Genomic DNA, 164,408 nt, shown 5'->3' on the forward strand with positions numbered 1-164,408 from the left:
ATTTTGATAAATCGATATCATAATTATTAGTTTTAAATTTTTCAAATTTTGCTGGGGCATTAATCATTTGAGTATTTAGTATTTATATATCCTTTTCCGGCTAAATATTGTATTTAAAAAGTCATTCAATTAATTGTTTCATTCCCTAAAGTTAGTTAGCATCTTTTTAAGAACTAAATTTACTAATTAATCTTTATTATCAATTGCTGCATGATCTTTTTTTGACGAAATTTACTAACCTTTCTATATTTCTGTTTCATAAATTATTTTTATTTAGTTTTAGTGTTTTTGCAAAAAAACTTTATAAATTTTTATCTGTTTTAAGAAACGGAAGTATAAATGGCTTTCTTTTTTTGCTTGTTATGAAACATATTTTAAGAAAGATGAATTTAACACAAAAAATAGTTCACAATTAAAATAATAAAAAAACCTTAAGCATAAGATCTTAAGGTTAAAATGATTAATTAATTTTTAATTAAGCTGGGAATCTTGATTTTTATTTAATTAACGGTGTTTTTTTAAATTGTAGAAAGTTTTGCTGCCTTCATATTTTGCTAGTGTTCCTAGTTCTTCTTCAATTGCTAATAAACGGTTGTATTTAGCAACACGATCAGTTCTTGATAATGAACCGGTTTTGATTTGTCCAGCATTAACAGCTACTGATAAATCAGCAATAAAAGTATCTTCTGATTCACCTGAACGATGTGAAACAACTGCTGTATATCCGGCTTTTTGCGCTAATTGAATTGTATCTAATGTTTCTGAAACTGATCCAATTTGGTTTAGTTTAATTAAAATTGAGTTAATTGAATTTTGGCTAATTGCTTCAGCTAAGATTTTAGCATTTGTTACAGTTAAGTCATCACCTACGATTTGGTGAGTTGCTCCAAATTTAGCTGTAAATTTATTAAATCCGACTCAATCTTGTTCTGCAAATCCATCTTCAACCGAAATAATTGGATATTTATCAAATAAGTGTCCATAATAAGTAACAAGTTCATCAGTTGTGAATTCTACTTTATCAGTTAAGTTTTCAAATCCTGGTTTTTTACTATCAATTGCAGCTTTTAATTTTTTAAATTTGTATAGTTTTGTTTCACTATTGTATAGCTCTGAAGCGGCAGCATCTAAAGCAATTGCCACAGCATTTTCACCTTCAGTTGCTGGGTTATATCCTGCAACTTTAATTGCTTCTACTAAAAAGTCAAGTGCTTCTTCGTGTGATTTTAAGTTTGGTGCAAATCCACCTTCATCACCAACTTGTGTTCCGTGTCCAGCTTTTTTCAATAATTTAGCTAAATTATGAAATACTTTGTTAGCACATTGTAATGCTTCACGCAATGATTTTGCTCCTAAAGGCATTACCATGAATTCTTGGAAATCAATTGTGTTTGAAGCGTGTTCTCCACCATTTATAACATTTAACATTGGTACAGGCAATTGGAAAGCGTTTGTTCCACCTAAATAACGGTATAGTGGTAAATCTAACTCATCAGCTGCTGCTTTAGCTACAGCTAATGAAACACCTAAAATAGCGTTAGCTCCTAATTTTTGCTTGAATTCTGTACCATCTAATTCTAACATTAATGTATCAATGTATTTTTGGTCAGTAACTTCTAATCCTTCAATTGAAGGGGCAATTTTATTGTTAACATTGTCAACTGCTGTCATAACCCCTTTACCACCGAACCAGTTATCCTCATAAGCTGTTCCGTTATCTCTTAATTCTAAAGCTTCACGAGTTCCAGTTGAAGCTCCAGAAGGAACGATAGCTGAACCAAATCCCCCTAGCTCAGTGAAAACTTCAACTTGAATTGTTGGATTCCCACGTGAATCTAATACTTCGCGTGCATGCACTCTTGTAATTGCTGACATTATTCTCCTTAAATCTAAATATATTTTATGTGTAATTTATTTTAACATTATTGGGGCAATTTAAAAAATTATTACTAAGTTTTTTTTAATAAAAAAACATAGTCATAAACTATGTTCTTTCGGTCATTTTCATGAAATGGCGCGCCCGGAAGGAGTCGAACCCTCAACCTTTTGGGCCGTAACCAAACACTCTGTCCAATTGAGCTACGAGCGCAAATATATGGAGGCGCCAACCGGACTCGAACCGGTAATCAGGGTGTTGCAGACCCATGCCTTGGCCATTTGGCTATGGCGCCTCATAAACTTATTTAAATAAATTAAACAATCATTTCAAAATGGTTTTTAACCATTATGCTTGCTAATTATACATTATCTTTGGAAAATTCTTTCAATAAAATTTTTCCAACACCACCAAAGTACTTGCTTGGACCAATTTCATCAGCAATTGCTTTGAAATCTTTATAAGCATTTTTAACTGCAATAACTTTGCCCATTTTTCCGATTGTTGAAGAATCATTCATGCTATCACCAATATGAATTGTTTCTGAAGGATTAAGGTTTAAGTATTTTTCAGCTACATAACTATTAGCAATACCTTTAGTGGCTTCATTATCAGTAATTTCAATTGCTCAAGCCCGTCCAATAATTTTAACAGAAGAATCAGGATAGTTGCACTCAATATATTTCGCTAGCGCTTTAATACGTTTTTTTGAAAAATCAATTACTAAAATTTTATTAACCTTATCAAAATTAATTTTTTCAAAATTAACACGTTGTGGTTTTAGATGCGAAAATAATGAAATAATTCAGGTTTTTCATGAACCACCAAAAATTTGTCCTGACGAATTAATTGCAAAAGCTGCTTTTTTAGCTACAACATCTTCAATAATTCCCCGCGCAGTATTAGCATTTATAAAAATATTTTTCAAAATCTTTAAGTTTTGATCAATGATAACTGAGCCATTTTGACAAACTGCATATTTAACACCAAGTTTTTTCATTAATTCTATTAAATTATTCGAAGCACTTCGCCCGGTAGAAAATACAATTGGATAATCAGAATTTAATCGCTGAATTACTTCTGTGTTTTTTTTGCCAATAACACAATGGTGTCATAAACCTTTATCAAGTAAAGTGCCATCAAGATCAATAAACGCTGCTTTAGGTTTTTTCATAATAGATCCTTTATTATATTACAAAACATTTTTTTAATTGTAATTTTTAGTTTTTAAGACAATGGTTTTTATTATATTTAATAAATTTTTGTTGTTTATGAATGTAAAGCTTTTATCTTTGCTTTAAATTTACAAATTTTAAAGCATAGCTAAGTTATTTTATAGTTTATAACTTAAATCTAATTTTTTATTTTTCAGAAATAATGTTTTTTATTATAAAAAGACATTATTTCAAAATTTTTTTTTCTAAAATTAGTGATTTTTGGCTATATATAAATGGAGGAAAAAATGAAAAATTTAAGTATTAAGATTTATAATATATGTGGTTTAGATTCCTAAAAATAATAAAAAAGCAAATAATCCTCACAAACTAACAAAAACACAAGCCAGCAAGTATTTAGCTAATTCTGAATTTATCAAATTTGAGCAAGTTACAAAAGAAATTGTTGATGGTAAAGAAAATGGTAAATATTGTGTTTATTATAAGGGGTATTCAGAAGTGAAAAAACCTAATCCACCAATCGATCCAAGACTTGATGAATTTTTAAAAATGTTGCTTAATTTAAATAAAGTAGTTCATGAAAGTATTGCTATGCAGAATAAACGCAATGCTGAGCAAGATCGCAAAGATGCCGAACGCGATAAACGTGAAGCTGAACGAGATAAAAAAGATGCCGAACGCGATAAAAAAATTGAACAAATTTTGCGTGATCAACAAAAAATTAAGGCAGATCAACAGCACATCAAAGAAAATCAAAAAGAAATCAAAACTATTTTAAAAGATCATGGTCAACGCATCAGCGCTTTAGAAGTAAATGTTAGCCAAATTAATAAAAGAATTGGTGTTTTAGAATCTTATCATCAAAATCCGCAAGATAAATAATTTATTTTTAGCAATTCCAAAATGATGTTTAGTAAAATACAATAAAAATTTATATGGAAAGCTATAGCTTAACTTCTAGCATTAAAAATTTTTAATGGCTTTTTTATTTAAAAGTCATTTTTTATTACTTTGAATTTCTTACTGCCAAAAATTTTTAGGTATTTCTAGCCCTAAAAAACTTTTTTCCAAAAAATTTTTTTACAAAATTAGTAATTTTTGGCTATATATAAATGTGAGACATAAAAATAAGTTTAAACACATGGGCATGGGGATTTTAGTAATGGTAATTGTAATTACCAGTCTTTTTTCATTTGCATTAAAAGATAATCATTATCAAAATGTTTCACAAATTACTGTTGAAATTAAAGGTGAAGTGTATTTTCCAGCTACATTTGTTGTTGACAAAACAACGACATTGGGGCAATTGCTTCAAAAAGTTAAACCTAAATTTGATGCAGACTTAAATCAGTTTAATAAAAATCAAAAATTTACAAATAACACAACTATTGTTATTCCTAAAAAAGACAATATTAACGCAACAGCAAAATTAACTGCATGAAAGGACTTACATACTTTAAATGATTTTACAAGTTTAAAAATCAGTAATAAGGTTGCTAAATTACTAGTGGAATTAAAAAATCAAAAAGGAAATCAAGTTACTTGAAATGATATTGAAAATACCAAGGGAATTGGCAAGACCATTTTCAAAAAATTACAAAATTTAATAACCCTTGATTACTAATTTTAATCTCCACAATTCACCTTCTACTAATTTTAAATCAGTTATTTATGATTTATGCAATTTGCATTGTTGTAATTACTAATTTTTTACTTTTAGTTAAAAATTGAAAATTAATTTTTCTTAATTGCTTAATAATTATAAGCATTTTGTTTTTGTGACATTTTTGATATATTAAGACACTTAGTGAATTCGAACTCAAAGGTGAATATGTAATTATTGATCGCTTTAATGGTGGGTTTGTAATTAAAAATAATGGTGAAAAAGTTTTTGTGAAATCTCAAGCTGAAATTTTATGAAATTCAGTTGTAAAAATTCAAGGTAAAGCAATTGCAACTAAACTTTTAAGCGATAATTGACAATGACAAAAATTTTTACAATCCAAAAATATTTATTATCAAATAAGCAAAAACACAAGTGTTACATTAATTAGTTCTATTCCAAATACAATTGACAAAATTGAAAATTATTTTCAAACGGGGTCAAAATATTATTTAAAATATTTACCACTAATTTTGTTAGGTAAACAGAATAACTTAACTATAGAAGCAGTTAGTTTAATTACATCAATTAATATTTTGCACCTTTTTGTATTTAGCGGCTTTCATGTTGGGCTAATTTTAAAATTTTTTCAATGATTTTTTAAAAAAATTTTAAGAATAGATAATTTTTGATATTTAGTTTTTTTCTTGCTATTTATGTTTTTATACCTTTATATCACAAATTTTCCGCTTTCAGCATTACGAGCTGTGGTGTTTCTTATTTTATGAGAAATTAATAAAAGATTTTATAAGCAGTATTTTTCGCGTCTTAGCATTTTAAGTTTTGTAGCTTTGTTAATGATATTGATTAATTTGAATGTTATTTTTAGTCAAAGCTTTATTTACGCTTTTGCAATTACATTTGCAATTTTTACAATTTTAAAAATTACAACTAAATCTCAAATTATAAAAAATATCACAATTTATTTAGCAGCTTTTATAACAGCTACAATAATTTCACTAGCAACAGGCAAAAATGTTAACTTAATGGGGATATTTTATGGGTGAATCTTTTTACCATTAATTATTTTTAGCTATGCTATTGCTTTTAGTTTATTTTGAGTAAAAGACTTATTAAATTATTACTTTTATTTTTTAAATTTTATATTCGAATTATTTGCTCAATGAAATATTTTTATCAACATTAAGTATTGAAGTTTTCAATATAAATTATTGGGTATTTATAGTTATGGAATTGTATTATATGGGATTATTTTTTACAAAACAAAACTTACCTGAATTGGTAAGTTAAGTATTTAGTATTTATAGTTTGAAATTTGCCCTAAAACTTTTTTATCTTTTAAATATTTTTTATAATTTTGTTCCGAGCGCAGAGTTCATAATAAAAATGGTAAATTTAGTTTGCTATAAATTGCTTTATTTTTATCGTAAATTTGAGTTCATGGGTGCAAGAATTGACAAACTTTTTGAATACGCTTGGAGTCGATTTTAGTAAATTGACGATGAGTTCAAAATAAAAATCCTAACTTCAACTCATTATCTAATTCATGCATTTTGGTTAGTGATTCAAAATTAAAAGATGAAAAAATGATTTTTGCTTTTGCTGTTGGAAATTTAGAAATTACTTGATAAATATTTTTTTCAATTCCTAGGTATTGCACAATATCAGTTTTAATTTCAACATTAATCACTGTAAACTTATCTAAAAACATTGTTAAAAATTCTTCCAGTGTTAGTAATTTTTGATGAGGAACTTCAATGTTAAAAAAAGCTCCATAATTTAAATTTTCAATTGTAGCAAATTTTGATTTAGCAATAGCATAATCTTTTAAAGTGGTTCGATCAGTTGTTTCATCATGAATTACTACTAATTCACCATCGATAGTTTGATGAACATCTAATTCTACCCCATCAAAACCAAATTGATAAGCTAATTCAAATGCTAAAGTTGTATTTTCTGGAGCGATAGCACTATAACCACGGTGAGCTAATAAAAGTTGTTTTTTAAGCATTATTCAAGTCCCTTCAACGGAAAAATCTTAAACCATATTTGTTATTTTCTTTTAATGTGACTATATAAACAGCTAAACCAGCTAGTCATCCCAATAAGGCAAATACCGAAGCCAATATTAAAATAATTTGGTAGCCAGTTTGTGAGGTACTAGTTCCACCATCAACTTCATATGCTTTTTGAATTGAAGCTGCAATTTGGTAAAATCAAGCATCGGGGCTAAAGGCAATTAATGAAATTAATGCACTAACAACTCCATATGAGTTTTTTGGACGGTCAATTTCTGCAGCTTGAGCATATCTTAGTGTCACCATTACTCAAGCTAAAGCTGAGGATAGCAAGAAGAAGAATGAGAAGAAAACAGTAACAGCCATTTTTCCAGCATCACTATAATTAGCAAATGAATTTGTACTAAAACCTAGTAACATTGTCATTACAATAGCTAAAATAATTCCCAATCCCAAAGTAATTAATAATAATAAAATAATAGATTTAAATTTATCAGCGAATCTACCTATATATTGCGAAATAACCATTCGCATTCCATATAATCTAATTCCTCCAAATATCAATAATGCAATTGTTGGTAATTTAATAATGTTGTTTAATGTTTGGCTTAAAAAGTAAGAAAACACTGATTGAAACATGTACATTCCCATAACAAATAAGGCAAGTGCTCAAACTTTTCAGTCTCGCATTACTTTTAATAACGTTTTAAATTCAACAGCATATTTTTCAGTTGTTTGTTTTTCTTTAACGAAAAACCAAATTCCTACAGCGGTAGCCATTAAAATAAAAGCAAAAAGATAAACATAACCAGTAAATGGTGCGTCATATGTAGCAACATTATTAGTTTTTATATAATTTACAGTAAATAATTTTACAAAAGTACCAATTCCAAAAACGAATATTAATCCTACAAGTCCATTAATAGAACCTTGCAATCCATAAGCGAATCCTTGATTTTCTTTATCTGTTTGTTGCGAAACAAGTTTTCATAAAGGTGTTCAGAATAGTGGTGTTGAAGTAATCCCTCATAATGCAAAAATCACATAATACTGGTAAAGTAAATTTTCGTAGGCCATTCCAGCACCTTTAAGTGCTAGCGTTCCAAACCACAAAGTAATTAACCCAGCACCAAAAACAGAGATAGACAACATTTTTCTTGAACTAAATTTATCAGCTAGTCATCCACCAGGAAGTTGAGTTAATAAAGTTACTCAACCGATGATAGCTGTAAACACAGACATATCAGATTCTTTAACGTGCAAAGAAGTGTGAATATTAGGAATCACACCTTTTAAATAATAAGGTGCAGCAATAACAAAAACATCAGCTATTGCCAAAAGTGCTAGGGCAATTAATCGCCATTTTCCAAGCGCTTTTAATTTATTAAAAAATTTCATATATTATTCCACCTTCTTAATACATAAATCTTGCTTGTCTTTCGGCTTGATAATTGCAATGGCGATATCACCAATAACAAATCCAAAAAACAAAATTCCTGAAATAACTGAGTACATAACCATGTCAACAAAATTTTCTTGCGCAAAGTTTGTTTGAGTTCAAATTAAAATTAAAATAAGCGGCAATACAGTGACACACAAAAATTTTACAATAGCTGAGATTCATTTTTTTAAGTAAATTCGATCAGCAGCTATAAATCATAAAAATAATGCAAGTAATAAATTAGTTGTATATTTATAAGTTGATTTAGATTTACACCAATAGTCATTTAGGATTGATTGTTTAATAATGCCTTGTTGTTGAAGAGATTTTGCCTTTTCTAATTCAGCTTTAATTTCTTCATCGTTAAAAATATATTTAGTTTTTTTCATAATTCCTCAATTAAAAAGTGATCAAACATCTAAAAAGAATGCAATATAAATTATACATAAAATATTTTAGTTTTCTTAAAACTACTTCTTAATTATTCACTTTAATTACAAAGTTTTTATTTTACTAAAAATTTTTAAATTACAAATTTACAAAGTTATGATTTGTTTAAACTTTTAGAAAAAATGCTTTAGAATTTATTTGATATGCAACAATTAATTGGGAAATTTTTTCGCTATATTTTTAAAAATGAAACTACCAGTTTTTATGTTGGTTTATTTAAAATTGAAAAAAATCTTCAACATGAAAATTATAAAGTTGAAAGTGAAGCAGAAATTACTGATAATTATATTAGCGTTAGTTCTAATAAAGCCTTTGAAATTGGTATCAAGTATCAAATTGTTGTTACACCTGATTTAAAATCAAAGTATAAAAATTCTTTTAAATTGCAGCACATTAATGATTTTGTAGAAAATGATACTAAAGGAATTATTAATTATTTATCATCTAAAAAATTTCCTGGTGTTGGCAAGACTTTAGCTGCAAAAATTGTTGATAAATTAGGATTAGAAACATTAGATATTATTAAAAATAATCCCAATGCTTTAGATGATGTTGAATTTAAGCTTAGTAACGAAAAGAAAGCTGTTTTAATTAAAGGTATTAGTTCTAATGATTTAGAAAATAAACTATTACAATTTTTTCAAGAAAAAAAATTGTCAATGACTCTATATCAAAAAATCATTAATACTTATGGCGCCAATGAATACTATAATAAGTTTCATACTTTTCCCTTTTTAATGTGACTAGAAAATCACGCTTTTGATTTTTATCAAGTTGATAACTTAGCAAAAGTTAATCAAATTAGTGATTTTGAACGCCGTAAATTTTTTGTTTTATATCAATTGATTAATCTCATGTGAGAAACGGGATCTACTAGAATTTTACTATTTAATTTATTTAAAAAAGTTAACAACTTTTTAATTCTCACAAAAGAAGAATTTGCAGAATATCTTAAAACTTTGATTGATGAAAATTTAGTGATATTGTATGATAAAAAATACATCACTAGTACCCAAATGTTTAATAAAGAAACATTTATCACTGATTTTTTAGATCAATTAAAACAAAAACATAGTAGTTTGACATTTGGTAAAATTGATAATTATTTTGACAGCGAACAACGCAAAGCGATTGAAAATGTTTTTACTAATAGTGTCAATATTATTACTGGTGCTCCAGGAACAGGTAAAACCGAAATTCTAAAAGCTATTTTGTTTGAACTAAGTAAAACGATTGAAACTAATAAAATTGTCGTCTTAGCCCCTACAGGGAGAGCTGCTTATCAGATTTGAGCTAAAACTAATTTTAAAACTCGAACAATTCATTCATTTTTAGGATGACAAAATGGCGCTTTTGAGTTAAATGCCAATAATCAAATTGATGTAAGCGTTTTAATTATCGATGAATTTTCAATGGTGGATATTAATTTATTTTATGATTTATTACAAGCTCTTAATTTTAAAGCTATTCAAAAAATTATTTTAATTGGTGATAAAAATCAAATTCCTTCGATTTCTGAAGGTTATTTATTAAATGATTTTATTAATGCCAAAAAATTTAATGTTAATTATTTAGAAAAAAATTACCGTCAATTACACGGATCTAACATTATTAGTGAGGCCTCATTAGTCAATCAAGGTTTAGTTCCTAGCTTAACACAAAAAGATTGTTATTTTGTACCAGCAAATCCATTGAATTTTTATCAAATTTTTGAAACTCATTTTAATTCATTGAGCTTACAATATTCAATTGAAGATTTGACAATTTTAGCACCAATGTATGATGGCATAACTGGGATTGATCAAATTAACATTTTTGTGCAAACCAAGTTATTTCAACATCGTAATGATGTTGAATCCTTTATTAATAATAATAAAAAATATTTTATTGGTGACAAAATTATTCAACTGGATAATAATTATGAAAACAATGTTTTTAATGGTGAAATCGGTTATATTGAAAGCGTTCATTATTTTAAGGAAAAAATTCAATTCATTATTGCTAAATTTATGGGTAATAAACTTGTGAAATATACTTTAGCGGAATGAAGCAAAAGTGTTACTCTTGGCTATGCAATTTCAATTCATAAGTTTCAAGGAAGTGAATCACTTGCTGTCATGATGATTATTTTTCAAAATCATAGTGTTTTGTTATCTAAAAAATTATTTTACACCGCCATGACACGAGCGCGTGAGCAGTTATTAATTATAGGTGAGACTGAAGCAATCGTTAAAGCAGTTCAAAGTGATCAAGACTCACAACGGCTAACCAATATTAATTACATTTGAAATAACTCATCAATAACTGATGTTGACTCTGAAGAATAAATTTTTTAATAGTTTTGCATAATTGCAAAACTATTTTATTTTTAAAGATATTTGCAATTATTAGCTAAATATATAAAAAACTCTTGTATTTTACAAGAGTTAGTTAATTATTAAAATAACTTAAATTAAAAATACTTTAATATTCTATTTGGTATTTTTCAAGCATTTTAAAGGCTTTAGCAATTTTCTTATCAGTAGCAGGAAAAAGTAGTTTTTCATTTTTGAATCTAAAAGCCTCAGGCGAAGAAACGTCCAATACAAAATAATCAGTGTTAGCTAAAATTAAGATCATCGGCCAATGAATAAACATACCATACATAAGTAATGTTAGACCTCCGTAAATTTGAATTTCTGTTAAAAGATGAATAAATTTTAAGTGATTAGCAGGAATGATTTTATGTTGCAATATTAAATATATCATACCAATAATAAAGCTTGTGCCACATATATATGCAACAACTCAAAGTGAATTTTTATATCTTCGTGAATTCCAAATTGAATATAAAACTAAAGCAAACTTGGTTTTTTCTTCTGTTGTTATTAATTTGAATCTTCGATTTTCTTGATTGGCATTCTCTTTTAAAATACCTTTTAAATGTTCAGCTTCAAAACTGCTTTGCTTTCAATAATCTACCATTCAAAAAAAATTAGTTCTTCTTTTATCTTGGCTATCTTCATAAAGATAAAAATCAGCTGATTTAATAATGTTTTCATATTCTTTTCTAGATTTAACTATTTTAGAGCTTATTAAATCATCAACTAATTCTTCTTAGTTTCGTAATGTTTCGAGACTGCTTTAAAAAGTAAAATTTCATAATCATGGTATTTTTTTTTCTTTTTTCAAAACATAATCAGCAAAAATATAAATAAGATAAAAAATGCAAAAAGTACAACATTAGTAATTATATTATTTATGTTAGCTCAATTATTATCATGCATTTTTCAAAAAAATAAATTTAGTGATACACAAAGAAAAATTGTTGTTAAAAAAAGACACAAAAATAAAACTGGTTTATGTCTAATAGATTTAATTTTAGAATACAAAAACATAAAAACTTTTTCTTGAGCTGTATCTTCAAATATATCATTTGAATCAGGTATTTTTTTAAAATTATCTGAAGTCATTTAATATCTTAACTATTCATTTCTTCAGGAAAGAATGTGTATAATCGAAGATACAGAAACAACAGTATCAAAAAGAGAAATTATAGAACCAATCGGTGAAGCTCAAGCTGTTGCAACAAGCGCTGCTCTTTTACCAACTAAATTAGATGCAAAAGAGGTTATTTTTACTGCTGATTTATTTACAACTTTTTCATAAATAAATTTTGTTAATTTTGGTATAGCAGTAAAACCTACATAATTTTTAAGTAGATTTGAACTTGTTTTAGCAGCAATTTTTTCAATAATTTTTTTTGTTATTGCTTCGATACCTTTTCCTCCTGCCATTCTTATTGCAGAAAAAGTTGATGTTAAATCAACTATTGTTAAAATATCAGCAACACCTAATTTTTTAAAACCTTTAGTTGTTTTTTGAATTTCACTCATAAATTCATTGTATGGCATTTTCAATAATTTTTCTATTATTTTTCATTCATCAGTTTCAAGAATTTCATTCAACTCATTTAATGTACTTTCTAATGAATATTGCATTTCAAAAGATTCATTTAAAAAATAAGTTGATATACCAGCTTGAACACCAGCTGCAATTGCACTTGGAATTGTTCCTCCAAAAGTTCAAAACGCTGCAGCCGTATAGGTTGCTGCAAGACCTCAAGCAGCAGCGGTTAACGTTGCACTAGCTATATTAAAACCCTTAACACTAGATAAATATTTTGAAATTGAATCTATAGATTTTCTTAGTTTTTCTATTTCTTTGCTTCATTTTTGGACTTTTTCTTCATATTCTTTTTTATCGCTAAAATTTTTATTACTTAATGATCTTGTTAATTTTATATTTTTATTAATACTTAAATTACTTTTTTGTCTATTAAAATTTCTAAAAGAGTTTTTTGGGATATGCTTTAAAATAGATTTTTTTTCATTTCTATTTTGCATGTCAAGAGTGTTATTTGCAATGTTAACAAATTCATTAGAGTAATTTTGATTAAAAATATTACTTAAAGAAAAATCGAAATTCTTTTCTTTGTTGCTATTTTGAATGTTTTCTAAATTTAATAATTCTTCTTTTAATTTTTTTATAATTTCAGGATCATTTGTAGATTTAATTAAATCATTTAATATTTTACTTTTTTCATAAAATAAAGCACTATCATTTAAGTTAAAAAACTTGTTAAAATTTTGCTTAAAGGTTTCTTTTTCTAAATCATTTTTAAAAACTTTTTCATTTAAAATTTCTACAATTTTATCATCAATATTATTATTTGAATTATTAATCATTGAAAATAAAAATTTTTCATCATTAAACAAATGATTTATTTTAACAAAAGCTTCTTTAATATTCTTTTCTTCATAACTTAATTCAAAGCTACTTTGTTGATTTATATTAATAATTTGCGTTGATTGCTGAATTGGCTGCAAAATTTAGTGAATCTCCCATATTGAAAAGAATGTTTTTATACTTCATTAATATCACCTACCTTTAATTTATCAATATTTTATTATTAAACTAAATAAAATAACAAACGTATTATAAAATATTTTTAAAAAAAGTATAAAAAAAACTCCATTAAGGAGCAACTGTAATAGTTATCTGAAAACTGAATAGTAGACTAATTAACGATCGGTAAAAATTAAGTTATATTGGTTTTGGTTTTGATAAGTTAAAAAATAAAAAATTAAAATTATAATAAAGTTCTATTAAAAAAATACAAATATTTTAAAAAACAAATAAAAAAAGGAGGTTTATTATTTTTGACTAGTAAGGTCAAAAAGAATTATGTTACGTAAATAACTGAAAAATAAATAATACAATTTATAAAACAAAAAAAGGAGTAAACATGTTTATAAAATTATAATGATTTATATAGTAATAATATTTTTTTAATAACTCAAAGTTGTAATAAATACAATCTTTGAAGCAATAGAAATTATTAAATCAATCAATTTATTAGTACTGGTTAGCTCAATGTATTACTACACTTACACACCCAGCCTATCGACCTCATCGTCTATAAGGAATTTCAAGGGAACATTCATCTTTGAGGAGGCTTCCCGCTTAGATGCTTTCAGCGGTTATCCTTTCCGTACTTAGCTACCCAGCTGTGCCATTGGCATGACAACTGGAGCACCAGTGGTACGTCCACTCTGGTCCTCTCGTACTAAGAGCAGCTCTCATCAATATTCCAACGCCCACACCAGATAGGGACCGAACTGTCTCACGACGTTCTGAACCCAGCTCGCGTACCGCTTTAATTGGCGAACAGCCAAACCCTTGGAACCGACTTCAGCTCCAGGATGCGATGAGCCGACATCGAGGTCCCAAACCTTCCCGTCGATGTGATCTCTTGGGGAAGATAAGGCTGTTATCCCCGGGGTAGCTTTTATCCGTTGAGCGACGGCCATTCCACAATGTACCGCCGGATCACTAAGTCCTGCTTTCGCACCTGCTCGACTTGTAGGTCTCGCAGTCAATCACACTTTTACCTTTGCGCTCTACATATGGTTTCTGACCATACTGAGTGTAACTTTGAGCGCCTCCGTTACTCTTTAGGAGGCGACCGCCCCAGTCAAACTACCCGTCACGCACTGTCCCCCTCCCGGATTACGGGAGCAGGTTAGAAATTCAAATTAACAAGGGTGGTATTTCAAGGTTGACTCCATGAAAACTAGCGTCTTCACTTCAAAGTCTCCCACCTATCCTACACATGTTAAGCCAAACTTCAATACGAAACTATAGTAAAGCTCCACGGGGTCTTTTCGTCTTGGTGCGGGTACCCAGCGTTTTCACTGGGACCATAATTTCACCGAGTCCAATGTTGAGACAGTGGGGAGATCATTGTGCCTTTCGTGCGGGTCAACAATTAATTGACAAGGAATTTCGCTACCTTAGGACCGTTATAGTTACGGCCGCCGTTCACCCGGGCTTCACTTAATTGCTTCGCAAATGCTAACAACCTCACTTAACCTTCGGGCACTGGGCAGGCATCACCCCCTATACATCGTTTTGCAACTTAGCAGAGAGCTGTGTTTTTGCTAAACAGTTGCCCCCCCCATTTTACTGTGACCTACTTATCTCTATCTTAAATAGCCTTAGTAGGTACCCCTTCTTGCGAACTTACGGGGTCATTTTGCAGAGTTCCTTAACATTGGTTTTCTCGCTCGCCTTAGAATACTCATCTTGGGAACGTGTGTCCGTTCTCGGTACGGGTCACTTTAAAATTAACGCTAGAAGCTTTTCTTGGAAGCATGAAATCATACAATTCGTTACTTGGTAAACCGTTCACTATGCATCATAACTTAGGGTTATGCCATACGGATTTGCCTATATGACCCCCTTATTACTTACCCCACAATCCAATAAGTGGTAGTATTATCCTTCTCCGTCACTCCATTGCTTTTAAAGCAAGTACAGGAATATTAACCTGTTATCCATCGACTACGCATTTCTGCCTCGCCTTAGGCCCCGACTAACCCTGGGTGGACGAACCTTCCCCAGGAAACCTTTCCCAATAGGCGTCAAAGATTCTCACTTTGAATCGTTACTCATGCCGGCATTCTCACTTCTAAACGCTCCACCAATCCTCACGATTTGGCTTCGTCGCAGATTAGAACGCTCCTCTAACGCGAAACTTTAAAAAGTTCCACCCGTAGCTTCGGTATTATGTTTAGTCCCGTTACATTATTGGCGCAAGGCTTCTTGACTAGTGAGCTATTACGCACTCTTTAAATGATGGCTGCTTCTAAGCCAACATCCTAGTTGTTTGTGAAGCCTCACAACCTTTCTCACTTAACATAATTTTGGGACCTTAGCTGACGATCTGGGTTGTTTCCCTCGCGAATACGGACGTTATCACCCATATTCCGACTGCATAATAATACACACTGGTATTCGGAGTTTGATTGTAGTCAGTACAGCTAGGCGCCGCCATTCCACATTCAGTGCTCTACCCCCAATGCTTAACATTACACGCTAGCCCTAAAGCTATTTCGAGGAGAACCAGCTATCTCCAGGTTCGATTGGAATTTCACCGCTATCCACAAGTCATCCGGGCACTTTTTAGCGTACTACGGTTCGACCCTCCACTTAGTTTTACCTAAGCTTCAGTCTGCTCATGGATAGATCACCTGGTTTCGGGTATACATCAACATACTTAAGCGCCCTATTAAGACTCGGTTTCCCTTCGGCTCCGCTTTTTTCCACTTAACCTCGCATGTTAACGTAACTCGCCGGCCCATACTGCAAGATGTACGCCATCACCCATTAACGGGCTCTGACTAATTGTAAGTATATGGTTTCAGAATCTATTTCACTCCCCTCCCGGGGTTCTTTTCACCTTTCCCTCACGGTACTAGTTCACTATCGGTGTCTGGTTAGTATTTAGCCTTACCGGGTGGTCCCGGCAGATTCAGACAGGGTTTCACGTGCCCCGCCCTACTCAGGATGCAGTCAAGAGATTTTGCCATTTCGCTTACAGGGGTTTCACCTTCTATGCCAGAGTTTCCCAACTCTTTCTGCTATAACAAAATTTTGTAACTCTATATAGACTGTCCTACAACCCCTTCTAATGAAGGTTTGGGCTTTTCCGCGTTCGCTCGCCGCTACTGACGGAATCATTATTTATTTTCTTTTCCTGTTGCTACTAAGATGTTTCAATTCACAACGTATATCCCTTACTTAACTATGTATTCATTAAGTAGTAGTTAGAGGTTAATCTAACTGGGTTTCCCCATTCGGAAATCCCTGTATCATAGCGTATTTCCAGCTCCACAAGGCTTATCGCAGGTAATCGCGTCCTTCATCGACTTCCAGACCCAAGGCATCCACCATATACTCTTACTTATTTAATAATAAGTAATCCTATTGTTCAAGATTTGTATCTATTAAGGTTTTGAGTTATCTATTTTAAAAATAATATTAAAATTATTTTTACTCGGTTGAAATCAAGACATTTTATAAATTTTTGGGTTTACAAACATATCATGATGTCGTTTCGTTAAAATATTCATGAAAAAATCATGGTTATTTCTACTATTCAGTTTTCAAAGAACTATTACAATTTTAGAGAGTATAGAACTCTCAAAACTGGATACAAAATATTGCTTGGCTTAAAGCACCATAATTAACCTTATTAATAAATATAATTTATTTAGTGACCAATAAGGATTTTTAAAGCCAGTAAGATAACTTAACTTAGTAAGTTATGTGATGTACTCCGTAGAAAGGAGGTGATCCATCCCCACGTTCTCGTAGGGATACCTTGTTACGACTTCACCCCAGTCATCAGTCCTGCCTTAGACAGTCGTCTCCGAAGTTAACTAACCGGCTTCGGGCATTACCAACTCCCATGGTGTGACGGGCGGTGTGTACAAGACCCGAGAACGTATTCACCGCAGCGTAGCTGATCTGCGATTACTAGCGAATCCGACTTCATGAAGTCGAGTTGCAGACTTCAATCCGAACTGAGATCGGTTTTTTGAGATTTGCTCCATGTCACCATATTGCGTCTCTTTGTACCGACCATTGTAGCACGTGTGTTGCCCCACTCGTAAGAGGCATGATGATTTGACGTCATCCCCACCTTCCTCCGGGTTAACCCGGCAGTCTCTCTAGAGTCCTCAGCATTACCTGTTAGTAACTAAAGACAAGGGTTGCGCTCGTTGCAGGACTTAACCTAACATCTCACGACACGAGCTGACGACAACCATGCACCATCTGTCACTGTGTTAACCTCCGCTATGTCTCCATAGCATTGCACAGGATGTCAAGAGTGGGTAAGGTTCTACGCGTATCTTCAAATTAAACCACATGCTCCTCCGCTTGTGCGGGTCCCCGTCAATTCCTTTAAGTTTCACTCTTGCGAGCATACTACTCAGGCGGATCATTTAACGCGTTAGCTGTCTCAGTGAGTTCCCCACCGAGTAATGATCATCGTTTACGGCGTGGACTACCAGGGTATCTAATCCTGTTTGCTCCCCACGCTTTCGTCCCTCAGTGTCAATATGCAACCAGTTAGCTGCCTTCGCCATTGGTGTTCTTCCTAATATCTACGCATTCCACCGCTTCACTAGGAATTCCACTAACCTCTTTGCAATTCTAGTCTATCAGTATCTAAAGCGAACCGGAGTTGAGCTCCGACCTTTGACTTTAGACTTAATAAACAACCTACGAACGCTTTACGCCCAATAATTCCGGATAACGCTTGCGACCTATGTATTACCGCGGCTGCTGGCACATAGTTAGCCATCGCTTTCTGATAAGGTACAGTCATGCTAGAATCATTTCCTATCCTAGTTTTTCTTCCCTTATAACAGCAGTTTACAACCCGAAGGCCGTCATCCTGCACGCTGTGTTGCTCCATCAAGCTTTCGCTCATTGTGGAAAATTCCCTACTGCTGCCTCCCGTAGGAGTCTGGGCCGTATCTCAGTCCCAGTGTGGCTGTTCAGTCTCTCAACCCAGCTAAACATCATCGCCTTGGTAGGCCATTACCCTACCAACAAGCTAATGTTCCGCACCCCCATTTTTAAGCGGGGCTTTGAGGCCCCTTTTGAAGCTCCTTCATGCGAAGGAACCACGTATTTGGTATTAGCACCTGTTTCCAGATGTTATCCCAATCTCAAAGGTAGGTTAGGTACGTGTTACTCACCCATTCGCCACTAGTTCTTTGGCAAGCCAAAGAACTCGTCCGACATGCATGTATTAGGCACACAGCCAGCGTTCATCCTGAGCCAGGATCAAACTCTTAAAAGTAATTGATAATTATGGTTTTTGTATCCAGTTTTGAAAGATCTATTAACAAGCACATTAACAAGTTTTTTGTGTTTCTTGTTTTAAAATAGTGCAAGAGATATTTTAACACATTTTTTAATTTTAGTCAAGTATTTTTTTAAAAAAGTTTTTTGAATTATTTTTTAAAGCAAGTGACTTGGGTCATTAAATGGTTTTGTAACTCGAACATTTTTAAGTGCTTTTGTTATTACTACTAAACAAGTTAGCGTTTAAAATACTATCATATTTTTTAACTAAGTCAAGTATTTTTTTAAAACTTTTGGAAATTCTTTTAGTTTTAATAAATACTTGACACTATTATAGTGGTTTAAAACAAAAGGGTTCGTTATTGCTTTTGTTAACCGCCAATCAAGTTAGTGTTTAAAATACTATCATATTTTTAATAAAGAGTCAAACATTTTTTAAAATTTTTTTCATTTCGGGTTTTAAAGCCTTATGAATAGTAATTTTGAGCTTCAAAAATAAAAAAAATTAGCTATTTAATGCTAATTTTGTCACGATAGATGTTAATTGTTTTGATTTTATTACCTCGTGGTGCAAGTGTTAAATGCACAGCATTAAATTGAGCGGGGTTATTAGAAGGTAAAAAAGCTACCATTGAGTTATAGCGCATTTTGCGATACACTTCATCATAGTTAGCGCCAATAGCGCTATCACAAGGACCGGTCATACCCACATCTGTAATAAAAGCAGTTCCGTTTGCTAAGATTCGTGCATCATTAGTTTGCACATGGGTGTGGGTTCCCAATACTGCCGTTACTTTTCCATCTAAATAAAGTGATAAAACATTTTTTTCACTTGTTGTTTCAGCATGGAAATCAACAAGGTGATAATCAGCCTCATCATTAGCAATAATGGCATCAATGGCATCAAAAAAAGAATTGGCATATTCTTCACCTCAGGGTGGTAATAGTTTATTAAAGATAATCCCCATTAAAGATGTAACCCGTAAACTAATGCCATTAATGTTAAAAACACGCGTCCCTTCGCCTTGGTATGAAGCATCGATGTTAGCTGGACGGATAATATCATTATTATTAATAAAAGTTTGAATTTCTTTTTTTGATCAAACGTGATTTCCGAAGGTGAAGGCATTAATTCCTGCTGCTTTTAAAGTTTGGTAATCTTTTCGATTCATACCTTTACGACCAGAAACATTTTCTGCTTGACAAATCACAAAATCAAAATCAGCCTTAGCTTTAATAATCGGTAAGTATTTTTCAACCGCAGCAATGCCGGATTCTCCAAATACATCGCCAATAAAAAGAATTCTTAATTTTTTGTTCATAATTACTTAGGATTATAGTACTTTTAAACTGCTTTTTAATAAATTTGTTAGGTTTTTTGTCTCATAATTTGTATTTTTGTGTTTTAAATAATTCTAATTTTAAAAGTAAAAAAATTTTAATTGATTTAATAACAAATTATTTAGTTAAAAATTAGCTTAATTTAATATAATAAGAAAAATTAAATTTAGGAGGCTTGCCCATGAAAATTGGATCAGAAAAAATTATTTTAAAAGCAATTGAAAAATATGACAATATTTTCATTTTTCACCATATCCGTCCTGATGGTGATTGCTTGGGTTCACAATTTGGTTTAAAAGAAATTATTGAATTGAATTTTCCTGACAAACAGGTTTTTGCTGTTGGTGATTCAAAAAATATTTTAAATTTTTTAGATTTTAAACATAATAACGATTTTACAACGCAAAATTTCCACAATTCACTAGGAATTGTAGTTGATGCTTCTAGTTCAAACCGGATTGAAATGAAAGAGTTAATTTTGGAGGAAAAATTAACTGCAATGGCGCGGATCGATCACCATCCTAATGATGCTAACATTAAGTATGATTACAATTGAATTGATTCATCATTTGTGGCAGCTGCGGAACAAATTGGTTATTTTGCTTGAAAAAATAAGTTAAAGTTAAATCAAAAAGCCCGAGAATATATTTATTTAGGAATTTATACTGATTCGGGTCGCTTTTTTTATAGCAACACTTCAAGTAGAACTTTTGAAGTGGCAGCTTTTCTAACTAAAGGTGGCGAATTAGATATTCAAAAAATTAACCGTTATTTAGCAGTTCGTACTAAACAAGAAATTGCTTTTAGTGGTAATGTTTTATCAAATTTCAAAGTTCAAGATGGAGTAATTTATTATCATGTAACTCAAAAAGTAATTGCTGAGCTTGGTTTATCATATGAACAAGCGGCAGGAGTAAATATTTTAGCTAATATAGAAAATTACCCAATTTGAATTTTCTTTATTGATCAAGGTGAAGGTGAGATTCGGGTAAGATTGCGCTCAAATGGTCCTAAAGTTAATCGAGTTGGACGTCTGTTTAATGGCGGGGGGCATGATATGGCATCAGGAGCAACTATTTATAGCAAGCGCGATATCAAAAAAGTCGTTAATGCTTGTGTAGCGTTATTGAAAGGAGAATTAGATGAAGCCAGATCCTAAAACAGAAGCAGCGGTGCAAGAAATTGCACAACTAATTCAACAACATGATCATATTGTTATTTTTCATCATATTCGCCCTGATGGTGATTGCCTTGGTTCCCAATTCGGGCTAGGTCAGTTGATTCGTGATAATTTTCCTAATAAAAAAATTATTTTAGTTGGTGATTCAAAACAAAGTTTTAGTTTTTTAAATTTTAAACATCATTCTCTACCTAGTGATGAATTTTTAGCATCAGCACTCGCAATTGTTGTTGATGCTAACTATAAAGATAGAATTGAAAAACGTGAGCTGTTAGATAAAAATTTATTTAAAACAGTTTTACGAATTGATCACCATCCTAATGATGATGATTTGGGACCTAACACTATTCGTTGAGTTGATGCTAGTTTCATTGCTGCGGCCGAACAAATTGCGGCATTTGCCTATTATTCAAAGTGAAATTTAACTGCTAAAGCAGCACAATACATGTATTTAGGAATTTATACTGATTCAGGTCGCTTTTTATATAATAATACAAGTGCACGAACATTTTATTTATCAGCTTTTTTAATTGAGCATGGTGTTAATATTGGTTATTTACATAATCGCTTAACCCAAAATTCATTTAATTCTTTAAAATACCAAGGATTTGTACTTAATAATTTTCAGCATCAAGATAAAGTAGTTTATTTTGCTATTGATTTAGAAACACAAAAACAGTTAGGATTAAGTCCTGCAGCAGCTGTTCGTCCTAATTACCTTGCTAATATTAGCGGGTTCCCAATTTGGGTATTCTTTAGTCAAGAGGCTGATTTGCGCTGAAGAGTTGAATATCGCTCAAACGGGCCTAGTGTTCGCAATGTCGCTATTAAACATGGGGGTGGTGGACATCTAATGGCTTCGGGATCAATTGCTAATAGCGAAGCTGAGTTTGCTCAAATTATTGCTGATTGCAATCAAGAGATTATTGCTTGAGAAACAGAACAAAATAAACGATAATAAATTGAAAGATTTTTAAATGTATTCCAAACTTTACCATTTAATAGGTAAAGTTTTTATTTATTATTTAAAATTAAAAATAAAAAAACAGACTTTTGCAAGCCTGTTAAATGATTAAATATTAACCTTTGAATGTTCCATCAATATTTTTAACTAAGTAATCAATTAGTTTTAATTTTTCATCATCGGTAGCCATTGTGTTTCCTGATTCAATTGGCATAAAGAATCCAATCTTTTCTTCAGGGATAATTGTCACATATTTAGTTAAGTCAGCATAATCGCTAGACACCAATCTTTCCCCCTTAGCACGGAAATACATGAAACCAAATGTGCTGTCTAAGCCCAGAAATGATGTAGTCATTTTAGTTTTAAAAGCATTTTTAATTGCATCTACTGCACCTGAACCAGGTTTTGCAGCATCTTTTGCAGTAGCTTCCTGAATTTTATAAAATAATTCTGCTACAGAGTGGTTAATATCAAATACTCTTCCTTTGTTATTGCTCACTTTTCAAAGTGATTTTTCCAATTCATTTATATTAACCGTTCCTCTAAAACCGGTAATTAATAAATCAAGTTCTGGTAAATCATTTAGTTTATTCAAAGTTAATTCATATGCAATTTCTTCTGATTCAACTTTGTAAGTCTCTTTGCCATAATTTCCATTTTTAACTAATTTAACTTTTAAAATAGCTTTTGTATCATCGGTAGCATCTACTTCTAAACTTATAGGAACATAATCAATATTTTCATCCTTATTAATTTTAAAGTATTTTTCAATTACAGCTTTTTTAGCTTTATCATCAGTTGCTGCTTTAAATAATTTAGCTAAATAATAAGGCCCTATAATAGTTTCTGGGAAAGAAGCTAATGATAAATCACTCTGAGTTGGTTTTGTTGTTTTATCAACAGCTTGGAAACCTTCTACCTTAACTCATCCATAATATGATAAATATTGGTTAGCTTTATTTTGAAATTGTAATTTTGCATACACTGTTCCCGTTTCATCATTAACAGTCACAATTGGATCTGTATCTTCACTACTTTTTCGCACTAATGATAAATCTCATTCATCAGCATTTTCGGCTAGGACAAAATTTAAAAAATCACCTAATAATTTTTCATTAGCAAATGTATAAGCCGGAATAGTTGCAATTGTTTTAGTTAAAAAATTATTTTTTAAATATAAATTATCTTTTGCAAGACCAATTTGTTTATATTTGCCTAATTTGTAATATACCGTAAATGGGAAAGAATCTCAATTTTGAAATTTATTATTTCCTGACTTGATTGTATTTTGTCTAGCATTGGTAACTCTATCATAATTCCAAATAATCATTGATAAAAATGTTGAAGGGTTGTATGGAGTAACCGTAAAATCAGCATCATATGCATATGAACCTAATAAAATATTATAATTATAGGCTTTAAAATAAGCATCTAAATTAGCATTTTTAGCTGTGTAATCTGTGCTACTACTTGGTTGAGTATAATTAGTTAATTGACCATCATCGGGACTAACCGGAATCATATAACTTCTTTCTGTATAGTTGCTTTGGCTATTATTTTTTTTATAACCTTTAGTAGCGATAGTTACGTGATCTGCAAAATTATTAATTTCACTTTCACTACCTTGAAATGCTAGATAACCATAAAAATCTTGTCATTGTTTTTGTGTTTTTAATGCAGTAAAATGACGTTCCATAATAACACCATAGTTATCACCGGTAAAATCTGCACCAACTACATTATTAACCTGCGGTTTCTGTCATGATAAGGCTGAAGTTTTAGTTAAAGGAATATATTCTTCATTAAATAACGTTGCATTAACATTTGTATTTAAATTAAATTCTTTAACACCAGCTTTTATTAAATCTGTGCTTGGGTCGGAAACTTTAACTAAACGCACTTCGTTTATTTCATTAACGGCAAAGTTTATTTTATCGTTATTAGCTAATTGCAAAATTACATCATAACTATTATCATCAGAAATTTTAGATAAATTGAATTGAATTGAGTTATTATCAGCTGGTGTTTCTCATTCTACATTTTCTTTTTTAGGTTTAATTCTTCATTGTAATCTTAGGTTTTCATTAAGTGGGAAATCATTCCCTAAATTTCTTAGCATAAATTTTAGTTGCGGTGATGTTAAAAAATTGCCTTCAACACCAGCGAATGTAACAATTCCCGGAACTTCGTATTTAAATGTAGTGTTAATTAATGAATATTTTGATAAATCATCCCTATCAGAATTTAACTCCCGGTATTTAGGCAATAATCTAATATGATAACTAACTCCCGGAACTAAATTCTCTGCAGTTGCAGTTGCTTTTTTAGCTGAAGCATCAAAATCGTTTAAATCAAATTCTAGCGTTTCACCATCAGTACCAATCGGTTTTAATGAAAGCTTCATTTCTTCAGGTTTATAAAATGTTGGTAAATCTGTAATTTCATATAAAAGTTTGCCATCGGTGTTGCTTACCAATTTAAAATCAGCTTCAAATTTAGTTTTTTCAATTCTTACATTTGATTCTAAAAATCTTCTAGATGATGTTGCTTTATCTAAAATGTTAAATTCATATTCTGAATCACTTTCAATTGGGAATACATTAGTTGAATTTCCTTCAGCTAGTGCAGATAAATCACCTTTTCATTGACTGCCTAGATGTCCATTCAAAACTAATTGCATATCAGAAATGTTTAAATTAGATTTAGGCGATGTAAAACCAGAAAAACGCGCTGCAGCATTATGATTTGAAATAATTACCTTATGCTTATTAATTCCTGTTGCGAAATCAACAACATGCGGAACTAGTGTAGTTGAAAAGTCAATAGTTTGTGAAACCACAGTTTCTTCATTATCATTATCAAAAACAAATATTGCTTGGTAATCAGTTCCATTTTCTAAATTAGTTAATTCTTGAATCACTGAATTTTGTGTTCCAAGATTAACTAATGTTTTTTTAACATTATTTGCTTCACCATTTTTTCAATATTTTAAATAAAAATTAATTGAAGTGTCATTATTTTTAAGATCGATAAGACTTGATAAATTTGAAATATTAATATTAGCTTTAGTATTTGAAGTGTTTAATGAGTTTAATTTTACTAAACTTTGAGCACCTAATGTATAAACAACTGATTGAAAATCAATGTCTCCTTCTTTCCCGCTTAGGGATAATTGAATTACATATGGTGTATTTTCTTTTAAACTGCCAATCTCACCTTTAAAATGGTATGACTGTTTATTGTCATCTAGTTCATTTTTTTCAGCGATTACAGCAATTCAAGATGTTTTTTCTGGTGCTTCACCATTTTCGCGATACTCCCAATACTTTAAATAAATTTTATTTTTATAATATTCTTCATTCAATGTTTCTGAAGCGAAATTAATTGAATTTTTTTGAGCAACAAAATTAACTTTAGGAATATTAAAAGTATTAAAAATTCCACTTGCTGAAACTGTTTTATAGTCTGAGTTTAAAATTTGATAACTATAGACAACTCTACGATCTAAATTTCCTAGTTTAAAATTTAATGAATTTTCATTATTTGTTTTTTCTAATGCAATAATTTGTGGATTAGGATTTGGTAAATTGGAATCTCAATATTTGATATAAAATTTTTCACCATTAAAATTTTCTAAATTAGAAATTTGAAAATTTACGGATTTATCTGAAAGCGGGACTACATTTGATAAAACTTGTTGGTTAATAGCTTCGCTGTTTTTTTGTCTAGAACTAGGTTGTGTTAAAAGGCTTGCTGAAATGACTCCAGCAATTCCCAAACTAAATACTCCGCCAGCAACCGCTGCATACTTTAATGTGTTTTTTCTTTTTTTATTTTCCATAATTTTTCACCATATCTACTAAAACTTTTTCTAAGTCGGCAATAGTTCCTTCAATCCCTTCACTAACAGGAGCATAAAATCCTTTAGTTGTAGTTTTATCAACTGATGTACTTCCACTACCTCCATTAGTAACTGGTTTTAATGGAGTTGTTCCCATTGGAGAAAAGAATAAAAATCCTAATTCTTTTAAATTACCAATCGGAAAATCTGTTGGGTTATTAATAATTTGGTTAGCTATTTTTTTAACTTCTGCATCATTTGATTCCGAATTTGCTGCGTCTTTAGCTACCGCTTCTTTCATCAGTGCTAAAAAGTCTGGGTATGTTAAATTAAGTGCATAACCTTTACCATTTTTTGTAGGTGCTGTATCAAATCCTGTAATGCCTGATTTTTCCATTGTTACACCTTGATTATCTTGGGTATAAGAGTTTCCATTAGGGAAACCTTTTGATAAAAATGGCAAGTTATTTAAATCATTTAATGGTACAGTAACTTGAACATTTGCTTTTTTAGGTTCGCCAGGTACTCCTCATTTGTAAAGTGTTTTAGTAATTTCTAAATTTAAAACTAATTGATCATATGCAATTCCAGCACCTTTTGGTTTAAAATCTACATTCGAATCTTTCAAAACTTTGAAATAAGTTTCGATTAATGTTTTTTTAGCATTTTCATCCGCTGATTCAGTAAATTCTTTAACAAATCTATAATTACCAATAGCTTGATCTGGGTATAAGCTGAAATTAATATCTTGACTAATAATTTCTGGATTAGATTTTTTCAATCCTTTTAACACAATGTAAAAAGAAAATTCTGTTCCAGTTCCAGAAGTTTTAGGCGTAGCTTGAACTTTCAACCCTAATTCTCCTGTTGCATCATTTGGTAAAATATCATCTTCAGAATTTACAGATAAATTATATATATTAAATTCTGCTCCATAATTTAATTGAAGAATTTTAGTTAAATAATCTTTTTTAGTTTTAAAAAATGCAGGAACAATTTGTGATAGTTCTTTTTTATAATCTCATTTTAAATAAAGATTATCTAGTGAAACTCCAGTTTCTTTAAATCTTTGAATTCTAAATTTAAACCCTTGAACAACTGCTTCTCAATCTTTAAATTTTCATCCAGAACCCATAAAACTAGATGGTTTTACCGGATTTGCTGATGAAAAAAAATTAGGTCCTACACCACCGATTTCAATACGTTTTTTTGCAGGACTATCATTTGCTACATCACCTTCTCTAATTAAATTTGCATGTTTTTCTATAAGATCATCACCTGGATAATCAGAGATATCTAGCGGTGAAAAAATATAAATTCTAGTTGGTCCATATTGTGAATCGCTAGTATTCATGTAATTTTGAAAACCATTTTTAATGTTATTTCCAAATGTTTGAGTATCTGCATCTCCATCATTACCAAAGGCTAAATATTCGTATAAATCAACTAATTTTTTCTTGGTATTAAAATTACGGTAACGTTGTCATGGTTCGTAACGTTGGACACCACCTAAATAATCATAGTTAACAATGTTGTCAACTTTCGGTCTTTGAAATTTTTCTTTTAAAACATTATTAATAAAATCTGTATCCGTTGTAACGCTTAAAACTTCCGCTGTAACAGAATTATTAAATTTAAATTCTGTATTACCTTTTTTGATTAAATTAACTTTACTTGAATCATCTTTATTAAATAAACGCACTTCATTAACTTCGCCTAGTCAGAATTCTTTAGTATTCCTTACAAAAGAAAAAGACTTTGCATCATTAGCTAACTCTGTATTATTCTCGATTTTAAAATTATGAGAATTTTTTTCATTAGGTTCTTCTCATTCGGTAGTGGGATCTTCCGGTTTTTTTCTTCATTGTAAAGTTAAATCTTGTCCAAAAGGAAATGAATCATCAATTTTTGATAATTCAAAAGTAAAGTTAGCATCACTTAAAAATTCTGTAGGTGCAGCTGCGTTATATCATGTTCCAAAATCAAAAGTTAAATATCCTTTTGTCTTAAATTCTGTTAATGATTCACCTAAAAAATTATATTGTTTATTTTGAACTAAACTGTAGTTAGGAAATACAGCAACCCCATATGATTGTAATGGTTCTAGATTATCAAAAGTAACATTTGCTGTTTTATTATCTTTATCAATTGTTGAAATAAATTTAAATTTAACTGGCTGATCACCAAATGTACCATCAGCTTTTTTATCATATAAGTAAGCTACCAATTCATTTTCTTTATAATCTGCAGGTAATTTTGTAAACTTCACTGTTGCTTGATTATGTGTTACTTCAGTATTTTCGATTGTTGCTGCCATTTCAACATTTTGATATGTAAAATTAACAGTTGCAATTTGTGGTTTTGCATAATCTTTATCACTTTTTTCAAATAAATTAAAATTATATTTTTTATTATGTTCTAAGCCTGATACAAAAAGACTAGAAATTCCAAAAACTAAATTTGGTAGCTCAAAAGTTTTAGCAGTTGCTAAAGCATCAGTAACTTTGGTATTTGCTTCGCCTTGCCAAAATACAACTTGCATTGTTTTAGGGTCAATTGATTGCTCGTGATTGTAAGGATTTAAAAAATCTGTAAATGAAACTATAACTTGAGTTCTTAAAGGTAAAAAATCATGTCCTTCTTTATCTAAAAAGATTTTTTGCAATCTAGGTTCAATGTTAGTTACAAAATCTAATCTTGTTGATAACACTTCTTCATCTGAAGAATCCTTATCAAAAATATAAATTTGATAAAGGTCACCTTTGTTTAAATCTTTTAAATCCAAAGTAATTTCATCTGCATTTTGTGGCAATGTTAAATCAACAGAAGTTGCTTTTGAATCTTTTGAAGAAATGTATTTAAAAGCAAATTTATCTTTTTCTCTTCCGAATTTATTGAAGAATTTTTGAATACTTGCTACTTTGATTTTTGCAGTTGTGGTATTTACTTCTAATAAACTCAATTCTAAATCATTTTCACCAGCGGTAAAAAATTCTTTTTGCTCCATTAATGGGACTTCATTATTATTAATTGAAATTGAAACTAAATACCCAGTTCCTGGGTTTAGATCAGCCATCTTAGCCTTAATATAATATTCATTTGGATTATTTTTAAAAGGCACAACTTCAGCTTTTTCTTTTCTAAAGCGGTTATCACCTTCTTTTGAAGCGGTCGCATAAGAAATGTAAATATCACTATCTTTTAAACGAGGATCTATTTTAGTTGATTCAAAAGAAATTTCAGTAGTTGTAGAAACTGCTTTAAAACTTGGATTACTATAAACGAAAAAATCTTTTATTTCTTGTAAAAGATTACCATTTGTATCCAAAACTCTTGCAGAATAATCTTTACCAGGTTGTAAATCAGGAATAACAGCTTTAACACTATTTAAAGCCCCGTCTACAGATGCTTTTATTGATTTTTTTGAATTTAAATTACCATTTTCCCAATATTCAACTATAACTTCTGAATTAGATGGATTAGGTAAAACTTGCGTTAAACTTAATACTAAATTATTGTTTTTTACCCAAAAATTTGAAGCAGTTTTAGTAACTACTTTAAACTCGTTTTCAGTGTTACTTTTAGATAAAAAATAGCTCAAAGGAGTAATTACAACGACCGCTAAAGCCGCTGCTCCACCCCCTAAAAATAACCATTTTTTTCGATTTTTTGGCTTTGATTCCATAAAACCTTCCTTTTATAATATTTAATTAGATTAGTAAAAACATTTAAATAGAATTTTACTAGTTATATATTTTAATACAAAAAAAAAAAAAAAAGAAAAACTAAACTTAAAGTATAGTCTTAAATTTAAGTTTAGTTTTTAAAATAATTTTAAAAAAATTTTATTTTTTTTAGCTAAATATTAATTTTTTTAAAAAACTTTAATGTTTTTTGTAAATTTTTGTAAATATTATAAAAATTTAATAGCTAAAATAAAATTAAAATTAAATATTAAAGTTTTTAAAAAAATAAAATAAAAAAGATCTAATTTATTTATGTTAAATTTTTAATTAAGATTAAATACATGAAATTTTTAGTTTTTTTTTTTTTTTTGATTAATTTTATAAGTTTTAATTTGTCCAACTAAATAAAGTATCAATTATCTTGACTTCATCTTCTTTGCTTAACATTGTATTATCATCAGCAGTCTTCATTAAGAAACTAATATTTTCATTTAAGAAAATATTGTCATTTTTTTTCAAGTCACTATAATTTGTAGTAACTAATTTTTCTACTTTAGCTCGGAAATAAACTACCAAAATTGTTGAGTCTAAACCATTAAATGAAGTAGTTAATTTTGTTTTAAAAGCGCTTTTAATTGCATCAATATTTTCTGTAGTTGAACATTTAGCATCCTTTGCTTTTTGCTTCTTAAATTATGTAAAATAATTTTCCATTGAGTCATTAATATCAAACATTCTAACTTTATTTTTTGTTAAATTTAATGTTATTTTATAAATTCCGATAAAGTTTTATCTGCCTTCATACTAGACTCTAATAAATCTACTTCAGGTAATAAAGCTAATTGTTTTAATTCAAATTTCATAACTTAATTCCTCTGATTTAACATTGTATTAAGTTTTATTGTCGATACCTTTTTAACTAATTTTAATTTAATAATAATTTAAGTTGTATCCGTTGTTTTTATTTCGAAACTAATTGGTTTAAAGTTAATATTTCTAGCTTTATTTAATTTAAGTATTTTTTAATTAATACTTTTTTAGCAACTTCATCAGAAGCATCTGAAAATAATTTTTCTAAATAATATTGTTTCATATTGGATATGTTTCAATTTTTAAATTTATTTAATGTGTTTGAAGATTACAGTTTTCATTTATTTTCAATATTATTATATGTATAATTCGCCATCGAAATAAATGTTGAAGAGTTATACGGAGTTACAGAAAATTCTGCATCATAAGTATATGATCCAAAAAATAATATTGTAATCATTTGTTCTAAAATGTGTGTCAATGTTTATTGATTTTGTTGCATAACCAGTAAAAGGGTTAATTTTTTAATTCAGCATTATTTGGATCTAATGAGATTAAATAATTTCTTTGGTTGTATAAATTTTTTGCATTTCCACTGGATTTATATCTTTAAGCTGTGACTGTTAAATGATTAATAAAACTATTGACATCATTTTCATTTGCTTCAAAAGCAAAATAAACAATAAAATCTTGTTATTGTTTTTCAGTTTTTAATCTTGTAAGATGACGTTCTAAAACTAAACCATTTTTATTAGCTATTTTTAGTTTTTAAAAGTTTTTTTGTTCATTTAATTTCAGTAGCAATAATTGCTTCTAAATCATATTTAGGGGAGTAATTAATAATTTTTTGAGCTTCTGAAATATCTGCCACTAGTTTTGAAGGATCGCCAGGGCGAGCAGCAGTGTAGGTAACATCCAATTTTTGTTTTAATACTTTTTCAAATGTTGCAATAACTTCTTGATTTGAATAACCAATTTGGCTGCCAATATTAATTTCGAAATTTTTATTTTGTTCATCTAACAAAATTTGTGCAGCATCAATATGAGCTGTAGCTAAATCACTAACGTGAACATAATCACGAATGCATGTTCCATCAGGTGTAGGATAATCATTTCCAAAAATATTAATAGACTCTTGGTTTAATGCTTTATAAGTAATAACTGGAATTAAGTGCTTTAGTGGCTTCCTTGAACTAAAAATAAAGCCATTTCTTGCTTTAATATCTGCACCAGCAACATTAAAATAACGCAAAATTGCATATTTCAAGCTATAAGCTTTTGAGCAATCGCGGATAATTTGTTCTGCAAATAATTTAGATCATCCATAAGGATTAATCGGTTGTAATGATGCAGTTATTGCAATTGCTTGATCATTTTTTGGTTCGCCATAAACCGCTGCAGTGGAAGAAAAAATAATATTTTTAACTTTAAATTTTTCCATAACTTTCAAAACTTGAAGCGGCCCCAAAACATTATTTTCATAATATTCTAAAGGTTGATTTACAGAATCGCCAACAAAAATGCTCGCTGCTAAATTTATTACAACGTCAATTTTGTTTTCACTAAAAATTTTTATCAATAAATCTAAATCTTGTGAATTTCCTTTATAAATTTTAATATTATTAAAAAAATCATGTTGATTTCCTGTTGAAAAATTATCTAAAATAATAATATTTTGTTTTTTATCTAAAAGTTGTAAAGCAATTTGGCTGCCAATATATCCAGCACCACCAATTAATAAATAAGTATTCATTTTATGATTTCTCCAAAAGATTTTCTATAATTTGATTTAATAATTTTTTAAAATTTGCATTTTTTAAGAATATTTTGATTAAATTTCTTGTATGTATTTCAATTCCACAAACAGCATTATTTTTTGTGAATAATTTATTGTTTTTTATTATATCAAATGCTAAGTTGGATAAATCAACAAAGTTTAAATAAAAAAACCTGCAATATTTAAATTGCAGGTTTTACACTTTGTTTTTAATCAACTGAATAGTTGTTAATATTAGTGATTAAATCATCTAAAATTTTAGCTTTTTCTTCAGGTGTTGTCATTGTATTATCATCACTTACTTTCATTAAAAAGCCAATGTTTTCACTTGGTAAAATAGTGTCATATTTGACTAAATCACTATGATTAATTGTTGCTATTTTTTCACCCTTAGCTCTAAAATAAACAAATCCTAATGTGTTATCTAAGCCATCGAATGAAGAATTTAATTTTGATTGAAAACTTGTTTTAATTGCTTCTATATTTGCTGTTCCGCCATCTTTAACATCTCGAGCTTTAGCCTCCTGAATTTTATAATACATTTCAGCCATTGATCAATTAATATCGAATATTCTACCTTTTGGTTTAGTTAATCCTAAAGTTATTTTCATCGAATCAGATAATGTTTTATCAGCTTTGGTATTTGTTGACAATAAATCTAAATCTGGTAATCCTGCTAATTGATTTAAGCTTATTTCATAGTCATAAATTTCTGATTCAGTACTAAATTCAGTATTTTTATTAATTCCTTTTTTAATTAGCTTTAATTTAAAAATAATTTTGCTATTATCAGTTGCATTAATTTCTGCACTAATAGGGACATAATCAATATTTTGAGCTTTATCTAATTTAAAGTATTTTTCTAATAAACTTTTTTTAGTTTCCGTAGTTGCCATATTAAAAATGGCTTCTAAGTAATAAGGACCAATAATCGCTTCTGGTAGCTTAGTAATAGTTAGCTCATCTTTTTTAGGTGCAACTTTGTCAACCACTTTGAAGTCACTAATCTTAACTCATCCATAGTATGATAAATAATTATTTTCATTATTTCTAAATCGTATTTTTGCAAAAACTTCACCTGTTGTATCATCTACAAAAACATTTTTAGTAGTTGCTAAGGGGTTTGATTCGAATAATGAAAGAGTTCAAGCGGAATTTTCAGAAGCAAAATTTATAAAGTCTTCTACTCTTTTTTCGTTATTAAAAGTGGAAGCAGGAATTTCAGATTTAGCTTTTAATAAAAAATTATTTGTTAAATAAAGATTGTCTTTAGCTAATCCAATTTGTTTATATTTTCCTAATTTATAATAAACAGTAAATGGAAAAGAATTTCAATTTTTAAATTTATTTGAAGTATCTAAAACTTCTAGTTTTCATGCTTTTTCACGATTATCATATGTATAACTCACCATAGAAATAAATGTTGATGGATTATAAGGTTCAACAGAAAAATCAGCATCATAAGCATATGAACCAAATAAAATATTGTAATTATTATTTATAAAATAATTATTAATGCTTGTTGATTTATCATCAGCATTATCTGCTATAGGAACAGCATAATTAGTTAGCTCAGCTGTTGATGGAATTGCTGATACTAAATAATTTTTGTGTGTATATTGATTTGTTGTATTCTCAATCGTGTAACCTTTAGCAGAAACTGTTAAATGATCAATAAAATTATTAACTTCAGCATCAGTTCCCGTAAAAGCTAAGTATCCTAAAAAATCTTGTCATTGTTTTTCGGTTTTTAAACCCAGAAAATGACGCTCCATGACTGCACCATAATTTGTCCCATCAAAACCGGAACCAACAACATTATTAATTAGCGGTTTCTGTCATTGCAATGTTGATGTTTTTGAAAAGGGAACATATTTTTCATTAAATAATTCTGCATTAACTTTTAAATCGAAATTAAATTCCTTTTCACCCGTTTTAATTAAATCAACATTAGGTTCGCTGACTTTGATTAATCTAACTTGATTAAATGTATTAACACCAAAATTAATTTTTTCATTATTCATTAGTTGTACAACGATTTCATAACTATCATCACTTGGTAATTCATTTAAGATAAATTCAACTGAATTAGTTTCATCAGCAATTTCTCAAGCTTCATCTAAATTATTAGGCTTAATTCTTCATTGCAATCTTAATTGCTCATTAACTGGGAAATCTCTCCCTAAATTTGTTAATTTAAATTTTAAATCAGGGTTTTCTAAAAAGTTGTTTTTAATCACTGATAAAGTTACAAAACCTTGTACTTCATATAGAAAAACGTCATTTTCTAAAGCATACTTGGTTAAATCGTCTTGATCAGAATTTAATTCTGAGTATTTTGGTAATAAGCGAATTTCATAGCTTGTGCCTTTAGCAAGGTTTTCCGCTTGAAATAAAGCTGTTTGATTTTCGGCATCAAAATCTGTTAACTCAAACTCATGAATAATGCCATCGCCGCCAATTGGCTTAAATACAATTTTCATTTCTTCGGGTTGATAAAATTTCGTTAGATTAGTAACCTTATATTTTAGAATATTATTTTCATCACTAATTTTTTCAAATTCAGCCTTAAACTCCTCAGAAGCAAAAGTTAGTTCTGGGTTTAAAAACTTTTTCGATGATGTCAATGTATCTGTAATGTTTACTGAATATTCTAATTTTGGCTTAATCTCAAAAATATTAATTGAGCTTCCAGCACTTAATGTGTTTAAAACTTTTTTGGTTTGTTCATTTTCTGAATCTACAACTAATAATTGCATATCATTAGTATTTAATGTTTTATGTGGTGATACAAAACCACCAAAACGAACTACGGCGTTTTTATTTGAAAGTAAAACTTTTCTATTTTCTCCATCAGCCAATATATTTGTAAATGATTCAGAAAATGGTGTAATATCAGTTGTGAAAGTTACTGTTGAGGAAGAAATTTTGTCTTCATTGTCTTGATTCATAACAAATACAGCTTGATATTCAGTCCCACTTTTTAAATTTAAAAGTTCTTCAATTAATGAGTTTCTTTCTTTTAACTGAAATTCATGAAATTGAACTTTTTCAGGTTGATTTTTTTCTCAATATTTAAGAAAAAAAGTTGCTGATGAATCAAGTTTACTAATATCTAAAAAAGTGGATAAATTAGAAACATTTAATTTAGCTGTGTTTATTGTTGAAGACAAGAAATTTAATTTCGCACCACTATCAGCACCCATTGTATAAATTAATGTTTGAAAATCGATATCTCCTTCTTTACCACTAAATGACAACTGGATTACATAAGGAGTATTTTCTTCTAAATTATTAATTATTCCTTTGAAATAATAAGATTGATTGACTTCATTTTCTTCATTTTTTTCAGCCACAACTTCTAATAAATTTGTTTGTTCTGGAGCGAAAATACCTGGTTGATATTTTCAATATTTTAAGAAAATTTTATTTGTATAAAATTCATTATTTAAAGAATCTGAAACAAAACTAATAGATTTTTTATCAGAAATAAATGTAATATCAGGAACATTAAATGTTCTAAAAGTCCCTTGATTTGCAATGGGTTTATTATTAGCATCTAAAATTTGGTAGTTATAAACAATTCGCGAATCTAGATTTCCCATTTTTAAAACTAAATTTTGCTCCGCTTGATCAACATTAAAATTTAAAAACTTGTAGTTAGGATTTGGTAAATTGGCTTCTCAATATTTTAAGGTTAATTTCTGATTAATTAATTTTTTTAAATTACTTAAATTAAATTGGACAGAATTATTAGAAACTGGAATCACGCTTGAATATATTTGGTATTCAACACTAGCACTAGATTTATTATTTTGCATCAAAAAATATGACCCAACAGCAGAAGCCCCTAATAAAATAATGCTAGTGCTTAGAGCTAAATATGTTAATTTTTTCTTTTTACTATTGTTTTCCATATTTTTTAATCATCTCCACTAATGTTTGTTCAATTATTTCTATAACTTCTGTTGCTCCTGTGGAAACTGGAGCGTAAAAACCTTTAAAATTTTGATTAAATACTTTATTTTCTTCACCTTGTGATGTAACTTTTACTAACGGTGTAGTTGCCATTGGCACAAAATATAAAAATCCTAGTTCTAAAATATTGCCAATTGGGAAACTTTCACTATTTAAAATGATTTGATATGCTAAATTTTTTGCTTCAGCATCATTAGAATTTTCAATTGCTGCATCTTTTGCAACCGCTTCCTGCATTAATGCTAAAAAATCAACATAAGTTAAATTAACTGCATAACCCTTACCATCTTTTGTAGGATTTTCTGCAAATCCTGAAATATTAGCTAAAGGAATTGCTACACCTTGGTTATCACCAGTAACTGAAGAACCGTTTGGAAAACCTTGTGACAGCACAGGTAATTGGTCTAAATAATCTAGACTTATACCAATTGCAACTTCTTTAACTAGCTCGGTTGATTCTCCTCAATTATGAGTTGTTTTTGTAATTTCAACATTAATAAATAATTTGTCATTTATTACTTCTGCATTTTTTACAGTATAGCTAACATTGGCATCTTTATGTACTTTAAAGTATTTTTCTAAAAAAGCCTTTTTAGCATCTGCATCAGTTAATTTATTTAATTGTTGTGCAAAGTAATATTTTCCAATTACTTGATCCGGATATAAATTAAAATTCACATCTTCAGCAATAATATTTTCATTACTTGCTTTTAATCCTTTTAACACAATAAAGAAGCTAAATGCTTGATCTCCAACCACCTTAGGGGTTGCATTTACTTTTAGACCTAATTCGCCTGTTAAATCATTTGGTAAAATGTCATCTTCAGAATTAACTGTTAAATTGTATTTAGCAGTAATAGAGCTAGGATAAGTTAAGTTTATAACCTCATTTAAATATTCCTTATTAGCTTTAAAAAATGTTGGAACAATTTCTGTAAGTTGATTTTTATAATCTCATTTTAAATAAATATTATCAAAAGTTAAACTTGTAGATTTTAATCTTTGAAATTTGAATTTAACAGCTAGTTTAATTGCATCCCAACTAGAAATTTTAAAACTTGAATTTATAAAATCGCTTGGTTTGATTGGTGCTTCAGATCCAAAAAGCCTAGGGCCATAGCCTCCAAATTCAATTGTTTTTGGAGTTGGAGAGGTTCAAGGGCGATCTAGTTTACCTTCAGATTCAATTTTTTCAGCTTTTTTAAATAATGTATCACCTTGATATTTATTAATATCCAAAGGTGTGAAAATAAATAGCTGATCAATGTTGTATGTTGTGCCTCCATTGATATAATTTTGAAAACCATTTTTAATATTATCAGCAAAAGTATTAATTGAATCTTCATCATTAGAATGCGTTAGGTATTCATATAAATCTACAAACGCCTTGCGATCTTCAAAACCACGGTAACGCTGCCAAACAGCATTAGCTAAATTGCTACCTTGGTAATCTTGATTAACGATATTTTCAACAGCTGGTTTTTGAAATTGATTTTTAAGTAAGTTAATTGTCTCAATATTTTTAGTTTCTGATAATAGGCGAGCAGTTAAGGAGTCATTAAAACTAAATTCATTATTTCCTAATTTAATTAAATTGACTTTTTGAGTGTCATTTTTATTAAAAATTCTGATTTGATTAATTTCGCCTAATCAAAATTCCTTATCTTTTCTATTAAAGCTAAAAGTTTTAGCATCATTAACTAAATTATCTTTATTAGTAATTTGGAATTCAAAAGAATTTTGGGCATCATTTTCATTTCAAGCAATATTTGGATCTGTTGGTTTTTTTCTCCACTGTAATATCAAATCTTGCCCAAAAGGAAAATCATCATCAATTTTTGATAATGTAAAGCTAAAAGTATCGCTGCTTAAAAAATTACTTGGGCTTGTAGGATTATATCAATCTCCTAAATCAAAAGTTAAATATCCTTTTGTTCTAAAAGTTGTAGTTTTGCCTTCTAAAAAATTATATTTTAGTTGTTTTATCGGTGAATAATTTGGTCAAACAGCAATTTTATAAGTTTGTAAAATATCTAAATTATTCAAAACAACTTTTGCAGTTTTATTAGTTTTATCTAGTTCAGAAATAAATGTTTTAAAATTTGGTGTTTCAGAATAAGAGCCATCGGGATTTTGCTTAAATAGCGCCAACTCTAATTCATTAGCTTCATATTCAACAGGAAAATTTGTTAAATTAATTTCAGCACTATTGTGAGTAATTTTTTCATTAGGAAAAATAACATCTAATTCAATGCTATTACTATCAAGTGATGTAGTTTTCATTTTAGGCGAGCTAAATAGTGTATCTTTAATGTCAAAAAGATTAAAATTATATGTTTTGCCTTTTTCTAATTCTGATGCAAAAACATTTGAAAAACCAAACACTAATTGCGGCAAAACAAAAGTTTTTATATTAACTGGATTGATAGCATCGATATTAGATTCACCTTCTCAAAGCGCTACTAACATTTGTGTTGGATCTAATGATTTGCTTCCATCATAATCATTAATAAAATCTGTAAATGAAACAATAACCTCGTTTTTAAGATTTAAATACTTGTGCCCTTTTGTAGCCAAATAAATTTCTTGTAATTTAGGAACTGAATTAGTAACAAAATCTACTTTTGACGAAACAACTTCTTCATCTTTAGTTTTTTGATCATAAATATAGGCATTATATAAATCACCTGAATTTAAATTATTTAAATCAATATTAATTCCATCTTCATCAAGTTTAGAAATAGAAATAGGTATTGCTGAAACAACGCCCGTTTTTGTGGAAATGTAACGCAACGTTAAGCTTTTAGGATCATCCTGATATTTATTTAAAAATTTTACAATATTAGAAATAAATAGTTTTACCGTGGTCTCTGATGCAGCTTTAACAACAAGCGATAAATTATCTTCCCCAATTGTAAAAATAGTTTTATATTTCATTAAAGGTGCATTATTATTTTCGATAAAAAAAGCAACTTCATAACCTGTGTCAGCCTTCAATCCAGTTAACTCAGTATCAATAATATATTCATCCTGATTTGTTGATGGATTTTTTACAGTTTTTAAATTAATAAGTTTTTTAATAAAAGGTGTATTTCCAGATTTACCAGTTTCTCGATAAGATGCATATATGGTAGGCATACCTAGCCGATAATCTAAATAAGTTGATTGCAAATTAATTGAATTAATTGTTGAACTAATTTTAAAAATTGGATTTTTATAAACAAAGAAATTACTGATCTCTTGTAAAATTTGTCCATTTGAATTTAAGAGCTGAGCTGAATAAGTTTGATTTGGATCTAAATTTTCAATTTTAGGATTCAAAATTCCAGTTAATTTTTCTTCTGGAGTTATTAGAATTGGAAGCGATTTTACAATTTGAGGATTTGTATTTGATCAATATTTTAAAGTCAAATCATCATTATTAATATTACTATAATTTTGTTCAAACTTTAAAACTAATGCATTATTTTCAACTCAAAAATTTTTAGCTTGTTTTGTTTTAAATTCTGGGTTACTTAGCTTAGTTTTGGATAAAAAATAAGCTAAAGGAGTAATTACTGAAATAGCTAAAACAAAACCCCCTGCTAAAACTAATCATTTCTTACCATTTTTTATTTTTTCTTTCTTTTCCATAAATTCCTTATAAATAAAATTTTTATAGCAATGTTATTTATTGTTAAATTAATTTTTCATAAAATAAAACAAAATTTTAAATATACTTTTAAAATTTTATAAACTAAATATTTTAAAATAAATACAACATTTAATAAATTTTTTGGGCTTAACAATCAAATTATAAATGTATAATCTTTTTTTTTTTTTTTTTGCAAAAAAAGATGATTAACAAATTTTAACAAATTTATTTTATTTTTAAGTTTTTTACTAGTTAAAATTCAAAATTATGACTAGAATAATTTTTAATAATTTTAAAGCTACTAAAGTTTTAATTTTTTATCAATTTTAAAAAATGTTATATATTCATTAAAAAAACTTTGAATTTTATTTTTTACCTAAATTTAAAAAAGCATTTTAAAATTTTTTTATTTAAAAAAATTTGTTGGATAATAAGTTTTTATTAGTAAAAATTTTAAAATGAAATTATTTAAAATTATTAAATTATATTCAAGTTATTAAATGTAAAAAATTAAAAATACATAGAATAATTAGCAAAAATGAATCTACTATTTTAGTTTTTTATAATTTAAAATTTTTGGGTTAAACTCTTTTACCTCACCTAATTTTAAATTCATCGAATTTAAGCTCAATTCACCTATTGCAATACGATGTAATTTAACAACCTCGTTATCAATATTAAAAATCATTTTTTTAACTTGATGATATTTACCTTCTGTAATTGTTAATAAAATTTCGTATTCATTAATCATTTCTACTTTTCCGCCGGTAATTAAAGTTTTTCCATAATCAATATAAAAAGCATTTTCTAAAAATGCTTTATTTGCTAGTTGAAAAGGTTTTAAAAGTGTAATGCGATAAGTTTTGCCTAACTGCTTTTTGTTGTGAGTTGCAAAATGAGTAAATTGCCCATCATTTGTTAGAAATATTAATCCGGTTGTATCCTTATCCAAACGGCCCACAATATGTAAATTTTGATATTGAGTTGGAATAAATTCCATAATAGTAGGGTGTAAATTATCTTTTAAAGCCGAAACACAGCCTGATGGTTTATGAAAAGCAAGGTAAATTAATTCTTGCTTTTTATTTTTGTTTTTGCTCATAATTTAAAATCACCTCTGCGGCTTTAGCAATCATAGCTCCATTATCAGTGGTGTATTGCATTATAGGAATTAAAGCATTTGGATGTTGTTGTAAAAACATTTCACGAATTGCTTTATTTGCAGAAACACCCCCTGCTAAAATAATGGTTTTAGGTTGGTAAACCTTAATAGCTAAATTTAATTTTTGTCGCAAATATTCTACAATTGTTGTTTGAAATGAATGTGCAATTTCTGCAGAATTAATTAGCTGTTGTTTTTGTTGCGAGTGGTTAATTAAATTAATTACTTGTGTTTTGATACCGCTAAATGACATATCTAGCAAATTTTGAGTTTTGGGAATTGAAAATCTCACATTTGAAACTATTTTTAAATTTTGAGCAAGTTGATCAATTGCCGGTCCTCCCGGGAAACCTAAATCTAATTTTCTAGCAACCTTATCATAAACTTCACCAACAGCATCATCTAATGTTTGCCCGATAATTTCAAAATTTAATGGGTTTTTTATAAAAATTAGTTGGCTGTGACCTCCCGACACTAACAAAGCTAAAGCTGGATAAGTAATTTCATTGTCAATTGCTACAGAAAATATATGACCATAAAGATGATTAATCGGTATTAATGGTTTATTAATAGCCATAGAAATCGCTGAGGCAAATAAATAGCCAATGTGCAGCGCACCAATTAAACCCGGTTCTTTTGTATATGCTACATAATCAATTTCTAAAAATTCTGGCAACGATTTAAATTCCTCTAAAATTATAGCAACGTTATTAACATGTTCTCGCGAAGCAATTTCCGGAATTGTCCCGCCATATTTAGCATGAATATTAATTTGGCTAAAAGTTGCCATTTTAATGACTTTACCATTTTTTAATAAGGCAACCGAAGAATCATCATGTGAAGTTTCAATACCTAAAATTACCATTATTTAGCAACTCCAATGTGTGGTTTTTTAATATAAATTGGTTCAAGTGCTAAAATATCATCAACCTTTGTAAATAAATTTGCAATTTTGATAAAATCTTTTTTTAGTTTTTCATAATTCAATTTCATAATTTGACTAGATTTCACAATTTTAATTTCTGAAATTAAAATTGAATTTTCAACTTCTGCCTGAAACATATCGCTACCACTAGCTTTAATATTAATCATTTTTGCTTGAGGATTTTGAAAAGCTAAAAGTAAAAATGTATTAGTAGTATAAATTGTAATTGGCAATAACTGTGCTAAGGTTCGCGCAAAAACTAACCCAATGCGACAACCAACGAAACTACCCGGCCCTAAATTTAGATAAATACTATCAATATCATTCATTGTTATGTTTTCGCTTGCTAATAATTCTGATAGAGCTAAAGGGATTGCTTCAACTTTTTGCTTTAAATTAATAAACAATTTATTGTTTAAAAAATTAAATTTTTGATCATATAACCCTAAAAACAAATCTTCACCTGTGCTATCAATAAATAATTTCATTTTAATGTACCTCAATTAAATAAGCTCTTTGATCTGCATTTAAAATTTTGATTTCAACCCTAAGATAATGGTTGAATTCTAATTCTAAATTTTCGGCTCATTCGATGATAACAACTTTGTCATCGAAATAATCTTCATATTCTGATAAATCACCTGTAATTTTGTAAGCATCAATGTGTACAAACTTATCATAAATTTTTATAATGTTAAAAGTGGGTGAATCAACTATTTTTTTCTCATTAAGTGCAATAGCAATTTGTTTTACTAAAGTAGTTTTTCCAGCTCCAATTTCACCATCCAATAGCAAAAAATGTTTTTTTTCTAAAAGTGGTAATAAATAATTAATTACTTCACTAAGATCTTTTTCTGAACAAACAATTTTTTTCATTTAAATTATTATACATAGATTTTAAATTTATTTTTTTGCCAAGCTATATTTATTTTAATTTTCTTTTATAATTTTAAATAACAATATAAAACAAATATAGGAGCAAAAATGGAAAGTTCTAAAAAAATTAAAGTTAAATTAATTAATTTGCAAACATTGAAATTTGAAATTTTAGAAACTGCAAAACCTGGTGATTATTTTGTAATTAATGATCACGAAAATAGCGAAGTAATTGAAAGTATCAACAATTTAATTAATCAAAAATATAATGCAAACATTGAAATTGAAACTAACAAAAAAATTGCACAAGTAAAATCACAGTATGAAGAAATAGTTAAAGTAAAATATCAAGAAGGTTTTAATCTTGCGAAAAATGAGCAAGAAAAAAATTTGGAAATTATGAAAAATAAGCTTGCAACTGCTGATGAAAATTTAAAAATTTCACTAGTAGCAAAGACAAATGAATTGCAACTGCAATTCGCTAATAAAGAAAAAGATTTAGCAAAAAAATTATGGGAAAAAAATAATGAAATTAATGATTTGAAAAAAGAGAAAGAAATTTTAGAAAAGTCATTAAATAATCAAGTAAAAATTAAAGAATTAGAATTTGAAAAAAAATTATTAGAGGTTAAGCAATTAGAAACTGAAAAACATCAAGCAAAAATTGATGAATTAACAAATGAAATCGAACAATTGAAACGTCTACGTTCAACTAATTCAAAAATAATGGGAGAAGATTTTGAAAAGTGAGTTGATGAAGAATATAATAATTCATTAGGTGTTTTAGATGATACAGCCTTTAATAAAATTACAATTAATAAAAATGGTCAAAAAGCTGATTTTTTATTCGAAGTTTTTGATACCTCCCAAAATGTAAAAAATACATTAGCTAAGGTTGTTGTTGAAGTTAAAACTCAAAGTCAAAATGGAACTAAAAAAAATAGTGATTTTTATGCTAAGCTACAAAAAGATAAGCAAAATGAAAATGCAGAATATGCACTCTTAATTAGTGAGTTAGAACCAAATGACAACTTTATAATTAAAAAAATTAATGAATATGAAAATATGTATTTAGTTAGACCTTCTTATTTCATAACTTTTTTATCGCTAGTGCGAACTTTAAGTTTGAAACGTAAAGAAATTATTAAAGCAAATTTAGAATTTTACAAAAAGCAAGATATTTTAAAACAATTTGAAATTTTTAAAGAAGATGCATTAAATAAAACAATTAATAGCTTAGAAAATAAAGTTGCCGATATCCAGAAACATAACATCAAAATTTTAGAAGCTACTCATAAAATTGATGACTTAACTCAAGATATTTTAACTAAAATTATTGAACGATTTAAAAATAAAATTAATAAACTTTCTATCACCAAAATTGCTAATAACATTGAAAAATTAGAAATGGATAATTAAAAAATAATCTCCACCGCTTTATTATGGAGATTATTTTGATTACTGATGGATAATAAAATTTTATCTAGTAACTAAAAAAACTTGTAATGACTATTATAAATATTTCAATATTATTCATTACATGATTTTTAAATATGATAATAGCGGCTATTGGCTTAATATTAATAAGTAAATTTAAACAATCCAATGTAAAACTTAAAAAAATTAAGCAATGTGTAGATAAAGTAGAAAAAAGAATTGAAACTATGTAAAAAAAAGTTAATATTTTATTTAAATTCTAAAATAAAACAACGCTTTTTAATAAAGGCGTTGTTTTATTTTAGAAGTTTTGACAATTAATTAATAAATATATAAATGTTAAAAAATATTTTTAAGTTTTCTACTGCTAAGTAAATAAAAAATAAATAATTAAAAAATATTAATAACCAAATTTAAAAAAGGAGATTTCATAAGAATTATTAAATTTATGATAAATAAAAATTAATTTTTAGTTACTTTTATTAAAATAATTAATATTAAAAATAATTAATCAATTTAATATTTTTTATCTTTAGATATTTCTAAGGTTTAAAATAATAGACTACATAATGAATTTTAAAATCAATTCTATGATTAAATAATTTTAGGTGCCACAAACTAAAAAAATAAAAAAAACGTTTATAACACCTAATATAATTTTAGCAAAAATAATTTTTAAAGTGAAATAAGATTTGGTTTTTGAAAAATATTTCAAAAAATTATATTTTTTATTAAAAAATGAAAATTTTTATTATTTTTTAATAATTTTTTATCAAAATAAACAATTTCTAGCTATATATTAAATGGAGGGGATGAAAATCATCTTCTCCGAAACAAACTAATGCGAAAGTTTTTATTCTCTTTTTTATCCTTTCTATATTCAACTTGTAATAAAAATAAAATATTTTTTTACAAAATTACTAATTTCTAGCTATATATTAAATGGAGAAGATGACAATCATCCTCTCCAAAATGGATTTATTATAACAAGAAAAATTTATTGGTATATTTTCCACTCCTTATATGAAAAATATTTAACAGCATATCAATTATAGACATGTAAAATTAGCGCTTTAAATTTATTAACTAAATTAATAATTTTTAGCAATAAATTATTTAAAGAAATTCAATCTACCCAAAATTATTTTCCATATCTAACATAAATTTTTATTCCTTGCATGAAGATCATGAGTTAAAAAAGTAATTTAAATATCATATTAAATTATATTTTAACTTTTTATTTTGAGCATTAATTTGACTCCTTTAAAATGCTAAAATAGTTAAAGTATTAACCCCTTTTATATTATAATCAAAATGATTTTTTGAGTATTCTACATATTTTTATATTTACCCTTATAAGTAATAAATTTTTTAAAAATATTTCCCCTAAATTTTTAAATAGATTTAATTTCTTGCTTACTTAAAATAATTTATAAAATTTATTTTCTTTATATTCTTTATTTCGCCTTTATTTACAAAATTTTGTAAGTAAAGGTTTTTTATTAAAATACAAATCAATTTCAATATAAAAAAATCTTGAACGTTAAAAAATCAAGATTTTTTATCTAATTATTTTGCATTTCAATCAAGCGAGGATTAGGGCGATATTGTCTTCCAACTTTTGCGAGTGCTTTGCCATTAATTACAACCGCATCAGCAGAAAAAGTATTTTGAATTTGTAAAATAAATTCCCCTACACCATATGCATCTACTGGTGTATTTTCAGTTTCGAAATATTTAATTTTTTCAGGATTAAATCCAGAAGAAACAATAATTCTTACATGCTCACCACCATTTTCATCTAAAGCTTTTCGTAAGTTTTTAATTTGGTTTGGTGTTACACCATATTCGTTGGCATTTGCTCCAAACATTTGATCCTGCAATGCTTTTGAAGTGTCAACCCGCACACCTTTTAAATCAGAACCAAAACGTTTTAGCACTTTTAACGAATCACTAATAACATCATTATGAAAATCTACAAGCGCAACCAAATCTTTATCTTTAGGAAATAGTTGTTGATAATATTCCATTACAGCAACCAAATCACCTTCAAAATTTTGAATTAGTGCATGAGGAATTGAACCAAAAACTACTTCTTCTCGTCCTCGTGCTCCAGCATTTGTGGAATGAGATTTCATACCAGCTAGTTCAACAGCGATTCCATCACGTTCTTGATTAGAATAATGATCCGAGCGATCACCCATAAAAATTACTTCTTTACCATTAGCAGCTTGTAAACAGCGATAAGCATTAGTTGCAATTGAAGTAGAACGAGCTAAAATACCATCAATAATACCTTCATAAATTCCAAATTCCTGATAAGGCCCTTGTAATTCCAATACTACTTCTAAAGCATTAATTTTTGAACCCTCAGGTAAATAACGAATAATATATTTAGAAGTGTCAGTTTGAGTTTTTAAAACTTCTAAAGCTTCATTCATCCCTCCTAAAATGGAATCATCATGACGTTGAAAAAATTGTAAAATAACTTCATTGTTTGGGTTGTACTCAGATACTATTTTTTGCGCTTTGAAAAAATAATTGGCTGCATAATATTTTATGTCTTTCATTTCTTAATAATTATTTTCCTTTAAATTAAATGCATATTAAATCTTATTGTTAAAAATTTTAATTTATTTTAAAAAAAACAAAAACAAAACACCCAATTTTAAGTGTTTTGTTATGCTAAATTAGTTATCGTATGAACCTTGTTTAATGTATCTAAAAATAGTGTGTTGTAACGTTTCTTTATTACCTTTGTGACGGTTTTTCCCATTTCCTTTTTCTTTACCATCATAGTAATAAATCATGTATAATAAGTCACCTTTTTTATAGGTATTTGGTTCTGGGTAAGTACAGTATCAACCACAGCTTCCTCGATCCCCAAATACATCTCTTGTTATATCTTCGCCAACAGTATCTTTAAACATACCGAATAAAGTACCTTCTACTGTTGAATTTGTTCTATTTCAGAAAAGATTTCTAGTTCCTTCACGTGAATAAGTTTCTCAAGCAAATCATAATCCAATTGCTACAAGTCGATAAATTGCTTTATAGTAGGGGTTATTTTTGTTAATGCCTCACCTATTTGAAGAATGATTTTGATTTCATTTGTCATATTGTTGTTTTAGTAATCTTGCTAACTTTTTCATTGCTTCTTGTGGATTAACTCCATCGCCAGTACTAAAACCATTCATAGTTTGAAGAGCGTTTCCTCAAGTTAATTTAGTTCGACTACGCACCGGACCCTTATTAATATTATTTAATGCTCCAAAAATCGGATAATCTGTAGCTGAAGCAGTTGCAATATTTTCAGGCAATGGAGAATATTGGAAAATAAAGTTAAATAGCAATCCAAATTGTTCCGCCGGAATATTTGTAAATGAAGTTCCAATGTGGTCAATAATTCCTAAAATATTTGAAAAGTCCATTAAGTTTGCATCAGCAATTGCTTTTGCTAATGCTTTTTGACCAGCTTCGGTTGTAAATGTTGATAATTTATGAGTTTGTAATGTTCCAAATAATGCATCTCTTGCTTTAGTTCAAATTTTAACATTTCCAATTGAGTATCTCAATCCATTTAAAACAGGAGTTAAAACATTAAAGAATTCTTGGCGTTTATTATCCGGAATTTGTAATTTTAATTTTGTAATTACTAATTCTCCAACAAATTTTGCAACTGCTGGCTCTGCCAGTAATTCCCTCATGATTCCGTCTATACTATTTTTAATCTTGTTAAGATTAGTTGTAGTTAGGAAAACATCAAAAAATTCAACTGCTGATAATTTTCCGGCATAAGCTTCTGGTCTTGAAAAAACATCATCAATAAAATCATTAATTAGTGTTTTTAGATGATTGCTTTTTTGCACAAAATCAAACATAGCGTTAACAAAATCTTGTGCTACAGTAGCGCTTGTTCCTAATGCTTCTGCAAGTTTAGAAGCCATCGGGCTTCCGAAGCTATTTTTAATATAACCCATAACCCCGGGTCTTAAAGCAACATTTTCAACAATCAGTTTTAATGCTTCTTTAACTTTTTGTCGATTTTTTCTAACGTTTTCAGGGATAGCTAATCCTGCTGGTTTAGCAAAATATTTAGAATTTAAAATTTTTGAAATAATTGTTAATGCTTTATTTTCAACATTTGTTGTTTCTGTAGTAGTTGTCTCATCTGTTGATATTGATTTAAATAATGATTGCAGGTTATTTACTGCAGCTTCTAATTCAGTTGTAGTAATATTACCTAAATAAGCTTCAACAAATTCAGAAATTTTTTCTGCAGTTAGTTCTTCAATTTCTAATAAATCCAATAAATTAATAAGTTGAATGTCAGCAGCAGCTAATTCTTCTTGTAACTTTGCAATTAGCTCTTCACCACTTAATTTACCATCAGCGATATCAGCGATATTTGTTTTGAAAAATTCTTTAATTTTTGCAGTTAGTTTTTTATAAATATCTAACTTTGTGATATTTCCTGTAATTATATTAACTAATCCATCTGATTTAGTTTTTTCTTGTGGTGTTAATGTGCGGCTATTAATTTGTAAAATTGATAAAATTGTTCTTTCTAATAAATTATTAAAATCAGTTTGAATTGTTGCTGAAGTTAAGAAATCATTAATAATTACTTCTAAATTATTAAATAAGTTATCAAAATTTTTGTCAGCGAATTTTTTGGCAAATTCACCTCAAGTTTTAACTATTTGATTATTAGAATAATCTTTTCTTCGATCAATGAAATTACTTGCAATCTCTTTTAATAATGTTTTTAATTTTTCATTTTTAAAAATTTGCTGTGGTAATTTATTAATAAATGTTTGATAATCACTTTCTAGTGATTTTAAAGTAGGTACTTTTTTAGTAATCACTTGTGCCAATCCATTTGTTAGTCCAGAAATTTTTTCACTAACTTTTTGGTGTAATTCAGAAGTTTGATCAAATAATTTATCTACAAATAAGTTAACAATAGCTTTAAATCGATTAATTTCTTTAGTTTCTAATTTTTCAGCTAAAGCATTTTGTAAAATTTTTAGTGATTTGATTGATAATGATTCATCAGTGCTACCATCACTAGTATCTGAAGCAAGATTCAAAATTGGATTTGGATTAATTTCAGCAATAATTCCGGTAATTAAATCAACTCAATCTTGATTTGTGAATTCTTCAAATTTTAAAAGAACAATAAAACGTCCAACAACTGGGAGTGTCGTATATTGATCGATAATTGCTTGAGCGTAGCCACCCATTGATTCATCATCTTCATCATCTTCAGAATTGCTTGTAGCTGGCGCACTAAATACCATTTTAATAAGTTCTTCACTTGATAGTACAAACATTATAATTTCTAACAATTCTTTATAAACAGTAATTCCATCAATATTGTTTCCTATTACATTTAATAATTTTTTAACAAGTGCTTTAGTATTTAAATTAATTTGATCATATGTTTTTTCAGGATTTATTTTTTCAAATAAGATTACTAAAATAAAATCTTGAATTTTTTCATTTTTAATTACATTAGCAATAAGTTGGTTAAGTTGCGATTTAAGAGCTGCTGCTTCATTTTCAAAAACTGTAGCTACAATACCCTCAACACTTGTAAATTCTTCAATATCAGCTGCTTTTTCAAGTAAAGCTTTTAATGCTATATCGATAACTTCAACAATTGTTTCATTAGTTATAACTTCTTCAACTAATGGATTAACAAATAGTTTCACTTTTTCGCTTGGTATAGATAGCAATTTGACTAATTGTGTTTCAAGTAAGTTTCCAAGTTTGTCAGTAATTAATTTTTTAATTTTTTGGTTTGCTAAAACATTAGTTAAACTTTGTTTAACAATTTCACGAGCTTTAATAACATTTTTAGCAACAGCATCTTCACGTAAAACATCGCTTTGTGCATTGAAAGTTTTAGATTTTAAAACTGCATTAAAAACAGAAATGACTTTTGTTACAGTTTCTGAGCCAGTAGTTTCTGTAGCTTCAGTTGCTAAACTGTCTGCAAGTGCTTGAACTTTTTCTAGCGATAAATGATCAATAGCAAACTCAATAACATTAACAAAATCTTCAACTTCTAAATTATTAAATTCAATTGTTTCTAAAGCTGTAGTAATAATTTCTGGTAACTCAAATTTAAGTTCACTAAATAATGAACCAAATTTCTTCAATACCGCTTCTTCACCAACCAATAATGAATCAGTGTTATCTTTTACAAAATTCAATAATTTAATTTTTGTAGTTTTAAAAATTGAAAAATCAGTTAAATGAGGAATAATTTTTTTCAAAAAACCTGTAAATTTTGCTTTTTCAATAGCATCAACATTAGCAGTTGCATCTTCGAAAATTTTATTGACAGCTAAATCAAAAACAATATTAACTGCTGTATCAGATAATTTTGGATTGTCTAATAATCCTTTCAATAATTTATCAAATGTATGACTAATTGTATCAACATTATTTTTAACTAGTAATTTTAATAATGATGTGAAATCTTTAGCTCCAACATATTTTGCTCGATTATTTAAAATATCATCTAAAAGCGCAAGTATAAACTCTTTAGTTTCATTTGAAGTAATTAATGAATTAATTGCCAATGAAATTAACAAGCGAATTTGTTGTTCATATTTATTAACGATTGGTGAATCAAATTTTGCTTTAACTAAAGCAATTGCATTTGCTGATAATTTATCAGAAGCTAATTTTAAAATCGCTTCCATAGAATCATTGGTTGTTAAATAATCTAATGTTACTGTAAATAATGTTTTAATTTTTTCGCGATTTTCAACACTAATATTGTTTTTTAGTAATAAGCCGTGAAATACTTGGAAAAAGTCAATTTCACTTCCTCCAAAAACATTTATTATTTTAGAAATGTCAATTCTTTTTAAAACAACTTTATAAACTTCAGTAATTTCTGCTGTTGAATATTTTGTATCTAAAATAATACTAAATAGCGCTTCTAAATCTGCTGAAGTATTAATTTGAAATAAATTAATTAAATCAAATTGACTAAAATTAATTGTGTTATATTTTGCATCATATAGCATTTCTTTTAAAAAATTCTGATTTGTAAAAGCGCTAATAAATTTGTTTTTAAAATTACTAAAAATTTTAGAACTTGGTAAATTAGCGATGAATTTTTCAGCAAAATCAGTTAGAGTTTTTAATTCAGCTTGATCAGTTACAGTGTTATCAAATTTTAACTCATCTTTTAAATAAATTTTTAAAACTTTGATTAAAGAATTCTTGTTTTCTGATTTTGCTAGCAGCTCATTTAACATTAATGTAATTTCAGTTGAAATAAAAGTTTGATTGTTATTGAAAAATAAACTAATCATTTGGAAAAAATCAGGTTGTTTACTATAAAGTCCGCGTGATGAAAATAAATCATCAACTAAATGATCAATAATTTTCTCTAATGATTTTAATTGTTTAATTTGATCAATCAAATTGTTAATTTCTTGATTAACAATTTGACTCTCAACGATATTAAAACGGTTAATTTTATCAATTTTAAAAATTGCATTTGCAATAGATTTTGGATTAAGAAAACTTACTAATGCTTGCTTTAAGAATTGCTTAATTTTTTCTGGGTGTTTGTTGTATTTTTCTGATCCTAAAAATTGTTTAAACAACGTAAAAATATTGTCGACATTTAAAGCATGTTTATAAATTAAATCAGCTACAATTTCACTTGTAATTTCTTGATTTAAGTTATCAATATCAGTTTGAATTCCTTTGAATACATTATCTAAATAGTCAGTTCCGACAAAAGTTTCAGCAATATCATAAAAGTTATTACCATCAGCATCTATTCCAGAAGCTGTTAAAAACTCAGTGAATTGACCATCCGATTGAATATTAAATGTTTTAAATATTTCTGCAATGCTATTAGCCATTGAAGATACCAAAGGTTTATTAGCGGTTACAAAATTACTAAATAACTTTCCTAACTTCCCTTCTTTTAAAGCGTTAATAACTGCAGGGTTTGCTTCAAGTGCAGACGTTAGAAATAGCTTTAAAGCCCCTTTTTCACCTAAAACAGAACTGACTAAATCAAGATTGGAATGATTTTCAAATTTAATTTGTTGTTTAAAAGAATCGTGATCTTTTTCAAAATATAAATAATCTCATTTTTCAACTAATTTTTGAGCTGTTCTAAAATTATGGTGTGCTGATTTTGAGTATTCTTCACCAAGTGAAATTTTTAACAAAATGTCTTGCGCCATTTTTTTGTATCCCTTGGCAGTTGGGTGAATATCAAAAACAACTTGAGCTAACTCCTTGGCATTAGCTTCTCAGTCATCTTGATCATATGTTTCTAGATAATTAAACCCAGCTTCAACAGCGGCTGCTTTAATAGTTGCATTTAATTTATTTAAAACAAAATCAGAAAAAGTTTGATTATTAGGTAATTTAACCATTTTGTTTATTGCTTTACTCAAACGCAACAACGGCATTGGGTAACCAACATAATTAATATTAGCAGTTGGATTTAATTGTTTTAACAATGTATTAAATTTAACTAAATTCACTTTTAGTTCTGTAATTAATTTTTCAAATTCATCAAGAATTTCTAAAGTTAAAGTTGTTTTTGTTTCATCAGTTAAATTATTGTTTGTTAATAAGTTATAGACTTTAATTCAAGGTAGTTGATAAATTACATCATTAGCACCTAATGATAATGTAATTAAATTTGCTTCTTGAACTTTTTGACGCACATTAGCTAAATCGCTAGCATCGGTTTTACCAAAATTTTTATATTGTGCAAAAATTCTACCCTTATAAAGGTTATTTTCATTTTTATCTAAATTAGATAGAAAATCTAAAAAACCTCCATCTTTATCAAATTCAAAGTTAGTTGATGTATCGCCTAATAAATAAAGTCAGTCTTTGACTCTAGTTCCAGATAATGCAAAGTTTTCAAAACTTTGTAGCATCCCTGGCTGTAATAATTCTTGAATCATTTCAGCTAAAAAAGCTGGGTAACTCAAGCCAGTAAGCTTATCACCATCTAATTTACCTGGTGATTCTGAGCCTAACTGGCTATTGAAGCCAGCTGTAATAGAATCTCCTAAGGCGATATAATTAATATTGCTAGATAACAAATTTTCACTAATGTTATTTTTTTGCTTAGTGTTAATTGCCTCTGCATCATTTAGTTTAAATGAAACTTGGTTATTTTCATTTTTGCTACCTTTATTATTCTGATTGGGAATAAAAGCGATTAAAGCTCCAACTGCACCAACAAGTGATCCTGCAGACAAAGTTTTAATAATGTTTCTGGTAGTTCTTTTCATATTAAATCCTTTCAAGAGGAATTTTTAATGCCACAAAACTATTGCTCACATTAATAATTAAACTTTCAAAAAATTATTTTTGTTTTTAAAATATCTTTGTTGTTTTCTAAATTATAAATCCCTTAACTAAGGTTGTGATAAAAAACATGTATCTAATTTTACCACTTTTAGCTTCAAAAAACAAATTAGCAACTGCTTTATTAGTTTTTTGAAAGTAAAAAATTACATCTTTAAAAACTTAAAATTTAACTTCTAATAGTTAAAAATGGAAAAACTTCTTTGATTATGCATCGCAGAAGTTTAGCCATTAAATTTGCTTCGGTTTTTCGTTAAGTTTGATTTTTTTGATTAACCCATTTTCAAGGTAAATTACCTTATTTGCTAATTCAGCAACTGAGGGATCATGTGAAACCATGACAATTGTTGTTTGATATTTTTTATTAATATATTGCAACAATCTTAAAACAATTTTAGATGTATTTTCATCTAACGCACCGGTTGGCTCGTCAGCAAAAATAATGTCAGAATTTTTGATTAATGCTCTTAAAATTGAAATCCGTTGTTGTTGTCCACCGGACATTTGCGACGGATATTTATTTTTAATTTCTTCAATTTCAAATTCTTTAAATAAATCATCAATATTCAATAATTTATTTTTATCTTTCTGTAAATAAGCTCCAGTTAAAACATTGTCATAACCACTTAAATTTTGAAATAAGTTATAACTTTGAAAAATAAAACTAACATGTTTACGCCGAAAATTAGTTAATTGCGAATCTGATTGGCAAGTTAAATTTTGGTTCACAACAACAACATCACCTTCAGAGGGGCGATCCAAACCAGACATTAAATTTAGTAATGTTGATTTACCTGAACCTGATTTACCAAATAAAACAACAAATTCACCTTTTTTAACTTCTAAATCAACCCCTTTTAAAACGGGTGTTGTAACATAACCTGAAAGGTAGTATTTAACCACTTCCTTAACTTCGATAATATTATCATTATGATTTACTAAACTACATCTCGCTTTGTTCTTAATCGGTTTTGACTCATTACGACGAAAACGCACTAAATCTTTTTTGCTCAAAACTACTGAAGCTGAAGTATCATCAATAACTTCTCCTTCGGTTTTAGCAAATGTTTTAGTTGCATTTGCTTCGTTTTTTTTGAACATTTTGTTAAATCAATCAGAAAAATTTATTTTCATGTTATTTTCCTTTCAGTAAGTGAACCGCTTTGATTTTGTTTAGTGAAATTCATGAGCCAATTGAGGTTACGGCAAAAATTACTAAAATGATTAAGATTGCAACAAGCACATGTCATCAAGCTACTACAAGCGGTACTACAATTGATGAAGTGGTGATTAAGAAAGAATTGAAGATGGCAATAAATCCAATTACTAATGGTGTTGCTAGTAAGGTTGCTAAAATTACAATTGGCGTATAAATTGAAAAGAATAAAATCAGTTTCTCGCGAGTTGTATAACCTAAAATTGAGAAGATGGCAATATTTCTTTCATTTTCTGCAATCATCATTGAAGAAATCATTACAAGGATAATCATCGAAATTATAAAGAAAATAGTAATTAAAGCTCAAGAAATAGTGTTAATTGTATCAGATATGCTACCAATAAAGTTAGCTTCAATATTTTTTGATAAAGTTGAGAAAGCGATTGGTACATAAGTGCTAGAACTATAAACATCTGTGTATCTAATTAAAGCATCGCGAATTGCCGCTGAGTATTTTGCAATATAGTCAGCATTACGCATATCAATTCGATTTAAGGAAATTTCTGGATCTAAGTTTAAAAATGCACGAATTTGATTTTGACTAATTCCATTTTTAGCCATTACTCCGTCATTAGCAAAAATTTCTTCAAAAAACTTAGCATTAGAATCAGCGCTATTAGTATTGGCATTGATGGATTCTCCGGAAATTCACATTCCGCTTGGAGCATATAGTCCCACACTTTCAATTAATTGAGTTGGTGTCTGATCTTTTGAAAGAATTCCATTAAACCTTTGATTTTCTGGTAATTTATCAATTCCAGTAATTTGATTAACTATACTTTGAGTTGTAATGTATTCTTCATTAATATAAGTGTTGTTAATGCCGATAACTTGGAATTTAACATTATTATTAACAACTGTATTTTTTACTTTGTCAATATAACGACTTAATTTATTAGTGATTTCTAAATCTAAAATTTGTCCAATTTCAATATTGTATTTTTTAGCTACAACTTGGTTAATTACAAGTGGGTAAATTTCATTTTCAATTTTAAATTCTTCCAAGGCTTGCATTAAATTTTGATCATCAGCAAAAATACCAATATATTTGTTTTTTGAACTGTACCCATCAATACTAATATTACGTTTATCAAATTTTGCTTCTGCATATGAGAATTTTTCGTTAGTTGCTTCATTAAATAACACACCGCCAAAAGCCACAAAGAAGTCATTAATTGGAATTGCTTTGTAACTATTAATTAAAAATTCACGATATTCATTTCTATATTTATCAGAATTAATTGTTGCAGCTGCATAGCTTAGTGCTTGATTATCCCAACGTTTAAAAACAAATTTGTCATTTTCAAGATCATAGTCAAAGAAATCTTTATATTGTCCATTTTCCTTAAGAACATATTCACCATTTTCTTCGGTTACACCTTGACTCAGCACCATTTGTTTTACTGCTGCTGCTGATAGTTTTAATACCCGTGCTTTTTGTGATTCAGGCATTGAATTTAAAACGATAGTTCATGGTGAAATTTTAATTCCTGCTCGAGCAATTAAAATATCAACCGATGATTTAGTAATAATATGTGGGTCATATTTTCCTGGGTTTCCATTTAAAAGTTTTGTGCTATCTGGATTTCCATTAATTGCTGCTCACCCAGGTTTAAAGTAATTACCTTTATAGTATTCTGATTCGGCTAACGTTCCTGTTGGTACATATAACATGTTTTGTAAAACATTTTTATTGTATGTTTCATATCCACCACCTTCATCTGTTGGTGTGGTTAAACTAATTTTGTAATTGTAATTTCTGTGTTCATATGTTTTATTAATTGAACGATCTAAAACTTTGTTAGAAGCAATTGAGAAAATCATTGCAAATGAAGTTAAAATCGTTGACATCATTAAAGCAATTAGCTTTCAAAAAGAATTAATTCCTAGAGCTGCCACAAATTTTGTTTTAATTCCCGTTTTCGAAAATGGTCTAGCAACTATTTGCGCAATTCTTCCTACGCTTAAATCAGCTAGACCCGACATTAATTGTGTTGGTTTATTACGCAACACTCATAACGAAGTCAAAATAATTATTAGTGATAATAAAATAAATGGCACAACAATAGTCATAATTAGTTGTCATCAACTAAATTCCATTGTTGGTGTTGGGATTGTTCAGTATGATGAAAAGACATTCATTAAATTTTGCTGCAAGAAGATTCCGGCAATATAACCTATTGTTGCCCCAATACCAGTTGCAAATAAGGCAAATAATGTTAATGATAACCCGATTTCTAAGGCACTATACCCTTGAGCAATCAAAATTCCTAAAACTTTCCCTCTTGAAGATATGTAACGTTTAGTTACAAATAGCACCGATAGTGAAATTAATAATCCTAAAATTATCATAATTCATAAATTAAAATTACTAATAGTGCTAATAATTCCATCAACAACACTAATTCTTAATGTTCTTTCAGGGTTCAAAGGATCTAACTCAGTCGTCAAATATGCTCTTTTATTAATATTTGATGAAAAGTTTTCTGATGAGTAATTATTAATTGCACTAACAAATTCTTGTGCTTTTTCAGAATTCTGTAACTTAACCAATAAATAATCTTTAACAGCATTTTCCCTAAAAGAACTTGTTGCTCGATCAAATCCTTGTTGATTAACAAATACTAAAGCTTGATTTTGGGTATCCACTTGAATGTTTTCTTCATCAATAACCGGATAAATATAATCTACTACAGAATCAAAACCAACAATTAAGAATTTGACTCCACTGATATCTAAAACATGTGATTGATCTACTGTTTTTAATAAGTTTTCAATTTCTAATGGGTTATTTGGAATCGCTCCTGTGTAAGGTGTTTTATTATTTTTATCCGCAAAGGAATGATTTACTTTTGTTAAATATGAGCGAGTATCATTTAAAACTATTAAGCTATTATTTTGAGCATAATCTAAAATTGATGAAACAGTTCCGAATAATAATTCGGTTAGGTTTAAATCAAATAAACTTAATGACTGACCATTTGCTAAATCGAAGTAATTTTCTTTAACTCAATTTAATCAGCCTAAATTTAAAACAAGATTTTCTTCTTCTTTAGAAATTGAAGAACGATCTAATAACTCATCACTAAATAGTGGTAATAATAAATCGGAAATCTCACCATGAGTTAAATTGCTAAAATCGGTAATTCTATTTTTAAAAATGAATGCTAAATTACCCGCTCCTTCAACATTACTATTATTTGGGTCAACCACAGTTCACATCAACACTTGTGGGTAAGATGGTGCTAAAGTAGTATTAGTAATCAATGGCGAAATTCCTAATAGTGAAAAAATGCTAAATAAATTTAGTGATTTTTTTGCTTTTTGGGCTAAAATAGCCACTTCTTTTTGATTAAATGCTGTATTTCCATTTTTAAAAGCATAATTAATAAATTGATTATTTAATTCATCAAATTTGTTTCCATTATGAATTGCAGAAGCAACTAAACCAAGGTAATAACTGGCAAATTGACGGTTAGTTTGTAATCATCTAGCTAATTTTTGTGTAGCTGAATTTTGATTCAAATAATTTCTTAACTGTTGCTGTGCAGCAATTAATAACTCTGATTTTAAGGCATTATTATCATTTAAATTTCATAATTCACTTGCAATGTCATTAATTAAAACTTCACCACGAGTAACTTTTAAATCTTCCGTTTGTGAATTTTGCAATATGTTAACACTAAACATGTTAGTTGTTAGCTTCTCATCATTTAAATAATTATAAAGTGCTGAATTTTGATTTAATAAATTAAATAGCCCACTTAAAACTTCTGATATTTCATAAGCTGATAACTCAGGATGTTGAGCTGCAAAGTCAAATCAAACTCCTAATGTGTTGATTACACCCTCGACATTGGCTGCAACACTATTATCTTTTCCAAATTGTGATTCTACTACAGATTTAAATATATTTAAAATTGGCTTTTTGGTATTTTCACTATTGTTCTTGAACTCTTGTAAAAAATCACCTAATGTTTTTTGACTTCTTCTATCTTCATTAATAGCATTTGATAAAAATTCATTAGATGTTAAATTATTTAAATAAGCCCAAGGTTTAACTTTAGCATAAGCTTGTTTGTATGCTGTTAGTCACTCAACCATTTGCTGAGCATAATTTTGTGCTGTAAGACTAATATTAGATGGAATATTTGTCAAAATAAAGTTTTTATCAGCGAAAGTTAAATAAACATTATTATTTAATTTTTCAATTAATGCATCAACATCAAACTCAAGTCCACCTTCTTTTTTAGCTCCTAATGATAACAAACTTGTCAATGAACCTAAATCAACTTTATCATTATCTTCTGCAGGAATTGTAAACAATAAGGCATTGCTCACTTTACCTGATAAGTTTAATAATTTAACTAAAAAGTCCTGAATTTTATTAAAGTTTCCACTTTCTGGATTAGACACAAATGATTTAATAATGCTTGCAATTAAATTTCTTTGTTTAATAACTCTAGAAGTAAAAGTAACCTCTTTAGTTAGACCTAATTCTGTTGTTTTTTTATCTTGGAAAGTAATATCTTCTAGACTCTTTGTCAAAGAATCAGCTAATTCATTAACATCCATTAATGAAATTATATTAGCAAAATTCTCAGTAACGTTTACATATGGATCTTGCCCTGGTAAAGCTCCATTTAATTTTCTGAAAAGATTTTTAACATTTTTTTCATCTTTTGCATTTGAATTTTTAGTTAATAAATCTGCTAGTGAATTTTCCAATTCAGGATTAAGCATTTTATTAAAATCGATTGATTTAACAATATCAGTTAAACCATTTTTAAAGTCTTCTGATCTAACACTCGAAAGTCCAAACACTAATATTTCAGCCAATGATAATGAATAATAATTTTGATTTATATCTTGTTTTTCTCATTTTTCTTGATATCAATTGTTAATTAATAAGAAAAATTTATTTGTATCAATTGAAGCAAATATTTTTTCTAAACCTTTAACAAATTGCGAAGGTCTTGTAACGTAATTAATAATTTGATCAAATGAAAATCCGGCACCTAAAAAGTTTGAAAAATCTAATTGCATTGTATTTTTCAATAGATTTAACAAACTATTAATTTGTTCTTTAAAATATTGTCTTTTACCTTCCTCGGTTCTTTCAATTTCTGTACCCGAAGCAGTTTTTCTAAAATTAATTTTTCGTTCAATGTTTCTTAAAAAATTAGAAAAAACATTGTTCATAAAATTTTCGCCATTTTCACGATTTAAATGATCAAAAGCCTGTAAAAGCATTCTTTGAACTTCTGCTGGGATAATTTTTCCAGTGCTAAAAACAGCTTGAAAATTATTAGCTTCTAATATTTTTTGAAAACCATTAAAAATTTTTATTAAATCTTCTTCTTTGAAAAATCCTTCTTTAACAATTGAAGAATTAACTCAATAATCTAAAATGTTTTGGAATAGTGAAGATAAATTATTATTTTCACTGATATCATTAACGATCGAAGCTTTTGGAACAACATATTCCATTGGTAAAAATAATCTATTACCTTCTTTTTGTAATCAAGAATCAGGGATTTTACCTGCAATTGTATATTGATTTTCAAGTAAAAATTTATCTAGTTGAGCCAAAGTAAGTTCTGTCAATTTTTCTGAACTATTTTTATTTGTAAAAGTATATACTTCCCATTGTGCGGCATCAACGCTTTTTTCAGTTGAATAAATAATTTTTTTCAAAATTAAGTAGCGATTATCTTTAAATGCTACAGCGTATTGTGTTGGTGCTTCATTTTTGTCAGCTAAAAGTAAAATTTTTTGTAAATTTAACTTTTCAGGTAAGTTTGAATTTGGTAAATAATATAAATAATTTGCATATTGCGTAGCCGGAATAAAATATTTTTTATTAGGTTCAAAATTATTAAAAATTTGCTCAATAATTTTAGCTGCATAGATTGGTTCAATAAAACTAAAATCAATGTCTACACCTTCAATAAACAATTTACTTTTAGCACTAGTTTGTTGTTCTTCAAACAGTTTTCCAACTTGTTGTTTTACACCTAAAATTTCACTATTTTCATTACCAGCATTAATAAAATGATAAACAATACTTGCATCAGGTGAATCAGAACCTGAAACATCAGTAGTATTTTTAAAAGCTTTAGTTGTTATAGTTTGTCTAATTCCAATTTTTTCTACACCATATTTTGGTTTTAAAACTTCTTCAATGATTTCGTTTTTAGCTAAAATAGATGCTTGCTTAGTTATTTCCGAAAATTTTTGATCTTTAATTTTATCATTTTTTAATTCTTCTAAAACATCTAAACTTTCAACTTGGGTATTAGTTAATTTTTCTAAACGTTGAATTGTTGTGTAATTAGTGCTATTTTTTAAAGCGATTTGCTTAGTTAAATCACTTAATTTTAGTGCTTGCTTAGTTTCAGTAACTGAATTATCAGATAAATTCTTTAAAGCTACCTTTTTCTCTCAATATGAAAAAGTTTGAAACTTAGCAAATTGGGCAGGATCATTTTCTTTTAAATTTTCAATGTATTTTCGAAATAATCCAGTTCAATTATTTTTAGTAGGATCAAAATTTAAATGATACTTGTGTTCAACAAAAAATTCAGTTCTAGCAACTTTTTTGGCTCAGTTTTTTGAAAAAATGTAAGTTGTGTTGTATTTAAAATTGAAAGAATCATTTACTTCTTTAGTAATTGTCGTTGTTAGACCTAAATTATTTATTGTTTTTGAAACTATAGTGGCAGAATCAAAAAGCTTAATTTTTCCGATTTGATTTTTTGATCAAACAGAATTATCATTTTGTTCTTTTGAAGTTAAAGTTCAAAATAAGGTTTTATTACTTGCTTTTGCAATATCCAAATAATAACGGTCAGGAAACTCTGGGTTGTTTTTACTAAAACCCATTAATGGAGCTAAATCTTGCGGTTTTATAATATAGAGTGAACCTTCTTTTTCTCAAGCAGAAGCTTTTGCCCCATTAAAAGTCGCTTCTTTAGTTATAACATTAATAGATAATGGTTGAATTTGAGTTAAATAATCATCTTCATTTTGTAAATTAAGACTAATACTACCTTTATTAACTCTGGCAACATCACCTAAAGAATAGTTACGATCTAATTTAACTATTTCTCCTGGCGCTAAACTAACTTGATATTTTTTGTTAATGTAACCACCTGAATGACCTTTTAAATATGTATCAAAACTAATCCCATCTGTTAAGTTGGGGCGGAAGTTGGCATTAGCTAAGTCAAAAATTGTTGACTTGTAATTATCATTATTAAAATTAGAATTTCTTGTATATTCTAAAAATAAGTCATTACTTTTAATGAAAACATTTTGCGCATTAGGTTGATTAATTCCTAATTCAGCTAGCGAAATGTATTCTTTGTTTTTCGGGATAACAAAGGACTCAACAATTTCAGTCGCTGCATCCTTAGGGTAGTATGTCCTTGCTTCAGGGTTATCAACGTTTTCTTCGTCAAAACCATTATTTTCGGCATTCCCTAATAAATTAACACTTAAATCAACCGTAGCATCTTGTAACACAGATTGATCTTTGTATTTTTGGAATTGTGAAGTATAGTTATTTCTAACACTTGAAAGAAGTGTAAAAACACCAGATGATAAAAAGACTAATAAAGCTAAACCAATCATTATTATCTTGTTTTTTGAAAGTGATTTAAAAACTTCTTTAAATAATCGAAACATATTTTCACCTCTATTCAAAAGAGTAATTTACAAATTTTACCTAATTTTTGGAAAAAAAGAAATTTAGCTTTTTCAGTTCTATGTTTTCATTTTAAAAAATAAACGTCAAAAATTATATTAAAGTTTTCTAAAAAGCAAAAATTTTTGAATTTGCAAAACATTAAAAATAGCAAACTTAGTGCTTAGCTAGCCATAAATTAATAAGGTTATGTATGATATAATAAGCCCATGCTTGTTAAAACATTTTTAGGTAATTTAAAAAAGTTTTTTCCGGAAAGTAAATTAAAATGGTTTACTTATTTTCGTTATTCAGTGCCGGTAATTTTTTCGGCATTTATTTTTGCATTAAATGGCTTTATTGACAATTTCATGGTAACACATATCCCTCAAGGTTTGGCTTCACTATCATACGCTAACTCATGAACCGCTATCGTTAATGGGGTAGTTGCTGGGATCGGGTTTGTATGTTATACCATTAGCGGACAATATATTGGTGCAAATGAACACCAAAAAGTTCGTCAAATTATGAAAATTAGAGTTTTTATGAGTTTTTTACTAACAATGGGGTTTGCTATTCCGGCCTTCATCTTTAGTAGAGAATTTATTGCCGCTTGACCTGATGCACCAACTTCACAAGACCCATCTAGTATAGCTGAATTCAATAAAACAATTGATCAAGGTGCTAAATATTTGTTTTATATTGTCATAACATGAATTATTTTGTCTTGAACAACACCATTAAGTTCATTATTAAATGAAACTAAAAACGGAAAATACGGATTATATTCTTCAATTATTTCATTAGTTGCCAACATCGTTGGAAATATTTTCTTTTTAAAAGTTTTAGGTATGGGGGTTGAAGGTGCTGCTTTTGCTTCGATTTTAGCACGGGTATTCGGAATTTTTGGGGATACTTATTTTGTTTGAAAAAAATGCCCAGAATATTTAATTAATCCTTTTTCAATTCATAAAGTAAAACTAGAAATTTGAAAAAATTTCTGAAAACGCTCATTCGGAGCCTTGCTAGCATTTTCACTAACATTACTAATTATTTTCAGAAATAGATTTTTTAATATTGCTTACCCTCAAGGAGCAATAGGCCAAACTGAATGAGCTATTAGTGCAGCATTAGTACTTGGTCTAACTGGAGCTATTGCTGAAATTTTTACAACAACATTTTTTGCAATTGGAACAAATGTAAATATTTTTGTGGGTCAAAATTTAGGAAAACGAAATTTTGATGAAGCTAAAAAAAATGCGAATGAATTAAAAGGTTTTCACTCGGTCATTGCTCTAATTTTTTCAATATTTTTAATAATTTTTATTGTGATTTTGCCATATTTAAATTATTTTGCTAGTTCAATTGGCCAAAATCTTGAGCCAATGGAGCGTCTTAAAGCTCAGCAATATTATATTTATGAATTACAAATGACACTTTTAATTGTTGTTATTATGAATCCTATTTGAATGTGATTTGTTACAACAGCTCGATTAATTTCATCAGGCGGAAAAACTAATATTGCCGCTGCAATGGAATTTGTTACAGAAATTTTAATGATTGGATGATTAGCGATTGTTTGTTTAGTTTTCGTTCCTACATTTAAAATTCCTATGAATCAAGCCTACATGTATTTCTTTTTGGGTGATTTATTAAAATTAGTTGTTTATGAAATTGTTTTTCTTAAAATTGATTGAGCTAGTCGCATCGATGATTATAAATCTAATAAAATTAAAATGAAAGATTATGATTAGTAATTTTGAACAAAATAATTACAAGTAGTAGAAAGGCAAAAATGCATGAGAGTTACAAAGGCTTTAGAATCCAAAAGTTAATTTCTGAAGCAGGAATCGTGTCGCGACGTGAAGCTGAAAAATTAATTTTAGAAAAAAAAGTTATGGTTAATGGCGAGGTAGCTCTTTTAGGGCAAAAAGCATCATTTAAAGATGAAATTTTAGTGGATGGAATTCCAATTTTGAGACAAGAGAAAGTTTATTATTTAATTAATAAACCAGAAAAAACTATTTGTACTAATAAAGATCCACAAAATCGTCAGTTAGTACTGAGTTTAATTAAAGATCCTCGTTTGTTACATACCGTAGGAAGATTAGACTATAACACTACCGGTACTTTGTTAGTTACTAATGATAATGAATTAACTTATCGTTTGACTCATCCTTCTTATGAAATCAAAAGAGTCTATCGCGCTCGTTTAAATGAACCTTTAACTGAACAAGAAATTCGTTTTTTAAATAGTAAAAATGTTGTAATTAATGACCAAAAATCATTACAAAAAGTTCAGCAGGTTGATAAAAAATCTTATGTAATTACTTTGCATGTTGGAACTTATCACCATGTAAAAAAATTATTTGAGCTTGTAGGAAAACGGGTGCAAGGTCTAACTCGATTAGAGTTTGCTGGTATTTCTCATGTTGGCAAATTAGCAAAAGGGCAGTATCGATCATTAAACCCCAAAGAAATTCGTTGACTTAAACAATTAACAAAAATGGAGCGTTAAAATGAAAAAAAATGTCATTTCTTGAGATCAATATTTTGCAGCTTTAACAAAATTAAGTGCTTTGAGAAGTAAAGACCCCAATACTCAAGTGGGCGCTTGCATTATTAATGATAAAAAGCGAATCATCGGTTTGGGATACAACGGAATGCCTAAAGGTAATGATGATGATTTTCCTTGAAATAAAGAAGGTAAAAATGTTGATATAAAATATTCCTATGTAATTCATGCAGAAATTAATGCCATTTTAAACTCAACTAATAATTTAGAAGGCACAATTTTATATACATCACTATTCCCTTGTGCTAACTGCGCTAAAACAATTGTCCAGTCAGGAATTAAAGAAGTTGTTTATTTAGATGATATTTATCACGATACCGAAGATGCCATGATTAGTAGGTTAATTTTAGATCGTTCCAAAGTGAAATATCGGCATGTGAAAAGTAAAAAATTAACTTTATAAATTTAATAATTAAAAAAGCGGAATCCAAACTAGATTCTGCTTTTTTAATTATTTTTGCGTAATTTCAATTTTTGGGATTGAATTTCGTTTGTTTTCTACCACCTTAAAAGTGAAATTTTGATAATTATGTTTAAAACTTAAAGTTAATTTTTTTTCAGTTTCAAAAGTTAACCATTCTCCAATTGTCATTTCAGGATTAGGTAGTTCAAAGTTAACAACTTGATTAATTTTATTGATTTTTACATCAGCATTGACTACAACTTGATTTAAATTAATTTGATAAATTTCTTCTTCTTCATCATTTTCATCATAAATATGACCAACTAATTTTTCAATTAAATCTTCCATAGTAACAATTCCAATTACTGTTCTAGAAGAAGTATTTTTAGTTACAAAAGCCATTTGAGACTTTTCGCTTCTTAAGCGATCTAAAACTTTACTTAATAAAATATTAGAAGAAATTGTCGGCACTTCAACAACATAATCTTCAACACTACCTTTTTTCATTTTTCAAACATTTTTTAATAATAAAATTCCAATAAAACGATTATTTTTCTTGACTGGTAAGCGCGAGTAACCGGTTTCTCAAAATACTTCTTTAACTTTTTTTAGATCTCAATCATATTCAACATAAAAAACGTTTTTTAATCTTGTAAAATGCTTTTGTAATTTTGTGGAATCAAAATCCAACGAATTTAAAGCTAAAACAGTTTCTTTTTTATCTAAAATACCTTCTTTGTAACCTAATTCAATAATTGAACGTAAATCTTGTTCCGTGTTAGTGATTTTAGGATTTTTTAAAAGTTTTGACATTGGGTATGTAAAAGGATAAAATAATCAATAAAAAAATTCCATTAAAATAACAACTTTTTTAATATATTGCACTGGGTATTTTCGGGCAAAAATTTTAGGCAACATTTCTCCAAAAATAACAATTAATGGTGTCATAACTACAACTGAAATAATAATATTTAAAGTTCCGTCAAATACGGTTTTAGATAATAAATATGATAATGATGTTGAAGCTGCAATATTAATTAAATTATTTCCTAATAAAATAGTTGATAAAGTTCTACCAAAATGATCATAGTGCTTTTTCACTAATTTAGTTGTAATTGAATTAGGTGTGAGCTTATTTTCTAAATCTACCCGATTAATTGAACTATAAGCCATTTCCAATGCTGAAAAAAATGCAGAAATGATAAAACATAAAATAATGACAATAATAATTATGATTGTGGAGAGGTCCATATCAATAAAATTTAAACTCCTTTAATTTTCTTTTTCAGTGAACAATCCCAATGAAGCATCGAAGTTCAAAGTAAAGCGTCCAGTTGCTCCATTTCGATGTTTTGCAATACTAACAATAACATCTTGTTTACCTTCTTGAGAATTTTTCTCTTTATCTTTATTATAATAATTTTCACGATAAAGAAAAAGAATAATATCGGCATCTTGCTCAATTGCTCCCGACTCTCTTAAGTCTGATAAAATCGGCATTTTATCTTCTCTGCTCTCGACTTTTCGCGACAACTGTGAAAGCGCTAAAACAGGGGCATTAATTTCACGAGCTAATTGCTTTAATGATCGAGAAATTTTAGAAACTTCTAATTGACGATTATCGCCGCTTGAATTTGAAATTGAAATTAGTTGTAAATAATCAATAGCAACAAGTTGGATATCACCATTTTGTTTTTGTAAACGTTTAACTTTTCAAATGATTTCTGATAGAGTGATTCCTGCTTGATCATCAATTAAAATTTTGTAATTTTGTAATTTTTCTTGTGATTTTTTAAGTCGCAAAAAACTTTCTTGAGTTAGTAATGATGGATTTTTAATCATTCGTCCATCAATTCCTGATAGTGAAGCTAAAATCCGTGATACTAATTGATGAGCCGGCATCTCTAATGAAAAAATCACAACAGTTCCTTTATTTTCTCTAGCGATATTTGTTGCTAAATTTAATGCTAATGCCGTTTTTCCCATTGAGGGACGAGCTGCTAAAATAATTAAATCACTTTTTTGTAGTCCTGAAGTGTAATTATCTAACGGCCTAATCGATGTTTTATATCCCGTTACAGTTTGGGGATTTAACCGCTTTTCAGCAATTTCTTGTAATAATTTTTTAGCAATATCATAAATATCTTCAAAATCTTTAAAAACTGTTTCTTTAGTGATTTCAACTAGTTTTGTTTCAAATAAGTCTAAAACTTCATCAGCTCCATCAACGGTTTGAATTTTGCGTTGCATTTCATTAATTAACTGTGCTGTTTTAGCTAATTTGTTATATTCTAACATTTCTTTAATTGAATTGGTCATGTTAGAAGATAAGGCGGCATGCGACTTTAATGATAGTAGTCTTGACACTCCTCCAATTTTAGCTAGTTGATTGTTCTTTTGCAAATAATGGGTTACTAAATTGTCATCAATTTTTTGATCACTTTCTTGAATTTGTTTTAAAACTTTAAAAATTTCACGATTATTTTCATTTACAAAAACATCTTCACTTAAAAGCGACATGTATAAATCAATTCCTGAATTACTTACTAACAAGTATCCAAGTACCGATTCTTCAATTTTTGCAATATCTTGTTGTTTATTTTTAGTCATTCTACTCCACTATTTGTTTCCAATTCACATATTTTATGAATTTAATTAATCTTCTTTAGTTACATGAACTTGAATTTTTGCCACAATATTTTTGTGCAATTTAATTTTAACTTCAGTAAAACCTAAAGAGGCAATATGCAAATGTTCCTCAATTGAATGTTTTGGTAATTTAAAACCTTTTTCTTCTAAAGCTTTTTGAATTTTTTTGCCAGTAATTGAATGGTGGATTACATTATTATGTTCTTTTAGAGTGAATTCTAAATTAACTTTTTCCAATTCCCCTTTTAATAACATTGCTTGTACTCTTTGTTCTTGCTCTTCTGCTTCTAATTTTGCCAGGTTTTTATGTAAAATTGCTAAGTTTTTTTCATTATATGGCACTGCCAATTTATTTTTAATTAAGTAATTTGATCCATATCCTGGCGAAACATCAATGATATCATTTACTTTTCCATCTTTACAATCTTTAATTATTATTACTTTCATTTTTCACACTCACTATTGCTTGTTTAATGTTTGTTATGAATTGATCTAATGATTCATTCTCTGAAATCACTGCAGCGGCACTAAAATGACCACCACCACCTAATGACTCAACAATAATTTGAACATTAGTCTCAATTCCCCGTGCTGACAATTTATAATTTTTCTTGTCATAACGAGCAACCACGAAGGCTGCTTTACGGTCTTTAATTCTTAGGATTTCATCAGCTGCAATTGATACCACATCTGGTGGTAATTCGTCATTAGTATAAGCTAAAAAAAATCCCGGTTTGACTTCGCTTAAGGTTGATAATAGTTTTCGAATTTGGCCTGAAACTTCTTCTGAAATTTTTAGTATATCAACCGATTCTTGCGCTTTGGCTCCCCACTCATATAGCAAAGCCGCAGCATTAAATGTTTTATTTGAAATTGATTTTTGAAATTGATTGGTGTCCATATAAATTCCATTTAATAACGTTTGAGCTACAAAAGAACTAATTTGACGTTTGACACTTGTGCGGCTAAACCGTAGAAATTCTGTAATAATTTCTGAAGCTGAAGAAGCTGAAGTGTCAATAAATTGATTTAGCAGCGGACAATAATCGGGTTGAACACTTACTCGATGATGATCAAAGATAAAAATATTGTCTGGATTAGCTTTATCAAAAGCATCAGGATTTTCTAATAATTGCGGGTTAGAAGTGTCGCATACAAAAATTAAAGTATTTTTATTAGTTAGTCGCGATGCAGTTTGAGGTTTAATAAAAAGTTTTTTGTCAACGTTTTCAAAATGGCTTTGAATAAAATTATAGGCTGTGTTATCAAAACTGATATTTTGAATAAAAACTTGCTTATTATAGGTTTGAAAAAATTTAGCAAGAGCATAAGAAGCTCCCAGTGCATCCAAATCCATATTTTTATGTCCATAAATAATAACTTTTTTCAAAGTCGGATCGGCAATTCGTTTCATAATCCGCTTGCTAACAGCACTAATTAAGGTACGACTAGAATTAGGTTGAATTTCAGTTCTAGCTCCGTATGAATGCATTTTTTCTTCATCAACAACCGTAATTTGATCACCACCACGGGATTGGCTATTTAACAACCCTTTTCGTGTTAGCTTAATTAACTCATTAATGTTCGAAGTACCATAAGCAAAGGCTCCTGATACAGTGATTTTTTGATTAAAAAGATCTATATCACCATAACTATTAATTTTGTTAAAAAAATCAAATTGTTCTTTTTTAAATTCTGTCAAAGTGCTTTCATTAGTAATTAATAAAAATTTACTATTGGCATATTGTCGATATGATAAATTGTATTTTTTAGATAATTTTTCAAATAAATTAATTAAAGCATTTTGAATTGAAAATAATTCTTCTTCAGCTAGGGTAATTTGTAATAGTGAAAAGTTATCGATTTCAATTTCTCCTAAAACGATGCGATCTTCATTGTATTGTTTAATTAATGAAAAACGAAAATTCAAATCTTTTAAAATAATAATTTTATGATCTAAATTAATTCTCACTTCATAAATATTATCGTTATCTTTATAAACATACAACAAACGTTTTTCCCGCACATTTTCACGAAAATCAAAATAATCTACAATAGCATTACCTAAAATTTTTGTTCCAAAGCGCTCTTTCACAAATGGCGAAATTCATAAAATTTTTCCAGTAGCTGAAAAATTTATTATTCCTAAACCATTTTTAGAAACTTCTTCTTCAATGTAATAGTTAATACCTTTTTCAATTTCAGCAACTTTTTTTAGATATTTTTTAACTCAAAAAAATAAAACTAGAAAAAAACACGCTAATAAAGAAAAAATAAGAATAAATAATATAACCGTTTCTAATTCTTTTCATTCTGTTAAAAAAAAGTGTTGGACAAGCCAAAGCACTAATAAAATTAAAAAAAGCGCAACAGAAAAGGCTGCTATAAAAAATAACTTTTTTCGTTTAATTTTCATGATGTAATTATTATACCAAAAGCATTTATCTAAAATTGATATTAACAAAATTATCTAAGCAAATAAAAACAAAAACCGTATCAAAGACACGATTTTTGTTTTAATTAAAAATGATTATTTTTTAATTCTATCTGCAACAAATGGTAAGAAAGCAACAAATCTAGCTCTTTTAATTGAAGTTGAAACTAATCTTTGGTGTCTAGCACATGTGCCTGTAATTCTTGAAGATAAAATTTTTCCGTGTAAGTTAATTAATTTGCTTAGTAAGTCAACATTTTTATAATCGATGTAATCCATTTTGTTTACACAAAAGTTACATGGTTTTTTACGAGAATTTTTTTTCTTAGTTTTTTTAACGAATTTCATTGGCGAATCTCCTTATATTAAATCATCAATTGATCAGTTTTCTTCATCGATGTCTATATCACTACTATTTTCGACAACTTTGGGGGCTGTAAAATCAGGAGTTGAAACTGATGCAAATGATTGTGGGGTAGTAGTTTCATTTGTTGAATTATTATAAAAGTTCATTTTTTGATTATTAGTTTGGTTATTTTTTGATCCTTCAAACTTTGTTTGTTTACGTTGTTCCTCAATTTGTCTTGACTCTAGCTTTTGGAATCGATCAACAGTTACATCAAAACCATTAACATACTCGCCGTTTTTATTTTGATAACGGTTAGCTGAAATGCTACCTTCAATTGCAACTAATGAACCTTTTGATAAATATTCTAGTGCAAATGTTGCATTATTTCTTCAAGCTACAATCGGAATAAAATCTGATACTTCAGTATTAGTGTTTGTATCAAAATCACGACGTACAGCCACAGTAAAACGTACATAAGGTACATTTGAACGGGTTAAAAATTTATTTGGATCTTGAACCAATCTACCAATCAAAACAACTTTATTCATAAAATGAATTACTCCTTAGTTTTAGTTTCTTCAGAAGTTGCTGCTGGAGCTGGTCTATTAGCTCTATGCTCGTTATCGTTTCTTCTGTTAAATGGTCTACGATTATTATTAAATGGTGCTCTTGGTTTGAATTTCTTAACTGTTACTTTACGGTTTAAACCTTTTTCAGAATCTAAATTAATTACTAATGTTCTTCAAATAGTTTTAGAAATGTTTGTTAAACGAACAAATTCTGCAACCAGTTTTTCTTCAGCATTTACTAATAGTAACAAGTAAGTAGCTGTTTTTGATTTGTTAATTTCATAAGCTAATTCTGTACGCTCTAACTTTTCAGCTGATACAATGCTATCAGCTCCAAAAGTATTTTTTGCTAAGTCTGTAGCAATTTCAGGATTTTCTCCTGGAGCAAGAATTAATAAAATTTCATATTTTGCCATCTTTATATTGGCTCCTTTCGGTCATCAGGATCTAACTTGTTATTTAGATCAAGGAGTTTTATGAAAATTTTTTAATAAACTCAAATGCTATTATATTATATTTTCTTAAAATTGTGATAAAATAGCATCTCTTAATTCAGCTATTTTGGTTTTTTTATTAGCTGAGACTCAATAAATCGGAGCAGCTAAATTTTCAAGCGCCTTTTTAGCTTTATAAAGTTGTGATTGTTTAGCCTTATCCACTTTAGTACCAACTAAAATAACTTTTCGATTTAGTGCTTGTAGGTAATAATACATTTCAAAATCAAATTCAGTTGGACCAATCACACTATCAAATAATAAAAATACTGTCGCAAGATTAGTTGATTCTATAAAATATTGTTCAATCATATCTAACATTTTTTGTTTTTGACTTTTAGACATTTTAGCATAGCCATAACCCGGTAAATCCACAACAATATTATGATAATCATCTGAAAAATAATTAATCAATTGCGTTCTTCCTGGTGTATTAGAAGTTTTGGCAATTTTGGTGTTAGCAAGGGCATTAATTAATGATGATTTACCAACATTAGAACGGCCAATAAAACATATTTCTTTACCTTCGTGTTGATACCAACTATTTTTATCTTGTGCTGATTTAATAAATTTTCACATGATAGCCTTCTTTCGAAATTTATTATAAAAAAATCCTAAACTAATAATTTAGGATTAATATTTTATCTTCTAATACTTAATAGCAGTTTTAGTAATTGCACAAATGTTAGAAATAAAACCATTCCATAAGCAAGTGCTGAATAATTAATTAATTTTCTATCATATTCATTAATTTCAGCATTTTCACCAATGATAACTCATCTTTCTTGCTCTTTTTGCAAACTATAAAATGTAAATCCTGCTAGTAAAATATAAAGCGCAATTCCTACAATAGCAATAAATAATATTAATCAATTTTGTAGCACAAAAATATTAATAATAATCATCACAATAAAAGCAGCTGATAAAATCGATATTAATGGTCATAATTTTCCGTAATTCACAATTCCAAGATATCCTAAAAATCCAGAAACTCCAATTGCAATTAATGGAATTGCAACCATGATTCCTAAAACTCAAATGCTACGATCTTGAAGTAAATATAAGGTAACTTGCATTCCCACAAATCAAGCATCCATCACTATGAAAACTGCATATAACAAAACCATAAATGCAAATGGAATTTTTAAATTCCTTGATTGTACTATTCAATAAATTACACTATGAAGTATGATAAATAAAATTCACATAATAATTTGTCAAGCAAATGATGTTTTAACTCCAAATGAAAAGATAATGAAATTAATATCATTTAAATTTAAATAAACAAATAATGATGACATTAATAACAAAATCCCTACACCAAAACCAAATCACATTAATGTTTTTGATAATAATTTTGTTTTTTGTTCTTTTTCAACAATCCCTAAATATCTTTGTCTATATGTCATAATGTTAAATATTATACCTTACCTTTTATTTTTTCTTCTTTAACAATTGTAATATGATATTCATCTAATTGTTTTGGATCCACCGGAGAAGGAGCTTGGGTCATTAAATTAACGCCTTTGGAATTAATCGGAAATGGAATCACATCACGAATTGAATCAGTATTTTGTAAAATCATTACAAGACGGTCAATTCCGAAAGCAATTCCACCATGCGGAGGTAATCCATAATTGAAAGTTTTTAGAAAAAAACCAAATTGTTGCTCCTGCTGCTCAAGTGTCATTCCGATAATACTAAACATTTTACGTTGAACATCTTTGTCAAAAATTCGGATTGAGCCACCACCTAACTCAAATCCATTAAGCACAAGATCATAAGCTTGGGCGCGCGCTAATTTAGGGTTTGCTTCATTTGGCGTATTTAAAAAACCATCTTGAAACATTGTAAATGGATGGTGTGCTGCAGCATATGAATTAGTTTCTGCATCATATTCATACATTGGTCAATCAACAATTCAAGCAAAACGAAATTCATCTGAATTAACAAGATTGAACATTTCTTTCATTTTTACTCTTAAAGCACCAAGTGAATTAGTCACTTCTTGATATTCGCCAGCAACAATAAATAGGGTTCCGGTTTGATAATTATGATTAGTAACATAGGTTTGAATTTTATCAAGATTAATGTCTTTAAAAGAATTTGCTATGACCTTGCCATTTTGAATTTCAACATTTAATAAACGATTTCCTTTATTTTTCTTAAATTCTTCTTCTAAAAGTTTTAGTTCTTTTTTAGAAACTTTTTGTTCTAAAAAAATAGTTTTAATGGTCGGGAAGTTAAATAAAAATTCTGCAGTGTTTTGTAAATCAGCTGTTGCTTCTGTTAAAAAATGTTGATGTCTTAAGTCCGGCTTATCAACTCCATATTTATCAATTGCTGTATCATAAGTAATTTTTTCAAATTCGCCAGTAATTGTTAAACCTAATTTGTTAAATAAATGGCGATACATTTGTTCTACAAGTGATTGAATTGTTTCTTGCTTTACAAATGACATTTCAATATCTAATTGGGTAAATTCATATTGACGATCTTTTCGTAAATCTTCATCCCGAAAAACGCGAGCAAATTGATAGTATTTTTCAAACCCTGAAGCCATTAAAATTTGTTTAAATAATTGTGGTGATTGAGGAAGAGCAAAAAAATGCCCTTTTTTTCGAGTTGTAACTAAAAAATCACGTGCTCCTTCAGGTGTTGAGCGTGACAAAATAGGAGTTTCAATATCAACAAAATCATATTGATTTAAAAATTCGCGTAAATATTGAAAAACTTTGTGTTTTAATAAAATATTAGCAGCAATTTTATGCCTTCTTAAATCTAAATAACGATATTCTAGGCGTAATTCTTCGCTCACATCGATTTCATCTTTAATTTCAAACGGTAAATTATCTGAGTTTGATAAAACTTGATAATCTGTAACAATTACTTCAATTTCACCAGTTGCAAGATTGGGGTTTTTATCTTTTCTAGCGACAACTTTACCAGTAACTTTTAAAACTGCCTCTTTATTAAAATCTGTTTTTGTATCGTTAAAGACAATTTGGGTAATGCCTCAACGGTCACGCAAATCCACAAAAGACATATTTTTAAATTTTCGAATATTTTTCACCCATCCATAGAGCGTTACTTCTTGATTTAAATTATGAATGGTTAATTCATTATTGTTAATTTTTTTCATTTTTAAGCCTTTTTAGTTCATTGTATAGTATTTGATTTTTTTTATTATTTTGATGTAATGTAAATGCTTCACGATAGTTTTTAGTGAAATCTTTGACTGTAAAAGCGGTTGGTGGTTGATCTTTTTCTCGGAAAATAATCATTGAAGCTAATTGCTCAGCATTTTTGAATGCTTGCTGAATTTTTTCTGGTTTTTTACCAAATTCCACTCGAAAGCCTTGTTGACGTAAATGTAATGCTAAAACACTATTAGCTTGCAATTCTGACTCATTAAAACTTGCAATATAAATATCGCATTGTTTTTGATTAAAATCCCGAAACTGTTTGATTTTTGGAAAAACTAATTCCATTAGCCGTTCTACACCTAAACCAAAACCAATTGCTGATTGTTCTAATTTACCTAATTCTTTAAAAAGGCTATTATAACGCCCACCACCTAAAATAGTTGATTGAGCTCCTAATGTTTGTGACGTATCAATAAATTCAAATACAATTTCATCATAATAATCTAGGCCTCGAACTAATGAATAATCCACTTCATATTTAATTTCATAAAGATCTAATAATTTTTGGAATTGCTCAAATGATTTTAACATTTCAGATGTTAAAAATTCTTTAATTTTTGGAGCAGCTTTAATAAAATCTTTATGCGCTTCTTTTTTATCATCTAAAATGCGCAACGGATTTTTTTCAAGACGTTTTACTGATAATTCTTCTAATTGATCAATATAAGCACTAAAATATTTTTTTAAGCTAGCTGTATATTGCGCCCGAATTGCAGCATCACCTAAATAATTAATTTTAATTTTATAATCAACAATTTTCAATCTTCTTAACAATTCGGTAGCTAATAAAATAACTTCTGCATTAGTATAAGGGTTAGAAATAGATAAATATTCGACTCCAGCTTGATAAAACTGACGCTGGCGCCCTTTTTGGGGTTGTTCATAACGAAAGGCAGGGTTAAAATAAAAATATTTTTGCATTAAAGCTGAATTGGCATAAAGCTTATTTTCTAAAATTGCCCGCACTACCGGGGCTGTTGCTTCTGGTTTTAAAGCTAGTTCTCGATCAGCTTTATCAGTGAAAATATACATTTCTTTATTAACAATTTCTGACAGCTCACCAGAACTACGCTTGAACAACTTAGCTTCTTCAAAAATAGGTGTTTCAATATAATGAAAATTGAAGTCCGTAGCGACTTCAAAAAAGATATTTTTAATAAAATTAAAAATTTGTGCATTTAAACCGTAAATGTCTTTTGTGCCTTTAGGTTTTTGAAACATAAAATCCTTCCATTCAAATGATTACACGTTGTAATCATTAATTCCGGTGAAAGTTTGTTCTTTGATTTTAGATTTGTTTCAGAAATTATCATTCATGCGCTTAGCTTTCATTTTATTACGTAATACTTCAAGGTGGTATCACACTTGTGGGGCAATAAATAATGATGAAAGAGTTCCAAAAACAATTCCAAATAATAGCGCAATATTGAAGTATAAATTAGTTGATTCTCTAAAAATTAATAACATGAAAACAGTAATTAATGTTGTTAATGAAGTGAATAGTGATCGTTTCATAATATCTTTGATCGCTGAATTCATGATTTCTTTAATTTCTTGTTTTGAAAGCACTTCATGATGTGAGTACTTTTTGATTGTGATTTCTTTAATTCGATCAAAAATAATAATAGTGTTATTAATTGAATACCCAACAATCGTCAAGGCGGCAGCTACAAAAATAGTTGAAAATTCAAATCTAAAAATTACAAATAAAGCAATCACAATAATTACGTCATGTAGCAAGGCTACAATAGCAGCAATTGAGAATGTTCATTTTAATACAATTAGGGTATATAAAATTACTAAAATAAATGAAATAGAAATTGCTAAAATTGCATTTTTAACTAAATTTTGAGCTTCTTCTGTTGAGATTGCATATGAATTTGTAGTTAAATAAGAACTTACGCCATTTTTCAAATTACTTTCTAAAGCTGTAATTTTATCAGTTAAATCCTGAGTTGTAACAACTGATACATTAAACAAAGTTTTTTCAGCATTAATAGGCAAGAAAGTGATTTGATTTGCGCCATTATCAATGCCGTTATTGATTAAAAATGTCTTAATTTCTTCGGCAGTTGCTAAATCTAACGGTTTAAATGAATTATTACTTGATTCAATTAAAATATTAGTTCCTCCAGAAAAATCAATTCCTCGAGCAAAACCAGCTCCAACATTACCAGCAAGAGCCGCAAAAATAATGAAGATAATGATACCAATACCAATAATTGTTAATGGCACAAGATTAAATCACTTAATATGTTTGACATAATTTGGCCGTTCAATAATTGGTATGTAACCCTGTTGAATTTTTTCAACATATTTTTTTTGAATTCCTAAAAGATACAACTTATTGTTAAAGAAACCAGTTTTAATTAATAATGTTGTAATCATTCTTGTGAACAATAGCGAAGCAACTAATGTAAAGATGATCGAAAGAATTAAAGTAATTGAAAAACCTTTAATGCTTTTTGTACCAAAATAAAAAAGTACAATCGCCACTAAAAATGTAGTGATGTTAGAGTTCAAAATAGTCGATACTGATAAACTATTAGCTTTGGTATTAGCTTTGAGTACATTCGAACCTTCATAAATTTCTTTTTTAAAACGTTCAAACATTAAAACATTTGCATCAACTGACATTCCAATTCCGATGATCAAAGGAGCGATAGATGATGGTGAATATTCTCCGCGTAAAACAGTAAAAAATAATAATGTTAAAAAAACATATAAAGCTAATGAGATTGTTGAAAGTGCTCCTAGCAATCCGTAATTTACAATTAAAAATAATGCAATGATGCTAAATGAAATAATTCCGGCAATCAAAGCTGAATTTAAAGCTTGCGATCCTAATGTTGCAGAAACAAAATTAGAACTTAGTAATTCTAATTTATACTCAGCTGAACCATAATCAATATTTAGTGCTAATTGTTTTGCTTCATCAGCTGAAAAATTCCCACCAATCACAAATGATGAGCCAGAAAGTGGTTCTCTAACAGAAGCTTGTGAAATTAAATAATCTTGTGCTTTAAAAACGCCTTCTTTTAAAACTGGCTCAAATTCTTTTTCTTCACCACCGACCATTTGTTTATATTTTGTTGCTTTTTCATTAACAAACATGAAATTATAAATGTTATAGTTAGCGTTTTTTCATTCATTTGGGTACTGTTCTTGTGCTATTTTAAGCAGTTCACGTAAATTTACCCACATTAAAATGACATTATTAGGTCTTTTTTGTGAAATATAAGATGTTGCTTTAGTTCATTCAACTTCAGCTTCTTTATCTTTTAAGCTCACTAATACTTCATTGGCATTGCCGCCAGAAGCGCTTGGGCGCGCTTGAGCGGAGTTTTGCTTTAGCGGAGGAGACCAAGAGACATCAGTTCTATCTAATGAACCATTTTCAACAAATACACCATTATAAAATAATGGGTTACCATTGATATCAGTAATACTTAATTCTGGTTTTTTAATGATTTCATCGATAAAAGCGTTTTTACCTTCTTCGTTTGAAACATTATTTTTAGAAATTAAAATTTTGCTATCGCCTTCAATTGAAACATTAGTACCATTTAAACCAGTACCTCCTGTTAAACGATCAGAAATTGCTTTTTCAACATTTCGAACTGTTTCATCACTAGCTTTTTGACCATCAAGGCTTTTAACTTGGATTAATGCTTCAACACCACCACCATATTCTACAGAGCGGTTAATGTTTTGTGAGACGTAACTTGTTGATCCTCACGCAATTCCAGCGATTGAAAAACTAATTGTAAGAATTAGGATAATAATGCGCTTTCAATTCGATAATTTAAAGAATTTTACAAACAAGTTTTTCATAAGTTAGTAAATTATACCATTAAGCAAAATTTTCAAAAATAGCATTTTTTTATTCTAAAAAATTAATGTTATTTAAATATTCAAGTGCTTTTTCAGTGATCATCCGTCCCCGAAAACTTTTTTCTAAAAAACCTAGTTTCAAAAGTTCGGGTTCAATAAATGTTTGAATGACTTCTTTTTTAAACATCAGCATTGAACTAATTGTTTCAAGTGAAATTCATTTTTGCTGAAAATGGCTAGCTAGGATTTTTAGATAAGAAATTTGTTGCTGATTTAATCCTTGCGCATAAATACCAATGCTTGATAATGTTTCTTCAAGAATAGCTTGATTAATTTGTTTTGTATTATGAAAAATCATAAAATCGCGAATCCTTTTTAAAATGTTGTTTACCTGGCGTGGAACTAATTGCGCTGCTTCAGCAATTGTTGTATAAAATGATTCTAGAATTAAAATATTTAATTTTTTAGAAGAGCTTTTGATAATTTCGATGATGTCAAATAAATTATACATTTCAAAATTAGCAATAAACCCAAATCGATCACGCAATGGTTTAGAAATTTTATAAATTTTGGTGGTTGCACCAATAATTGTAAATTTGGGTAACTTCATTCGAATAATTTTACTATCACCCTCAACTCCGAACGGAATGTCTACAACACCTTCTTCCATCGCTGAATAAAGCAGTTCTTCAACATTTTTATTAATAGCATGGATTTCATCAATAAACAATAGATCATACTCTTTTAAAGCAGCAAAAATTTGTAATAAATCAGCTTTCTTTTCAATCGAAGGCCCTTGAATAAATTTAATATTTAATCCACTTTCTTGAGCAATCAAGTTTGCTAATGTGGTTTTACCAAATCCTGGCGCTGCATTAAAAATGATGTGATCAATTTTTGTTTTGCGCTTTTTAGCTGATTGAATCATGGCAAATAATGTTTTTTTAATTTTATTTTGACCTATAAATTCTTGAAAATTTTTTGGTCTAAGTTCTAAGTTCTCGTGCATTTGAAATTACTTTAATGGCTGCTTCAACTAAAAAATCAATATTTTCATTGCTTAAATCAACATTATTTAAAGCAAAATCAATTTGCTTTTTCTTAAAACCTAAAAATTGTAAGGTTTTTTCTAAGTCATTAATAATATTATTAGATTTTACTACTGTTGTTAGTTCAGTTTTATTGACCAAGTCTTTATTTAATAATTTTTGATACTTTTCTGATAGAGAAAAGACAATCTGTTTAGCAGATTTAGCTGTGATATATTTTACTTTTGCAAGTTCACTAACATCGCCATTTGCAATTAAGTGAACAAGATGTTGAAAATCATGTTCTAAAATAGAAATGGCAGTTTTAGGGCCAATGCCACTAATTGATAATAAGTCTTCAAATAAAATTCTTTCTTTAAAAGAATTAAAACCATATAACTTATGTTGATACTCATTAATATGGTCATAAATATAAATTCTTCTTGTTTCGTCTTTTTGATAAGAACGATTATAAGGAATATAAATTAAATAACCTACTTGATTACAATCTAAAATAATGTAACTATTTGAAACATGAGAAATTTTTCCAATTTTATATACTGTCATATTTTTCCTCCATTTAATATATAGCTAGAAATGACTCATTTTCATAAAAAATTTTTGAAAAACATATTTTTTGTTACTAAAATAGAGTTTTTAAACTAAAAAATAGTTTAAAAAAGATTAAAAATAAATAATTATTAATTTAGCAAAATTAAAAATATAACAAGTAAAAGTTGTTATGTTTTTGTTCATTACAAGTAATTTAATAATTTTTTAAATATTTAAAAACATTGCTTAAATATTTTTAAAATAAAATAAAATTAGTGTTTATTCTTTGATGGATAGCAATAATTCTTCTAAAATATTTACTCATTTTTTAATTTGGACTTTCAGTTTTGATTCAAACAAAATTTTGCTGATCTCTAGTATTTTTTTTCATCATAAAAATTTTTGTTTTTTAATTATATAAAATTTTTAAATTTAATTTATTGAAAATTTTTCATGTAATAATTGAGTAAAATAAAAAAACAAGCAATGGTGCTTGTTTTTTTAGATTATCTTAAATAATTATTTGTTTTCAAATTCTTGGTAGTAATGGAAGTTAGAATCTTTACCTTTTTTCAAGATTAATAAAGTGTATTTTTTATTATTTTCTAGGCTAGGTAATTCAACACTTTCAAGTTTTTCAGGTTTATCAGTGACAGAAAAGTTAACAATCATTTCTTGACTAAATTCTTCATTACCAGCTGAGTCTGCATATTTTTGATAAATGGCAATATATTCTCCAGCTTCTCATCCAAGAACATTAAATTTCATTTTGCCATCAGTTTCCTTAGACATCTGAAGCGCTGGGGTTGTAGCTTTTCTGATTTCTAAATTATTAGTTACTTCGTTTGCTCATCTTCCAAAGTCTAGTTTATTGATTGCGAATCCTAAGTCTTTCTCTGATTGCTTAATTCCATGAGCTGTTGCAGTTGCTGCAAATGCTTCATATGAATTAAGCGAAGCTAAAGTCTCTCCCGCCACAACTGAACGTGATAAACTATTTGGATTTTGTGATATAGTAATCATTCCATTTAGCATTGATACAAATAAGGTAATGCTATTAAATTTATTTTCATCTTTTCAAACAAAATGTACATTAAATCCAGGTGCATTATTTGCTTCTGCATTAGCCACAAATACTTTTAAGTTTTCTCTTGTATATGTTGTAACTTTATTATTTGCTCCAGAAATAATGCTTAATGCTAATGAAGGGTTTTTCTCAGCATTTGTAATTATATCTTTGAAATCTTCTAATGAATAAATTGATAAATCATTTAATGAGTAAATCGATGATGATGTAATATCTCCAATAAACATTGGTTTTTGACCTACAAAAGCCTTGCCATTAATCATTTTAGCAACTTCAACCTCACTATAAGGAGTTAAGAACTCAGCACCTCAATCAGTTGTTCCTGAAGTTAAATCAACATCCATTCCGTATTTATCTAAAAGACTAAATGAACGAACATTTTTTTCTTCTTGTTTGTATGAATCAAGAACTAATTTATTGTCTCCGGTTCTAGCTCCTCTTGCTGAATTAGGATTGTAATATCTCATTCTTATTCCAGAAATTTGTAATCCTTTATTGAAGTTAAAGGCATCACTACGATTTAATTCAAAGAATGGAGCTCCAACTTCTTCTTCTGGTAAAGAACTTGAATTAGGGTTTGCTGTATCATAAACATTGTCAGTTGATGGATGGAATAATCCAGCAAAGTTTTTCAGTGTTTTTGTAATATCTTTTTGAGCTTTAGTTAATTTAGTCATAACTAGGCCATCTTTAACTCAAAATTCAAGGATAAAACTATAAATTGTTAAGTCAAATGTTTGTACTGCTAATCTTAATTGAAGTTTTTTAGTGCCATAAGTTGCAGTTTCTGCTCATCAACGTCTATTGATATTAGTATTAGTGTTAATTCACCCATTAAATAATGGTGATTTATCACCAGCTGAAAATTCAACTTGTTGAAGTGCTACTTTAAGCGGTTCTTTTCAAGCTTCTTCTTCACTAGGTCATCCAAATTCTTCTAGTGTTCCTAAAACAAATTCTTCATCTTTTTTGAAGTTTGTTTTAATTGTAGTGTAATGGTTTGAAACATTTTCTACAACTTCTGGCGCAGCTGCTAGAGTTGTTATATTTGTTTCCGGCAACAATTCAACTGATTGATTTTTATCATGAATATTTTCAATAAAAGCTTTAACTACATAATTTTTACTTGCATTTAAACCTTTTAATCTCACTACTTGACTTGCTAAATCACCAACTGTAACTTCGTTTTTAGACCATGTTATAGTTGAATTAGCTGTTGTTGGTGTATTTGGTAATTCTCTATATTGTACAGTTACTTTGTAGTTTTTTCATGAATTTAATTTTGATAAGTTGACTACAACTTCATTATTTGTGATTTTCCCTAATTTTGCTTCAGGGTTTTGGAATTTAGTTGTAAATGATCCTTCATCTAAAACTTTTGTACCAGCAGAATTTAATACTTTATATTGGTAGAAAGTATTTGGTTGCAATTCTCCAAATAATACTAAAAAGTCTTTTTTACCGGCTGTAGCATTTTCTTTGAATGAAGTCTGAGCTGCTGGCAATTTGTTACTAAAATCAAATTCTGTTCCAAATACAACAACAGCATCTTTAAAGTCATTTTCACTAATATCACTTAATACAATTGTTGCTGCTTTTGAATTAGTAAATAATGTTGGGCTAGTTGAAGCTGCTTTAAGAGTTGTAAAACTTGTAGAAGCGTCAGTTATAGCAACTTCAGTTTGTGTTGTACCATGCTCTAAAACTAATTTAACATGATATTCTTGTTCTGCACCTAAATCAGATAATGTTACATGTACATTACTAAATTGCTCACCTAATAGTGGATTTAATATATATTCTTTTTTATCAGAAGAGTAACCACTATCTTTAGCAAATACTAATTTTAATTTAGGATTTTCATAACCTTTTAATAATTCTCTGCTTACATTTTGCACTTCCAAAACAGCACTCTTAGTAGACACTAGTGATTTAGCGATTTTAACCTTAGCAGTTGTTGTTAAAGTTCCTTTATATTCTGTGCCACTAATTGTTAAAGAGTATCAATATTTTTTATTAGCTGTTAATTCAGAACCTGAGCTTAATTCAAGATTAACAAATTCATCTAGCTTTAGTGTTTTAGAATTAGTTGCTTTTGCAGATCCAGTATGTTCCGCATTATCATAAAAATTAATTGTTAAATTTTCCAAAGGATTTGTAGCACCTGTTGCTGGTGCTGTTAAACCAGATACTTTAACAGCAAATGAATTATTTGCATTTGCTACAAATTCTAGCTTAGCCTTTTCATCAGTGTTTGTATTTAATTTTTGTGCTGTTTGATAAATAACTTCATTAGTTGTTTTATCTAATAAAGTAAACCTATATGTTTGATTTGAGTCTAAATTGTTAACTTTAACACTTAATTTGTTCTCAACTGGATTGAAAACAACATCACTTGCTTTAGCTCAATATTTAAAATCAGGATGGATTTCAAATGCCGCTTCAGGTGTGTAAAGTAACTCTAATTTAGAGTGATCTTTTGTATAATTTCCTAAATTAGTGAATGTAAAATTAATTAAATTTTTAGCTGCTTCTTTATTAACTTGAGCTTCAAGAGTATATTTAACTCTAGTTTCATCTCCAAAATTAATCGCATTTTCAGCATTAGCTAAATAAACTTTTTCTATAAATCCGGCAATAATAGCCGATTCACTTGTAGGTTCTACAATTCCTTCACCAGCTCCGTTAAATGCTAATAAAGCATATTGGAAAAATGAATTATTTTTGTAATTAGCTAAATTAACATCAAATTTAACTGTTCCATCTTCTTTTACAAGACCAGTTGTTCTTAAAACCGGAGGAACAGCAACAGCAGTGCTAGTAGATGCTAGTGTTGCTTCGAAAAATCCCGATTTAGCTGTATCTCAATCTTGTTTTAATTTTGCATCTTCTAATGAAGAAACTGGACGAACAGCAAGCAATAAAACTGATCCTTCTAGTCCTTTTAGATTTTCAAAAGTCATTTTTGCATTACGTGCTGAAGTCCACTCTAATGAGTGATTTAATGATTTTTCTCCCGGAGTTGTAAAACTTTGATCACTTAAAATTAAAGTAGACAAGTTATCTAAAATTTTGTAAGTGTAATTGGTATTTGGTTTTAAATTTACTAAATCAAATTCAGCAATACCTTTACCATTTACTTTAGTTGCTTTGGTAAATTTAGTTGAACTTGTATCATCAGTTTCTCTATATTCAATTGTATATTCTTGATTTCATTTATCTCTTGATGTTCCCAATAAAACTCTTGCTGATGAATTTAATGATAATTTTTTAACAGCTGCTGAAGGATCAACTAAATTGTATTGTGTTTCTAAATCTAAAACTCTACTAAAATCTTTTGTAATATTTGGTGTTAGTGAATAAATTTCGCTAACAACTTGAACCGGAACTTCTAAGAAAGCATCAGTTAAATTCTTGTATGCTACTACATTTTCTGCATTTTTTTTCACTAAACTAATTGTGTAAGGAATGTTACCGAATACATTTTTAAGTTTAACCTCATGTTCATTACCTGAAACAGTAAATGGTGCAACTTCCAAGCGATCAACATAAGGAATATCACCACCTATAAAAGGATCGGTAGTTAGTTCAAGTGATAATTCTTGTCCTTGGAAACCATTTAAATTGGTAATTTTCAATACAGCTTCACCATCACCTGATGAAACGACTTCTAATTGAGGGTCTGAAGTAGTTCTAAATTGACCTGATTCAAGAACTTTTGTTGCTCCAAATTCCACAGTGTAAATTTCATATTTATAATCAGTATTTTTTTTCAAATCAGTTAAAGTTTCACTAATTAATGCTCCACTTTCTGTTGCTGGCATAGTAACTGCAATAATTTTAGGTAGTGTAACACTTTTGTTTTCTAAAATTTCATAATCAATTTGTTCAGTTCAATATTTAATATAAATGTAATTTGGTAGTAATCTATTTTCGGTAGCATTAACTTTTACATTATTAAATGATTTTAAAGTATCTGTGAATAAAAATTGTGCTTTTGTACCAAAAACATTTTTCTCAACTTTAACTTCGCTTGTTGTCTGGAAAAATCCATTTAATAATTCTAAATTGGGATTTCCTTCATTAACTAATTCTAATTTTCAATAATATTGAGTATCTTTTTCCAATCCAGTTAATGTTTCTTGGAAATCATTTGTTTTAAGATCTTCAATTTTTACAGTTGTAAAAGCATCACCTTTAACAGGGCGATAGCTTAATAAAAGATTTTGCTTTAAATATAAATTCCCACCAGTGAATTTTAAAGTTGCTACATTTTTTGAAACTTCAGAAGATAATGAAACATTACTTAATTGTTTTTGAGTTGTAAATGACCCAAAAAATAATGCTGATGTAGCGTTTTTAGCTTTAATTGTATAGTTGTAAAGTGTATTTGGTCTTAAACCTGATAATAATCGAGTGAAGTATGGAATTTGAACAATTCGGTTAGCTTGTTCACTTGGTAATGAAAATGTTGTATCTTCATAACTGAAAACATTTAATTCATATTCTAAGCCAACTAATGGTCCAAAGTTTTTAAATTCTAATAATACATTATTTGGTGAAACTGAAATTGGTGAAACTGAATAACTAAAATCATATGTGACATCAAATGTTTTTTTTGCTGTAGTTCCAAAAGCTACTAATTTATCATCAGCAAATGTTGCGGTACCAGTTGATGAGTCAACCAATTCTAATTGAAATTCATATGTTAATGTAGAAGAATCTTTAGGTGTAAAACTAACTTTCCCTTTGTTAGAAGTCACTGCATCAGAATTTGTTAAAACATCTGAATCAGAAGTTCATGTAGCATCTTTGTTAGGGGTTGCAATGCGATATCTTACTTTTAAGTATTTTCCATTAGCTGAATCTGGTAAATTTTCAAAACTAATTTCAAGTGGATTTGTTGTATTTAAATTAGGTGTTTGTAATGAACTATTACGTACAAAATATTCAGGTGTTTTTCCTGCTATTGTAGTAATAACTTGCGCTTGTGTTGATTGATAAACAACTGCTGTGGTGTCTGATTTTGTTGCAATTAATTGAAATGAATACTGTTTGTTATTAAATTTAAGTAAATTTTCCAATGAAACTGTTGTTGAAGATTTATTTAAAGCGTCTGAAAATGTAAGAGGAACAACAAATTTATCTAAATTTGCTCCAGAACCCAATTCTGTAAATGATAAAAATAATTTTACATTTTCATCATTAATAAAAGAATCTAAACGAGTAACTCTTAATGAACCGGGTTTTTCTTGTGAAGGTTGTGTAACATTAATCGCTGGTTTTAAATTAGTTTTAAACTCGCTAGCAAAAATTTCACTATCTAAATTGAAAACTTTAACAATATAATCAGTATTTTCTTTTAATGCTTTTTCACCTAATGAAACTGTTTGCATTCATTCAGTTGGTTTAACATTAGATACATAAGCAACTAATTGCCCTAATTTGTTATCACTATCATTAGTTTTTTCGTAAACATTAACAATTAAATTTTTTCCAATATATGGGGTTAAACCATATAAGTTAAAATTAGCAGTTGTAAAACTAGGAACAATATCAGCTCTAACTCCACCTAAATATGCAGCACGATAAATTGGGTGTTTTTCACCTAATTCTTTATCGATAGATCTTAATTCAGTAGTTTCAGTTTTTTTAGTTTCTTCAGCTTTGCCTTGTGATGCCAAAATTGAAAAAGCTATTATTCCCCCTATGGAAACAACAGAAGCTGCACCTGCCAATAAAAGTAATTTCTTATTAAATTTCATCTTCCCTCTTTTCAAACTACCAAAAACAATTTATTTTTCAATTTAAAACAAAATTTGAAACTTTGTAAATGAAAATTGTTAAAAATTTTGAAAATTTGTTGTCTTGTGTTGAATTTTAAATAATATAAAATCTTAGTTTATTTATTAAATAATTAAAATTATATACAAATTTAATTTTTTTATGTTATAAATGGCAATTCTTTTTTTAAATTTTTAGCTATAAATTTTAAAAAAATTTCCAAAAAATTGCAAAAAAAATTAAAATAATTTGCTTTAGTAGTTAGTTTAGTAAAAAAAATTATAACATTTTTAAACGTTATTTTTACATATATAAATTGTAATTACACTTATTTAAGTAATAGAATTGTAATAAATTTTTAGTTTTTTTATCTAAAAAAATAAACAAATAAAAATTAATAACAAAAAATTATTTTTTTATAATTAATTTTAGTTGCTTAATACCTTTAATTAATTTGTCTTTATCAATTTGAGAATTATGGTCGCCCGCAATTAATATATTAGAAATTTCGTCAATATTTTTGATTAGAAAATCAACAATTGCTTGATTAATTTGTTCAATTAAGCTAACTTGATCGTCAGGATTTTTAGATTTTAAAACATAAAAAGCTTTAATTTGATTAAAAATGATGTTTAAAAATTGTTTTTTTAATGTTGTTAAACTATCATTGTTATTTACAACATTGGCTAAAAAATTATTTTCAACAAGTAAATAGTTATAAAAATCTTTAATTTGGTTTAATGCTTCATTTTTTTTCATCACTAAATTTGTATTATTAGATGCAATTGGATTTACTAATAAATTATCATCTTTTAATTTTTTTAATATTTTTGCTACTAAACTTTGATTTACAAATACATAAGAAAAATATTTTTTAAGAAATTCCTCAGTTCATTCCTCGAATGCTAGTTGATTTATTTCTAAAACATTTAACGTTAATGCATATTGATTTTGAGAAATATCAAGATTTTTATTTTCAAATAATAGTGTGTGTAATATTTTTTTAGCAAAATCTTTATTTAGTTTATTGCTATAAAAGCTATTTCATAAAATAGGTGTTAAATCTTGCTGATTTGGTAAAAAATCTAAATATTTAAAAAAATTTAAAAACCCATCTCTAAATTCCGGGAATGTTGTAAAGTAATCAATTATAAATTCAAAAATATTTTCTAATTGTGATTGAAGAATTTCTGGGTCAGATTTTAATGAAATCAAAAATTTTCAAAACATTCCATAATTAGCTAATAAAGTTTCAAAAAGAACTGTTTTCATTTTATAAGTTGTTAAATGATATGTTTTTAAATAATTCTGATCAATATTTTTTTCAAAAGCAGCTAAAAATAAATCCAAATTAGGATCAGCAAAAATTTTATTTAAAAATAATTCAACTAAACTTTGTTCTTTAACTATATGCTTAAATAAAATATTAAATATTTTAGTTTCATTTGATGTTTCTGAATTGGTAAATATATCTTTAAAAAATGGTGTTAAATAATAAAAAAATGTTTTGTCTTGGCCAGGAACTTTATTTTTAAATAGCAATTCCATAAATTTTTTAATATTATTTTTGCGTGTAAATTGATGCAAAAAAGTTTTGGAAATAATTTTATATGTTATTTTTTGTACACCAGCAATTCCGTTTTTATCTAAATCTAGAGTATCGATATCTTCTTGAATTCCGGCAATAATATTTTCAAAAAGTGAGCTCTTGACAAATAAATTTCAAAAATAATGAACAATTTGTTGCGCTTCTGCTTCTGTTATTTGATAATATTCTACTATTTTTTCATTAAAGGATTTTTCACTCCCAGAAATAAATGAAGTAATAAAAACTTTTGAAAAATTGTTTGTAATTACTTCATTTTCCATAAAAAAATTCACTAAAATAGCGCCAATTGTTTTTTTATTATTAGCAATTGCTGCTTTAACTTTTGGATTTAATTCCAATTCTTCCTCTTGCCACAATTTAGGATTATTAGGATTTCCTAAAATTTCTTTTACTAACATTTCATTATTAGCAATATCTATAATTTGTTCAAAGGAATAACGGTCTTTTTTTCAATAATTTTCATCTCAAGTATGATTTAGCTCATATGATTGATTATATGTTCGAATATGGTTTGAATTAAAATTTTTATTATAGTTAGCAGCAATTTTTAATAAAATATCTTGTGCCATTTTTTTATAACCTTTAGCTGTAGGATGGATATCATAAAAAATTTTAGCTAATTTGTCACTATATTTATTTCAATTTTCTTCATCATAAGAAGCAACAAAATTATCTCCTGATAAACCAGCAGCTGTACTTACGGCTTTATTTAATCCGGATAGTAAAAGATCTGATACTGCTTTACCATCAACTGTATCTAAAAAATCATTCAAAACAGGAACAACCCGCAATAGCGGCATTGGATAACCTACATAAACAACCTGAGCTTGAGTATTGTACAAACGCAAGCGCATACTCAATCTAATTAAATCACTTCCAATTTCTAACCCTTTTCCGTATAGGTATTTTGTAAAAGCTTCAATTGCTTGCTTTTTTTCTTCGGAAGTTGTTGCTTTCAAAATTGGTTCTAAATATGGTTGTGATTGATATAAAATTTCTAAAAAATCATTAGCTCCTAAGGAAATTGTAATTAAATTAGCTTTTTTTAATTGCTGATGAAATTTTGCAAAATTAATTTCCTTTGTTGTGCTATCAAAAAATTTTTTTTGAAAATCTCCAGCCACAAAATTATTAGAATTTTTTTGATTTTCAATATCACGTTTTAAATAAGTTTGAAAATTTTTAGCTCCAATAAGAGTGTATTTGGGGTTTTTATCACCCAAAACGAATAATCAATCTTTAATTGTTGATCCTGTAATAGCATAATTTTCAAAACTATTTAAATTTTTGAATGGTAATTTTTGAATATAGTTGGCAATAAAAGCAGGATAGGACAAACCTTCTACTTGACCCTTTTCATTCAGCTCTCCTGGATAATCAAATCCCATTTCGGAATTAAACCCAGCTGTGATAGAATCCCCAAAAGCCAAATAATTAATATTTCCAGTTAAAATTTCTGGGTTTGCAGTTGGCATTAAATAGGAACAAGATGTTAACAAAAAACTTGCTGATATCGAACCAGTAAGTATTAATAATGTTTTTAATCTGCTTTTTTTAAGATTCATAGATTACCTGTATAAGTTCATTTTATTTAATAACAATGTATTTTCCAGGATTATTATTTTCTTGGTATCAATTAAATGACTCATCATCCAAAATTGTTTCTAAAACATTTTTTAAAACTCGCTCACCAATACCGGTGATAAAAATAACTCGATCTAGCTCGGGGTTATTTTTTAATTCAAATAAAGCATTTAAGATTGGTCCATAAGCTTCACTTTCATTTAAGCCATGAAGATCTACTTCAATGTAACCATAAAAATTCACAGTTACTTTGTTTCCTTTTGGCAATATTTACAAAAATACGTACCTCTTCCATTAACTTTAGTTTTTACAATTGGAGTTTGACAATCTCAACAAGGTTGGTTAACTTTAGTGTGAACTTTTAGAAAATTTTGAAATTGACCTTCTTGTTTATTTAATGAGGTATATGAGTTAATGCTACTTCCGCCTAATTGGGTTGAATGATCCAAAATGTTGGTTGCCGCATTTAATAATGCTTTTACTTCATCTAATGTTAAGTTTTTAGCAGGAGTTTGAGGATGAATTTTCACAGCAAACAATGTTTCATCAACATAAATATTTCCCAAACCTACTAAAATTGTTTGATCTAATAAAGTAGTTTTAATTGCACGATTTTTCTTTTGTAACAATGCATGAAAAGCAACTGGATCAGTTTCAGCTGGGATTTTAGCTAATTTATTTAATGGGTTAGTTGTTAGGTAATTAGCACTTGAACGAATATGAAAAGTTCCAAACATACGAGTGTCATTGTAATGTAAATTAGTACCATCGCTAAACTCAAAAATTACATGATCATGTGGTTTTCTAAAAGTGCGCTCATCATAAAAATTGTATTTCCCTTCCATTCTTAAATGAGAAATCATGATTTTGTCATTAGTTAAATGAAATACAATAAACTTACCTTCATTAGTAACTTTTAAAATTGTCTCATTTTTTAATACATCGCTAAATTCAGTTGGTGTAATTTCTTTAATTAAGCTATCACGCAAAACAATTACATCCGCAATTGTTTTGTTTAAAACAACTTTTGATAAAGCTTTAGTAACAACACGGACTTCTGGTAGTTCTGGCATAAACACTCACTCCTTTTATTTTTACCAATATATTATAATAAATTTTGTTAAACAAAAAACAGCAATTTTAGAAAAATTTTTTCTTAATTGCTATTTTTTTAAAATAACTATTGTTTAATAAGTTCTTTTGCTTTTGATAATTCTACTGTGAAAAATGAAGTGATCCCACGTTTTTGCATTGTTGCACCGAATAAATGATCGACTAATGACATTGTTCCATAACGGTGGGTAATTACTAAAAATTGTGTTAATGGTTTTAGTAATTGTAAAAATTCAGCATAACGAATGACATTAGCCTCATCAAGAGCAGCTTCAACTTCATCTAAAATACATAGCGGAATTGGTTTAGCTTTAATAATTGAAAATAATAAGGAAATAGCAATTAAGGCTTTTTCTCCACCTGAAAATAGCTTGATATTTTTAATTGATTTACCTGGGGGTTGGGCAAAGATTTCGATACCTGATTCTAAAATATCATTCGGGTTTTCAAAGAAAATCTGTGCATCACCACCACCAAACATTTTTTGAAATACATTTTTAAATTCTTCATTAACTTCTTCAACTGTTTTTCGCAATCTTTGCACAATGATTTTATCCATTTCCGCAATTGCTCCTAAAATTACATTTTTAGCCTCTTGTAACTCTTCTTGAGAAGTTTTTAAATCGTTATAACGTTCAGAAACTGCTTCATAATCCTTAATAGAATCAAGATTTACATTCCCTAAAGCTTCAATTTCTTTTTTTAGGGTGTCAACAATTTCCCGTGCTTCGTCAATCGAAAGCTTTAATTGATAGTTTTCTTGTGCATTTTCTAGTGTTAATTGATAATGTTCTGATAAACGTCTAAAAGCATTTTCAACAATAAATTCTGTTTTGTCTTTTTCTGAAGTTTTTTTACTTGAACTATCACTAATTTCCATAAATGTTTTTTGTAAATTGTTTTTTTCTAGCTCATAATCTCTAATTTCAGAATTAAAGTTATTGACTTGTTCACGTTTTGCTCTTAGTTCTACTTCTAGATCATTTTTAGAAGCTTCTAAATTAGATTCTTCTTGTAATGAAGAATTAATATTTTCAAAATTTAAAATCTCTTTATTCGATTCTTGGTATCTGATTTTTAAATTGTTGAAAGCATCAATAGTTACATTTTTACGTTCTTTTGTAGCGGCTAATGTTGAACGTAATTCCTGCATTAAAACAATTTTGGAATTTTTTTGATTTTCTAAATTTAATAGTTCTTGTTTAATGGCATTAATTGCTTGTTGTAATTCTGGTAATTGATTTTCAGCTGCAATAATTTTCTGATCAATTCCCAAAAAACTGTTATTTGCTTGAGATTTAGCTCCACCAGACATAACTCCACCAGCACGAATAATGTCACCTTCTAATGTTGTTATCATATAACGATTTTCCATTAATTTGGCAATACGATTGGCATTTTCAATTTGATCAGTAACTAAGATATTACCTAATAAAAATTTATTCAAAATAATAAATTCCGGTTTGGTTTTAACAAGATCGGATGCCACCCCAATAAAACCATTTTGATTTTTTAAAATTAATTGATGATTTTCATTTAAAATTTTTGGTTTAATAGATGCAAGCGGAATAAATGTAGCTTTACCACCATTATTTCTTTTTAAAAAATTAATAGCTTCAACTGCTGTTTCTGAATTAGCAACAACGACGTTTTGTAGTGTATTATTTAAAACACTTTCAATTGCAATGTGATGTTGTGGAGCAATTTCCAAAATGTCAGCTACTAGTCCTTTATAGCCTTTAAATAAGTTGGCATTTTTAACTATATTTTTTGTGCCTTTAAATAAATTGTTTTGTGATTCTTTAGATTCTTTCAAAAACATAATTTGCGAATTTAAATGATTAATTTTTGTATTTGCTGAATATTCTTTACTTTGTAAAATTGAAATTTCTTTTTTATATTCTTCAATTTCTTGATAGTAAATTCTTAATTTATCTTCAGTTTGTTTTTCATATTCACTAATACTTTGAATTTGAGTATGTAACTCTTCTAGTTGTGATTTGATAGCAGCTAATTTTTCTTCTTCTGTAACTTGAATTTCCCCGCTAATTAACATTTCACGACGCTGAGCAATTTTTGATTTATTAATTGCAATATTTTGTAGTTTTTTATTAATTTCTTCTAAATTTAAAGTAATGTTGCTAATTTCTTTTTCTAAATCACCACGAAAATTAATTTTTTGTTTTAAATTTAAATCAATGTTTTCAATCCGATTTTTAATATCATTTTTAGCTTCCTCTACGCCTTTTAGCTCTTCTGTTAAAGCCTCGAAAATTTTTCCATAGTAGTTTAAATCAGCAACTAGTAAACCGATTTCTACATTTTTTAATTGTTCAGATTTTTCTAAAAAAATTTTTGCTTTTGTAGCTTGTTTTTCAAGTGGTTTAACTTGTTTTTCAAGTTCAAATACAACTGCAGATACTTTTTCAAGTGCTTCATCTGTTTTCTGTAATTTTCTTAATGTTTCAATTTTACGGCTTTTATATTTTGAAGTACCAGCGGCTTCTTCAAAAATTGCTCGACGATCTTGCGCTGAAGATTCTGCAATCGAACTAATGGTTCCTTGCGAAATAATTGCTAGTGATGATTTAGAAATTCCTGACTCGATTGCAATTTCTTTAATATCACGAAAACGAGCTGGTTCATCATTAATAAAATATTCATTACTTCCTTTACCACGATGTAAAACACGTGAAATTGTAAATTTTTTATGCGGAATCGAAACAGCATTGTCAGAATTATCAAAAGTTAAAATAACTTCGGCTTTATCAAGCGGCTTCATCGATTTAGAACCTGCAAAAATGACATCTTCCATTGAATCACCTCGTAGTGCTTTGGAAGATTGTTCTCCCAAAACTCAACGAATTGCATCATTAATGTTCGATTTCCCAGAACCATTAGGCCCTACAATTCCGACAACACCACCATCAAAACTTAATGTAACTTTGTCAGCAAATGATTTAAAACCATGAGCTTCGATTTTTATTAACTTCAAAGCACTCTCCTTTAACTGTTATTATTAATAAATTTATTCATTGACTCTTGATAATAAATAAATTGCAGCAGTTTCTGCTCGTAAAATTCTTTTGCCTAATGAAATAACTTTGAAATTTTTGGATTTGGCTAATTCTATTTCATTTTCACTAAACCCACCTTCTGGACCTACTAAAAAAATTGTGTTAGTTGGAAAAGAAGTAATAATTGCTTCTGAATCGGCTTTTTCATGAGCAATAAATTTATGACCAATTTCAAAATTAATAACATTTTCAAATCTTTCTGGAGCTAAAATTTCCATTGCTTTATTCCGAAAAGATTGTTCTGCTGCTGCAATAGCTATTTGATTTCATCGTTCCATTTTTTTATCAATGCTTCCACTAATTTTGTGAACTACATGTTCTGATAACACAGGAATTAACTGAGTTGCTCCTAATTCGCAAGCTTTTTGAATTAGTCACTCAAAACGCTTAATATTAATTAATGATGCCGCAATAATAACTGAATGATTATACTCGTGATTTTGGCTCAATTGTTCAACAATTTTAGCATGATTATTTTCTAAAATACATTTATAAAATTGATTTTGATAAACACAAATAAAAAAATCTTGACCAACTCTTGCCACTTTTAAATGTTTTATAGTTTCGGAACTTAAAACAAAATAATCATCTTTTTTTTGTGAAACAAAAAACCGCATCATATATGACTCCTAGACTAAAATAGTATGTTTAAAATTATAACTTATTTTATTTTTAATAAGTTTGGATTTATATTTTAATAATTTGTTTTTTAATAAAAACAAATAAAATTGTTTGTATGGAAACTCGAAAGACTATTCGGAAACTAAATCACAAAGAAATAAATATTATTTTAGTTAAAGCTAAAAATACTAATTTAAAAATTTACAAACAATTAATTAATGTTGTAAATGAAAACTTTAAAGCTAAATTTATTTTTGTTGACTACCAAAATATTGCGACTGTTAAAAATTTAGAAGTGGATTTTTTAATTGCTCATTGAAGTTTAGAACTTGAAGATATTTTTAATTGGGATTTTTATTGACAAATGCACGGGCAAAATAAAGACTATTATTTTTTATGAATTAAAGATCACCAATCAGAAAATGATTTTAAGTTATTAAAAAATAGTGGCGATGACATAATCTATTATGATACTTCAGCAGCTTTTTTTAAATGAAAAGTAACATCGATTTTCCGTCGTAAATGAGATGAATTTTCAAAACAAAATACAGTTATTTATCGTGGACTTGTTATTGACTATGTTAAAGAGTTAGTTTATTTAAATGGCAAGCTAATTAAGTTATCAGAAAAAGAATATTTTGTTTTAAGTTTTTTAGTTAAAAATACTCAAAAAGTTTATATTAACAAAAAAGATTTATATAAAAAAATTTGGCAGACTCCTTATACTGATTTTTCAAGGAGTTTAGACCAAATTTTACATCGTTTGAAAAATAAAATAGGAGATGAATATTTTGATAAATCTAAGCGTGGAAAAATCAAAATTAAATAATTTATTTTTTACTTTTTAAATTTTTATAATGCATTTCTAGAACCTCATAATCTTGCTCAATTTTTTCATAAGCGTTTTGCAAAATAATAATTTCTTCTTTTAAAGCTTGATTTTGTTTTTGAATACCAACAAATTTTTGATTTACATAGTCCAAAAATTCATCAACTTCTAAAGCGTTATAGCCATTTAGCTCAAAATTAAATTTTTTATTAATGATTATGCTTGAAAAATCATTATCTTCTTTTTTCATTATTATCTCCTTGTGAAAAATGGTATAGCACAATGGCGGCTGCAGCAGCCACATTTAATGATTCAAAATTAATTGGAATATAAATCTTTTGATCTAGCAAAGGAATAATTTTAGCTTCAATCCCGTTGCCTTCATTACCAAAAATCACCATAAAAGGTTTATCAATTGTCTTGGGCATTTTTGCTAAATTTTGCGCTTTTAAGTCTAGCAATGTTCCTAATTTTAAATAATTGGAATTGGCCAGTAAAAATTCTTCAGTTGAGGCAATGTTAATGCAATTAATTCCAAAAATTGCTCCTTGAGAAGCTTGAATTGTTTTGGGATTATATATATCCACTCCTTCAACAACTACATCACTATAACCTAGCGCTTTAGCCGTTCTGATGATACTTCCTAAGTTACTAGGATCTTGTAAATTATTAAGTAAAACAACTTGATTACCTAAATTTTTAAATGGGACTTTTTTAACAATGGCAATCTGATCTTGTGGTGTTTGGTATTGGGATATTGTTTTTAAAATTTTTGTACTAATTAAAGTGCCTTGTTTATTGGGATTGGTTGTAAAAATTTCTACAATTAAATTTAAATTTTGTAATTCTGTGATTAAATGTTCACCCTCAACAATATATAAATCATATTTATTGCGATACTTTTTTTGTTGTAGTTTTTGCAGTAACTTAATTTTAGGGTTTTGCAAAGATTCAAGCATTATTGTTTAATGAAATCCTTACCTTTTTGTACTTCGTATTTTGATAAACCTTTAAAATTAAATTGTCGCGCAACTTCATAACCTACTAGCACAACTGTATTAGCTAAATTGAGTGATCGCGCTTCTGGAGACATCGGAATTCTTAAACATGTATCTAAAGATTTTTGTAAAATTTTTTTAGGTATCCCTGTCGATTCAGTTCCGAATAATAAGAATACATTTCCATCTGGATTTTGAGCTACATAATCAACATCACTATAAGTTTTTAAACCATAGCGGGTAATATAGTAAATTTTTTGTGATCCATATTTTTTTTCAAAAGATGCATAGTTTTCGTGGACTTCATGAGCGATGTCGGATAAGAATTTACCTGCAGCTGAACGTTTTAATCAATGGGGGTGTAAATCAAATGCTGTAGGCTTAATAATATGTAATTTAGCGTTTAAAGCAAAGCAGGTGCGAATAATGTTTCCCGTATTGGGGCAGATTTCTGGTTGGTATAAAACAATATTTAACATAACTATAGATTATATAACACAGTTTAGATTATTTAGCTAATAAAAAATCAAGCACGCGCTTGATTAAACAAATAAATTTTAAATTTAAATTATTTATAATATTGAGTTTTAATTCTACGTAATTGATCTAAAATTTTATCAACCAGATCATGGATTACCACTGACAAACTGTGATCAATTTTAGATTCAGCAAAAATAGAGTGTTTGCTGCCTTTAATAATAATTTTTGCACTTGATTTATATGAATTAGTTTTTTCGTAATAGACCACTTCTGTTTTCACTGGAGCTTCTAAGTTTGTAAACTTGAAGTCATGAACTTTATTCAAACGTTCTTGTAAATAGTGTTCTAGTTTGTGATCTTTTTCTAAATTTTTTCAACGGATTTCTAAGTGTACATTATTATCTGACATTTTACATCTCCTTGTTGTTAAATTTATATAAACAATTTTCATTGTCTATATAAATAATTATAAAACTTTAGTAGCAAGATGACAAATTTTTTTATTTTCTAATTTAATAACATTTTAAAAAAATGAGATATTAGTTTATTAAAATATTTACTTTTTTATTCTAGTTTATTTTTATGATTTTAAATTTTAATATTTTCTATTGGTGTATTGTTTGTCAATTGAAAAATATATTTATCATAATTCTTATATTCAATATTAGTATATTTTTTTAAATTGTCATCAATATTGTTGTATAAAAATTGAGAAGCAACAAAATATATTAATGAAGGAATATTTAAAAAGCCAAACAAATAAACTGCGACATTAAAATATAGTATTGTTTTTCAAATATTTAGCATAGCTAAATCATTAGAATTAACAAAAGTATTTGCTAAATCGGTATTTGAAAATACATAAGCAATATTACCCATTATTACTAAACTAGTTAATATTTTTACAAACAACAACTTTGGTGATAAAAATCCATTAGGAGTGCAATTTTTTATAACTAAATTTAAATTTTTGCTAGAAATTAGTTTAAATATTTTTAATAATTTAAAATATTGCAAAAATTCTTTGTTTTTTAAATGTTTTAAAATTACTTTATCTAATTTAATGTAATAAATAGCGTTTCAAGTAGTCATAAATAAAACAATTAAAGAAAAGCCAAAATCTAACCAAACTATTTGCAATGAATTATTTAACCTAGAAAAAATTATATAAACTAATGTAATAATTATTGAAATAAATAAATAAATAAAAGTAATTTAAATTTAAATTAAACCAATAAATTTTTTTATTTTTTTCCATATTTAATATTTTATATTAATTAATTATTAAAATACTAATTGCAATATATCAACTTTACATAAAAAATTATATTCACTTAATATATTAAGCTAATATTTTTATGTTTTTTTAGATTAGGGTTATACAAAAGCACAACGACCACTTTACTCGTTGTGCTTTATATTTTAATTTAGTAAAACCCAAAATAATTAATTCATAAAATTTATTTTAAAAAATTAAAAATTAATTATCTAAAATTATTTTTTATGCTTTTTTTTATTAAAAATTTTATTACCTAGACGGATGTAGTCGCTAACTAATGTGTCTAAATTTTTAAATGCAGTATTATACACTTGGCTATCATATAAATCTACACCTGCATCTTTTAATAATTCCACAGGTCATTTCCGTGATCCGGCTGATAAAAAGTTTTTAATGTAATTATCGATTGCTGATTTGCCATCTTGTTTATACTTTTGGAAAAATGCATTAGCAATAATATATCCCAAAGCATATTTGTACACATAAAAATTGTAATAATAATGCGGAATTGTAACTGCAATAATGTTTGCTTTTTTGTCTTTTGCTTTAGCTCGACTACGAATTTGTTTTTCACTCATATATTTAGCTTCTACAGCTTCATAAATCGCCTCTAAATCTTCAAAGTTTGATAATGGCACTTTTTTATCAAGCGCTTTATAAACTTGGTATTCATATTGAGCAAAAATAATTTGCCGCACAACTGTATTTTGGAAAGCGCGAATTGCTTCACCCAAAACAAAGAAACGTAATTCATCTGACTTACTATTTTTTAATAAGTAATCCGTTAGCATTAATTCATTAAAAATTGAAGCTATTTCTGCTAAGAAAATTGGATATGATGCCAATTCCTGAGGTTGTGTTTTATCAGAATAATATGAGTGCATTGAATGACCCATTTCATGAGCTAATGTACTAACTGATTCTAAGGTATAATCAAAATTCATTAAAATATATTTTTTATCAAGTCCATAACTTTGCCCAATTGAATAAGCTCCGCTACGTTTATTTGGAACATTAATATAATCAACTCAACGTTCAACAAAAGCTTTTTGCACTATATTTGAATATTCTTTACCCATCGGCTCTAAAGCTTTTGCCACTAATACTTGCGATTCTTCAACGGAATATCTATTTTTAATATTAACTAATTTTAATAATCTATCATATGCTTGCATTTTTTTATTAAATTTTAATTTAAAAAATTTCTTTTTAGCATCATTGAATTTATGAAATAAAAACATGTTTTTTTGAATATTTTCAAATAATATGTTTAGTAATTTTTCATCAACACGATCATTGTAAGTTAAGGCTTCAACTGCTGAATTATATTTTCTTAATTCTGCAGTAACTGATGTTTTTTTAAATTTTTGAATTAATAATTTTGCCAGTGATTGGCGGTGCTTGTATTGCGAAGCTAAATATTTTTTATGTGCATCTTTCCGTAACGCTTCATCTGGAGATTCTAATAGTACAAAATATGTTCCATCAGTAATTTTATGCTTTTTACCTTTTGAATCAATCGCATAACCATAATCAATTTCTGAGTCTGTTAAAATTGAAAAAATTGACTCAGGGTCAGCTTCAATATTTGATGTTTTTAAAACATATTCTTCAATTTCTGGCTTTAAATAGTGTTTTTGTGAAGCTAATTCTAATTCTAGGTTTTTTTTATAAATAGCAAACTCAGGTAATTTTAACCATTGTTTCACTTTTTTGCTATTTTTAAATAAACGAGTTGATTCATTTCCCATTTCTTTTGCTAATTCAGTTTCTAATTCTTCTAGTTTTGCTACCAATTGATTCATTTCTGTATCAACAATATTTGTATTTAATTTATTAGACACATAATTATGAAGTTTATTAGTAATTAATTCTAATTTTTCATTCTTTTTTAAAGCCGCTAAAAAAGCTTCGGATGAATCATATTTGGAATCTTTTATAACAATTAAATCACGATACATTTTTTCAGTTTTTTTAATTCAAAAATCAATATCTTTACCTTCTAAAAGATATTCTAAATCAAAGCGATATTGTTCAGGAATATCACTATATTTTTTATAAATTTTCATTTTCATGTCTTCTCCTTTAAAAACTATAATAATTATTTATCATTTTTATTTTTTAAAATTAAATTCATTGGTGTTCCTGTAAAATCAAATGCTTCACGAAACTGATTTTCAACATATCTTAAATAAGTAAAATGCGCATAATCTTTATTATTAACATATAAAAGGAATGTAGGAATCCTGGTATCTTCAGCTTGTTTAGCAAATGATATTTTAAATCTTTTACCTTTAAATGAAGGAGCGGGTTGCATCAATTGCATATCAATAATCAATTCATTTAAAAGTGACATTTTAATTTTTCTTGATAAGTTGGTACGAACTGTTGTAATCATATCTTGTAATTTATGCAGTTTTTCTGAGTTAATTGCTGAAATAAAAACAACTGGCGCTCAACTTAAAAATTTAAATTCTTTCTGTAATTTTTTAATGTAATTGTTAGCTGTATTAGTATCTTTGGAAATTAAATCTCACTTATTAATTACTAAAATTACTGGTTTTTTCTTTTCAAAAGTATAACCAGCTAAACGCAAGTCAAAATGACTTAACTCTCTTTCGGCATCAATCACAATTAATGATAAATCCGCTTCTTCTAGTGATTTCATAGCTCGATTTAAAGCATAATGATCAACTGATTCAATTAATTTAGATTTTTTATTAATTCCAGCTGTATCAATAATTTCATACTCTTCACCATTAATTTTTAAAAATGCTGAAACTGAATCTCGTGTTGTTCCTGCAATTGGCGAAACAATCGAACGCTCTTCTTTTAGTAATGAATTTAACAAAGTGGATTTACCAGCATTGGGGCGGCCAATAATTGCTAATTTAAATTTTTCAGATTTTGCTTTTTCGGAAAACTCTAAATTTGCAATAATAGCATCTAATAAATCTCCCACACCTTCACTATGAATTGCTGAAATTAAAAAAACATCTTCAATTCCTAAAGCATAAAATGCTGGATCAATTTGTTTATTACCGTCCATTTTATTAATAGCAACTAAAATTTTTTTGCCGCTTTTACGTAATAAATCCAAAATAAAGTAATCATCTTTAGATAAATCTTCTCGCCCATCAACTACAAATATGATTACATTAGCTTCTTCAATCGCAATTTGTGCTTGAATCCGAATTTGATCTTGAAAAAGGGCTTTTTCAGTTTCGATTCCACCAGTGTCAATTACATAAAAGGATTTTCCAGATCACTCAACTGTTTCATATAATCTATCTCTCGTTACTCCTGGCTCATCATGAATAATTGAAACTCTTTTTCCAACTAGACGATTAAATAAGGTTGATTTTCCAACATTTGGTTTTCCAACAATTGCAACAATATTTTTCATTTTACACTGCCTTTAACTTTACAAGTTTAATTATTTCTTTAAACACTTCTTCTTCACTTAAATTAGTTGAATCCACCAAATAAGCATCATCGGTTTTATGAAGCGGATTAATTTTGCGATTCATATCTTGAAAATCACGATGTTTAATTTCTGATAAAACAACATCATAATCTTGTTCTAAATTTAATAATTGATTTTGCTTCACACGCCGCATTGCTCGAATTTCTGGGGCTGCTCATAAAAAAATTTTAAGTTCAGCTTCAGGCATAACTACAAATGTGGTGTCTCGCCCATCCATGATGATTCCTTTATTATTTTCAGTAAATTTTTTTAAAATTTGTACTACCTTTTTACGAATATTTTGATATTGAGAAATTGTTGAAGAAGCGAGTGCAACTGTATCATTTCTTAAAAAATCAGTAACATTTTGACCATTAATAAAAAAGTGGTCATTAATATCAAATTCTAGTTTTGTTTCTAATACTAATTTTTCAATTGCGTGCTCATTTTTTAAATCAAGTTGATTTTCTAAAACTCATCAAGCAATTGCTCGATATAAAGAGCCGGTATTAACAAAATAATAATCTAAAGCTTTAGCAATTTTTTTAGCTACACTTGATTTACCAGCGCCTGAAGGACCATCAATTGCAATATTAATTTTTTTCATTTGCTTCCTCATTTTCTAAATTTAATTTTTGAATGAAATCATCTAAGTCATGCGAGGAAAAATCTAAATTTCTAAAGTGGCTAACATTAATTTGATCTTTTTGCGCAATTTTATTAATTTCTGTCAATAAAAATTCTAAATTGGAGACATTATAAATTATTGGTTCTAAATTCAAATTTTGTATATCAACATTATTTCAGCTAGTATCAGATGTCAGTTTTAAATTTTTGAAATCTTGTTCAATTAATGGAAAAGCTGCAAATAATTCTTGCAATTGTTTTTCCAAAAAGGGGGAAGAATTAATAATATGATTTTTATCTAAAAAATCACTTGTATTTTCTTTCCGATACTTTTCTCATTTTCTAACTCGCGTTTGCATTTAAACCAACACCTTTTTTAGTAAATTATATTGTTTTTAACATAAAATAAATTTAATTTTTTTCAAACCAATTTTCAATTGCTGCAACTAAAATTTTATTTGCAGATTGAGGATTTGCATTTCCTTTAGTTAATTTCATGATGCTTCCTAAGAAAAATTTAATAACTCTTTCTGGGCGTTGCTGATATTCATTTAATAGAGTTTGATTTTCATTAATTAAATTTGTTATTAATTCTTTTAAAACATTTTCATCAGAAACTTGCTCAATTTTATGTTTTTTAATTATTTCTTGAATTGATAACTGTTCTTCGATAATTAATTTCACTAATTGTTTTGCTTGTTTTTGAGAAATTTTTCCGGCATCTAATAATTCCAAAATTTCACTAATATGTTCTGGCGTAATAAAATTTTCGTTTAAATTAATTATATTTTGATTTACAAGCGGAATAATTTCAGCAAAAAAGAAATTAGCTGCTTTTGACTTATTTGCAAAAGTAATTTTTTCAAAATAATTATAATAATCGATATTGTTAATCAATGAATCAATATGAGCATGGTGAATATTATGCTCTTGATACTCTTTTTCTTTATCTCATGGTAAAACAGGCATTGCAATTGTCTCAAGAAATTCAGCATTTAGTTGCATGACCGGAATATTAGGTTCAGGAAAATAGCGATAACTAATTGCTGAGGTTTTTTCTCGCATAATTTTATTGGTTTGTGTTTGATCATCAAAACGCTTAGTTTGTTGTAATACTTTATCACCATTATCTAAAATTTGAGTTTGTGATGCGATTTCTAGTTCAATTGCTTTTTTTACATTATTAATAGAATTAATATTTTTAATTTCAACTTTAGTGCCTAAAATATCGCTGTTTTTAAGCTTTAATGAAATGTTAGCATCAGCTCTTAACGACCCTTCTTCTAACTTAGCATCTGAAATACCTAAGAATAATGCTAATTTTCTAATATTATCAACATACATTGCCGCTTCAGCAGCACTATGAATTACAGGGCGGGATACAATTTCAATCAGTGGTATACCGGCACGATTATAATTTAAAAAAGTACCTTCGGCATTATGGATTTGTTTTGCTGTGTCTTCTTCCAAATGAATTCTCTCAACAGCAATTTCAGTTAAATTATTGCCAACTTTAACTGGTAAAATTCCATTTTTACCAATTGGACGAAATTGTTGAGTAATTTGAAATCCTTTAGGTAAATCTGGGTAAAAGTAATGTTTTCGATCAAAGTGCAGTTCTGTATCAATCTCCATATTAAGTGCTTTTGCTAATTTAATAGCGCTAATTACGGCAGCGACATTAATTCTAGGCAAAGTTCCCGGATATCCTAAATCAATCGGATGAACATTTTCATTCGGTTTATCATCAAATGAATTTCGAGCAGGAGAAAACATTTTAGATTGAGTATTTAATTCAATGTGAATTTCTATTCCGATAACTACATCATATTTATTAGACATTTTCTCCTCCTAAAAATTTTTCAAATCAGAGAGCATAACTTAAAAGTTTTTCGTCTTCATAAATTTCTACATCTAAACTTAAATTAATAGGTAAATTATTAATTTGAGAATTTTTAATTCAAGGAATTGAAAGTGAAGGGTTACCAACTAAATTTGATCAAGTTAAAATATATTCTGTATAGCCATAATTAGTTTTTTCATCAAAAAGCGGTGCTACATCAGGGGTTGCTGGAATTACAACTAAATCATATTTTTTATGTAATTCTTCAGCATATTCTTTTAATAAACGCCGAACTTTTTGGGCTTTTAAGAAAAACTCATGTTGATTTTCTTCATTCAAAAAATAAGATCCCAAAATCAATCTTTTTTGTACCATTTTTCCAAAACCAGCACTTCTTGTATTTGTTAAAATTTCTTCTCAGTTTTTGCCATTTTGACGATTACCAAAAGGGATTCCTGTAATATTAGATAAATTTGAAGTTGCTTCAGAAAATGACACAATTTGATAAACAACCTTAACAGCTGTTAAAAGTTTGACATTAGGTTCAACAAGCGTTACTTCTACTCCAGCCTGCTCTAGGTTGTTTTTTAATTCAAAATATTTTTGATAAACAAAATCACTTAAATTAGTTTTAGCAAAATTTAGTAAAGCTACTTTTTGAGGCTTTACTAAATTTACATTATTAATTGCTACTGGAACAGTTGTTAAATCAGCAGCATCCACTCCAAAAGTAGCTTGACAAATTTTACTTAGATCGTTGATGTTGTGACTAAAAAAAGCTACAGTATCAAGCGAAGAAGCATAAGGAAACATTCCATAACGTGAAATCGCGCCATATGAAGGCTTAAACCCGACAACACCAACATATGAAGCCGGTAAACGAACTGAATCACCTGTATCTGAACCAATTGCAAAAGTTAAGTTTTTTGTTAACGTTGCTGCAGAACCTGATGAAGAGCCACCCACTTTTCTTGTTGGATCAAGTGGATTTTTTATTACACCTCAATAAGAAAAAATTCCTTCACCACCTAGCGCTAATTCATCACAATGATTTTTTCCAACCGCAATCGCTCCTGCTGCTAAAGCTTTTTGAACAACCGTAGCTGTATAACCTGGATTAAAATCTTTTAATGATAATGAAGAAGCCTGAGTTTGATCGGGGGTTGCAAATACATCTTTAATACTAAAAACAGCATTTTCTAATAATTTATTTTCAGTTTGCTGCGCTTTTAATCCTTGATTATAAACATAGGATACTGCATTATTGTTATCACTTTGAAATTCTTTTAGGGCAGCACTAAAATTCCCTAAATTTTTAATCATTGACAACCCTTTCTAGTATTATAAAATCTTCGGTTGAATTTTTACTATTTTTTAAAAGAACAGCTTTAGAAATATTTTCTTTTTGCTCAACAACATCAGCGCGTCAATTAGGTTGAATGGTTTTGCCAATTCTGAAAAGTGGTATTACATTTTCAGTATCAATTGCTTTTAAGTTTGCTAAACTTGCGATAATTTCATCATATTCTTCTTCTAATAAATCTCATGCCTCTGTAGTCATATCAATATGAATACTTTTGCCCACTTCTTGTAATTTTTTAAAATCCATTTATTCCTCCTTACTTCAATTTGGTAACGATTCAAATTCGCGGTTATTTAAATAAGTTAACTCATCGGTTAAATTATGAAATACAATTTTAATTGCATGTAAATAGACTCGTTTTGCTTGCTTGCCACCATATTTGACATCACCTTTAATTGGGTAACCTAATTTTGCTAAACTTACTCTAATTTGATGTTTTTTACCAGTAAAAATTTGCGCAAAATTTTGTTCTCCCTCAAAGAAAAAGCGCGTTTTAGTCATAGCACCTTTGTGCTCTACCACTTTCATTACTTGTTTTTTTACATCTTTTGTAATTAAGTAATTAACTGTTAAATCTTGTTTAGGCATATCATTAATAAAAGTGTAATACTTTTCAAAATGAGCTTGTTCTGTTTTAAGTTGACGCAAAGCTGCATAATTTTTAGCATAAACCATAATTCCTGAACTAACCTTGTCAAGTCTACCAATGTGTGAAGGAATAAAAGAATCAAGCGCTTGGTAATTTAAATAATTTAAAACTTGATTATCTAGACTATTATCAGCTCCGTGAACAACTTGATTTGCTTTTTTATTTAATATTAAAATGTTTATGTCTTCATAAATAATTTCAAAATCAATTTTAGTTTTTGTAATTGGTGTTTCCACACTAGGATCACTAATACCGTAAATAGTAATTACATCATGCTCCTGAATAATATAATTTTTAGCAATTTTGCGTTTGCCATTAACTTTTAAATCTTGTTTTCGAAAGATTTTTTCAATTTTTGAAATGGGTATATTATTTAAAATTTTTGCTAAAAATTTAAAAATTGTTCTCCCATGATCGTTTTTTGAAGCTTGAATTTCTCAAATTTTCATATTATTTTATTTTACTTTAAAATTACTTTTTTAATAGTTAATTAAGGTAAGAAAAGTAAATAAAAAATAAATTTTAGCACTCTATTAAATAATGTGCTAAAATTTAATGCTATGAATAATAAAAGAGATTATTATGAAGTTTTAGGAGTTGCTAAAACTGCATCTGAAAAAGAAATTAAAAAAGCTTTTCGAAAACTTGCGATGGAATATCACCCTGATAAAAACAAAGCTAGTGATGCTGAAGCAAAATTTAAAGAAATTAATGAAGCATACGAGGTTTTATCTGACCCTGAGAAAAAAGCTAAATATGACCAATTTGGTCATAGCGCTTTTGAGCAAGGTGGTTTTGGACACTACAGTGCTCAAGATTTTGGTGGTTTTGGAAATTTCGGTGGTTTTGGCGGTTTTGATTTTGAATCTATTTTTGAAAACTTTGGTTTTGGCGGTCGCTCAAGAAGAGCACGTGATAACCGCCCTCGCCAGGGTGGTGATATAACTGCAAGAATGAGCATCAGTTTTAAAGATTCGATTTTGGGAAAAGTTGTTGTTCAAAACTTAACTAAATATGAAATATGCAAAACTTGTTCAGGTAAAGGTGCGGAAAAAGCTGAAGATATTGTTAACTGTAGCCACTGTAATGGAACTGGTAAGGTAAACCAAAAAATTAATCTTGGGTTTGGAATTGTTAATAACCAAACAACATGTAAAGTTTGTGGTGGAGTTGGGAAAGAAATCAAAAACAAATGTCATACATGTCATGGACAAAAAATTAATGCTGTTGAAAAAGAAGTTAAAATTAACATTCCTGAAGGAATTAAATCAGGGCAATCAATTGTGGTTTCAGGTTATGGAGAACCAGGAATTAATGGTGGGCCTGCTGGTGATTTAATTATTGAAATTTATGTAGATAGAGATCCACACTTTACACGTGATGGCAATAATATCTACATTACAGTTCCTGTATCAATTAAAGATATTATTGAAGAAAACACAATTGAAGTTCCTTCACCAAAAGGATGGCAATTTTTAAAATTAAAATCACATTATGTTTCAGATGATATCATTACTATTAGAGGTGGTGGTTCAAAAGACCCTAAAGGGCAAACCTATGGTGATTTAAAAGTTAAAATTAAAATATTTGTACCAAAATTATCATCAAAAGAACGTAAAGCAATTGCTGAAATTTTAAAAGATAATAATGATACAACTTATGAACAATGAAAGAAAAATTTTAATTAAATAACAAATTGAAATGCAATTTAGTCTAAAAAACTAGATTGCATTTTTTTATACAAAATAAAATACCTTAAAATATATAAATTTAAAAAATAATATAGTTTTTGAATAAAAATTGCCTCAAAAGTCAAAAAATAAGCTTTACAAAAAATTATTAAAAATCTTTAGTGTATTTTAAAATGGCAAAATGAAAAAATGAAAATCATTTATTAAAATAAAAAATAAAATTTAAAATTTTAATATTTGTTTTTGTGTAATTATGGGAATATATTTGCATATTTAATGCTTTTTTAATTTTAATAATTAAATAGTGTTAGATTTTCAAAATAAAGTAAAAAAACAAATTATAAAATTAAAAAAACATTAAATGAAGACACAAAATAATTAAGTTTATTAAATATTTCTATTGATTTAAAAGTATTTATGCTTAAAAATTTAATTTCTAAGTTTGAATCTTTTATGAATTATTTAAGAATGGAAGAAATAAATCCTAAAAAATAAAAAAACAGGTGATTAAAAAATTGCAAAGAAAAAATTGCTCCTAATTATGGTAATGAATACGCTTTTTGAAATGCAAAGTATAAGAAGCATCCTTTATATTTTGATAATAAACAAATAATTCAAAAAAAGAAATGATTATCAAAAAAAATGAGATCATATGTTTAATGATGATGTAACTATAATTGATTAATCTACTAAATATGTTGCTAAATTTAGGATTCTACAAATTATTGGAAACTTTTTTGAAGATATAGGACGTGTTAGAAAAGAAATAAATAATTTTTTTAAAAAAGAACAACATTCAAACAAAGATATATTAGAACACATTATAGAAAATCAAAATGATATAAGCAAAATTTTTAAAGAAGAATATAATAATGATGATATTCATTTACTTGTAATTAAAAAAATTGTTGAAACTATACATAAAAATGTAGTAAAAAGTGGGCTTTTAATTTTAAGATTTGCAAATTTATATGCAAACAAGGATGTTATACAACAAACAATGGGTGCCTTACAAAGAATAAAAAATGTTTATAAACAATTTAAATTAAAAAATAACGGATATACATTATCAATGATATCGGAATCATTTTCAGAAAACTTTACTAAACCCATAGAATGAAAAGTTGATGATGGATGATTTTCTTTACCTAATTTATTTATTAGAACTGGGGCAAGAAAATTACAAATCAGATTTTATTGAATTAAGTCCTTATACAGAATTTAACTATGGAAATATTCCACTAAAATTGAAAAAATCTTTTAATTTCAGAGAATTTGATTATAAATATAAAATATGAAAAAAATAAAAAAATTTTATAAACTAACATTGGTAATTAATTATATTTATATCTTAATTGTTATACTAGGATTATTAGTTTATTTTTTAGCTTACATAAATGATGCAAAAAAATTAATTCTTTGATCTAGTTTTATTGAATGCATTTTAATTTTAATTATTTTGGTTTGAAATTTTGCTTATCGAATTCTTGCAGATATAAAATTAATTAACTATTTGCGAAAAAGGAATGTTTTAAAATATTTCCAATTTGCTAAAACAACAAAATCTGTTAACCCCGTTATATTAGAAGGATGTTTTGTATCACCAAAACTATTTTGATTACAATTTTTAAGTAGTTTAATACTTATTATTAGTGTAGTTTCTGTTTTGGCTACAACAAATTTTCGCATTAGCTCAGATTTATTTATAAATAATAATCTTAATTTAGGTAGTTTTAAAACAGCACATTTTAATTTAGCTATTTTAATTTTAGCTATCCCTTCATTAATTACAGCTATTTATTGTTCTGCTTTTATATTAATTGCTAGTCGATTTATACCTAAAGAGTTATTTAAATATACTAAAATAGAATATCAAGATTATGATTTTTTTATCGAAAATTTAAAAAAAGGTAATGAGCCAGATTTAGTATATTATGCAAAATATAAAAAAATAGATTAATTGTAAAATATTAAATTAAATTAAAAAAACATTTTTTAATTATTGTAAAAAACTCATAATTTTAATAATGCTGCTTTTTTGATTTTTATTTTTCGAGTCATTTTAATTAAAAAACTTATACTAAAAATATCTAATCTTTTGTTTGCTAATTTCGTGATAAAAAAAATTTAAAAAAATTTTTATTTTTCTAAAAATAATATATAATGTAAAAGCATTTATTTAAAAGATGTTATTTCGCTTAATAATATTGCCGATTTAGCTCAGCGGTAGAGCAGCTGGCTGTTAACCAGTTGGTCACAAGTTCGATCCTTGTAATCGGCGCCATTAAGGCCCATTGGTGAAGCGGTTAACACACATGGTTTTCATCCATGCATTCACGGGTTCGAGTCCCGTATGGGTCACCATTTTATCGGAAGATTAGCTCAGTTGGGAGAGCATCGCCCTTACAAGGCGAGGGTCGTGGGTTCGAGCCCCTCATCTTCCACCATTTCGCCGGCTTAGCTCAGTTGGTAGAGCAACTGACTTGTAATCAGTAGGTCGTGGGTTCAAATCCTATAGCCGGCACCATTATACGTTTATTTAGAAACAACAATAGTTGTGAGAAAGTGCAAATCTTTTAAAACGTACCACTAATAAACTATCTTATTTTATGCGCGAGTGGTGAAATTGGCAGACACGCTAGATTTAGGCTCTAGTGCTTCACGGCGTGAGGGTTCAAGTCCCTCCTTGCGCACCATATCATTAATAATTGACCTAAAAAAACTTTCATAGTTTAAGCTACGAAAGTTTTTTTATTATTTTATTGTTTATTAAAGTTAAATAATTAAATTTTTTGTGAATCAGTTGCCATTTTTTCAATTAAAACTATAGCTTCAACAAATACTTGATCTTCATTTTTGCCCTCAGTATCAATAATAAAATATTTTAAATTGAATTCATGACATAACTGAATAAAAATTTCTTTATAAACTTTGTGCAAATTATAAAAATAAGCCTGATTAATGTCTCATTGATCCACTTCCACTTGACGACCACGTTTAAAAAAACGTTCTTTAAAAGTTTCAAAAGACATATCTAAATAAATTGCGAAATCCGGAAGTTCTTCTTTGTTAATTAAAGTGCGAAATGCCAAGTCATAAGCTTTAAAATACTTTTCTGGTTTTTGTTTTAAGTTAACTTTTGCAAAAATATAATGCTCTAATGAAAATCGATCTAAAAAAATGTGATTATTTTGATAATCTAAATTTTGAGCATAATAATCCTGATAAAGCTTGTTAAACTTTGAAGAATGCGCTTCAATAATGTAGGTTTGAAAGCCAATTGATAAGTTTTCTTTTTGTTCATAAAATCATTTTAAAAAGGTATTAAAAACTTCATCATCTTCTTCAAATTCTAATAACTTTTGTGATGCAGGATAGTGACTGGCCAATTGCTGTGTTAGGGTGCTTTTGCCACTACTAATCATCCCACTAATACCAATAATCATGTAAAAATCTCCTTTTAATTTATTTATCTCAAATTAGCTTGTTTACTCTATTCATAATACTAAAAATTGGATTAAAAAAAATTAGCATTAATAAAAATTAATCTATTAATCTAATTTTAATAATCATAATCCATCAGGTGTACGATTAAAACGACCTGAAATAGTTAAAATTTTATAAACTTCACCACGCGCATCTTCTAAGATTTCCTTTTCAGATCATTTTGGAAATTTTGCTTTTCAAACTGGCATCATTTGCTTCTGCACAGCTGCAAAAATCTCATCAAAAGAAGTTGCATCTTGAGTTTCTAATAATTTTTTTTCAATAACATTAATTGTTACCTGCATTTTACATCCTTTCAGGTGCATCAACACCTATTAATTTAAGTCCTTGAGCTAAAACAATTTGGGTAGCTTTAACTAAAGCTAATAAACTTTGCTCATTAATATTACCAATTATTTTAAAATTTGAATAAAAAGAATTAAAGTCGTTTGCTAATTTAATTAAATATTGCGGTAATAAATGAACTTTGTATGTTTTAGTGATTGCTTGGATAATTTCTGGAAATTCTTTTAATCTATTGATTAGTGCAATAGCTTTAGGTTCTTCAAAATTTTCTGCTTTAAAAATAGTTTGATTAGTTTTGTTTAATAACTGAACTGTTCTTGCGTAACTGTATTGCACTAAAAATACTGGGTTTTTAGTGTTTTTTTCTTGCACAGCATCCACATCTAAATCTAAAACAGAATTTTCTGAACGATTAATTAAGAAAAACCTTGCTGCATCTTTTCCTAAAACATCTAAAAAAGAAATTAAACTAATAGCAGTCCCTTTTCTTTTAGACATTTTAAATTCCTCTCCATTACGCATTAAACGCACAGTCTGACAAATTAAAAAATCTAAATTTTCATTTGCATTAAAGCCTAATTGTTCCACAGCAAACTTTAACCTTTGTACATAACCTATATGATCAGCACCTCAAATGTTAATTAATTTATCTTGCCCATTATTAGCTAAAATTTTTTGGTGATGATTAGCAATATCAGGTAATAAATAAGCATATGAGCCATCACTTTTAATTAAAACACGATCTTTATCATCGCCATTCAGAGTCGTCTTTAACCAAGTAGCACCATCTTGTAAATAAGTGTCTTTTAATGCGCCTAAAGCATGATCAATGGCTCCGTTTTTATATAATGAATCTTCTGAAGTGTATTTTTCAATATTAACCCCAAAAATATTTAAATCATGATTAATTTTTTCTAAGAAAATTTTAATTCCTTCTTGCTTAAAAATATTTTTAACATCTTCAAAATTAGCTTCAACATATTGATTACCAAATTTTTCAGCTAATTTTATAGCTAATCATTTAATATCTTCACCACCATAACTATCTTCAGGAAGTTGGGCATCTTTTCCAAAATGCTGTTGGTAACGTACAAATGCAGAAATTGCTAAAATGTCAATTTGCTTCCCGGCATCATTAACATAATATTCTTCGGTAACATGGTTACCAGCAAATTTTAAAATTGCCGCTAATGTTGCACCAATTGCAGCTCCTCTAGCGTGGCCAATATGTAAAAATCCTGTTGGGTTGGCTGAAACATATTCAATATTAATTTTTAGACCTTGATGATCAGCGCCATATTGATCCGCTTTTTCAATAATGTGATTTACTTCTTGAGCTAAAACGTTATTATTAACAAAAAAATTAATAAAACCAGGTGCAACAACCTCAATTTTTTTAATATTATATTTTTTTAAATTAATTACTGAAGCAATTTTTTCAGCAATTTCTAATGGATTTAATTTTAAATCTTTTTTTAATTGCAGTGCTAAATTAGTAGAAAAATCACCATGATCTTTAGGCTCTGTTAAAATAATGTTTTTTTCAGGAAAGTTATTTTTTTTTAGCGCTTCTTGTAGCGAAGCAATAATTTGATCTTTAATATACATATTAAGCAGCAACAATGACTATTGCCGGTTTGATAACCCTTTCAAATAATTTATAACCATAGCTTTTAACTTCAATAATTTCATTTTTGTTAAATCCTTCAGCAGCTTTAATCTCAAATGCTTGGTGCAATTCTGGTATAAACTCAGATTTTATTGCAGGATTAATTTTTTCTAAACCGAAATCTGCTAAAAGATTTTCAATTTGTCTTAATAACATTTCAAATCCTAAAACATAATTTTGGACTGCTGGATCATTTTGCTTTTTGCCAGCTTTTACCGCTAATTCTAAATTATTATATAAGGTTAAAAAGTTTTCAAAAAACTTTTGATTTGCGTATTTTTTTAATTCTTGTTTTTCATTTTCCAGCTTTGAATTGTTTTCTTGCTTTAATTTATTTAATTCTTCTTGTGCTTTAGAAGCAAATGTTTTTGCTTTTTCAGCAAATTCTTGATTATTTTTTTCAATTTCTGCTTTTAATCTTAAAATTTCAAGTTCTGAATTTAATGTTTTTGTGGTTAATAATTGGTTTTCTTTTTTAAGATTTTCAATTTCTATTTTTAATTCTTCAGGAGTTTTTTCAGTTACATTTTTTGCTAATTTTTCAGTTTCAGATTTATGTTTTTTTTGAAAAATTTTTTTATCTTCTGTTTTTTTATTTTTTTTAAATTCATCTTTTTTCATATTTTTTCCTTTCTAATTTTTAATTTTTTTTAAGTAATCTTCAATAAATTCAATTGCAGTTAAGGCTTTGTTATAATCAATACGATTTGTACCCACAAATGAAATTTCTCGAATGTCACTATTTTCAAATGTTATTTTTTTTGAAATAAAAGATGTTTTATCTGGTTGAATTTCAATTTTTAATGTTTCATCTTCTGGAAAATGAGAATCTAATGTTTCTCAAATAGAATTATTTTCTATTATATCTAAAACTTGAGCAAGTTTATCACGTGAAATTTCGCGAGATAAAATTAAATCATTTTTATTGTAAATATTGTTTTTACTTTGGCTATTAAATTTAAAAATATTGCCAACAAATTCTTGTATCAGTGCTTCATAATTTTTAATTTGACTACGTAAAATTGGGACAATAGCTTGCATTTTATCAATTAAATGTACTAATGGTGTATCAATTAGCCTTTCTTTAAATAGACGAATAGCTATTCTGACATCTTCAGTGCGAATTAAATGACGATTAATTGTTAATATTTTCGACTCCACCCGACCCAAAGAAGTTACTAAAACTACAATTGAATTTTCACCATCTAATTCTGTTAATTGAATTGATTTTAATAATTCATGTGAATTATCAGATGAAGTTACTAATGTTGAACCTACAAGTTCGCTAATGGATTTAAAAGCTTCATGAAGTGTTTCATCAATTGAAACCCGCCGTTTAGCAAAAATATCATTCAATTTTTCAATTAAATCTTCTTCATTTTTACTAGTTAAATAATTAGCATAATATTCATAGCCTTTAATTGAAGGAATTCGCCCTCCAGAAATATGCGGCTTTTCAATATACCCTTCAACTTCTAATTCCGACATAATCATTCTGATTAAGGCTGAAGATTCTTTTAAATTATATCTATCTTTAAGTTGTGCAGAAGCTACGGGTTCGCCAGTGGCGATGTGAGTCTCCACAATCATTTTTAAGAAATAATTTTTTCTTAACTCTTTTTTAGAATGCATGTTGAAATTATAGCAAATTGCCTTATAGTTTGCTAATTATTTGCTAATTTTTGAAAAAAATACAAAAAAAAGAGCAGCGCACCACTCTTTTTAGTATTAATTCTTGCGACTGACATAATTATAATTGAATTATGCTAACAGATGTTATCATACAAGAACTTGTGTTCTGATAACCCAACAAATAACTTTTAATTTGTTAAGTTGATAAAATTTTACCATATTTTTGGAAAATACAATAAAAAAAATAAAAAAAACTCAAAACCTTGATTGATATAACTGCAATAACTTGAGTGTTGAAATTTTTTTTATTAATTAAATAATTTTTTTAATTTGATCCGAAGCAATTTCGGATTCTTTTTGTTTTAAATCTTTTTTTTGACTTAAAAATTTTTCTTCAAGAAAAGTAGCTAAATTTTTAGCATTAGCTAAAATTCCTTGTTGTTCCGGAGTTTTTAAAAATTCGCTTTTGACATTTTGAATAAAGGTATTAATGTCACGGTGTAAATGGGTATAAAACTTAAATTTAATTTCAATTTCATAATATTTTTTACGAAGTTGATAAATAATTGAATAAATTTTACGAATTTTTTCAATGTTTTGAGTAATATAATCCATTCGTAAAACATCATCTTGTGAATAAAGCGTTAATTCTTCAACTACATCTGTTAAATTTAGTGGCACAAATTCTTTACTAAAACGATTTTTCTTAAATTGTAAATTTTTATCCCGTGATAAGTAAATTCAAAAACATAAGTAGTTAGCAAAAACTCCTTCTTTAGAAATTAATGTTTTATAAGGAATTAAGCAATTGTTAACATTTTTATTTTCATTAGCCATGATGATTTGCTGACGAGTTTTTAAAAAATATTCTGTATTATTAAAGTTTTGACTCAATTCTTTAATTCCAATTTTTGAAATATCTTTTTCAACAATTGTGTCAATAATGAAATTATTAAATTCTTCAACTTCAACATTTCCATTACCAAAAGCATAGCTTAGCACCGCTTCTTCCATGCCTTTTTCAAAAGCTCAAAACACAGTTTTTTCTAAATTGAATTTAGGTTTTAATTTTTGAAAAGATTTAAGTAAATTAGCACGTAAATTCTCTTGATAACTAGCATTAATTTCTAGGTTTAATAAAATTTCAGTTTTATAAACAAACTTTTTTCTAGAATTATAAAAACCTACGGTATAAGCCATAGGCAATAAATGTGATGGTAGATTATATTTTTCACGATTGTAAACAGCATTATAATAGGGCGCTGATATACATTCAAAATCAATAAAAAAATGAGTTTTTTTCTTATTAAAAAAGCTTGTCAAAAATGTCTTCTCCAGTCTTAATTGTTTCAACATCAAAATTTCTTGCAATAATATTTCCCACAGTTCCTAACCCATTAACAATTCCTAAATTTTTGTCTATGCCTACAAAAGCTTTTGAATAAATTGTTAAAGGTAATGCTTCCCTAGTGTGATTAAAGCCTGGAAATGTTGGATCATTACCATGATCTGAAGTAATAATTAATAAATCATCTTCTTTTAATGAATTAACTAATTTAGTTAATTTGATATCAAAGTTAGCAATATTTTGAGCATAACCTTCAACATCGCGACGGTGCCCATAACTACTATCAAATTCAACCAAGTTAACAAAAATTAATTGATTGTGAGTGTTTTCATTAGCAATTTCAATAGCAATGTCCATGTTTTCATTATCTGAGGCCGGAGGATAAACTTTAGTAATTCCTTGTGAGCTGAAAATGTCATTGATTTTTCCGATAGCAATTACTTCAATACCTTTTGCTTTTAAAGCATCTAATACAGTAGGATGTGGCGGTTTGTTCCCATAATCATGACGATTAAAAGTACGAGTTCAATTTCCATTTTCACCAACAAAAGGACGAGCAATAATTCGTGCTACATTTCATTCAGGGCGTGATGAAGCTATTTCTCGCGCCGCCTTAGAATAACGGTATAAATTATCAAGTCCCATGTAAGTTTCATGTCCGCAAATTTGTAATGTAGAATCAGCTGAGGTATAAATAATTACTTCATCATTATCAATTGATTGCTGACCCAATTCTTGTAAAATCACTGTTCCAGAAGCTTCGCGATTCCCGATTATTTTTTTACCATCAAAAGCTTTTTCTAGTTCTGTAACCATTTCTGGAGGAAAACCATTTTCAGTAAAATCAGGGCTAGGGACTTTTGTTTCCACTCCCATCATTTCCCAGTGTCCTGCTAATGTATCTTTAGCATTTGACATTTCATGTACTCTTGCTACATATCCTAGTGGTTGTGGGTGTTGTTTCTTTTTGTAATTAGCAATTTCTGCAATATGACCAATTCCTAATTTTTTTCAAGTTGGCATTTCAACATTAAATTTTTCTGTAACATGGAATAAAGTATTAGCGTTTTTATCTCCAAATTGATCCTGTTTATTATCAGAGCCAATTCCTAATGAATCTGTAACTATTAAAAAAATACGATTGAATTTTTTAGATGACATATCTTAGCTTTCTACAAATTAAAATTTTTAAATATAATTAAAATTAATTTTAATTATACCACTCTAGCTATTATTTTAATTTTTAAATAATTTGACAAAATAAAAAAATCATCGCTTTTTCTTGCGAAGATTTTCAGATTAAAAATTATTTTTCTGGTTTTGATTCTTCTTTTGAATTTGATGAATTATCTTCTTGCGCTTCTTCATCTTCTTCTTTTAATGATTCATCATTTTTAACTTTTTTCACTAGTTCTTCTAAGCTGTATTTTTTAGAAGCTTTAGCTTTTAATGATTCACGATTAAAGTTGCTTGGAATTGGTTTTAGATGTTTTGCTAAGTATTCAATTTCTTCATAAACAATAGTTTCTTTTTGTAATAATTCATCTTTAATTAATTCTAAAAGATTCATGTTTTCTTTAATTGTTTTACGCGCTAAGTCAAGCGCTTCATTTAATAATTTTTTAATTTCTTGGTCTACATTATTTGCAACTTCTTGTGAAAATACAGATTTTGAATCTCCAAATGGACTTGGATTTTTACTATCTTCAAATTGCACAGGTCCTAATGATGACATCCCAAATTCTGTGACCATTCTTCTTGCAATCTTGGTCGCTTTTTCAATGTCATTAGCTGCTCCAGTTGAAATTTCATCTTTTCCATAAATAATTTCTTCAGCAGCACGTCCACCCATGAAAGCGGCAATCATTGCTTTTAATTCTTTTTTGGTTGCATTGTATTTTTCTTCCTCAGGCAACATCAAGTTATATCCACCAGCATAACCACGAGGGATAATAGTAATTTTTTGCACACGGTTTGATCCTGGCACTTTTAATCCCACAACAGCATGTCCAGCTTCGTGATAAGCAACCATAGTTTTTTCAGCTTCAGTAATTACTCTATTTTTCTTAGCTGGCCCACTCTTTACCCTATCGATTGCTTCATCAATTTGAGCAGGTGTAATTTCTTTGGTATTTTCACGAACCGAAAGGATTGAAGCTTCATTAATTACATTTTCCAATTCAGCTCCAGAATATCCCGGAGTTCTTTTAGCAATATTAGCAAAATTGATTGCTGGATTTAATCTTTTCCCTTTTGAATGTAATTTTAAAATTTCTTCACGTTCTTTAATATCAGGTAAATTAACAGTAATGCTTCTGTCAAACCTCCCCGGTCTTTGTAGAGCGGGATCTAAAACATCTAATCTATTAGTTGCAGCAATAACTAATAATCCTGAGTTTTCTTCCATTCCGTCTAACTCAACTAACAATTGGTTTAATGTTTGTTCACGCTCATCGTGACCACCATTCATACCACTTCCACGTGTACGACCAACAGAATCTAACTCATCAATAAAGATAATTGCTTTTTCAGATTTACGTGCTTCTCTAAATAAATCACGCACTCTTTTAGCCCCCATCCCCACATACATTTCAACAAAATTAGATCCAGAAATAAAGTAGAAAGGCACCTTGGCTTCTCCGGCTGTAGCTTTTGCTAGTAATGTTTTACCAGTTCCTGGAGGACCACCTAATAGAACCCCTTTAGGGATTCTTGCTCCAGCAGCTGAATATTTCTTAGGATTTTTTAAATAATCCACAAGTTCCATAATCTCTTCTTTAACTTCAGCATTTCCAGCTACATCAGAAAATTTAACATTTGAAACAATTTTTTTAGCAGGATTCTTATCGCCAGGCCCAAAAAGCCCTCCGCCAAGACCGCCACCAGCTCCATTTTGTGATTTTCTTCTTAAAAATAGTGTAAATCCAACAAAAATAACGATAATAATTAAAGTAGGTAACAAGCTAAAAAGCAAGCTTCTTCATATGCTATTTCCTTGAATTCCTTTGTCAATCATAGACTTGGCAGCTTCTAAAGAACTAAGTTTTGAATTTAGCATTCCCCATGCCATGGCATCTGTACCAGTCATACTATTAACAAGTGTATCTTTTCCATTTAAACCTTTAATAGTTACATCTTTAAATGCTTGTAAACTTAAAAAATCATTTACCGATGTTATTTCTCTAAATTTATTAGGTATGAAATTAACATTGTATGACTGGGTTGTACCATTAACAACTTCTTCAACATTAATACTGAAAGAATTGGGATCCAAATTTAATGATTTAAAATAATTTTCATCAGTGACATCTTTCATATTTTCCTGCATACGATATAAAAACTCTGCAGAGGTTTTTTGAGTTACATTGCTTGGCGAAAACATGTAAATCAAAAAACCAATTATTCCAGCAATAATGATGGCAATAACTGCTCATTTAATAAGTGATTGATTCTTTTTATTCATTTTTTTCCTCATTTTGATTAATTTAGAATTGAAAAATTAATGAATTTAATAATATAGTCATAAATTTTTAAATATTTAATTTGTTTTTTTTATTATCAAATTTCCAGCTTGCTTGATCAGTGTATGGTGATCATTTAAAATATATTGTTTAGCATGAGTATTTGAATTAATAAATTGTTTAATATTATATAATTTTTTGCTATTAAGTTTTAATTTTTTTATGTTTTTATTAAGGAAAATGAAAAGAATTTGATCTTTTTTCTTAGATTTATTAAAATAATTAATTGCAAAATTTGTTGTTTCTCACTTTTGAAATTCCAGTTGAATTCAAAAGTTTTGGAAACTTTTTCCAATGTTGAGAAAGCGGATTTTTCAATATAAGTAAGTTTTAAAAAACTGTGATCTATAAGATAAATTTTTGCGAATTGCATTTCTGGTATAAATTGTTTCAAAATTTGAAATATCTATTCCATAGATGATTTTATCCTTAGCTAATTTTTGCAAAATTTGGTGCTTCCAATATTTATGTAACAATGGGCGGTAAATTTGCATTTCATAAAGTTTTTGATTTTGCTGCATAGCTCAAAACATAGGTTTGCGTTTTGTTTGCTTTTGGAGTAAGTAAGTCTCTATGTAATCGTCCTTATGATGTGCTGTTAATAAAACTTCACAATTTTGCGACTGATAAATTTGGTGAAAAAATTCATAGCGTAATTCTCTTGCTCAAGCCTGAAAATTTTTATGAATTTTCTTTTTAGGTGCAATTTTAATAAATAAGGGGATATTATGATTTTTGCAAAACTCTTTAATAAGTTCTGTTTCAGCATCTGCTTCAATTCGTTTTTGATAGTTCACATGAGCAACAACAATGTTTTTATCTTTGTAATAATTTAATAAAAACATTGAATCAGGACCACCACTAACTGCTAAAAGAATTTTTTTTGTACTTTTCATTGTATTCATTCATAATTTTATTAATATCTTTAGTTAAAAATGCAATTCCAGCTGCAGCTGCTGCCACAATTATTTGGTCAATAATTTTTTGATCACTAGTTGAAAATTTGGTTAAAACATGAGCTGCTAATGGTTTATTTGCTGAACGACCAATTCCAATTTTTAAGCGCGGAATTGCTTCTGTGCCTAATTGATTAATAATGGATTTTAAACCATTTTGGCCACCTGATGAACCTTTTAATTTAATTACTGATTGACCAACATTGTGATCAACATCATCGCTAATTATTAAAATATTTTCTGGCTTAATTTTATAAAACTTAACAAGTGCATTAACAAAAAAACCGGAATTATTCATATAGGTCAACGGCTTTGCTAGAATAAAATTTTGATCTTTATAAAAGATACCATTAAAATCTTTTTTATTTAGATCTAAATTTAAAATTCTTGCAATTTGATCAACAACTAAAAAACCAACATTGTGTTTGGTTTTTTGATATTCAGGGCCAGGGTTTCCTAGGCCGACAATTAATTTTATATTTTGCATTTGTATATAAATTGTACTAAGTTTTAAAATAAAGTCATTTGATTTGTTTCTTCAAGTTGATCTAAAATTTTTAACTCTTTCATTTTCTTAATCAAAGTACTGTTTAATGTGGTGCGCTCTGTTAAATCTTCAATTGATAAAAAAGGGCCATCTTTTAATGCTTCCATAATTGAAATAGCTTGAGCTTCACCTAAACCATCAATAGCTGTATAAGGGGGGATTAAGCTATTATTTTCGTGATTAATTATTCAGTTTTTTGCATCTGATTTATTCAGCTGAATATTTTCAATTTTAAAACCACGCGCAAACATTTCTTGCGCAATTGAAAAAATAGGAATTAATGTTTTTTCTTTTGTTGTTAGTGTTTCTTTTTTGTTTCATGATTTTTCACGTTTATTTAAGTCAACTAATTTTCGATCAACTACATCTTTGCCGCCCAATAAAGTTTCAATATCACAAACATCCGCTCTTACAGAAAAATAAGTTGAATAATAAGCAAGGGGATGATAAAGTTTGTAGTAAGCAATTCTTCAAGCCATAATTACATATGCAGTTGCATGAGCTTTGGGAAACATATATTTAATTTTCTTCATTGAATTAATATATCAATCATGAATTCCATTTTCTACTAGAATTTTTTCCTGTTCTGGAGTTACGGAATTCCCTTTTCTTACCCGCTCCATGATGTCAAATGAATGTCTTGGATCAATTTTTTTATTAATTAAATAAATCATAATATCATCACGACAACAAATGACATCTTTTAACTTCAGTTTTTTTTCTGTAATTAACTTATCAGCATTATTCAGTCATACATCAGTTCCGTGTGATAGACCAGCAATTGAAACTAAATCAGCAAACGTTGTTGGTTTGGCAGCTTTCAAAATTTGACGTACAAACTTTGTTCCAAATTCTGGCAAACCTTGAGCCCCAGTGGTTTCACCACCAATTTCTTCTGGACTAATTCCTAAAGCTTCTGTTGAATTAAATAATGAAATTATTTTAGGGTCACTCATTGGAATTTCACTACTTTTCACTCCAGTTAATTCTTGTAACATCCGAATCGCAGTGGGATCAACATGACCTAAAATATCCAATTTTAAAACATTATCATGCAAAGTTTTAAAATCAAAGTGTGTTGTTTTTCAATTGGAATTAATATCATTAGCAGGGTAATTAATTGGAGTAAAATCTTCAACATCAAATTCTTTAGGAATAATAATTATTCCTCCAGGATGTTGTCCTGAAGTGCGTTTAACTCCTTCTAATTTTAATGATAAATATTCAATAAAAGAATTAGAAAATTCTTTTCCGGTTTCTTCTTGATAAGATTTGATATAACCATAAACGGTTTTTAAAGCATTTGTAGAAATTGTTCCCGCTCTAAAAGTATGATTAGTTCCAAATAAATTACGTACTTCCTGGTGAATTACTGGTTGGTATTCACCAGTAAAGTTTAAATCGATATCAGGTACCTTATCAGCTTCAAAACCTAAGAAAGTTTCAAACGGAATTGATTGTCCATCTTTATATAGATCAACATCTATACAGCGTGGGCATTTTTTATCAGGTAAATCAAAACCCGAAGAATATTCGCTATCTTCAAAAAATTCTGAAAACTTGCATTGCTTACAAATGTAATGCGGCACAAGAGGGTTAACTTCTGTTATTTCAATTAATGTGGCCACTAGGGAGGAACCAACCGATCCACGCGAACCAACTGGATAGCCATTAGAAACTGATTTGTGAACTAATTTGTGAGAAATTCAATAAACAACATCAAAACCATATTTTAAAATTGGTTCAAGTTCCCTTTTTAAACGTTTTTCAACAATTTCAGGTAGCTGTTCACCATACATTTGGTGTGCTTTTTCTAAAACTAATTGGGGTAATTTTTTTTCTGAATCATCAAATTTTGGGGCATATAAATCTTTTTTAACAACTTCAATTTTATCTTCAATCATGTCAGCAATTTTATTAGTATTACCAACAACAATTTCTCAAATTAAATCATGATCTTGCAAGAAATTAAATTGTTCTAACATTTCTTCAGTTGTTAAATAATATTGCAATGGATATACAGGGTTGGGATTATCATATTTATATAAATAATGACGCACTCCACCCACTCCTTTGGAGTGAATATAAATTTCATGAAATTTAGCTTCTTTTTTATTTAAATAACGGGCATCAGAAACTGCAACTACTAATTTATTTTGACGTTTAGCTTCTAAAATTAAATCTTTAATTGCTTCTTTAATTGCTTCTTTATCTCATCCTCGATGAAAGTAATGTAAAAAATCATGCAAAGGTGGAATTTCAATATAATCATAATACTTAATTTCATTGTATAAATCTTGTTTGGAACTAAACAACATTTTATCAATTACTCTTGATTTTAAAGTTGAGGATCCAATTAATAAATTTTCACTTTGAGGTAAACTATCAATAAATAATCTAGGGCCACCATAAAAATTATCCGTTGATGCTAGTGAAATTAATTTAAATAATTCTTTTAATCCCGCTTTATTTTTAGCGATAATACTAATTTCACGTGGAAATTGTTTTGCTAAAAGGGCTGGTGTTTTTTGATTAGCTAAATCCATAATGTTGAAAATTTTTTGAGCTTCTAATTTATCTAAAAAATTAATTCACACATTTGCCAAAACATGAGCATCATAATCAGCTCGGTGAGCAACTGTTGAATCATAAACAATTTCTAAACGAGCTGCTAAATTTTCAAGTCTAAATTTATTTTGTTTAGGGTATAAAAATCTTGCTACATTTAGAGTGTCAATTGCAGGAATATCTAATTTTTTTAAATTAAAAAAATCTACTTTTTCATTAACAAAATTTACATCAAATGCTGCATTATGGGCAACTGGAATTCCTTGTTTTAAAATTTCATAAATTTTTTGAATTCCTTCTTCTTGAGAAATTGCATTCTCAACCATGGCATTTGTAATTCCAGTTAATTTTGTAATTTCTTCAGGAATTGCTTTTGTTGGTTTTACAAAAAACTGAATTTGTTGAACAATTTTTTTATTTTCAATAATTGTTGCACCAAACTCAATAATTTCATTGAAACGAGGTGATAGACCTGTTGTTTCTAAGTCAAAAACAATATATTTAGATGTTGCTAGATCAACATGTTTGGGATTAATAACTATATTAGAACTATTATCAATTAAAGAAAAAGAAGCTCCATAAATTGGCTTAACACTTGACTTACTAGTTGCTTTAAAAAAATCAGGGAAAGATTGTAAGGAGTCGGTATCTAAAATTGCTATAGCTTTATGACCTAGCCGTTCAGCAAGTTGGACATATTCACTAGCAGTAGCAATTCCATCCATCGCACTCATTGTAGTTCTTACAGAAAGTTCAACTCGTTTTGTACTTGCATTATCGCTTCTTTGTTGGTTCACGTTATCTAAAAGCAAAATGCTTTTAGCAAAAATAGACCTTTCTTTTGAAAAATCATCATAATGTAAGTCGCCACTAACAGAAATTCATATACCTTTTTTATACTCGCTGTAATCTTGTAATTTATTAGCATCGGCCATCATTTTAACTTTAATTGCATTTGAACCATCAGAGATTGACAGCACAATAACAATTTTTTGACTTTTAGTAACAAATTCCTCTCGTTTAAAAATTTCACCTTCAATAGCTACTTGAGTATCAAAAGAAGTAAAACATTCATCAATTGTATGTACTACATAATTATTTTTCTTTCAATTATTTAAATATTTTTTGTCACCCATTTGATTATTATTTGCTTTTGCTGCATTATTTTCTGCTTCTAGACTTTCTGAAAGTTTTTCCATTTGCAATTGGCGCTTGCGTTCTTCTTTTTCGTATTGTTGAAAATTAAACACAAATTTCAATTTAATTTTATCTAAACCAAAATCTATAAAAGCTTGTTGGATATCTCCAAATTTTGATTCAATGCTTTCTCAAACAGCTCGATTTCAAGTTGAAAATACATATGTGTTTTCTTGATCTAATTCAATATCAAAAATTTCTCAAGGGACTGAAAAATCAAAAATTCTATTTTTAATAATTAGAAAAATTAAATATTCACGAATTAAATTGTATTCACAAAGTTGATATTTAAAATGATAACGAATTTTAAAACGAAAAGGTGATAACTTATTTTTTTCTTCAAAAGTCAAAACATCTTTAATATGCGGTAATTTAAAAAAAGAAATTTCTAAATTATAGTTGGGATCACCTTCTAGTGGTCTTAATGTTGCTTTTTCCCAATCTGCAGGAATCATAAATTTAATATTTTCACAAAAGTTTAACAAAAGTTTGTCCATGTGTTTTATTATAAATTATTTAATTATTTTTTTAATTTTTCATTGAGTTAAAAAAATATTTTTATTTTTAAAAGTAAACAAAGTAAGTTGGTTTATAATAATTACCGACATGACAGAATTGATCGATACATTTGCATGAATAGGGTTACTATTTTTAACTATTCAATCAGTGCCACAATTAATTAACTTATTCACTAAAAAGGATCAACGTTATAGTTCTCACGCTTTTTTTCCTTTCATCTTGATTGCTGCAGGGACATCCTTCGGAGTTTTTTATGGTATATTATTAAAAACTAAGTATACTCATATTGAAATTGCCAATTTATTATCTTTAGCAATTGCTTTACTAACTATCTTCATGTATTTAAAAAGCAATCAAAATAAAAATTTATGATTGTTTGGCGGCTTGTTTACTAGCTGAGTTGCATTGTGGATTATTATTATCGGAGTTTTCTTTGGGCTAAACATTTATTGAAGTAATGATGTAATCATTGGAATTGCACTATTCTTCACACTATTTCTAAATACAATTGCTTTTTTACCATTTGTATGGCAAGCGATCAAAGCAAAGGACTTTCGAGACTTTTCTTTCTTTGTGTTACTAAACAGTTTTTTGTTTAATTTATCATGATCACTAAATTGATTATTAGGAAAAGTTTATGAGCACCAAGGGATTATAGCTGCGCCAGCATATGTATTTTGAATTATTATTATTTTTCAAATTGCAGGTACAATTATTTATGCTGGCCTATTAACGCTAAAAGTGATATATAGCAAAAAACAAGCTGCTACCAAATTACAAACTAACCAATAATGAGGGTTAGTTTTTTTATGCTTTATAAATAAATTAAAAAAACTAGTTAATTTTATTATTAACTAGTTTAAGTTTATTTCTACAATTTTCAAAAGAAAACCGACGAACACAACACTTCTTGATGTGGCTGCTTCATTTCTGACCTGACCAAGTTACAAGGTTATTATTTCATCGGCATTATTATTTTACACTATTTTTTATTTGAAGAAAATTTTTTAATTTGATTTTACTTAGCTAGTTAAAATTTTCAATAAAAGATCAAGTAAAATTATCATAGTAGTAATTTTGGGAATATTCTAACAATTTTTTATTTTGAGCATAAGTAAATGAAGTTAATAAAATCCCATGAGACTTTTTATTAACCGCAAACAACAAAATATCTTCAGAAAAATCAACAACTTCAATCGTTTTAATAGCATGATCAATTTGCAATCCCGCTTCATCAAAAGCGGCATACAATGATTTTTTACTAAGCTCTAAATTTAATTGTTGAAAAATTTGTTGTTCAACATGTTGGCGTGTATAAATAAAAGGTTTGTTTTCAAAATAACGAATCTTAATAATTTCATATCAATGATTTGTTTTAAAGTGTGGATTAAAATCAGTATGTTCAACAACTTTAATAAATACATTCGAAGCTTTATTACCATACTGATCAGAAAAAGAATTTAAAACATTAAAATAATTTAAATTGCAAAAATAGCCTTTACCTTTCACTGAATAAATGATATTTTTAGAAACTAATTTTTGTAAAGCATTCCGAATTGTTTGGCGTGAAAAAGCAAATTTATTCATTAAAAAATTTTCTGAAGGCAAAACATTGTTTTTATAATATTCTTCCTTCATTAAGCTTTTTATATAATCACAAACAATTTGCTCTTTAGTTGTCATGCTGTCCCTTAAAATTTTTTAGATCATTTTCCATTTTCAAAAATTTTTGTTTTTCTTGCTGTTTTTTTAACAAAAAATTCTTAAAATCATTAGCAAATATGTAATAAAAGCCTGCAATTAATAGTCCTGCAATAAAGACAAAAACTAAGGGAATAATAATTCATAAAAATCATGTATGCTGTAAATCAGTCACAGCAACAACAATTAACCCAATTATTAAAACCAAAATTTCGATTAGAACAAAAATAATTAGCAACTTATTTTTAAATGTTAATCTTATTTTTTTCATATAAAATCAAAAGCATCAACTTCTTGTAATGTAGGAATGCTTTCTGCTCCACCTTTTTTAGTTGTAACTAAAGCCGCAGCAACGTTTGCACGTTTAATTAAGTTTGTAATTGTATTAATTTCTAAATTTTTTCAATCAAGTTCTAATTGCAAAATTTGAGCAATTACAAAACCAAAAAATGTATCTCCCGCTCCAGTTGAATCAACTTGTTTAACTTTAATACTTTTAATAATTTTAGCATTTTTAGGCGTAATTGCTAAAACACCTTTTGCTCCTAAAGTTATTAAAGTTAGTTGTGGTCCTAACTGTTGAAAAAATTTAATTTGTTGTTTTTGCGGCGCATTGATTAATAATGCAGCTTCTTCTTGTGATAATTTTAAAAGATTGGCATGCTTAGCAAATTTTAAAGTTTTTTCAATTCAATCACTTAATTGATTTCGATAAAGTGATTCACGATAATTGGGATCAAAACAAATTATTTTTTGATTTGCAAGTGCATCTTGTAAATATTGCTCATAAGTTTTTAATAGCTCTTGTCCTAAAAAAGCTGTTGCCGAAGATAAAACGAGACAATCATATTTAAGTTTTTTATATTTTAAAGCTGCATCCGCTCCTCGTTGAAATTGAAAAGTTCTTTCACCATCATTATGGAGGGTCACTTTAGCAATTGTGGTAGGTTGATTTACTGTTTCCAAATGCAATTGACTTAATTTGTATTTCTTAAAATAAGTTTTTATTGTTTGAGCTTCAACATCATTGCCAATAGTTCCTAAAAAATAAGTTTTTAGCTCTCATTTGTTAATTGCTGCAGCAACATTTAATGGTGCTCCTCCCACTTTATCTAATGTAGTTTGACTTTCATTATAACGATCGATCAAAGCTTCACCCGGCAAAATCATTGTTTTATTTGTTTTTCAGTTCATTTTAAGTTGTAATAACTGTTGACCTAAAAGTTTTAAATTTACAAATTTTAATTTTAATTTGCCATTGATTCAATATTTTGTTGTAAAAACATCTGCTCCATTATTAAAATAAATTTCAAGAATGGAATTATCTAAATATAGCTCAAAATTTGTAATTGTAATTTTTCTTATTCAAACTTCACGATTTGGCAAACTAGTTTGCAAACTCATTGCTGATCGATTAATTTCTAAAACACCATTAGCATAATTAAAACTAATTCGCTCATTTTTATCATTGTAAAAAACTAAACTAAAATTTTTACCAATATTAGCAGCTTGAAGTTTAAATAAACGTTTATTAAAAATAAAATTTTGTGGGATCAATTTAGCATTTTGTTTTTTAAATTGCCCAGCATTTAAAACTGGCTTTTGATAAATAGCGTGATCTTTCACTTGAATTTCTCTTACAAGAGAAAGGTTATGAGCTCAATTTTGATCTAATGTGGGTCAAGCATCATCATCAGGAATCCCAACTCATCCCAAAAGTTTATTAGTTTGACTAAAAAATTGTGGAGCATAAAAATCAAAACCAATATCAATAAAATTTAATTTTTGGTTTTTAAAAATTAAATTTGTTCAATCCATTTTTCCCACTAAAGCAATAGCTTGATCACGATTTTGATTTTTAAGACCAAAATAATTTTTACCCTGAGTTGAAAAAATTAGTATATCGTTGCCATCGATTTGAACAAAATCAGGACACTCATACATAAAAGCTTTTTCGGGATCAAAATTTTTGATTGTAATTTCCCCTAACAATGTAAAATCACGATCCGGATATTGAGAACTATAAACAACTAACGTAGGGGTTAAATCAAGTTTTTGAGCTCCGTGAATTAAATAGTACTGATTATTCAAATAAAGTGGCTTGGGATCACGAAAATTACGTGTGTATTTTGTTTGATCTACTTCAAACAAAATTTGCTTATTTGTTACTTGGTTTTTAATTAGTTGGGCAGATAATGTAAAAGATGTGGCAATTTGATCTTTAGATGAATTCGCTTTAACATTGCCGGTTCAATAAACAAAAGCTGATTGATTATTTGTAAATGCCCCACCCGAGTAGACACCATCAATGTCTTGAGCGGTATCTGGAGCAATAGCTAATTTTAAATTTGTAAAATGATAAAAATCTGGAGTAATGTAATGACCTCAATGTTTCGTACTATGCTGGGCAATAAAAGGATTTCATTGATAAAAAATGTGATAGTTTTTACCATCAAAAAATAAGCCATTGGGATCATTTAGTAAACCACCAAAAGGTGATAGATGTAAATGATTATAAAAATTACTTTGTTGCATTAACAAAAAATTTTTATAAATTTGATCTTGATTTTGTTTAATATTTAGCTTGGAAAATTGAGCATTATTTTTTCAAAAATTTATTTTAGCTGCTTGCTGTTGTTTTCATTTTTTTAAATGCATGATATTTTTAGGCTATTGCAACGTAACCGCTGCTTGGCTTTGATTTTGAGCAATAAAATCAGCTAATTGTTTTTTGAATGCAAACTTCCCTAGAACAAATGTAAAAATTCCAGAAAATACAGTGGATATTACAGCTCCAATGGCAATTTTAGCAACTGGGGCTAAATTTGGTAATAAATCACTTGCACCGGTTTTTGTTAAATATGCTTGATAATTTTCGCTTACAAAATAATCAAATTGTACTGCAATTCCTAATCATGAAGCTGAACCTTGAGAATTGGCAACGGTGTGTGTCATCCCCAATCAAAATCCAGCCACCCCTGAAGCTAATGAAGCTGCAAGTAATCCAAAACGACTTGGTAAATTAACACCAAATAGAATTGGTTCAGTGATTCCTAAATTAGCTGAAATTCCTCCAGAAACCGCTTTAGAAATTGCTACAGGGGATTTTTTAAATAATAGGATAATCATGAATAATCCAACCATTCCTTGAGCTATATTTGATACAGTTGCAATTGGAGTAATTCAAGTAAATGAGTGACCATAATCCGCTCTAGTTTGTGTTAATAACTGGGTTTCAATTGGTAAAATTCCTTGATGTAGGCCAGTCAAAACCATAAATGGGTAAACAAGCCCAATAATTAATCCACCTAACCCAAAGAAAGATCAGTTTGTGTAAGTGTAAAGAGCATTAATTGCAATTCCAATTCCAATTCCGATATATCTTCCTAGTGGTCCTACAAATAAAAATCCTAAGAATGTTGCTCCAATAACTGTAAAAAATGGCACAACAATAATTGCCAAAAATTCTGGAGTAATTCTTTTTAATAATCTTTCAATTCAGTATCCCAAAGCCACAATTAATAAAACAGGAAATACTTGAGCTTGGTATCCAATTAAGTCAAATCTAAAAAAAGCTGGTGCTGAAGGGAATAATGAATAGGTATGTGTTTGTCCAATTTTCGCTCCTTCTTTTAATGCTGTACCAATTGGTAAAGATTCAAATACTGTCCCTGAAGATCAACCATTAATTAGCCCTGGGAAAATCATAATGATTCCAATCGCTAATCCTAAAATTGGATTTCCGCCATATTTTTTCATAGCTGTATAACCTACAAAAGCTGGAAGTGATCCTAAAATTGCACCACCAATTAATTCAAAAAATCAAGCTAAATTAATTAGATCTTGACTTTTACCTTCATAAGAAGTTTTATTGATTGTATTAAATAATGAATTTAATGCAAGCGATAATCCCCCCGCAATAAAAATCGGAATTAGGGGAATAAAAATTTCTGCAAATGAACGTAATGCTTTTCTTAAAATAAGAAATATATTTGAGTGTCATTTAATTTGATAATTTCATAGTGGCGCTTTTGCTGGTTTAGCATCAATTGCTTGATTTAAATTTAAATTATTTAAAAATTTGGCAAAATTATCATGAACTTTGTTAACAGTTCCAGCTCCAAAAATAATTTGTACTTCTTCATCAGTAATATTGTGTCCTTTAGCCAAAGGCACAACATTCAATAATTGTTTATTTATTTTAGTTTTGTCATGTAAAACAACACGCAAGCGAGTTGCGCAGTGATAAATCGATTTAATATTTGCTTTACCACCTAAGCTAGCAATAACTTTTTCTGAAACATCATTTCAATCAAAATTGTTATTTTTTAATTTTGAAAACATGTGCTTTTCCTTTCTAAAATCTCAATGAGTAAAAAAATTATAGCAACTCAATTTTTTTATTTTTTACTTGTAATAACAAGTTTTTTAAAAATTGCAATAAAAAAAATAAGTTATATTTCAAAAAATAAAAAAACCTTCAAAAATTTTGAAGGGTAAGTTATATTAAAAATTTAGCTTTTAGTTTAATTTTATAAATAAGTTATTAAATTTTTTAATTGCTACTAAAAGTTTTTCAAAAAATATTTTTGAATTTTCAGCATCATAAAAATTATTAACATTAAATGGAATAACAAATTTATAAAATGGTTTAACAAAATTTCTTTGATCTCAAATTAATATTGGCCATTTGATTGAACTTGTAATAATAACATTGTCATTAAAAGCTCATTCTTGAAAGTTAGGATTATTACCTATTATTTGATGAATATTAAAACCAGTTTTTAAAAAACTAGGAAAAACATCTTGAATTGTATTTAATGTTTCAGTTGTTGAAAGTTTTGATTTTTCTTCATCTAGTTCTTTTTTATAATTTTCTTGTATTTTTTGATTTTTTTTAGGTAATTCTTTTACATCGATGAAGTCTTCACTTACTTTAAAAAATTTTAAATAGTTAAATTCTTTATCTTCTCAAAAATGATACTTTTCATAATTATTAAAATTTGGATTAAGAGTGTTAAAAATTTTAAAATCAATTGTTGTAATGCTTTTTAATAAATCATAAAAATTACCAAATTTATCGGAAATTTCTTTTTCAATTATCTTATTTTTATGAGAATTATTTAAAAATCAATTTTCTTTAAATCTAACATTTTTCATTAGTGAGACAATTATGTAATTTTTTAAAATATCCATAACTGTAATTTCTTTAAAATTATTTTTTGTTAACACTTCATTGAGCTGGGTTTCAAAATCTATTTCATTGTAATAATTATGAATTGAATCCACTGTATCTTTTAATCAATAATTAATAATTGGTCATCCAAAAATTTCTTTAATGAATTCACCAACAGCATCTTGGAATAAGGATGTTTTTACATTATAACCATAAATAACTTCACAATAATCTGATATTCTAAAGAAAAATTCAGCTTTGCCATCTACAGGTTTATTTTTAACTAAAATTAAAGTTTGTTTTTTAAATTCTCGTTTCGGAAAATAAAACAAAGGATATTTTAAAAATGGTTGTCTTCTTTTATTAATTAAAAAGTCAAGTTTAGAGCTATCATAACCAAAATATTCATTTTTTAAAATGTAAAGATCATAATCTTTATCTACAGCTTTAAGAGTCTTATATTCTCGAAAAAACATAATAGATGGGTCATCAATATATTTATCATTCTTGTTTTGAAAATCTAATTCATGATTGGTGTCAAGGCAAATTTCTTCACGATCAGGTTCATAACAAAAAATGTCTGTTATTTGATCAAATGTTAATTTATTCATATCAAAACCATCATCATAAAATGAGCCATCAATATGATAAATGTCATTAAAATTCACTTTTCCTAACTTTGTTTTTTTCAATTTATATTTTTTTAAATTTTGGGTTACTTCTTCAAAACTTTTAGCACTAATCATTTTAATACTCCTTTTTTAAAAAATAAATTAAAAAAATTTAAAAATATTTAATTTTTAAATTTTTTTGCAATTTTTTTGTCATTAAAAACAGGATCTCCATATAAAATATGAGAAAGTTTTCTTAATTTTCATTCATCAGAAGATGTTTTTATTCCTTTTTGTACATGTATATGTTTAAATTGAATTGCATTTCTGCCATCATAATCCTCTTCTAAAGGTGCTCATAATTCATTGTTTTCATTTACATATTTCCCATTTAAAATAAGATTTCCTAATTCCTCATTTAAAATATATGAAACAGAGTTAGCTAATATGTAAGCATTTGAATGTTTTTTTGTATATACATCAAATGTATTTTTTCAAAATGCAAAATTGAATTTAGTCATAGTGTGATATAAATAATCTTCTATACCTAAAATTGAAAATGTGTCAAATTTAGGTTGTAAAAATTTATCTAGCGATTTTCCTTTAGTATCATATGCAGAAGGTGATGAATAAACTACAACTATTGCTTCAAAAAGATTAATTGGATAATCAAAAAAATCAAGTATGCTTTTTGCTTTTCCTTTTGGAAATACAGATAAATAATACCTATCTTCATTTGTAGATTTTAATCTACTTTTAACCTTTTCTTTAGTAACTGAATAAACATTTTCTAATGAGCTAGTTAAAGCAACATGTTTTAATTTAAATTTAGTTTTTGTTTCTTCTAAGTTTTTTAAAAAATTATCAGCTTCTCCCTTTAAAAGTTCTTCTAAAGATTTAGATTCTTTTTCACTTTCTTTGGCCGCAGGGTTTAAATATGAATTGTGTGCTGAAAAAAATCCTATACCTGATTCACCAGCAAAATCAACAATAGCAGGAATGGAACTTAGTGTCGCTGCTCCCGCCCCTGCTACAAGCGCAGCTTTAAGCGCTGATTGTGCAGTTATATTGCTGATAGCTCCTATTGCAGCTCTTCCACCAATGCCGTAAAAAACACCTCCAAGAAAATCAAGTAATCCATCTAAAAATTGTCCTTTTTTATTAGATAATATTTTTTCAATTAGATCACTAAAATAAAAAATATTTTTTTCGTATTCTATTTTGTAATCGCCCTCAGACTTAATTCAGTTAAATTTTAAAAAACCTTTTTTAAAATTATTTTTATCTATTTCTACTAAAAAATTAACTGTACCTTTTTCATCGTTTATTTCTAAAAAATATCTTCTATTAGATTTACTTTTTCTTTTTTCTTCAAAATAAAAATACGAGTTATCTTCACTCAAGTATATGTTAGTAAAATTTTCCATTGTAAAATCTAAAAAATCTTGATTACTATATTTAGTAGAATTTAATTTTCTATAGTTATTTTCATTTTTTCCTTCTTTTTTAATCACTTTTTCACTTTTTATTTTTGGCGAAAAAGAAACCGTTGAAAATAAGGTTAATGTCCCAAAAAAAGACAAACTTAAAAATTTATATATTTTTTTAATTTTTTTATTCATTATTTTAACTCCTTTTTAATTATTTAATTTTTTTTAAATTATAAAGGAAATTTAAAAAATATTAGATATATTTGACTTTAATAACTTTTCTAAAAACATATATAATTTTTATTATGAAAAATAAAAAGATTAAAAAAATTATTAGATTCAGCATTCTTGGTTTACCAATAATAATTACACCTTTATTGATTTCTTGCTCAAAAATTGAAGAAAATAATTTGCAAAATTATTTCGAAAATGTTGTAGAAATTAAAATAACAAAAAATAATCAAGATTTAAGTTTTGCAACAGGAACTATTTATCAAAATAAAATAATTTCCAACCATCATATATTGCCTAGAAATTCTGAAAATAAAAATATTGAATATTGATATAGAAAATTTGATTCAAATGATTTTATAAAAATGAATTATATTAAATCATCAAAAGAAAAAGATTTAGCTTTATTTGAATCTAAAGATTTAAATAAAGGATTTGAAATTAATAAAAATTACATTTTAGGAGAAAAAGTATATACAATTGGTAATTCATTAAACATGGGACTAGCTATATCAGAAGGAATAATTTCAACTGTTAATTACTTTGATGAAAATAAATATATTAGAGTTTATGGTCAAATAGAGGAAGGCAATAGTGGAGGACCATTATTTAATAAATACGGCCAAATAATTGGTATTGTTTCTTTTAAAAATAAAATAAATTTATCAGAAACTGTTAATTCTTTTTATTTCGTAATACCTTTTAATGATGTTTTAAATTTTTTAAATAATTAAAAAAATAAGGTTATTTTTATAATTGAATTAATAGGGGAATAAAAACAAAAAAATAGCTATAAATTTATCTAAACAATACAAAATATCGCAATCACGAAAAATATTAATTAAATTGAATAATGATCTCCATTGAATTTAGAGATCATTAAAATATAAAGTTTAATTTTTATGTTAAACACATTTTTTTATTAAATTTTGATTAAGGCTTCAACAGGGGCGTTTAATTTTTCACGCCCTTTTAGATCTTCCAATTCCATTAAAACAATAATTTTTTCAACAATTGCATTTTGGGATTCCACTAATTTAATAATGGCGTCTAATGTTCCTCCGGTTGCTAAAACATCATCAATGATAATAGCTTTTTGACCAGGTTTAATCATTCCTTTTTGAACTTCTAAAATATTTGAACCATATTCTAAATCATATTCAAATGCAATTACTTCTCCCGGTAATTTATTTGGTTTACGCACCATAATAAATGGTTTTCCTAATTGCGCCGCAGTGGGAGTTCCAAATAAAAATCCCCTAGCATCAGGACCAATAATAATATCAGCATCTTTTGCTAATTCAGCCATTTTATTAATAGTATATTGTAAAGCTTTACCATCAGCTAATAAAGGTGAAATGTCTTTAAATAAAATTCCTTTTTTAGGAAAGTCTTGGACATCACGAATGTATTTAATTAATTTCATATTGTAAAAGTATATATTTTTTAACTTTAAATTTTTCAAAAAAGTTAAAAAAATTATTAAGAAAAACACGGTTACCCGTGTTTATAAAACATTTTTTAAAATTAAGCAGCTATTTCTTGTTTAACAACAACATGAACAATATCTTCGTCTTCTTCATCTGTTCCAGCAATTTCGTCAAAATCTTTAACTAAATCACGTTTTTCAAATTTTTTCACTAACAAGTAATTTAGGGCTGGTAGTGCTACAAAAAGTAAAATATACACAAGCGCCACAACTAGTCCTTGCCAGTTTTTTAAAGCAGGATCTGAATCGAAAAATACACCTCATGAAATTGTTGAATCTAAATTGGTAAAAGAATCTTTTATTAACAAGATTAATCAAGCAATTGGTGTTCCAACTAATCCAATTACAGCCACAAATCCAAAACTGTAAACCAAAATGTCATTTAGTCCTTTGCGTAATTGGCTGTAACGTTTTTGTTTTACAACTTCTGGGTGTTTGTATCTCTTGAATAAGTACAACCCAATTGTAATTCCATGTAAGAAGAAAGTGAATAACGTTGGGAAGTTTGAAGCTCCATCAACTAATCTATCCCCCCCCAAGGCTAAAGCAGGTACAGAAATTACTAATGATCAAAAGGCAAGAATTGCTGTAAATAAAATTGCATCAACTACTAATGGTGAAAATTTAGAAGTTAAACGCCCCATTCCAAATAATAATTTTAATTCTTTTTGTCTTGATAATTCAGCTACTGCCGCAGCTGAGAATCCATTAATAACTCCAAAAGCAGAAATTGTAATGAATAATCACACAAAAATAGCAATTCCTTTTTGTGCTTCTTTAGGTAATGAATCATTCATTAAACTTTGGATTGTTCCTTGATTATGTAAAATTGATGAAACAGCTACTAATGTATATAAAACAACAACTGATAACATTCCAACAATAATGATCAAAGGAATATTTTTACTTGATTTCTTAACTTTTTTTCCTAAAACGGCAACGTTTAAGAAAGCATCATAAGCAAATAAAACAGCAGGAAGAGCAGCAATTAATTTTGTAAATCCTGCAGCTCCTGAACCCACTACATCAAAAGCATCTTTTCCACTTTTTTCAGGATTTTCTAAATTTACTACATTATGTGTACCAGCATATGCTAGCCCTACAATGATTGCAACTAAAATTGGTGCAAATTTTAAAACTGTAGTTACTGATTGTAATCATCCACTAGCTTTAATACTTACATAATTTAATACTAAGAATAAAACTGATAATACAAGACCTACAATTACATTAACATAAAATGGTACTGCAGTAGTCGATCCCGAAATAATTACAATTGTAGTAATTAATGATTCAGAAACAAAGATTCCTAAAACTACCAGTAAGATTCCAAAATAGAAGTAAGCTCATACAAAAGAAGTGAAGTACCCATATGTTTTGCCTCCAACTTTGTGAGCTCAGTTTCCAACACCAGATAATTTGGTATTTTTAAAAAAACCTAATTCAGAAAATAATAATGCCGCAGCGGCCGCAATTACTCCCCCAACAATTCAAGAGAATAACCACACCAGCCCTTCCCCATCAGTTGCTTTGGCAATCGAAGCATTTTTAAAAAAAATTCCGATACCAACAACTGAACCCAACAACATTGTTAGGGCAACAAAGAAACCAATTTTTTTTGTCGAACTTTGTGACATTGAATGTGATTCTCCTTTCTAAAATAATATTTACACAAAATCTTAATTAAACAAAAAATACTCTTATTAGGGATTTTTGTCTATCCGTTCATAAGAGTATTTTGGCAATAACAATTATTAAAAAACTTACTAATTGAAACTTATAATATTACCCTTTTGAACGCTTTTTTCCTCAAATTGTATAGAAAAAAATAAAAGCAAAGTCAATAGCCTTTTTGACAATAATCATCATATAAGTAAGATTTTTATGCAAAGTCATGCCTTTCCTTTCATTTCAAAAGTTGTTTAATTGCATAAAATTATACTTAAAATTAAAAAAATAAGTGATTTTTAGCAATCTTTTTAAAATAAATTGTTTTTTTATGTAAAAAATAAATTAAAAAAGTTTTTTATTTAAAATAATTAAAATGTTTTATTATCTAATCTCTGACAAAGACATCTTAATAATTTTATAATTATTAGGCTATTTTTTAGAATAATTAGAATTTAGCAGCAAAGCATATTTGGTTAATATTTTTAACTAAATCGTATTTTATGTAATTAGCTCCAATTACATATATTTGTGCAGAATTTAAAATATGAAAATAAAATACATTATTGGCTTTTTTCACACTTAAAATACATTGCAAAATATTAACTAAATTTTCAATTACTTCTTCAAAACATTTAGCATTAACATTTTGCTAACCTTTTAGATTGCAAATGTTTTTTATTATTTTTTGGTTTATCAAATTTTTAAATTGTAAATATGCAAAAGCTTGATAAATAAAAAATAGATTTTACAAAAAGTAAAATCTATTTGAAAATATTTTTATTATTTATTTAGTTCAATTAATTTGTCAACAACTTTACGGTTTAAAATTGGAATTTGTAAGTTTTGTTTTGGCAACATCGCTTCTAAATCTTCAACTTTTGGAATGTTGTAAATTTTTGCTAGTTTTGTATATTCTTCTTTGTAATCTTCCTCAGTAGCTTCTAAGTTTTCTTTTTTAGCAACATCAGCAAAAATTAATGAAGTTTTTAAATTCTTTACTGCTTCCATTTCAACTTGTTCAGCAATTTGGTCTTCTGAAAGTCCAGTTAATTCTAAATATTCTTTTCTGCTAAATCCTTGCTCTTTTAATGAACCTTCAAAAGTTGTATTAACTTTTTGCATTTCTTTTAGTAGTAATGATTTTGGGAAAACTAACTCAGTTTCTTTCATGATATTTTCAAACAATTTTTGTCTAAATTTTTCACGTTCAGCTTCAGTTCTTTCTCTTTCTGTTAAATCTTTTAAATAAGTATTTAGTTCTGCAAGAGTTTTTACATTAGGAATTGACAATGAAGTAATAAACTCATCATTTAACTCAGGTAAATCATAATCTTTAATATCTTTAATTTTTACTTTAAATATTGCAGGTTTCCCAGCATAATCTTTCATGTGATAGTTTTCAGGGAAAGTTACATTAATTTCACCTTCAAAACCTTTTTCTTTTCCAATTAGAGCATCTTCAAAACCTGGGATAAAGTGTCCTGAACCAATTTTTAATTCAAAATCTTCGGCCGTTCCACCTTCAAATGGTTGTCCATCAATAAACCCTTCAAAATCAAAGATAATTGTATTATACATTTTAACTGGCCCATCAACAGAAACCTGTACTGCATGTTGTTTTAACATTTTGGCAGTTTGTTCTTTAACATCTTCTTCAGTAACTGTTGGTTCTTCAAATTTAATACCTGTATCTTTATAACCTTTTAAATCAATTTCAGGGAAAACCGGATAAATAACAACAAGCTCTAATTCATCTGCTGTAATTTTGTTAATAGTGTAACTTGGTTGATCTAAAACAATATCATCTTTTGTTACTTCTTTAGCAGCAGCTTCAGCTACTTCAGGCAATAATTTATTAACAGCCTTTTCTAAAACTTCAGCTTGAGAAACTCTCGCTTCCGCTTGAGCTGCGGGAGCTTTCCCTTTTCTAAATCCAGGAACTACAACATTTTTTAATAATGTTTTTTTTGTTTTTGCTTGTTGTTCTTTTCAAACGTTTGAATCAACTTCAACATAAACTTTTAATTCGGATGTTTTTTTATCAACTTCACGACGTAATTTCATTTTTCTCCTTAATAGTTTAATTTTGAAATTTTTACTCACTTATTTTCAAAAAAATAGTAGTAAATTAAGTTAATACATTATAAATTATTTTTAAAAAATTCTTTTATTTACAGATTTTTTATTTATTTTTTAAAAATAATTAAATTTTTGGATATAAAAAATTTGCTAAATTTTTCGAATTAAATTACAAAATTTAAATACAAAATATTCTAAGATATAATTAGTAAAAATTTATGTAAGAAAAAATTAATTTATTTTTATTTGTTTCATTCTATCAACTTATCAATTAATTTATCTTCCAAAATCTTTTTCCCTCATTGGCCATCAGAAGGCATTAATTCTATAACACTTTTTTTCGATACTCCATATGTTTTTGCTAAATACTCAAGATTTTGCTCATAATCTTCTACAGTCACTTTTAAATTCTCATTTTTAAAAAAATTAGAAAAAATTATTACTTTTTTGACCGACTCTATAGCTTTTTCTTTTAATTGTAAGAAAAACTCATCTTCTGTAATTTTTTTTGTTTTTAAATATTGTTTTTTTGTTATATTTTTTTCTTCTAATGAATGTTCAAAAACAATATTAAGACTATAAATCTCTTCTGACAATAATTCATCAGAAATAGGGATTTCTGTTTCTTTAATAATATTATTTAATATTTTTTCTTTAAAATCTTGTTTTGCTTTTTTTGTTTTTTCATTTATTAATAAATTTTCTAAATAATCAGTAAACTCTTCAATAGTTTTTACATTATTTATTTTTAAAGATTTTACAAAATCATTATTTAATTCTGGAAATTTATATTTCTTAATGCTTTCAACTTTAAAATGTAGTGTTGATTTTCCATTGAAACATTTTTCAATTTTCTGAAAATTTTCATCAATATTTAACTCAATTTTTTGTTTAAAACCTTTTGTTTTTCCTATTAAAATTTTTTCAAGAACATCAAAATCGTTTGAACCAATTTTTATTTTGTAATTTTTGAGTGATGTTTTTTCTTTAATGTTTTTCCCTTTTATAAAAATAGAACCTTTAAAATCAAGTGTTACTACATCACCTAATTTAATTGGACCATTTGTTGATATTTCTGTCTTATATTCATCCAAAAATTCTTTAACTTTTTTTTGAACTTCTTTTTTAGTAACTTTAGGCCTAATAAATTTTATTCCTGTATTTTTGTACCCTTTTAAATCAATTTTAGGCAAAATTTCATAAATAACAAGAAACTCTAACTTATCTTCTGTCAATGTCTCAATTGAATAAAAAGGTTCATGTAAATTAAATTTTTCTTTTGATGCATTTTCTTCAGTTAATTCAACAAATTTCTCTAAGAATTGTTCAGCTGTTTTTTCCAAAAATTCTATTAAAGAAAAATTTTTATTAACTTGCATTATTGGTGCTTTGCCTTTTCTAAATCCCGGAATTACTGTATTTTTTAATATCTCTTTTTTAGCTTTTATTTGTGCTTCTTTTCAAGTTTGAGAATCACATTTACCATAAAAAATTAATTTTGTTTTTTCTTTATTTAATTTGCGCTTTAATTTCATTTTTATCTTTCTATTTTAAAATTTCTATTTTTTAATAATTTGCGACCAAGGCAGAGGATAGCCTTTTGGTGTGGGATCTAATTTTTGAAATTTAATTAAGTAATTGTCTTTATCAAGATTAGAAATTGTGATTTTCTCAATTTCAAAATTTAATTTTGGGATTACTTTTTTTAATTCTTTTGCTTTGGTTATCTCTTCACTAAATTTAGGTCCTTTTAAAAAACAAAATTGACTTTGTTTTTTACCAAGGTGATAACTAATTTGAATTAATTGCTTTAACTCAGTAACTGCTCGAGCTGTAATACAATCAAAAATATCATATTGCTTGACATCTTCAGCACGCGTTTGAATAATTGTTAAATTTTGTAAATCTAATTCTTGCTTTACTAAATTTAAAAATTTTACTCGTTTTGATGAAGGCTCATAAATTACAAATTCATGCTTGCCATTTAAATAAATTAAATAAGGAACTGAAGGAAAACCCACTCCAGCACCAATATCTAAAATTTTAGCATTATTTTGATTTGCTAAAAATTGATCAAAGCCAGCTTTTAGTAAAATGATAGATTCTAAAATCCCTTCCAGCCATAAACGTTCACCACTAAAACCGGTTAAATTCATTTTTTGATTTTCTCGCTCAATTAAAGCTACATATTTTTGCAGTTTTGCAAAAATTTCTAAATTATTAACATAAGCAGCAAATTTTTTTTCATTTTCCAATGTCATATTAAGACTCATTAAAAATTTTAGTACGTAATTTTTGGTAAATATCAGATACCGAATAGCCTTCTCAATGAGCTAGTATTACTTCTGAAATAAATGATGCTAATGAGGCAACTTCTAGTTTCGAAAATTGTTGCGCCAATTCATTAACGGAAGGTACTGAATCAGTCACAATTACCTTGTCAACAAAATCACAATTTTCAAAAAGTTCAAACCCTTTTGAAAATAGTCCATGTGTTGCAGCAACAATAACTTTTTTAGCTCCGTTTAATTTTAAAGCCTCCGCAGCTTTAATAATTGTTCCTCCAGTATCAATCATGTCATCAATGATAACTACATCTCGATTTTGAACATTACCAATCAATCCTAAAACTTCACTTTGATTAGGTCCGGTACGCCGTTTATCGATAATAGCAATTTCAACAGTGTTAGAAATAATTTCTGACAAAATTCGTGCTCTTACAGCTCCACCATGATCAGGCGAAACAATTGTAAATTTATTTGAGTATTTTTTAATATGTTCAGCCAAAACAAATTGACCACGTAAATCATCAACTGGAATATCAAAAAATCCTTGGATTGATGGGTTATGTAAATCAATTGCGATAATTTTATTTACACCAGCTGTACATAATAAATTAGCAATTAATTTTGCACTAATCGGTTGGCGCCCTTTGCTTTTTCGATCCTGGCGCGCATAACCATAGTAAGATAAAATTACATTAATACTTTTAGCAGAAGCTCGTTTTAAAGAATCAATAAAAATTAATAATTCCATAATATTTTCATTAACTGGTGCTGAAGCTGATGCAACAACATAAACATCGCAGTTTCTAACTGTTTCCACAGCATTGACTAAAATTTCCCCATCTGAAAAAACTGTTCTTTGTGTTTCTGAAACGGGAATTTTAATATGTTGAGAAATTTTTTGAGCTAATTCTTTTGAGTTATTCATTCCGAATAAAACTTGTTTTGAGTTATTAGGCATATTGCAACAATTTTAATCCTTTATTCATTTGATTTAGTTAATTTATTTAACACAATTATTTTACTATATTACTAGTTAAGATTAATAAAACTTAACTAACTTTTAAGATTTATTTGGAAACAAAAATTCACAATTGTATTAATTGATATAAATAATGGGCAAATTTAATAAATTTTTAATTTTAAAATACAAAAACACTAAAAGCAATTTTTTAGTGTTTTTGTTGTAAATGTTGAATTAGCAACCACATCTAAGCTGCTTTAATTATTTTTGTTTTAAATGGATTAAATCATTCCAAATAATCCCATTACAACTCCAGCAAATAATGGAACTGCAACAGGAATTCAAGCATAACCTCAGTCAACTTTTTTGTTAGCTTCAGGGTGTTTTAATAAAAATTTAGTTGTGATGTAAAATACCATTCTTGGGCCAAAATCACGAGCTGGGTTAATTGCATAACCAGTTACAGCTCCCAAACTCATTCCAATTGACATTACTAAGAAAGTTACAGGTAAAGGTCCCAAGCTTGCCAATGCATCTTGATTTTTCCCACGGCCAAAAGCAAGAATTAGTCCCAACAATACCATTGAGCCAACAAATTCATACGAAATATTTTGAACCAGTCCACCTTCAGCGTTACGAATATTTGGTCCAGTACAAGCACTAGCTTTAATAGTATCTAGATCATTTTCTTTTAAGTGTTTTCAGTTTAGGAAAAATAGTAAGCTTTGTGCTACCATTGCTCCTAAAACTTGTACAATAATGTAAACAATAAATCTTCAGAATTCAAAATTACCTTTTGAGGAAATTAAAGTAAATAATGAAACAGCGGGGTTAAGATGTGCATTACCTCCTAATGACAGCGAAACAACCACCCCCATCATTACTGCAAACCCTCATGCCATAGTGATGACAATTCATTTCCCGTGTTGGTTTCCATACATTTTTTTATAACTTACAGAAGCTACAACACCGTTACCTAGTAGCACTAGCACCATAGTACCTAAAAATTCAGATAAAATGTCTAAATTCATTAACTTCTCCTATTCTATATCTTTAACTCAATTTAACGTTCTTTTTACAGCCTCATTTCAACCTTTTAATAGTTTTTCACTTTCTGTAATTGTGATTTGAGGTTCAAATACTTGATCAACCTTAGCAATTTGTTTAATTTCATCAAGATCTTTTCAAAATTTAACTGCCAACCCCGCTAAGTAACATGCTCCCATAGCTGTTGTTTCAGTATTGATAGGGCGTTCCACTTTTAAACGAGAAATGTTAGCTTGGAATTGCATTAAGTAATTTGATTTAGTAGCTCCTCCATCCACTTTTAGCAGTTGAATTTTTTTTCCTAAATCATTTTCCATTGCTTTAACTAGGTCATTAGATTGATAAGCGATTGATTCTAATGTTGCTTTAACAATATGTTCAATTTTAGTTCCTCGTTCTAAACCAAAAATTGCGCCTCTTGAATAAGAATCTCAATAAGGCGCCCCCAATCCAGTGAAAGAAGGCACTACATATACCCGTTGATCATCATTTACTAGCGAAGCAAAAAAATCACTTTGACTAGAGTTATACATCATTCGCAAGGAATCTCTTAATCATTGAATTGCAGCTCCAGCAACAAATACTGAGCCCTCAAGGGCATAAACTGTTTTTTCATTTCCGATTTTTCAAGCAATTGTTGTTAGTAATTTGTGATTACTTTTCACCGCTTCAGTTCCAGTGTTAACAAGTGTAAAGCAGCCGGTGCCATAAGTGTTTTTAACCATCCCCACTTCAGTACACATTTGCCCAAATAAAGCTGCTTGTTGATCACCAGCTACTCCGGTAATTGGCACTTCACCAACTGCTGATTTTGATCACAATGAAGGTTCAACAGTTCCATAATAATCAGAAGAGGCTTTAACTTCAGGTAAAATGCTTCTCGGAATTTCTAACAAGTCTAAAATTTCTTGATCCCAATCTTGTTTGTGAATATCAAACAATAAAGTTCTTGAAGCATTAGAAACATCAGTTGCGTGTGTTTTACCATTAGTTAATTTTCAAATTAATCAAGTATCAATTGTTCCAGCTAGTAAGCTACCCTCAGCTAATTTCTTTGTAGCTTCAGGAACATTCTTTAAAATTCAGCGAATTTTTGTTCCACTAAAATAAGGATTAATAACTAATCCAGTTTTACTGCGAAACATTTCTTCATACCCTTGGGCAATTAATTCATCGCAGTATTCACTAGTTCTTCGATCTTGCCATACAATAGCATTGTAAACTGGCAATCCAGTATGTTTATCTCACAAAACAATAGTTTCTCTTTGGTTAGTAATTCCCAAAGCAGCAATATTATGTGATTTAATATTTAGTTGTCTTTTAACATTTTGCATTGTTAAAAGTTGGGTATTTCAAATTTCTAATGGATCATGTTCTACTCACCCCGATTTAAGAAAATACTGAGTAAATTCGTGTTGATTAACACCTAAAACCTTACCTTGATGATCAACTAAAATTGAACGACAAGATGTTGTGCCAGAATCTAGTGTAATGATGTATTTCTGTTCCATTCTATTTCCTTTTTTATTTTAATTTTTTTGCAATGTCAGTTGCTTTTAGCAGTTGATAAATTGCTTTAGCAATTGCTGGCGCTGCTGAAAGTCCTGGCGATTGCATTCCTGCAGCATTAACAAAGTTTTTATCAGCATGAGCTGATTGAATTACAAAGTCGTTAGTTGCGATATCAATTGGCCGCGAACCTGCTACAGTCATTACCGTTCGTTCCATTGGTAATGATGGAATTATTTTAGTTCCGATATGACCAATTAAATCAAACTTTTTCTTAGTAACTAATCTTGCATCAGCTTTTGCCACACCATCTTCAGCTGTTGGTCCTACTAAAACAAAACCAGCTAAAGTTGGGGCTACAATTACACCTTTACCATGTAATGTTGGCACCATAAAGCAAATTGAATTTACAATCCCATTAACTGAACGATCTAAATAACGATATTCGCCCCGTTTTGTAGTTTGTTTAAAGTCAGGATAACCTGCCATTGCTGCAATTTCATCAGCATAGTGACCAGCTGCATTGACAATTACTTTAGTTAATGCTTTATAAGGTTTATCACCATAATGGATTTGAAATAAATTTTTTTCTTGCTTTGCAATACTTACAACTTTTGCATTTGTTAAAGCAGTTACACCTCTTTTAATAGCTTTAGCAATAAATTCATTTGTCGCCGCCACTGGATCGATTGCATAAGAGTTACTACACATTAAAGCTCCCATAGCCTTGGGATTAACATTAGGCTCTTTCTTAAGTAATTCGGCATGAGTTAAAATTTTTAAGTGTTGTGCTTTAACCCCATTATCAAGCCCACGTTGATAAAGTTTGTGAACGTGATCCATTTCTTTTTTATTAAAAGCAATAACGAGTGAATCTACTTTTTGCCGCGGAAATTTAAATTTAGGGAAAATTTGTTTCTGTCACATAGTATTTCCCACAACATTTAAATGTGCTTCTAGTTTATGGGTGTCGGCATCAAAGCCACAATGAATTACTCCGGAATTTCCTGTTGTGGTTTCACCACCAAAAACACTATTTTTTTCTAATAATAAAATTTTGAGATTTTTATTCGATAGTTCATAAGCAATAGAGGCTCCAATAATGCCCCCACCGATGATGACAACATCATATTTTTCTTGCATATCATATTCCTTATATTTTATTAATTCAATTGTAATTATAAAGATAAATTTAAGAAATCAGCACTTTAATGAATAGAAAAAGAATTTTTTTCAAGAAAAACTAATAGAAATTTTGAAGTTGCATTAAAAAAGCACCCTTTTTCAAAAAAATGGTGCTAGAAAAAAGGTTCTCTTTTTTATAATTAAATCATCTAATGTAAATTAATTTACAGCTTTTTTATATAAAGAATTTTCTGCATATAGTTTTAGATATGTAAATTGTGGAAAGAAAAATTTCATAACTCTATATTTTTTATCATTAATATAAATGTCTCTAAATAAAAAACCTAATGAGATCAAGACTATAGCTCCAAATAGCACTACAAGACCCATTCCGTTTATTATTTGCCATGCCAAAGATAAACCAAAAAGTGCGCCACTAATCTCTTTCTCAATCTCTGTACCAGAAGCAAAATTAGCTCCTGTAATAAATGACATTGCTATAGGGGTTGTTATTAAACTACCCAAAAAAGCACTATATAAAGCACATCAAAGTTTTGCTTTAAATCCTAATTGTACACTATCGTGATTTCGATTCTTTTCTATAATGTTGATTTCCTTTTTAAAATAATAGAATCCAAAAGGTAATATACTAATAAAAAATTTTTTAACTGGTAAATTAAGTAATTTAACATATATAAAAACATTGTATATATTTAAAAATAATCATGATAATGAAACTACCAATATATAAATTCATAAATACATAAACAATGAAATATATGCATATTTTCATTGAAAAACTAAAATTAATAAAATTAAGCTAATTGCAGAAATTAATCAAAGTATATTTATTCAAATAAAGTTGTTTTTTATTTTCATTTTTTATAACTAGTCCCTATGGTCATAACCCTTGAATACACCGCTAGGAATAAATCCAAAAGTAAATCTATATGACAATGTATTTCTTTCGGGGTTATAGTGTACTAACTCCATTAAATGATTGTAATCAAAATAGCTAGAGACAAACCCTACTAATTTTGATATTCCTTCAACAATAGTAGCAAATGTTTTTATTTTATCATCTGCTACAACTTCTCCAACAAGAGAAGCTCCTTGCTCTGTTAGTTGAGAAAGTCAATTAATAGATGATGTGATTTCAGAAGCTGGCCTTAATTTATTTAGTCACCAAACAGTTTCACCTTTTGTAAGATTAACTCATAAATTAGCTCCTCATCATTCATGTTAAACCTTATCTATTTGGATTGGTATTCCTAAATAACCATATAATCTAATTTTAAAATCTGTTATTTTATTTTTTTCTTCTTCTGATAATTTATTAAAATCTACTTCACCTAAATCTTTGTACTTATCTATAAATTCTTTATATTCTTGTTTAAGTTCTTTTTCAAAATTTTCAGGTGAAAATAATGAAAAATCATTTTTTTCTTCTATATTTACGTTTTTTTGAACTACTACCGATGTGTCAGCAGACATAAGCCCTGCACCAGCAATTATTACAGGTGTTAATGAAATTAAACCTAAATTAATTGCTTTTTTCATTTTTTTCATAATAGCACTTCCTTTTAAAAAATTAAGTATATTTTAACTAATATACCCAATAATATTATATTACTTTATATTGCATTTTTAAAATTTGTTCTGTTTTAGAATTCAAAACAAAAAAGTTTTTTATATTATTAAAAATCACAAAAAATATCAATATTATAAAAATGCACATTATTAAAAAGTTTTAAAAAAGTAAGTATGAAAAAAGTTATTAATGTTGCTATAGCTATTTTTTATAAAAAAATAAACCTTTAAAAAGCATTTAACTCTTGACTAATATTCAAGTCAGGTCAACTTTATAAGGTTTATTTTTTTATAGTTTAAATTGTAATTTTGTAATTTATTTTTTATTAGGAATATTTACTTGATGAAAAAAGAAAAATTCGCGTAAGTGAATTCTATATTCCTTGCGGACTTGAGGTCCTTTAAATGATCATGCAATTGAAATAATTCATCAGATGAAATTACTAATAAATAAAATTGAGCCTACAAAAAAGGCAGTAATATGCAAGTAGTAAATTTCTATTAAACGATTAATGCCGTAATTATAAGCTTGTTGCATATAAAAAACTTTTCGTGCTGGGTCATAAATATTAATGCTGTTATTTAAATCTTCTTGAGCTAAATAACCAGCTTGAATTCGAGATTCAATTTGAATATCAATATAATTTTCAGTTCAAGTAATTCAAAATAAATATAAAGGAATAAAAATAAATAAGATTGATAAAAAGAAAAAAGCTAACTTAATAGCAAAAGAAGTTCTTCTGCCAATATATAGATTATCCAAACCTAATGGTCCACCCAATAAAGTTAACAATAAAAATTTTTTGTTACTTATCTTTTTCATTTTTTAATCCTATTTTATTTTGTCTAAATTAATATTTTATTCAATAATAATATCAAGCGACGATGTTTCTGTTAAAAAATCGCGCATATTTTCAACTTTGTCATCTTTTAAATCTTCAGCCTGTTGTTCAAGTATTTCGATTTTGTTTGCTGCAGTATTATAAGCGTTTGTTAAAGAAAAAGTTGATAACATTGTATTTAAAAAAGCAATAATTGATGTTAAAAAAGCAATAACAATAAAAACTCAAACTGAAGGTAAATACTGGTTTTTAGCAATTGAATAAGCCGAAAGAATAGACATAAATGCTGACATAATGATTAATGATAAATTTAAAAATAAAAATAATGCCCTTGATCTAATATATTTAATTTGAAATTTATCAACTGTTTTTTGTGCTTTTTGTCGCATTGGACTTTGATTATTATCATTATTAAAAATTTTATTTAGCATTTTGCTGTTTTTTCCTTGCTTTTATTTTTGTATTAGTTTGAGTGATTGTGGCAATTCTTTTAAAAAACAACATATCTCGTGTTTTAGAATCAGAATAAATACCTTCATTTAACTCATAAATTTTTTCTTCAAGCACAATATTGTTATAAATTTTAGTATTTGAAATTCAACGCTTACGCATCGCAAACAAAGCAATAATTCCAGTTAAAATAGAAGTTGCAACACCAATTCAAGATACAAAAATCGGTCATTGATCTACATCTTTACCATCAACATTAGCAACAAATAACTTTGTAATTACTGAAAAATGATCTGGAAATCTTGAAGAAGCTAATTTTACTGTTCCCATAATTGAAGAAAAAAATCCAAAAAATAATGAAAAAGTAGTTAAACCTCAAAAAGCAAATTTAAAAACGTTAGATTTAATTAATGTTTTTAATTTAATTTCTTTGACAAACTCCATTGGAGTGCTAGCAATTTTATATCTTTTTAAAAGCATTATTTGCCCCCCATAATTGCTTTAATAAATAAAGCTTTTTTAGAAACTTTTTTCTTGGCTAAGTAAACTTCTTCAATATTTTTTAAATCAGCTTCAAATTCTGCTAATGAATATTTTTCACTTTCATTTTCAACTTTAATAGTGATATATTCAATTTCGCGAATTGCTTGTTTATAATCTTGTCATTTCATTACTGCTGAAAAAATGGTTAAGGCCATATTAATAATAAAAGTTAAAACAATTACCGAAGCCAAAACAACCGTTAAACCAGCTGCATCTAAAAATGATTGATCTGGTTTATTAATTTTTAAATCAGTATTGTATCAGTGAATTTGTTGATAAATTGCAAAAGATGCTAAACCAATAATTATCAAGTTTAAAATTACTACTGTAATTCGAATAAATGTACTTGATATATATAAAATCTTTTCCTGTTTTTTTAATTTTGCTAATTTGCTATTAATGTAGGATAAAATTTCTTTTCTAACTTTACTCGAAGCCAACTTATTCACCTTTTGTTAATAATTTTACAAAAGAATCAGCATCAAGTGAAGCTCCACCCACCAAAGCTCCGTTAATGTCTTTTTGAGATAGTAATTCTCCTACATTAGTTGGAGAAACGCTGCCTCCATATTGGATTAGCAATTCCGGTGCTGTGATGTCACGAATAAATTTACATACTTTTTGAGCAATTTCAGGGGTTGCTGTTTTTCCGGTTCCGATTGCTCAAACCGGCTCGTATGCTACAACAACTTTTGAATAATCATTTAATCCTTTTAAAGATTCATTAATTTGTTTTGCAACAACTTCTTCGGTTTTTCCAGACTCATATTCTTCTAATGTTTCACCAACACAAACAACAGGTACTAGATTGTTATTTAATGCTTGATGCATCTTTTGGTTAACTACTTCATTTGTTTCATGAAAATATTCGCGTCTTTCAGAATGCCCTAAAATAACAAATTTCACTCCATAATCATGTAGCATCATTGCAGAAACTTCACCTGTGTAAGCCCCGGCATCATGTTGCGACATATTTTGAGCTGCTAGTTCCAAATTAGCAACATTTTTAAATGTTGGCAATAATGTAAAAGGAGCTGCAATAGCAAATTCTATATCATTAGCAATTTTAGTTTTATTTGCTTCATAAGCAACTCGGAAATCTTGTAAAAATTTTTCGGTTTCTGAAACATTTTTGTTCATTTTTCAGTTACCAATAATTAATGTTTTAAGCATTCTTCTCCTTATTGTATATCTAATTATTTTTCTAAAGCCGATTTAATTCAACCAGCTAAAACATCTTTCGGGTAATACTCAAACCCTTTATATAAAATTTCACCATCTTTTAATACTAAGTGAGTTGGCACTCTTAAAACTTGGTATTTTGTATTTTCATCACGAAATACTTTCGCTTCTTCGGCATCCACTCTAATGATTCTTACTTTATCATTGTCAGCAAATTCGGCCGCCACTTCATCAACAACTGGTTCCATCATGCGACAATCACCACATCACGCGGTAACAAATTCTAAATAAACAACTCCTGATTCAATTTCTTTTTGAGCATCTGCTCATTTTAAAAATTCAATTTTTGAATGCATTTTTAAGCCTCTTTCTTGTTATTCAAATGGATCATCAAATGGTAAAATTTCTTCTTCAACTTCAGGAATTGAAGTTGCTGCATTTGATAGATTTTGAGTTTCGATAATATCTTTTTCCACTGTTATTTCTTTGGATACATAACTAGATTCTGGTTGGTTTTGCGCTGCAATTATTTGACTTTTAATAACTTCTCGTTTTTTCTTAGATAAATTTTTAATTACAAATGTTTCATCTAAAAACTCATTATAAGTAGTTTTTTTTCTAAAAAATTTTTTTATTTTAAAAAATACAATTTTCCAATACATCGAAGTTAAAAAAGGTGATTTCCATTTTCTAGGAACAATATATAACAAAATTCAGCAAATTAGTACCACAATTCCAAATGTTAAAAGTGTCCAAATAGTTAATAACCAGGTAAAAAATGTATAAATAAACAAAGGAATAATTCCTAATTGTCAAACATTTGGTAAAAGATAATTTTCAGAATTAAAAATATTTCATCATTGCATAAAATTATCAGTTCAAATTTGATGATCCACAATATGATAATTATGGTTGTTTGTATAAATAAAATAACTTGGTACTCCAACAAAAAATAATGCTAATAATAAAACAATAATTCTTTTGTATCAAGTTATTAATCAATTAGGAGACTTTACAAAAATGTTTAAAAAAAGAACTGTAATTAATGCAACATAAATTACAGGCGATATAAAACCAAAAAGTGCTCCAAAAGTATAACTATGAAACATTGTTATATAAGGTTGATTAATAAAACTTACAACAAGTAAAAAAAGCAAAATTAAAATAAAAAAACTTGCTAAGTAATTACTTGAAAAAAAATTTTTTGCACTTATTTTTTTCATTTTTCTCCATATTTTGTAAAGCAAAAAAATTATAACAAAAGCAGCTTAAAGTTTTGCTTTTTGCTTATTATTGTCATTTTATGGATTGAAACAAAAATTGCTAAATTATAAAATTTTAATTATTTATAATAAATATAAGCAAAAGTCTTCTTATTTAAAAACTAGGAGTGTTAGAAATACAAAGTGTAATTTAAAAAACATAATAACTCCAAAATTTTAATAACTAAAAAAGATATATGCGTATTTTTATCATAAAAATTGTAAAAAAATAATGTAAATTTAAATTATTTTAAATGTAAAGTAAAAATTTTACATTTTTATAAAATGAATTTTTGTTTTTTTATATAAAAATGGAGGGGTAAAATAATTAAAATATTTAGTATATCTAATTTTAATTTAAGTAATTTTTAAAAAATATTTTTAATAGTTTTTGCAGCTTTTTATGTTTTCTCGTTAGCTTTAATACCATTATTTATTTCTAGAAAAATAAAATAAAGCAAAAAAATTCAAAATAAAATACAAGTAAAAATTAGTGAATTTTTAAACCATGACTTTGAAAAAAAGCTCACCAATTGATGAAAAAGTAAATATCATTAAACTTAAAATTTTTTTCGTAATTTTAAAATAACATATGGTATTATTGATGATTTTTAAAAATTAAATAATTTTAAAAAATAAGCTATTGTGAAAAAATTTCAAAATAAGGCCTATATTAATCTTTTATTTCAAAAATTCTTTTGATAGTAAATTAGTTTTTTTTTTTTTTTTTGCAAAAGCGTATAATTTTTATATTAAAAATTAAAGGGGTAATTAAAATGAAAAAATCGTTAAAATTAATTAGTTCATTAAGTGCTATTGCGGTTATATCAACTGCTACAGCACTTTTTGTTTTTCAACCTTGAAACACACAACAAAGTAGTCAAAATGGCTTAGCACCTAAAACTTTAAATTATAGTTTAGTTGCAAAAGCACCAATAAATACAGAAGAAAAAACAAAATTAGGCGAAGTTTCTTTAGTGAAAGTTGCTCAAGCCGAAGAGGCACAAAAAACCGAAGAAAAAGCCGCTGGAGCTAGTTCTGAAACAGCAACACCAGCAGCAAGAAAAACTGATGCCGAGTTGCTTTCTAACATTAAAACAAGCACAAACCCTGTTTTGGATGCTTATTTAAAAAAAGTCAAAGCTAATAAGTTATTAGAAATTGAAGAAGTCGAAACATTGGACACAACTAAAAAAGCAGATGTTTCAATAAATGAAGAGTTAGGAGGTTATGGAACATATAATCGCCAGCGAGGAACTTATAACGGCAAAGCGAGTGACAACACCTATAATCCAGGTGGACAAGAATCAACTCAAACAATGACTGCTTTAATTTATAGCAAGCAAAAATTTAAGGCTCTAAAAGCTGGTGCTACAAAGATTAAATCTGCTGACTTCAAATTTGTTGCAGTAAATAGTTTAGTATTTACTGGAGCTGAAATTTTAGAAATAGATGAGGATTTAAAAAAAGCTGCTGTTAAATTTATGAATGACCATTTAAAAGAAACAATTGAAAAATCAACTGGTTATGAAAAACAACGTTGAGAAGAATGAAAAAAAGTTGCTGAAGATAGAACTGTTGAAAATTTAACACAACAAGAACTTACTTGATTAAAACAAGGGATGTTCCCTACCTCTGCTTTTAGTTGAGGTTATAGACCGGCGTTTGTTAATACTTACGTTTATGAACAAACAAAGAAAAATTTAGATCGCTTTGTGCCTGTAGCTTCAAGTTCACAATTGGAGCAAGAAAAAATCTTTAATTTAGATTTTAATGGCAATTCAAGCACAGAAACTAAAAATAATTGAACTGTAAATACTAAAGCAATTAAATTGACAAGAACAATTAAAGCATATTTAAAAACTTATAAAAATTCTGAAAACGAAGTTCGTCATGTAATTGAAATTGTTAATGTTGACCCAATTTATGATTCAGGAGAATTTTTAAAATCTGTTAAAGAAAAAATTGGTAATTCTTTCAACGGTTTAGGAGTTGTAATTCGTAATGTAAATGAAGCTAAAGCAAAACATGTAGCTGATGTAGTTAAAAAATTACCGAATTTTGTTAAATCATTAACATTATTTTACGAAACATCTAACCCAATTGCAGTTAATGCTTTAAAAGATAATCCAAACTTTAGTGCTGAAAATCAACTATTAGAACTAAATATTGTTGGACCATATAATAACGGTAATCCAATTGATCAAAGCAAGGTTTTAAAAACTGTTAACCCTCAAGTTTTTACTAAAGTAAAACAAAGTACATTTAGTTATGGTACAAATGTTATTTTCACTAAATTCCAAGTGGGTAGCGAAGTTAACAAACAATTATTAGAAAACATTTTTAAATTTGTATATATCAAAGATAAAGATCGTAGAGAATTCCAAGGTGAATTTGGTAGTGGTGGGTATATCACTGATTGAGACTTATCAAAAACCCAATTAAGAGATTTAAATAATATTGAATTTCCACAATTAAATGAAGGACAAGCATTAAAATTAAAATCAGTTGTCTTTGCCCCAGTGGATGATCATAAATTATCTATGGATCTATCAGATTTATCAATAGATAATACTGACAAAATTTCAGCTCATGGTTCTGTAATGTATGGTACAGATGTAGAAAAACAACCTACAAAATTAGTTTTAGCCCAGAAATCAAAGCGCGCAACTCAAGATGATATCAATACCCTAGTAAGAGTCTTGAATTACTCATACAAAATACAAACAATTGATTTATCCAATGTAGCCGAATTAACTCAAGAAGTTGTTAAGGAAATGTTTGGTGAAGTTAATCGCAATGTAACTGTTAAAACTGTTGATGGTGAATTTACTGTTACTGCAAAAGTAAAAACAGAAATTAAAACTGAAGCTAAATAAAATTACTAGCTAAAAAGATTAGTGAAAAATCGCAAATGAACTTGCGATTTTTTAATTTAATTTTTAAATATCATAAAACTTAATTAAAACAATGGGTTCACGATCCATTAACCGGAAAAGTTTTTTCTTAATCATTTTACGAATTTTTTCTTGTGCTGTTTTGATATCAGCTAGTCCATTTTCACGATAATATTGTAAAACTAGTGATTTAACTAATTCATGAATTTCAGTTTTTTTCTCCTTAGTTATTAAACCAGCTGAAGCAATACTAATATCACCAATTAATTCTTTCGTTTTGTAACTAAATAATCAAGAAATAGACAGCATACCATCACGAGCTAATGTTTCTCTTTCGCGAATTACTTCTGAAGAAATGTCACCTACACCAAAACCATCAATAATTGTTTCGCCAACTTCTTTAATAATTCCTTTTTGAGAAAACAACTCTCCATTAACAAATGCTAAAGTTTTACCATTTTGTAATACAAAAGTTTTTCCAGCTGATAAACCAGCTTTTTGAGCCTCTTGAGCGGCTACAGTTAGATAACGATATAAACCTTGCAATGGAATAAAGTATTTAGGGCGCAAAAATTTGACAAGATCATAAATATCTTTTTTAGCAGGACGCATTGGATATAGCTGTGTTTCAGAAATATCAATTAAATTTGGGCATGTTTTAGCAATTTGGTCCAGCGTTTTGGCATAATCCACTTCTAGACCATTGACAGGAGGGGCTGCCATTACTACAGCATCAGTGCTTTTTAATTTTAAAAATACATCATTATTATCAGCAATTCTTAAAAAACGTTGGTATAGTCGTTCTACACTTCCAGATACAATTACTACAGCATTTTTAGTTTTATTTAACTTTTTATAGTCTAAAAATACTGGTAATGAATTTTTTGTAAAATCATCTAGCTCTGAAAGGTCTAATAACCGATTGTAATTTTTTCCATAAATAACGACAGGGCGTTTATGTTTTTTAGCCAATCCCAAAACTTCATGAATTAAATACATTTCCTCATCATAAGACCCAACAATGATACGGGCATTAGGGCTTGTTTGTTCAAAAAAACTTGATAGGGTTGGGGTAATATCGATTTTATTAAACGAATTGCCCAATAAATTAGCTTTTCCTGAATCTACAAATAAAGCCAATAATGGTTTATTATCTAATTTTCTTTTAATTAAATTTAAATCAGTTCTTCCAAAAATTCCAGCATTACCTAAAACAAAATTTAGTAAAAATAAAACATTGCCATCTTGAGTTTCAAAATTATAGCCATTAATCCCAAATAATGAACCAGCCAAGCCGATGGGATCAACATAAACTTTTCCTAGTTTAGTTTTTTTCTCAATTGTAAAAACCTTATAAGTGCCATTTTCAATTTTATATTTTGAAATTCGTTCTTCAATTACATGCTTAGAAAATTCTGAGCTATAAATTTTAGCATTAGGAATTTGCATTAACAACCAGGGAATTGCTGAAAATGATTCATTTTTTACATCGGTTATAAAAATCCCCCTAATTCGATGCTGATTTTTTTGTAAAAAATCAAAACTAGGAATAAGGGTATCAATTCCAGTTGCTGAGTTAATTGGAACTTTGGTTCCAGCATTGATAACAAATAAGTCATTGTCAATTTCTAAAACATAAGAGTTTTTCCCGTTTTCATCTAACCCACCTAGGGCAAAAAAGTTAATATTAGCCATCGCTTGAATGTTGTTCCTTTATCTAATTGGTATTAAATCTCATTATTGAAAATGTGTTTCACAGACAATTTAATTTATTTATTTAAATTAAAATTATAAAAAATTATAATATATAAATTTTTTATTAATAATAAAAAAATTATCCCTTCAAAATCAAGGTTAATAAAACTGGATTTTTTCTAGAAAAAAACAGAAAAAGCGGCACTTTATGTCAATACAAAGAATTTTATTGGTTAAACTAAAATGATTTTGAAAAAGTTTTAATTTTATGATAAAATTTAATTGCTACTCAAATTAAATTTTATTTGGGTAGCAATATTATTTTAGTTATTATGTTCATTATATTTTTGAAAAGAAGATAACTTCATATATCTGAATAATTAAGTATATGTTTTTATTTATTCATTTTTAAAAGTTCATTTATAATGTAAAAATATTTGTTTAATTTGTTTATTATTTTGTTATTATATTAAAATTTAAATTTTCTATTATTTGTGGTTTTGTATATTTTCTAAATTTATTTTGTTTTTGAAAATTTTGTATATGTATTATATTTAAAAAGCAGCCGTATAATAAGGCTGCTTTTTCATTTGCTTTTTTTTATGATGAGATAGGATTCAACATTACTGAATAAATATTTTCATCTTTAAGTTTTTGGCTAATATTATTAGCAAAAATCTTGTCTCCTTGCGATTGTTCATAAGTTCCGTAGAAATCATAAAAAATAGCGTTTTTAATGTTTCGTTTTACTAAATCAGGCGCCACAGAGGCGACGATACCCACAATTTCGCGTTTGGGATTAATTACCATTGAGCCAGAACTTCCGCCTTTAATGAATTTAGAGGCTTCATAAAAATTACGTTTCCCAGTTGTGTAAAGTTTACTATACATTGTATTGGGATCTAAACTACGAATTTGGTTGGCGATTAAATTTTTTAATTCCGCTTCGCTTCATTCATTACCAGGTCATTCTTGAGAAATATTAATTTTATTGCTCCACATTGAATTAAAAGCAGATTCTTGATAGTTTTGAATGTAATAAAGCACTTCATTGCTTTTAATTTCAGGTAAGTTAGGGATTCCTGATGGCTCAGTTGAGTATTCAAAACTACTATAATTATCAATTGGATTTTGCTTTAGAGCATCTTCATGCCCTAGTGTATTTGGTATAGAGCTTTTAAATAACGTTAAACCTCTTCAAAAAGCGCCTGATGGATAAGATCTTGAATTATACCTTTCTGCTTGATAAATAAATTGCTCATAACTATTTGGTTCAACTTCTTCATCATTAAAAGCTGGGTAACCTCCGGTATATAAATTGTAATTCTCATTTATTGGCCCAGAGCTATTCATTTTCATAAACAACTTATCTTCAGTTTTATCTCTAAAAGCTCTTAATAATTTTGGTCATGAAACAGCTAAGTCACGCTTTTTCAATTGCATTTTAAGAACCATAAAATCGGATCCTAAATTAGTGTAATTTACTTCTGAACCATTAGCTAATTTAACTTTAGTTTCATGTTTAGGAATAAAGAAAATGTTATTTAACAAATTTTGTTTTTGCTTTTCTAATGCTTGATTTGAACGGTATCAAGTTTTTAGTGAATTAAATCTTTTTCTTCAAACATTTCTGCTTTGGTGATTAAAGGCAGGAAAATTATTTGCAACATTAATTTTTTCGCTTGTATTTCTATATAGGTCATTTTTCTTTGTTGCACTTAAAAAAGGTAAAAGCCTTGGTAAGCGAATGCTATTAAAAAAGCCTGGAAAAAATGGATTTCGCATCGGACCTATTGGATTAATGTTGAAAAAGTCGCCATCACCAGGTAAATTATTACCACCACTTATAAATGAATTTTCTCCAAATTGTAAATTATTAATTTTGTGATAGTTTTCAAAAGCTCCAGCATAAGTTTGTCTAAATCCTTCATGGATTTGGGAATTATTTTTATTTCATTCAAAAGAAATTCGATACGGATCTAATAAATAGCTTTTACCATCTTCACTCAAAACAAAACCAGAAGCCATTGTTCCAACATGAACATTCGTTCCAACTAAATAAGTTAAATAATCATTTTTATCATCATTTTCATCAATTAATCTATCTAAAATTCAAGCTGTACCAATTGAGCGACTAGCCACAAATGGGCGATTTTTGTATAAAATACCATTGCTACTTGATGTGATATCGCTAAAATCATAATTACCATTTCTTCTAGTTACTCGAATAGAAACTGATTCATTAATAAGTGACAAGCTAAAAGTTAAGTCTTTAATATTATTATAATAGTCTTGACTCTTTCACAAACCATCACTTGGTGATAATTTTAAACCTCAGTCAATACCTTTAATTCTAAATGTTATATAACCAACACCTAATTCATCATCAAAATTTTTATATTCCACTTTTTCAATGTCATTTCAATTTAATTTTTTGTTAGGGATTGATGAAGTTAATACATTATTTAAAAATTCATTGTCATTAGATTTTTGTTTTTTTTCAAATTCATATTTTACTGCTAAAGGTGAAAAACCACTTTCATTAGTTTCCACAAAAGTTTTAATAAACTCTCTATTAGCAGAAAAACTTTCTTCAAGATCATCTTCTGGGTTTTTTTCAACTTTGGGACTATTTGCAACTGGTGGTTGTGGTGCTGGAGCAGGGGTGTTTGGTTGATTGTTTGTAGGAGGAGTTGGCTCCGGAATTGGAATTGGTGATTTATTTTCTTCATTATTTGGATTATCTAAAATATTATCTTCAGAAAAAATTCCAGGATTTTGTTGTGGTTTTTTATTAGGATTTTTACTATCAAAAATGTTGTTGCCACAAGCAACAACCACAACAGGTAATGTTGCAACTGCAACAACACTTGTTTTTAACAAAATTGATTTTAATCGTTTGAATCACAACATCTTAACCCCCAAAAATTAAATGTCTCCTGATTTATTAGTAATCAAATTTTAGTTATAAAATAAAATAATTATAAAACAAATTAACTTTATGTATAAATAGAAATCTTTATAAAAAGTTTGAAATTTTTTATTTAAAACTCTTTATAATATCAATAATTATGAAACAAAAGTATGACGCTATAGTGATTGGTGGAGGTCATGCCGGGATTGAAGCTGCTTATATTTTGGCAAAGAAAAAATTTCATGTTGCTTTAATTACCATTGATGCAACGAAACTAGCCAGCATGCCTTGCAACCCTTCAATTGGTGGCCCTGCCAAAGGAATTATTACACGAGAAATAGATGCTTTGGGCGGAGTCCAAGGTTATTTTTCTGATCAAGCTATGATCCAAGTGAAAATGCTAAACGAATCTAAAGGACCTGCAGTGCGAGCGATTAGAGCACAAATCGATAAAGATAAATATTCAGAAATTATTTATCAAGACATTCAAACTAACCCTTACATTGATGTCATTGAAGATATCGTTGAAGATATTTTAGTTGATGAAAATAAAAAAGTAACTGGAGTTAAAACTGGTAAAAAAACTCTTTTTTCAACTAATGCCATCGTAATTACAACAGGAACTTATATGGATTCTCGCATTTTACGAGGTGATGAAGTTTATGAATCTGGCCCAGATAATCAGCCTACTTCTAAAGGGATTTCGCAATTTTTGAAGCGCCAAGGTTTTAATTTATTGCGTTTAAAAACAGGGACACCACCACGAATTTGAACTGATTCGATTGATTTTTCACAAGTCCAAGAAGAAATTTTACAAAAGTCAGATTTAAAATTTAGTCGCCGTTCAAATATTAAGCTAGATAAACAAATTCACTGTTATTTAACTTATACAAATTCAGAAACCCATAAAATTATTAATGCTAATTTAGATCGTTCTTCGATGTATTCAGGACTAATTAATGGTGTAGGTCCGCGCTATTGTCCATCAATTGAAGATAAAGTTGTCCGTTTTAGTCATAAAGATAGACACCAAATTTTCTTTGAACCCGAAACTAAAAAAGGTGATTTAATGTACATCAACGGTTTATCAACTTCAATGCCCATTGATGTTCAAAAACAAATTATTGCTACTATACCAGGCTTAAAAAATGCTCGCATCGCTAAATGAGCCTATGCAATTGAATATGATGCAGTTGATCCATTACAAATTAAAAAGTCGTTAGAAACTAAACTAATTTCAGGGTTATTTCTAGCAGGGCAAATTAATGGAACTAGTGGTTATGAAGAAGCTGCCGCTCAAGGGTTAATGGCTGGAATTAATGTTGCTAGATTTTTAGAAAATAAAGAACCGATTTTAATTAATCGAAATGACGGCTACATTGGTGTTTTAATTGATGATCTAGTAACAAAAGGAACTAAAGAGCCTTATAGAATGCTAACTTCGCGTGCAGAATATCGTTTATTATTAAGAAATGACAATGCTGATATTCGTTTAGCAAAATATGCTTTAGAGGCCGGAACAATTAGTAACCAAGAATATCAAGACATCATTGCTAAATATGATTTAATCGAACAAAAAATTGAGCAACTATCTAAAGAATTTATTTCTCCTAATGAAATGATTGGAAAAAAATATAATATTTTAAATGGGCAATCTAAGCTAAAAACATTAATGCGAATTGAGGTTAATCCCAATGATATTTTAGAACCTGAATTTCCTTATATTGAAGAATTAACTACAATCGTTAGATTAGATGGATATATAAAAAAACAAAACCGCGAAGCTGAGAAAATGTTGCGATTAGAAAATTTAAAATTACCAGCCGATATCAATTGGGACAAAGTAGATAATTTAGCTACTGAAGCTCGCGATAAATTAAAAATGGTTTTGCCAACAACAATTGGGCAAGCTTCAAGAATTAGTGGTATTAACCCAGCTGATATCCAAATGATTATGTTTCATTTAGAGTTGCGAAATAAAAAAGCTAAAAATGAAAATTAATTTGTTTGTGGTTGGGAGTTTAAAACCAGAATTTAAACAAATCTTTAATTTGTATTTAAAGAAAATTCAACATTTTGCTAATGTTAATGTGGTGGAAATTCATGAAAGTAATGATTTAAATATCAAACAAAAAATTGATTGAGAAACCAAAAAACTTTTAGAAAAAATTAATTTAAATTTACCTACTTTTTTAACTTCGATACAAGGAAAACAAGTAACTTCAGAAGAATTTGTTAAATATTTTGAAACAAAAGAAGTTAATTTTATAATTGGTGGTTCTAACGGTGTTGATGAGACTCGATTTAAAAATAAATTACAAATCTCAAAAATGACTTTTCCCCACCAATTATTTCGAGTCATTTTAATTGAACAAATTTATAGAGCTTTAAGTATCAAAAATAATTTAAAATATCATAAATAAAACGAGGTTTTTAATGCAAAATTTATTTGACAAAATTAAAATTAAACCTAATAATTTAGATATTTATAATCAAGCTTTAACTCATAGTTCTTATGCAAACGAACATTCTCATTTTAAAAATTACAATATGTTGGAATTTTTAGGAGATAGCATTTTACAATTCCGTGTTTCTAATTTTATTTTTAGGAGCTATCCAGAAATAGAAGAGGGACAAGCAACTCTTTTGCGTGCTAATAGTGTTAATACAAAAGCGCTTGAAAAAGTTGCTATTGAACTAAATTTAACTAAATATGCAAAAGTTTCTAAAGGTGCAGCTAATATTTTGATTAATCCAAAAATTCAAGCAGATTTAGTTGAGTCATTAATAGCCGCTATTTATTTAGACCAAAATGAAGAAATTTTAGAAAAATTTTTAAAAAATTTTATATATGTACATGTAATTGAAGAAAGAAAGAAATCTTTTACTTCTTTAAAAGATCCAAAAACTATTTTCCAAGAATATGTTCAAAATCTTAGTGATAGTCCAATTGAATATCTTGCCAAAAAACAAGAAAATGGAAAATATTTGGCAAAATTAAAATACAAAGGTCAAATATTTGGTCAAGGATTAGGAAAATCTAAAAAAGAAGCAGAAACAGAAGCAGCAAAAGATGCTTTAAAAAAAATTAATATTG

General features: G+C 27.9%; 113 protein-coding genes, 7 tRNA genes, 2 rRNA genes and 1 other RNA gene. 25 read left to right on the plus strand and 98 right to left on the minus strand.

Going from position 1 to position 164,408, the window contains the following annotated elements:
• Positions 1–504: 504 nt before the first annotated feature.
• From eno to ACW95P_RS00020, 4 genes are all read right to left on the minus strand, one after another.
• Positions 505–1,875 carry a phosphopyruvate hydratase gene (gene eno / locus ACW95P_RS00005; RefSeq protein WP_457961176.1) on the minus strand — a complete coding sequence of 457 codons (1,371 nt, stop codon included), beginning with the start codon at positions 1,873–1,875 and terminating at the stop codon, positions 505–507.
• A 137-nt stretch (positions 1,876–2,012) separates the two neighbouring features.
• Positions 2,013–2,089, minus strand: a tRNA-Arg gene (locus ACW95P_RS00010).
• Positions 2,090–2,096: 7 nt separating this feature from the next.
• Positions 2,097–2,171: transfer RNA gene (locus ACW95P_RS00015), tRNA-Cys, on the minus strand.
• A 66-nt stretch (positions 2,172–2,237) separates the two neighbouring features.
• On the minus strand, positions 2,238–3,050 hold the full coding sequence (locus tag ACW95P_RS00020; protein ID WP_457961177.1) for an HAD-IIB family hydrolase: 813 nt from the start codon (positions 3,048–3,050) through the stop codon (positions 2,238–2,240).
• A gap of 499 nt (positions 3,051–3,549) precedes the next feature.
• Between ACW95P_RS00020 and ACW95P_RS00025 the strand changes: the two genes are divergently transcribed.
• From ACW95P_RS00025 to ACW95P_RS00035, 3 genes are all read left to right on the plus strand, one after another.
• The gene (locus tag ACW95P_RS00025) at positions 3,550–3,933 is read left to right on the plus strand and encodes a hypothetical protein (RefSeq protein WP_457961178.1); all 384 of its coding nucleotides are present in this window, start codon (positions 3,550–3,552) and stop codon (positions 3,931–3,933) included.
• A 280-nt stretch (positions 3,934–4,213) separates the two neighbouring features.
• Positions 4,214–4,675, plus strand: coding sequence for an MAG0490 family ComEA-like DNA-binding protein (locus ACW95P_RS00030; protein ID WP_457961179.1), 462 nt, complete (start codon positions 4,214–4,216; stop codon positions 4,673–4,675).
• A 152-nt stretch (positions 4,676–4,827) separates the two neighbouring features.
• Entirely contained in the window at positions 4,828–5,973 is a 1,146-nt protein-coding gene (locus tag ACW95P_RS00035; RefSeq protein WP_457961180.1) for an MAG0480 family ComEC-like protein, read from the plus strand.
• Here ACW95P_RS00035 and ACW95P_RS00040 read toward each other — a convergent pair.
• From ACW95P_RS00040 to ACW95P_RS00050, 3 genes are read right to left on the minus strand one after another with little or no spacing between them, the layout of a single operon-like run.
• On the minus strand, positions 5,970–6,686 hold the full coding sequence (locus ACW95P_RS00040) for a glycerophosphodiester phosphodiesterase family protein (RefSeq protein WP_457961181.1): 717 nt from the start codon (positions 6,684–6,686) through the stop codon (positions 5,970–5,972). The genes ACW95P_RS00035 and ACW95P_RS00040 overlap by 4 nt on opposite strands.
• Positions 6,679–8,091, minus strand: coding sequence for an MFS transporter (locus ACW95P_RS00045; protein WP_457961182.1), 1,413 nt, complete (start codon positions 8,089–8,091; stop codon positions 6,679–6,681). The genes ACW95P_RS00040 and ACW95P_RS00045 overlap by 8 nt, the downstream gene beginning before the upstream one ends.
• Positions 8,092–8,094: 3 nt before the next feature.
• A complete protein-coding gene (locus tag ACW95P_RS00050) occupies positions 8,095–8,523 on the minus strand; it encodes a TM2 domain-containing protein (protein ID WP_457961183.1) in 429 nt (142 codons plus the stop codon).
• A 204-nt stretch (positions 8,524–8,727) separates the two neighbouring features.
• Between ACW95P_RS00050 and ACW95P_RS00055 the strand changes: the two genes are divergently transcribed.
• Positions 8,728–10,911, plus strand: coding sequence for an AAA family ATPase (locus tag ACW95P_RS00055; RefSeq protein WP_457961184.1), 2,184 nt, complete (start codon positions 8,728–8,730; stop codon positions 10,909–10,911).
• Positions 10,912–11,047: 136 nt separating this feature from the next.
• On the opposite strand, the gene ACW95P_RS00060 is transcribed toward ACW95P_RS00055, so the two are convergent.
• From ACW95P_RS00060 to ACW95P_RS00080, 5 genes are all read right to left on the minus strand, one after another.
• On the minus strand, positions 11,048–11,548 hold the full coding sequence (locus ACW95P_RS00060; RefSeq protein ID WP_457961185.1) for a hypothetical protein: 501 nt from the start codon (positions 11,546–11,548) through the stop codon (positions 11,048–11,050).
• A gap of 500 nt (positions 11,549–12,048) precedes the next feature.
• The gene (locus ACW95P_RS00065) at positions 12,049–13,452 is read right to left on the minus strand and encodes a hypothetical protein (RefSeq protein ID WP_457961186.1); all 1,404 of its coding nucleotides are present in this window, start codon (positions 13,450–13,452) and stop codon (positions 12,049–12,051) included.
• Between the two features lie 508 nt (positions 13,453–13,960).
• Positions 13,961–16,881, minus strand: a 23S ribosomal RNA gene (locus ACW95P_RS00070).
• A 371-nt stretch (positions 16,882–17,252) separates the two neighbouring features.
• Positions 17,253–18,782 (minus strand): 16S ribosomal RNA (locus tag ACW95P_RS00075).
• The 16S and 23S rRNA genes sit together here, the layout of an rRNA operon.
• 514 nt (positions 18,783–19,296) lie before the next feature.
• Complete coding sequence (locus tag ACW95P_RS00080) at positions 19,297–20,109, minus strand: TIGR00282 family metallophosphoesterase (protein WP_457961187.1); 813 nt, start codon at positions 20,107–20,109, stop codon at positions 19,297–19,299.
• Positions 20,110–20,309: 200 nt separating this feature from the next.
• Between ACW95P_RS00080 and nrnA (ACW95P_RS00085) the strand changes: the two genes are divergently transcribed.
• Positions 20,310–21,287, plus strand: coding sequence for a bifunctional oligoribonuclease/PAP phosphatase NrnA (gene nrnA / locus ACW95P_RS00085; protein WP_457961188.1), 978 nt, complete (start codon positions 20,310–20,312; stop codon positions 21,285–21,287).
• Entirely contained in the window at positions 21,271–22,266 is a 996-nt protein-coding gene (gene nrnA / locus ACW95P_RS00090; protein WP_457961189.1) for a bifunctional oligoribonuclease/PAP phosphatase NrnA, read from the plus strand. Before nrnA (ACW95P_RS00085) ends, nrnA (ACW95P_RS00090) begins: the two co-directional genes overlap by 17 nt.
• A gap of 121 nt (positions 22,267–22,387) precedes the next feature.
• Here the strand turns inward: nrnA (ACW95P_RS00090) and ACW95P_RS00095 are convergent, their stop codons facing one another.
• From ACW95P_RS00095 to tsaE, 11 genes are all read right to left on the minus strand, one after another.
• Entirely contained in the window at positions 22,388–26,113 is a 3,726-nt protein-coding gene (locus tag ACW95P_RS00095; protein WP_457961190.1) for a hypothetical protein, read from the minus strand.
• On the minus strand, positions 26,103–29,798 hold the full coding sequence (locus ACW95P_RS00100) for a hypothetical protein (protein WP_457961191.1): 3,696 nt from the start codon (positions 29,796–29,798) through the stop codon (positions 26,103–26,105). The genes ACW95P_RS00095 and ACW95P_RS00100 overlap by 11 nt, the downstream gene beginning before the upstream one ends.
• 388 nt (positions 29,799–30,186) lie before the next feature.
• Entirely contained in the window at positions 30,187–30,375 is a 189-nt protein-coding gene (locus ACW95P_RS00105; RefSeq protein WP_457961192.1) for a hypothetical protein, read from the minus strand.
• 562 nt (positions 30,376–30,937) lie between these two features.
• Complete coding sequence (locus tag ACW95P_RS00110; RefSeq protein WP_457961193.1) at positions 30,938–31,090, minus strand: hypothetical protein; 153 nt, start codon at positions 31,088–31,090, stop codon at positions 30,938–30,940.
• A gap of 270 nt (positions 31,091–31,360) precedes the next feature.
• The gene (gene galE / locus ACW95P_RS00115) at positions 31,361–32,362 is read right to left on the minus strand and encodes a UDP-glucose 4-epimerase GalE (RefSeq protein WP_457961194.1); all 1,002 of its coding nucleotides are present in this window, start codon (positions 32,360–32,362) and stop codon (positions 31,361–31,363) included.
• 233 nt (positions 32,363–32,595) lie between these two features.
• Complete coding sequence (locus ACW95P_RS00120; RefSeq protein ID WP_457961195.1) at positions 32,596–36,303, minus strand: hypothetical protein; 3,708 nt, start codon at positions 36,301–36,303, stop codon at positions 32,596–32,598.
• Entirely contained in the window at positions 36,290–39,997 is a 3,708-nt protein-coding gene (locus ACW95P_RS00125) for a hypothetical protein (protein ID WP_457961196.1), read from the minus strand. The genes ACW95P_RS00120 and ACW95P_RS00125 overlap by 14 nt, the downstream gene beginning before the upstream one ends.
• Positions 39,998–40,545: 548 nt before the next feature.
• Positions 40,546–41,100: a pseudouridine synthase gene (locus ACW95P_RS00130; protein WP_457961197.1), complete on the minus strand. Its 555-nt coding sequence runs from the start codon at positions 41,098–41,100 to the stop codon at positions 40,546–40,548.
• Positions 41,081–42,025: a tRNA (adenosine(37)-N6)-threonylcarbamoyltransferase complex transferase subunit TsaD gene (gene tsaD / locus ACW95P_RS00135; RefSeq protein ID WP_457961198.1), complete on the minus strand. Its 945-nt coding sequence runs from the start codon at positions 42,023–42,025 to the stop codon at positions 41,081–41,083. Before tsaD ends, ACW95P_RS00130 begins: the two co-directional genes overlap by 20 nt.
• A complete protein-coding gene (gene tsaB, locus ACW95P_RS00140; RefSeq protein ID WP_457961199.1) occupies positions 42,025–42,573 on the minus strand; it encodes a tRNA (adenosine(37)-N6)-threonylcarbamoyltransferase complex dimerization subunit type 1 TsaB in 549 nt (182 codons plus the stop codon). Before tsaB ends, tsaD begins: the two co-directional genes overlap by 1 nt.
• Position 42,574: 1 nt before the next feature.
• Entirely contained in the window at positions 42,575–42,961 is a 387-nt protein-coding gene (gene tsaE / locus ACW95P_RS00145) for a tRNA (adenosine(37)-N6)-threonylcarbamoyltransferase complex ATPase subunit type 1 TsaE (RefSeq protein WP_457961200.1), read from the minus strand.
• 108 nt (positions 42,962–43,069) lie between these two features.
• Between tsaE and ACW95P_RS00150 the strand changes: the two genes are divergently transcribed.
• Positions 43,070–44,380, plus strand: coding sequence for a DUF2130 domain-containing protein (locus ACW95P_RS00150; protein ID WP_457961201.1), 1,311 nt, complete (start codon positions 43,070–43,072; stop codon positions 44,378–44,380).
• 1,583 nt (positions 44,381–45,963) lie between these two features.
• Here ACW95P_RS00150 and ACW95P_RS00155 read toward each other — a convergent pair.
• From ACW95P_RS00155 to ACW95P_RS00170, 4 genes are all read right to left on the minus strand, one after another.
• Positions 45,964–46,968, minus strand: a complete 1,005-nt coding sequence (locus tag ACW95P_RS00155; RefSeq protein WP_457961202.1) for a nicotinate phosphoribosyltransferase — start codon at positions 46,966–46,968, stop codon at positions 45,964–45,966.
• Positions 46,969–47,088: 120 nt separating this feature from the next.
• Entirely contained in the window at positions 47,089–53,697 is a 6,609-nt protein-coding gene (locus ACW95P_RS00160; RefSeq protein WP_457961203.1) for an SGNH/GDSL hydrolase family protein, read from the minus strand.
• Positions 53,698–54,004: 307 nt separating this feature from the next.
• On the minus strand, positions 54,005–54,907 hold the full coding sequence (locus ACW95P_RS00165) for an ABC transporter ATP-binding protein (RefSeq protein ID WP_457961204.1): 903 nt from the start codon (positions 54,905–54,907) through the stop codon (positions 54,005–54,007).
• Between the two features lies 1 nt (position 54,908).
• A complete protein-coding gene (locus ACW95P_RS00170) occupies positions 54,909–62,678 on the minus strand; it encodes an ABC transporter permease (RefSeq protein ID WP_457961205.1) in 7,770 nt (2,589 codons plus the stop codon).
• 228 nt (positions 62,679–62,906) lie between these two features.
• Between ACW95P_RS00170 and ACW95P_RS00175 the strand changes: the two genes are divergently transcribed.
• From ACW95P_RS00175 to ACW95P_RS00185, 3 genes are read left to right on the plus strand one after another with little or no spacing between them, the layout of a single operon-like run.
• On the plus strand, positions 62,907–64,430 hold the full coding sequence (locus tag ACW95P_RS00175) for an MATE family efflux transporter (protein WP_457961206.1): 1,524 nt from the start codon (positions 62,907–62,909) through the stop codon (positions 64,428–64,430).
• A 41-nt stretch (positions 64,431–64,471) separates the two neighbouring features.
• Positions 64,472–65,194, plus strand: a complete 723-nt coding sequence (locus ACW95P_RS00180) for a pseudouridine synthase (RefSeq protein WP_457961207.1) — start codon at positions 64,472–64,474, stop codon at positions 65,192–65,194.
• A 1-nt stretch (position 65,195) separates the two neighbouring features.
• Positions 65,196–65,654 (plus strand): deoxycytidylate deaminase, encoded by a 459-nt coding sequence (locus ACW95P_RS00185; RefSeq protein WP_457961208.1) that lies wholly within the window; start codon positions 65,196–65,198, stop codon positions 65,652–65,654.
• Between the two features lie 48 nt (positions 65,655–65,702).
• Here ACW95P_RS00185 and ACW95P_RS00190 read toward each other — a convergent pair whose 3' ends face one another.
• The 20 genes from ACW95P_RS00190 to ACW95P_RS00285 all read right to left on the minus strand — a co-directional run bounded on the left by ACW95P_RS00190 (position 65,703) and on the right by ACW95P_RS00285 (position 95,640).
• Positions 65,703–66,905, minus strand: coding sequence for a hemolysin family protein (locus ACW95P_RS00190; protein WP_457961209.1), 1,203 nt, complete (start codon positions 66,903–66,905; stop codon positions 65,703–65,705).
• Positions 66,906–66,926: 21 nt separating this feature from the next.
• Positions 66,927–68,264, minus strand: a complete 1,338-nt coding sequence (gene dnaB, locus ACW95P_RS00195) for a replicative DNA helicase (RefSeq protein WP_457961210.1) — start codon at positions 68,262–68,264, stop codon at positions 66,927–66,929.
• Positions 68,265–68,309: 45 nt separating this feature from the next.
• Entirely contained in the window at positions 68,310–68,750 is a 441-nt protein-coding gene (rplI, locus tag ACW95P_RS00200) for a 50S ribosomal protein L9 (RefSeq protein ID WP_457961211.1), read from the minus strand.
• Positions 68,731–70,719 carry a GGDEF domain-containing protein gene (locus ACW95P_RS00205; RefSeq protein WP_457961212.1) on the minus strand — a complete coding sequence of 663 codons (1,989 nt, stop codon included), beginning with the start codon at positions 70,717–70,719 and terminating at the stop codon, positions 68,731–68,733. The genes rplI and ACW95P_RS00205 overlap by 20 nt, the downstream gene beginning before the upstream one ends.
• A 114-nt stretch (positions 70,720–70,833) precedes the next feature.
• Positions 70,834–71,085, minus strand: coding sequence for a 30S ribosomal protein S18 (gene rpsR / locus ACW95P_RS00210; protein WP_457961213.1), 252 nt, complete (start codon positions 71,083–71,085; stop codon positions 70,834–70,836).
• A gap of 12 nt (positions 71,086–71,097) precedes the next feature.
• Complete coding sequence (locus ACW95P_RS00215) at positions 71,098–71,634, minus strand: single-stranded DNA-binding protein (protein WP_457961214.1); 537 nt, start codon at positions 71,632–71,634, stop codon at positions 71,098–71,100.
• Positions 71,635–71,642: 8 nt separating this feature from the next.
• Complete coding sequence (gene rpsF / locus ACW95P_RS00220) at positions 71,643–72,071, minus strand: 30S ribosomal protein S6 (RefSeq protein WP_457961215.1); 429 nt, start codon at positions 72,069–72,071, stop codon at positions 71,643–71,645.
• 105 nt (positions 72,072–72,176) lie between these two features.
• On the minus strand, positions 72,177–72,728 hold the full coding sequence (gene yihA, locus ACW95P_RS00225; RefSeq protein ID WP_457961216.1) for a ribosome biogenesis GTP-binding protein YihA/YsxC: 552 nt from the start codon (positions 72,726–72,728) through the stop codon (positions 72,177–72,179).
• 62 nt (positions 72,729–72,790) lie between these two features.
• Entirely contained in the window at positions 72,791–73,558 is a 768-nt protein-coding gene (locus tag ACW95P_RS00230) for an MAG0110 family membrane protein (protein WP_457961217.1), read from the minus strand.
• Between the two features lie 11 nt (positions 73,559–73,569).
• On the minus strand, positions 73,570–75,291 hold the full coding sequence (gene aspS, locus ACW95P_RS00235) for an aspartate--tRNA ligase (protein WP_457961218.1): 1,722 nt from the start codon (positions 75,289–75,291) through the stop codon (positions 73,570–73,572).
• Positions 75,278–76,576, minus strand: coding sequence for a histidine--tRNA ligase (gene hisS / locus ACW95P_RS00240; RefSeq protein ID WP_457961219.1), 1,299 nt, complete (start codon positions 76,574–76,576; stop codon positions 75,278–75,280). Before hisS ends, aspS begins: the two co-directional genes overlap by 14 nt.
• 21 nt (positions 76,577–76,597) lie before the next feature.
• Positions 76,598–79,189, minus strand: coding sequence for a protein translocase subunit SecDF (gene secDF / locus ACW95P_RS00245; RefSeq protein ID WP_457961220.1), 2,592 nt, complete (start codon positions 79,187–79,189; stop codon positions 76,598–76,600).
• A 49-nt stretch (positions 79,190–79,238) separates the two neighbouring features.
• Complete coding sequence (gene ruvB, locus ACW95P_RS00250) at positions 79,239–80,198, minus strand: Holliday junction branch migration DNA helicase RuvB (protein ID WP_457961221.1); 960 nt, start codon at positions 80,196–80,198, stop codon at positions 79,239–79,241.
• A complete protein-coding gene (gene ruvA, locus ACW95P_RS00255) occupies positions 80,176–80,784 on the minus strand; it encodes a Holliday junction branch migration protein RuvA (RefSeq protein WP_457961222.1) in 609 nt (202 codons plus the stop codon). The genes ruvB and ruvA overlap by 23 nt, the downstream gene beginning before the upstream one ends.
• A 504-nt stretch (positions 80,785–81,288) precedes the next feature.
• Positions 81,289–87,621 carry a hypothetical protein gene (locus ACW95P_RS00260; protein WP_457961223.1) on the minus strand — a complete coding sequence of 2,111 codons (6,333 nt, stop codon included), beginning with the start codon at positions 87,619–87,621 and terminating at the stop codon, positions 81,289–81,291.
• 427 nt (positions 87,622–88,048) lie between these two features.
• A complete protein-coding gene (locus ACW95P_RS00265) occupies positions 88,049–90,814 on the minus strand; it encodes a GDSL-type esterase/lipase family protein (RefSeq protein WP_457961224.1) in 2,766 nt (921 codons plus the stop codon).
• 22 nt (positions 90,815–90,836) lie between these two features.
• Positions 90,837–91,076: a hypothetical protein gene (locus ACW95P_RS00270; RefSeq protein ID WP_457961225.1), complete on the minus strand. Its 240-nt coding sequence runs from the start codon at positions 91,074–91,076 to the stop codon at positions 90,837–90,839.
• 2 nt (positions 91,077–91,078) lie between these two features.
• The gene (gene mutM, locus ACW95P_RS00275; protein WP_457961226.1) at positions 91,079–91,906 is read right to left on the minus strand and encodes a DNA-formamidopyrimidine glycosylase; all 828 of its coding nucleotides are present in this window, start codon (positions 91,904–91,906) and stop codon (positions 91,079–91,081) included.
• A gap of 107 nt (positions 91,907–92,013) precedes the next feature.
• Positions 92,014–94,941 carry an AAA family ATPase gene (locus ACW95P_RS00280; RefSeq protein WP_457961227.1) on the minus strand — a complete coding sequence of 976 codons (2,928 nt, stop codon included), beginning with the start codon at positions 94,939–94,941 and terminating at the stop codon, positions 92,014–92,016.
• A gap of 33 nt (positions 94,942–94,974) precedes the next feature.
• Entirely contained in the window at positions 94,975–95,640 is a 666-nt protein-coding gene (locus ACW95P_RS00285; RefSeq protein WP_457961228.1) for a 16S rRNA (uracil(1498)-N(3))-methyltransferase, read from the minus strand.
• Positions 95,641–95,759: 119 nt separating this feature from the next.
• On the opposite strand from ACW95P_RS00285, the gene ACW95P_RS00290 reads away from it, so the two are divergent.
• Positions 95,760–96,473, plus strand: a complete 714-nt coding sequence (locus ACW95P_RS00290) for a winged helix-turn-helix domain-containing protein (RefSeq protein ID WP_457961229.1) — start codon at positions 95,760–95,762, stop codon at positions 96,471–96,473.
• 1 nt (position 96,474) lies between these two features.
• Here the strand turns inward: ACW95P_RS00290 and ACW95P_RS00295 are convergent, their stop codons facing one another.
• The 13 genes from ACW95P_RS00295 to ACW95P_RS00355 all read right to left on the minus strand — a co-directional run bounded on the left by ACW95P_RS00295 (position 96,475) and on the right by ACW95P_RS00355 (position 107,627).
• Positions 96,475–96,723, minus strand: a complete 249-nt coding sequence (locus tag ACW95P_RS00295; RefSeq protein ID WP_457961230.1) for a DivIVA domain-containing protein — start codon at positions 96,721–96,723, stop codon at positions 96,475–96,477.
• The gene (locus ACW95P_RS00300) at positions 96,707–97,432 is read right to left on the minus strand and encodes a TrmH family RNA methyltransferase (protein ID WP_457961231.1); all 726 of its coding nucleotides are present in this window, start codon (positions 97,430–97,432) and stop codon (positions 96,707–96,709) included. Before ACW95P_RS00300 ends, ACW95P_RS00295 begins: the two co-directional genes overlap by 17 nt.
• Complete coding sequence (locus ACW95P_RS00305) at positions 97,432–97,950, minus strand: tRNA (cytidine(34)-2'-O)-methyltransferase (protein ID WP_457961232.1); 519 nt, start codon at positions 97,948–97,950, stop codon at positions 97,432–97,434. Before ACW95P_RS00305 ends, ACW95P_RS00300 begins: the two co-directional genes overlap by 1 nt.
• An 89-nt stretch (positions 97,951–98,039) precedes the next feature.
• Complete coding sequence (locus tag ACW95P_RS00310) at positions 98,040–98,360, minus strand: HPF/RaiA family ribosome-associated protein (RefSeq protein ID WP_457961233.1); 321 nt, start codon at positions 98,358–98,360, stop codon at positions 98,040–98,042.
• 179 nt (positions 98,361–98,539) lie between these two features.
• Positions 98,540–99,043, minus strand: a complete 504-nt coding sequence (locus tag ACW95P_RS00315) for a hypothetical protein (RefSeq protein ID WP_457961234.1) — start codon at positions 99,041–99,043, stop codon at positions 98,540–98,542.
• Between the two features lie 402 nt (positions 99,044–99,445).
• Complete coding sequence (gene pepF, locus ACW95P_RS00320; RefSeq protein ID WP_457961235.1) at positions 99,446–101,305, minus strand: oligoendopeptidase F; 1,860 nt, start codon at positions 101,303–101,305, stop codon at positions 99,446–99,448.
• 26 nt (positions 101,306–101,331) lie between these two features.
• On the minus strand, positions 101,332–102,636 hold the full coding sequence (der, locus tag ACW95P_RS00325; protein WP_457961236.1) for a ribosome biogenesis GTPase Der: 1,305 nt from the start codon (positions 102,634–102,636) through the stop codon (positions 101,332–101,334).
• Position 102,637: 1 nt separating this feature from the next.
• Positions 102,638–103,303: a (d)CMP kinase gene (gene cmk, locus ACW95P_RS00330; RefSeq protein WP_457961237.1), complete on the minus strand. Its 666-nt coding sequence runs from the start codon at positions 103,301–103,303 to the stop codon at positions 102,638–102,640.
• Positions 103,290–103,682: a hypothetical protein gene (locus ACW95P_RS00335; protein ID WP_457961238.1), complete on the minus strand. Its 393-nt coding sequence runs from the start codon at positions 103,680–103,682 to the stop codon at positions 103,290–103,292. Before ACW95P_RS00335 ends, cmk begins: the two co-directional genes overlap by 14 nt.
• Before the next feature lie 52 nt (positions 103,683–103,734).
• Entirely contained in the window at positions 103,735–105,165 is a 1,431-nt protein-coding gene (gene gatB / locus ACW95P_RS00340) for an Asp-tRNA(Asn)/Glu-tRNA(Gln) amidotransferase subunit GatB (protein WP_457961239.1), read from the minus strand.
• On the minus strand, positions 105,158–106,489 hold the full coding sequence (locus ACW95P_RS00345) for an amidase family protein (protein ID WP_457961240.1): 1,332 nt from the start codon (positions 106,487–106,489) through the stop codon (positions 105,158–105,160). The genes gatB and ACW95P_RS00345 overlap by 8 nt, the downstream gene beginning before the upstream one ends.
• A complete protein-coding gene (locus tag ACW95P_RS00350) occupies positions 106,482–106,775 on the minus strand; it encodes an Asp-tRNA(Asn)/Glu-tRNA(Gln) amidotransferase subunit GatC (RefSeq protein ID WP_457961241.1) in 294 nt (97 codons plus the stop codon). The genes ACW95P_RS00345 and ACW95P_RS00350 overlap by 8 nt, the downstream gene beginning before the upstream one ends.
• On the minus strand, positions 106,776–107,627 hold the full coding sequence (locus ACW95P_RS00355) for a pseudouridine synthase (protein WP_457961242.1): 852 nt from the start codon (positions 107,625–107,627) through the stop codon (positions 106,776–106,778). It abuts the gene before it with no gap.
• 111 nt (positions 107,628–107,738) lie between these two features.
• Here ACW95P_RS00355 and dnaJ point away from each other — a divergent pair, with 111 nt between their 5' ends.
• The 8 genes from dnaJ to ACW95P_RS00395 all read left to right on the plus strand — a co-directional run bounded on the left by dnaJ (position 107,739) and on the right by ACW95P_RS00395 (position 111,565).
• The gene (gene dnaJ, locus ACW95P_RS00360; protein ID WP_457961243.1) at positions 107,739–108,866 is read left to right on the plus strand and encodes a molecular chaperone DnaJ; all 1,128 of its coding nucleotides are present in this window, start codon (positions 107,739–107,741) and stop codon (positions 108,864–108,866) included.
• Positions 108,867–109,869: 1,003 nt separating this feature from the next.
• Positions 109,870–110,094, plus strand: a complete 225-nt coding sequence (locus ACW95P_RS00365; RefSeq protein WP_457961244.1) for a hypothetical protein — start codon at positions 109,870–109,872, stop codon at positions 110,092–110,094.
• A gap of 288 nt (positions 110,095–110,382) precedes the next feature.
• Positions 110,383–110,829 (plus strand): hypothetical protein, encoded by a 447-nt coding sequence (locus tag ACW95P_RS00370; RefSeq protein ID WP_457961245.1) that lies wholly within the window; start codon positions 110,383–110,385, stop codon positions 110,827–110,829.
• 249 nt (positions 110,830–111,078) lie between these two features.
• Positions 111,079–111,153: transfer RNA gene (locus tag ACW95P_RS00375), tRNA-Asn, on the plus strand.
• Between the two features lie 4 nt (positions 111,154–111,157).
• A tRNA-Glu gene (locus tag ACW95P_RS00380) sits at positions 111,158–111,233 on the plus strand.
• 7 nt (positions 111,234–111,240) lie between these two features.
• Positions 111,241–111,316 (plus strand) — tRNA-Val (locus ACW95P_RS00385).
• Positions 111,317–111,320: 4 nt separating this feature from the next.
• A tRNA-Thr gene (locus ACW95P_RS00390) sits at positions 111,321–111,396 on the plus strand.
• Positions 111,397–111,480: 84 nt separating this feature from the next.
• A tRNA-Leu gene (locus ACW95P_RS00395) sits at positions 111,481–111,565 on the plus strand.
• An 87-nt stretch (positions 111,566–111,652) separates the two neighbouring features.
• On the opposite strand, the gene ACW95P_RS00400 is transcribed toward ACW95P_RS00395, so the two are convergent.
• From ACW95P_RS00400 to ACW95P_RS00450, 11 genes are all read right to left on the minus strand, one after another.
• Positions 111,653–112,315, minus strand: coding sequence for a deoxynucleoside kinase (locus tag ACW95P_RS00400; RefSeq protein WP_457961246.1), 663 nt, complete (start codon positions 112,313–112,315; stop codon positions 111,653–111,655).
• Between the two features lie 105 nt (positions 112,316–112,420).
• Positions 112,421–112,660 carry a hypothetical protein gene (locus ACW95P_RS00405; RefSeq protein WP_457961247.1) on the minus strand — a complete coding sequence of 80 codons (240 nt, stop codon included), beginning with the start codon at positions 112,658–112,660 and terminating at the stop codon, positions 112,421–112,423.
• Position 112,661: 1 nt separating this feature from the next.
• Positions 112,662–114,269 (minus strand): arginine--tRNA ligase, encoded by a 1,608-nt coding sequence (gene argS / locus ACW95P_RS00410; protein WP_457961248.1) that lies wholly within the window; start codon positions 114,267–114,269, stop codon positions 112,662–112,664.
• Position 114,270: 1 nt separating this feature from the next.
• Entirely contained in the window at positions 114,271–114,951 is a 681-nt protein-coding gene (gene grpE / locus ACW95P_RS00415; RefSeq protein ID WP_457961249.1) for a nucleotide exchange factor GrpE, read from the minus strand.
• A gap of 12 nt (positions 114,952–114,963) precedes the next feature.
• Positions 114,964–115,962 carry a heat-inducible transcriptional repressor HrcA gene (gene hrcA, locus ACW95P_RS00420; RefSeq protein ID WP_457961250.1) on the minus strand — a complete coding sequence of 333 codons (999 nt, stop codon included), beginning with the start codon at positions 115,960–115,962 and terminating at the stop codon, positions 114,964–114,966.
• A gap of 312 nt (positions 115,963–116,274) precedes the next feature.
• Positions 116,275–117,285, minus strand: coding sequence for a hypothetical protein (locus ACW95P_RS00425; protein WP_457961251.1), 1,011 nt, complete (start codon positions 117,283–117,285; stop codon positions 116,275–116,277).
• The gene (locus ACW95P_RS00430; protein WP_457961252.1) at positions 117,269–118,471 is read right to left on the minus strand and encodes a phosphopentomutase; all 1,203 of its coding nucleotides are present in this window, start codon (positions 118,469–118,471) and stop codon (positions 117,269–117,271) included. The genes ACW95P_RS00425 and ACW95P_RS00430 overlap by 17 nt, the downstream gene beginning before the upstream one ends.
• Positions 118,472–118,616: 145 nt before the next feature.
• Positions 118,617–120,773 (minus strand): ATP-dependent zinc metalloprotease FtsH, encoded by a 2,157-nt coding sequence (gene ftsH / locus ACW95P_RS00435; protein ID WP_457961253.1) that lies wholly within the window; start codon positions 120,771–120,773, stop codon positions 118,617–118,619.
• Between the two features lie 75 nt (positions 120,774–120,848).
• Positions 120,849–121,727, minus strand: coding sequence for a tRNA lysidine(34) synthetase TilS (gene tilS, locus ACW95P_RS00440; RefSeq protein WP_457961254.1), 879 nt, complete (start codon positions 121,725–121,727; stop codon positions 120,849–120,851).
• Entirely contained in the window at positions 121,693–122,274 is a 582-nt protein-coding gene (gene pth, locus ACW95P_RS00445) for an aminoacyl-tRNA hydrolase (protein WP_457961255.1), read from the minus strand. The genes tilS and pth overlap by 35 nt, the downstream gene beginning before the upstream one ends.
• Before the next feature lie 23 nt (positions 122,275–122,297).
• Complete coding sequence (locus ACW95P_RS00450) at positions 122,298–126,596, minus strand: PolC-type DNA polymerase III (RefSeq protein ID WP_457961256.1); 4,299 nt, start codon at positions 126,594–126,596, stop codon at positions 122,298–122,300.
• A 109-nt stretch (positions 126,597–126,705) separates the two neighbouring features.
• Here ACW95P_RS00450 and ACW95P_RS00455 point away from each other — a divergent pair, with 109 nt between their 5' ends.
• A complete protein-coding gene (locus tag ACW95P_RS00455; protein ID WP_457961257.1) occupies positions 126,706–127,410 on the plus strand; it encodes a hypothetical protein in 705 nt (234 codons plus the stop codon).
• 93 nt (positions 127,411–127,503) lie between these two features.
• On the opposite strand, the gene ffs is transcribed toward ACW95P_RS00455, so the two are convergent.
• The 7 genes from ffs to ACW95P_RS00490 all read right to left on the minus strand — a co-directional run bounded on the left by ffs (position 127,504) and on the right by ACW95P_RS00490 (position 135,728).
• Positions 127,504–127,588: signal recognition particle sRNA small type (gene ffs, locus ACW95P_RS00460), an RNA gene on the minus strand.
• Positions 127,589–127,644: 56 nt separating this feature from the next.
• Positions 127,645–128,301: a GntR family transcriptional regulator gene (locus ACW95P_RS00465; protein WP_457961258.1), complete on the minus strand. Its 657-nt coding sequence runs from the start codon at positions 128,299–128,301 to the stop codon at positions 127,645–127,647.
• A complete protein-coding gene (locus tag ACW95P_RS00470; RefSeq protein ID WP_457961259.1) occupies positions 128,291–128,527 on the minus strand; it encodes a hypothetical protein in 237 nt (78 codons plus the stop codon). Before ACW95P_RS00470 ends, ACW95P_RS00465 begins: the two co-directional genes overlap by 11 nt.
• A 50-nt stretch (positions 128,528–128,577) precedes the next feature.
• On the minus strand, positions 128,578–130,977 hold the full coding sequence (locus ACW95P_RS00475) for a PfkB family carbohydrate kinase (RefSeq protein WP_457961260.1): 2,400 nt from the start codon (positions 130,975–130,977) through the stop codon (positions 128,578–128,580).
• Between the two features lie 12 nt (positions 130,978–130,989).
• On the minus strand, positions 130,990–132,663 hold the full coding sequence (locus ACW95P_RS00480) for a PTS transporter subunit EIIC (protein WP_457961261.1): 1,674 nt from the start codon (positions 132,661–132,663) through the stop codon (positions 130,990–130,992).
• A gap of 177 nt (positions 132,664–132,840) precedes the next feature.
• A complete protein-coding gene (locus ACW95P_RS00485) occupies positions 132,841–134,241 on the minus strand; it encodes a hypothetical protein (RefSeq protein WP_457961262.1) in 1,401 nt (466 codons plus the stop codon).
• Between the two features lie 47 nt (positions 134,242–134,288).
• On the minus strand, positions 134,289–135,728 hold the full coding sequence (locus ACW95P_RS00490) for a hypothetical protein (RefSeq protein WP_457961263.1): 1,440 nt from the start codon (positions 135,726–135,728) through the stop codon (positions 134,289–134,291).
• A 113-nt stretch (positions 135,729–135,841) separates the two neighbouring features.
• Between ACW95P_RS00490 and ACW95P_RS00495 the strand changes: the two genes are divergently transcribed.
• The gene (locus ACW95P_RS00495; protein WP_457961264.1) at positions 135,842–136,501 is read left to right on the plus strand and encodes a S1 family peptidase; all 660 of its coding nucleotides are present in this window, start codon (positions 135,842–135,844) and stop codon (positions 136,499–136,501) included.
• A 188-nt stretch (positions 136,502–136,689) separates the two neighbouring features.
• On the opposite strand, the gene ACW95P_RS00500 is transcribed toward ACW95P_RS00495, so the two are convergent.
• The 18 genes from ACW95P_RS00500 to ACW95P_RS00585 all read right to left on the minus strand — a co-directional run bounded on the left by ACW95P_RS00500 (position 136,690) and on the right by ACW95P_RS00585 (position 153,766).
• Positions 136,690–137,193: an adenine phosphoribosyltransferase gene (locus tag ACW95P_RS00500; RefSeq protein ID WP_457961265.1), complete on the minus strand. Its 504-nt coding sequence runs from the start codon at positions 137,191–137,193 to the stop codon at positions 136,690–136,692.
• 101 nt (positions 137,194–137,294) lie between these two features.
• Complete coding sequence (locus ACW95P_RS00505) at positions 137,295–138,893, minus strand: APC family permease (protein ID WP_457961266.1); 1,599 nt, start codon at positions 138,891–138,893, stop codon at positions 137,295–137,297.
• An 814-nt stretch (positions 138,894–139,707) separates the two neighbouring features.
• Complete coding sequence (gene tig, locus ACW95P_RS00510) at positions 139,708–140,991, minus strand: trigger factor (protein ID WP_457961267.1); 1,284 nt, start codon at positions 140,989–140,991, stop codon at positions 139,708–139,710.
• A 257-nt stretch (positions 140,992–141,248) separates the two neighbouring features.
• Positions 141,249–142,541, minus strand: a complete 1,293-nt coding sequence (gene tig / locus ACW95P_RS00515; protein WP_457961268.1) for a trigger factor — start codon at positions 142,539–142,541, stop codon at positions 141,249–141,251.
• A 24-nt stretch (positions 142,542–142,565) separates the two neighbouring features.
• Positions 142,566–143,267 (minus strand): 16S rRNA (guanine(527)-N(7))-methyltransferase RsmG, encoded by a 702-nt coding sequence (rsmG, locus tag ACW95P_RS00520; RefSeq protein WP_457961269.1) that lies wholly within the window; start codon positions 143,265–143,267, stop codon positions 142,566–142,568.
• A gap of 1 nt (position 143,268) precedes the next feature.
• Positions 143,269–144,252 carry a ribose-phosphate pyrophosphokinase gene (locus ACW95P_RS00525; RefSeq protein WP_457961270.1) on the minus strand — a complete coding sequence of 328 codons (984 nt, stop codon included), beginning with the start codon at positions 144,250–144,252 and terminating at the stop codon, positions 143,269–143,271.
• Between the two features lie 284 nt (positions 144,253–144,536).
• A complete protein-coding gene (locus ACW95P_RS00530) occupies positions 144,537–145,286 on the minus strand; it encodes an MIP/aquaporin family protein (protein ID WP_457961271.1) in 750 nt (249 codons plus the stop codon).
• 9 nt (positions 145,287–145,295) lie between these two features.
• Positions 145,296–146,813 (minus strand): glycerol kinase GlpK, encoded by a 1,518-nt coding sequence (gene glpK / locus ACW95P_RS00535; protein WP_457961272.1) that lies wholly within the window; start codon positions 146,811–146,813, stop codon positions 145,296–145,298.
• A gap of 13 nt (positions 146,814–146,826) precedes the next feature.
• Positions 146,827–147,954 carry a type 2 glycerol-3-phosphate oxidase gene (gene glpO / locus ACW95P_RS00540; protein ID WP_457961273.1) on the minus strand — a complete coding sequence of 376 codons (1,128 nt, stop codon included), beginning with the start codon at positions 147,952–147,954 and terminating at the stop codon, positions 146,827–146,829.
• A gap of 201 nt (positions 147,955–148,155) precedes the next feature.
• A complete protein-coding gene (locus ACW95P_RS00545) occupies positions 148,156–148,680 on the minus strand; it encodes a hypothetical protein (protein ID WP_457961274.1) in 525 nt (174 codons plus the stop codon).
• 498 nt (positions 148,681–149,178) lie between these two features.
• Positions 149,179–149,505, minus strand: a complete 327-nt coding sequence (locus tag ACW95P_RS00550; protein ID WP_457961275.1) for a hypothetical protein — start codon at positions 149,503–149,505, stop codon at positions 149,179–149,181.
• Between the two features lie 337 nt (positions 149,506–149,842).
• On the minus strand, positions 149,843–150,349 hold the full coding sequence (locus ACW95P_RS00555) for a hypothetical protein (protein WP_457961276.1): 507 nt from the start codon (positions 150,347–150,349) through the stop codon (positions 149,843–149,845).
• Between the two features lie 36 nt (positions 150,350–150,385).
• Positions 150,386–150,799: a hypothetical protein gene (locus ACW95P_RS00560; protein ID WP_457961277.1), complete on the minus strand. Its 414-nt coding sequence runs from the start codon at positions 150,797–150,799 to the stop codon at positions 150,386–150,388.
• Positions 150,789–151,298 carry a hypothetical protein gene (locus tag ACW95P_RS00565; protein ID WP_457961278.1) on the minus strand — a complete coding sequence of 170 codons (510 nt, stop codon included), beginning with the start codon at positions 151,296–151,298 and terminating at the stop codon, positions 150,789–150,791. The genes ACW95P_RS00560 and ACW95P_RS00565 overlap by 11 nt, the downstream gene beginning before the upstream one ends.
• Entirely contained in the window at positions 151,298–151,801 is a 504-nt protein-coding gene (locus ACW95P_RS00570; protein WP_457961279.1) for a hypothetical protein, read from the minus strand. Before ACW95P_RS00570 ends, ACW95P_RS00565 begins: the two co-directional genes overlap by 1 nt.
• A gap of 1 nt (position 151,802) precedes the next feature.
• The gene (gene tpiA / locus ACW95P_RS00575) at positions 151,803–152,534 is read right to left on the minus strand and encodes a triose-phosphate isomerase (protein ID WP_457961280.1); all 732 of its coding nucleotides are present in this window, start codon (positions 152,532–152,534) and stop codon (positions 151,803–151,805) included.
• A 23-nt stretch (positions 152,535–152,557) separates the two neighbouring features.
• The gene (locus ACW95P_RS00580; protein ID WP_457961281.1) at positions 152,558–152,899 is read right to left on the minus strand and encodes a thioredoxin family protein; all 342 of its coding nucleotides are present in this window, start codon (positions 152,897–152,899) and stop codon (positions 152,558–152,560) included.
• 18 nt (positions 152,900–152,917) lie between these two features.
• On the minus strand, positions 152,918–153,766 hold the full coding sequence (locus ACW95P_RS00585) for a hypothetical protein (protein ID WP_457961282.1): 849 nt from the start codon (positions 153,764–153,766) through the stop codon (positions 152,918–152,920).
• 815 nt (positions 153,767–154,581) lie between these two features.
• On the opposite strand from ACW95P_RS00585, the gene ACW95P_RS00590 reads away from it, so the two are divergent.
• Positions 154,582–156,684 (plus strand): hypothetical protein, encoded by a 2,103-nt coding sequence (locus tag ACW95P_RS00590; protein WP_457961283.1) that lies wholly within the window; start codon positions 154,582–154,584, stop codon positions 156,682–156,684.
• A 63-nt stretch (positions 156,685–156,747) separates the two neighbouring features.
• Here ACW95P_RS00590 and ACW95P_RS00595 read toward each other — a convergent pair whose 3' ends face one another.
• Both ACW95P_RS00595 and ACW95P_RS00600 read right to left on the minus strand, forming a co-directional pair.
• Positions 156,748–158,397: a ribonuclease J gene (locus ACW95P_RS00595; RefSeq protein ID WP_457961284.1), complete on the minus strand. Its 1,650-nt coding sequence runs from the start codon at positions 158,395–158,397 to the stop codon at positions 156,748–156,750.
• Positions 158,398–158,997: 600 nt separating this feature from the next.
• Positions 158,998–161,310, minus strand: coding sequence for a DUF31 family putative serine protease (locus tag ACW95P_RS00600; protein ID WP_457961285.1), 2,313 nt, complete (start codon positions 161,308–161,310; stop codon positions 158,998–159,000).
• A gap of 158 nt (positions 161,311–161,468) precedes the next feature.
• Here ACW95P_RS00600 and mnmG point away from each other — a divergent pair, with 158 nt between their 5' ends.
• The 3 genes from mnmG to rnc all read left to right on the plus strand — a co-directional run.
• On the plus strand, positions 161,469–163,313 hold the full coding sequence (gene mnmG, locus ACW95P_RS00605) for a tRNA uridine-5-carboxymethylaminomethyl(34) synthesis enzyme MnmG (protein ID WP_457961286.1): 1,845 nt from the start codon (positions 161,469–161,471) through the stop codon (positions 163,311–163,313).
• Positions 163,303–163,734 carry a 23S rRNA (pseudouridine(1915)-N(3))-methyltransferase RlmH gene (locus ACW95P_RS00610; RefSeq protein WP_457961287.1) on the plus strand — a complete coding sequence of 144 codons (432 nt, stop codon included), beginning with the start codon at positions 163,303–163,305 and terminating at the stop codon, positions 163,732–163,734. Before mnmG ends, ACW95P_RS00610 begins: the two co-directional genes overlap by 11 nt.
• 13 nt (positions 163,735–163,747) lie before the next feature.
• On the plus strand, positions 163,748–164,408 hold a 661-nt coding region (gene rnc, locus ACW95P_RS00615), incomplete at its 3' end, for a ribonuclease III (RefSeq protein WP_457961288.1).

It is taken from the genome of Mycoplasma pogonae, from assembly GCF_054170725.1.